A 226,182-nucleotide genomic window follows, 5' to 3' on the forward strand; every position below is an offset into this window, starting at 1 on the left:
CCGTCTCCCCGCCGAGCACCCGGCGGATCGCCTCGGCCAGGTCCTCGACCGGGCCGTCCTTCACCAGGAAGCCCGCCGCCCCCGCCTCCATCGCCCGGCGCAGATAACCGGGCCGGCCGAACGTGGTGAGGATCAGGACCCGGCAGTCCGGGACCTCCTCGCGCAGGTCGGCCGCCGCGTCCAGGCCGCTGCGCCCCGGCAACTCGATGTCCAGCAGCGCCACATCCGGCCGGGACGCCAGCGCGGCCGCCACGATCTCGTCGCCGGCGCCGACCTGGGCCACCACCTCGATGTCCGGTTCGAGCCCGAGCAGCAGGGCGAGCGCGCCGCGCATCATCCCCTGGTCCTCGGCGAGCAGGACACGGACGGACTTGGCCGGGGGGTGCTCCTGAGGCATCTCGTTCACCGGCCCAGGGTAGGCGAGCAGTCCGGATCGTCCCCGGCTCCGGGCGTCGGCGCCGCGTCGGCGTCGCCGATGCCCTCGCCGCCCGCGTCCACCGGGAGCTCGGCGGTCACCACGAATCCGCCGTCCGGGCCGGGGCCCGCCACCAGGGAGCCGCCCGCCGCCGCGAGCCGTTCGGTGAGCCCCTTCAGACCGGTGCCGCCGATGCCCGGGGTGGGCGCGGGGCCCTCGGGCCTGCCCCGGCCGTCGTCGGTCACCGTGAGCCGGACCTTCTCGCCGGTCCCGCTGACCTCGAACACGCAGCGCGTCGCCGTGGAGTGCCGCACCACGTTGGTGACGGCCTCCCGCACCACCCAGCCCAGCAGCGCCTCGGTCTGCGGGGAGAGCGGCGGCCCGGAGCGCCGGACGACCGGTTCGACCGAGGCGGCGGTCAGCGCGGACCTGGCCCGGTCCAGCTCGGTCGCGAGGCTGCCCTCGCGGTAACCGGTGACGGCCTCGCGGATCTCGGTGAGCGCCTGGCGGCCGACGGACTCGATGTCGGCGACCTGGGACAGCGCCGCGTCCACGTCGCGCGGCGCGAGCCGGCGCGCGGCCTCCGACTTCACCACGATGACGGAGAGCGTGTGGCCCAGCAGGTCGTGCAGATCGCGCGAGAACCGCAGCCGCTCCCGCTCGACGGCGGCCCGGGCCAGCTCCTGCCGGGTGGCCCGCAGCTCCGTCACGGTCTCCGCGAGCCGGAGGATCGCCGAGGTCACGGCCCCGGAGATGAACGTCCCGTACCCCAGCGTCCACGGCGGCGATGCGCTGTCGTCGCGCCAGACCGCGACCGCGCACGCGGCGATGGCGAGCCCGAGGAGTCCGGCCGCCAGCCAACGGTGGCGCAGGACCGTGCCGGCGGCCAGCGAGAGCAGCGGGAAGAACAGCAGCCAGCTGCCCCCGTAACCGATGGCCAGGGCGAAGGTGACCGCCGCCAGCGCGCCCAGCAGGACGTACGTCACCGGGCTCTCGCGCTTCTCCTTGGTGAAGCCCCGGAACACCACGGAGATGTAGAGCGAGTTGAAGGCCAGCAGCCCGGCGCCGGCGATCCACGGGGTGGGGGTCTCGCCCTGGAAGAGGTTGGAGAAGGCGCCAAGGCCCATCAGTAGCCAGGGCAGCAGTGCGTACGGCGACGGCGGTCCCGGCCTGCGGTTCTCCTTCCGCATCCGGCGGCGCTCCTTGAACGATGGTCGTCCGGTCCCCGGCATGTTCGCTCCCGTCACACGGTCCTGGCGGACCGACGGTACGAGATCACCGCGTACGCGCCGAACAGCAGGAGCCATGCGGCGAGCACGCCTATGGTCATGGCGCCCGGCGCGTGCCCGTCGGTCGTCGCCCAGCCCAGGTCCGCGAACCGGTTGGCCGGGGTGAACCGGCCGACCGAGCGCAGCCACTCGGGCAGCATCTCCAGCGGGAACCACAGCCCGCCGACGACGCCGAAGCCCATCAGGCAGGCGACGTTGACGACGCCGGTGCCCTGCGGGGTCAGCCGGTATCCGTTGCCCAGGCCGAGCAGGGTGAAGGGCAGCGCGCCCAGCCACAGCAGCAGCACCAGCACCGCCCACTGCCAGGCCGCCATCCGCACCCCGTTGATCAGGCCACCGGCCAGCAGCACGGTGAGGATCACCGGCAGCACGGTCACCGATCCGCTGACCGCCCGGCCCACCACCGCGTGCGACGGGGAGAGCGGGGTGACCCTCAACTGCTGGAGCCAGCCGAGCGACTTGTCGGAGGCGACGCCCGTACCGATCGACATCGCGGAGCCGAGCGCGCCGTACGCCGCCATGCCGACCATGGACGCGGTCTTCCAGCCGTCGGCGCTGTCGTCACCGATGTTGGTGAAGAGCAGATACATCAGCACCGGCATGCCCGTGCCGAAGATCAGGAATCCGGCGTCACGCAGGGTCCGGCGCATTTCGAGCAGGATGTACTGGAACATCAGACGGTCTCCTTTTCGGTGCTGGGCGCGGTCCGTGCGTGCGTGGTGTGCCTGGGTGCGGGGGTGTCGCCGGGCGCGAGGCTGTCTTCCGGAGCGGCCTCCCCGGGCGCGGTGAGGGCCAGGAAGGCGGTCTCCAGCGTGGCCCGGGAGACCTGGAGGCCCCGGACCAGGCCGAGCCGGGCCAGCTCCACGACCGTCGCGTCCGAGTCGTCGGTGCGCAGCAGGGCGCGGTCGCCGGTCACCTCGACGGTGACGACACCGGGCAGCCGGTCCAGGCCCTCGGTGGCGCCGCCCGCGAGGTCGAAGGAGACCTGGCTGTGCCCGGCCGCGTCCTTGATCGCCTCGCCGCTGCCGTCCGCGACGACCCGGCCCCGGTCGATGACGACGATCCGGTCCGCGTTCTCGTCGGCCTCCTCCAGATAGTGCGTGGAGAAGAGCACGGTGTTGCCGCGCCGGGCGTAGGCCCGCATCGATTCCCAGAACGCGCGCCGCCCCTCCACGTCCAGGGCGGCGGTCGGCTCGTCCAGCACGATCAGCTCGGGATTCCCCGCCAGCGCCACGGCGAACCGCACTCGCTGGGTCTGGCCGCCCGAGAGCTTGTCGATGCGCCGCTCCGCGTACTCCGTGACGCCCGCCAGGGCCAGCGCCTCGGCGACCGGCAGCGGACGCGGATAGGTGGAGGCGACGAAGGAGACCAGCTCGCGCACGGTCACCCTGGGTATCGGCCGCCCCTCCTGGAGCATGGCGCCGACCAGGCCCGCCCGGACCGCCTGTTCGGGGGAGCGGCCCAGGACCCGCACGGCCCCCTCGTCCGGCTCGTTCAGCCCGAGCAGCAGCGAGATGGCGGTGGACTTCCCCGCCCCGTTGCGCCCCAGCAGGGCCACGGTCTCGCCGCGCCCGATCCGTACGTCCACCCCGTCGACGGCCCGCACGCTCCGCCCGGCCCGTCCGAACGTCTTCACCGCCCCGGTGAAGACCACCGCGGCCTCGTCGTCCCTTGTCTGCGTCATGTCTACGACGTTACGCAGCGTGAGCACGCGGCGGCAGATGTGTATGTACTCGGTCCGCCATGACATTTGTCATCGCGGACGCGGAGGGTCCGGATCCACTCGCCCCCGCGGGCGGACAGAGCGGTGCCCCCGGCGCCCGGGATGGTCTCCCGGGCGCCGGGGGCACCGCCTTCCCTCCTCGATACGGCGGTCAGGCCGCCGCCGCGCCGCTCTCCTCGGCGGGCCGGCGATGACGGCCGGCCGGCGCTGCCGCCCGGTCGTCCGTCGCCACACCCCCTCGGTGCTTTCCGGAGCCGCCGGCGTCGCCCCGCTGTGCGTCCGCCCCCGGCGGGAACGTCTGGGTCGTGTCGGTGCGGGCTTCAGGCATGTGGGAAGTCACCCCGTTGTGATCGCTTACGTGTGTGCCAACCGGAACGTCACGCCACCGCAGGCCCGGGAAAGGACACGGTCGGTGACCAAGACGCACGGTGCGTGAGCCCGGCCCCAGCTTAGTCAGGGGTCGTACGCCCCACGAGAGGCGCCTGCCCCAGAGGAACCGGTGTACACACTGGAGGATTCCCCGATGGCGCGGAAGGTTGCCTACCACTTACGTCGCCCGCGAACTCCGCCTCCTCCGGCATCTCCAGCAGGGCCACCGCGCACGCCGTGTCCCCGTCCGCGTAAGGGAGTTTGAGTACCCCGTCCCGCGACCAGACCCCGCTGCCCGCCAGCCAGCCCCCGGGCGCCGCGAGCTGGTGCAGCCGGCGGCCCGACGGACGCCACAGGCCGATCCAGCTGCCTGCGGCCCCGTCGATCCTGAGGGCCACCGCACAGCTCTCCGGCATCAGCATCTGCCCCGGCTGCACGGCGAACGGCTCCACCGAGCAGTCCGGCAGCCGCAGGCACTCCGGGAACCGCACCGGCAGACAGCTGCCGAGCACCCCCCAGCCGAGCCGGTCGTGGCCGGGCGCGTCCGAGCGGATCAGCAGCAGCCCGCTGTCCGGGTCCGCGAGCAGCAGCCGGTCGTCGCTGTCCGGCGCGATCTGGAGCAGCGGTGTCATCTCGGCGCCGCGGCCCAGGTCCACCGCGACCGTCTTCACCGGGCCGCCCCCGGCCGGTTCCCGGTCCAGGGCGAGCAGCCGGCCGGCCCGGTCCAGCCAGACGCCGCCGGAGCAGCGCCCCGGCAGGTCCGCGAGGTGCTCGGGCCCGCCTGCCCCGCCCGCCACCCGCCACAGCTCCGTGGAGTACTCGCCGACCGCCAGGGCGTACGCGCTCACCCCGTCCGGCGACGGCGGCAGCAGCGCGAGCGCGTCCCGCTCGACCGCCCCGAGCAGCAGCTCGCCGGTGCCGGGGCCGGTCGGATAGAGCAGCGAGAAGGTGTGCCGCTCGGCGACCCGGCGCCGGATCAGCACCCGCCCGTCGGCGAGCGGCACCACCTGCGCCTCGGTCTCCTCCGGCTGATCGGTGGGCAGCGGCACGGCATACGGCTCGGGCCCGTCGAGCGTCCAGCGCTCGGCATACCAGGCGGTGTCGGCGCCCGGCACCGGGGCGGCGGTGAGCCGTGCGCCGTACGCGCCGTCGGCGGTGAGCGTGAAGGCGGGCAGAACCGTTTCGGCGGGGGAGTCCGCCTCGGTCTCGGCGGCCGGCACGAGAGCCTCCGGCGCCGGGGCACCGGCTGCCGGGGCGCCCTGGGTCGGAGCGCCCTGGGTCGGAGCGCCTTCAGCCGGGGTGCTCCCCGCCGGGGCGCCCTCCGTCGGGCCGTCCGTGACGACCCCTGCGGGACCGCCCGGATCGGGCTCCGGTTCCGGCTCCGCCGGACCGCCGTCACCCGTGGTGGTCCCGTCCTCGATGGCACAGGCAGTCATCGACTCATCACCTCCGGCAACCGAAGCTAGTTTTCGCACTTCCAGCCGAACAACACGACCTCCCCCACTTCACACATAAGGGTGGTGATGGCCGGATTTCGCTGTACGACCGAGGGTGCGTGTGCTGTACGGGGCCGAGTCGCGGGCGGCCCGTTCCCGGGGCTTCCCGGGGAGCGGCGGGCAGGTAGCCTTTCCTCCGTGCCCCGTCTGTCTGAAGTCATCTCCGAGCTCGACGCCCTCTGGCCGCCCGAGCGGGCCGAAGGATGGGACGCGGTCGGCACCGTCTGCGGTGATCCTGAGGCCGGGATCCACCGGGTGCTCTTCGCCGTCGACCCCGTCCAGGCGGTCGCCGACGAGGCGAAGGAGCTGGGTGCGCATCTGATCGTGACCCACCACCCGCTCTACCTGCGCGGTACGACGACGGTCGCGGCGGACACCTTCAAGGGCCGCGTCGTGCACACCCTGATCCGGGAGGGCATCGCCCTGCACGTGGCCCACACCAACGCCGACACCGCCGACCCCGGGGTCTCCGACGCCCTGGCCGCCGTCCTCGACCTGCGCGTCGAGCGCCCCCTGGTCCCGGACGCGACGGACCCGGCCGGCCGCCGGGGGCTCGGCCGGATCTGCGTGCTCGACCACCCCGAGACCCTCGCCGCGTTCGCCGCTCGCGCCGCCGCCCGGCTGCCCGCCACCGCGCAGGGCATCCGCCTCGCCGGCGACCCGGAGGCGCTCGTGCGCACCGTCGCGGTGAGCGGCGGCTCCGGCGACAGCCTCTTCGACGCGGTGCGCGCCGCCGGTGCGGACGCCTTCCTCACCGCCGACCTGCGCCACCACCCGGCCTCCGAAGCCACCCAGCACTCGCCGCTCGGCCTGGTCGATGCCGCACACTGGGCCACCGAGTGGCCCTGGTGCGAGCAGGCCGCCGCACAGCTCGAAGCGATTTCCGACCGCCTCGGATGGGACCTGAGGGTCCATGTCTCGAAGCAGGTCACCGACCCCTGGACCGCCCACCACTCTTCTGGAGCCCCCAACTGAACGCCGCGCCCGCCGACCAGATCCGACTTCTCGACGTCCAGGCGCTCGACCAGCGCCTCTCCCAGCTCGCGCACCGCCGCACGTCCCTGCCCGAGCACGCCGAGATCGAGTCGCTGACGGCCGACCTCGCCCAGCTCCGCGACCTGCTCGTCGCCTCGACCACCGAGGAGAGCGACACCGCCCGCGAGCAGACCAAGGCCGAGCAGGACGTCGACCAGGTCCGCCAGCGCGCCGCCCGCGACCAGCAGCGCCTGGACTCCGGCGCGGTCACCTCGCCGAAGGACCTGGAGAGCCTCCAGCGCGAGATCACCTCGCTCGCCAAGCGCCAGGGCGACCTGGAGGACATCGTCCTGGAGGTCATGGAGCGCCGCGAGTCCGCACAGGAGCGCGTCACCGAGCTGACCGACCGGGTCGCCGCCGTGCAGGCCAAGGTGGACGACGCCACCGCCCGCCGCGACGCCGCCACCCAGGAGCTCGACGCGGAGGCCGCCACGGTCACCAAGGAGCGCGAGGTCGTCGCCGGCTCGGTCCCCGCCGACCTGCTGAAGCTGTACGACAAGCTCCGCGCCCAGCAGGGCGGGGTGGGCGCCGCCCGCCTCTACCAGCGCCGCTGCGAGGGCTGCCGCCTGGAGCTCAACATCACCGAGATCAACGATGTGAAGGCCGCCTCCCCCGACACGGTGCTGCGCTGCGAGAACTGCCGCCGCATCCTGGTCCGCACCGCCGACTCGGGCCTGTAGTGAGCCTGCCGCGCCGGTTCGTGATCGAGGCCGACGGCGGCTCCCGGGGCAACCCGGGCCCCGCCGGCTACGGCGCGGTCGTCATCGACCCGGACACCGGCGAGACGCTGGCCGAGACCGCCGAGTACATCGGCGTCGCGACCAACAACGTCGCCGAGTACAAGGGCCTCGTCGCCGGCCTCCGCGCGGTGGGCGCGCTGATCGCGGACGGCCCGGTGGGCACCGGGGTCCAGGTGCGCGTCCGGATGGACTCCAAGCTCGTCGTGGAGCAGATGTCGGGCCGCTGGAAGATCAAGCACCCGGACATGAAACCGCTCGCGGCCGAGGCGGCGGCGGCCCTGCCCGGCGCGGACATCACCTACGAGTGGATCCCGCGCGAGCGCAACAAGCACGCCGACCGGCTGGCCAACGAGGCGATGGACGCGGGCCGGCGCGGCGACCGCTGGAAGCCCTCGGCGTCCACGGCCGCCCTGGACACCCCGCGCGCCCCGGTGGCCGCCGTCTCCGCCCCCGCCCCGGTGGCCGCCGACCCCGTCACCCCGCAGGTGGGCTGGGGCTCGGCGCCCGATCTGGGCGCGCCCGCCACCCTCGTCCTGCTGCGGCACGGCGAGACGGCCCTCACCCCGCAGAAGCGGTTCTCCGGAAGCGGCGGCACCGACCCCGAGCTCTCCGCCGCCGGCCGCGAGCAGGCCGAGCGGGCGGCGGCCGCCTTCGCGGCGCGCGGCACCGTGCAGGAGATCGTCAGCTCACCGCTCCGCCGCTGCCGCGAGACGGCCGGCGCGGTCGCGGCCCGGCTCGGCCTGGAGGTCCGCGTCGAGGACGGGCTGCGCGAGACGGACTTCGGGGCCTGGGAAGGGCTCACGTTCGGCGAGGTCAAGGAGCGGTACGGAGACGACCTGGACGCCTGGCTCGCCTCCCCGGACGCGGCCCCCACGGGCGGCGGCGAGAGCTTCGCGGAGGTCGCCGACCGCGTGGCGGCCGCCCGGGACGGCCTCGTCACGCGGTACGCGGGCCGCACGGTCCTCGTCGTCACGCACGTCACCCCGATCAAGACCCTGGTCCGGCTCGCCCTGGGAGCGCCCCCGGAGGCGCTGTTCCGGATGGAGCTCTCGGCGGCGTCCGTCTCGACCGTCGCGTACTACGCCGACGGCAACGCCTCCGTACGCCTGCTGAACGACACGTCCCACCTGCGGTAACCCGGCCCGGGACAGCACTCGGCCCCACCGGCGGGGGGAAGGCCGGTGGGGCCGAGGCGGTTCCGGCGGGTCGGGGGATTACCGGCCGGAACCCGGGTCACCCGGCATGCGGGCTACGTCCCCTACAAGGGTCGTGCCCCGAATACCGGGGAGCATGCGCGGCGATGTGCGACGGGTTTCCCCGCCGCCCCGCTCACCCCCTCAGCGCCGCCGCCCCGGCGGCCAGCCGCTCCACGCGGGCCCAGTCCCGGGCCGCGACCGCGTCCCCCGGGACCATCCAGCTCCCGCCCACGCAGCCGACGTTGGGCAGCGCCAGGTACGAGGGCGCGGAGGCGGCCGAGATGCCGCCCGTCGGGCAGAACCGGGCCTGGGGGAGCGGGGCGGAGAGGGCCTTCAGATAGGCCGTGCCGCCCGCCGCCTCGGCCGGGAAGAACTTCATCTCGGTGACCCCGCGCTCCAGCAGCGCGACCACCTCGGAGGTGGTCGAGACGCCCGGCAGGAACGGCAGCCCGGACCCCTTCATCGCGTCCAGCAGCGCGTCCGTCCAGCCGGGGCTGACCAGGAACCGGGCCCCCGCCGCCACCGTGTCCGCCACGTTCCGCGCCGAGATCACCGTGCCCGCCCCGACGACCGCGTCCGGGACCTCCGCCGCGATGGCCCGGATCGCGTCCAGGGCGGCGGCGGTGCGCAGGGTCACCTCGATCGCCGGGAGCCCGCCCGCGACCAGGGCACGGGCGAGCGGCACCGCGTCGGCCGCGTCCTCCAGGACGACGACGGGCACGACGGGGGCGAGGTCCAGCACGGAGGAGGAGGTCATGCGCCCATCCTGCCCGGTGTGCGGCGCAGTACGCAACGAGCGTTGCGGAGGGTGCAACGTACGGTCAGTGGATCTCCGTCACGACCACTCAGTGGATCTCCGTCACGACCACATCGAGCTGCCACGGCCGCCCCGCCCGCGCGGGCGCCTCGGCCTCGACGGTGTACCCGAGGTCCCGCAGGACCGTCACCAGTTCGGCCGGACCGGCCGGCCGCGCCCCCGCGAGCAGCAGATCCCGCACCATCCGGCCCTTGGTGGCCTTGTTGAAGTGGCTGACCACGGACCGCTTCTCCACCCCGTCCACGATCTGCGACTGCAGCACCCGCACGCTCGCCGTCCGCTCCGCGACCGCCCCCTTCGGCTTCCACGCCGCGGTGTACGCGGACGAGCGCAGGTCCAGCACGAGCCCGTCGCCCGCCGCCTCCGGCATCACCTCCGCCATCGGCGTACGCCAGAACGCCCCGAGCGCGCCGAGCCCGGGCAGCTTCACGCCCATCGAGCAGCGGTACGGCGGAATCCGGTCGCCCACCCGCACCGCGCCCCACAGCCCGGAGAACACCAGCAGCGACTTCCCGGCGAGGCGGCGGGCGGCCGTGTCGAGCGAGTCCAAGGCGAGCGCGTCGTACAGGACGCCGGTGTACAGCTCCCCGGCCGGGCGCGTCCCCGCCGTCCGCAGCTCCGCGTTCTTCGCGATCTCGCCCCGCAGCCCCTCGCTGAGCCCCAGCACCTCCCGCGCCTTCTCCTCGTCGGCCACGCACAGCTCCACGAGGGCGTCCAGCACCTCGGCCCGCGCCCCGGCGAGACCGGGCAGCGACAGCGACTCGGGCTTCAGGGGTGCCCCGCGCCCCGAGGCGGCCTTTCCTTCGGAGGGCGGCAACAGCACGAGCACGGCGGTTCTCCTTCGTACGTACGGGGAAGAGGCGCGGCGGTGTGCGGACCGCACGGACGCCCCAGGTCAGCGTACGGGGGGCGGGGAGGCGGTTCGTACGGGGCGGAGGGGCCCACCCTACGGGCACAAAGCCCTCCGTTCGGAATGCCGCGTTCCGTGCCCCGCCCTACGCTCGGGACCATGCCCCGCCGCCATCTGCACATGACCGGCGCAGCCGAGACCCCGCTGCGGGCGGCCCTGCGCGGCCTGCGCACCGAGCTGTCGCTCCCCGACGACTTCCCGCCCGAGGTGCTCGCCGAGGCGGCGGACGCCGCGCGGAGCCCGGAGCTCGCCGGGCACGCGGACGCGACGGACCTCCCCTTCCTCACCATCGACCCGCCCACCTCCACGGACCTCGACCAGGCGATGCACCTGGAACGCCGCGCCCACGGCTACCGCGTGCACTACGCCATCGCGGACGTGGCCGCGTTCGTGCGCCCCGGCGGCGCGCTCGACGCGGAGGCCCACCGCCGGGTGACGACGCTGTACTTCCCGGACGGCCGGGTGCCGCTCCACCCGGAGGTCCTGTCCGAGGACGCCGCCAGCCTGCTGCCCGGCCGGGTCCGCCCCGCGGTCCTGTGGGAGATCGACCTCGACCCGGAGGGCGCGGCGGTCGCGACCCGGGTGCGCAGGGCCCTCGTACGCAGCCGCGCCAAGCTGGACTACGCGGGCGTGCAACGGCAGATCGACGCGGGCACCGCCGAGGAACCGCTCGCCCTGCTCCGGGACATCGGCACACTCCGCGAGGAGCAGGAGGTGGCCCGGGGCGGCATCTCGCTCAACGTGCCCGAGCAGGAGATCACCGAGCACGACGGCGCGTACGGCCTCGCATACCGCGCCCCGCTCCCCGCCGACGGCTGGAACGCCCAGGTCTCCCTGCTCACCGGCATGGCGGCGGCCCACCTCATGGCGGAGAGCGGCACCGGCATCCTGCGCACGCTGCCGGTCGCGCCCGACGGCGCGGTGGCCCGGCTGCGGCGCAGCGCCGAGGCCCTGCACATCGACTGGCCGCACCACGTCCCGTACGACCGGCTCGTCCGCTCGCTGGACCCGGCCCGCACCGACCACGCCGCGTTCCTCCAGGACTGCACGACGCTGCTGCGCGGCGCGGGCTACACCGTCTTCGACGGCGGCGACCTGCCGGTGCCCGCCGTGCACGCGGCGGTGGCGGACCTGTACACGCACTGCACGGCGCCGCTGCGCCGCCTCGTGGACCGTTACGCCTCCGAGCTGTGCGTCGCGGCCTGCGAGGACCGGGATCCGCCCGAATGGGTCCTGGCAGCCCTGCCCGCGCTGCCCAAGGAGATGGCCGAGGGCACGCGGCGCGGCAACACGGTGGAGCGGGAGTCCGTCGACCTGGTCGAGGCCGCGCTGCTCACGGACCGGGTGGGCGAGGTCTTCGACGGTTACGTGGTGGACGTGAAGGAGAACGAACCGGCCACCGGGACCGTCCACATCGACGCCCCGGCGGTCGTCGCCCGCGTCGAGGGCGCCGCGCCCCTCCCGCTGGGCGAGCGCCTGCGGGTCCGCCTGTCCCAGGCCGCTCCGGGCGCGGCGAAGGCCCTGTTCGTTCCCGCCTGACGGCGTCTCGTACGATCGCGAGTTCGGCCCCCGCGCCCCGCGCCCGTACGACGGAAGGACCGGCGTGACCGACCGCGCCCGCCAGCACCAGATCCTGGCCGCCGCCCGCATGCTCCTGGAGCAGGAGGGCCCGGAGGCGCTGACCATGCGCCGGCTGGCGGGCCTGCTGGGCATCACGGCCCCGTCCCTCTACAAGCACTTCCCGGACAAGTCCTCGGTGGTCGACGCGCTGGCCGACGCGATGCTGACGGAGACCGCCGAGGCCCTGGAAGCGGCGGAGACGGCCGCCCCGGGCTCCTTCCCGGCCCTGGCCACGGCCTACCGCGCCCACGCCCTGGCCCACCCCCACCTCTACCGCCTCACCACGTCCCGCCCCCACCCCCACCACCTGGAGGACCGCGCCACCGCCCCCCTCTTCCGCGCCCTGGCCCCGGACGCCCACCTGGCCCGCGCGGCCTGGGCCTTCGCCCACGGCATGGTCATGATGGAACTGAACGACCGCTTCCCCACCCCGGAGTCGGTCACCACGGCCTGGACAGCAGGCATCACGGCACTGGCGTCGAGCCGCCTCTGACGTCATGACGTCGTCCTGTGCCACGATCGGGGGAACGACTCCCATCTCACGGACGGCTGGTTCCGCGATGGCCCACTCCGGCGAGCGACCGAGGAAGGGGCGTGACATGTCTGCCATGCCGCACGAACCGCTCTCGCAGGCGGACGTCCTGCTTGAGGGCTTCCTGGCGCTGGAGACGGCGGAGTTCATCTGACTCGGCCAGGTAGCATGGCACCCACGGCAGACGAGCCGGGCGGACGGTCGCGTGGGGATCTTCGGATCCTCCCGAGGAACGTCCGGGCTCCACAGGGCAGGGTGATGGCTAACGGCCACCCGGGGTGACCCGCGGGACAGTGCCACAGAAAACAGACCGCCCGGGACCTCGGTCCCGGGTAAGGGTGAAACGGTGGTGTAAGAGACCACCAGCGCCTGGGGTGACCCAGGCGGCTAGGTAAACCCCACCCGGAGCAAGGTCAAGAGGGGCCGTCGCGAGACGGCCCTGCGCGAACGTTCGAGGGCTGCCCGCCCGAGTTCGCGGGTAGACCGCACGAGGCCGGCAGCAATGCCGGTCCTAGATGGATGGCCGTCTCCCCGGCCGCCGCGAGGCGACCGGGCGACAGAACCCGGCGTACAGCCCGACTCGTCTGCCGCCACTCCTCGGGTCCCGGCTCAGCGAGCGCGGCCGGGCAGCTCATCGTTCCGGACGGCCGCTATGAACGAGATCCAGGCCGTGTCACGGAAGTCGATCATGTGACCGTGCGGGATCTTGGAGTCCCGTATCGGGGCCCTTCCCAGCGGGGGGGGGGGTGAGTATTTCCATGCAGGCGTTGTCCGCGCCGCTGTAGCTGCTTCTGCGCCAGGTGCGGGTGGTTGGTTCGGTCAAGGCCGGTCCCCCTCGTGGTGGTTCAAGGCTTCGGTGGCCGCCGTCAGTTCGTGGCGGCAGCGTTCCGTGTCCGGGTGGGTGTCGCCCAGTACGCGGGCGCAGGCCGCCAAGGTCTCGGCCGCCTTGTCGCGTGCCTCGGCGAGCGCGCCCCCGGCGCGCAGAATGCGGGACAGGAGGATCCGCACGGACAGCGTGTGGGGATGCTCGTCCCCGAGGGCGTGGCGGCGTGCCGACCGTACGGCACGGGCGGCGGTCTCCGCTTCCTGCCACTGTCCGAGGTGGGTCAGGACGTCGGCGAGCCGTTGCCGGGCCGCGAGCGTACGCGGATGCTCGGCGCCCAGCGTGCGTTCGCGGCCCTCCAGCGTCAGGCGGGTGTGCACCTCCGCCTCCTGCCACGCGCCGGTACCCGCCAGGACCCAGGCGAGGGCGATGCGCGCGGTCAGCGTGTGTCCGTCCTCCGGGCCCAGCGCCGCTTCCGCGGCGCCCAGGTTCGACCGCCCCAACGCCTCCGCCTCCGCCCACCGGCCCTGCTGTCCGACGGCCTCGGCGAGGCAGCTGACGGCGTCGATCGTGTCGGGGTGACCCGGTCCCAGGACCCGCTCGCGGCCCTCCGCAGCCCGCCGCATGTGCCGCTCGTCGTCCGCCCAGCGCCCCAGCCCGTACAGGGCGAGCCCCCACGCGTAGGCACTGTCGAGGGTGTCCGTGTGGTCGGCGCCCAACAGCTCGTGCCGGGCCCGCAGTACGTTGCCGTGGGTCTCGGCGGCCTGCGCGTAACGCCCGAGCCCGGACAGCGCGCGGCCGTGTTCGTGCAGGTCGTCCAGCGCCTCGGCCGACACCACGTCCTCGGAGGCGCCGACCGCTTCGGCCGCCAGCGCCCGGGCGGCGGCGAGGTCGCCGCAGGCGAAGGCGTGGCCGCGCAGCTCGCGTACCACGGTCAGAGCCGTCTCCCGGACCCCGGCCCGCTCGCGGACCGTGCGCCGCAGCAGGTGGATCGCGTGCGGGGTGAGCAGCCGCAGGACGTGCGGACCGGTGCCCTCTTCCGCCCCGGCCGGGAGGAGCCCCCTCAGCAGGGCGGTCGCGGCGCGCAGCAGGACGCCGCGCTGGTCGACGGGCGTGCGCGCGGCCACGGTCTCCAGCAGGAGCGGATGGGCTCGCAGGCTCCGTACGGTGGTGTCCCCGGCACCGACGGAGACGTCGAGCAGGGACACGAGGGAGTGGGAGAGCAGCCCTCCGAGGGCGTCGTTGGCCTGCTCGCCCCGCAGCGGGGGATCGGCGTCGGGCAGGCCCGCGGTGTCGAGGCCGGCCGGACGCAGCAGGGCGGCGGGCAGCGGGTCCGGGGCGAAGCAGGAGATCAGCCGCAGCAGCGTCGTGGTCTCCGGCGCGCCCCGCTCGGCGAGGGCGTCCAGCGACAGCTGCCAGGTGCCGCTGATGAGCCTGCTCAGGTCCTGTTCACCCGGTTCGGCCCCGCGGTCGATCAGGGACGGGTCGACGTCGAGGCGCTTGAGGTATTCGTCCACGGTGACCGACTCCAGCAGTTGGCGGCCGAAATACGCGCCGGCCAGTGAGAGTGCGAGCGGGTGGCAGCCGAGGCGGGCGGCCAGGAGCTCCAGCTTCGCCTGTTCCTCGGCGCCGATGGCCAGATCACGCAGCACGTCCACCGCGTCGGCGATCCGCAGGACGTCCAGAGGGTGTCGGGCGGCGGGGCGCCAGGCTCGCGCGTGCCCGTTCCGGCTGGTGACCAGGACGATGCCGCGCCGGCTGGTCCGCAGCCACAGCTCGTCCCGGAAGACCTCCGGGTCGTCCGCGTTGTCGATGACGAGGAGCCAGCGTTCCGGGGAGCGGTCGAGGTAGTGCCAGACGAAGTCGGCGGCCGCCCGCCGGCTGGTCCGGGCGGCGTCCACCTCGTCCTGCGAGGCGCCGCGGTCGTGCGCCACCGCCAGCATCCCGGACCGGAACGAGGAGGGGTGCGACGCGTTCACCCACAGCCCGACGACGCCGTCCCGCACCGCCTCGCCGAACACGGTCTGGGCGACCGCCGTCTTGCCGCACCCCGCCATCCCGCACACCACATGCAGCCCGTTGCCCGCCGCGGCGGGATCGCGGATGTCGCGGAGGAGCGCCGCCCGCAGTTCGTGGCGGTCCCGCAGGGGAGAGCTCAACGGCGAGGTGAGCGGTACCCGCACCGACTCCGGACTCGGCGCCCCCGGCTCCGCCGCGAGGGGCGGGCCGTGCGCGGCGCCGTACACGGTGATGTACTGGTCTGCACCGGCCTGGTAGATCCGCCCGTGGCCGGTCGCCTCCGCTCCGAACTCCGTTGCTCCGTAAGGGGTCCGACGCGTCATCGCTCGGTGATGTGCTGGTCGCGCCCTGCCACGTAGGCGCGCCCGTGCCCGGAGACCTGGGTGTGGAAGACCGGTCCCGGCGCGGGCCGTTCGGCTTCGGGGAGCGACCCGCGCACCTCGGCGAGCAGCCGCTCCAACTGCTGGGCGACCTCCGGGTCATCGGCCAGGATGCGCCGCAGTCGGCGCTCCCAGTCGCGCACCAGGTCGGCCTCGCCCCGGGTGTCGCCGTCCCCGCGCGCGGCCAGGACCTCCTCGCGGGTCTCGTCCAGCGCCAGCGTCACCTCGTCCGCCTGCGCGGGGCGGAACCGGCGCCAGAGCGCGACGATCCCCTCGCGCGCCTGGAGCCACGCGTCGGTGGCCAGGAGTGCCACCAGTGTGCTGCCGCCCGTGTCGACGATGTCCATGTGCCGCCCCCTCGCCCGGCGATCCGCTTCCGGATCGCCCTGCGATCGTAGGGGCCCGGACCGGCCGAATCCCGGGGAACGCGGACGGGACACCCGCGAAGGGCCGAGGTTGGCCGAATCCCGCCGGACCGGGGTGCGTTCCACGCGCGAGCCCCCCGCCGGCGACCGGCGGGGGGCTCACATCGGGTGCGGCCGCTCAGCAGGCGCCCTGGTCCTTCCAGACGCCCCAGTCGCCGGTGCTGCCGGGGGTCTCGTTCTGGGTCCACCACTGGGCCTTGTACTTATGGCCGTTGTAGGAGACCTCGTTGCCCGCGTTGTAGACCGTGCCGGCCACGTACGCCGGGACCGAGCCGCAGCCACCGGCGGGCGGGTCCGTGGGGTCGGTGGTGGGCGGGGTGGTCGGGTCGGTGGTCGGCGGGGTCGTGGGCCCGGTGGTGGAGCCGCCGATCGCGGTGTTGATCTGGTTCAGCAGGGTGGTCTTGTCGTCCAGGCCGAGCAGGGAGTACATCATCGCGCCGGCCAGGCCGCGCTGCTTCGCGTAGTCGGCCCTGGCCTGGATGGACTTCTGGTCCAGGCCCGTGAAGAACTCGCCGTCCTTGTAGAAGTAGGACGCCTTCGCCTCGTCGTCCCAGTACGTCGTCGCCGGGTTGTCGACGATGCCGCCGAGCTCCTTGTAGTGCGCGATGCCGGCCTGCTGGCTGAGCGGGCGGGGGGAGGAGCCGCCGGTCGCGGACTGGGTCAGGCCGTGGGTGGTCCCCGCCGGGACGCCCTTCCAGCCGCGGTAGTAGAGCTCGTAGCCCAGGGTCAGCTTGTTCGCGGGGAAGCCGCCGGCGATGCCGTAGGCCGGCTTGCCGTCGAGCCAGGAGTCGACCGCGTTGTCGATCGAGTACTTCTCGGTGCCGGGCGCGACCGGGTCGGACGGGTCGTTGGCGCCCGAGTACAGCGGGGACTGGTGGTACGTCGGCCCGTCGCCGTCCCAGGCGCCGTGCATGTCGTACGTCATCAGGTTCGCGTAGTCGAGGTACTGGCCGATCTTGTCGGTCTCGATGTTCGCGATCTTGTCCTGGCCGGCCCCGAAGGCGGCGGTCAGCAGGTACTTCTTGCCGCCGTTGGCAGCGCCGTACGCGTCGAGCTGCTTACGGAACTCCGCGAGCAGCAGCGTGAAGTTCTGCTTGTCCTCAGGGGCGTAGTGGTTGCCCAGGTGGCCGCCCGCGGAGGCGGGGTACTCCCAGTCGATGTCGATGCCGTCGAAGATCCCGGCCGCCGAGCCGGCGCCGCCGAAGCCGCCCTCGACGGGCAGGTTGCCCTTGATGTACTGGTCGATGCAGGAGGAGACCAGCTTCTTGCGGCTCGCGTCCGTCTTCGCCGCGTCGCTGAAGTACTTGGAGTAGGTCCAGCCGCCCAGCGAGATGTTGATCTTCAGATGGGGGTACTTCGCCTTCAGTTCCTTGAACTGGTTGAAGACGCCCACGATCGGCTGGTCCCACTTGTCGGCCACGCCGTCGACACTGTCCGCCGCGCCGAAGGACTTCTGGTAGTCGGCGTACGAGTCGCCCGCACCGTCACCCGCGTTGGGGTTGTTGTCGTCGCCCGCCGCCTTGTTGGCCTCGAAGCACGTGAGGTCCGTCGGGTGGATGTTGCCGAACGAGTAGTTGATGATGTCCAGCTTGCCGGCGATGCCCCGGGTGTCGAGCTGCTTCGGGTAGAAGGCGTTGCCGTAGACGCTCCACTGGTCGTAGTACGCGATGCGCACACCGCCCGCCGAAGCGGAAGCCGGTGCGTCGGCCGCCTGCGCCGAGCCGATGCCGACGGTCGCGGCGAGGCCGCCGGTGGCGAGGGCCGTGCTCAGGAGCGCGGCGATCAGAGTTCTACGGGGGTGCACGTGCGGCCTCCAGCGGGGGAGCGGGTGGTGCTGTGGATGGGCTGGAGCAGTGATAACCGGCCCGTGACCTGCACGTCAACGATTCCAACGAGATTAGGACTAGACCAATTTGATGGTTCATGAGGCGCTGGACGGGCGCCGTCGCGCCGCCGGGCGACCGGGCGCCGCCGGTGACCAGCGGCTTAAGGATCACTTAAAAATGGCGCCGCGAGTGGTACAGCAACGAACCACGCGATGCTGAAAAGTGGAGGCGCGAACCGACTCGGTTCAGCCCCTTGGCCGGACTCCGTTCGCCATTAAGGTCCAGACCTGCGTCGGCCAGGTCTGGACAACGCGGCGTTCGCCGAGCTGGACGACTCACACCCCGCCGGGCCGGTGTCTTCGGATCGGGGCACGGCTTGACCCTCCCCTTACGTCAGGCTCGATGATCGGCCGTGAGGAAAGGGCGGGTGGATGAGCTATTCCGTGGGGCAGGTGGCGGCCTTCGCCGGAGTGACGGTGCGCACGCTGCACCACTACGACAAGTCGGGACTGCTTTCGCCTAGCGGGCGCAGCCGGGCCGGCTACCGGCTGTACGACGAGGCGGACCTGGTCCGGCTCCAGCAGATCCTCTTCTACCGCGAACTGGGCTTCCCGCTGGACGAGATCGCCGAGATCTTCAAGGACCCGCAGGCCAACGCCCTGGACCACTTGCGGGCCCGACAGGAGCAGCTGGAGGCGGAGATCGCCAGGCTGCGGCGGCTCTCCGAGGTGGCCCGCCGGGCGATCGAGGTGGAGCGGACCGGGGTCGAGCTGACCCCGCAGGAGCGCTTCGAGGTGTTCGGCGAGATCACCGCCGACCTGAGTTACGCCACCGAGGCGGCGCTCAAGTGGGCGGACTCACCGGGGCAGCGGGAGTCGATGGCCCGGGCCGCCGCGCACACCAAGGAGGACTGGCGGCGGCTCATGGGCGAGGCCACGGCCTGGCGCGCCGAGCTGCTGGCGGCCTTCGACGAGGGCGAGCCGAGCGACGGCGAACGGGCCATGGACCTAGCCGAGGAGCACCGGCTGCACATCTCCCGCTGGTTCACCGCCTGCCCGCCCGACATGCACCGGCGCATCGCGGACGACTTCGCCGCCGATCCGCGCGCCTTCGCCCTGGTCGTACCGCCGTCCCGGCAACGCCCCGGCCTGGCCGCGTACCTGTGCAAGGCCGTCCACGCCAACGCGGCCCGGCGAGCCCGAGGAGAACCGATGCCCGAGGAGAACCGATGAGAATACTGATCGCCGCCGCCGGATCGCGCGGTGACGTCGCCCCCTACACGGGCCTGGGTGCCGCACTCCGCGCGGCCGGCCACGAGGTCGCCCTCGCCACGACGGACACCTTCGCGCCCCTCGTCCGCGCCGCCGGGCTGGACTTCCGCGCCCTCCCGGGCAACCCGGCGCAGGGCGGCGGCGGGAGCGGCGGCAAGCGGGAACTCATGCGGGCCGCCTCCGCGTTCATCACCGACCTGGGTCAGGGGTTCGCCGACGCGATGACCGACGGCACGGACCTGCTGCTGCTCTCGGCCACGACCGCCCCGCTGGCCTGGCACCTCACCGAGGCCACGGGCACCCCGGGCATCGGCGTCTACCTCCAGCCCACCGCGCCGACCGGCGACTTCCCGCCCGTCGTCATGGGCACCCGCTCCCTGGGCCGCCCCGGCAACCGCCTGGCCGGGCGCTTCGCGCTCCGCATGACCGACCGCCTGTACGCCCCGGCGGTGACCGCGCTCCGCGAACGGCTCGGGCTGCCCCCGGCCACGCCCTCCGAGACGCGCCGCCGCCAGGAGCGCGCCGACTGGCCGGTGCTGCACGGCTTCAGTACCGCCCTGGTGCCCCGGCCCGCCGACTGGCGCCCCGGTCTGCGCGTGGTCGGCAACTGGTGGCCGTACCACGACCCCGAGGGGCAACTGCCCCCGAGGCTCGCGGACTTCCTGGACGCCGGCGCCCCGCCCGTCCTCATCGGCTTCGGCAGCATGGCGGCCGGCGAGGGGGAACGGCTCGGCGAGCTCGCCGAGCGGGCCCTGCGCCGCGCCGGGCTGCGCGGCGTCCTCCAGTCCGGCAGCGCCGGTCTGGCTGCCGAGGGCGACGACGTGCTCACGATCGGGGACGTACCGCACGCCCTGCTGTTCCCGCACCTGGCCGCCGTGGTCCACCACGCCGGGGCCGGCACCTCGGCCGCCGCGCTGCGGGCCGGGGTCCCCGCGGTGACCGTGCCCGTGACCGCCGACCAGCCGTTCTGGGCCGGCCGCCTCGCCGCCATCGGCGCCGCTGACGAGCCGATCCCCTTCCGCGCCCTCACCGCCGACCGCCTCGCCGACGCCCTCGACCGCGTGGTGCGGCAGCGGGCATACCGGGAGGCGGCCGCCAAGGGTGCGAAGCGGATGGCCGCGGAGGACGGGGCGGCGGAGACGGTCGAGGCGGTGCGGCGGCTCAGCGGTGCGTCAGTACGTTGACCACGCGGCCGTTCGGGTCGCGGACGAAGAAGCGGCGGACGCCCCACTCCTCGTCGTGCGGGCCGTACACGATCTCGGCCCCTTCGCGGACGAGCGCGGCGTGCACCGCGTCCACGTCGGCCACCTCCACGCTGAGGTCCGGGTTGACCGGGCCGGTCTCGTCCTTGGTCATGAAGCTGATCTGCGCGGCCGGCTGGGTGGGCGAGGCGAGGGTCATGATCCAGCCATGGTTCATGACCTCCTCGAAGCCGAGCAGGCCGTAGAACGCGGCGTTCTCCCGGAGGGCGGAGGCGTCCGTCCCGGCCTCGCCGTCGGCGCCTACCGGGATGTTGGGGACCACACGGTGCACGGACATGGGTCACTCCTGTCACGTTGATGACGGTCGGTCACCCGACTCACATTAGGGCCTGGCTCCAGGGGGACTTGAGAGGTGGATGGGAGGGTGGCTGGAAACTGTGGGTCGGGCCGGGGCAGACTGGCCAGGTCACAGCCGGGCCGGGGGCAACCCGGCCCATCGAACCGCAGTCTTCCGGGGGCGCCCCATGGTCCAGTTCTCCTCACGCGTGACCGGGGAGGAGCTCCGGCGGATGGCTCACCGCCCGGACGCCCGGGACCTCTTCCCGACCGGGGTGGCCCGGCTCAGCGAGACCCGGTTCTGCGTGCCCGCGCACTGGCCGCGTGCCCACCGCTTCTTCGCCCCCGTCGTCGGCCACCAGGACCCGCTGCTGATTGCGGAAACGATGCGGCAGGCCGCCATGCTGGTCTGCCACGCCGAGCTCGGGGTGCCGCTCGGCGACGCCTTCGTGATGTGGGAGCTGCGCTACACCACCGCCGCCGGACACCTTGTGCTCGGCGAGGAGCCCTGGGACCTCATGGTCGAGGTGAACTGCTCCGACATCCGCCGCCGGGGCAGCGGTCTCGGCTCGATGCGCGTCGACTTCACGCTGCGCCGGGACGGGGCGGTGCTCGCCGTCTGCGGCTCGCGGATCAGCTGCACCTCGGCCGCCGCCTACCACCGCCTGCGCGGCCACCAGTCCACCGCCGCCCCCGTGCCCCCGCCCCCGGCCCTCGCGCCGATCACCGTCGGCCGGACCGCCGAGCGGGACGTCGTCCTCGCACCGCCCGTCGCCCCGGGACGCTGGCCGCTGCGGCTGGACACCGGGCACCCGACGCTGTTCGGCCGCCCCAACGACCACGTCCCCGGCATCCTGCTCCTGGAGGCGGCCCGGCAGGCGGCCCACGCCACCGTGCCCGGCTTCCTCCCGGTCACCCTGAGCTCCGACTTCCTCCGGTACGTGGAGCTGGACCGGCCCTGCTGGATCGAGGCGACGACCGCGCCGGACGGGGTGCGGGTGCGGGCGGTGCAGGACGGCGAGCCCGTCTTCACCTGCGCCCTCGGGAGCGGCTGACCCGGACCGGCCCCCGCGTCAGGCCGGGTCCGGCAGCCGGGTGCCCGTCCCGCTCACCCGGACCCGCGCGTCGCCCGCCCCCAGCGTCACCGTGAGCGTGCCGGGGCGGCCCATGTCCTCGCCCTGGTGCAGGGTCAGCACGGCGGCCTCCGGCACGAGGGCCAGCTCCCGCAGGTACGCCCCGAACGCGGCCGCCGCCGCACCCGTCGCCGGGTCCTCCACCACACCGCCGACCGGGAACGGGTCGCGGACGTGGAACACCGCGTCGGACGCCCGCCACACCAGCTGCACGGTCGTCAGGTCCAGCCGGTGCATCAGCGCTTCCAGGCGCGCGAAGTCGTAGTCCAGCGCGGCCAGCCGCTCCCGGGTGGCCGCCGCCAGCACGAGGTGGCGGGCCCCGGCGTACGCGATCCGGGGCGGCAGGGCCGGATCGAGATCGGCGGCCGGCCAGTCCAGCGCCGCCAGCGCCTCCGCGAGGTCGCCCGCGGCCACGTCCTCGACGCGCGGTTCCACGCTGGTCAGCGTCGCCCGCAGCTCGTCGCCCTCGCGGACCACGGTGACCGGCACCGTACCGGCGGGGGTCGCGAACTCCACCTCGCCCGGCCCGTCCCGCTCGGCGAGCGCGAGAGCGGCGGCGACCGTCGCGTGCCCGCAGAACGGCACCTCGGCCTTCGGGCTGAAGTAGCGGACGACGTAACCGCGCGCACCGGGCTCCGACGCCTCGGTCCGCCCGGTCAGGAAGGCGGTCTCGCTGTAGCCGAGGTCCGCGGCCACGGCCAGCATGGCCGCCTCGTCGAGACCGGAGGCGTCGAGCACCACCCCGGCGGGGTTGCCGCCCTCGGGGTCGGCGGAGAACGCGGTGTAACGCAGGATGCCCGTCGCGGGGAGATCACTCATGTGCGCGTCAACCGCGCGTCCGGCGACGGCATTCCCGGCCGGGCGCACCGGACCCCGGCGCGCCCCCTCAGCCCCGCCCCACGTACGGCATCGCCGTCGCCATCACCGTCGCGAACTGGACGTTCGCCTCCAGGGGCAGCCCCGCCATGTGCAGCACCGTGCGGGCCACGTCGTCGGCCGCCATCACCGGTTCCACGGCCAGTTCGCCGTTGGCCTGGAGGGTGCCCGTCCGCATCCGTTCCGTCATGTCCGTCGCCGCGTTCCCGATGTCGATCTGGCCGCAGGCGATGCGGTACGGACGCCCGTCCAGCGACAGCGACTTCGTCAGGCCGGTGATCGCGTGCTTCGTCGCGGTGTACGCCACCGAGTGCGGGCGCGGCGTGTGCGCGGAGATGGAACCGTTGTTGATGATCCGCCCGCCCCGCGGGTCCTGCTCCTTCATCTGCCGGTACGCCGCCTGCGCGCACAGGAAAGCGCCCGTCAGGTTGACGTCGACCACCCCGCGCCAGTCCTCGTACGCCAGCTCCTCGACGGGCCCGCCGGGGCCGAACGTCCCCGCGTTGTTGAAGAGCAGATCGAGGCGGCCAGCCCACTCCCGTACGGAGGAGAACAGCGCGGCCACGTCCTCCGGGCGGGTCACATCGGCCGGGACGGTGATCATCCGGGCCTCGGGACCGGCCAGCGCGGCGGTCTCCGCGAGCGGTCCGGGGCGGCGGCCCGCGAGCGCCACCGACCAGCCCGCGCCGGCCAGGGCGAGCGCCACCGCGCGGCCGATCCCGGAGCCGGCGCCCGTGACCACGGCCACCTTCGACGGGGAGTCCTCCACGGAATTCAACAGACTGTTGCTCATGCTGCCGCAGCGTACGCGCAGCCCCGGCGGGGTGATTCGGGGCGGGGCCCCGGCGATTCCCCCGCCCGTACGGGGCCGGACGATGATCATGGTTTCGCCGCGAACGCGGAGTTTGCCCCTGGGGGCACCATCCTGCCGCACTCCTCATCCGGACGACGCCCGCGCGACGCGAACACGTCAGCCTCCGGATGCGCCGGGCCGCTGGACTTCCCCCACACCACCAGTCAGGGGAGGGACAGATGACGCACTCATCGCCACAGCAGGAGCTGCGCGACGCCGCCCGGCACACCGACCGCCGCCGCTTCCTCACGGTCACCGGAGCCGCCGCCGCGCTCGCCTTCTCGGTCGGCCTGCCCGCCGCCGGGACCGCGAGCGCCCGCGAGATGGAGGCCCGGAGGATCGGCGAGGACCCGTTCACGCTCGGCGTCGCGTCCGGCGACCCGCTGCCCGGCTCCGTGCTGCTCTGGACCCGGCTCGCGCCCCGCCCGTTCGAACCCGGCAGCGGCCTCCCGGACGCCCGCGTCGAGGTCGGCTGGGAGCTGGCGTACGACGAGCGGTTCCACCGCGTCGTGCGCCGCGGCACCACGTACGCGCACCCGGAGTTCAACCACAGCGTCCACGTCGAGGTGCCGTTCCTCGCCCCGGACCGCGTCTTCTACTACCGCTTCCGTGTCGGACAGTGGACCAGCCCGGCCGGCCGCACCCGTACGGCACCGGCGCCCGGCGCCCGTAAGCGCGAACTGGCCCTGGCCGCCGTCTCCTGCCAGGCGTACCACGACGGCTACTTCACCGCGTACCAGCACCTCGCCCAGGAGGATGTGGACGTCGTCTTCCACCTCGGCGACTACCTGTACGAGTACGCCGTCACCGCGACCGGCGGCGCCCGCAACTACACCGACCGCACGCTGCCCGCGCTGTTCAACCGGGAGACGGAGACGCTGGAGGACTACCGGCTGCGGTACGCCCTCTACAAGTCCGACCCGGACCTGCGCGCCGCGCACGCCGCGCACCCCTTCGTCGTCACCTGGGACGACCACGAGACCGAGAACAACTACGCGGGCGACATCCCCGAGAACAGCGTGCCGCCGGAGGAGTTCCTGATCCGCCGGGCCGCCGCCTACCGCGCGTACTGGGAGAACCAGCCGCTGCGCACGCCCCAGCGGCCGACCGGCCCCGACATGCGGCTCTACCGCCGCCTGAGCTTCGGCCGGCTCGCCCAGTTCGACGTGCTCGACACCCGGCAGTACCGCAGCGACCAGGCGTACGGCGACGGCTGGCAGACGCCCGGACCGGAGTCCGAGGACCCGAGGCGCACCCTGACCGGCGCCACCCAGGAGCGCTGGCTCATCGACGGCTGGCGCCACTCGCACGCCACCTGGAACGTCGTGCCGCAGCAGGTCACCTTCGCCCAGCGGCGCGATGTGCCCACCGACGCGTTCAAGCTTTCCATGGACTCCTGGGACGGCTATCCGGCCTCCCGCGACCGCATCCTCCAGGGCGCCGAGCGCGTCGGCGTGGACAACCTCATGGTCCTCACCGGCGATGTGCACGTCAGCTACGGCTTCGACATCAAGCGGGACTTCGACGACCCGGCGTCGCGCACGATCGGCACCGAGATCGTCACCACGTCCATCACCAGCGGGAAGGACGGCTCGGAGAAGCCGTCCAACTACACCAACCTGATGGCGGCCAACCCGCACCTGAAGTTCTACAACGGCCGCCGCGGCTACGCCGTCGTCACCCTCCAGGAGCGGGCGGCCCGAGCCGACTTCCGTACGGTCTCCGCCGTCACCACCCCGGGCGCCCCCGTCACCACCGCCGGCTCCTACGTCACCGAGGCCGGCCGCCCGGGTCTGAACCCGGCCTAGACCGCGTCCACCGGGTAGCGGACGCCGATGCGGTCACGGACCGCGTCGAGCGTCCGCATCACCGCGAGTGAACCCTCCAGCGGCACCAGCGGGGACTCCGTCTCACCGGCCAGGACCGCCCGCATCACCTCGGCCGCCTCGTACTGCATCCCCGAGAGCCCCTGCGGCCCCGGGCCCGAGGTGATCTCCTCGGGCTCGGCGCCCGCCCGGTGCAGCACGAAGCCCTCCGGGTGGAAGAAGCTGTGCGGGATGTCGATCCGCCCGGCGGTCCCGATCACCGTCGCGGCCGTCGGGTGGTGCCCGACGATCGAGCAGGACAGCAGCGCGTTGGCACCCGAGTCCCAGCCCAGCAGCATCCCGGTGTTGAGGTCCACGCCCTCCGGCGACAGCAGGGCGTCCGCCTGCACCCGGTCCGGCTCGCCCAGCAGCAGCTGCGCGAACGACACCGGGTAGACGCCCAGGTCCAGCAGCGCCCCGCCGCCCAGCCGGGGATCGCGCAGCCGGTGCTCCGGGCCCAGGTCCGCCGCGAAGCCGAAGTCGGCCTGCACGGTCCGGATCTCGCCGATCGCCCCGTCCCGCACCAGCTCCGTGAGGCGCCGGACCACGGGGTTGCAGTAGGTCCACATCGCTTCCATCAGGAAGACCCCGCGGTCCCGGGCCAGCTTCACCAGCTCCCGCGCCTCGCGCTCGTTCAGCGTGAACGCCTTCTCGCACAGCACGTGCTTCCCGGCCTCCAGCGCGAGCGCGGCGGCCTCCCGGTGCGCCGAGTGCGGCGTGGCCACGTACACCACGTCGACCTCGTCGTCCGCGACCAGACCCGCCCAGTCGCCGTACGCCCTCGGTATCCCGAACCGCTCCGCGAACGCCCGCGCCGAGGCGTCCGAGCGGGACGCCACGGCCACCACCTCCGCACCGGGCATGGCCAGCAGATCGGCGGTGAACGTCGCCGCGATCCCGCCGGTCGCCAGCACGCCCCAACGGACAGTCCTGCTCATGCACGCTCCCAAAAAGGTGTCGACCATCCCCGCCGAGCTGAGAGCATAGAGCCGGATTCAACAACTATGGAGACGAGAATGCCGGAGAGCGGCCTCAGCGGGGCCCCGCACATACGCACCACCGACACCACCCCGCAAGGGACTCCTCCAACCGGCAGAGCCACCACCGCCGCCCGGCGCACCGGCCTCCTCGTCACCCTCGTCCTCGGCGGCCTCACGGCGCTCCCGCCGCTGTCGATGGACATGTACCTCCCGGCGCTCCCCGCCGTCACCGACTCGCTGCACGCACCCGCCGCCACGGTCCAGCTCACCCTGACCGCCTGCCTCACCGGCATGGCGCTCGGCCAGGTCGTCGTCGGACCGATGAGCGACCGCTGGGGCAGGCGCCGCCCGCTGCTCCTCGGCATGGCCGTCTACGTCCTGGCCACCGCGCTCTGCATCTTCGCCCCGTCCGCCGGGCTCCTCATCGCCTTCCGCCTGCTCCAGGGGCTCGCGGGCGCGGCCGGCATCGTCATCTCCCGCGCCGTGGTCCGCGACATGTACGACGGCGTCGCGATGGCCCGGTTCTTCTCGACGCTGATGCTGATCTCCGGCGTCGCCCCCGTCATCGCCCCGGTCATCGGCGGCCAGGTCCTGCGGCTCACCGACTGGCGCGGCATCTTCGGCGTGCTGACCGGCGTCGGCCTGCTGCTCACCTTCGTCGTCTGGAAGTGGCTCGGCGAGACCCTGCCGCCCGCCGAGCGCCACACCGGGGGCGTCGGCGACGCCCTGCGCACCATGCGCGGCCTGCTCGCCGACCGCGTCTTCACCGGCTACATGGTCGCGGGCAGCCTCGCCTTCGCGGCCCTCTTCGCGTACGTCAGCGCCTCGCCGTTCGTCGTCCAGGAGATCTACGGCGCCTCACCGCAGACCTTCAGCCTGCTGTTCGGCATCAACTCCGTCGGGCTGATCACGGTCGGCCAGATCAACGGCAAGCTGCTCGTCGGCCGGGTCAGCCTGGACAAGGCCCTCACCTTCGGTCTCGTCGTCATCGTGGCCGCCGCGACCGCCCTGCTCCTGATGACCTCCGGGGTCTTCGGCGACGTCGGTCTCGTGCCGGTGGCCGCCGGGCTCTTCGTGCTGATGTCGGCGATGGGCCTCGCGATGCCCAACACCAACGCCCAGGCCCTGATGCGCACCAAGCACGCCGCCGGATCGGCCTCCGCGCTGCTCGGCACCTCGCAGTTCCTGATCGGCGCCATCGCCTCCCCGCTCGTCGGCATCGCCGGCGAGGAGACCGCGGTCCCGATGGCCGTCGTCCAGCTGGTCTGCGCGGCCGGCGCGCTGGTCTGCTTCCTCGGCCTGTGCCGCCCCTGGCAGCGTCCCTCGGCGATCTGACGGGCGCCCCCGCCCCGCCTACAATTCACCGGTGATCGCCACCCTCCCCACCGCGGCCGCCCTGCGCGCGGCCCTCGCCGGACTCCTGGACGGGCTGCCGCCCAAGCAGGCCGGCCAGGCCGTCGACCGGCTCATCGCCCACTACCGGGGCACGATTCCCACCGACGCCCCGGTGCTCCGCGACCGCTCGGACGTGGCCGCGTACGCGGCGTACCGGATGCCCGCCACCTACGAGGCGGTACGGTCCGCCCTCGGCGCGCTCCGCGAGGCCGCCCCCGACTGGGCGCCCGCCACGCACACCGACGTCGGCGGCGGCACCGGGGCGGCGAGCTGGGCCGTCGCGGGGGAGTGGGAGGGCCACCGCACCACCGTCCTGGACTGGGCCGAGCCCGCGCTCGCCCTCGGCCGCGAACTGGCCGCCGCCTCCGGAGCGCCCGCCCTGCGCACCGCCGACTGGCGGCGGGCCCGCATCGGCGAGGACCTCGACCTCGCCCCGGCGGACCTGGTCACGATCTCCTACGTGCTCAACGAGCTCACCGCCCCCGCCCGCACCGCGCTCATCGACGCCGCCGCCCGGGCCGGCCAGGCCGTCGTGGTCGTCGAGGCCGGCACCCCCGGCGGCTACGCCCGGATCATCGAGGCCCGCGACCGCCTGACCGCCGCCGGGCTCACCGTCGCCGCGCCCTGCCCCCACAGCGGCGCCTGCCCCATCGAGCCGGGCACCGACTGGTGCCACTTCTCGGCCCGGGTCAGCCGCTCCTCGCTGCACCGGCAGGTCAAGGGCGGCTCACTGGCGTACGAGGACGAGAAGTTCAGCTACGTCGTCGCCACCCGGTTCACGCCCCTGCCCGTGGCCGCCCGGGTCGTCCGCAGGCCCCAGATCCGCAAGGGGCAGGTGCTCCTGGACCTCTGCACCCGCGAGGAGGGCCTGCGCCGCGACACGGTCACCAAGCGGCACGGCGCCCTGTACCGCGCCGCCCGGGACACCGACTGGGGCGACCCCTGGCCGCCCCCGGAGGACGCGGACTAGATCCGCAGCTCCTGCGTGCAGCACTTCACGCTGCCGCCGCCCTTGAGCAGCTCGCTCAGGTCCATCGGCACCGGCTCGAAGCCCCGCGCCCGGAGCGGGTCGAACAGCCCCGTCGCGGCCTGCGGCAGCAGTACGTGGAGCCCGTCGCTCACCGCGTTCAGACCGAGCGCCGCCGCGTCCGCATCGCCGGCGATCAGCGCGTCCGGGAAGAGCCGCGCGAGGACCGCCCGGCTGCCCGGCGAGAAGGCGGGCGGGTAGTACATGACCTCGTCGGCCGCTTCGTCCAGCACGCTCAGGGCCGTATCCAGGTGGTAGTAGCGCGGGTCCACCAGGTCGAGGCCGATCACGGGGCGCCCGAAGAACTCCTGCGCCTCCGCGTGCGAGAGCGGCGACGACCGGAAACCACGGCCCGCCAGCACATAGGAGGCGGTCACCGCGAAGTCGCCCTCGCCCTCGTTGACGTGGTCCGGCTCGTGGACCTCGGTGAAGCCGTGGCCGAGGAACCAGTCCCGGTGCGCGGCCGCCTCCTCGAACCGTTCCTGGTACGCGAAGCGGGCGCCCAGCACCCTGCCGTCGATCACCGTGGCCCCGTTCGCCGCGAAGACCATGTCCGGCAGCTCCGGCTGCGGCTCCAGCAGGTCGACGGTGTGGCCGAGGGCGCGGTAGCGGTCGCGCAGGTCCTCCCACTGGGTCTGCGCCAGCGGCAGGTCGACCGGCTTGGTGGGATCCATCCACGGATTGATGGAATACGTCACCTTGAAGTGGGCAGGGGCACACATCAGGTAGTGCCGGGGTGTGGCTTCACGAGGCATCGGGACTCCCCACGAATCGTCGCGGCGGCTGGTGGCCGCTGCGGCCGGTGCGTCGCACGGGTGTGTGCGTGCACTCATGGTGCGCCGTCCGGGGCCCCGGCGCTGTGGTCCGAACGGGTGGTTCGCGCGGACGCGGACCCCAGGACATGTCCTTCCTGGTCACCACACGTGCTCTTTCATGACAAAGCGTGTGATAGTGCCCCCCGCGCGGCATCGGCCGTCCCACCCCGCTTCCGGACTCTGGCCACCCGAGGCGCAGGATGGTGGGACCATGGGCAGGGGCAACGCAAAGGCAAGGGGATAGATGGGCGCCGATTTCGGCCGTAATCGCGGCTCAGAGAGCAAGATTTCCCAGTGGCTGCGGCGACGACCCAAGCCGCAGCAGCGTGAGGTCGACGAGACCGCACGGGAGGCGCTGCTCCTCGCTGTCGCCGAGGCCGGAATGCCGATCGCACCCGCCGCACATCCGGTCGGCTACCGATGTTCGTGCGAACGCATCGGCTGTCCCACCCCGGCCCGCCATCCGCTCTCCTTCGCCTGGCAGACGCAGTCCACCACCGACCGCGCCCAGATCGAGCGCTGGGCCCGCAGCCAGCCGCAGGCCAACTTCATCACCGCGACCGGCATGATCCACGACGCCCTGGACGTCCCGCTGGCCGCCGGTGAGCAGGCCCTGGAGCGGCTCCTCGCCGCCGGGGTCGAGGTCGGCCCGGTGGCCCGCTCCGGCGACGACCGGATGCTGTTCTTCACCGCGACCCGCGGCACCCCGGAGGACGAGGACGAGTGGTGGCCGTGCGAGCTGGACTGCCACCCCGAGACGATGGACGAGCACCCGGGCCTGCGCTGGCACTGCCGGGGCAGCTATGTCCTGCTCCCCCCGGCCCAGCTCCCCGGTGAGCTGGACGTCGCCTGGCTGCGCGGCCCCGAGCACCCGCTGCCCGACCCGCTGACGCTCCTGGAGACCCTGACCGACGCCTGCGCGCGGTTCGTCGGCTCCGAGGGCCAGAGCGAGGTCGACCACGAATCGGTGGCCTGGCCGCTGCGCCGGTAGCCGGGGCGCGGGGTCATGACAGCCCTTACGAGCCCTTCGCCGAGGTCAGCCCCGGCAGCCGGCTGAGCACGGTCACCCGGCCCGTGCCGGCGCCCTTCTTCGGCACGTACACCAGCTGGCTGGAGACCCGCTCCTTGGTCAGCGTGCTCTTCACCTCACCGGTGAGCAGCGCCTCCACATCGGGATCGACCGCCGGGCGCAGCCCCCGCGCGGCGGTCTGCCGCTCGAAGTGCCGGCTGCTGAAGAAGACCAGCGCCCCGCCGTCCTCGGTGACCAGCCCCAGCGGGGCGTACGCACCGGCGTCCAGCGGCTGGTCGGCGTACTGGTACGAGAACCCGGCCCGCCGGGTGTTCAGCCGCGCCTCCCGCCACTCCGAGGTGGCCGCCCCCGGCGCGAACACGTCCGGGGCGCCCTTCTGGAGGTACTGCGTGTAGCGCGTGCCGAGATCGCGAGGGGCCACGGCCAGGCCCGGTCCGTCCGCCGCGACCGGTGCGGCGTCCTTCGCGACGGCGGGCAGCTGGTTCTTCGTGACGACCGACAGATAGGCGGCCTTCCAGCCCGCGCCGGGGCCGGTCTTCGTGAAGGCCAGCAGCCAGCGGCTGTTCCGCCCGCTCCCGTCCGTATCGCGGTTGGCGCCCGTGTCGGCGAGGAACCAGCGCGGCCAGCCCGCCTTCTCGGGGATGACGAAACGGGCGTCGGTCAGCTTCAGCGGCTGGTGCCGGGAGTTGCCGGTGGGCGCTATCCGGTGCCGGGCCTTCAGCCCCGCCTGGTTGACGGCGCCGAGCGAGCCCGTCACCACGTCCGCGTCCAGCGCCGGATCGTACGCCTTGTCGGCTGCGTTGTACGCGGCGGTGAACTCCTTCAGCGCCCGGGCGGCCTCAGTCCTCGTCGCCGCCGGTACGACTTCCCGCTCGCCGTGCACCGTCACGCACCCGCTCGCCGTCAGGCTCAGCACCGTCGCCACCGCGAGCCCCGCCGCCCGCCGCACCGGCCCCAGACTTCTCATCCGCTGCTTTCCGCGCCTTCTGATCCGTCGCCACTGACCGTCCGAACCCTACCGGGGACAGGAACAGCGCGAGGGTCGGGACGAGATACAGCGCCCAGACGGTGAGTTGGAGGACGGTGGGGTCCGGCTGGAAGTTGAACGTGCCCTTCAGCAGCGTCCCGTACCAGCTGTCCGGCGGGATCGTGGAGCTGATGTCGAACGCCCGGTCCTGCAGGCCGCCCAGGAACTCCGCCTCCTGGAGGTCGTGCACGCCGTACGCCAGCACACCCGCGGCGACGACCACCAGCATCCCGCCGGTCCAGGTGAAGAACTTCGCCAGATTGATCTTCAGCGCGCCCCGGTAGAACAGCCAGCCCAGCACGACCGCCGTGAGGATGCCGAGCACCGCGCCGATCATCGGATGCCAGCCGTCGTCCGCCGCGTGCACCGCCCGCCACACGAACAGCGAGGTCTCCAGGCCCTCCCGGCCGACCGCCAGGAGCGCGGTCGCGACGAGCGCGCCGGTGCCCATGGCGAGCGCCGCGTCCAGCTTGCCGTGCAGCTCCGCCTTGAGATGGCGGGCGGTCCGCCGCATCCAGAAGACCATCCACGTCACCAGGCCCACCGAGACGATGGACAGCGAACCGCCCAGCGCCTCCTGCGCCTTGAACGTCATCTCCTGCGAGCCGAACTCAAGACCGGCGCCGAAGCCCAGGCTGACGACGACCGCGATCGACACACCGATCCAGATCGGCAGCAGCCTGTCGCGGTTGCCGGTCTTCACCAGGTACGCGATGAGGATGCAGACGACCAGGCTGGCCTCAAGGCCCTCACGCAGCCCGATCAGGAAGTTGCTGAACACGTCTCGGTTCCCTTTCCGCTTCGAGTCCCGTTACGAGAACAGCGCCCGGCCCCACCAGTCGTCCTTGTCGCGGACGCCCGGCGGGACGGCGAAATGCGCCGAACCCACGTGCTGGATGTACTCGTTGAGTGCGTCGTGTGCCGCCAGGCGCCGTTGCAGGGGAACGAACGCCTTGCGGGTGTCGCGTTGGTAGGCCAGGAAGAACAGCCCCGCGTCGAGCCGGCCGAGGCCGTCGGTGCCGTCCGTGAAGGAGTAGCCCCGGCGCAGGATCGTCGCCCCGCCGTTGCTGTCCGGGTGGGCGAGGCGCACATGCGCGGTCGGCAGCATCGCCTTCAGGAACGGCTCGTCGCGCTCCTTCGACCTGCCGACCGGCGCCCCCTCGCCCTTGTCGCGGCCGAAGACGTCCTCCTGCTCCTGGAGCGAGGTGCGGTCCCAGGTCTCGATGTGCATCCGGATGCGCCGGGCCACCAGGTACGAACCCCCGGTCATCCAGCCGGGCCCGTCCCCGTCCCCGACCCACACGTGCTTGCCGAGGGCGGCGGTGTCGGTGCCGGAGATGTTCCGGGTGCCGTCCTTGAAACCGAGCATGTTGCGCGGGGTCTGCGCGTCCGGCGTGGTCGAGGACGTCTTGCCGAAGCCCAGCTGCGACCAGCGGATCGCGACGCGGCCCATGCCGATCCTGGCGAGATTGCGGATGGCGTGCACCGCCACCTGCGGGTCGTCCGCGCACGCCTGGACGCACAGGTCGCCGCCGCTGCGGGCCCTGTCGAGGTTGTCACCGGGGAACTTCGGCAGGTCCACCAGCGCCTCGGGCCGCCGCCCTTCGAGACCGAACCGGTCCTTCGCGAACAGCGAGGGCCCGAAGCCGATGGTCAGCGTCAGCCGGGACGGCCTCAGCCCCAGCGCCTCGCCCGTGTCGTCCGGCGGCGCCTCGGGCAGACCCCCGTACGCCCCGTCGCCGACCGCGTGCCCGGCGGTCATCCGCTCGGCCGCCCGGGTCCACTCCTTGAGCAGCGCGACCAGTTCGGCCCGGTCCTTCGTCGTCACGTCGAACGCGGCGAAGTGCAGCCGGTCCTGGACGGCGGTGGCGATCCCGGCCTGGTGCGCCCCGTGGAACGGCACCGCGGCGCCGCTGTCCGCGGCGGTGGCCCGGCCGTCGTCACCGGAGCGGGCCGCGGCGACGCCCACGCCGGCCGCGGCGGCGCCGAGCGCGAGCCCGGCACCGCCCCAGCCCAGCAGCGCGCGGCGCGACGGGGCGCTGCCGTCGGCGGGTGCCTCGCGGGTCTCCTCGGTCATGCCCGGAGCCTCTTTCCGGCCGGTTACTTCGTGACCGCGGCGGCCAGCTTGGACAGCGGCTCGGCCAGCGCGTTGACCGCGTCCGACAGCTCCTTGCGGTCCGCCTTGCCGACCTTCTCGTAGGAGGTGAAGTCGTACGAGGACGGGTTCGCGCGGTACTTCTCAAGCAGCTTGTTCAGCTCGGCGAACCGCTTGTCCAGGGTGGCGGTGAGCGTGGCGTCGTTCTTCGAGGCGATCGGCTTCAGCAGCTGGTAGGACTGCTCGGCGCCCTCGACGTTGGCCTTGAAGTCGACCAGGTCGGTGTGGCTGTAGCGCTCCTCCTCACCGGTGACCTTGCCGGTGGCGACCTCGTCCAGGAGCTCCTTGGCGCCGTTGGCCATCGAGGTCGGGGTGATGTCGGCGGTGCCGACGCGCTTCTGCCAGTCGGTCAGGTCCTTGTGGAGGACCGGCGCGAGGGCCTTCTCCTCGGTGCCGAGCTTCTTGTCCTGCCACAGCGCCTTCTCCAGGCGGTGCCAGCCGGTCCACTTCTGGCCGTCCTCCAGGCCGTCCGCCCGCACGTCGACCTTCGGGTCGATGTCGCCGAAGGACTCGGCGACCGGCTCGGTGCGCTCCCAGCCGATGCGGGAGTTCGCGTACGCCTTCTTCGCGGCCTCGATGTCCCCGGCGGCGACGGCGTCCGTGAAGACCTTGACCTTCGGCAGGGTCTCGTCGGCCTGCGCCTGCACATAGGTGCGGTACGCGGCGACGGCCTTGTCCATCTCGGGGCTGCGCTTGGCCGCCTTGCCGCCGCTGACCTCGATCTTCTGCCGGATGCCGTGGCCCTTCATGCCGGGCTTGCAGGCGATCTCGTACGAACCGGCCTTGATCTCGGCCGTGATCGTGGCCTTGGTGCCGGGGCCGATGTTCTCGCGCTCGGCGACGATGCGGTCGTCCGGGAAGAGGACGTAGACCTCGGTGACCTTGGAGCCCTTGTTCTGCACGGCCAGCTCGATGTGCCCGGCCGGCAGCTTCTTCTTCGAGACCGCGCAGGAGTCGTCCTTGGCGACGACCTGGACGGCCCCGTCGCCCTTGCCGTCGCTCTTCTCGGCGCAGCCCGTGACGGCGGTCAGAGCGGCCGCGGTGGCGGCGGCGGTGACGACGGAGAGACGAACGGCTCGCATACGGGCTCCACTTGAGGATGAAGAAAGAAGACGGGAAGGCTCGGACAAAGGTGGGTGAGGCGGACCTAACTTAGCCGAGGCTTACCTGTCCGATACCCACCCGCGCAGTGATTCAGCTCTCACTGTGCGGGCCCGGAAACGGCCGGATCACGGCCGACCCATGGACGTACCCCGCACAGGTAATGCACAGGTCAAGCGGTGCGGTCGGGGACCACCAGCGGCACCCCGGTCCGCGGATGCGGGAACACCTCCACCGGCTGCCGGTAGACCCGGCCGAGCAGCTCACCGGAGAACACCTCGCCCGGCGGGCCCGCCACCGCGATGCGCCCCTCGTGCAGGACGGCCGCCCGGTCCGCGTAGGCGGCGGCCAGACCCAGGTCGTGCAGGACGACCACCACCGCGTCCCCGGCGGCGGCCCGCTCCCGGCAGATCCGCAGCACCAGCTCCTGGTGGCGCAGGTCCAGCGCGGCCGTCGGCTCGTCCAGCAGCAGCAGCGGGGCCCGCTGCGCCAGGACCCGGGCCAGCGCCACCCGCGCCCGCTCCCCGCCCGACAGCGCGGAGAAGGGGCGCCCGGCGAACCCGGTGACCTCGGTGGCCGCCATCGCCTCGGCGACCGCCGGATCGTCCTCGTCGGCGCGGTCCGTCCCGGCCCAGGGCGCCCGGCCCATCCGGACGACCTCCTCCACCGGGAACGGGAAGGCGAGGGCCGCTGTCTGCGGCAGGACCGCCCGGCGCAGGGCCAGTTCGGGCGCGGACCAGTCGGTGACCGGCCGCCCGTCGATGCGCACGGCGCCGCTCTCGGCGGGCAGGTCGGCGGCGAGCGCGGCGAGCAGCGTGGACTTCCCGGCCCCGTTCGGGCCGACGAGGGCCAGCACCTCGCCCGCGTACGCCGTCAGGTCGATCGAGTCCAGCACCTGCTGTCCGCCGAGCCGGACCCGTAGCCCTGTCACCTCGGCGGCCGGTGTCCCGGCGGGCACGGGCACCGGCAGCTGCCGGGTGTGCGGGGCGAGCAGCTTCCGGAGGGTCTTCATGCCCAACCACCTTGCTTACGACGGGTCCTGCGCAGCAGCCAGAAGAAGAACGGGCTGCCGAAGAGCGCGGTCAGCACCCCGAGCGGCAGCTCCGCCGGGTCCGCGACGGTCCGGGCCGCGAGATCGCCCGCGACCAGCACCAGGGCGCCGCCGAGCGCGCTGCCCGGCACCAGGAAGCGGTGCCCGGGCCCGTTCGCCATGCGCAGCAGATGCGGGACGAGCAGCCCGACGAACGAGATGATCCCCGCGACCGCCACGGCCGCCGCCGTCAGCAGCGCCACGACCAGCACCAGCACCAGCCGCAGCCGCTCCACGTCCACGCCCAGATGCCGGGCGGGCCGCTCGCCGAGTGCCAGGAGGTCCAGCTTGCGCGCGTAGAAGGGGGCGATCAGCAGCCCCAGCGCCGCGCACGGCAGGACGGCGAGCACCTTGGGCCAGGTGGCCTGGGCCAGCGAGCCGAGCTGCCAGAAGGTGATCTGGGTGATCTGCGCGTTGTCCGCGAAGAAGATGAACAGGCCGATCAGTGCGCCCGCGAAGGCGTTGACCGCGATCCCGGTGAGGATCAGCGTCACCACTTCGGTCCGCCCGCCCGACCGCGACAGCGCGTAGACGAGGAGCACGGTCAGCAAGCCGGCGACGAACGCGCAGACCGTGATCGTCCAGTTGCCGAAGAAACTCAGCCCGAGCGCGATCGAGGCGACCGCGCCGACCGCCGCGCCGGCCGAGATCCCGATGACCCCGGGCTCGGCGAGCGGATTGCCGAACACGCCCTGCATCAGGGCCCCGGCGCACCCCAGCGAGCCGCCGACGAGCAGCGCGAGGACGACCCTCGGCAGCCGTACGTTCCACAGGACGCTCTCGCCGACCCGGTCGAGCGCGTGCCCGCCCAGCCCGATCCGGTGCTGCACGGACGCCAGGACGTCACCGAGCGGGATGCTGTACGCGCCGAGTCCGGCGGACAGCAGACAGCCCACGACCAGGGCGGCGAGGAGTCCGGCGGTGAGCGTGAAAGCGGTGGAGCGCCGGGCCCGGGGCAGGGCCGCTGGAGCCCCGGGTCCGGCAGTCTTGGCGGGGATCTCGCAGGAAGCCGTCACTGGTCCACACCGCTCTCCGGGTAGAGCTGCTCGACCAGTTCGCTCAACACGCGGTCGGTGCGCGGGCCGTAGTTCAGCAGCACGCCGTCGTCGATCGAGACGATGCGCCGGTCCATCCCGGCCGGGGTCTCCGCGACGCCCGGGATCTTCACCAGGCCGTCGATCCCGCCGACCGATTCCAGCCCCTTCGTCATGACGAGGATCGCGTCGGGGGCGGCCTTGGCCAGGGCCTCGCTGGTGATGGCGGTGAAGTCCTTCTTCAGCCCGGACGCCTTGCCCGCGTCCACCGCCCCCGCCGCCTCCAGCAGCGAACTCGCCCCGGAGTCCCGGCCGCCCAGCAGATAGACGGAGGCGGAGCCGCGCAGATACAGGAAGGCGACGCGCGGCTTCCCGCTCCCGTCGGCCGGTGCGGGAACCGACTCGCGTACGGCGTCGATACGGTCCTGCGTCCGCTTCTTCAGGGTCTCCCCGGCCTTCGGTACGCCGAGGGCGGCGGCCACGGTGTCGATCCGGCGGCCCACGTCGGACAGGTCCTTCGCGGGTTCGACCACCACGAGCGGAATCCCGGCGTCCCGGATCTGGCCGATCGCTTCCGCCGGACCGGTCGTGGTGTCCGCGAGGACCACGGTGGGCTTCAGGGACAGCACGCTCTCCGCCGACACGTCGTGGGCACGGGTCACCACGGGCAGCTTCTCGGCCTGTTCGAAGGTGGCGGTGATGTCACGGGCCACGACCCGCTTGCCGAGCCCGAGCGTGAACACGATCTCGTTCAGGCTGCCGGTGAGCGGCACGATCCGGTCCGCCGAGGTGATGGTGGTCCGCTTGCCGTCCGCCGAGTCCACGGTGACCGGGAGCTTGGGCGCGGCGGTGCCCGTCAGCGGTTCGATCCGGTCCGCGTCCGCCCCCGAGGAGGCCCCGGTGGCGGCGGACTTCGCCGAGGGAGCGTCCGTACCGCCGCAGCCGGCCAGGAGCAGGGCCGAGGCGAGCGCGAGGGCGGTCGCCAGGGTGCGCGTACGCCGTGCGCCACGGCCCGGTGGGGCGAAGTCCTGCGTGCAGCGCACGGGGCACCGTCCTGTCGTTCTACGGCTCGTACTACGGCGAGCAGTTGGTGGTGGTCTGCGAAGAATGTGACGGAAGGGGTACCGGCACAGGATGTTCATACCTTAGGTTAGCCTTACCTGAGTTGCTAGCCCTCGGAGGGGTTCCATGCCATCGTTCAGACCTGCCCGCCTGCTCGCCGTGGCGCTGCTCGCGGTCCTGCCGGGTGCGCTGCTCCCGGCCACCGCCGCGCAGGCGGCGAGCCGCACGGTGCAGGGCGGACGGCTGGACTGGGGCATCAAGTCCTCGTTCCAGAGTTACGTCACCGGGCCGATCGCCCAGGGGAGTTGGGGGCTGACCGGCGGCGCCGCCACGGTCGGCGGCAGCCAGTTCCGCTTCCACTCCGCGACCGGCTCGTACGACCCGGCGACCGGCGCCTTCCGGGCCGGCTTCTCGGGCGGCGTCCGCTTCACCGGCCACAAGAAGTCGGACGGCTCCTACGAGCTGGACCTCACCATCAGCCGCCCCACCGTCCGCATCCAGGGCGGCAGCGGCACCTTGTACGCGGACATGACCAGCAAGGAGCGCGGCAGCGGGCGCGTCACCACCGCCGCCCAGGTCCCGCTGGCCACGCTCGGCCTGTCCGGGATCGACATGCGGGGCGGTACCACCCCCGTCGCCCTCACCAACATCCCGGCCACGCTGACCGCGCAGGGCGCCAAGTCCTTCGCCGGCTACTACACCGCCGGCACGCCCCTGGACCCGGTCAGCCTCTCCGTGGACACCAGGGGCCAGGCCGCGAAACCCTCCGAGTCCCCCGCGAAGCCGGGCGGGAGCGCCGAGCCGAAGAAGAAGTCCACGGCCGGCCGCTTCGAGGACGCCGCCGTCGACTGGGGCGTGCGCCGCACCTTCCGCGAGTACGTCACCGGCTCGATCGGTCAGGGCGAGTGGACCCTCTCCGGCGGCGCCCAGGACGGCGGCGCGCTCTTCCGCTTCCCGAAGGGGAAGGGCACGTACGACCCGGGGAGGAAGACCCTGACGGCCGCTTTCGCGGGCAGCGTCCGCTTCACCGCGCACGACGGCCTCGATCTGAAGCTGTCCCGGTTCGCGGTCGCCCTGAAGTCCGGCAAGGGCACGCTGAGCGCCGATGTCCGGAGCGACGGCAAGGCCACCGGGTCCGTCCCGCTCGTCACCTTCGCCGCCGAGGACTTCGCGCCGAAGAAGGGCCTCGCGGTCCTCAGCGAGGCACCCGCCACCCTGACCGCCGAGGGCGCGAAGGTCTTCGGCTCGCTCTACAAGGCGGGCACCGCGATGGACCCGGTCTCGCTCGCCGTGGCCACCGACGCGAAGGCCCAGCTCCCCGCCCTGCCCGACCTGGGCAGCGACGCCTCCGCCTCGCCCGAGCCGACCGGCAGCCCGGCGGCGAAGGCGGCCACCGTCCCCACGGCGGCCGAGGAGGACGACGACTCCCGGACCGGGCTCTACCTGACCCTCGGCGGCGCCGGACTGCTCGCCGCCGCCGCGGTCACCGTGCTGCTGCTCGTACGCCGCAACCGGGCGACGCCGGACGCCTCTTCCTGACCCCCCGCACCACCCGTCCCCCCCATCACTCCCGTACACCTGTTCATCTCTGAGGAGACCCCGACCATGGCAGCCACCCGCCGCCCCATAACCCTCGCCGCAGCCGTCGCCACCGCTGCCACCCTCGGCGCCGCACTCGCCCTCCCCGCGCTCGCGGCCGACCGCTCCGCGCCGAACGCCACCGGCGCCGCGCCGACCATCGAGCTGAAGGACGGCACGCTGGACTGGGGCTTCAAGGAGTCCTTCCGCCGGTACATCGGCGGCGCCGGCAAGATCACCGTCAAGGACGGCGCGAAGCAGGCCGAGAACAACGGCGTCTTCACGTTCGTCAACGGCAAGGGCACCTACGACACCGGCACCCACGCCACCGACACCGCGTTCGAGGGCGGGGTCAACTTCTCCGCGCACGGCGGCGTCCTGGACATCACGCTCTCCGACGTCAAGGTCTCCACCCTCGGCACGGGCGGCGCCATCACCGCCGACGTGGCCACCCCGCAGGGCACCCAGAACGACGTCGCCGTCGCGGACCTGGACCTCTCGGCGGTGAAGCCGGGCCAGGGCGCCGGCGGTGCGATGGTCTTCAAGGACATCCCGGCCAAGCTGACCAAGGCCGGCTCCGAGGCGTTCAACGGGCAGTACAAGGAGGGCGAGGTGCTGGACCCGGCCACGCTCACCGTCACGGCGGCCGCGGCCCCGACCGGGAAGCCCACTGAGAAGCCGACGGACAAGCCGACCGAGAAGCCCACGGAAAAGCCCACCGAGAAGCCGACCGGGAAGCCCACCACCAAGCCGACGGCCAAGCCCAGCCCCACCGCCACCGCCACCGACAAGCCGGCCGCCGAGTCGGGCGACATCGTGGACGGCACCCTGGACTGGGGCGTGCGCGCCTCCTTCCGCTCCTACGTCACCGGCCCCATCGCCCAGGGCAAGGTCGAGACGACGTCCGGCGCGAAGGCCACCGCGGGCGGCTACCGCTTCCCCGACGCCACCGGTACCTTCGACGCCGCCGGGCAGAACCTCAAGGCCACCTTCGGCGGGAAGGTCCGCTTCCTCGGCCACCAGGAGGACGGCGCCTACACCCTCGACCTGTCGCTGTCCCACCTGAAGGTCCAGGTCTCCGGCTCCAAGGGCACGCTGCTCGCCGACGTCTCCTCCAAGGACCGTGCGACCAAGAAGGTGACCACGTACACCGGTCTGGCCGTCGCCGACCTGAAGCTGCCCGCCGGCAAGCTCGCCGCCAAGGACGGTGTGGTGACCCTCTCCGGCGTCCCGGCGACCCTGACCTCCGCCGGCGCCACCAAGGCGTTCGGCGGGATGTACCAGGCGGGCGAGGCGCTCGACGCGCTGACCGTCGCGGTCTCCCTCGACAAGGACGCCACGCTCCCGACCGGCTCCACCACGGGCGGCTCCACGACCGGCGGTTCCACGACCGGCGGTTCCTCCACCGGCGGCGGCAGCGTCGGCGGCGCCGGCACGGTCGGCGGCTCGGGCGCCCTCGCCTCCACCGGCTCCGACGTGCCCACGGGCTCGCTGCTCGCCGCCTCGGGCCTGATCGTGGCGGCCGGTGCCGGAGCGGTCGTCGTGGCGCGCCGTCGCCGCACCACCGCCTGACCCACCGCACACCGGACGACACCGCCCGGGTACCGGCCCTTCCGTTGGGGCCGGTACCCGGGCGGGTGCTTGAATGCGGGCGTGAGCGACTACGACGTACCCGCCGGCACCGACATCCTCCGCGTGTTCTGCGGCCCGGACGGCCGGCACGGCAACGCCCTCGGTGTCGTACGCGACGGGCGCCGCATCCCCGACCGCGCGGACCGGCAGGAGCTCGCCGGGAAGCTCGGCTTCAGCGAGACCGTGTTCGTGGACGACCCCGAGCGGGGCCGGCTCGACATCTACACCCCGGGGCTCCGGCTGCCGTTCGCCGGGCACCCCGTCGTCGGCGCCGCCTGGCTGCTCGACCTGGAGGTCCTGGAGCTGGAGGTGGGCGACGTGTTCGCCCGCCACGACGGGGAGTTCTGCTGGATCACCGCCCGCCCGGAGTGGGCGCCGCCGCGCACCCTGAAGCAGTACGCCTCGGCCGCCGAGGTCGACGCGCTCCCCGCACCGCCGCCCGGCGAGGGCTGGCTGTACGCCTGGGCGTGGGAGGAGGAGGCGGCGGGGCGCGTACGGGCGCGGGCGTTTCCGCGCAGGGACGATGGGATCACCGAGGACGAAGCGACGGGAGCCGCGGCCCTGTTGCTGAGCGCGCACCTCGGGCGCGCGCTCAACATCACACAGGGCCGCGGCTCCCAGATCCTCACGGCGCCCGCGCCGGACGGCACGGTGGAGATCGGCGGCAGGGTGGTCCTGACCCACCACGGCTGACGGACGGTCAGGCGGCGCGGAAGTCCTCGCCCAGCTCCCGGAACACGGCGGTGTTCAGCGCGAAGGCGCGCTTGCACTCGTCCACGATCCGCCGCTTCTCCAGGTCGTCCGCGTTCACCGCGTCCAGCAGCTCGCGGTAACCCCGCTTGAAGGCGGCCGGGTTGGGGATCTCCTCGAAGACGTAGAACCGCACCCCGTCGCCCTTGCGCGCGAAGCCCCAGGTCTTCTCCGCCTTGTCCCGGATGATCTGACCGCCCGACAGGTCGCCCAGGTAGCGCGTGTAGTGGTGCGCGATGTATCCGGCGGGCCAGGTCCTGGCACACTCGGCGACCCGCTCGGCGTACGCGGCGGTGGCCGGCAGCGGCGCCAGGCCCTCGCGCCAGCCCTCGCCCCGCAGATGGGCGAGATCGCGCTCCAGCTCGGCGGTGCGCATCAGCTCGGGCTGTATGAACGGCCCCGCCACGGGGTCCGAGGCCAGCGCCCCGGCGCCCTCCTCCAGTGCGCGGTACACGAACCACAGCTGCTCGGTGTAGCGCGCGTACGCGTCGACGCCGAGGCGCCCGCCGAGCAGGTCGCCCATGAACGTCGAGGTCTCCGCCTCGGTGTGCTGCTCGTGGGACGCGATGCGGATCAGCGTCGAGAAGGGAGTGGCGGTGACGGTTGCGTCCAAGGCGGACCTCCGGGGCCGAGGGGACGGGAAGTACCCTGATCCTCCTACTTAGGCAAACCTAAGTCAACTGTTTGCCGACGCCCTGTCGGCAACTGCGCGGAAACGAAAACGGCCGCCCGGAAGGGACGGCCGTTTCGGAAGCGGGCAGGTCGGGGCGTTACGGCAGGGTCAGGATGTCCGCGCCGGTCTCCGTCACCACGAGCGTGTGTTCGAACTGCGCGGTGCGCTTGCGGTCCTTCGTCACCACGGTCCAGCCGTCGTCCCACATGTCGTAGTCGTGGCTGCCGAGGGTCAGCATCGGCTCGATGGTGAACGTCATGCCGGTCTGCATCACGGTCGTCGCGTGCGGGCTGTCGTAGTGCGGCACGATGAGCCCGGAGTGGAACGAGGTGTTGATCCCGTGCCCGGTGAAGTCCCGGACCACGCCGTACCCGAAGCGCTTCGCGTACGACTCGATGACCCGCCCGATGACGTTGATCTGGCGCCCCGGCTTCACGGCCTTGATGGCGCGCCGCAGCGACTCCTCGGTGCGCTCGACCAGCAGTCGCGACTCCTCGTCCACGTCGCCGCAGAGGTACGTCGCGTTGTTGTCGCCGTGCACCCCGTTGATGTACGCGGTCACGTCGAGGTTCACGATGTCGCCGTCGCGCAGCACGGTGGAGTCCGGGATGCCGTGGCAGATCACCTCGTTGAGCGAGGTGCACAGCGACTTGGGGAATCCGCGGTAGCCCAGCGTCGACGGGTAGGCCCCGTGGTCGCACATGAACTCGTGCGCGACGCGGTCGAGTTCGTCCGTCGTGACGCCCGGGGCGATGTGCTTGGCGGCCTCGGCCATCGCCTGCGCGGCGATCCGCCCCGCGATGCGCATGCGCTCGACGGTGTCGCTGTCCTGCACCTCCGGCCCTGTGTACGGCGTCGGCGCCGGCTTGCCCACATACTCGGGGCGCCGGATGTTTCCGGGCACGGAACGGACGGGAGTGATCTCCCCTGGTACGAGCAGCGACTGGCCAGACATGCCAGCGAGTCTAACCAGCGTGTCCGGGGCACGATGGCACAGAGGAAAGGAACCGATGATGGCCCTGTTCAAGAAGCGCACGGTCGGCAAGCCGGGCGAGTGGTTCTACTGCCTGGAGCACAAGAAGGTCGAGGAGGGCCCCGAGTGCCCGGCCAAGGACCGCTTCGGCCCGTACGCCTCCCGGCAGGAGGCGCAGCACGCGATGGAGACCGCCCAGGAACGGAACCTGGAGTGGGACACGGACCCGAAGTGGCACGACCGCAAGGGCCCGGACGAGGACGGGGCGGCGGGCTGACGGGGGTGCGGGGCCTGTAGGGGCCTTCCCGGCGGCCGGCCCCCGGGCTCAGGCCGCCGGCTCCACGTCCAGTCCCGCCGTGTGCTGGGCGCGCCGGCGCAGCGCGTCCTCGTCCGTCTCGGAGTCGTACGTGAGCAGCTTGGGCAGCGCCGCCGCGAGCAGCGCCACGGAGGCGACGCAGGCCACGCCACCGGTCCAGATCGCCGGCCGGGTCCCCGTCCACCCCGCCATGCCACCCGCCCGGACCTGGCCGAGCTGCGGTCCGACGCTGTACGAGAGCACCTCGATGCCCGCGAGGCGGCCGCGCAGCCCCTCCGGGATGGTCTGGTTCCAGATGGTCGACCGGCCGAGCCCGCTGAGCATGTCGCCCGCCCCGGCGAACCCGAGGCACACCAGCACCAGCCACACATTGCCGAACCAGCCGGCCGCCGCGATCGAGAGCCCCCAGACGGCGGCGCCGCACACGACGAACAGCCCGTGCCGGCGCACCCGCGAGGTCCAGCCGCTGGTCAGGCCGAGCACCAGCGAGCCGACCGAGCCCGCCGCGTACATCAGGCCGAGCGACCAATCTGCGTCCAGCTCGTCCGCGAGAAACGGGAAGATCGTGTTGGGGAACGCGAAGAACATCGCGGCCATGTCGATCGCGTACGTCCCGAGGAGCACCGGCCTGCTCCAGGCGTACCTGGCGCCCTCCACGATGCCGCGCAGCGACGGCTTCCGCCCCTTCTCGGCGGGCGGCGCGGGAGAGAGCCTGCGGCACATCAGGACCGATGCGGCGAAGGTGACCACGGTGATGGAGTAGGCGGTGGCGTGCCCGGCGTAGGCCACCACCAGACCGGCCAGCGACGGGCCCATGATCGCCCCGGCCTGCCAGCGCAGCGAGTTCAGCGCGGCGGCCGCCGGAAGCTGGTCGTGCGGCACGATCCGGGCCATCAGCGAGTCGAGCGCGGGCCGCTGGAGCCCGGCGAGCGCGGAGACCCCGCCCGCGACCACGTAGAGCGGCCACAGCATCGGGTCGGGCAGGGCCGCGTTCACCAGCAGGACCACCGCGAGCAGCCCGAGCCCGGCCTCGGTGGCCAGGATGATCTTCCGCCGGTCGGCGGCGTCGGCGAGGGCGCCCCCGTACAGCCCGCATATGACGAGCGGCACCAGCTCCACCGCGCCCATCGCGCCGACGGCGAGCGGGGAGCCGGTGAGGTCCTTGATCTGGAGCGGCAGCGCGATGAGCGCCATGGAGCTGCCGAAGAAGGTGACGATGCCCTGCACCCACAGCAACCGGAAGTCGGCCGATGACCGCCAGGGCGCGAGGTCGGGGAGCAGAGCGGCCAGCCTGGCGGCGAGGGAGGTGCGAGAGGTCACGAGGAGACATGGTCTGTCGTGATACGTGGGGGATGCAAATGGATTACGCGGGGGCGCCGCACCCGGCCGCGGGCGGCGCCCCGGACCCGCGTGCGCGCCGCTACCAGCGGGGCGGCGGGGGAGCCGTCAGCTGGTCGGCCAACCGGGACAGCCGGTCGCGGAACGTCCGCCGCCCGCCGCGCGGCACCGGCGCCCCGTTCTCCCCGGCGGCGGCGCTGACCAGGTGCTGGACGGTGTCCAGGTCCACGTCGTCGCCGTCCGTCACGGACAGCGCCTCATGGGCGAGCCCGCGCACCTGCGGATCGCCGTTGTCCAGCGAGAGCACCGTCGCCCCGGCCCGCCGGGCGTCGTGCACCCGCTCCAGCAGCCCCTCGCCGGGCCGGTCCGGCGTCACCACGAGCAGCGTCTCGCCGCGCCCGGCCGCCTCGATCCGGCCGAGGCCGACCGCGAGGTGCGCCGGGTCGCCGGGCTCCACGCGGTGGCGCACCAGGGTGGGGCGGAGTTCGGGCAGCCCGGACCAGGTGGACTCGTCCACCAGATGGGCGGCGAGGTGCCAGGGCTCGTACTCCTCGGTCCCCACCAGCAGCAGCCCGCCGCCGTGCGGGACCACGGAGGAGCGGAGCGCGCCGGCGAACCGCCGGGCGGCGGCGGGCCACTGGGTCCTGGCGAGCACTTCACGCAGCAGCGCCACTCGTACGGCATCCATGGCCCGGCATCCTGCACCATGCGGGGGCCCGGGCACCGGCGAAAGGCCCAAGCGCCATCCTTACGGGTGGTGGCCCGGGTCCACGGGCTCCGCCCCGTACGGGCAGTAGTGTCGGGGCCATGACTACGAATGACAGCGGCAGCGCGCCCAAGCCCCCCGCCAAGGACCCCTGGGACCTGCCGGACGTGTCCGGCCTGACCGTCGGCGTGCTCGGCGGCACCGGACCGCAGGGCCGCGGCCTCGCGTACCGCTTCGCGCGTGCGGGGCAGAAGGTGATCATCGGCTCGCGTGCGGCGGACCGCGCGGAGGCGGCGGCCGAGGAGCTGGGCAACGGTGTGCGGGGCACGGACAACGCGACGTGCGCGCGGGAGAGCGACGTGGTGATCGTGGCGGTGCCGTGGGACGGGCACGCCAAGACGCTGGAGTCGCTGCGCGAGGAGCTGGCCGGGAAGATCGTCGTCGACTGCGTCAACCCGCTCGGCTTCGACAAGAAGGGCGCCTACGCGCTGAAGCCGGAGGAGGGCAGCGCCGCCGAACAGGCCGCCGCCCTGCTGCCGGACTCCCGCGTCACGGCCGCCTTCCACCACCTCTCGGCGGTCCTCCTCCAGGACGAGACGATCGACGAGATCGACACCGACGTCCTGGTGCTCGGCGAGGCCCGCGCCGACACGGACATCGTCCAGGCACTGGCCGACCGCATCGCCGGCATGCGCGGCATCTTCGCGGGCCGCCTGCGCAACGCCCACCAGGTCGAGTCGCTGGTCGCCAACCTGATCTCGGTCAACCGCCGCTACAAGGCCCACGCCGGACTCCGCACGACGGACGTCTGAGCCGGGCCCGGTCCGCCCCGGGGCATGGGGGACACTGGACGGGACCGCGCATCACCCCCGACAGGAGCCATCCATGCCCCGCCTCGCCCTCTACGCCCTCGTCGTCTGCGTCCTGGCCCTCGCCGCGGCCGTGACGTCCTTCGTCCAGGGCAGCGTGCTCATCGGCGTCGTCTGGGTCCTGCTGGTCGGCCTCTCCTCGAACATGGCCTGGTACTACCTGCGCCGCCGCCGCGCGGAGGCCGCGTCCGCGGAGTAGCCCGGTCCGGCGGGCTCACCGGTCCCGGACCAAGGCGTGCAGATGCATGTCGTGGCGTCCGTCGTCGTGCAGCCCCGCGCTGCGCTTGACGCCTTCCAGGACGTACCCGCACTTCGTGGCGACCGCGCAGGAGGCGTGATTCCGCGTCGAGTGGTCCAGTTCGAGGCGCCAGAACCCGGCCTCGCCCAGGGCCCAGGCACTGAGCGCCGCGAGCGCGCCGGAGGCCACCCCGGCACCGCGTGCGGCGGGCATCACCCAGTAGGCGGCTTCGGCGGTCCCGTCGCCGAACCGCATGCCGCGCAGCGCGATCCGCCCGCGTACCGCACCGTCGTCCCCGGTGACGGCCCAGTGACCGCCGTCCTCCCGCTGCCAGTCCCGCGCGTAGGCGTCGAACCACTCGCGGACCTGCTCCTCGGTCGAGGGCCGGCGCGGGTGCCAGCGTCGGATCTCCCGGTCCCCGTAGGCGGCGAGGAACATCGGCGCGTCGGCGCGTTCCCAGGGCCGGAGCACCAGCCCGTCGCCGGCGCGGATCACCGGTTGCGCCGACCCGGCGAGCGAGCCGGGGAGGATGGTGGGCGGCGTGGACGGAGCACGATGCATGCCCCATGGTCGCCCGCCGACGAGCACCCGCGTCAAGGCCGCCGCAGGCCCGGCCGCCTCACCCGCTCACCGCGCACACCGCATTCGACCCCTGCCAGAACCGGTACGCGTCCAGGCCGCAATCGGTCCAGAACCCCTGGACCCCCAGGCCCCGCAGCAGCGCGTACACCGCGTCGAAGAAGGCCCGGTTCAGCTCGGGGACCCACAGCAGGGCGAAGACCGCGATCAGGCCGAACGGTGCGATCGGCTCGACCGCGCGGCGGGCCGAGTGCGAGAGCCACGGCTCGATCACCCCGTAGCCGTCAAGGCCCGGCACGGGCACGAAGTTCAGGATGGCGGCCGTCACCTGGAGCAGGGCCAGGAACGCCAGCGCGTTCCGGAAGGCGGGCGGCACCCCGTCCAAGGCGTCCAGCCAGAACGGCGCGGTGCACACCACCGCGAACAGGACGTTGGTCAGCGGCCCGGCCGCCGAGATCAGACTGTGCCGCCACCGGCCGCGAATCCGGCCCCGCTCGATGAACACCGCACCACCGGGCAGCCCGATCCCGCCCATGATCACGAACAGCACCGGCAGCACGATGCTCAGCAGCGCGTGCGTGTACTTCAGCGGGTTCAGCGTCAGATAGCCCTTGGCCCCGATCGAGATGTCCCCGCTGTGCAACGCGGTCCTCGCGTGCGCGTACTCGTGCAGACACAGCGACACGACCCACGCCCCGGTCACGAACAGAAACGTCGCGACCCCCGGCTGCTCGGCGAACCCCGACCACACCCCCCACCCGGCCACGGCCGTCACGGCGGCGATCCCGAGAAAGACCGGACTGATCCGCTGCTGCGCTGCGCTCGCCATGGGCCCGAGCGTAGCCGTCCCCGTCGGGCTGGAAAGCCCCTGCTAGCGTCCCCCCACGTGAACGACAACGTATACGTGGGCAACGCCGGCAAGGACGCCGCGCTCGACCGGGGATGGATCCTCGGGCATTTCAAGGACGCGGGGGATCCCCGGCACAGCGAGGACGTCGAGATCAAGTGGGGCGTCCACCCGGTCGGTGACGAGCGGGCGCAGTGGGTGCGGGGGGAGCACCGGACCGCGTTGCTCGTGCTCATCAGCGGGCGGTTCCGGGTGGAGCTGCCCGGGCGCAGCGTGCTCCTGGAGGAGCAGGGCGACTACGTGGTGTGGGGCGTCGGCGTCGACCACTCCTGGATCGCCGAGGAGGAGTCGGTGGTGCTCACCGTCCGCTGGCCGTCCGTACCTGGTTACGCCGTCGAGCCGAAGGCCCCGTGACGCCGGAGGGCTGACGGCGACACGGCGGAAACGGTTCGCTTCCCGCCCCGGGACCGGAAAGGGTGGGCCCATGACGAGCAGGGGCGGGGCGGCTGTGCGGACACCGGGACGGGTCGCGGAGAATGGGCCCGTGCGCTACGGCATCCTCGGTACGACCCAGGCACTCCGCGACGACGGCACGGCCCTCTCCGTCGGCGGGGCGCGGCTGCGCGCGCTGCTCACCGTCCTTGCGCTGCGGCCCGGCCGCACGGTCCCGGTCGCCGTGCTCGTGGACGAGGTGTGGGACGGCGAACCGCCCGCCGACGCGGCCGGCGCCCTCCAGGCGCTGGTGGGGCGGCTGCGGCGGGCCATCGGGCACGAGGCCGTCGCCTCGGCGGACAGCGGTTACCGGCTGGCCGCCGAGCCGGAGGCCGTCGACCTCTTCCGCTTCGAACGGCTCGCCGGCGAAGGCGCGCGGGCCCTCGCGGCGGGCGACCCGGCCCGTGCCACGGCCGTCCTGAGCGACGCCCTCGCCCTCTGGCGGGGCCCCGCGCTCGCCGACCTCCCCGACCGGCACGCCGCCGCCGCGCGCTGGACGGCCCGCCGGCTCGACGCCCGCCGGGACCGGCTCGCCGCGGGGCTGGCGCTCGGCCGGGCCGCCGAGGTGCTGCCCGAGCTGACCGCGCTCTGCGGGGAGCACCCCCTGGACGAACCCCTCCAGGCGCTCCGCCTGCGCGCCCTGCGCGACGCCGGTCGCACCGCCCAGGCCCTGGCCGCGTACGACGAGGTCCGCACCCTCATCGCCGACCGCCTCGGCACCGACCCCGGGCCCGAGCTGACCACTTTGTACGCCGAGCTGCTGCGGCAGGAGCCCCCGGCTCCCGCGCAGGCCCCCGCAGCCCCCCTGGGCAACCTCCGCGCCCGGCTCACCAGCTTCGTCGGGCGGGAGCGCGAGATGGAGGCCCTGCGCGACGACCTCTCCCGGGGCCGGCTTGTCACCCTGCTCGGGCCCGGCGGCGCCGGCAAGACCCGGCTCTCCCAGGAGGTCGCGGACACCGTCGACACCGCCACCTGGCCGGACGGCGTCTGGCTCGCCGAGCTGGCCCCCGTGGACGACCCGGAGGCCGTGCCGGAGGCGGTGCTCGCCGCGCTCGGGGCCCGGGAGACCGTGCTCAGCGGGGCCGGTTCCGGAGAGCTCCGGGCCGCCGAGCGGGCCTCGGGCGAGGAGCGCGCGGCCGGTGAGTCGCTGGCCCGGCTCACCGAGTACTGCTCCCGCCGCCGCATGCTGCTCCTCCTCGACAACTGCGAGCACGTTATCGAGGCCGCCGCCGCCCTCGCCGATCATCTGCTGGCCCACTGCCCCCGGCTCACCGTCCTCGCGACCAGCCGGGAACCCCTCGGCGTGCCGGGCGAGGCGGTCCGGCCGGTCGACCCGCTGCCGGACCCGACCGCGCTGCGGCTGCTCGCCGAGCGCGGCGCGGCCGCCCGCCCCGGCTTCCGGGTGGACGCGGACGAGGCGACGGCGGCGGCCACCGCCGAGATCTGCCGCCGCCTGGACGGCCTGCCGCTCGCCATCGAGCTCGCCGCGGCCCGGTTGCGGATGCTCACGCCGCAGCAGATCGCGGACCGGCTGGACGACCGCTTCCGCCTGCTGACCAGCGGCAGCCGGACCGTGCTGCCCCGCCAGCAGACCCTGCGCGCGGTCGTGGACTGGTCCTGGGAGCTGCTGGACGACGCCGAGCGCGTCACCCTGCGCCGCCTCTCCGTCTTCGCCGGCGGCTGCACCCTGGAGGCCGCCGAGGCCGTCTGCGCCGACACGGCCGGCCGGTCCGGCGATGTCGCCCGCCTCCTCGGCTCCCTGGTCGACAAGTCCCTCGTGGTCGCTGCCCCGGCGGACGACGGCAGGATGCGCTACCGGCTCCTGGAGACCGTCGGCGAGTACGCGGCGGAGCGCCTGGAGGAGTCGGGCGAGCGGGACGCGGTCGAGCACCGGCACCTCGTGTTCTACCGCGAGCTGGCCCGTACGACCGACCCCCTGCTGCGCGGCTCCGGACAGCTCGCCGCCGTCCGCCTCCTGCAACGCGAGTACGAGAACCTGCGCATCGCCCTGCGCCACGCCGTCGCCGCCCGCGACGAGCAGGAGGCGCTGTGCATGGTGCTGTCCCTGTCCTGGTACTGGCAGATCCGCAATCTGCGCGGCGACGCCCTGCACTGGGCCGACGCGGCTGCGTCCCTCGGCCCCGACCCGTTCGCGGAGCCCGTACAGCTCGCGCCGTCCATCCACGACCGCTGCACCGACGCGCCCCCGCCCATGCGCCAGGAGCTGCTGGAGGAGGCGCGGCGGCAGGTGACCCTGGTGCAGCTGGTCAGCATGGACCACGCGATGGACGAGTGGACGAACGAGGCCAGCATGGCCCGGCTGCGCGCCATCGTCGCCACCTACCGGGCCGGCCAGCCGCAGACCTGCCGCAGCCCCGCCTCGCTCTGGTTCTACGCCGTGATGCTCACCGGCGGCGTCTCGGACCTGCGCCACCTGCTGGACGAAACGGTGCGCGGCGCGCGGGAGTTCGGTTACGAGTGGGAGCTGGCCGCCGCCCTCCAGATGCGGGCCAACGTGCTGGCCAACCGCCCGGACTGGGCCGGTGAGGCCCATCGGGACGCCGACGAGAGCCTGGCGGTCTTCAGCCGGCTCGGCGACGACTGGGGGATGGCCGAGGCGCTCTCCTCGCGCGGCGAGGCCAGCGAGAAGCAGGGCGACTACGTGCGAGCGGCCGAGGACTTCCAGGCCGCCATCCGCTCGGCCGAGAGGCTGGGCGCCCTGTCCCAGGTCGCCGTGCTCCGCATCCGCCACGCCTCCGTGCTCACCGAGCTCGGCCGGGGCGAGGAGGGCGAGGCGGTCATGCGCGAGGTGCTGGCCGACGAGCGGCAGACCGGGCACGAGGCCAGGCCGGCGGCCCGGCTCTTCCTCGCGATGTGGCTGGGCCGGTGCGGCCGGACCGACGAGGCGCGCGAGCAGTTCGCCGCCCTCCAGGAGGAGTTCGCGTCCGAGACCATGGCGGTGTTCGAGGGCTTCGTCCTCGGCGGCCTGGCCTGGCTGGACAACCAGGACGGCGAGTACGCCCGGGCCCTGGAGCGGAGCCGGCAGTCGCTGAAGGGCGTACGGGACCCGCTGACGCAGATGGTCGCGCCGCAGATGGCGGTGATCAATCTGGTCATCCTGGCCTGGGCGCTCGGCGGGCTCGGCGGCGAGGAGGAGGCCGGCGTCGCGGCGCGGCTGCTGGGCACCGGCCGGGCGCATCTGCCCAAGGGCCACTTCATGAACGCGATGGAACGCGAGAACCTGGCCGCCGCCGAGGAGCTGGTCCGCAGCAGGCTCGGGGACGCCGCCTACGAGGCCGCGTACGCCGAGGGCGGCGGCCTCTCCCTGGAGGAGGCCGCCGCCCTCGTGGACACGGTTCCCGAGCAGAGCTCGTAACGTCAGGACTTCTTGCGGAACTTGGACACCGCGAGCGGGGCCACGACCGCCGTGATGACCACGGCCCAGCCGAGCGTCAGCCAGACCGAGTGGCCGAGCGAGGTCCCCATCATGAGGCCGCGCGCCGCGTCCGCCAGGTTCGACAGCGGGTTGTAGTCGGTGAAGGTCTGGAGCCAGCCGGGCATCGTCGTCGGCGGGGCGAAGATCGAGGAGCCGAACTGGAGCGGCATCATGACCAGCATCCCCATTCCCTGAACCGCCTGGGACGTCTTCATGGCCAGGCCGAGCAGAATGAAGATCCACATGATCGCGGCGCCGAACGCGGCCGACAGGCCGATCGCAGCGATCAGTCCGAGCACCGAGCCGTGGAGCTCCATGCCGAGGGCGAAGCCCATGCCCAGCAGGATGAGCGTGGCGACCATCATCCGGCCGAGCTCGACCACGATCTTGGCGACGAGCACCGAGGAGCGTGCGATCGGCATCGTACGGAAGCGGTCCATGACCCCCTTGCGGAAGTCGTCGTTGACACCGCTGCCGACGGCCATGGCGATGTTCATGCCCATCATCGCCATCAGACCGGGGATCAGGTAGTTCAGGTATTCCTGCCGGCCGCCGCCCATGCTGCCGCCGACCGAGCCGCCGAAGACGTACACGAACAGCAGCACGAAGATGACGGGCATCAGCAGCGCGTCGAACATCGACTCCGGATCCTTCTTGATCTGGAGCAGGTTGCGCCGGACCAGGGCTCCGATGTGGCGCAGGTTGTTCCGCAGGCCGATGCCGCCCTCGTCGTGGAGCTTGGCGGCCGGTGCGGAGACGGGCGTGTCGGTGGGGGTGGGCGTCAGAGTCGTCGTGCTCATGCCGCGACCTCCTCGGGGGTCGTGTCGGTGACGGTGGCCTTGTCGCCGGTGATGGCGAGGAACACCTCGTCCAGGCTGGGCAGCGCGGTGGCGACGTGGGCCAGCGAGAAGCCCCGGGTGCCGAGCAGCCCGATGACGGCGGTCAGCTGCTCGTCGCTGAGGATCGGTACGTAGAGCAGGCCCTCGTCCGGGACCGCCTGCGCGCCCGCGACACCGTCGAGACCGGTCTCCCGCAGCGCCTGGGCCATCGGGGCCAGCTCGGCCGGGTCCGAGGGGCGGATCTGGAGGGTGCGGCCGCCGACCTTGGCCTTGAGCTCGTTCACACCGCCGCGGGCGATGATCCGGCCCTTGTCGATGACGGTCAGCTCGTTGGCCAGCTGTTCGGCCTCTTCCATGTACTGGGTGGTGAGGAGCACGGTCGCCCCCTCCGCGACCATGCGCTGCACCTCGTCCCAGACCTCGTTACGGGTACGGGGGTCGAGCCCCGTCGTCGGCTCGTCCAGGTAGAGGACGGCCGGGCTGCCGATCATGGAGGCGGCCAGGTCGAGCCGGCGGCGCATCCCGCCGGAGTACTCCATCGCGGCCTTCTTCGCCGCGTCGGTGAGCGAGAAGCGCTCCAGCAGCTCGTCGGCCCGGGCCCGCGCCTTCTTGCGGGGCAGGTCGAGCAGCCGCCCGATCATGTAGAGGTTCTCCCAGCCGGAGAGCTTCTCGTCGACCGAGGCGTACTGGCCGGTGAGGCCAATGGTGCGGCGCAGGGCGCGGGGCTGCTTCACCACGTCGAAGCCGGCGACGACCGCGGTCCCGGCGTCGGGCGTGATGAGCGTGGAGAGGCAGCGTACGAGGGTGGTCTTGCCGGCGCCGTTGGGGCCGAGCACGCCGAGGACGGTGCCCTCGCGCACATCGAGGTCCACGCCGTCCAGGGCCTTGGTCTCGCCGTAGTGCTTGACCAGTCCCCGCACCTCTACGGCGTTCCCGCCGCGCTGGGGGTTCTTGTCGATTCGCGTCATGCCGACTATCAGACCAGTCGCCACCGACAGGCCGCCGACAGCCGGCCGACAGCCCGCCCGCCCCCGCCGACAACGGCCGACAGCCCGCCGATGGGGGAAGTCGGCGGGCTGTCGTCGTTACCGGTGGTGGTCGTGGAGGGCGCACCCCCGCGGGCTCAGTGGAAGGTGTGCTCCGGGGCCGGGAACGTGCCGCCCACGACCTCCTCCGCGTACGCCTTCGCGGCGTCGCCGAGGATCTGGCGCAGGTCGGCGTACTGCTTGGTGAAGCGCGGCACCTTGCCGCCGGTCAGCCCGACCATGTCGGTGTAGACCAGCACCTGGGCGTCGGTGTCCGGACCCGCGCCGATCCCGATCGTCGGGATGTGCAGGATGCGGGTGACCTCGGCGGCCAGCTCGGCCGGTACGAGCTCCAGGACGACGGCGAAGGCGCCCGCGTCCTGTACGGCCTTGGCGTCGCGCAGCATCTGCTGGGCGGCCTCCTCGCCCCGGCCCTGGACCCGGTAGCCCATCGCGTTCACGGACTGCGGGGTCAGGCCGATGTGGGCCATGACCGGGATGCCGGCGTCGACCAGCAGCTTGATCTGCTCGTGGCTGCGCTCGCCGCCCTCCAGCTTGACCGCGCCGACACCGGACTCCTTGATGAGCCGGGTGGCGTTGCGCAGGGCCTGGACCGGGCTCTCCTGGTACGCGCCGAAGGGGAGGTCCGCGACGATCAGGGCGCGCTTGGTGCCCCGGACGACGGCGGCGGACAGGATGGCGATCTCGTCCATCGTGACGGGCACGGTGGTCTCGTAGCCGAGGTGGCAGTTGCCCATGGAGTCGCCGACGAGCATGACCGGGATGCCGGCCTCGTCGAAGACGGACGCGGTCATCGCGTCGTAGGCGGTGAGCATGGGCCACTTCTCGCCGCGCGCGGTGGCCGCGGCGATGTCGTGGACGGTGACCCGGCGGTTGCTCTTGCCCCCGTACAGCGCCTTGCTGCTGTCGGAGGGGGCACCCGCGGGGGTGGCGGACTGGTTCTGCGCAGCCTGAAGCGACATGGCAGGTGGCTCCTTCGTCATCTCGAGGCGCCCTGACGGCGTCCCCGGATCTCTTCCATGGTGGCATCCCGGAGCCGGTCGCGGGAAGTGGGCCGCCCGGCCGGGCCAACGGGCCTGTCCTCGGTAAAGGTTTTACAATACGAGACGGTCTCGTATCGCAATGCGTTTAGGCTGCTCCTCATGTCCACACCCTCCGGCGCTCCCGCCGTGTCCCAGATACCGGAGGCGGTCCACCGCCGCCGCTGGGCGATTCTCGTGGTCCTGATGTTCAGCCTGCTCATCGTGGTGCTGGACAACTCGATCCTCAACGTCGCCGTCAAGACGATCGCCTCCCCTTCGCCCACCGGCATCGGCGCCACCCAGAGCGAGCTGGAGTGGGCGATCAACTCCTACACGCTCGTCTTCGCCGGCCTGCTCTTCACCGCCGGCCTGCTCGGCGACCGCCTCGGCCGCAAGAAGGTCCTGCTCTTCGGCATCACCCTCTTCGGCATCGGCTCCGCCCTCGCCGCCATGTCCGACACGCCGGGCCAGCTCATCACCTGGCGCGCCCTGATGGGCTTCGGCGCCGCCTTCGTCATGCCGGCCACGCTCGCCGTCCTGATGAACGTCTTCGAGCGCGACGAGCAGCCCAAGGCGATCGGCATCTGGGCCGGCAGCGTCGGCCTCGGCATCGCGATCGGCCCGATCACCGGCGGCCTGCTCCTCGAACACTTCTGGTGGGGCTCGATCTTCCTGGTCAACGTCCCCGTGGTGATCATCGCCCTGGTCGCTATGGTCCTGCTGGTGCCGGACTCGAAGGACCCGCGCCCCGGCCGGCTCGACCCGCTCGGCGTGGTGCTCTCCATCATCGGCCTGGTGCTGCTGGTGTACGGCATCATCCGGGGCGGCGAGCTCGCCGACTTCACCGACGTCTCCGTGCTCCTCCCGGTCCTCGGCGGCCTCGCCGTCCTCGTGGTCTTCGTCCTCCACGAGAAGCGCAGCGCCAGCCCGGCGATCGACGTCTCGTACTTCAAGAAGCCCGCGTTCTCCGCCGCCGTCGCCGCCATCGCCCTGGTCTTCTTCGCGCTGATGGGCGTCACCTTCTTCTCCGCCTTCTACATGCAGAGCGTGCGCGGCTGGAGCGCCCTCCAGTCCGGGCTGCTGATCCTGCCGCTGGCCGTGGCCCAGATGCTCTTCGCGCCCCGCGCCCGGATCGTCGTCGCCCGCTTCGGCGCCCGTGCCGTCTGCACGGCGGGCATGCTGGCCGTCGCCCTCGGCCTGGCCGCCTTCGCGCTCTTCGACGCGGACACGCCCGTCTGGCTGATGTGCGTCGTCTTCTTCGTCCAGGGCACCGGCATGGCCCACGTCATGCCGCCGGTCACCGTCGCCGTGATGCAGGCCCTGCCGCGCGAGAAGGCCGGCTCCGGCTCGGCCGTCAACAACACGTTCCGCCAGGTCGGCGGCGCGCTCGGGATCGCCGTGCTCGGCTCGGTGCTGTCCACCGTCTACCGGGGCGACATCGAGAACCACCTCGGCTCCCTGCCCTCCGGGGCCCGGGACGCGGCGGGGGAGTCCATCGAGGCCACCCTCGCCATCGCGGAGAAGCTGGGCCCCAAGGGCGCCCCGCTGGTCACCGCCGCGCACGACGCCTTCATGAGCGCCATGCACGTCACGGCCCTCGGCTCGGCCGCCGTCGCCCTCATCGGCACCCTCGTCGTCGCCCTGTGGCTGCCGGGCCGCGAGCCGGCCGCGCCCCAGGCCGTACGCGAGGAGGAGCGCCCCGCCCCGGCGGGCGCCGAACGATGACGGTCCCGGCCGCGTCCGGCTGAACCGTCCGGGTGAACCGGGCCGTGTCACGCGGCCCGGTTCACCCGTAGGGACCTGCCCCCTTCCGCGTCGGCGAGAATCGGGGGCGGCGAAAGGTGGTTTCACGTGCAGGCTCAGGCACCGGGCGGGCGGTCCGGCGAGGTTCCCGGCCCCCCGGGACCCGGGGACGACTCCGAGCCGCGCCGGGGACGGCCGCGCAGCGCCGCGACCGAGGCGGCCATCCTGGACGCCGTCGTGGAGCTGCTGGAGGCCGGTGAACCCCTCGCCGCGCTCTCCATCGAGCGCATCGCCCGCACCGCCGGGGTCGGCAAGGCGACGATCTACCGGCGCTGGGCCGGCAAGGAGGAGCTCTTCGTCGACGTGCTCCGCGCCATCGAGCCCCCGGAGCCCGAGGTCTCCGGCACCGGCGGCCTGGGCGACCTGCGCCTCCTGCTGGAGTCGATGCGCAAACGCGGCCTCGCCCAGCGCTCCTCCGTACTGCTGCACAACGTGTTCGCGCAGATGAAGAGCCACCCCAAGCTGTGGCACGAGTACCAGTGCACCGTGATCGCCCCCCGCCGCCTCGCCATGGTCGCCGCCGTCCGGCGCGCCGTCGAGGCGGGCGAGCTGCGGGACGACACGGACGTGGAGCTGATGGACGACCTGTTCCTGGGCCCCATGCTCGTACGCACCATCCACCGGCCCGACGCGCCGCTGCCCGAGGATCTCGCCGACCGCATCATCGCCCTGGTGATGGAGGGTCTCGCGCCCCGGCGCGGACGGATGTGATCGTTACGTCACAGAGCACCGTGTTTCCCCGCTCCTCCGGAACTGCCGGAGCCGCCTCCCACGTCCTCGTGGCAGTACGACCGCCACGGGCGGCATGAAAGACATCGCGCATCCCCTAGGGTCGGGGGCGCGGCGATGTGTACGGCAAGGCAGTGAGGACAGCGCGATGGTGCAGGCGTACAGGGCGGACACCGGGAACGGCGTGGGACCGCAGCGCTCCGGCTCCCGCTTCCGGGACCTGCGCGACAGATTCGTCCGGCGTCTGAGGGACCGGGGCACCTGGCGGCGCGGGATCGTGCTGGCCTGCTGCTCGCTCCTGCTGACCTTCGTGATGGCCTTCCACGCCCAGATCCCGAACACCATCGGCAATCTGGGCAGCCTCTCCGAGACGTTCCTGCCGTGGATCGGCGTGTTCTTCCCGGTGCTGCTCGTGCTCGGCCTGGTGCGCCGCTCGGGCACCGCGCTGGTGGCGCTGGTGCTGCCGGTCGTGGTCTGGCTCAACGTGTTCGGCGGCCTGTTCACGGACAAGTCCGGCACCGGCGGCGACCTCACCGTCGCCACGCACAACGTCAACGCCGACAACCCCGACCCGGCCGCCACCGCCGACCAGGTCGCGGGCTCCGGCGCGGACGTCGTCGCCCTCCAGGAGCTGCCCGCCGGCAAGGTGGCGGCGTACGAGAAGGCGCTCGCCGGCCGCTTCCGGTACCACTCGGTGCAGGGCACCGTGGGCCTCTGGAGCAAGTACCCGCTGAGCGAGACCCGCCCGGTGGACCTCAAGATGGGCTGGGTCCGCGCCATGCGGACCACCGTCGCGACGCCCGAGGGCCCCCTCGCGGTCTACGTGGCGCACCTGCCGTCCGTCCGGGTCAAGCTCCATGCCGGCTTCACCGCCAACCAGCGCGACCAGAGCGCCGACGCCCTCGGCAAGGCCATCTCCCGCGAAACGCTCGCCCGCGTCGCCCTGCTCGGCGACCTCAACGGCACGATGAACGACCGCGCGCTCAAGGCGGTCACCTCGCAGATGCGCTCCACGCAGGGCGCGGCCGGCGACGGCTTCGGGTTCAGCTGGCCCGCGAAGTTCCCGATGGCCCGGATCGACCAGATCATGGTCAAGGGCGTCGAGCCGATGTCCTCCTGGACGCTTCCCGCCACCGGCAGCGACCACCTCCCGATCGCCGCCCGCGTCAAACTCTGACGCAACGAGCCGTTTACCGGATCGACCCGCTTCTCTGAGAGACTTTGTTCCGTACGGGAACAAGGTCGCCGGCGACGAGGCCGGTCCGCCGCCGTGCGCCCCGCCGACCGGCGGACCGCGCGGGCGTGCGTACGACCACGTCCCCTCCCGCTCCCTCCGCGTGTCCGCAGGCCCCGACCGGGTCGCGCCGGACTGCGGCGGGGGCCCCTGAAGCGGAAAGGTCTCTCCTCATGCCCCTGGCCCTGCTCGCGCTGGCCGTGAGCGCCTTCGGCATCGGCACCACCGAGTTCGTGATGATGGGCCTGCTGCCCGACGTCGCGGACGACCTCGGCACCTCCGTCCCCACCGCCGGCTACCTCGTGTCGGCGTACGCGATCGGTGTGGTGATCGGCGCCCCGCTGCTCACCGGCCTCGGCTCCCGCGTCCCGCGCAAGCGGATGCTCCTGCTCCTGATGGCCCTCTTCACCGTCGGCAACCTCGCCTCCGCGCTCGCCCCCGGCTTCGGCTGGCTGATCGCGGGCCGGCTCCTGGCCGGTCTGCCGCACGGCGCGTTCTTCGGCGTCGGGGCGGTCGTCGCCTCCCGGCTCGTGCCCGAGGGGCGCCGGGCGCGGGCCGTCGCGACGATGTTCCTCGGCCTGACGGTCGCCAACATCGTCGGCGTACCCGCCGCCACCCTGCTCGGCCAGCACCTCGGCTGGCGGGCCACCTTCCTGGTCGTCGCGGCCATCGGCGTCTGCGCGATGGCGGCCCTCGCCCGGCTCGTCCCGCAGATCCCCGTCGAGGCCCGGCAGAACGTGCGCCACGAGCTGCGGGCGCTCGGCAACCGGCAGGTCTGGCTCGGCCTCCTCACCGCCGTCTTCGGCTTCGCCGGCGTGTTCGCGGTCTACTCCTACCTCTCCGCGATGACCACGAAGGCCATGGGCTTCGGCGAATCCGCGGTGACGCCGGTGCTCGCGCTCTTCGGCATCGGCATGACCCTGGGCGCGCTGGCCGCCGGCCCCCTCACGGACCGGGCGCTGCGACCGACGCTGTACGGGTCACTGGGCGCCCTCGCCGTGGTCCTGGCGGTCTTCCCGCTGGCGGCGCACGTCAAGTGGGCGGCGCTGGTGATGGTGGTGCTCCTGGGCGCGGTGGGCTTCATGACGACCACGCCGCTCCAGATGCTGGTCATGAACAAGGCGAAGGACGCCCCCACCCTGGCCTCCGCCTCCAACCACTCCGCCTTCAACCTGGCCAACGCGGGCGGCGCGTGGCTCGGCGGCGCGGCGATCGCGGCAGGCTGGGGCTGGACGTCCCCCGCCGTAGTGGGCGCGGCCCTGGCCCTGGCGGGCCTGGCGATCGCGGCCACGGCGGGCACGCTGGACCGCGAGCGCGGCACGTCGAAGGTGGTGGCGAGCCGCGTACGAGCCCACGCCGCGCCAACCCCAGCCCGTCCGGCGCTTGAGGACAAAACGCCGACCACAACGGACTGCACCTGACCAGCAGAGCCCGGCCACAAACAAGCCCGTCCGGCGCTTGAGGACAAAGCCCCAGCCCCGGACGGGCTCACGCATCCGTCAACCGACGGCCGTCACACCGCTTCCCGCCACCGATTCGTGATCGGCAACCGCCGGTCCTTCCCGAACCCCTTCGGCGAGATCTTCGTCCCCGGCGGATACTGCCGCCGCTTGTACTCCGCCGTATCCACCATCCGCAGCGTCTTCGCGACCAGCGCCCCGTCGAACCCGGCCGCCACGATCGCTTCGAGCCCCTGGTCCCGGTCCACGTACAGCTCAAGGATGCGGTCGAGCACGTCGTAGTCCGGCAGGGAATCCGTGTCCACCTGCCCCGGCCGCAGCTCCGCGCTCGGCGGCTTCGTGATGGACGCCTCCGGGATCGGCGGGGTCTGCCCGCGCTCCTCGGCGGCCCGGTTGCGCCACTTCGCCAGCCGGAACACCGACGTCTTGTACACGTCCTTGATCGGCCCGTACGCCCCGACGGAGTCCCCGTACAGCGTCGAGTACCCGACCGCCAGCTCGGACTTGTTGCCCGGGGCCAGGACGATCTGGCCCTCCTGGTTGGAGATGGCCATCAGCATCGTGCCGCGCAGCCGCGACTGGAGGTTCTCCTCGGCGAGCCCGGTGAGCCCCAGCGAACCCATGTACGCGTCGAACATCGGCTCGATCGGCACGGTCCGGAAGTTGAGCCCGGTGCGCCGCGCCAGCTCGGCCGCGTCGCCCTTGGAGTGGTCCGAGGAGTACTTGGACGGCATCGAGACCCCGTACACCTGCTGCGCACCGAGCGCATCGCAGGCGATCGCGGCGACGAGCGCCGAGTCGATGCCGCCGGACAGCCCGATGAGCACGCTGGTGAAGCCGTTCTTCGCGGCGTAGGCCCGCAGGCCGACCACGAGGGCCGTGTACAGCTCCTCGTCGTCGTCCAGCCGGTCCGCGTAACCGCCCGCGAGGTCCGCCTCGTACGGCGGCAACGGCTCCTCGGAGAGGACCACGTGGTCGATCCGCAGCCCGTCGGCGACCACGCCGGACGGCGCCTCGGCCGGGGCGGCCGGCAGCTCCAGGTCGAGGATCACGCTGCCCTCGGCGAACTGCGGCGCGCGGGCGATGACCTCGCCCTCCCGGTCGACCACGATCGAGTCGCCGTCGAAGACCAGCTCGTCCTGGCCGCCGATCATCGCGAGGTACGCGGTCGTGCAGCCGGCCTCACGGGCGCGCTTGCGGACCAGTTCCAGCCGGGTGTCGTCCTTGTCCCGCTCGTACGGCGAGGCGTTGACCGACAGCAGCAGCCCGGCCCCGGCGGCGCGCGCGGCCGGGACGCGGCCGCCGTCCTGCCACAAGTCCTCGCAGATCGCGAGGGCGACGTCGACCCCGTGCACCCGTACGACCGGCATCGAGTCGCCCGGCACGAAGTACCGGAACTCGTCGAAGACGCCGTAGTTCGGCAGGTGGTGCTTGGCGAAGTTCAGCGCGATCCCGCCGCGGTGCAGCACCGCGGCGGCGTTGCGCGGGGACCCGGCGGGCTGGCCGTAGCGCTCCGCCGCGAACTCCGAGCGGTCGAGGTAGCCGACGAGGACCGGGATCTCCCCGAAGCCCTCCGCGTCGAGGCGGGCGGCGAGCGCGCGCAGCGCCGCACGCGACGCCTCGACGAAGGACGACCGCAGGGCCAGGTCCTCGACGGGGTAGCCGGTCAGCACCATCTCGGGGAACGCCACCAAGTGGGCGCCCTGTTCGGCGGAGTGCCGGGTCCAGTGGACGATCGCCTCGGCGTTGCCGGCGAGGTCGCCGACGGTCGAGTCGATCTGATTCAGTGCGAGGCGTAGTTGAGGCACGCCCCCACTCTAATCGTCTGACTGACGCGATGTCCTGCCGGGTCGCCCAGCGGCACCCGCCCGGGCCGGACGGCCGCCCCTCCGTACGAGGGTGTGTGAAGGCCGGCCGACCGGGCACGTGAGGGGAGCCATGCATGATGACCTGAGTGCCGCGGAATTCGGAGAAGGCCCGGAAGGCGTGCCGGACGGGTTCGCGATCTCCCTTGTCCCGGAAAGCGCCGCTGCGGCGCGCGACGCGGTCACCGAATTGCTGACGACGCAATTCTGTGCACTGGTCGGTGCGGAAATGACCGCCGATGTCGTCGTCGCCGACGCCCTGCTGGTCACATCGGAACTGGTGACCAATGCCGTGGTGCACGCAGGGGGCGTCACCGGGTTCGCGGCCGAACTCACCGGTGACGGCCTCCGGATCACCGTGTCCGACGCGAGCCCCGACCTGCCCGTCGTCGAAGCGGGCGGCGCCGCCCGCTGGGTGGGCGGCGGCTACGGCTGGACCCTGGTGTGCCGGCTCGCCGAGCGGGTGGCGATCGACGTGGGCCCCCGCGGCAAGTCCATCACGGCTCTGGTCACCATGGCCTGATCGCCGGCCCGGACTTTCTCCCGTCCGGCGGGAAGGAATTCCTGAATTTCCCGGACGGAGATGTGTGAGGGCCGAATCGCCGGGCACGCGGTGGGCCGAGAGAGAATGACGGAAATTTTATTGGGAGGGTTTTTCGTGAGTGACAACATGTGGGGTTACGAGCCGACTTCCGGTTACATCGCCGGTGCCGACCTGACCGGATACAAGGTCGAGGCGACGGACGGCAGCATCGGCAAGGTCGACAAGCACTCGGACGAAGTGGGCTCCGCCTACCTGGTCGTCGACACCGGGGTGTGGATCTTCGGCAAGCACGTCCTGCTGCCCGCCGGAACGGTGAGCGGCGTCGACGCCGAGGCGCGGAAGATCTTCGTCGACCTCACCAAGGACCAGATCAAGGACTCCCCGGAGTTCGACAAGGACAAGCACATCGGCGACGCCGGGTACCACGAGCAGATCAGCGGCTACTACCGGAGCCACCGGCGCCCGTGACCGGTGCCGCAGCGCGGTGGAAGGGCCCCAGGAGAAGATCCTGGGGCCCTTCGCGCGTGGGGCGCTCACCCGTTCGCTGGGCGTGTCCGTCGGCGGACGGGCTCGTTCTGTGAGGTATGAGCGAGCGAGATGAGCCGGTCCTGCCGCGTGCCGCCGACCGACGGGGACCGACGCCGTCGGCGGACCGCATAGCACTCGACCGGGTCGAAGCGGTGCTCATCGAGCACTATCCGCGTCTGGTCCGGCTCGCCTACCTCACCCTCCCGGGTGACCGGGGCCGCCACCGCCGTGTCCTGGACGCGCACCGCATCGTGCAACGAGCGCTGCCGCGCCTGGCCCGCACCGTCCGCGTGGACCCCGAGGCGGACGTCTACGCCTGGCTGCGCACCCGTATCGTCCGCGCGGCACTCTCCGCCGGCACGCTGCGCGGCGTACCGGCCGTCGTCGGTCTCCGCCTCTTCCCGCGCGCCGGCGGGGTGGCCGAACTCGAACTGGACCGCAGCCTGTCGGCGATGACCCCGCCCGCGCGGGCGGCCTACGCCCTGTTCGTCCTGGAGGGGCTGCCCGACGCCGAGGTCGCCCGGGTGACCGACGACCCGGAGGCCGTCCGGAGCGCACACGCCCTCCGCGAACGGCTCGGCGCCGACGGAGAACGCGCGCTCACCTCGACCGAGTTCGACCCCTGCGTGGTGCAGACGACCCCGGACGATCTCCTGCGCCGGCGCCGCAACCACCGCCTGACGGCAGCCGCGTGCGGCCTCGCGGCACTCGCCGGATGCGTCGCGCTGACGGCGCAGCTGATGCGCCCCGCCACCACCGCCCCCGCAGACCCGGCGGCCGGGCCCCGGGCCGCCTCCGCCGCGCTCGACCCCCGGCACCTGGTCCGTACCGACCCGGAGAGCTGGGCGGACACCTCCCGCGTCGACCTCACGGCCTGGCCCGCCCGGGGAAGCCTGGCCGGCGACGAGGGGCTGCTCTCCCGGGCCCTGCGGGTGTGGAGCCACCCCGCCCCGTCCGTGCGGCGCTCGGTCGCTCCGGGCGCGACGGACGAAGGACCGGCCCGCTCGCCCCGGTTGCTCTACGCAGGGGAGCTGGAGGGCCGCAGGATCGTCCTGTTCTACGACGGCAGGCGCACCGTCCGCTACACCGAGCCCGTACGGAGCGGCACCGGGGCAGCGGCACTGGACATCGCCCGCGCGGACGGCTCCGGCGTCACCGACGCCTCGGCGCTCGTCCTCGTACGCGGGCCGTCCTCGGCGCGGTATCTGCTCGCCCCGTGGATCTCCGAGTCCGGCCTCCGCGATCTGCGCGCACCCGACCGCTTCCCCGAGCCGCTGCGGACCGAAGGGGGAGTGACCCCGGCCGTCCCCCTTCCCCCGGACGAGGGCTGCGGTGCCTGGCCCGCCCTGCAGCTCCGCTCGTCGTCCAGGATCGTGGAGAACCACCGCTTCCTGCTCACCGACCTGGGCGGGATGGCCCCCGCGCACCTCACCTACCAGCCCCTGCCGGGGAGCGGGAAGAAGACCCGCGCCGCCGCCCGCCCGGTCGAAGCCACCGGACGCGACGCCCTGCTGGCGTGGTCCGGGACCTCCTGCACACTGCCGGGACTGGACGCCGGAGTGCGCGCCGTGAACAGCTGGGACTTCGCCGGCCAGCGACTGCCCGGTGGCGGCGACGGTACGTGGAGCTGCGTGCGGGCCGACACCTGGCAGGGCCCGGGCCAGGTCGTCGTCGGGATGCGGCTCGATACCGGCCGGCGGCTGCTCCGCGCGGGGGCCGAGCGCGACACCGCGGCCTGCTCCCGCTTCGGACAGCATGTGGTGGCCTCGGTGATCTACCGCGACAAGGACGGGAACCGCTACCTGCTCGCCGCCGGATCGCGAGGCGTCACACGGCTCACCGCGGCGGGGGAGACCGCTGCCGGAACCACCCTCGCCGTGCGGAACCCCACGAGCACCGCCGTGGAGGCCCGCACGCGCACGGGCCAGGTGCTCAGGCCGCCGGGGACGGGCTGAGGGCCATCAGGCGGTGTGACCGTGCGGGCTCCGGTCGGGGGCGTCCTGGAGGGTGTCAGGCGGCCGGGCCGGACCGGGCCGCCTCGACGGTGGCGTACAGGTTGAGGAAGGTGTCGGCACCGACCACTTGGAGGAGGCGCCGGACCGTCGGCGAGGGGGCGGCGATCCTCAGGTCGCCCCGGTCGTGCAGGGTGAACACGAGGCGGAGGAAGGAGGAGTCCGCGAAGGAGATGCCGGCGGCGTCGAGGATGAGCGCGCCGTGCTCGGCGAGCGCGGAATCGGCCCGCTCCTGGAGTGCGGGCAGCGCTTCGATGTCCACGTCCCCGTGCGGGGCGATGACCGGCACGGAGGAGGGCGCATCGAGGGCGTCTTGGGGCGTCATGGGCAGATCTTCGCAGCTTGCCCGCGCTCCTGGCGGATCGACCCCCTCACGTGCCTCCTCCCGGGCGGCCCGGACCGGGCCGCCCGGCGCCTCGGATCACTCGCCGTCGCGGCCGCCCGTGCAGGCGGCGCCCGGCTCGGGGGTCTGCGGGCCCTGCACGTAATGCGCGAAGAACTGCGCCACGCGCGGGTCGTCCGCCCCGTCCACGGTGACCTGCTTGCCCCAGGCGGTCAGCATGATGGCGCCGGCCTGGTCCTTGTAGGGGCTCATGAGCGAGTACGGCGTCTTGGCGACCCGGTCGGCGAGCTTCGCCACATCGGCGGCGGGGGCGTCGCCGGTGTACGTCACCCAGACCGAACCGTGCTCCAGGGCGTGCACGGCGTTCATGTCGGGGATGGACTTCTTGTAGACCTCGCCGTCGCAGTTCATCCAGACCGGGTCGTGGTCCCCGCCGACCGGGGGCTTCATGGGGTAGTCGACGGCGTCGGTCACATGGTTGCGGGTGAGCTTCTTCGCGTCCCAGGACTTCTCGCCCTCGATCGGCCCGGTGGCCAGGTTCTCGTCCGTCTCGCCGGCGGAGGGCGTGGAGCCCTTCCCGTCGGCGGTCATCGAACTGTCCGGGCCGTCGGAGTCCGACTTGTCGAGGATCGTGTACGAACCGAAGGCGACGAGCCCGGCGACGACGACGGCGCTGAGGCTCACGGTCAGGATCCGGTTGCGCCGGTCCCGCGCGCGGTCCGCGCTGCGCATCTGCTCTATTCGGGCCCTGCGGTCGTAGCTCATGTCGTGTGGTCCTTCTGCGAAGGGGGGACGGGGCCGGCCTGGGCGGTGTCGGGGGCGGTTCGCGCCCGTCCACACCACGGGCGCCGATCGTAGTGGGTGGCCGCGTGCTCCATGTCACGTCGGGTGCGTAATCTGGGGGAAATCCGGGGTCGTGATACTGGAGTCTCTCCCCAGCCCCGGGAGGTGGAGCACAGACCGTCTGAACTGCAAGGATGTGGCTATGGACAAGCAGCAGGAATTCGTCCTCAGGACCCTTGAGGAGCGCGACATCCGGTTCGTACGGCTGTGGTTCACCGATGTCCTCGGATATCTGAAGTCCGTGGCCGTCGCTCCGGCCGAGCTTGAACAGGCGTTTGACGAGGGCATCGGCTTCGACGGCTCCGCGATCGAGGGCTTCGCGCGGGTCTACGAATCGGACATGATCGCCAAGCCGGATCCCGGGACGTTCCAGATCCTGCCGTGGCGCGCGGAGGCCCCGGGCACGGCCCGGATGTTCTGCGACATCCTCATGCCGGACGGCTCACCGTCCTTCGCGGACCCGCGTTTCGTGCTGAAGCGCATCCTGGCCAAGACCTCGGACCTGGGCTTCACCTTCTACACGCACCCGGAGATCGAGTTCTTCCTCCTGAAGGACAAGCCGGTCGACGGCACCCGGCCCACCCCGGCCGACAGCTCCGGCTACTTCGACCACACCCCGCAGAACGTCGGCATGGACTTCCGCCGCCAGGCGATCACGATGCTCGAATCCATGGGCATCTCGGTCGAGTTCAGCCACCACGAGGGTGCGCCGGGCCAGCAGGAGATCGACCTGCGGTACGCGGACGCGCTGTCGACGGCCGACAACATCATGACGTTCCGCCTGGTCATGAAGCAGGTGGCGCTGGAGCAGGGCGTACAGGCGACGTTCATGCCGAAGCCGTTCTCCGAGTACCCCGGCTCGGGCATGCACACCCACCTCTCCCTCTTCGAGGGCGACCGCAACGCGTTCTACGAGTCCGGCGCGGAGTACCAGCTGTCCAAGGTCGGCCGCTCCTTCATCGCGGGCCTGCTGCGCCACGCGGCGGAGATCTCCGCCGTCACCAACCAGTGGGTCAACTCCTACAAGCGCATCTGGGGCGGCTCCTCCCGCGCCGCAGGCGCCGGCGGCGAGGCCCCCTCGTACATCTGCTGGGGCCACAACAACCGCTCCGCGCTGATCCGCGTCCCCATGTACAAGCCCGGCAAGACCGGCTCCGCCCGCGTCGAGGTCCGCTCCATCGACTCCGGCGCCAACCCGTACCTGACATACGCGGTCCTCCTCGCCGCCGGCCTCAAGGGCATCGAGGAGGGCTACGAACTCCCGGCCGGCGCCGACGACGACGTCTGGGCCCTCTCCGACGCGGAACGCCGCGCGATGGGCATCGAACCGCTCCCGCAGAACCTGGGCGAGGCGATCTCCCTGATGGAGAAGAGCGAACTGGTCGCGGAAACCCTGGGCGAGCACGTCTTCGACTTCTTCCTGCGCAACAAGAAGCGGGAGTGGGAGGAGTACCGCAGCGAGGTCACGGCCTTCGAGCTGAAGGCGCTGCTGCCGGTGCTGTAGGCGAGGCGGCTTGAAGAGCGCGACGCGGGCGGGACACCTGGCAACCGAGGTGCCCCGCCCGCGTGTGGGGTCGCCGACCGCCGGAGGAGACGCATGTCGAGTTCGGATTTTCCGCCGACGCGGGCGGCGGGGCGCGGGGCGGCCTGGTACCGAGGCGACTGCCACGTCCACTCCGTCCATTCGGACGGTGAGCTCACCCCGGAAGAGCTGGCCGCCAGGGCGCGCGCCATGAGGCTCGACTTCATCGCGACGACGGAGCACAACGCGGCTGCGAAGCCGGGTGCCTGGGGTCATCTGGCCGCCGATGACTTCCTGATCCTGCTGGGCGAGGAGGTCACCACGAAGACCGGGCACTGGCTCGCCCTGGGTCTCGCCCCGGGCGAGGTCGTCGGCTGGAACCATCAGGCGGGAGACGGACTGCTGGGCGAGTGCTTGGACCAGGTCCATCGAGCAGGGGGCGTGTGCGTGGCCGCGCACCCCCGTGCGCCGTACCCCTCGGGCGACTTCATGTTCCCGTTGCCCGGCTTCGACGTGGTGGAGGTCTGGAACGGGCTGTGGACGTCGGACCGCCCCTGGAACGCCGACAACGAGGCGGCCCTGGCCGAGTGGGCGCGGTCCCTGGCAGCGGATGTCCGTACGAGCTCGTGGCGACCGGCGATGGGCAACAGCGACACCCACCTGGAGGGGCAGATCGGCATCCCTCACACCGTGGTCCTCGCCGAGGAATTGAGCACGGCGGCCGTCCTGGCCGGAATCCGCGCGGGCCGCAGCTGGATCGCCGAATCGGCGGACGTGGAAGGGTCGTTCACCGCCCACGCCGATGACCGCGTCGCCGGACTGGGAGAACGCCTCGCGACTTGTGGCGGGCAGGCGGAGGTCCGCGCGGCCGTACGAGGCGTCCCGGCGGGGACCGTCAGCTTCCACACGGACCGGGGCATGGCCTACGAGGCCTCGCTGCCCGATGACGGCGCGGGCGCGGTGCGGTGGAACACGACAGCGGAACAGTCGGCATTCGTCCGCACCGAGGTCCGCCACCCCAACGGACACGCCGCCGCACTCACCAATCCGATCATCCTGGACTGATGGGTTGTGCCCTCGTGCGATCCGCAGGCGGCCGCACCTGTCGGCGTTGTAGTGGTGGCTCGCGTGCCGAGCTCGGTAACGAGGTGACCGCATGGCCGCCTGGGGGCGGGGAGCCGTCTCACGACCAGACGAGTCGGCCTTCGGCGATCCCACAGACCGGGTGGATTCCCTCGGCGATCTTCTTCAGCGTCTCTGCCACGGAGTCGAGATACCGGGCCAGCGATTCGTACTCGCCCGTGACCGTGATGTCACCGACGAACTACCTGCCGATACGTCCGTCCCGCACATCGATGAACTTTCCCGTCCAGCCGTCCTGGTCCGACAGGAAGGGGATCCACTTGTTACGCCAGAACGGATTGTCCGGCTGGTCAGGAGGGTTGAACCCGCAGCGCATGTAATGGTTCGCGTAGAGCCCCTCCATTGCCCGGATGCCCAGAGAAAAGCTCCCCTCGTCCGGGAACCCGGCGAAACCGCAACAGGCCACGTCGTCTTCCTCGGGCAGATCCATATTGTTCTGCAACAGCCACGGCGGGGATGCTACTTCGAGCGTGCGGTCGAGGCGCAGCAGAGGGCCCATGGCGTTCATGGCCAGCGACGGCTTCGCGTACGGTTTCCGAGGCCACCGGCTCCTATCCTCATGCACGTGAGCAACATCCGCCGCGAGGGCCCGTCAACGCCGCTTCACTCCGTGTCCGTGGCCGGAGTCGTCGTCCGGGAGGACGGCCGCGTACTCGCGATCAGGCGGGCCGACAACGGGACCTGGGAGCCGCCCGGTGGTGTGCTCGAACTGGCCGAGGCGCCGGAAGACGGCGTCAGGCGCGAGGTCTACGAGGAGACCGGTCTCAAGGTGCGGGTCGAGCGGTTGACCGGGGTGTACAAGAACACGTCGAGAGGCATCGTCGCCCTGGTCTTCCGCTGCCGGACCGAGGGAGGATGCGAGCAACTGTCCGCCGAATCAACGGCAGTCGAGTGGCTGACTCCGGAAGAGGTCACGGCCCGGATGGGCGAGGTCTACGCGGTCCGGGTCGCTGACGCCCTGCTCGACGGTGCGCCGCAGGTACGCACGCACGATGGCAGGGCGTTCGCTCAGCGCGCTTAAAACAGCTTGAAGAAGGGGTAGTTGTGTCGCAGACCGAAGGTGCGCGTCTGTTTCGGGAGAGTTGGATCGCCGGGGTGCGGCGGCACTTTCCCGGGGAGCCGAAGGCCGGGTACGTCACGCCGTGGGAGGAGACTCCGCAGTGGGAGCGGGAGGCGGCCGGGGCGGTGTGCGCGCAGGTGCGGCAGTTCGTCGAGGTGAGCGGCGGGCACGTGGCGCGGCTGTCCAGGGAGCAGAAGGGGCGGTTCGTCGCCCTGTGCTGGACGGCCCAGATGTACAAGCACTTCGAGGAGCCGAAGCCCGGATACGTCGCGGACTGGGAGGACTTGCCGGAGTGGCAGCGGGAGACCGATGCCGACATCTTCGAGGTGATCGAGGCCGTGCGGCCGCCTGCGGCGTAGCGGAGTGGTCGACGCCGGGGACGTCATTCAAGGAGACCGTTGGGCGGCTCGGTGAAATCGCTGGTCAAGGCTGTGGGGTTGCTGGAAGCGGCCAGTGGCGGTCGGCGGGTGGCTCTCGCGCCGGCGTCCACGGTGACGCCCAGGTCGCGCCGCATCGCCTCTCTCATGACGCTTATGAGAGACCAGAGCGCATGCTGCGCTTCGGCGGCTGAGCGCGAGGTCTCGCCCGGGCGGGGGCTTCCCTGTTCCAGGCGCTTGATCTGTCCGTAGACCCCGTTCAGCGCCTCGTTCAGTTCGTGAGCCGGAACGATCACCGCGTCGGGGGCGATCATCAGAGCTTCGGACCATCGGTCACGGTAGGCGTCCTTGGCGCCTTCCAGCGCCGATACGTCCTCCCGCCCGACGGCGTGATCGCGCATGACGTACAGGTGTCGGCTGAGTGCGGTGGCGAACTGCCGTGCTTCCCGGTGCAGTTGTGTGTAACAGCTCCGGCGTATCTCACGATTCTCGCGAGCTTCCTGGATGGCATGGGCCATCTCCAACTCACGCTTCTTGGCGCGGTCGGCGCCCCGCTGGGTGAGCAGCGCACCCCCAAGTGTTCCCGCCACACCGGTGATCGCGATCAGTACCGCCCCCACGTCCATTCGGTCACCCTAGACGGCGCCACTTTGCTGGCCGCGACGGCGGCCAGCTCCGGCCAGCGCGGCGGATCCAGCTCGTCGAGCGTCCGGTCGGGGTGCAGCAGCGGGTTCATGGCGCTCATTGTCGGCCTCGCCGTATGTGTGCCATCCGGCGCGGCAACGGGAACCCGGACACCCGTACGAGTCGTCCCTACCGTAAACGTCGGTGTGACCGGGAGGACGTGTATGTCGCGAGGTTGGAAGGTCGCTACGGCGCTGCTGGCCGTCGGGTGTGTTGCCGAGGTGGTGCGCAGGCGGCGGAGGGCGGACTGGGTGGGGCGGGCGAACAGGGAGCTCGACGTCCGGGACCGGGTGTTGCGCGAGGAGGATTCCGGGACCCTCGACCTTCGTCACGAGGCCCATCGGCTACGTGAACTGGGCGACGCAGAAGGTGCGTTGGAGGTCCACGGGCGGCTGCTGGCCGCCCGGGCGGAGGCGCTGGGCGGGGATCATCCGCAGGTGCTCGTCACGCGCTTCAACCATGCCGGGCATCGATGGGAGGCCGGGGACCGGGCCGGAGCTCTGATGGCGTACGAACAAGTCCTGGCCGACATGGTGCGGGTGCTGGGGGAGGACGATCCCAGTACGCGGTGGACCCGGAACGTGCTGGCGAACCGGAAGAAGGAAGTGGAGGACACCCCGTGACCACCCTCTGGCGCCCCACAGGCCCCGAGGAACTGGACCTGGTACGCGAGCTGAACTGGCGCGCCTGGCCCCCTCGCCTCCCCGAGCAGCCGATCTTCTATCCGGTCCTCAACGAGGACTACGCGATCCGGATCGCCCGCGACTGGAACGTCAAGCACAGCGGCGTCGGTTACGTGACCCGCTTCGAGGTCGAGACGGAGTTCCTGAGCCGGTACCCGGTGCAGCAGGCCGGTGGGCGGACGATCCTCGAACTGTGGGTACCGGCCGAGGAGTTGGACGAGTTCAACGCGCACATCGTGGGCGAGATCCAGGTGGTTCACGAGTTCCGCTGAGGGCGCTCCTGCTGGACAATGGGCGGAACCGGGGGAGCGGGGGAGGTACACCATGTTTGCGGTTCTCATTGTGTTCGGGCTGCTTCTGAGCGCCATCGTGTTGCTGATCGTGAAGGTCAACCTGCGCCACCGGCGGCGTACGCACACCTTCGAGGGCCAGGAGATCGAGCGGCACCACAGCGCGGAGATACGCAACATCCGCGCCGCCAACACCTCGGTGGCCGTCCACAACAGCTTCGTCAACGGCGGCAACGAGTACCGGCCCGGGCGGCGCTGAAACCTGAGGTAGTCTTTCGCATTCCCGCACAGGGACATGACCAAGGAGGTGGGACCCATTACCGCTGTTTCGACCCGGGTGCTCCCCTCCCGCGAACGCGTGGCCGACCGGAATTAGGGCCTGCCGCGGAGCACCCCTCGGCGTTCCTCCGAAAGGCTCCGCACCATGCCCGTTCCGCCGTCACCGTCCGACCTGTCCTCCCTCGCCGCCACCCTCCGCGCCGCCGGCTGCGTCTTCGCCGAGGACGAGGCCGCGCTCATCGCCGCCACCGCCGCCGATCCCGCCGAAGTCGCCGCCATGGCCGAACGGCGCGCCGCCGGGCACCCCCTGGAACACGTCCTCGGCTGGGCCGAGTTCGCCGGGCTCCGGATCGCCGTCGACCCCGGCGTCTTCGTCCCCCGCCGCCGCACCGAGTTCCTGATCGACCGGGCCGTCGCCCTCGCCCCGGACCCGGCCGTCGTGGTCGACCTGTGCTGCGGCTCCGGCGCGCTCGGCGCCGCGCTCGCCGCAGCCCTGGGCCGGGTCGAGCTCCACGCCGCCGACGTCGAGCCCGCCGCCGTACGCTGCGCCCGGCGCAACATCGGGGACCGGGGGCGGGTGTACGAGGGCGACCTCTTCGCACCCCTGCCGGGCGCCCTGCGCGGGCGCGTCGACGTGCTCCTCGCCAACGTGCCGTACGTACCGACCGGCGATGTCGCCCTCCTCCCCGCCGAGGCCCGCGTCCACGAACCGCTCGTCGCGCTCGACGGCGGCGGCGACGGCCTCGACGTCCTGCGCCGGGTCGCGGCCGAGGCGCCGCGCTGGCTCGCCCCGGGCGGCAGCCTCCTGGTCGAGACGAGCGAGCGGCAGGCGGAGACCGCGGCGGGGGTCCTCGCGGCCGGCGGACTCGTGACGCGCGTCGACTCCTGCGAGGAGCGGTACGCGACCGTCCTCACCGGGACACTGCCGGTGGGGCCTCCGGCGCCATGACGGCGGCCCCGCCCGCACGGTCTCCGGCGTCGCGGCCGTGACGCCGGGGCCCCGCACCCCGGCCGCTCCCCGCGCCCCGCGCCCGTACCGCCTAAACTCCGAAGGCTGGGAGCTGATCGGGCGGCGAGCGGGAGAGCGCGGGATGACCATGGTGCCGGGGCGCAGAAGCAGTACGTTCACCCGACTGCTGCGGCACGGATTCACCGACCCGTCCGCCGCCGAGCGGCTGCTCGACCTGCCGGACTTCGCCTCCGTGCGCACCGACTCCGTGCTCCTCGACGCGCTCGGGGCCACCGCCGACCCCGACCTCGCGCTGCGCGGCCTCGTCCGGCTGGTCGAGGCGGAGGAGGCGGGGGAGCGGCAGATCCTGCTGGACACCCTCGTCACCGCCAAGCCCCTGCGGGACCGGCTGCTCGGGGTGCTCGGCGCCTCCGAGGCGCTCGGCGACCACCTGGCCCGGCACCCGCGCGACTGGCAGGCTCTCGTCACGTACGAGGCCGCCGACCTGCACCCCGGGGTCGCCGAGTTCGAGCAGGAGCTGGCCGGGGCGGACGGGCCGGACGCCCTGCGCGTCGGCTACCGGCGGTGCCTGCTGTCCATCGCCGCCCGGGACGTCTGCGGCACCACCGACGTCGCCGAGACCGCCGCCGAGCTGGCCGACCTCGCCACCGCGACCCTGCGCGCCGCCCTCCGGATCGCCTCGGCCGCCGCCCCCGACGACGCCGCGCAGTGCCGGCTCGCGGTCATCGCGATGGGCAAGTGCGGCGGCCACGAGCTGAACTACGTCTCCGACGTGGACGTCATCTTCGTCGCCGAGCCCGCCGACGGCGCCGAGGAGAGCGGGGCCATGCAGGCCGCGACCCGGCTCGCCTCGCACCTCATGCGGATCTGCTCCGACACCACCGTCGAGGGCACCATCTGGCCCGTCGACGCCAACCTCCGCCCCGAGGGCCGCAACGGCCCCCTCGTCCGCACGCTCTCCTCGCACCTCGCGTACTACCAGCGCTGGGCGAAGACCTGGGAGTTCCAGGCGCTGCTGAAGGCCCGGCCGGTCGCCGGGGACCGGGCGCTCGGCGAGGAGTACGTCCAGGCGGTGTCGCCGCTCGTCTGGCAGGCCGCGGACCGGGAGAACTTCGTCCCCGACGTCCAGAAGATGCGCCGCCGCGTCGTGGACACCATCCCCGCCGACCGCGTCGACCGGGAGCTGAAGCTCGGCCCCGGCGGGCTGCGGGACGTCGAGTTCGCCGTACAGCTCCTCCAGCTCGTGCACGGCCGCAGCGACCCGTCCCTGCGCAGCGGATCGACGCTGGAGGCGCTGGGGGCGCTCGCCGAGGGCGGTTACGTGGGGCGCGTCGACGCCGTACAGCTGGACGACGCCTACCGCTTCCTGCGCGCCATGGAGCACCGCATCCAGCTCTACCGGCTGCGCCGCACCCACCTCGTCCCCGACGAGGAGCCCGACCTGCGGCGCCTCGGCCGCTCCCTCGGGCTGCGCACCGACCCCATCGCCGAGCTCAACCAGGCGTGGCGGCGGCACGCGTCCGTGGTGCGGCGGCTGCACGAGAAGCTGTTCTACCGGCCGCTGCTCGACGCCGTCGCCCAGCTCGCGCCCGGCGAGTCCCGGCTCAGCACCAAGGCCGCCACCGCCCGGCTCGTCGCCCTCGGTTACGAGGACCCGGCCGCCGCCCTCCGGCACCTGGAGGCCCTGTCCTCCGGGGTCTCCCGCAAGGCCGCCATCCAGCGCACCCTGCTGCCCGTGCTCCTCGGCTGGTTCGCGGACTCCGCCGACCCGGACGCCGGGCTCCTCGGCTTCCGCAAGGTGTCCGACGCGCTCGGCAAGACCCCCTGGTATCTGCGGCTCCTGCGCGACGAGGGGGCCGCCGCCGAGAACCTCGCCCGGGTCCTGTCGGCCGGCCGGCTCGCCCCGGACCTGCTGCTCCGCGCCCCCGAGGCCGTCTCCATCCTCGGCGACCCGCAGGGCCTCGCCCCGCGCAGCCGGGACCACCTGGAGCAGGAGGTCCTGGCCGCCGTCGGCCGCGCGGACGACGCGGAGACGGCCGTCGCGGTGGTGCGCGGGGTGCGCCGGCGCGAGCTGTTCCGCACGACGGCCGCCGACCTCATCGGCTCGTACGGTACGGAGGACAGCCCCGCCGAGCCCGACCCCGGGGCCCTCGTGGACCGGGTCGGCAGCGCCGTCACGGACCTGAACGCCGTCACCATCGCCGGTGCGCTGCGGGCCGCCGTCCGCGCGGAGTGGGGCGACACCCTGCCGACCCGGTTCGCCGTCATCGGTATGGGGCGGTTCGGCGGGCACGAGCTGGGTTACGGCTCCGACGCGGACGTCCTCTTCGTCCACGGGCCCCGTGAGGGTGTGGACGAGCAGGAGGCGGGGCGGGCGGCGAACCGCGTGGTCGCCGAGATGCGGCGCCTCCTCCAGCTGCCCACCGCGGACCCGCCGCTCCTCATCGACCCGGATCTGCGCCCCGAGGGCAAGAACGGGCCCCTGGTGCGCACCCTGAAGTCGTACGACGCGTACTACCGGCGCTGGTCCCTGGGCTGGGAGAGCCAGGCCCTGCTGCGGGCCGAGCCGATGGCGGGGGACATGGATCTGGGCGCGGAGTTCGTGGCGCTGATCGACCCCCTGCGGTATCCGGCGGACGGGCTCGGCGACGACGCGGTCCGCGAGATCCGGCGGCTGAAGGCCCGGATGGAGTCGGAGCGGCTGCCGCGCGGGGCGGACCCGACGCTCCACACGAAGCTGGGGCGCGGTGGGCTGAGCGACGTCGAGTGGACGGTCCAGCTGATGCAGATGCGCCACGGCCACGAGATCCCGGCCCTCCGCACCACCCGCACCCGCGCCGCGCTGGCCGCGGCGTGCGCGGCGGACCTGATCCCGGAGGACGACGCCCAGACCCTGGACGAGGCGTGGGTCCTCGCGACCCGCGTCCGCAACGCGGTGATGCTCGTACGGGGGCGCCCCGGGGACACGTTCCCCTCGGTCCCCCGCGAGCTCACCGCCGTGGGGCGGTACCTGGGGTACGAGGAGGGGCACGTCGGGGACATGCTGGACGACTACCGTCGGGTGACGCGGCGGGCGCGGGGGGTTGTCGAGGAACGGTTCTACGGGGGCTGAGCCCGTGGGGCGCTGCCCCACACCCCGCTCCTCAATCGCCGGAGGGGCTTGATTCCGGCTGCTGCCCGGCCTTTGCCCCCGGGCCGACTTTCCGAGGGCAGAGAGGCTTGATTTGGGCGCTGCCTGGGCTTTGCCCACCGGCGGGGGAAAATCCAGCCCCTCCGGCGATTGAGGAGCGGGGTCCGGGGCGGAGCCCCGGGTCAGTTGCGGGTGGGGGCCGGTTCCCTGCGTTGCGCCCCAAGCGCGCTGAGGCGAGGGCGGCTCGCCTTGCGCGGGATCCACCTGGGCAGCCGGTGCGGTAGCGACCCGTACCACGCGTACGACACCGCGTAACCGAACGCCAGGCACGCCATGCCCCCCACCGCGTCCAGCCAGAAGTGGTTCGCCGTCGAGACGATGACCATCAGGGTGACCGTGGGGTACAGCAGCCCCAGGATGCGGGCCCAGGGGGCCGAGGCCAGGGCGAAGACGGTGAGGCCGCACCAGAGGGACCAGCCGATGTGCATCGACGGCATCGCCGCGTACTGGTTGGACATGTTCTTGAAGTTGCCCGACGCCATCGAACCCCAGGTCTGGTGGACCAGGACCGTGTCGATGAAGTTGCCGCCGTTCATCAGGCGGGGCGGCGCCAACGGGTACAGGTAGTAGCCGAGGAGCGCGACGGCCGTGGTCGCGAACAGGGCCAGCCTGGCTGCCGCGTAACGGCCCGGATGCCGGCGGAACAACCATACGAGCACACTGATCGTGACGATGAAGTGCAGCGTCGCGTAGTAGTAGTTCATCGAGACGATGAGCCATGTCACCGAGTTGACCGCGTGGTTGACGGACTGCTCGACCGCGATGCCGAGGAACCGTTCGACCGACCACAGCCAGTCCGCGTTGGCGAGGGCGGCGGCCTTCTGCTCCGGGACCGCGTTGCGCACCAGCGAGTACACCCAGTAACTCACCGCGACGAGCAGGATTTCGAACCAGAGGCGGGGCCGCCGGGGCGACCGTGGGGAGTGCAGCCGGGACGCGGCGTGAGCGAGTGGTCTGTCGAGCGCTCTGCCGAGCCCGTGTGTGCGACCGGACTGCTTCGTGTTCGCCTCGGGAGCCGCCTCGTTCACGATGGGTGACGGGGTGGCCTCCGTGCGGCCTTCCTGTCGTTTCACGCTCAATTCACCCATAGGCACAGAGTCTGCCAGATTTGCCTTCTCTGCCCGATGATCCTCCGGCGGAGCGCGAGTTGCACGTCCGGCGGGGAGTGCCCAGGTGCGCGCGACGGGCCGGTTACGCCCCCGCGTGCGATCCTGGAAGAGCGGCAGGGGCGGCCGTGTCCTGCCCGGGGCCCGCCGCGGTGGAGCCGCGTACGACCAGTTCCGGCATGAAGACGAACTCGCTGTGCGGGGCGGGCGTGCCGCCGATCTCCTCCAGGAGCGTGCGCACCGCGGCCTGGCCCATCGCCGTGACCGGCTGGCGGATCGTGGTCAGCGGCGGATCGGTGAACGCTATGAGCGGCGAATCGTCGTAGCCCACGACCGACAGCTCGCGCGGGACCTCGCGGGAGAGCCGGCGGGCGGCCCTGATCGCGCCGAGCGCCATCATGTCGCTCGCGCACACCACCGCCGTGCAGCCCCGCTCCATCAGCGCGGAGGCGGCGGCCTGGCCGCCCTCCAGCGTGTAGAGGGAGTGCTGGATCAGCTCCTCGACCTCGTCCGCCGTGAGGTTCAACTGCTCGCGCATCGTGGCGTGGAAGCCCTCGATCTTGCGGAGCACCGGCACGAAGCGCTTCGGACCGACCGCGAGCCCGATCCGGGTGTGGCCGAGCGACACCAGATGCGTCACCGCCAGTCGCATCGCGGCCCGGTCGTCCGGCGAGATGAAAGGTGCCTGCACCTTGGCCGAGAAACCGTTCACCAGGACGAAGGGGACGCCCTGGGCGCGCAGTTGCTCGTAACGCCCCATGTCGGCGGAGGTGTCGGCGTGCAGCCCGGAGACGAAGATGATCCCGGAGACGCCCCGGTCGACCAGCATCTCGGTCAGCTCGTCCTCGGTGGAGCCGCCCGGGGTCTGGGTCGCGAGGACCGGGGTGTAGCCCTGCCGGGTCAGCGCCTGCCCGATGACCTGGGCGAGCGCCGGGAAGATCGGGTTCTCCAGCTCGGGCGTGATCAGGCCGACGAGCCCCGCGCTGCGCCTGCGCAGCCGTACGGGCCGTTCGTAGCCGAGTACGTCGAGCGCCGCGAGGACGGATTCGCGGGTGGCAGCGGCTACCCCGGGCTTGCCGTTCAGTACACGGCTGACCGTCGCTTCGCTGACCCCCGCCTGAGTTGCGATATCGGCAAGCCGTGCGGTCATGGCATTGGACTGTACCGGGAGCGGGTCGGATTGCCCACCATGCACAGGAATCGGGCGGGACGGGCCGTCTCGGGCTGACCGGAGCGGCGCCCCGTCGCATCCGACGGCAACGTCTTGCAAGGTCTTGCGGACCCGGTTTGCCGGCTGCGGTCAGATCGTCGCACTGCGGAATCGGGGCTGGTGGGCCCGCTGTGGCAGGGATCCGGAAGTTTCGTCAAGTGGCTTGACGGCAACCTTGAGGACACGCCAATGTAACGATCGCCGGAGCTTGCAGAAATCTTCCGCAAAGTCTTTCGGTCGTCTTTCATCCTTGTTACGTTCACGTCGACCCGGCGCCGCGACGGAGCGGTACGGCAGTTGAAGGAGTTCAGATGCGACGTGGCATAACGGCCACCGCCCTGGTCGCGGCCCTGGCGCTCGCGGCGACCGCCTGCGGCAGCGACGACAAGTCCGACGGCGGTTCCAAGAGCTCGGGCGAGCTCTCCGGCACCGTGACGTGGTGGGACACCTCCACCGCGGGCAGCGAGGACAAGGTCTTCAAGAAGATCGCCGAGGGCTTCGAGAAGCTGCACCCGAAGGTCGACGTCAAGTACGTCAACGTGCCCTTCGGTGACGCGCAGAACAAGTTCAAGAACGCGGCGCAGGCCGGCTCCGGCGCCCCCGACGTGATCCGCTCCGAGGTCGCCTGGACCCCCGAGTTCGCGGACCTCGGCTACCTGGCCCCGCTGGACGGCACCCCCGCCCTGCAGAAGCAGGACGACTTCCTGAAGCAGGCCGCCGCGTCCACCAAGTACAACGGCAAGACGTACGCGGTGCCGCAGGTGATCGACTCCATGGGCATCTTCTACAACAAGAAGATGTTCAAGGAGGCCGGCGTCGAGGTCCCCACCACCATCGACGAGCTCAAGACCGTCTCCAAGAAGATCAAGGCGAAGACCGGCAAGACCGGCTTCTACCTGCGCGGCGACGACGCCTACTGGTTCCTGTCCTTCCTGTACGGCGAGGGCGGCGACATGGTCAACGCCGCCGACAAGGCCGTCACCATCGACGACGCCGCCGGTGTCAAGGCCATGAAGGTCGTCAAGGACCTGGTCGACTCGGGCGCCGCCAAGACGGACGCCACCGACGGCTGGGAGAACATGCAGGCGTCGTTCAAGAACGGCGACGTCGCGATGATGATCAACGGCCCCTGGGCCGTCGCCGACACCTACACCGGCAAGGAGTTCAAGGACAAGGCCAACCTGGGCGTCGCCCCGGTCCCGTCCGGCTCCGCCGCGCAGGGCGCCCCGCAGGGCGGTCACAACCTGGCCGTCTACGCCGGTTCCAAGAACCTGGACGCCTCCTACGCCTTCGTCGACTACATGACCTCCGTCAAGACGCAGGCCCAGGTCACCAAGGAGCTGAACCTCCTGCCGACCCGTACCTCCGCCTACGCCGAGGAGCCGGTCGTCAACAACGAGATCGTCGGCTTCTTCAAGCCGGTCGTCGAGAGCGCCGTCGAGCGCCCGTGGATCCCGGAGACCGGCAGCCTCTTCGCGCCGCTCGTCACCGAGTACACCAAGGTCCTCACCGGTCAGACGACCCCGGAGAAGGCGGTCAAGACGACCGGCGACTCCTACCGCAAGCTCCTCAAGGGCTGGAAGTAACTCAGGAAGGCAGGCCGGCTGATGGCTGTCCACACCAGCCAGTCGGTGGTGAAGGCCGCGGGCGACGACGTCGCCCGCGGCCGGAGCCGCGGTACTGGTAACCCCCCGCCGCCGGGACGGATACGGCGGGCCCTGTCGACGCACTGGTACGCCTGGACGATGGTGGCCCCGGTCGTCGTCGTGATCGGCGTGATCATCGGTTACCCCCTGGTCCGCGGCGTCTACCTGTCGCTGACCGACGCCAACGAGCGCAACGTCGCGCGGTCCATCGGTGTCAACCACCTGCCCGCCACGTACAAGTTCGTCGGCCTGGACAACTACACCGACGCGCTCACCGGCGACCAGTTCCTCGGCACGCTCGGGTGGACCCTGGTGTGGACGGTCTCCTGCGTGGCCATCACCTTCGGCCTCGGCATGGCCCTGGCGAACATCCTCAACCGGAGGATCGCCGGCCGCTCCGCGTACCGGATGGCGCTCATCCTGCCCTGGGCCATCCCCGGCTTCGTCTCCGTCTTCGCCTGGCGCTTCCTCTACAACCAGGACCGCGGGCTGCTCAACAAGATCCTCGCCGGCGGCGGCATCGACGGCATCGACTGGCTGGGCGACCCGGTCATCGCCAAGGTCTCCGTCATCGTCGTCAACGTGTGGCTCGGCGTGCCGTTCATGATGGTCGCCCTGCTCGGCGGCCTCCAGTCCATCCCCAGCGAGCAGTACGAGGCCGCCGAGATGGACGGCGCCACCGCCTGGCAGCGCTTCCGCCACGTCACGCTCCCCGGACTGCGGCCGGTCTCCACGACCGTGATCCTGCTCTCCACCATCTGGACCTTCAACATGTTCCCGGTGATCTTCCTGCTCACCCGCGGCGGACCCGGCGAAGCCACCCAGATCCTGGTCACCCAGGCGTACAAGTTCTCCTTCGAGATCAGCCCGCGCGACTTCGCGCAGTCCTCCACGTGGGGCGTGCTGATCCTCGTACTCCTGCTGATCTTCGCCGCGGTCTACCGGCGAGTCCTGCGCACCCAGGGAGACGACTGGTGACCACCGCACCCACCCCCACCGCGCGGCACTCCGCGCAGCGCCCGGCCAAGGTCCGGCGGCGCGGCGAGCGCTCGCCGCTGGCCTCCACCGCACTGCACCTGACGCTGATCGTCGCGTCCGTGATCGCCGTCTTCCCCGTGCTGTGGGTCCTGCTCACCTCGCTGAAGCCCGCCGACCTCGCCACCACCACGGACTTCTTCAAGGACACGACGTTCGAGAACTACACGAACCTCATCCAGGACACGAAGTTCCTGACCTGGTTCGGCAATTCGCTGATCGTCGCGGGCCTCACGACGCTCATCGGCGTCATCGTCTCGGCCTCCACCGGCTACGCCGTCAGCCGCTTCCGGTTCCCCGGCAAGCGCGGGCTGATGTGGACGCTGCTGATCACCCAGATGTTCCCGGTCGCCGTCCTCATCGTGCCGATCTACAACATCATGGCGGGCATGGGGCTGCTCAATAAGCCCGCCGGTCTCGTCATCACGTACCTGACCATCTCGGTGCCGTTCTGCGCCTGGATGATGAAGGGCTTCTTCGACACCATCCCGCGCGAGATCGACGAGTCCGGGCAGGTCGACGGACTCACCCCGTTCGGCACGTTCTGGCGGCTCATCCTGCCGCTGGCCAAGCCGGGCCTCGCGGTCACCGCGTTCTACTCCTTCATCACCGCCTGGGGCGAGGTGGCGTACGCCTCCGCCTTCATGGTCGGCGAGGACAACCTCACCCTCGCGGGCGGCCTCCAGCTGTTCGTCAACCAGTACGGCGCCCAGTGGGGCCCGATGACCGCCGCGTCCGTACTGATCGCGATACCCGCGGCCCTGGTGTTCCTGTTCGCGCAGAAGCACCTCGTCACCGGCATGTCCGCCGGAGCCGTCAAGGGCTGAGCCCTCATACGACCCGCACGCACCAGTCACGGTGGCGCCGGAATCCCGACCCGGTCCCGGCGCCACCCCCCACCCAGACACCCCAGGGACGACATGACCCAGCACCTCGCTGCCCCCTCCACCGGCACGTCCGACGACGCCGCCGGCCACCGCACCGGCTGGTGGCAGGACGCGGTGATCTACCAGGTCTATCCGCGCAGCTTCGCCGACGGCAACGGCGACGGCATGGGCGATCTCGCAGGCGTACGCGGCAGACTCCCGTACCTCAAGGAGCTCGGCGTCGACGCGGTCTGGCTCAGCCCGTTCTACGCGTCCCCGCAGGCCGACGCCGGGTACGACGTCGCCGACTACCGGGCCATCGACCCGATGTTCGGCAGCCTCCTGGACGCCGACGCGCTGATCCGCGACGCCCACGACCTGGGCCTGCGGATCATCGTCGACCTGGTGCCCAACCACTCCTCCGACCAGCACGAGTGGTTCAAGCGCGCGCTCACCGAGGGCCCCGGCTCCGCCCTGCGCGACCGTTACCACTTCCGCCCCGGCCAGGGCGCCGACGGCGAACTCCCGCCCAACGACTGGGAGTCCATCTTCGGCGGCCCCGCCTGGACCCGCACGGTGAACCCGGACGGCACCCCCGGCGAGTGGTACCTCCACCTCTTCGCGCCCGAGCAGCCCGACTTCAACTGGGAGCACCCGGCCGTCGCCGACGAGTTCCGCTCGATCCTGCGCTTCTGGCTCGACATGGGCGTCGACGGCTTCCGGGTGGACGTCGCCCACGGCCTGGTCAAGGCCGAGGGGCTGCCCGACCTCGGCACCCACGACCAGCTGAAGCTGCTCGGAAACGATGTCATGCCGTTCTTCGACCAGGACGGGGTGCACGAGATCTACCGCAGCTGGCGCATCATCCTCGACGAGTACCCCGGCGACAGGATCGCGGTCGCCGAGGCGTGGACGCCCACCGTCGAGCGCACCGCCAACTACGTGCGCCCCGACGAGATGCACCAGGCGTTCAACTTCCAGTACCTGGCCACCGCCTGGGACGCCGCCGCGCTCCGCGAGGTCATCGACACCTCGCTCGACGCCATGCGGCCGGTCGGCGCCCCCACCACCTGGGTGCTCTCCAACCACGACGTCACCCGGCACGCCACCCGGTTCGCCAACCCCGCGGGCCTCGGCACCCAGATCCGCACCCCCGGCGACCGCGAGCTGGGCCTGCGCCGGGCCCGCGCGGCGAGCCTGCTGATGCTGGCGCTCCCCGGCTCCGCCTACGTCTACCAGGGCGAGGAGCTCGGCCTGCCCGACGTCACCGACCTGCCCGACGAGGCCCGCCAGGACCCGTCGTTCTTCCGGGCCGACGGCCAGGACGGCTTCCGCGACGGCTGCCGCGTCCCGATCCCGTGGACCCGCGAGGGCTCCTCGTACGGCTTCGGCGCGGGCGGCAGCTGGCTCCCGCAGCCCACCGGCTGGGGCGAGCTGAGCGTCGAGGCGCAGACCGGCGCGGCCGGCTCCACCCTGGAGCTGTACCGGGCCGCCATCGCCGCCCGCCGGGCCCACCCCGGGCTCGGCGCGGGCGCCGAGGTGCGCTGGCTGGACGCCCCGGAGGGGCTGCTCGCCTTCGCCCGCCCCGGGTTCGTCTGCACCGTCAACACCACGGGCGCCCCGGTCCGCATCCCCGTACCGGGCACGGCCCTGCTGTCCAGCGCGCCGGTGCGGGCCGATGGCGACACGGTCGAGCTGCCCGCCGACACCACGGTGTGGTGGACGGTGTGACGACCGTCCCCCTGCCGAGGGGCCCCGGCGCGGGCGGTTCGCTGCGCCTGTCGGACATCGCCGGCCAGGCGTCCGTCAGCGAGGCGACCGTCAGCCGGGTCCTCAACGGCAAGCCGGGCGTCGCGGACACCACGCGTCAGCGGGTGCTCGCGGCGCTCGACATCCTGGGCTACGAACGGCCCGTGCGGCTGCGGCAGCGCAGCGCCGGGCTGATCGGTCTGGTCACCCCCGAGCTGACCAACCCGATCTTCCCGGCGTTCGCCCAGTCCGTGGAGCAGGTGCTCGCCGGGCACGGCTACACGCCCGTGCTCTGCACCCAGCTGCCCGGCGGCGCCACCGAGGACGAGCTGGTCGAGCAGCTCGTCGAGCGCGGCGTCGGCGGCATCGTCTTCCTGTCCGGGCTGCACGCCGACACCTCGGCCGACCCGGCGCGCTATGCCGCGCTGACCGAGCGCGGGGTGCCGTTCGTCCTGATCAACGGCTACAACGAGCGCATCAGCGCCCCGTTCGTCTCGCCCGACGACACCGCCGCCGTGCGGATGGCCGTGAGCCATCTCGCCGAACTCGGCCACCGCCGGGTGGGCCTGGCCATAGGGCCGCAGCGCTACGTTCCCTCGCGCCGGAAGCGGGACGGCTTCGTGGACGCCGCCGTCTCGGTGCTCGGCCTGGACCGGGCGGACGCCGAACTCCTGGTGTGCTCCACGCTGTTCAGCGTCGAGGGCGGCCAGGTCGCGGCGGGCGCGCTGCTGGACCGGGGGTGCACCGGGATCGTCTGCGGCAGCGACCTGATGGCGCTGGGCGTCGTCCGCGCGGCCCGGGACCGCGGGCTCGACGTGCCGCGCGACGTGTCCGTGGTGGGCTTCGACGACTCGCAGCTCATCGCGTTCACCGACCCGCCGCTGACCACGGTCCGCCAGCCGGTCCAGGCGATGGCGGCGGCCGCGGTGGGCGCGCTGCTGGAGGAGATCGGCGGCAGCCCCGTACAGCGCACGGAGTACGTGTTCCAGCCGGAGCTGGTGGTCCGGGGCTCGACGGCGGCGCTGCGGAGCGCCTGAAGCCGTGGCGGGAACGGGGGCGGGGCCGGGTCCGGAGGGGGACCCGGCCCTCAGGCGTACCGGGGAGCTCCGGCGGCGCGCCGGCGGAGTAGGCGGCGACGCGGACGAAGACGCGTCCTTGCCCGGTCATGGGACGACCGGTGCGCACGGGGACAGGTCCTGGGCGGGCCGACACAGGAGAGGCACCGGAGGTCGGCCCGGAGTGGGCCGGCGGGGAGGTGTGACCGCCGGTGCCTCTCGTGTTCCTGACCGGCCCGGCCGACCGGGCGCGTGGGGCCCGGGGTAACGGGACCCCCGGCCGACCGGACCGGAGTCGGGAGAAACGTAACAGGGCTGCAATGTCTTGCGTAAGACCTTGCAGGAAGAAATCCACGGTATTTCGTGGATGTGAGCGGGTGGTGTCCAAAGGGTTGACCGGGACCTGCCGGGCTCGTACGGTCTCGCTGCGGCAAGGTTTGCATTCTTGCAGCAAGAACCTTCAGGAGCCTTGAGGGCAGGGCGCGTTGCCGTATGGGCTGCACCGTCACCCCCGCATTTCCCCCACAGCAGGAGGAAAACATGGCCAGCAGACCCCTGTCTGCCGCGCTCGCCCTCGTCGCGGGAGCCGCCGCCCTCGTGGTCCCCGCCACGACGGCCGAGGCGTCCGCCCCGGGCACCAAGGACGTCACCGCCGTCCTCTTCGAGTGGAAGTTCGACTCCGTCGCCAAGGCGTGTACGGACACCCTCGGCCCCGCCGGATACGGCTTCGTCCAGGTCTCGCCGCCCCAGGAACACATCCAGGGCAGCCAGTGGTGGACCTCGTACCAGCCGGTCAGCTACAAGATCGCCGGGCGGCTCGGAGACCGTACGTCCTTCGCCCACATGGTCAGCACCTGCCACAGTGCGGGCGTCAAGGTTGTCGCTGACTCGGTCATCAACCACATGACCAGCGGTTCGGGCACCGGCACGGGCGGCACCTCGTACACCAAGTACAACTACCCCGGCCTGTACTCCTCGGCCGACATGGACGACTGCACCGCCCAGATCAGCAACTACGGCGACCGCGCCAACGTCCAGAACTGCGAGCTGGTCGGGCTCGCCGACCTGGACACCGGCGAGGACTACGTACGCGGCAAGATCGCCGGCTACCTCAACGACCTGCTCTCGCTGGGCGTCGACGGATTCCGCATCGACGCCGCCAAGCACATGCCCGCCGGTGACCTCGCCGCCATCAAGTCCCGGCTGAGCAACCCGGGCGTCTACTGGAAGCAGGAGGCGATCTACGGGGCCGGCGAGGCCGTCTCGCCCGACGAGTACACCGGGAACGGCGACGTCCAGGAATTCCGCTACGCCCGCGGCCTCAAGCAGGTGTTCAACAACGAGAACCTCGCCGACCTGAAGAACTTCGGCGAGGGGTGGGGCTTCATGCCCTCCTCGAAGGCGGCGGTGTTCGTGGACAACCACGACACCGAGCGGGGCGGCGACACGCTCAACTACAAGGACGGCGCGAACTACACGCTCGCCAGCGTGTTCATGCTGGCCTGGCCCTACGGCTCGCCCGACGTCCACTCCGGCTACGAGTGGTCCGACAAGGACGCCGGCCCGCCCAACGGCGGCACGGTCAACGCCTGCTACAGCGACGGCTGGAAGTGCCAGCACGCCTGGCGCGAGATCTCCTCCATGGTCGGCTTCCGCAACACCGCGCGCGGTGAGGCGGTCACCGACTGGTGGGACAACGGCGGCGACCAGATCGCCTTCGGGCGCGGCTCCAAGGCGTACGTGGCGATCAACCACGAGGGCTCCTCGCTGACGCGCACGTTCCAGACCTCGCTGCCCGCCGGCGACTACTGCGACGTCCAGTCCGGCAAGGGCGTCACGGTCAACGGCTCCGGCCAGTTCACCGCGACCCTCGGCGCCAACACCGCGCTCGCCCTGCACACCGGCGCCCGCACCTGCGGCGGCTCCACCGGCACCACCGACCCGGGTACGGAGACCGGCACCTCCGGCGCCTCCTTCGGCGTCAACGCCACCACCCAGCTCGGCCAGAACATCTACGTCACCGGCAACCAGTCCGCCCTCGGCAACTGGAACACCGGCAGCGCGCTGAAGCTCGACCCGGCGACGTACCCGGTCTGGAAGCTCGACGTGAACATGCCCGCTGGCACCACGTTCGAGTACAAGTACCTCCGCAAGGACGCGAGCGGCAACGTCACCTGGGAGAGCGGTGCCAACCGCACGGCCACGGTGCCGTCCTCCGGCAGGGTCACGCTGACGACGGACGTCTGGCGCGGCTGACCTCCACCCCCCACGCGCCGGACGGGCCGTCCCCCAGCGGCCCGTCCGGCCCCGCACACCCCCGTACCCCTCCTAGGAGAGCCCTAGTGAAACGTCCGTACCCGCGCGTGCCCGCACGCAGAACGGCGACCGCCGTCGTCGCGGCCGCCCTGTGCGCGGCCCTGGTGCCCGCGCTGCCCGCCGCCGCGGCCCGGCCGCCCGCCGCGCCCTCGGACGCCAAGCTGGCCGCCCAGGCCACCCGGCACGACCTGACCCGCGAGCAGTTCTACTTCGTGATGCCCGACCGGTTCGCCAACGGCGACACCCGCAACGACCGGGGCGGACTGACCGGTTCGCGCCTGGAGACCGGCTACGACCCCACCGACAAGGGGTTCTACCAGGGCGGCGACCTCAAGGGGCTGACCGACCGGCTCGACTACATCAAGGACCTCGGCACCACCGCCATCTGGCTCGCGCCCATCTTCAAGAACCGGCCCGTCCAGGGCACCGGCAAGGACGCATCGGCCGGCTACCACGGCTACTGGATCACCGACTTCACCCAGGTCGACCCGCACTTCGGCACCAACGCCGACCTGACGAAGCTGATCGACAAGGCCCACCGCAAGGGCATGAAGGTCTTCTTCGACGTCATCACCAACCACACCGCCGACACCGTCGACTACGCCGAGAAGACCTACGGCTACAAGTCCAAGGGCGCCTACCCCTACCTCGACCGCGACGGCCGCCCCTTCGACGACGCCGCCGGCATCGCGAAGGTGGACGCCGACTCCTTCCCGTACAAGCCGGTCAGCGGCGGCGGCAAGACGCCGTCCTGGCTCAACGACCCGACGATGTACCACAACCGGGGCGACTCGACGTACGCGGGCGAGTCCACCACGTACGGCGACTTCTCCGGTCTGGACGACCTGTGGACGGAGCGGCCCGAGGTCGTCTCCGGCATGGAGAAGATCTACGAGAAGTGGGTCCGGGACTTCGATATCGACGGGTTCCGGATCGACACCGTGAAACACGTCGACATGGACTTCTGGACCCAGTGGGCCACCGCGCTCGACGCCTACGCGGCCGAGCACGGGCGCGAGGACTTCTTCATGTTCGGCGAGGTCTACTCCTCGGACACCGCCGTCACCTCCCCGTACGTCACCCGGGGCCGGCTGGACGCCACGCTCGACTTCCCCTTCCAGGAGGCGGCCCGCCAGTACGCCTCGCAGGGCGCCCCGGCCTCCAAGCTCGCCGCCGTCTTCGGCGACGACTACCGGTACACCACCGACAAGGCCAACGCCTACGAGCAGGTGACCTTCCTCGGCAACCACGACATGGGCCGCATCGGGACCTTCCTCAAGCAGGACAACCCGGAGGCCGGTGACGCGGAGCTGGTGAAGCGCGCGGAGCTCGCCAACGAGCTGATGTTCCTCGGCCGGGGCAACCCCGTCGTCTACTACGGCGACGAGCAGGGCTTCACGGGCGCGGGCGGCGACAAGGACGCCCGCCAGACGATGTTCGCCTCGAAGACCGCCGACTACCTGGACGACGACGAGCTGGGCACGGACCGCACCCACGCCTCCGACGCGTACGACGAGACCCACCCGCTCTACCGCAACATCGCCGCCCTCTCGAAGCTGACCCGGGACAACCCGGCGCTCCGCGACGGGGTCCAGACCGAGCGGTACGCCGAGGGCCCGGTGTACGCCTTCTCGCGCACGGAGGCGAAGCGCGGCACCGAGTACGTCGTCGCCACCAACAACGGCACCACCGCGAAGACCGTCGAGCTGCCCACCGGATCCGCCCGCATGGATTTCCGTACGCTGTACGGCGGCAAGGGCACCGTCCGTAGCGGCGCCGACAAGAAGGCCACCGTCACCATTCCGGCCCTGTCGAGCCTCGTGCTCCGCGCGGCCAAGCCCCTCGCCGCTCCCGTCGCCAAGCCCTCCGTCACCCTGAAGGCCCCCGGCGCGGGCGCCACCGGCACCGTCGAGCTGACCGCCGACGTGGACGGCGGCTCGCTCAACCGGGTCGTCTTCGCCGCCCAGACCGGCAACGGCAAGTGGACCACGCTCGGCACCGCGGACCATGCCCCGTACAAGGTCACCCAGACGCTGAGCGACAAGACGGCCGCCGGAACGCCGCTGCGCTACAAGGCCGTCGTGGTGGACCGCACCGGCCGCACCGCGAGCACCACCGCCTCGTCCACCGCCGGCCAGGCACCCGCCCCCGCCAAGCCCGTCGCGGTCGAGCGGGACTACGCCGTCGTCCACTACCGGCGCGCCGACGGCGACTACGACGGCTGGCAGGTCAAGTCGGGCGAGACCACCGCCGCGTTCGCCGGGCGTGACGCGTACGGCGCGTTCGCGTGGATCAAGGTGCCCGAGGGCGCCGCCACCGTCCCGTACACCGTCGAGAAGTCCGGCACCGCCGAGGGGCCCGAGCGCTCCGTGGACCTCGCCAGGACCGGTGAGGTGTGGATCGCGCAGGGCGAGGACGGCCAGGCGGAGACCGCGCCGGACGGGGCCTACCCGGACCAGGACAGGACCAAGGCAGTCCTGCACTACTACCGCGCCGACGGCGACTACGACGGCTGGGGGCTGCACACCTGGACCGGCGCCGAGGAGCCCACGGACTGGGCCAAGCCGCTCCAGCCCGTGAAGAAGGACGCCTCCGGGCTCACCTTCGAGGTCCCGCTCACCGACGGGGCGACCTCGCTCAGCTACATCCTGCACCGGGGCGACGAGAAGGACCTCCCCAGCGACCAGTCCCTCGACCTCGCCACGTACGGCCACGAGGTGTGGATGCTCGGCGGCCAGGCCGGCTACCTGCTCCCGCAGGCCGGCGGCGTCCCGACGCCCGACCTCACCAAGGCCGAGGCGCAGTGGATCGACGCCGACACCGTCGTCTGGAAGGTGAAGGCCACCGAGGCCACCAGCCAGCAGCTCGTGTACGCCGAGAAGGGCGGCATCACCGTCGAGGACGGCGCCCTCAGCGACGAGGGCCAGTGGCTGCGCCTCGCCCCGTCCGCGCTGACCGACGCCCAGAAGGCGAAGTACCCGCACCTCAAGGACTACCCCGCCTTCACCGTCGACGCCCGGGACCGCGACCGCGTCCGCGAGGCGCTGCGCGGCCAGCTCATCGCCACCCAGCGCGCCGCCAACGGGGCCCTGCTCGCCGCCACCGGGGTGCAGAGCGCCGGAGTCCTCGACGACCTCTACGGCGCGAAGGCGAGCGGCGCCGCGCTCGGCCCGGTCTTCCGCCACGGCATCCCCACCCTCTCGGTCTGGGCGCCCACCGCCCGTACCGTCGCGCTCGAACTCGACGGGAAGACCGTGCCCATGCGGCGCGACGACCGCACCGGCGTCTGGTCCGTCACCGGAAAGAAGAACTGGACCGGAAAGCCCTACCGGTACGCCGTGAACGTCTGGGCGCCCACCGTCCAGAAGCTCGTCACCAACAAGGTCACCGACCCCTACTCCACCGCCCTCACCACCGACTCCGCCCGCAGCCTCGTCGTGGACCTGGAGGACCCGAAGCTCGCCCCCGAGGGCTGGGACACCCTGCGCAAGCCCGCCGCCGTGCCGCTGCGCGACGCGCAGATCCAGGAGCTCCAGATCCGCGACTTCTCCGTCGCGGACCCCACCTCGAAGCACCCCGGCGAGTACCTGGCCTTCACCGACACCCGCTCCGACGGGATGAAGCACCTCAAGCAGCTCGCCGACGCCGGGACCAGCTACGTCCATCTGCTGCCCGCCTTCGACATCGGGACCATCCCCGAGAAGAAGAAGGACCAGCAGAAGCCGGCCTGCGACCTGTCCGTCTACGGCCCCGACTCCGCCGAACAGCAGGCGTGCGTCGCGAAGGCCGCCGCGAAGGACGCCTTCAACTGGGGCTACGACCCGCTGCACTACACCGTCCCCGAGGGCAGTTACGCCTCCGACCCGGACGGCACGAAGCGCACCGCCGAATTCCGGCAGATGGTCCAGGGCATCAACGGCGCCGGACTGCGGACCGTCATGGACGTCGTCTACAACCACACCGTCGCCTCCGGGCAGGACGCCAAGTCCGTCCTCGACCGGATCGTGCCCGGCTACTACCAGCGGCTCCTGGAGGACGGCACCGTCGCCACCTCCACCTGCTGCGCCAACACCGCCCCCGAGAACACCATGATGGGCAAGCTCGTCGTGGACTCGATCGTCACCTGGGCCAAGGAGTACAAGGTCGACGGCTTCCGCTTCGACCTGATGGGCCACCACCCCAAGGCCAACATCCTGGCCGTCCGCAAGGCCCTCGACGCGCTGACCACCGCCAAGGACGGCGTGGACGGCAAGAAGATCATCCTGTACGGGGAGGGCTGGAACTTCGGCGAGATCGCCGACGACGCCCGCTTCGTCCAGGCCACCCAGAAGAACATGGCCGGCACCGGCATCGCCACCTTCTCCGACCGGGCCCGCGACGCCGTACGCGGCGGCTCCCCGTTCGACGAGGACCCCGGCGTCCAGGGCTTCGCCACCGGCCTCTACACCGACCCCAACACCTCCACCGCGAACGGCACGCAGGCCGAGCAGAAGGCCCGCCTGCTGCACTACCAGGACCTGATCAAGGTCGGCCTCACCGGCAACCTCGCCGACTACACCTTCACCGACACCACCGGGAACACCGTCAAGGGCTCCGGCGTCGACTACAACGGCGCCCCGGCCGGCTACGCCGCCGCACCCGGTGACGCCCTCGCCTACGCCGACGCCCACGACAACGAGACCCTGTACGACGCGCTGGCGTTCAAGCTCCCGGCGGGCACCCCGGCCTCCGACCGGGCCCGCATGCAGGTCCTGGCCATGGCGACGGCGACCCTCTCGCAGGGCCCCGCGCTCTCCCAGGCCGGCACAGACCTGCTGCGCTCCAAGTCGCTGGACCGCAACTCCTTCGACAGCGGCGACTGGTTCAACGCCCTGCACTGGGACTGCCGGGCCGGCAACGGCTTCGGGCGCGGACTGCCGCCGGCCGCGGACAACGAGGCCAAGTGGCCGTACGCGAAGCCCCTGCTGACCAACGCCGCGGTCAACCCGGGCTGCGCACAGATCAACGGCGCCTCGGCCGCGTACCGGGACCTGCTCACCATCCGCACCACGGAGAAGGACTTCGACCTGGCCGGCGCCGCCCAGGTGCAGTCCCAACTCGCCTTCCCGCTGTCCGGCAAGGACGAGACCCCCGGCGTGATCACCATGCGCCTCGGCAAGCTCGTCGTCGTCTTCAACGCCGCGCCCGGTACCACCACCCAGAAGGTGACCGCGCTGGCCGGGAAGGACTACGCCCTGCACCCCGTCCAGGCGAAGGGCGCGGATTCTACCGTCAAGAAGTCCTCGTACGAGCGGAGTTCGGGCAGCTTCACCGTTCCGGGACGCACGGTGGCGGTGTTCACCCTGCGCTGACCGCCACGGGACTACCGTATGGGCAGCCGCCCGGGGGTTTAGGGCCTTTCGTTTGGATCAGGCTGGGCTCGCGGGGCGTGGCACGCGTGTCTGCGGCGTTGTCGTCGGTTGCCAACGCTCCGCGTTGTCGCCCTCCTCCGCCTTGCAGCCACACGCACCACGCCCCGCTCCCTGATCCAGCCTGATCCAAACGAAAGGCCCTAGCTCCACACACCCCCGGGCACGCCTTTCCCTCCACCTGTGCAGCGACGGTGACGATGGCCAGCAACCTCCCCGAGGAGACCACCAGCTTTGTCGGACGGACGGCCGAGCTCACCGGGCTCGAACACGCCCTCGCCACCGGCCGGCTGACCACCCTCACCGGCACCGGAGGCGTCGGCAAGACCCGGCTCGCCCTCCGCGCCGCCCGCCGCGCCGCCCCCGGCCACCGCGACGGCGTCCGGTGGGCCGACCTCGCCCCGCTGCACGACGACGAACTCCTCCTCGCCACCGTCTCCGACGCGGTCGGCCTCAGCGACCACACCCTGCGCCCGCCCGTCGACGTGCTGTGCGAATGGCTCGCCGACAAGCAGCTCCTGCTCGTCCTGGACTCCTGCGAGCACCTGCTCCCCGCCTGCGCCCACCTCCTCGGCGAGATCCTGACCACCTCGCCCGGGCTCACCGTCCTCGCCACCAGCCGCCGCCCCCTGAACCTGCGGGGCGAACAGCTCGTGGAGGTCGACCCGCTGCCCGTCGACGGCGCCGCCGACGCCCTCACCCTCTTCCGGGAACGCGCCACGGCCGCCGCCCCCGCCACCCCGTTCCGGGAACCGGGCACCGCCGAGGCCGCCGCCGACATCTGCCGCCGCCTCGACGGCATCCCGCTCGCCATCGAGCTCGCCGCCGCCGCGGTCGGCCGGCAGAGCGTCCAGGACATCGCCCAGCGCCTCGGCTCCCGGCTCGACGCCTTCGCCGACACCACGCTCCGCCCGGTCCGCCACCGCACCCTGCGCACCACCATCGGCTGGTCGCACGAGCTGTGCACCCCGCTCGAACGGCTCCTGTGGGCCCGGCTCACCGTGCTGCGCGGCGACTTCGAGGAGGACACCGCCGTCACCGTCTGCGCCGGCGGCCCCCTGACCGAGGACGGCGTCCGCACCGCCCTGCGCGGCCTGGCCGCCCAGTCCGTCGTCACCCGCGAGGGCACCCGCCACCGCATGCTCGACACCCTGCGCGAATACGGCCGCATGTGGCTCGTGGAGCTCGGCGAGGAACGGGCCGCCGCCGACCGGCACGCCGCCTGCTTCCTGCGCCTCGCCCGCAACGCCCACGCAGGGTGGACCGGCGACGACCAGATCCTCTGGTACCACCGCATCGCCGACGCGCACGCCGACCTGTGCGCCGCGCTCGATCACCTCCTCGACCACGACCCCGCCGCCGCCCAGGAGATGGCCGGCCGCATCGGCTTCTTCTGGTGCTGCTGCGGCCACCTCCCGCAGACCCGGGGGTACGCCCAGCGCGCCCTGGACTCCGGACCGGCCGGCGGCCCCCACCGCACCCGGGCGCTGTGGGTACTCGGCATCTGCGTCCTGCTCCAGGGCGACTACCCGGCCGCCGAGCGCATCGGCCGCGAGTGCGTCCGCGAGGCCGCCGCCGACGGCACCGACGAGGGCATCCTCGCCGCCGCCTATCTGCGCGGGCTCACCCACCTGATGACCGGCGAACCCGAGAAGGGCCTCCGCGAGGCGCGGCGGGTGCTCCGGACCACCGCGTCCGGGACCCGGCTCGAAGCGGCCTACCGGCTGCGCTGCCACCTCATCACCGTCTTCGCCCTCACCGGGCTCGGCCGCCTTGAGGAGGCCGCGTCGGCCGCCGTGGTGCTGCGGGCGGCCTGCGAGGCCCAGGACGAGTGCTGGACCCGGTCCTACGTGGACTACCAACTCGCCCTGATCGCCCTGCTCCAGGGCCGCGCCGAACCCGCCGCCGCGCACGCCCGGGCCATGCTCGCCGGCAAGCACCGGCTCCGCGACCGCTTCGGCATCGCGCTCGGCCTGGACATCCTGGCCGCCGCCATCGCCGCCCAGGGCGAGGGCGCCAGGGCCGCCCGCGTCTACGGCACCGGACAGGTCTACTGGCGCATGGTCGGCCACCCCCAGCGCGGCACCCCCGAGCTGGGCCCGGTCCGCGAGACCTGCGAACGGCGGGCCCGGGAGGCGGTCGGCGACGCGGCGTACCGGCGCGCCTTCGAACAGGGCCGGGCGGACAGCGCGGAGGCGGGCCTCGCCCTGGCGCTGCACGGGGAACTGCTCACGTAGCGGATATCTGTTGTGCGCCTCGGCCCGTACGGGAAGGCTGGACGCCGTCCGCCCACTCTCCGCCTCCCCTGGAGCCCGTCATGCCGCAGATCACCGTCGACTACTCCGCCGAGCTCACCGACGCCTTCGACCGCCCCGCCTTCGCCCTCGCCCTGCACCCCGTCGTCGCCGAGACGGTCGACACCAAGATCGCCGCCTGCAAGACCCGCTTCCGGCGGGCCGAGGAGACGGTGGTCGCGGACGCGCCGGGCGGTGACGTACTCGTGCACGTGGACATCTCGCTGCTGCCCGGCCGCACCCCGAAGACCAAGGCCCGGCTCACCGAGGCCGTCCTGGAGCTGCTGCGCGCCCACCTCGGCACGGTCACCGGCCCGACGCCGCACCTCTCGGCGGAGGCCCGGGACCTCGACCCGTCCTACCGCAAGATCTGACCGGCCCGGGTGCAACCCGGCGGGCGGACCACGGCACTTACCGGGTGAGACCGTCTCCGGAAGGAACCACCCTGTGCTGACGTACAGCCGCCGCTCACTGCTCCACGTCGCCGCGGCCACGGCCGCCCTGACCGTCGCCCTGTCCGCGCCCGCGCCCGCCGCCGCGCAGGACGGGGCCGGGCGCACCTGGGCGGGCGAGGCGGCACCGTACAGCGACGCCACACTCCTCGACCTCGCGGACGTGGGGCGGGGGAGGACCTGGGCGGCCGGGTTCACCATCCGCACCGAGGGCCAGGTGACCCGCTTCCGGCCCGTCGTGGCCGAACGCGCAGCGCCCGGGGCGGCGTGGACGCCCATGCCGTCGGCGACCACGGCCGCCGGTGAGGTCAGCAGCCGGGTCAACGCCATGGACGCGAACGGCGGCCGTGACGTGTGGCTCGTCGGCGACGACTCCGCCGCCCTGGACGGGAAGGTGTACACCCAGCACTTCGACGGCAAGCGCTGGCAGGTCGTGCCGGTGGACCTGCCGGAGAAGGCGGATGCCGGCTCGCTGCTGGACGTGGACGCCCGGCCGGGAGGCGCCTGGGCCGCCGGGATCGCGCAGATCGAGGTCTCCCGCACCTGGAACGAGGCGAAGGGGACCTGGAACATCCAGTACCGCAACGCCGGGATCGTCCGCCACTTCGACGGGACGGCCTGGCGTGACGTGCCCCTCCCCGAACTGCCCGGCGACTACTGGTACCTGAACGGGGTCCAGGCGGTCGCCGACGACGACGTCTGGGCGACCGGCTACGACGGTGACACCGGCAGCCCGCTGCTGCTGCGCTACGACGGCGCCTCCTGGCAGCGGGTGGACGCCCCCGGCGTCACGGACCTCCCCGGCCAGGCCCAGAAGCTCGCGGTGTCCGAGGACGGCACGGTGTGGCTGGTCGGCGAGGACTGGTCGCCCGAGGACGGATCGACGCGCGCCCTGGTCGCCCGCCACGACGCCACGGGCTGGCACCGGCTCGCCGTGCCGGACGTGCCCGCCCGGCTCTTCGGCGTCACCGCACGCCCCGGGGGCGGGATCGCCGTCGTGGGCCAGACCCTCGGCGAGCGGCGCGACGCGCTGGCGTGGGCCTGGCAGCCCGGGAGCCGGAACCACTGGAAGGACCTGGCACTTCCGCAGCCCGTGGCGGTGGACCCGGCGGCCCCCGTGGAGAACTTCGCGAACGCGGTGACCGGGGGCCGGGCAGGGCTCACGGTGGTCGGCACCTCGACCGCCGAGGGTGCGGAGCCCCAGCCGTTCGTGTCCGTACGGTCCGGCGGGCGCTGAGACCCGGGTCCTTAAGGCAACCGCTGCGCCGGCACCGCCGGCACGGCGGGCGCCAGCGACGAGAGCCGGGTCAGCAGGTCCCCGAACGGCCCGTCCGCCGGCTCCTGCGCCAGCACCCGCAGCACGATCCCCGCCATCTCCTCGTCGTACGCCGCGCTCACGGCGGCCAGCGCGGCGAAGTCGTGCACGAGCTGCAACTCCAGCTCGGCCCGGGGCACCCGGCGCCCGTCCAGCCAGAGCAGCGCCGTCGACTCGGCGAGCGACACCCAGGACCGTACGACCAACTCCAGCCGGGCCGGAGGCTCCTCGACGTCCAGATGGGCCAGGATCTGTTCGCAGGCGGCCAGGCGCACCCCGTCGATCATGGCGTTCGCCGTGGACGAGCCCACCGCAGGACCGCCCCGCATCAGCGCGGCGAACCCGGGCCCGTGCTCGTCCACGAAGTCGAAGAACCGGCCCATCACCCGCAGCAGCCGGGCGCCGAGCGGCCCTTCGCGCGGCTCCATGAACCGGGCCGCGAGCTCGTCGGCCGCGCGGCGCAACGCCGCCTCGTACAGGCTCTGTTTGCCCGGGAAGTAGTGGTAGACCAGGGGCCGCGAGATCCCGGCCGCCGACGCGATCTCATCGATCGACACCTCGTCCGGCGCCCGGTGGCTGAACAACTCCAGCGCGACGCCGATCAGCTGCTGCCTGCGCTCCTCGACGCCCATCCTGCGCCGCACCCCGGTCGTCATGCCCCCCAGCGTACCGACCGGTGGGTCCGGCCGGTTCAGAGGTCCAGCACCAGCCGGCCGCCGCCCCGGCACCGGGAGACGCAGATGAGCATGGAGTCCGCGCGCTCCGCGTCCGTCAGCAGGTCGTCGCGGTGCTCCACCTCGCCCGCCAGGACGCGCTGTTGGCACGTGCCGCAGAAGCCCTGCTCGCAGGAGTACGTGACATGCGGCAGTTCGGCGCGCACGGCGGCCAGCACCGACTGGTCCGCCGCGACCGGGACCGTGAGCCCCGAGCGGCGCAGCTCCACCTCGAACGGGGCCGCACCGGCCGGGTCCGGGCCCGCCGCCGTGAAGCGTTCCAGGTGCAGGGTGCAGCCGGGCGGCAGCGCGGCGGCGACCGCGTCCATCAGGGGCTGCGGGCCGCAGCAGTGGACCGCCGTGCCCTCGGCCGCGTCCGCGAGGGCGGCGTCGAGGTCCGGGTGGCCCGCCTCGTCCTGCGGGATGACCGTGACCCGGCCCCCGTCGGCGCCCAGCTTCTCGACCTCCTCCAGGAACGGCATGGTGTCCCGGCTCCGGCCCCCGTACAGCAGCCGCCAGTCGGCGCCCTCGGCGGCCAGCCGGCGGGCCATCGGCAGGACCGGGGTGATGCCGATACCGCCGGCGATCAGGAGGTGGGCGGGGGCGGCGGCGAGCGGGAAGCGGTTGCGCGGGCCGCGCACCTCGACCTCGGCGCCCTCGTGGAGCGCGGTGTGCACCTCGCGGGAGCCGCCGCGCCCGTCCTCGACGAGCCGCGCGGCCACGGTGTACGCGCCGCTGTCGGCCGGGTCCCCGCACAGCGAGTACTGCCGGACCAGACCGGAGGGCAGCACCAGGTCCAGATGGGCGCCGGGCTCCCAGGCGGGCAGGTCCGGCCCCTCCAGGCGGAGTTGGACGACGCCCTCGGCGGGGCTGGTCCGCCCGGTGACCAGCAGCCGCCGGCCGGTGGTCGAACGGCGCGTGTTCCGGCCGGATACGGGCTCGTCCAGCGCGGGCATCGGCCACAGCGGGGACGTGGCGATGCGCCGGCGCAGCGCCCGCCGGGCGAGCAGCACGGCTCCGGCCGCCACGGCGACCGTACGCAGGCGGGGGAGGGGCAGGGAACGTGGCATGGTCAGCGGGCTTCCGTCGTACGGGCCTCGGCCGCGACGGCGGCGGGCGAGCGGGTGAGGTAGTCGACGGCCTGGGCCGTGCTGCCCTCCTGCGAGGGGTGGTACGCACGGCTCAGATAGCGCGGGATCGACCGCAGCATGGACGGGGTGCTGGGCAGGGTGCCGCGCCGGCCGCTGCGGTAGAACTGCCCGAAGGACGCCTTGCCGTCCAGCAGGCTGGGGTCGTTCTCCATGAAGAACCGGGTGCCGCGCTGCCAGAGGAAGAGCAGCGCCGAGAACGCCGTCGCCCAGGTCCGCACCCGCCGCCGGTACCCGCCGTCGACATGCATGAACACGTCGAACGCGACCGAGCGGTGCTCGACCTCCTCGGCACCGTGCCAGCGCAGCAGGTCCAGCATGGTCGGGTCGGCGCCACGCCGGTCCAGCTCGTCGGCGTTGAGTATCCAGTCGCCCAGGAACGCCGTGTAGTGCTCGATCGCCGCGATCGTCGCCACCCGCTCCAGCAGCCACCACTCGCGCGCCCGGCCCGGCGGCAGGGTCTTGTCGCCGAGCAGCTTCTCGAAGAGCCAGTCGACCTGCGCGGTGTACGGAGTCGGGTCGAGCCCCAGCTCCTTGAGGTGCGGGAGCACGTCGTCGTGGGCCTGGGAGTGCATCGCCTCCTGGCCGATGAAGCCGATGACGTCCTGCCGCAGCTCCTCGTCGTGGATGTACGGGAGCACCTGGCGGTAGACGTGGATGAACCAGCGCTCCCCGGCGGGCAGCAGGAGGTGGAGCACGTTGATGGTGTGCGTGGTGAACGGGTCGCCCGGCACCCAGTGCAGGGGCGTCCGGTCCCAGGCGAAGCTGACCCGGCGGGCCTTGAGAGCGGTCCGCTCCGACGCGACCGCCGCTGGCTGCGTGTTAGACATGTTGTCAAAATACTGAGCGGTAGGCCCGGGCAACAGGGGTGTGCGCCGAATTCCCGGTTCTTGAAAGGCCCTAGTGCAGCGCCGCGACCCGGCTGCCGTCCTTCAGCCGGCCGTGGAGTCGGGGCCGCGCCCCCTCGGCGGCGGGCACCGCGAGCAGCCGCCCCGGGGCGCTCCCCGTCACCCCGCCCGACGTGGCCAGTGACGCGAACTCCCCGCTGCCCGCCGCCAGGACGTACCACCGCCCGCCCGGCGACTGCCACAGCACGCCCGCCAGCACCCTGGGCGTCCGCGCCCCGCACTCCGGCGCGTCCTCGCCCCGCGCCGCGACCGCGCCGGGCGCCGCCGGGTGGGCGGACGGGGCCTGGAACTCGGCGATGACCCTGCTCCCCGCGCCCCGCCAGGTCTCCGCCCGGGTGCACAGCCAGCGCGCCGTGCCCCCGCCCTCGGGCAGCGGCTGCCGGGCGTAGGCCCAGGAGTTGACCGACCGCACCCCGTGCGAGCGGACCGCCCGCAGCAGACACGCGGTGCGCGCCCAGCTCTCCCGCTCGGCCTGCCCCGTGACGTCGTGCGGTCTGCCCGGGGCGCCCGAGGTCAGCCGGGCCGGGGCGAGCTCGCCCAGGTCCGTGACCAGCCGCGCCGACGAGCCCCCGGTCAGCTCGACGGCCTGCCAGGACCGGCAGCCGGACCCCGCCGCCGGGTCGGCCAGCGGACCGGTCACCCCGTCCGGGGAGCGGTCCAGCGGGCGCGGCGCCCGGTCCGGCGCACGCAGGTCCCGCACCCGGACCTCCCGCACCCAGGGCGCCGTCAGATACCGCACCCCGTCCCCGGTCCTGGCCACCACCAGCGCCCCCGACCCCGCCTCGTCCGCCCCGTCCACCCGGGCGAAGTCGAGCGCGGCGCCCAGCGCGGGGTCGGCGTTGCGCGGCTCGGCGTACCGCACGACGCGCAGCCCGTCGTGGAACAGCACCACGGCGGAGTCCCCCACCTCACCCGCGTACAGCAGCTGCGGGGCGCCCATCGGCGGGCCCGTGGGCGTGCCCGGTGTCGCCGAGGTCCGGACCCCGGCGCCGGGACGGGCCCAGACCGCGAGCGCGCGCCGCAGCAGCCGGGTGTCCTGGGTGCGGTCGCCGCGCGTGGGCCAGGAGGTGAAGTCCGCACGCGCGGAGTGGCGCCAGTACGTCGTCGGCACCCGGCGCAACGCCCCGGGGTCCAGGGCCGCTTCGGACGCCGGATTGCGCGCGTACGGCGGGGCGGTCAGCCCGCCGTGCCCCCAGCCGCCGCCGGGCAGCCCGAGCAGCGCCCCGCACACCAGGAGCGCGGCGCCGGCCGCGAGTGCGGTGCGGGCGCGTCTGCGGCGGCCCGGCAGGTCGGGCGGCCGGGCCTGGAGCGAGCAGGGGTCGAACTCCGGGGAGCGCAGCAGCCCGTGGCCGGCCCGGACCCCGTCCGCCTCGGTCAGGGCCGCGTGCGGATCGGCGACCCCGGCGGCGGCCAGCTCCCGCCGGACCTCCCCGTCCGCGAGCCCCTCCAGGCCGCGCAGGACGAACGCGGCCCGGGCGGGGGCGGTGAGCGCCGCCAGCTCCCGTTCCAGGGCGAGTTCACCGGCGCCGCCCGGGTGCGGGAGCAGGCGCAGGCCCCACGCCGACGGGAGGACCGGCGGCAGGGCGGCGCGGCGCGGCCAGAACCGCGGCCGCCGGGCGCGCCCGGCCGCCAGGGCCCGGCGCAGGACCTGGCGCCGCACGTAGGTGTACGCGGGGTCGCCGTCGCCGTCGCCGGTGCGGCGAGGCCGGGGGACGGTCGCCGCGCCCGCGCGGTGGGCGGCTTGCAGGGAGCGCTGGGCGAGGGCGTGGGCGGCGAACACCCGCCGGGCGCGGCCCGGCGAGGGCGGCAGCAGGAGGTAGCCGATCCGCACCAGTCGCGGGTAGTGCTCGACCAGGGCGGCCTCGGCCTGTTCCGCGTCGACCGGGGCGACGGCCTGCGGTAGCTCTGAGGGTGGGCGCACATTCAGCTGAACGAGCGAATGGTGCGATGGTCACTCCGGGGCCTCTCGGCCGGGGACCCCGGGGGCCTCAGGCGAACCGGGCCAGCGGGCCGTCGACCGGCGCGCCCGTCATCCGGTTGGCGAAGGTGGACAGGGTGTAGGTGGCGATGCCGAGGGTCACCTCCAGCGCGTTGCGCGCGGTGTAGCCGTGGGCCGTGAACGCCTCGACCGCCGCGTCGTCCACGGCCCCGTTGGCGGCGAGGACAGCCAGGATGAACTGCCGCATGGCTTCGAGGCGTTCGTCCGGGAGCGGGGTGCTCGCGCGGAGGGCGGCGAGGAGCGCGGGCTCGGCCTCCAGGGCGGTGAGGATCCCGGTGTGCATCGCCACGCAGACGTGGCAGTCGTTCCGGGTGGCCATGGTCATGCTGAGGACCTCGCGGGAGAGCTGGTCCAGGGTGGTGGATTCGAAGAGCGCGTTCATCTTCAGGAAGCCGCTCAGCACCTCGGGGGAGGTGGCCATCCGCCCGGCGGCGGACGGCAGGAAGCCCTGCTTCTGCGCGATGGCGGCGAGGCTGGACCGGGCGGCGGCGGGTGCGGATTCGAGGGTGTGGTCGGGGAAGGCGGTCGTGGGCATGGTGGGTCCTCTCGGCTAAACTCGACAACGTGATTGACGAAAAAAACGTAAACCAGGTTGTCGAGTTTCGCAATGGCTGAGCGGGCGGGCGGTCGTGGAGAAGTGTGCCCCGAGGAGGCCGGAAGGGGCTTCGAGCTGCCCCTGCTGCTGTTCGCCGGCTTCCGTACGGTCATCGACGCGCTCCACCGCGAGCTGGCCGAGCAGGGGCACCCGGACATGCGGCCCGCGTACGGCTACGCCCTCCAGGCCGTGGGCATCGAGGGCGCGACCGCCAGCGAGATCGGCCGCCGCCTGGGCGTCTCCAAGCAGGCGGCGGGCAAGACCGTCGACCGGCTGGAAAGCCTCGGTTACGTGGAGCGCGCCGACGACCCGGCCGACGGGCGCCGCAAGCTGGTCCTGCTGACCGCGCGGGGCATCGACGTGCTCCGGCGGTCCGCCGAGGGCTTCGACCGGCTGCGCGCCGAGTGGGTCCGGGCCCTGGGTGCCGACCGGGTCCGCGCCCTGGAGGACGACCTGCGCGCGATGGCCCCGGACGGCGCCTTCCGGCTCGATGTGGCGGCCTGGTTCAACGGCTGAGCGCAGTCCTGGCGACTTGGACTTCTCTCACCAGACATAGGACGTATGGGGTCCGCACCCTTTCCGTGGGCCCCTCTCTGCGGCAGCATGCACGCGTCGGCACCCGAGAGATCCGACCACTCGCTGGTCGTGAAGGAGAGGGAACCATGGCACGACGCACCCATGTGCTCAGCGCGCTCGCGCTGGCGGCGGCCGCCGCGCTCATCCCCGTAACCGCCACCGCGCAGCAGGCCGCGCCCGGGCCGTCCGCGGCGGCGGGTGCGTGCCGGGGGCCCGTGAAACCCGCCTCGCAGATGACGGTGGAGGACTGCGACAGCCCCGCGCGGATCATCGAGAAGGCGGCGAACATCGTCCCCACCGCCGGGCAACTCGCCTGGCAGCAGCGGGAGGTCACCGCCTTCACGCACTTCGGCATGAACACCTTCACCGGCCGCGAATGGGGCTCGGGCACCGAGGACGAGAAGCTCTTCGCGCCCACCGCCATCGACGCCGACCAGTGGATGCGCGCCTACAAGGCCGCCGGGGCCGAGCAGGTCATGCTCACCGTCAAGCACCACGACGGCTTCGTGCTCTACCCCAGCCGCTACACCGACCACTCGGTCGCCCTCAGCCCCGGCAGCCCGGACGTCGTCGCCGCCTATGTGAAGGCCGCCCGCAAGGCCGGGCTGAAGGTCGGCTTCTACCTCTCGCCCTCGGACGGCGCCGAACTCCCGCACGCCTGGCACGCCGACTGGGTCGAGCAGATCCGCGCCAAGGAGGCGGCCGGCCAGTCGCTCTCGCTGCCCGAGCGGATGGCCCTGGAGGACGGCGACCGCGCCCCGGCCGGCCAGGGCCGCTTCGGCAACGGCAGCCCCGTCACCGCCCGCACCATCCCCACGCTCGTCCCCGGCGACGACCGCGCCGCCCGCGTGAAGAGCGGCAAGCTGCCCACCTTCAAGGTCCGGGCCGACGACTACGACGCGTACTACCTCAACCAGCTCTACGAGATCTTCACCCAGTACGGCCCCGTCGAGGAGCTGTGGCTCGACGGCGCCAACCCCTGGTCCGGCTCCGGCATCACCCAGAAGTACGACGTCAAGCAGTGGTTCGACATGGTCAAGGCGCTCTCGCCGGACACCGTCGTCTTCCAGGGCCCCCAGGGCGTGCGCTGGGTCGGCAACGAGAACGGCACCGCCCGCGAGACCGAGTGGAGCGTCACCCCGCACACCACCGACCCCTGGACCGGGCTCGGCTCGCTGCCCAACGACTCCACCGACCCCGACATCGGCTCCCGCGCCCGGCTCCTCGAACCCGAGGCCAACTACCTCCAGTGGTACCCCGCCGAGGCGGACGTCTCCAACCGGCCCGGCTGGTTCTACCACGAGGACGAACAGCCCAAGACCGCAGCGCAGTTGATGAACCTCTACGAGAAGAGCGTCGGCCGCAACGCCTCGCTCCTGCTCAACGTCCCGCCCGCCCCCGACGGCCGGATCGCCGCCGAGGACGTCACCCGGCTGACCGCCTTCGGTGCCGACGTGCGCCGGATCTACGGCACCGACGTACGCGAGCGGCACCTCGGCCCGTACACCTTCGACCGCGTCGCCGTCCGCGAGGACATCCGGTACGGCCAGCGGGTGGAGAGGTTCGCCGTCGAGGCCAGGGTGAACGGCGCCTGGCAGCGGATCACCGAGGGCACCACCATCGGCCACGAACGCATCCTGCCGCTGCCCGAGGCCGTCACCGCCACGGCGGTCCGCGTCAAGGTGCTGGAATCCCGGGCGAAGCCGCACCTGGGCGCCACCACCCTGCACCTGACCAGTCGCTAGCCCCGGTCCAGATACGCCAGTACGGCCAGAACGCGGCGGTTGTCGTCGTCGGACGGCGGCAGGCTCAGCTTCCCGAAGATGTTCGAGGTGTGCTTGGCCACCGCCCGCTCCGTGATCACCATCTGCGAGGCGATCGCCGCGTTCGATCGGCCCTGGGCCATCAGTTCCATGACCTCCCGCTCGCGCGGCGTCAGCCCTCCCATCGGCTTGTCCTGCGAACGCCGCGTCAGCAGCTGCGAGATGACCTGCGGATCCATCGCCGTACCGCCCGCCGCGACCCGGCGGACCGCGTCGATGAACTGGTCCGCGTCGAACACCCGGTCCTTGAGCAGATACCCGATCCCGCCGTTGCCGTCCGCCAGCAGCTCGCGCGCGTACAACTGCTCGACGTGCTGCGAGAGTACGAGGACGGGCAGCCCCGGCCGCGCCCGCCGGGCCGCCAGCGCGCACTGGAGCCCCTCGTCCGTGTGGGACGGCGGGAGCCGGACGTCGACCACGGCGACGTCCGGCTCCAACTCGGCGAGGGCCTTGGTGAGTTCGGGCCCGGTCTCGACGGCGGCCGCGATCTCGAAGTCGTACGCCTCCAGCATCCGCACCAGGCCGTCGCGCAGCAGGAAGAGATCTTCGGCTAGGACAACTCGCAAGGGATCTCCATGGTCACCATGGTGGGACCGCCCGCGGGGCTGCTGACGGCCATGATGCCGTCGAATGTACCGAGCCGCCGTTCGATTCCGCTCAGCCCCGAGCCCGCGCCCACCGAGGCGCCGCCCTTCCCGTCGTCCGTGACCGTGCACCTCAGCGACCCGTCGCTGTGGCGCAGGTCCACCCAGATCCGGTCGGCCCCCGAGTGCTTCGCCGCGTTCGTCAGCGCCTCGCTGACCGCGAAGTACGCCGCCGATTCCACCGGAGCCTCCGCCCGGCCGCCCAGCTCCACGGCCACGTCGCACGGGATCGGCAGCCGCAGCGCCAGCGCCTTCACCGCGTCCCCGAGCCCCCGCTCGGCCAGCACCGGCGGGTGGATGCCCCGGACCAGGTCGCGCAGCTCCGTCAGCGCCTCGGCCGAGGACTCCCGGGCCATCGCCAGGAGCCGCTTCGCCTGCGCCGGGTCCTTCTCGATCAGCGCCTCGACGGTGCCCAGGTTCATCCCCATCGCGACCAGCCGGGCCTGCGCCCCGTCGTGCAGATCGCGCTCGATGCGCCGCAGCTCGGAGGCGGCCGTGTCCACCGCCTCGTGCCGGGTCTCGGTCAACCGGTCGATCCGCAGGGCGAGTTCCTGCTCCTGGGTGGGGGCGAGCACCGACCGGGCCAGCACGAAGTGCGCGCGCAGCAGCCGCTCGCTCACCAGCACCCCGAAGGCGAGGAGCGCCACGCCGAGCGCCCCGGCCAGCAGCCCCGTCGCCTGGCTGTCGACCGGCACGAACGCGTACCAGTACCGGTCGTCCGTGAAGACCCGCCACAGGCCCGCCGCCAGCACGAACCCCTCCACCGGGTAGGCCATCAGCGCCGCCGCCAGGATCGCCACCGTATAGCCGGCCGTCATGTCGACCACCAGCCACCGCATGTCCCGCCAGGTCGCCGGGTCCTTCATCATCAGCGTGGTCCGCTCCACCTGCCCGGTGAACCCGCTCCGCACATCCTTCGGGAACGGCCGGTACGGCACCGGGATGCGCACGTCCGACCAGGTGATCGCGAGCAGCCTGCGCTGGTTGGCGTGCTTGCGGACCGCCTCCAGGATGTACGGCGTGGTCACCAGGCCGATGCCCAGCGGGATCATGACGATGGAGACCAGCGCCAGTACGAACAGCGTGCACGACCCCGCGAGGGCCGCGAACGACACCACCAGCCCGCGCCACGCGGCCAGCAGCGCCGACCCGATCCGTCCCCGTATCGCGTCCATCCCGGTCCCTCGTTCCCTCGCCGGGCCCTCTGCCGGCCCCGTGTCGCACACAGTCTGACCCGGCGCACCCCGCCCACGGCAGCCGGTTCGCCACCCGGTGGGGGTGTACCCAGCACCACCCCCGCCACCTCGCCCTATGTGCCGCGCGACCGGGTGTTCCACCGGCTGGGGCGCCCGGTCCGGCGTTCCTAGATTCGAGGGGCATCGTCGGACTTCCACCAACAGGGGGCGAACCCGCCATGAGGCGTAACCTCGCGGCACGTATCGGTGTGTGGAGCGCACACCACCGCAAGACGGCCATTCTCGGCTGGCTGCTCTTCGTCGTACTCGCCGCGGGCATCGGCGGCGCCTCGGGCATGGTCGAGATGACCGACGCCGAGAACGGCGCGGGCGACTCGGCCCGCGCCGAGCAGATCCTCTCCGACGCGGGCCTGAGCCACCGGGCCGGCGAACTCGTCATGGTGTCGTCCGCCCAGCCGGACGGCTGGCGCACCGCCGCCCGCGAGCTGACCGCCGCCATCCAGGACACCGGCGAGGTCACCGGGCTCGCGGACCCGGTCGCCTCCAAGGACCGCAAGGACGTGCTGATCACCTTCGAGATGAAGGGCGACCCGGACACCGCGGCCGACCGGGTGCAGCCCGTGCTGGACGCCGTCGCCGGGGTCGAGGAGAGGCAACCCGACGTTTCCGTCAGCCAGTTCGGGGACGCCAGCGCCGGCAAATGGCTCGGCGACCTGCTCGCGGACGACTTCAAGAAGGCCGAGTTCACCGCCGTACCGCTGGCCCTCGGCATCCTGCTGGTCGCCTTCGGCGCCGTCGTCGCCGCCCTGCTGCCCGTCGGGCTCGCGCTCACCGCGTGCATGGCCGCCTTCGGCCTGCTCTCGCTCGCCAGCCACCAGCTCCACCTGTTCCAGACCACGTACTCCGTGATGTTCCTGATGGGCTTCGCCGTCGGCGTCGACTACTGCCTGTTCTACCTGCGCCGCGAACGCGACGAGCGGGCCGCCGGCCGCGACGCAGAGACCGCCCTGCGCATCGCCGCCGCCACCAGCGGCCGGGCCGTCCTGGTCTCCGGGCTCACCGTCATGGTCGCCATGGCCGGCATGTTCCTGTCCGGGCTGATGCTCTTCAAGGGCTTCGCCCTCGCCACCATCACCGTCGTGTGCATCGCCATGCTCGGCTCCGTCACCGTGCTGCCCGCCCTGCTGTCCTGGCTCGGCGACCGCATCGACGCCGGCCGGGTGCCGCTGCTGAACCGGCGCGGCAAGCGGGGGAAGGCGGAGAGCGGCCGCATCGCGGGCCGGGTGCTGCGCCCCGTCCTGAACCACCCGAAGTTCTTCGCCGCCGCGTCCGTCGCCGTCCTGCTGGTGCTCGCCGCGCCCGCGATCGGCATGAAGACCGAATCCCTGGGCCTGGAGAAGCAGTTCGGCTCGGACTCCACGCTGTCCGTCGCCTACCGCCACATCAGCGAGACCTTCCCCGGCGGCCCCGCCCCGGCCCAGGTCGTCGTGGAGGCCGACGACATCACCGCCCCGGCCGTCCGCAAGGCCCTCGCCGGCTTCGACCACGTCGCGGTCCACCGGGCGCAGAACATCGCCGAGTTCGAGGTCCCGCTGCCCGGCGGCGAGAAGGACCTCACCGCCCTGCGCGACCACCGCCTGCCCGCCGCCTTCGACTCCAGCGGCGCCCACACCTACGTCACCGGCGAGGTGGCCGGGTCCGTCGACTTCAACGACCAGCTGAAGCGCGGGATCGCCCCCGTCTTCCTCTTCATCACCGCCGTGACGTTCCTGCTGATGCTGTTCTGCTTCCGCTCGTACGTGATCGCCGTGACGTCCATCGTCCTCAACCTGCTCTCCGTGGCCGCCGCTTACGGGGTGATGACCGCGGTCTTCCAGCACGGCTGGGGCGCCGGGCTCATCGGCTCGGAGGGCGTCGGCGCGGTCGAGTCCTGGATGCCGCTGTTCGTCCTCGTCGTCCTGTTCGGGCTCTCGATGGACTACCACGTCTTCGTCGTCTCCCGGATCCGCGAGGCGCACGGCCGGGGGATCGGCAACCGGGCCGCGATCGACGAGGGAATCCGCCGTACGGCCGGTGCGGTGACCGGCGCGGCCGTGATCATGGTGGCGGTGTTCTCGGTCTTCGCGACCCTGTCCATGCAGGACATGCAGCAGATGGGCGTCGGCTTGGCGGTCGCGGTCCTGCTGGACGCCACGCTCGTACGGATGGTGCTGCTGCCCTCCGTGATGGCGCTGCTCGGCGAGCGCAACTGGCGCACCCCGCGCGGCCTCGGCCGGCTCCCGGGCCTGGACCACGGCGAGCCCGCGGAGGGCCCGGTCCCGGCCTCGGCGCCGGTCGGACCGGCACTGCGCTGAGCAGGGCGTACGAGGGCGGGCCCCGGCTCCGGTGGTGCTTACCGGAACCGGGGCCCGCCCCTTTGCCCGTGTGTCAGGGCGTGTACTTGTACCCGACCCGCCGCACGGTCTGGATCGAGCGGCGGTGCTCGGCGCCCAGCTTGCGGCGCAGCCGGGCGATGTGGACGTCGACGGTGCGGCCGTCGCCCACATGTCCGTAACCCCAGACCGTCGTCACCAGCTGGTCGCGGGTGTGGACGCGGTGGGGATGGGCCACCAGGTGGGCCAGGAGCTCGAATTCCAGGTAGGTGAGGTCCAGCGTCCGCCCGTTGACGGAGGCGGAGCGCTGGACGGAGTCGATGGTCACCGGGCCCGCCGTCGGCTGCGGGGGCGGCTCCGGCACCGCGTACTGCGCGGCGGCCGCCGCGAAGGCCGGCTGCTGGTCGGCGGGCACGAGCACCAGGTAGCCGACCATCGGCGGGCGGCCCGGCAGGCTGGGCAGGGTGTGCTGGGGTGCCGGCAGCCAGGTCGCGCCCGGCGTCAGGAGCGCCGAGACGTCGGCCTGCTGGACGACCTCGTCGGGGGCGACGGCTCGGAGCCGGTGCCGGTTGGGGGAGTGGGGACGGACGGGAGTGGTCGCAGCGGCCACCGCCGGCGCTGCGGTGGCAGCTGCGGCGGAGAAGGAACGGGTGTTCGCCATGAGGGGTCAGCTCTTTCGCGCGAGGGAGTCGTCGGTGGACGGACTTGCTGCGTGCGCGCGGACCGAAGGCCGGGTGAGGGCTTTAGAGGGCCGGCGCGTTCAGCGCGCGGCAACACACCCGGTCGAAGTCGTGGTGCTGACGGGAGGGCCAGAACGGCTCGAGGTCGCTGCGACCGGTCGAGGGGTGCGGGTAGCTGGCCATGCCCCCATTGAAGCAGAGAACCCGGCCGGGGAGCAGACCTCTCTCACCCGTCGATACGGACCCTTTGCGTTACGTTCCTCACTCCCGGGCGGACCGGCCCCGACCGCCCTATCCCACCAGCCGTTTGCGCCAGTCGAGGCCGGTCAGTTCGATCGCCTGGTCCGGGGAACCGTCCCACTCCACCGTCAGCCCGGCCTCGCCCAGCGCGGCCGCCACCTCGCGGCCCACCGCCGCCGTCCTCTCCGGGGAATCGCTGAAGCCGCCGTAGTACAGCGCGAGGCCGTGCCCGGCCGCCGCGCTCTCCGTACCCTGGCCGTGGAAGAAGACGAAGCCCCGGGCGTCCTCGCGTCCGGCCGCCGCGATCTCGCTCATCCCGCAGGAGCGGCAGCACGTGAAATTCTCCCGGGCCGTGATGCCGCCCCAGTCCAGCCGGGCGAACGCCCGCTCCAGCCGGTCCGCGTCCGTCACCTCCGCCCAGCCCCGCTGCTCCTCGACCCGCTCCAGCCAGAGGCGCTCCACCAACTCCCGCGCCTGGGCCCGGGACACCGGCCGCACCCCGTCCTTCACGAGGTAGTCCTCGGCCGTCTCGGCGAGCGTCTGCACGGTCCCGTAACCGCCGCGCAGCAGCTCCCGCATCCGGGGCTCCAGCCGCTCCCGTATCTCCTCGGCGAGCTCCGGCACGGGCTCCGGCTCCGGCATCCCGGCGCTCTCCCAGGCGGTCCCCGCGTCCCAGCCGGGCTCCTCGCGCGCCCAGCGGGTCATCAGCGCGACGACCCGGGCGGGGTCGCCGATGACGGTACGGACATGGCTCGTCGCCGTGCCCGTACGGTGCTCCAACTCGTAGTCCCCGCCCGCCTCGTGCCACACCTGGACGAAGGTGCCGGGGATGTCCGGTATCCGCTGGACGACCAGGAAGTTGTCCCCGCGCGCGCCGATGCGGTGCACGAGGTCCGCGAGCTTCTCGGCGGAAACACGGGTGTGGGTCTGCTGGTTCTCGGTCTCGACCTTCACGCTGAGCATGCGGAAAGCCTGGCACACGGCACTGACAACGAAGGGCGCCCACCGCACGTGCGGTGGGCGCCCTTCCCGTACGGGGAGCGGATCAGACCTGGTCGGCCTTCTCCAGGGCCGAGCAGCAGGTGTCCACGATCAGCCGCGTGACGACATACGGGTCGACGTTGGCGTTCGGGCGGCGGTCCTCGATGTAGCCCTTGCGGTCCTGCTCGACCTGCCACGGGATGCGCACCGAGGCGCCGCGGTCGGAGACGCCGTAGCTGTACTCGTTCCACGGGGCGGTCTCGTGCAGACCGGTCAGGCGGTCGTCGATGCCCGCGCCGTAGTTCTTGACGTGGTCCATCGGCTTCGAGCCCTCGCCCAGCGACTCGCAGGCCGTGATGATCGCGTCGTAGCCCTCGCGCATCGCCTTGGTGGAGAAGTTGGTGTGCGCGCCCGCGCCGTTCCAGTCGCCCTTGACCGGCTTCGGGTCGAGGGTCGCGGAGACGTTGAAGTCCTCGGCGGTGCGGTAGAGCAGCCAGCGGGCGATCCACAGCTGGTCGGAGACCTCCAGCGGGGACAGCGGGCCCACCTGGAACTCCCACTGGCCCGGCATGACCTCGGCGTTGATGCCGGAGATGCCCAGACCCGCCTTCAGGCAGTTGTCGAGGTGCTTCTCCACGATCTCCCGGCCGAAGATCTCGTCCGAGCCGACGCCGCAGTAGTAGCCGCCCTGCGCGGCCGGGAAGCCGCCCTCGGGGAAGCCGAGCGGACGGTGGCCGTCGAAGAAGGTGTACTCCTGCTCGATGCCGAAGATCGCCTCCTGCCCGGCGAACTGCTCGGCGACCGGACGCAGCAGCGCCCGCGTGTTCGACGCGTGCGGGGTCATGTCGATGTCGAAGACCTCGCACAGGACCAGGATGTCGTCGCCGCCGCGGATCGGGTCCGGACAGGTGAAGACCGGCTTCAGCACCCGGTCCGAGGCATGGCCCTCGGCCTGGTTGGTGCTCGACCCGTCGAAGCCCCAGATGGGCAGCGCGGCCACGTCGGACGACGGGCTGCCGGACATGATCTTCGTCTTGGAGCGGAGCTTGGCGGTCGGCTCGGTGCCGTCGATCCAGATGTACTCAGCCTTGAACGTCACGGAAGCCATCCTTTGCGGGTGCTGCGGTCTATGCGCCGCAGCTTCGCAAGCCGCGATTTCCCGACCGTTGCCCTCGTGTGAACCCCGTGTTACCGAGGTTTCGGCGCCCGTCGAGCCTGCACGCGTGACGGGCGCCCGCTCCCGGTGCCGGTGGCCGTCCTGCCGAAGGAGCGGTCGCCCCGTCGCGTACGAACCGCCGCGCACCCACCACGCCCCCACCCGGCACACTGGACCCATGACGACACCCGAGACCCCCTTGCGCGTCGGCCTGGCCGGCACCGGACCCTGGGCCCGCAACACCCACGCCCCCGCTCTCGCCGCACACCCCGGCGTCGTGCTCAGCGGTGTGTGGGGCCGCCGGCCCGAGGCGGCCGGGGAGCTGGCAGCCTCGTACGGTGCCCCGGCGTTCTCCGGCGACGCGGGGCTCGACGAGCTGTTCGCCACCAGCGACGCCATCGCCTTCGCGCTGCCGCCTGACGTGCAGGCCCCGCTGGCCGCCCGCGCCGCCGCGGCCGGCTGCCACCTGATCCTGGACAAGCCGGTCGCCACCACGGTCGCCGGTGCCCGCGAGGTCGCCGAGGCCGCCGAGCAGGCCCGGGTCGCCTCCGTCGTGTTCTGCACGCTCAGGTTCGCCCCGCAGCCCGCCGCCTGGATCGCCGAACAGGCCGCGACCGGCGACTGGTTCACCGCCCGCGCCGAGTGGATCGCCGCGCTCTGGGCCCCCGGCACCGACAACGACTATGCCGCGTCCCCCTGGCGCCGGGAGCGCGGCGGCCTCTGGGACGTCGGCCCGCACGCCCTCTCGGTCCTGCTCCCGATCCTGGGCGACGTCACCGAACTGACCGCCGCCCGTGGCCCCGCCGACGCCCACCACCTCGTCCTGCGCCACACCTCGGGGGCGTCCAGCACGGTCACCCTGACCCTGGGTGCGCCGGTGGCCGCCGCCGGCGTCGAGGTCGTCCTCCGGGGTGAGCACGGCGTCGCCGAACTGCCCAGGTGGGACGGGGCGGTGGACGCCTTCGCGGCGGCGGTGGACGCGCTGATCGCCTCGGTGCGCACGGGCGAGGCCCACCCCTGCGACGTACGGTTCGGCGTCCGTCTGACGGAGCTCCTGGCAGAGGCGGAGGCCCAGGTCCACGGGGCCTGACGCCTAGGCTTCACGCTCCAGCGCGTCCCGGACCGCCTCGTCCGTGCGGCCCACGACCGCCGTGCCGTCCTCCGCCGTGATGATCGGCCGCTGGATCAGCTTCGGGTGCTCGGCGAGCGCGGTGATCCAGCGCTCCCGGGCATCCGCCGCACGCGGCCAGTCCTTCAGGCCCAGCTCCTTCGCGTCCGCCTCCTGGGTCCGCGTGATGTCCCACGGTTCGAGGCCGAGCCGGCCTAGCACCGCCCGGATCTCGCCCGGCGACGGCACGTCCTCCAGGTAACGGCGGACCGTGTATTCGGCCCCCTCCGCGTCGAGCAGCGACACCGCGCTGCGGCACTTGGAACACGCGGGATTGATCCAGATCTCCATGGGGCCAAAGGTACGGGATGGGTCTCGCAGGAGAGGCTGAAAACCCCTCTGGCCAGGGGTGATTGTCAGTGCGGGCCGGTAGAATGGGAGTCAGTTCGGGAGGGTTCCCGAAGAGTTCCGCCACCGTGCCAGGAGGTAGCCCATGGCCGTTGCCGCAGTCACGACCAAGCCGCTCGACAAGCCCCTGCACCAGCCCCTGACCAAGAAGCCGCTCCCCGCCGGCCGCCCCCGCGAGTGGTACGTCTCGCACAACCGCCGGCTCAAGGCGATGCGCCTCGCCATCGCCCTGCTCGACACCGGCGTCTACCTCCCGTCCAGCGCGAACAACGCCCGCATACGCACGACCGCGGCGCGCCTCGGCATCCACCCGCCGTCCGACATCACCTGCCGCATGGTCCGCGCACTGATCCGCTACGGCCGCTGACCGACGCAGGCCGACCGACGCAGGGCGGGCCCCCGGAATCCTTCCGGGGGCCCGCCCTCTCAGTACCCGTCGCAGTTCGCCGTCGCGTACGCACCCGAGGCCGAGTCCGTACGCCGCGTGCCGTCGTCCACGGTCACCGAGCACGACACATCGCCGCCGCCCCGGCCCACGCTCACCACGAACGAGCCGCCGCTCATGAAGCCCTTCGAGTCCAGCTCCCCGGCCCACGGCAGCGACCGCAGTGCCACCCGCCCGGTCGACAGCTCCTCGCCCCGCCAGGTGCTGTACGTCAGCACCACGTCGCGCGCGGTCCCCGTCACCTCGTACCGGATGTGCACCTTCCGCGAGCCCTCCGAGTGCAGTACGTCCGACAGCACCGCCATGACCGCCCCCGCGGCGAGGGCCAGCACCACGGCGACCAGCAGCAGCACCCACGGCCACATCCGCCGCCGCGGAGGCGGCGGGACCGGACCGCCGGGCGGAGCCTGCTCACTCATCCCCCCACCCTCTGCCCTCCGGCCCCGCAGCGCGACCCCTCGGGGTCCGTCCGGTTGCCCGGGCTACGGATACGGCAAGGGTGATCAACTCGATCTCCTTCCCGGCAGGGAAGGTACGATGGCTTTTCGCCCAACGCCGTGCGCGCGCGTGCGGGGTCCACGCCCAACGGCGGAGACCGAGGCGCACCGGAGTGCCCGGCGGATGAGAGAGCGAGCGAGCGGATGCGCATGACGACGCCCCGCACCGCCGCCTGCCCGCCGTGACCCGTCACCCCTGAGCCGTGCCCGCTGCCCGCCCCTGACCGGGGCCGGAAACGCCCGTCCGGCTCCACCCCGGTCCTGATCCGCCGGGACAGGCCCATGCCGGCCGCCCCCCCGCCTTCCCCGCTGTCCAGCCCCGCAAGCCCGCGCTCCGCGTCCGGGCGCGCCCGACCGACAGGTACACCGTCTTGTCTTCCACCACGCCCGCGTTCGCGCCCCGCCTGCGCGCCCTCAAACCCGACTGGATCTCCGACCCCAAGGTGTGGCGTACGGAGGTGCTCGCCGGACTCGTCGTCGCGCTGGCCCTCATCCCCGAGGCGATCTCGTTCTCGATCATCGCCGGGGTGGACCCCGCGATCGGGCTCTTCGCCTCCTTCACGATGGCGGTCACGATCTCCGTCGTCGGCGGGCGCCGCGCGATGATCTCCGCCGCGACGGGCGCGGTCGCCCTGGTGATCGCCCCGGTCAACCGCGAGCACGGCTTCGGCTATCTGGTCGCCACGGTGATCCTCGCGGGCCTCTTCCAGATCCTGCTGGGCGCCCTGGGCGTGGCCAGGCTGATGCGGTTCGTGCCGCGCTCCGTGATGACCGGCTTCGTCAACGCCCTGGCGATCCTGATCTTCATGGCCCAGGTGCCCGAGATGCACGACGTGCCGTGGGCGGTCTACCCGCTGCTCGCCGGGGGCCTGCTGCTGATGGTGTTCTTCCCGAAGGTCACCCGGGTGATCCCAGCGCCCCTGGTCTCCATCGTCGTCCTCACCACGATCACCCTGGCGGCGGGGATCGCGGTCCCGGCCGTCGGCGACAAGGGCGAGCTGCCCTCCTCGCTCCCCGTGCCCGGCCTGCCCGACGTGCCGTTCACCCTGGACACGCTGACCACCATCGCCCCGTACGCCCTGGCGATGGCACTGGTCGGTCTCATGGAGTCCCTGATGACCGCGCAGCTGGTGGACGACATCACGGACACCCGCTCCGACAAGACCCGTGAATCGGTCGGCCAGGGCATCGCCAACATCGTCACCGGCTTCTTCGGCGGCATGGGCGGCTGCGCCATGATCGGCCAGACGATGATCAACGTCCGGGTCTCCGGGGCCCGCACCCGTCTCTCCACCTTCCTCGCGGGCTCGTTCCTGATGGTCCTCTGCATCGTCTTCGGCCCGGTCGTCTCGGACATCCCGATGGCGGCGCTGGTCGCGGTGATGGTGATGGTCTCCTTCGCCACGTTCGACTGGCACTCCATCGCCCCGAAGACCCTGCGCCGCATGCCGGTGGGCGAGACGGCGGTCATGGTCATCACCGTCGCCATCGTCGTCGCCACGTCCAACCTGGCGATCGGCGTCGTCGTCGGCTCGGTCACCGCGATGGTGATCTTCGCCCGCCGCGTCGCGCACCTGGCCGACGTCACCGCGGTCGTGGACCCGGACGGCGGCCAGGTCGTCTACTCCGTCACCGGCGAACTCTTCTTCGCCTCCTCCAACGACCTGGTCACCCGCTTCGCGTACGCCACCGACCCCGACAGGATCGTCATCGACCTCACGGCCACCCACATCTGGGACGCCTCCTCGGTCGCGGCCCTGGACGCGATCGAGACGAAGTACGCCCAACGCGGCAAGACGGTCGAGATAGTGGGCCTCAACCAGCCGAGCGCGGCCCTCCACCGCACGCTGAGCGGCGAGCTGACGGGCGGGCACTGAACTGAGGGGCGGGCACTGAGGGAAAGGGCGGGGGCCCGGGGGAGCGGCCGCCCGTCCCCGGGCCCCCGGGGGAGCGACTGCTTCTCCGGGCCCCCGGCCCCCCCCGTCGGCGCGCCTACCCCGCGACCGCCCCGTGCAGGAAGACGTCGACCAGCGCCGGCAGGGTCAGGCCCGGCTCGTCCTCCTTGGATTCGGTCATTACCCGACCACACGGAGTGAGGACTCACTCCGTGTGGTCGCGCCCCAGAAGCGCCCGCACCGCCGAAGTCCCGCTGAAGTCCTGCGCGAGGGCGTCCATCACCACCTCGTCACACACCTGCCCGAGCCAGTACCCGCCCTCACGCAGCCGCCCCGCGTGCCGGAACCCGGCACGCTCGTACGCCTTGATCCCGGCTGCGTTCGGGGCCAGAACCTTGAGCCACACCATGCGCAGACTGGCCACGTGGAACGCGTAGTCGAGGGTCAGCCGAGTCGCCTCGACACCGAGCCCGCGCCCACGGGCTTCGCGCGCCAGCATGACGACGAACTCTGCGGTACGCACGGAATCGTCGGGCAGCAGGGTGGTGACGCCGACCGGGACGGGCGCGGCGCCGCTCAGGTCGTAAACGGTGAAGCGGATGTTGGCCCCCCGGAGCTGGTGCTGCATGCCCTCGGCACGCGCCTCCAAGGACTCCGGCACCTGGCGACCGTAGCCGACCATGACGGTCGGGTCCTGCTACACGGCGCACCTGTCGCTCGCCCAGGCGAGGCAGGGAGAGGTGGAGCTCGCCGCCGGAACAGGACGCCGCGCGTACGAGATGCTGCTGCCGGCGTCCGGATCGCTGCGCACGACGAGGACGCTCGCCGTCACCCGCCAAGTCATCGAGGCCACGGGCACGAAGGCGCCCGAGGTCGTGAGCTGGATCGAGGAGTCACGCCGATGGATCTGAAACCGTACACGCACGCCGACGCCGCGAACGTGCGCTCATTGCTCCTGGACATACACGACGAGGTCTACGCAAAGGAGCCCGACCCGTTCCACTCGCGCGAGCGGTTCTCGTACTACGTCGACCTGTGGTCCGGGCGCGAGGACTGGCTGTGCGTCTCGGGCTGGGAGGACGGCGGGGCGGTCGGGTACGCGTACGGTTCAAGGTTCAAGCCGGGCGGCTGGTGGAAGGGTCCGGACCGGCCCAGGGGCGTGCGCGGCCGCATCCTCGCTCTGTCCGAGCTGATGGTGGTGCCCCAGTGGCAGGGGACCGGCCGGGCGCAGCAGCTCCACGACGCGCTGATCCGATCGGTCGAGGTCGACTTCGTGACGCTCCTGGTCGACTCCACCCATCCGAGGGTGCAAGCCCTGTACGAGAAGTGGGGCTACGAAAAGCGAGACGAGGCCAAGCCTTCCGACGACTCCCCGCTGTACGCGGTCATGGTCAGGACGCTGCGGGGGAGTTAGCAAAGAGCCCTGTCACTCCCCGAAGGGAGTGACAGGGCTCTTGCTCTGGCGCAGCCGCGATTTAGAGGTCGAAGTACAGCTCGAACTCGTGCGGGTGCGGGCGCAGCTGGATCGGGGCGATCTCGTGGGTGCGCTTGTAGTCGATCCACGTCTCGATCAGGTCGGACGTGAAGACGCCGCCGGCCTGGAGGTACTCGTTGTCGGCCTCAAGGGCGTCCAGGACGGCCGGGAGGGACGTCGGGACCTGCTGGACGTTGGCGTGCTCCTCGGGGGCCAGCTCGTACAGGTCCTTGTCGATCGGCTCGGCCGGCTCGATCTTGTTCTTGATGCCGTCCAGGCCGGCCATCAGGAGCGCCGAGAAGGCCAGGTACGGGTTGGACGACGGGTCCGGGGCGCGGAACTCGACGCGCTTCGCCTTCGGGTTGGAGCCCGTGATCGGGATGCGCATCGCGGCGGAGCGGTTGCGCTGCGAGTACACCATGTTGACCGGGGCCTCGAAGCCGGGGACCAGGCGGTGGTACGAGTTCACCGTCGGGTTGGTGAAGGCCAGCAGCGACGGGGCGTGCTTGAGGATGCCGCCGATGTAGTAGCGCGCCATGTCCGACAGGCCGGCGTAGCCCTGCTCGTCGTAGAACAGCGGGTCGCCGCCGGCCCACAGGGACTGGTGGACGTGCATGCCCGAGCCGTTGTCGCCGAAGATCGGCTTCGGCATGAAGGTCGCGGTCTTGCCGTTGCGCCAGGCGACGTTCTTCACGATGTACTTGAAGAGCATCAGGTCGTCGGCCGCGGCGAGCAGCGTGTTGAACTTGTAGTTGATCTCCGCCTGGCCGCCGGTGCCGACCTCGTGGTGCTGGCGCTCGATCTCCAGGCCGCTCTTCTGCAGCTCCAGGGACATCTCGGCGCGCAGGTCCGCGTGGTGGTCGACCGGGGAGACCGGGAAGTAGCCGCCCTTGTAGCGGACCTTGTAACCGCGGTTGTTCTCGACCGCACCGGTGTTCCAGGCGGCGGCCTCGGAGTCGATGTGGTAGAAGCTCTCGTTCGCCGACGTCTGGAAGCGGACGTTGTCGAAGACGTAGAACTCGGCCTCGGGACCGAAGTACGCGGTGTCGGCGAAGCCGGTGGAGGCGAGGTACGCCTCGGCCTTCTTGGCCACGTTGCGCGGGTCACGGCTGTACTGCTCGCCGGTGATCGGGTCGTGGATGAAGAAGTTGATGTTGACGGTCTTGTCGCGGCGGAAGGGGTCGACACGGGCGGTCGACAGGTCCGCGCGGAGCGCCATGTCGGACTCGTGGATGGCCTGGAAGCCGCGGATCGACGAGCCGTCGAAGGCAAGCTCGTCGGCCGGGTTGAAGGTCGCCGCCGGCACGGTGACGTGCTGCATCACACCGGGCAGGTCACAGAACCGGACATCGATGAACTTGACGTCGTTGTCGGCGATGAACTTCTTCGCGTCGTCGGCGTTCTGGAACATCCAACTCCTCCTACTCCCGGCCCGGGAGGGACGGGGTTGCAGCTCGTTGTGTGACCAGTGCGGTGGCACACGCTGGACCCGACCTTAGGCAGACCGGATTTCTCAAGCATGACCCATTTGTTTCGCCGAAGTTAACCGGCGCGGCTGCGAGGAGCGGTCGTACGGCCCCCGGACCGCCCCTTTGGCGTGGTCCTACGGGCCTCCCGGCCGTATCAAAAGGGCGTCCGAGGAGTGGGACGACGCATGGGACGGCACCCGCGGGGGAAGGCGCCCGGCCGGGCGCAGTACCGTGGTCGGGTGGACAATAGGCAAGCAATCGGATCGTGGCTCTCCGGGCCGCGTGCGGCCGCCGAGGACATGGGCGCCGACTTCGGCTACCGGGGCAAGCGGCTCGGCCTCCCCGAGCAGGGCCCCGGGGCCATCGCCCCGCTCGGCCGGCGCTTCGGGGCCCTCTTCATCGACTGGGCCCTGTGCATGCTGATCGCATACGGGCTGTTCGCTCGCGGTGACCAGCAGGCGTCCGGAAACTGGGCGCTCGGCATCTTCCTCGTCATGAGCGTGCTCACCGTCGGCACGATCGGCTGCACCCCCGGCAAGCGCCTCACGGGCACCCGGGTCGTCGCCGAGGACGGCGGCCGCCTCGGCCTCCTCCGGGTCCTCGTCCGCAGCGTCCTGCTCTGCCTCGCGATCCCGGCCCTCGTCTGGGACCGCGACGGCCGCGGCCTCCACGACCGCCTGGCCCGCGCGGTCCAGATCCGCGCCTGAGACGTAGAGAACACAAAGAGGGCGGGCCGCGAACGGCCCGCCCTCTTCACGTTTCTGTACGCGTCAGCGCATCTTGCCGCGCGGCATCCGCATGCCCTTCGGCATGGGCCCCTTCGGGAGCGGCATGTTGCTCATCAGGTCGCCCATCGCGCGGAGGCGGTCGTTGGCGGCCGTCACCTGGGGGCCGGTCAGGACGCGGGGCAGCTTCAGCATCTTGGTGCGGACCTTCTTCAGGGGCACCTGGCCCTCGCCGTTGCCGACGATGATGTCGTGGACGGGGACGTCCACCACGATGCGGGCCATCTTCTTCTTCTCGGCCGCGAGCAGGCTCTTCACCCGGTTCGGGTTGCCCTCGGCGACCAGCACGATGCCCGCCTTGCCGACGGCGCGGTGCACGACGTCCTGGCTGCGGTTCATCGCGACCGCGGGGGTCGTCGTCCAGCCCCGGCCCACGCGGTCCAGGACCGCCGCCGCAGCGCCCGGCTGGCCCTCCATCTGCCCGAAGGCGGCCCGCTCGGCGCGGCGTCCGAAGACGATCGCCATCGCGAGGAGCGCGAGCACGAAGCCCAGGATGCCCAGGTAGATCGGGTGATCGATCAGAAAACCGATCGCGAGGATGACACCGAAGGTGACGATTCCCACACCCGCGACCACAAGACCGATCTTGGAGTCGGTCCGCTTGGTCATCTTGTAGGTCAGAGCGATCTGCTTGAGCCGCCCCGCGTTCTCGGCGCTGTCCGCGCCTTCAGTGGTGTTTGCCTTCCTCGCCATGCAATGAAGTTTACGTGGCCTTCGAACGACGGGCGGCCACGGCCTCCCGTTCCGGCACGTAGCCGGACGCGGCCCGGTCCTTCGCCCGGCGGCGGTCCTCCAGGACGGCCGTCCAGGCGTTGCGGCGGGCGGTGCGCTGGCCGCCGCTGAGCAGCAGCGATTCCACGGCGCGGAGGGTGTTGGTGACGGTCGGGATGACGGTGGCGCGTACCGGCGCGGCCTGCATCGTGGCAAGTCCCCTCGGAAACGATGTACGTGTGCTGCGCGGACTGGAGACGGGTGGCGGTTCTGTCACCGCACCGCTCGTGTATCCAGGGTCACCGTTCGGTGTTACCAGCGCGTGACCGGTCGGTCAAACACCAATGAAACCTTGATACGGGCCCCGCGCACGCCGACGCGGTCCGTCCGCGCCCCCGGCCCTCTCGGACCTGCGGGGACGGGACGGACCGCGTCGGGTGCGATACGGATTACGCGGACGGCACCGGGGCCTCGGCCTCGCGCCGGTCCATCGCCTGCTGGAAGAGACGGCCCGCGCGGTACGAGGAGCGGACGAGCGGTCCGGACATGACGCCGGAGTACCCGATGGCGTCGGCCTCGTCCTTCAGCTCGACGAACTCGTGCGGCTTCACCCAGCGCTCGACGGGGTGGTGGCGCACCGACGGCCGCAGGTACTGCGTGATCGTGATGAGCTCGCAGCCCGCGTCGTACAGGTCCTGGAGCGCCTCGCTGACCTCTTCGCGGGTCTCGCCCATGCCGAGGATCAGGTTGGACTTGGTCACCAGGCCGGCCTCGCGGGCGCGGGTGATGACCTCCAGGGACCGCTCGTAGCGGAAGCCCGGGCGGATGCGCTTGAAGATGCGCGGCACCGTCTCCACGTTGTGCGCGAGCACCTCGGGGCGCGAGGAGAAGACCTCGGCGAGCTGCTCGGGCTCGGCGTTGAAGTCGGGGATCAGCAGCTCGACCTTGGTGCCGCCGGCCTCCCGGCCCGCCGTCTGCGCGTGGATCTGGCGCACGGTCTCCGCGTACAGCCAGGCACCGCCGTCCTCCAGGTCGTCGCGGGCGACGCCGGTGATGGTGGCGTAGTTCAGGTCCATCGTGACGACGGACTCGCCGACGCGGCGGGGCTCGTCCCGGTCCAGCGCCTGCGGTTTGCCCGTGTCGATCTGGCAGAAGTCACAGCGCCGGGTGCACTGGTCACCGCCGATGAGGAACGTGGCCTCGCGGTCCTCCCAGCACTCGAAGATGTTGGGGCAGCCGGCCTCCTGGCACACCGTGTGCAGACCCTCGCTCTTGACGAGTTTCTGCAGCTGGTTGTACTCGGGGCCCATCTTCGCCCGGGTCTTGATCCACTCGGGCTTGCGCTCGATGGGGGTCTGGCTGTTCCGGACCTCAAGGCGCAGCATCTTGCGCCCGTCGGGTGCGACAGACACTCCGGCACTCCCCTTTGCTCTCACTGCATTGGATTCTTCGGCGAACACCAGGGTACGCCCGTGGTTCATTCGGTTGTACGTCTGCCCAACCTGGGGCAGGCAGGGCCTATTCCCGGAACCGCGTTCCGTGGGTCACGCCGTGGCCATGGCGTCGCCGGTGCGCTCGATCGTACGGGGGGCGAGCTCGGCGTTCTCCAGGATGTCCCGCAGGTGCCTCTCCGCGACGGGCAGGACCTCGTCGATCGTGATCTCGCGGCCCAGCTCGTAGCTGAGCGAGGTGACACCGGCGTCCCGGATGCCGCAGGGCACGATGCGGTCGAACCAGGTGTTGTCGGGGTTCACGTTGAACGAGAAGCCGTGCATCGTGACGCCCTTGGCGACGCGGATGCCGATCGCGGCGAGCTTGCGGTCCTCGCGGCGCTGCCCGGCGTTGGACGGGGCGTACTCCGGACCGTTGAGCCGGGGGTCGAACTCCTCGTCCGCCAGCCGCGGGTCGAAGTCGAGCGTGAGGCCGCCGAGCGCGGGGCGCTGCTCGACCGGGTCGCCCAGGACCCAGACACCGCTGCGGCCCTCGACGCGGCTGGTCTCGACGCCGAACTCGGCGGCGGTGCGGATCAGCGCCTCCTCCAGGCGGCGCACATGGGCGACGACGTCCACGGGGCGCGGGAGCTTCTGGATCGGGTAGCCGACGAGCTGGCCCGGGCCGTGCCAGGTGATCTTGCCGCCGCGGTCCACGTCGATGACGGGGGTGCCGTCGAGGGGGCGCTCGCTGTCCGCCGTGCGCCTGCCCGCGGTGTAGACGGGCGGGTGTTCCAGGAGCAGGCAGGTGTCCGGGACGGTGTCCTCGAACCGTGCCGCGTGCACCTCGCGCTGCTTCTGCCACGCCTCCCGGTAGTCGACGGCGTTCTCGCCGAATCCCATACGGACGAACCGGAGCTCAGTCACGGAAGCAGCCTCTCTCCTCGCGGTGCCGGGGGCCGGGGGGTGTCCCCGAACCACGTCACCCTGCACGAATCGCGCCCCAGTCACTGTACGACCGGCGTCGGCGCACGGGCCGGGCAGGTCTTCCCGTCAGCGCCGCCCACAATCCTCACACGATCGGATGAATGTGGAGCGAAGGGTGCTGAGGCCGCCCCGCGGACAGTTAAATTCGCGCCGTTCGTCAGAGGGCTGCCCGGCCCCGAAGGCAGGAGACCCTAGAGCTGATGTCGGAACGACCTCCGCAGCGCACGCCCAACCGCCGGCTCGCCTCGCTCATCACCGAGGCCGGGTTCTCCAACGCCGGCCTCGCCCGCCGGGTGGACCAGCTCGGCCTCGAACACGGACTCGACCTGAGGTACGACAAGACCTCCGTCACCCGCTGGCTGCGCGGCCAGCAGCCCCGGGGCACCACCCCCGCGCTCATCGCCGAGGTCTTCACCCGGCGCCTCGGCCGCCGGCTCTCCGCCCAGGACCTCGGCCTCGACGCCTGCGCCCCGGTCTACGCGGGCCTGGAGTTCGCCGCCACGCCCGCCGAGGCGGTCGACATCGTCAGCGGCCTCTGGCGCAAGGACTCCGGCAGCCACACCGAGCTGCGGAAGATCGCGTTCACCCCGGCCGGTCTCGTCGTGCCCAGCCGGGACTGGCTCATCGGCCGGGCCGACGAGTGGGTCGGCCGCCCGGCGCCCAACAGGGCCGGCGCCTCGCGCCCGGCCGGCGCCCAGCTCCCCGTCGCCGGCGCCCTGACCGCCGTGCCCGAGCAGGGCGGGCGGCACGGCGTGCGCGGACCGGTGCCCTCGCGGCCCGGTGGGACGCCCGCACCCCCCGGCGCCCCGGCCGGCGGCGCGACGGGCGCCCCCGGGGTGCCCCGGCAGCGGCAGACCGAGCGGGGCTCGGGGCTCCGGGTCGGCGAGGGGGACGTCGCCGCGCTGCGCTCGGTGGCCGAGCTCTTCCGTACGCTCGACCACGCCTACGGCGGCGGGCACGCCCGGCAGGCCCTCGTGCGGTACCTGGAGCACGAGACGGAGCCGATGCTGCGCGGCACGTACGGCGAGGCCACCGGCCGGCGGCTGTTCGCGGCCGCCGCCGACCTGACCAGGCTGGCCGGCTGGACCTCTTACGACATCGCGGCGCACGGGCTCGCCCAGCGCTATTTCGTCCAGGCGCTCCGCCTCTCCCAGGCGGCCGGCGACCGGGCCTACGGCAGCTATGTGCTGATCACCATGAGCCGCCAGGCTGTCTATCTCGCCCACGGCCGGGAAGCGGTCCAGCTGGCCCGCGTCGCACAGCAGGGCATCGGCTCGGCCGCGCCCCACACCGTCATGGCCCTGCTGCACGCGGTGGAGGCGCGCGGGCACGCGGTGCTCGGGGACTCCAAGGCGTGCACGGCCTCGCTGGCCCGGGCGGAACGCGCGCTGGAGGCGGCCCGCCCCGGCGAGGAGGTCCCGCACTGGGCGCGCCACTTCGACGAGGCGCAGCTCGCCGACGAGTTCGGGCACTGCCACCGCGACCTCCAGCAGTACCGCTCCGCCGCGCAGTACGCGGAGCGCGCGCTCCAGCTGCGCGCCCCCGCGTACGCCCGGAGCAGGCTGTTCTGCCGGGTGGTGCTGGCGTCCGCCCGGCTCGGGCTCGGCGAGCTGGACCAGGCCTGCCGGCTGGGCGCGGAGGCCGCCCAGCAGGCGGCCGAGATGCGCTCGGCGCGGGCCACGGAGTACGTACGGGACTTCGAACGACGGCTGGAGCCCTACCGCGACGCCGCCGCCGTACGCGGCTACCGGGAGCGGGTCGCCGCGCTGGGCTGAGCGGCCCTGGGGTCCGGCGTCCGGATCAGGCCGCCTCGGGGAGCGCGGGAGCGTCTCCGGCGGCCGGGCGGATGCCGAGGTCGTGGAGGATCGAGGCGGCGGCGCGGGCGCCCGAGGCCAGGGCGCCCTGGACGGTGCCGGTGTCGCGGTGGTCGCCGCACACGTACAGGCCGGCGAGGACCCGGACCGGGCGGTGCGGGTCGTGCGGGGCCGGCATCGCGGGGACGGCCTCCGGGTCGTGGTGGGCGGCCAGCAGCTCCCAGTCGTCGGTGGGCACGCCGTACAGCGCGGCGAGGTGGGCGCGGACCGTGCGGTCCAGGTCGTCCGGCGGGGTGCCGAGGACCGTGGAGCTGATCAGGGTCCGGCCCTCCGGGGCGCGGGCCGGGTCGACCTCGCTCATCACGGCGGTGTGGGAGACGGGGCCCGACCGGTCGGCGTCCAGGAGGAGCGAGGCGCCGGTGGGCGGGGGCGCGGGCGCGGTGTGGTGGAGCACCGTCACGGGGTGGAAGGACGGCAGCCTCAGCCCCGGCAGCAGCTCGGCGGCGGCGCTCGCCCCCGTGGCCACCAGCAGGGACCGGCAGCCCAGCTCGCCGTGCTCCTTGGTGCGTACGGAGGTGATGTCGGCGGAGGTGACGTGCACCCCGGTGCGTACGGTGCCCGGCGGCAGGGAAGCGGCGAGGAGCGCCGGCAGCGTACCCGCCCCGCCCTCCGGTACACACAGCCGTCCGCTCGCGTACGTCCGCAGGGCGAGGTCGGCGCACCGGCTGGACGTGGTGAGGCCCGGGTCGCTCAGCAGCGCGGTGAGCAGCGGGCGTACGAAACCGCTGAGCGTACGGGAGGAGAGCCGGCCGGCCAGGGCGTCGAGCGCGGCGCGTTCGGGCCGGGCGAGGATGCGCGCCGGGGGCGTGGCGGCGAGGCGGGCCAGGGCCACCCCGAGCCGGGCGTGGTCGATCGCGTCGCCCATCGCCCCGGTGAGGGCGCCCGCGCGCGGCGGCCGGGGGGCGTGCGCGAGGGCGCGCGCCGCCTTGAGCGCGCCCCGTGCGCCGCGTGCGCCCGGTACGCGGCGGGTCTCGCCGGTCCGGTGGCGGCGGCCCTCGCTGTGCACGAGGACCCCGGGATCGAAGGGGCGCAGGACGAGTCCGTCGAGCCCCGGCGTGGTGCGGAGCTCCGGATACGCGGTGTTGAGCAGCGGGCCGACCCGGTCGAGGCGGAACCCGTCCACCTCGTCGGTGGCCATCCGGCCGCCGACCCCGGGGCCGGCCTCCAGGACGCTGACACTGACCCCGGCGCTGGTCAGTCGGTGGGCCGCCGACAGGCCGGCGATCCCGGCCCCGATGATGACGACGTCCGCGTGGTGTGCCGTGCTGAGCACGTGCCCTCCCCGGTTCGGCGCAAGTGGTGGGGGGCTCATGCCCTCAACCGCCCACCGGAATGCGTGAGTTCGTCAGGAGGCTAGGAGAGTGGCCCGATCGTGCGCAGTCGCGCGCGGACCGGAGCACCGATGCACGGGGTCGCACGCCCGTCCGAAAAAAACCGGGCTGCCCGGACGGTCCGTCAGCGCAGGGCGGCGCGGATGGCCGCGTCGACGGACGGGAAGGCGAACGAGAAGCCCGAGCCCAGCAGCCGCGCGGGCAGCACCCGCTGACTGCCCAGCACATCCCCGGCGAACTCGCCGAGCGCCAGCCGCAGGGCCGGCGCGGGCGCCGTGAAGAGGGTCGGCCGCCGCAGCACCCGGCCCATCGCGGCGGTCACCTCGGCGTTGGTGACGGGCGTCGGGGCGGTCAGGTTCACCGGGCCGGACAGCTCCGGGGTGTCCAGGATGTGCCGCAGCGCCGCGATGTGGTCGTGCAGCGCGATGAAGCTCCAGTACTGCCGCCCGTCGCCCATCCGGCCGCCCAGCCCCGCCTTGAACAGCGGGAAGAGCCGCCCCCAGGCACCGCCCTCCCGGGCGACCACCAGGCCGGTGCGGGCGTGCACCGTACGCACCCCCGCCTCCTCGGCGGCCGCCGTGGCCTCCTCCCACTCCACGCAGACCGACGGCAGGAACCCGTCCCCGGGCGGCGCCTCCTCGTCGACCGGGCGGTCGCCGGTGTCCCCGTAGAAGCCGATCGCGGAGCCGGACAGCAGCACGGCGGGCGGGGAGTCGAGCGAGGCGACGGCGTCCGCGAGGGCGGCGGTGCCCAGCACCCGGCTGTCCCGGATCACCTTCTTGTACGCCTCGGTCCAGCGGTGGTCGCCGACCCCCGCCCCGGCGAGATGGACGACCGCGTCGCAGCCCACGAGCCCGGCCACGTCCACGTACCCCCGCTTCGGGTCCCACTCCACCTCGTCTCCGGCCCGGGCCGGGCGGCGCACCAGGCGCACCACCTCGTGCCCGTCGGCCCGCAGCGAGCGCACCAGCGCCGCTCCGATGAGTCCGGTCGATCCGCTGACGGCGATACGGGAGTGCGGCATGGCGTCCATCCTGCCCCACCGGGGCCGCCGTACGCGGCCGTGGCACAGTGGCGGCCATGACCGATTCCGCCGCATCCGCCGCGCCCGCCGCCCCCCTCGTCCGCCGCGCCGTCCTCGCGGACGAGTCCGCGCTCGGCGAGCTGGACCGCGCCACCTGGTCGACGCTGCACGCGGTGCAGCCGCGCCCGCAGCCGCCGTACGCGCCGTTCTTCGACGAGCGGCACACGCCCCGGGACATCCTGGTGGCGGAGGCGGTCAACGAGGCGGGGGAGCGGGCGCCGGCCGGCTACATACGGGTCGTGCCGCCGACCCCGTTGGCCTGCAACGCGCACGTCCGGCAGATCCAGGGCCTCGCCGTGGCCCACTGGGCGCGCGGCCGGGGCGTCGGACGCGCCCTGATCCGCGCGGCCTGCGCGACGGCACGCGGCGAGGGGGCGAACCGGATCACCCTGCGGGTCCTCGGCCACAACGCGCCCGCCCGCGCGCTGTACGAGGCGGAGGGCTTCACCGTGGAGGGCGTGCTGCCGGGCGAGTTCTTCCTGAACGGGCGGTACGTGGACGACGTGATGATGGGCCGGCCGCTCAACCCGTGACGCCGAACCGCTCCCAGAGCGCGGGCAGCCGGGCCGCCAGGGCCGCGTCGTCGTCCGGGTCCAGTTCGGCGCCCTCCGGCTCGTCGGGCTGCGGGGGGAGGCCGAGGTCGGGCGCGACGACGCCGGTGAGCTGTTCGTACGCCTCGTCGGCCGCGTACCCCAGGTCCTCGCCGTCGCCGTCCAGCTCCTCGTCGAAGGAGTCGAGCAGCTCGGCCAGGGCGTCCGGGTCGTGCACGGCACCCTCGAAGACCTCCCGGCCCCGGCCGATCAGCCAGCAGCGGAAGTAGTCGAAGGCGTCGTCGCTCGCGCCCCCGAGCAGGATCGCGGCGGCGCCCCACAGGTCCCAGCGGTAGGCCCGGTTGAAGCGGGCCTCGAAGTGCCGGGCGAAGTCCAGCACCGCTTCGGGGTCGAGCAGCACCAGCTTGTCGACCAGCAGATCGGCATGGTCCTCGGGGTCGCCGTCGGCGGCCTCGCGCGTGCTGTCGATCAGCTCCCAGAACCCGGTCTCGTCCATCACGGGTCCAGCATCTGCCCTGAGAGCCGCGGATGCACGCCCAGACATCTGAACGAAGCCGTCAGGGCGCGCCCCCGTAGAGCGCGTGCAGCCGGGCGGCCGCCGTCCGGAACCTCTCCCGCAGCCCGGCCGGGGCCAGCACCTCCAACTCCGGTCCGAGGCCCAGCAGCTGGCCGTAGGCGACGTCCGGGGACTCCACCGGCAGGGTGACCGTGACCCGGCCGTCCCCCTCGGGCGGTCCGGCCGCCTCCAGCGCCGCCGTGGCGGCGGCCCGGTCCACGACGTGCGGCAGCCGGTGCGCGGCCGCCTCCGAGAGCCGCAGCGTCACCTCCGTACGCAGCAGGGAGCGGGCGAAGGCGGCGGACCGCTCTTCCCAGAAGGCGGGCAGGTCGAAACCCTCGTCCCTGACGAAAGGGGTGTCCGAAACGGTGGCGGCGGTGAACCGGTCGGTGCGGTACACCCGCGTGTCGTCGCCCGCACGGGCGCACAGGTACCAGACGCCCGCCTTCAGGACGAGCCCGTACGGGGCCAGCTCCCGCTCGACGTCGGAGTCCCGGCCGGACCGCCGGTACCGGGCCAGGAGCAGCCGGTCGCGCCACACGGCCTCGGCCACGGCGGGCAGCAGCTCCGGGGTGACCGGCTCCTGGTACCAGCCGGGCGCGTCCAGGTGGAAGCGCCGGCCCGCCCCCGCCGGGGCGTCCCGCAGCGCGGGCGTCAGGGCCGCCGACACCTTCAGCCGGGCGGCCGACGCGGCGTCCGCGAGGCCCATCTCGCGCAGGGCCGAGGGCAGCCCGGACAGGAACAGGGCCTCCGCCTCGTCGCGGGCGAGACCGGTCAGCCCGGTGCGGTACCCGCCGACGAGCCGGTAGCCGCCGGCCCGGCCGCGCTCCGCGTACACCGGGACACCGGCCTCGGAGAGGGCCTGCGCGTCCCGGGTGACGGTCCGCTCGGACACCTCCAGCTCCCGGGACAGCTCGGCGGCGGTCATGCCGGGACGGGCCTGGAGGAGCAGCACCATTCGGATCAGCCGGGCAGCACGCATACGGCCATTGTGAACAGAGGACAGGCCCGTCCGGCGATTGAGGACAAGACCTCAAGCCGGACGGGCCTGATCACGCTCAGAGACCGTACCGGTCCCGCGCCTCCTTGACGGCGGTCGCCGGCACCTCGCCGCGCCGGGCCAGCTGGGCCAGCGTGGCGACCACGACGGACGGGGCGTCGACGCCGAAGTGGCGGCGGGCCGCGTCACGCGTGTCGGAGAGACCGAAGCCGTCCGTGCCGAGCGAGGTGTAGTCCTGCTCGACCCACTGGCTGATCTGGTCCGGGACCCCGCGCATCCAGTCGCTGACCGCGACGACCGGACCCGGAGCGCCCTCCAGCACCTGCGTCACGTACGGCACCCGCTGCTCACCGTGGAGCAGCGCCTCGTCGCACTCCAGCGCCTCGCGGCGCAGCTCGCCCCAGGAGGTCGCGGACCAGACGTCGGCCGTGACACCCCAGTCGGCGGCCAGCATCTCCTGGGCCTCCAGGGCCCAGTGGATCGCCGTGCCGGAGGCCAGCAGCTGGGCGCGCGGCGCGTCCGCCGTGGCGGGCGTGCCCTCCTTGAAGCGGTACAGGCCCTTGACGATGCCCTCCTCGACGCCTTCCGGCATCGCGGGCTGCGGCTTCGGCTCGTTGTAGACCGTCAGGTAGTAGAAGACGTCCTCGGCGTCGGGACCGTACATCCGCCGCAGACCGTCCTTGACGATCACCGCGATCTCGTACGCGAACGCGGGGTCGTAGTTGAGCGACGCCGGGTTCGTGGCGGCGATCAGGTGCGAGTGGCCGTCCGCGTGCTGGAGGCCCTCGCCCGTCAGGGTCGTACGGCCGGCGGTCGCGCCGACGATGAAGCCCTTGCCGAGCTGGTCGGCGAGCTGCCAGAACTGGTCGCCCGTCCGCTGCCAGCCGAACATCGAGTAGAAGATGTAGAACGGGATCATCGTCTCGCCGTGCGTCGCGTACGACGTGGCGGCGGCGATGAAGTCGGCCATGGCGCCGGCCTCGGTGATCCCCTCGTTGAGGATCTGGCCGTCCTTGGCCTCCTTGTAGTACATCAGCTGGTCGCGGTCGACCGGCTCGTACGTCTGGCCCAGCGGCGAGTAGATACCGGCCGAGGGGAACAGCGACTCCATGCCGAAGGTGCGGGCCTCGTCCGGGACGATCGGCACCCAGCGCTTGCCGGTCTGCTTGTCCCGCATCAGGTCCTTGACCAGGCGGACGAAGGCCATGGTGGTGGCCATCTCCTGCTTGCCGGAGCCCTTCTTGAGCGCGGCGAACGCGCGCTCCTCGGGCTGCGGCAGCGCCACCGCGTGCACCCGGCGGGCCGGGGCGGGGCCGCCGAGGGCGGCGCGGCGCTCCTGGAGGTAGCGGACCTCGGGGGAGTCGGCGCCCGGGTGGCCGTAGGGCACCAGGCCGTCGGCGAAGGCGCTGTCCGGGATCGGGAGGCCGAGCAGCTCGCGCATGCCCTTGAACTCGTCGATCGACAGCTTCTTCATCTGGTGGTTGGCGTTCTTGGACTCGAAGCCCTTGCCGAGCGTGTAGCCCTTCACCGTCTGGGCGAGGATCACGGTCGGCGCGCCCTTGTGCTCGACGGCCGCGCGGTACGCCGCGTACACCTTGCGGGCCTCGTGGCCGCCGCGCGAGGTGTAGAAGCACTCGGCGATCTTCGCGTCGGTGAGCAGCTTCGCCAGCTCGGCGAGGGCGGGCTCGGCGCCGAAGAAGTGCTCGCGGATGTACGCGACGTCACGGGTGGCGTACGTCTGGAACTGCGCGTCCGGGACCTCACGGAGGCGGCGGACCAGCGCGCCCGTGGTGTCGAGCTGGAACAGCTCGTCCCAGGCGTTGCCCCAGAGCGTCTTGATGACGTTCCAGCCGGCGCCCCGGAAGGCGCCCTCCAGCTCCTGCACGACGCGGAAGTTGGCGCGGACCGGACCGTCGAGGCGCTGCAGGTTGCAGTTGATGACGAAGGTCAGGTTGTCGAGCTGCTCACGGGCCGCGAGGGCGAGGGCGGCGGTCGACTCGGGCTCGTCCATCTCGCCGTCGCCCAGGAAGGCCCAGACGTGCGAGTTCGACGTGTCCTTGATGTTGCGGTTGGCGAGGTAGCGGTTGAAGCGCGCCTGGTAGATCGCCGAGAGCGGGCCGAGGCCCATGGAGACCGTGGGGAACTCCCACAGCCAGGGCAGCCGGCGCGGGTGCGGGTAGGAGGGCAGGCCGTTGCCGCCCGATTCCTGGCGGAAGTTGTCGAGCTGCTGCTCGCTGAGCCGGCCGTCGAGGAAGGCGCGGGCGTAGATGCCGGGGGAGGCGTGGCCCTGCACGTAGAGCTGGTCGCCGGAGCCGTCCCCCTCCTTGCCGCGGAAGAAGTGGTTGAAGCCGGTCTCGTACAGCCAGGCCGCCGAGGCGAAGGTGGCGATGTGGCCGCCGACGCCGAAGCGCGCGCCACGGGTGACCATCGCGGCCGCGTTCCAGCGGTTCCACGCGGTGATCTTGGACTCCATCTCCAGGTCACCGTCGAAGTCGGGCTCGGCGGCGGTCGGGATGGAGTTGACGTAATCGGTCTCCAGCAGCTTGGGCAGCGCGAGACCGGCGCCCTCGGCGTGCTGGAGCGAGCGCCGCATCAGGTACGCGGCACGGTGCGGGCCCGCGGCCTTGGTGACGGCATCCAGGGAGGCCGCCCATTCAGCGGTCTCCTCCGGGTCGCGGTCCGGGAGCTGGTCGAGCTCGCTCGGAAGCTTTCCTACGGGGTCGGTCATGATCGCCGCCTTCCGGTGAGGAGGGGGGTGGAGAAGTCCCTGACTGGCAGGACAGGGCGATGGGGCCGGTGGGCCCGCGGAGTGAACTGTAAATCCCCGATCGATGATCGATCAAAGGATGAAGTGGAAAACTTCTCGATCTGAAGAAATTGGCATGCGGTGCCATGAAATGGGGCACCGAGTGACGGGATTTACCCGTCAAAACGGGCGCTGACCTGCACGGAAGAGCGGTGGGGACGACACTTGCGCAGCGCCTCAGGCGCGCGGCGCGCACCCCAGGACGTGGGCCTTGACCAGAGTCCCGATGTCCGGGTCCTTGCGCAGGAACGCGTCGATGAGGGCCTCGTGCTCCTCCGCGTACGACTTCTGGACCGTGCCCAGCCAGCGGATCGACAGGGCCGTGAACACCTCGATGCCCAGCCCCTCCCAGGTGTGCAGCAGCACCGCGTTCCCCGCCGCCCGGACCATCTCGCGGTGGAAACCGACCGTGTGCCGGACCTGGGCCTCGCCGTCCGCCAGCCGGTCCGCCTCGTACAGCGCCGCCACGTGCGGGGCCAGCAGCGAGCAGTCCTCGCCGAGCCCGGGGGCCGCCAGCTCGGCCGCGATCTGCTCCAGGCCCGCCCGTACGGGGTAGCTCTCCTCCAGGTCCGCCGCGGTGAGGTTGCGGACCCGGACGCCCTTGTTGGGCGCCGACTCGATCAGCCGCAGCGTCTCCAGCTCCCGCAGCGCCTCGCGCACGGGCGTCTGGCTGACCTCCAGCTCGGTGGCGATGCGCCGCTCCACGATCCGCTCGCCCGGCTTCCAGCGCCCGCTGACGATCCCCTCCACGATGTGCTCGCGGATCTGTTCGCGCAGCGAGTGGACGACGGGCGGGGTCATGACGGGCTCCTTCGGACAGACCGGTACGCCTGCACCGGGCACGGTGGCCGGGGCGACCGGTGGTGTCTAGACAATACGGCGGCGCCCCCGTCCGGAAGTGTTCCGGACGGGGGCGCCGATCGTGAGGCTGGTTACAGGCCGAGCTCGACCTCGAACTCGCCGGCCTCCAGGATCGCCTTGACCGCGGTCAGGTAGCGGGCGGCGTCCGCGCCGTCCACCAGACGGTGGTCGTAGGAGAGCGACAGGTACGTCATGTCGCGGACACCGATCACGGTGCCCTCCTCGGTCTCGATGACCGCGGGACGCTTCACGGTGGCGCCGATGCCCAGGATGGCTGCCTGGTTCGGCGGCACGATGACGGTGTCGAACAGCGCGCCGCGCGAGCCGGTGTTGCTGATGGTGAAGGTGGCACCGGACATGTCGTCCGGGGTCAGGCCGCCACCGCGGGCCTTGCCGGCCAGCTCGGCGGTCTTCTTCGAGATACCGGCGATGTTGAGGTCGCCCGCGCCCTTGATGACCGGGGTCATCAGGCCCTTCTCGGCGTCCACGGCGATGCCGATGTTCTCCGAGTCGAAGTACGTGATGGTGCCTTCGTCCTCGTTGATCCGGGCGTTGACGACCGGGTGGGCCTTCAGCGCCTGGGCGGCGGCCTTCACGTAGAACGGCATCGGGGAGAGCTTGACGCCCTCACGGGCCGCGAAGCCGTCCTTCGCCTTGGCGCGCAGCTTCATCAGCTTCGTGACGTCGACCTCGACGACCGAGGTCAGCTGGGCCTGCGAGTGCAGCGCCTTCATCATGTTGTCGCCGATGACCTTGCGCATACGGGTCATCTTGACGGTCTGGCCGCGCAGCGGGCTGGCCTCCAGCTTCGGCGCCTTGGAGGCGGCCGGAGCTGCGGCAGCGGCGGGCGCCGGGGCAGCGGCGGCGGCCTTGGCGGCCTCCGCGGCGGCGACGACATCCTGCTTGCGGATACGGCCACCGACGCCGGTGCCCTTGACCGAGCCCAGGTCGACGCCGTTCTCGGCGGCGAGCTTGCGGACCAGCGGCGTGACGTACGCGCCGTCGTCACCGGAGGTCGCGGCCGGGGCGGCGGCCGGAGCCTGCGCCGGAGCGGCCGGAGCCGGGGCGGGAGCCGCCGGAGCCGGGGCCTGGGCGGCGGGCGCCGGGGCCGGAGCGGCCGGAGCCGGAGCCGGAGCCGGGGCGGGCGCGGCGGGGGCCGGAGCCGGTGCCGGCGCGGGGGCCGGGGCGGGCTGGGCCGGAGCCTCCTGGGCCGGGGCGGGCTGAGCCGGGGCCGGGGCCTCGGCCGGAGCGGCACCGGGCGCGCCGATGACGGCGAGCTTGGCGCCGACCTCGGCGGTCTCGTCCTCGCCGACCACGATCTCCAGCAGCACACCGGCGACCGGGGCGGGGATCTCGGTGTCGACCTTGTCCGTGGAGACCTCGAGCAGCGGCTCGTCCTCCGCGACCTCCTCGCCGACCTCCTTGAGCCAGCGGGTGACGGTGCCCTCGGTGACGCTCTCGCCGAGCGCGGGGAGGGTGACGTCGGTGCCGGAGGCGCCACCGGCCGGGGCGGCGCTGGGAGCCTCGGCGGCGGGCGCCGGGGCGGCGGGTGCCTCGGCGGCAGGGGCCTCGGCGGGGGCCGCGGCCGGCTCGGCGGCCGGAGCGGCCTCGGCCGCCGAGGCGCCCGAACCGTCGTCGATGATGGCCAGCTCGGCACCGACCTCGACGGTCTCGTCCTCGGCGACCTTGATGGACGACAGGACGCCGGAGGCGGGGGCGGGGATCTCGGTGTCGACCTTGTCGGTCGAGACCTCGAGCAGCGGCTCGTCGGCCTCGACGCGCTCGCCCTCGGCCTTCAGCCAGCGGGTGACAGTGCCCTCGGTGACGCTCTCGCCGAGCGCCGGAAGGGTTACGGAAACCGACATGGTTTCAGTTGCTCCTTACGAAAATGCGGAAGTGGTCGGTCGTCGCGCCCGGTCGACTGGATCAGTCGTGGGAGTGGAGGGGCTTGCCGGCCAGGGCCAGGTGGGCCTCGCCGAGCGCCTCGCTCTGGGTCGGGTGGGCGTGGATGAGCTGGGCGACCTCGGCCGGCAGCGCTTCCCAGTTGTAGATCAGCTGGGCTTCGCCGACCTGCTCGCCCATACGGTCACCGACCATGTGGACGCCGACCACGGCACCGTCCTTGACCTGGACGAGCTTGATCTCGCCCGCGGTCTTGAGGATCTTGCTCTTGCCGTTGCCCGCGAGGTTGTACTTCAGCGCGACGACCTTGTCCGCGCCGTAGAGCTCCTTGGCCTTGGCCTCGGTGATGCCGACGGAGGCGACCTCGGGGTGGCAGTACGTGACCCGGGGGACACCGTCGTAGTCGATCGGGACGGTCTTGAGACCGGCCAGCCGCTCCGCGACGAGGATGCCCTCGGCGAAGCCGACGTGCGCCAGCTGGAGCGTCGGGACCAGGTCGCCCACGGCCGAGATCGTTGGAACGTTGGTGCGCATGTACTCGTCGACCAGGACGTAGCCGCGGTCCATGGTGACCCCGGCCTCCTCGTAACCGAGGCCCTGCGAGACCGGGCCGCGGCCGATCGCGACCAGCAGCACCTCCGCCTCGAAGGTCTTGCCGTCGGCGAGGGTCACGCGGACGCCGTCCTGCGTGTACTCGGCGCCCTGGAAGAACGTGCCGAGGTTGAACTTGATGCCGCGCTTGCGGAAGGCGCGCTCAAGAAGCTTCGAGCTGTTCTCGTCCTCGACCGGGACGAGGTGCTTCAGGCCCTCGATGATCGTCACATCGGTGCCGAAGGAGGTCCACGCCGAGGCGAACTCGACGCCGATGACGCCGCCGCCCAGCACGATCGCGGACTTCGGGACGCGGTCCAGCTTCAGCGCGTGGTCCGAGGAGATGATGCGGTTGCCGTCGATCTCCAGGCCCGGCAGCGACTTCGGCACGGAGCCGGTCGCGAGGAGCACGTGGCGGCCCTGGATGCGCTGGCCGTTCACGTCCACCGAGGTGGGGGAGGAGAGCCGGCCCTCACCCTCGATGTAGTGCACCTTGCGCGAGGCGACGAGACCCTGGAGGCCCTTGTAGAGGCCGGAGATCACGTCGTCCTTGTACTTGTGGACGGCCGCCATGTCGATGCCCTCGAAGGTGGCCTTGACGCCGAACTGCGCGGACTCGCGAGCCTGGTCCGCGATCTCGCCGGCGTGCAGCAGGGCCTTCGTGGGGATGCAGCCGTTGTGCAGGCAGGTGCCGCCGACCTTGCCCTTCTCGATCAGAGCGACGTCCAGGCCCAGCTGCGCTCCGCGCAGGGCCGCGGCGTACCCGCCGCTGCCACCGCCGAGGATCACTAGGTCGAAAACGGTGCTGGCGTCGTTCGCCACGTCACGTCCTCCATGCATGTGCGCCGTACGCCGGGCCCCGTCCTCGGGGTGCTACCGGCCGGTCGGCTGGTGTGCGGCCGCTTTGTCTTCGGCCCTGTGGTGGGGGCCCTGTCCTGCCGAGAACCCATCTTCGCACTTGTTGACGGTGGGCGGGACGCGGGGCCCGTGTCCGGGACGGTCGATCGTCCCTCCCGGGGTCAAACACCTACGGCCCCGGACGTATGCCCGGGGCCGTACGGGGCGTGCCGCGACCGGTCAGCCGAGGTCGCCGGCGGCGGTGCGCTCGGCCAGCTTCACCAGCGTACGGACGGCGGAGCCGGTGCCGCCCTTGGGCGTGTAGCCGTACGGGGCGCCCTCGTGGAAGGCGGGGCCCGCGATGTCCAGGTGCGCCCAGGCGATGCCCTCGCCCACGAACTCCTTCAGGAACAGGCCGGCCACCAGGCCGCCGCCCATCCGCTCGCCCATGTTGGCGATGTCGGCGGTCGAGGAGTCCATGCCCTTGCGCAGGTCAGCCGGGAGCGGCATCGGCCAGGACGCCTCGCCGACCTCGTCCGCGATCTCGTGGATCGAGGTACGGAAGGCGTCGTCGTTGGACATGATGCCGAAGGTGCGGTTGCCCAGGGCCAGCACCATCGCGCCGGTCAGGGTCGCCACGTCGACGATCGCGTCCGGGTTCTCCTCCGAGGCGCGGGTCAGCGCGTCGGCCATGACGAGGCGGCCCTCGGCGTCGGTGTTGAGGACCTCGACGGTCTTGCCGCTGTACATGCGCAGGACGTCACCCGGGCGGGTGGCGCTGCCCGACGGCATGTTCTCGGCGAGCGCCAGCCAGGCGGTGACGTTGACGCGCAGGCCCAGACGGGCGGCCGAGACGACGGTCGCGAACACGGCGGCGGCGCCGGCCATGTCGCACTTCATCGTCTCGTTGTGACCGGCCGGCTTCAGCGAGATGCCGCCCGAGTCGTAGGTGATGCCCTTGCCGACGAGGGCCAGGGTCTTCTCCGCCTTCGGGTGCGTGTAGGCGAGCTTCACCAGGCGCGGGCCGCGCTCCGCGCCCTGGCCGACGCCCAGGATGCCGCCGTAGCCGCCCTTGACGAGCGCCTTCTCGTCCAGCACCTGCACCTTGATGCCGTGCTCCTTGCCGGCGGCGGTGGCCACGGCGGCGAAGGACTCGGGGTACAGGTCGTTGGGCGGGGTGTTGACCAGGTCGCGGGCGCGGTTGATCTCCTCGGCGAGGGCGATCGCGCGCTCCGCGGCGGCCTTGAACGCCTTGTCGCGGGGCTTGGCACCGAGCACGGCGACCTCGGCCAGCGCCTGCTTGGCGCCGGCGGGCTTCGCGTCCTTGGGGGCCAGCTTGTTCTCACCGGCCTGGTAGGCGGTGAAGGCGTACGCGCCGAGCAGGGCGCCCTCCGCGATGGCCTCGGCGTCCTCGACGGAGCCGATGGGCAGCGCGAAGCCGGCCTTCTTCGAACCGGCCAGCGAGCGGGCGGCGGCACCGGCGGCCCGGCGCAGCGTCTCGGCGTCGAACGCGCCGTCCTTCCCGGCCTTGCCGAGACCGGCCGCGATGACGACGGGGACCTTCAGGCCCTCCGGGGCGGGGACCTTCGTCAGCTCGCCCTCGGCACCCGAGGCGCCCAGAGTCGCCAGGACGGCGGCGAGCTTGCCGCCGAACGCCTTGTCCACGGCCTCGGCGCCCGGTGCGAGGACGAGGTCCCCAGGCTTGGATCCAGCGCCCTTGGCGACGCCCACGACGAGGGCGTCGGCGCGCAGCGTCGCCGCACCGGCAGTGCTGAGAGTGAGAGCAGTCACGGTGGTGAAATCTCGCTTCCGTTGAGTTCTTTTCGGTCGAGTGGGTGGGCCGACCGTGCCCGGCGCATCGTAGACGCGGCCGCAATGTGCCGGGAATGAGCCTACGCGCGCCTTTGCTGCCCGCTCACGGCGGCGGGCCGTAGCCGTCGTACGGTGGTGCTCCCGGGAAGATCGTCCCGGCGGACATGGGGGAACGATGCGCGACCGGACGGCCGCACGGATGAGCGGGGCGCGCGGCGCTCTCGCCGTCACCGCAGTGATGCTGCTCACGGCGCTCGCGGGCTGCTCCTCGGAGCATGAACAGGCCCCGGCGGGGAAGGAACCCGCCTCCGCGCGGCCCTCGCCGGCGCGCTGGCGGCCGGCGCCCGGCACGGACTGGCAGTGGCAGCTGTCCGGGAAGCTCGACACCTCGGTGGACGCCCCGGTGTACGACGTCGACGGCTTCGACCGTACGGCGGCCGAGGTCGCCGCGCTGCACCGCAAGGGCCGCAAGGTCATCTGCTACCTGTCCACCGGCGCCTGGGAGGACTTCCGGCCGGACGCGGCCCGATTCCCCACCGCCGTGCTCGGGAAGGGCAACGGCTGGAAGGGTGAGCGCTGGCTCGACATCCGGCGCACCGAGGTCCTGGAACCGCTGATGGAGACCCGGATCGCGATGTGCGGGAAGAAGGGCTTCGACGCGGTCGAACCGGACAACATGGACGGCTACCGCAACAGGAGCGGCTTCCCGCTCACCGCCGCCGACCAGCTGCGCTACAACCGCCTGATCGCCCGCCTGGTCCACCGCCACGGCATGTCCGTCGGCCTGAAGAACGACCTGCCGCAGATCCCGGAGCTGGTCGGGGACTTCGACTTCGCGGTCAACGAGCAGTGCGCGCAGTACGAGGAGTGCGAGGAGCTGACCCCGTTCGTGAAGGCGGGCAAGGCGGTCTTCCACGTGGAGTACGAGCTGCCGGCGGCGGAGTTCTGCGCGCAGTCCCGGAAGCTGGGGCTCAGCTCGCTGCGCAAGGAGTACGAGCTGGACGCCGGGCGGGAAACCTGCGCGAAGGGCTGACGGGCCGCCTCAGCCCAGCGTCAGGCACACCAGCGCCACCGTCGCCGCCGTCTCCGCCAGCGCCCCGAACACGTCCCCGGTCACCCCGCCGAACCGCCGCACGCAGTGGCGCAGCAGCACCCCGGCCATCACCGGCGCGGCCACGGCGGCCACGGCGTACCGCAGCGCCCCGTACCCGCCCAGCAGCGCCCCCGCCCCCGCGCACCCCGCCACCACCGCGAGCGCCACCGCCCAGGCACCGGCCGCCGGGACCGTACCGGCGACGGCCGCGCCCAGGCCCTCCGGGCGGGCCGCCGGGACGCCGCGCCGGGAGGCCAGGGTGAGCGCGAGCCGGGCGACGACGGCCGAGGCGACGGCCGCCACCGCGCCCTGCGCCCAGCCGTCCGCGTACAGCCGCTGAAGGGCCGCCACCTGGGCCAGCAGCACGAAGAGCAGGGTGATCACGCCGAACGGGCCGATGTCCGACTGCTTCATGATCCGCAGCGCGTCGTCGGCCGGTCTGCCGCTGCCCAGGCCGTCGGCGGTGTCCGCGAGGCCGTCCAGGTGGAGGCCCCGGGTGAGTGCGGCGGGCACGGCGGCCGAGGCGACCGCGGCGAGCAGCGGGCCGGCCCCGCCCCACAGCAACAGAGCGCCCGGGACCGCCGCGAGGGCGCCGACGACCAGCCCGGCCAGGGGAGCGCACAGCATCCCGGCCCGGGCGGCCTCCCGGTCCCAGCGGGTGACGCGGACGGGGAGCACGGTCAGGGTGCCGAAGGCGAAACGCAGGCCGTGGCTGTTCAGGGAGGTCACGGCGCGCAGGCTAATCGGTGGGGACGGCCGCTAGATTGACCGAATGCCGCATAACGGGGCGCAGGCGGACGAGTGGGAGTGCGTGGCATGGGTCACTGGTTCAATCAGAACTTCGTGGAGCCGGGCAAGCTGCCCCTGCTCCTCGCTCTGACCGCCTTCGTGCTGACGTTCGCGATCACCCGGGTCATCACCCGGATGATCCGGGCCGGGAAGGGGCCGTTCCGCAACTTCACGCCCGGCGGCGTCCACATCCACCACGTGGTGCCCGGGGTGGTGCTGAGCGTCGTCGGCGGCTTCGGCGCGGTGGGCAGCGGGCGGCACGGCGTCACGGCCTCGGTCTGCGCGGTCGTCTTCGGCGTGGGCGCCGGCCTGGTGCTGGACGAGTTCGCCCTGATCCTGCACCTGGACGACGTGTACTGGACCGAGGAGGGGCGGCAGAGCGTGGAGGTCGTCGTGCTCACGGCGGCCCTGGTGCTGCTGGTGCTCGGCGGGTTCTCGCCGCTGGGCGTCAACGACCTGAGCGACGATCAGCAGCAGGGCCGGGTGGGGGCCGTGCTCACCGTCGTCATCAACTTCTGCTTCGTGCTGATCGCCCTCTTCAAGGGCAAGGCGCGGATGGCGGTGGTCGGCGCGCTGGTCCCGTTCGTGGCCCTGATCGGCGCGGTGCGGCTGGCCCGGCCGACCTCGCTGTGGGCGCGTCGGTTCTACCGCGACCGGCACCGGGCCCGCTCCCGCGCGGTGCTGCGGGCCTACCACCACGACGTGCGCTGGGTCGGCCCGCGCCGCAGGTTTCAGGACCTGATCGGCGGGGCCCCGGACCGGGCCCCGCTCCCACCCTCCAAGCCCTGACGGCCTCTCAACGCCTGTGAGGTGCACAGCAGAAGCGCCGCCACGATGGCCGCGAGATGTTCCCGGCCCGCCAGGTTGTCCTTCAGTACCGCCTCGGCCACCATCGCGACGATCACCACCGCCCCGGTGATCCGCGCCCCGTAAGCGCAGCAGACGCAGACCGCCAGCGCGACGACCGCCGCCGAGGGCCCGGTGTCCACGATCCGCGCGTCCGACGCGGGCAGTCCGAGGAAGGCGTCCGGCCCGGCCGCGATGCCGATCCGCGCGTACAGCGTCCCGGCCAGGGTCGCCGCGTACGCGATCAGCAGCGTCCGCCACCGACCGAGGCAGACCTCCGCGGCCCCGAACACCACCAGCATCTGCACCAGCGCGCCCCACACCGGCAGGTCCAGCGCGGGTACGAACAGCGACAACGGGGTACGCAGCAGGGCCGCCCAGAGCGGATCGTCGGCCCGGACCGCGCCCAGCGTCTGCACCGGGCCGTAGCCCCAGGACCGGTTCTGCACCACCTGGAGCAGCCCCGTCAGGGCCACCGACGCCAGGGTCAGGGGCACGGCACGCAGACCCTGCGCGGCGAGCGGCGCCCGTACGGCCGACCGGAGCGGGCCCCACTCCCGGCGGGCCGCCCGGCGCAGGGCGCGTACGGCTCTCATCCACGCGGCCCGGACGGGACACCGCGCCCCCGGGCCAGCCGCGAACGGTGCAGCCACTTGGGCAGCCCCGGCGCCTCCAGGAAACCTTCGGCCCGGCCGGCCGCGACGCCGATGCGGAGCAGGTCCGCGCTCTTCTCGAAGAGCAGGAACCGGGGCTCCCAGATCGGGCGGTACTTCGCGTTGGCCCGGTACAGCGACTCGATCTGCCACCACCGCGAGAAGAAGCTGAGCAGCGACCGCCACATCCGGAGCACCGGGCCGGCGCCCAGCCGCGAGCCGCGCTCGAAGACCGAGCGGAACATCGCGAAGTTCAGCGACACCTGCGTCACGCCCAGCTTCCCGGCCCGTCGCAGGAGTTCGATGACCATGAACTCCATCAGCCCGTTCTCGGAGTCCCGGTCACGCCGCATCAGGTCCAGTGAGAGGCCGTTCGGGCCCCACGGCACGAAGCTCAGCAGGGCCCGCAGTTCGCCCGGGGCGCCGTCACCGGACGGGGCGTCACGGCACTCCAGCATCACGCACTGCCCGTCGGCCGGGTCGCCGAGCCGGCCCAGCGCCATCGAGAAACCGCGCTCGGTCGCCCCGTCGCGCCAGTCGTCCGCCCGGCGCACCAGCTCGGCCATCTCGGCCTCCGGGATCTCCGCGTGCCGGCGCACCGTCACCTCGTAACCCGCCCGCCGCACCCGGTTGTACGCCTGGCGCACGGTCCGCATCGCGCGGCCCTCCAGGGTGAAGTCGGCCGTCTCCACGATCGCCTCGTCGCCCAGCTCCAGGGCGTCCAATCCGTGCCGCGCGTAGACCGTGCCGGCCTCCTCGCCCGCCCCCATCACCGCCGGGATCCAGCCGTGCTCGCGGGCCTCGGCCAGCCACGGCGCGATCGCACCCGGCCAGGCCTCCGGATCGCCGATCGGATCGCCGGACGCCAGCGACACCCCGCCGACCACTCGGTAGGCGACGGCCGCCTTCCCGGTGGGGGACCACACCGCGCTCTTCTCGCGGCGCAGCGCGAAGTAGCCCAGCGAGTCCCGCTCACCGTGCTTGTCGAGCAGCGCCCGCAGCGCCTCCTCGTCCTCCGGGGTGATCGGATCGACCGCCCGGCGGGAGCGGAAGGCCGCCCAGACGACCGCGATCAGCAGCAGCGTGGACAGGATGTTGATGGCGACGTTCACCCAGCCCGGCGCGGTGATCCCGGGGAACCGCGAGTCCGACGCGGCGACGGACACCAGCCGCAGCGCGCCGTACGCCCAGCGGTCCAGGAACGTCGAGCGGTACTCGTCGTGCGCGGTGTTGGTGACCGTGACCAGGCCCGCCGCGATCAGCGAGGTGACCAGCAGCCCGCCGGCCGCCACCAGCGCGGCCAGCCTCGGATTGGACCGGTCGCCCTTCGCGTAGAACTCGCGCCGGCCGAGCACCAGCGCGAGCACGAAGCCCGCGGACAGCGTCAGCGAGATCCAGTTCTGCGGATAGCGGCGTACCTCCGGGAAGAGCATCAGGGCGGCCGACAGCAGCAGCGTCAGCCCGCTCAGCGCCAGGTTGACGATCCACGCGGCCCGTTTCCGGCGACGCATCGTCACGGCCAGGAAGAGCGCCACCACCCCCGAGGAGAAGCCCGCCGTGAGCAGATACGGAGTGAAGTAGTCGTCCGTGTTGTGGCGGCGCAGGTCCTGACCGAAGGTCACCCAGACCGCGCTGAGGAAGTTGAGGAACGACACCACGCGCAGGTACCAGATCGCGAACGCGGCGCCGCGCCGCGAGCGCGGGGTGCCGGCCCTGCGGACGGTACCCCGCCCGGACTCCTCGACGGCCATACCGACCTCTCCCATGAAAAGCGATCATATGGGGCATCGCGCTGCATGAGGGGGCGCTCCGCGGCCGGTGTCGGCCGGGCGCGGAGCGGGGCCGGTGTCAGTCCGTCGGCTCGTCCTTCTCGTCGTCCGCGCCGCCCTCCGCCGGCTCCGGCTCCCGCTCGGGCAGCTCGGCGGCCAGCGCGGCGGCGGCCTGGACGAAGGGAAGGGCGAGCAGCGCCCCGCATCCCTCGCCCACGATGACGCCGTGATCGAGCAGCGGGTTGAGCGCCATCCGGTCGAGGGCCTTCGCCTGGGCCGGCTCACCGCTCAGCTGGCCCGCCAGCCACCAGTCCGGCGCCCGGAACGCGGCCCGCTGGCCGACCAGCGCCGCCGCCGCGCCGACCACCCCGTCCAGGACCACGGGCAGCCGCCGCACCGCGCACTGGAGCAGGAAGCCGGTCATCGCCGCCAGGTCCGCGCCGCCCACGGTGGCCAGCAGCTCCAGCTGGTCGCCCAGGACCGGCCGGGCCCGGCGCAGCGCGTCACGGATCGCCGCGCACTTGCGCATCCACGCCAGGTCGTCGATCCCCGCGCCGCCGCGCCCGGTCACCACCGAGGCGTCCGTGCCGCAGAGCGCCGCGATCAGCGTGGCCGCCGCCGTCGTGCCGCCCACGCTGAGGTCGCCGAGCACCACCAGATCGGTGCCCGAGTCGGCCTCCTCGTCGGCCACCGCGATCCCGAGCCGCACCGCGGCCTCGGCCTCCTCGGCCGTCAGCGCGTCCTCGACGTCGATACGGCCGCTGCCGCGCCGCACCCGGGTCCGGACCACCGCCTCCGGCAGCAGCTCCGGGTCGCAGTCGAGACCGGCGTCCACGATCCGCACCGGCACGGAGAACCGGCGCGCCAGGACCGCCAGCGGGGTCGAGCCGTCCAGCGTGGCCCGGACCAGCTCGTGCGCGGTGGAGGCCGCGCGGCCGGACACATCGAGCTCGGCGACCCCGTGGTCACCCGCGAACAGCACCACGCGCGGCTGCTCGACCGTCCGCACCGGAGCGGCCTGCTGCGCGGTCGACAGCCACTCGCCCAGCTCGTCCAGCCGGCCCAGGGCGCCCGGGGGCACGATGAACCGCTCCCGGCGTTCCTCGGCGTCGCGCCGCACGCCCCCGTCGGGGCGTTCGATCAGGTCGGAGAAGTCGTCCAGATTCACGGGGGTCTGCCTCGCGGGTCGATACGGGGAGTGGTCCGGGGAGCCCGGCGGCGGGCTCCCTGCGGAACAGTACCCGCCACGTTTTCCGGGCCCGCCCGGTACGGTCCCGCGCCCGGCCCCCCGACCTCCCCCGCCCCCTCAGCCGCGCAGCGCCAGCGCCTGGCCCGCCACCACCAGCAGCACCTGCTCGCACTCCTCGGCCACCGCCGCGTTCAGCCGGCCCAGCTCGTCCCGGAAGCGGCGCCCGGCCGCCGTCGCGGGCACCACCCCGGAGCCGGTCTCGTTGGTCACCAGGACCACCGTGCGCCGCGTCCCGCGCACCGCGGCGACCAGCTCCTCCGTCCTGGCCCGCAGCGCCCGCTCGCCGCTCTCCGCCCACGCCGCGTCGTCCCAGGCGTCCACCCGGTCCATCGCGTCCGTCAGCCACAGGGACAGGCAGTCGATGAGCAGCGGCGGCCCGTCCGACGACAGCAGCTCCGCGAGCTCGCAGGTCTCCTCGGTGCGCCAGGCGGCCGGCCGGCGCTCCCGGTGCAGCCCGACCCGGGCCGCCCAGTCCGCGTCCCCGTCCCGGGTGCCGCCCGTCGCCACGTAGACGACCTCCGGATACGTCTCCAGGCGCCGTTCCGCCTCGACGGACTTCCCGGAACGGGCGCCCCCGGTGACCAGGGTGCGCCGCGGGACCGCGGCCGGCGTGCGGAAGCCGCCGACCGTCAGCGTCGTGCCGTCCGGCACCGCCCGGGCCCCGGCGGCGGCGAGCCGGCGTGCCAGCTCGGACGCGGGCGGCGCGTCGTGGTCCAGGTGGACGGCGATCAGCTCGGTGGCGGGCCCGATCGCCTCGACGGACCGCAGCCGCGCCAGCGCGTCGGGCCGCCCGACGACATCCCCGGCGACCAGGTCGTACGGCTGCGCCACCGGGTCCGTCAGCCCGGCCGGTGCGCCGCCCGGCGGGAGGTACAGCAGCCGGGCGCCCTCCGGCGAGGTCACTTCGTACCCCGTGCCCGGCGCGTCCATCGGCACGGCCCGCACCCGGTGCCCGCTGATCAGGGTCAGCACCCGCCCGTCCGGGACCCGGCCCGCCGGAGGCAGCCCGGCGGGCAGCTCGACGGCCGGTCCGTCGTGCGGGTGGGTCAGGAGGACCTGGCGTACGCCGGTGAGCGAGCGGCCGGCGCGGGCGGCGGCGAACACCGCGCCGGGCGTCAGGTCGAGCAGCAGCGCGTCGTCGACCAGGAGGGCGGTCGCGGCCCGGCTGCCGGCTCCACGGGCCAGGGCGCAGGCGGCGCAGGGGCAGTCGGGGCGCGGCAGCCCGTCGGGGGCTCCGGTGCCGAGCAGAGTCAGTTCCACGCTCCGATCCTCCCGCGTCGCCGCGCGCGGTGCGCGACGTGGGCCCTCGAAGATCCGCCGCACAGCCTCAGGGCCTTTCGTTCGGACCAGGCCGGGCTCGCGGGCTCTGGCACCGCACCTCGCGGCGTTGTCGTCAATCACCAACGCTCCTTCCCCAAGTTCTCGGCTGCGCTCGAACAGGGGAGACCCCATCTGCCTCAATCCTCCGCCTTGCGATGCACGGCACCAGAGCCCGCTCCCTGATCCGACCTGATCCGAACGAAAGGCCCTAAGCTGCCGAGCGGAACGACATACCCGGGAGGCGCACATGGCGTGGACGTGGCGGTTCGAGAAGTCCGACGGCACGGAGACGGAGCCGGCCCTGCAGCCGGAGGAGTTCACGACCCAGGGCGACGCGGAGTCCTGGATCGGCGAGTACTGGAAGGAACTCCTGGACGGCGGGGCGGACCAGGTCACGCTCTTCGACGACGGGACGAAGATCTACGGCCCGATGAGCCTGCAGGCGGAGTCGGCGGGCTGACGGCGTACGGCTGCCGCCGGGCGGGCCCTCACGGACTCTCCCGGCGGCAGCCGTCTTCGCACGTTCAGATCTCGCCGAGGGTGACCTCGGCCGTCTTCTGCGAGCTCCCGCGCGTGTACGTCACCTTCGCCTTCTGGCCCGGCTTGTGGCCGGCGAGCGCCTCGGAGAGCGAGGTGATCGTGGTGACCTTCGTGTCGTCCACCTTCACGATGATGTCGCCGGCCCGCAGCCCCGCCTTCTCGGCCGCGCCGCCGTCCTGCACGCTGACGATCGCGACGCCCGCGGGGCGGTAGTCGTCGTTGACGACCGTGCGGCCGGTGATGTCGAGGGCCGCCCGGCCCGAGTCGGTGACCTTGCCGTTCTTGATGATCTGGTCCGCGACCGTCCGCACCATCGAGGCCGGGATGGCGAAGCCGATCCCGGGCGCCGCGCTGTCGCCCATCTGGGGGTCGGAGGCGGCGAGCGTCGGGATGCCGATGACCTGGCTGTCCAGGTTCACCAGGGCTCCGCCGCTGTTGCCCGGGTTGATCGCCGCCGAGGTCTGCACCATGTTGGCGATGGTCGCCCCGGTGCCGCCGCCCGAGCGGCTCTCGCTCACGGTCCGGCCGAGGGCCGAGACGATGCCCTGGGTGACGCTGCTGGACAGGCCGAGCGGCGAGCCCATCGCCAGCACGATCTGGCCGACCGCGACCTTCTCCGAGTCACCGAACTTCGCGGGCCGCAGCCCGTCGGGCACGTCGTCCAGCTTGATGACGGCCAGGTCCTGCTGGGGGTAGGCGGCGACCAGCGACGCCTTCAGCACCTTCTCGCCGGTGGCCACCGTGACCTTGAACGACTTCTCGTCGCCGACCACGTGCGCGTTGGTGACGATGTGGCCCTTGGCGTCGTAGACGACACCGGAGCCCAGGCTCTCGGAGGCGTCGATCTGCACGACCGACGGCAGCACGTCGTTGATGGCGGACTGGTACTCGCTCTGCAGATCCCCGTCGGCCTTCGCGGCCGGCCCGGCCTGCGCCGAACCGGACGCCGTCGCGTCCGGCCCCGCAGCCGGGGCGTTCGAACCGGAACAACCGCTCACCAGCGCGATCGCACAGACACCCGCGGACAGAGGCAGCAACAGCCGCCGCACACGGCGACGGGAGTGAATGGCATCCATGTCCGGATTATTACGTTTGCCCCGACGGGTGGCCCGTTGAGCGCATCCAGGGGAGGAAGGCCGCGCATGACAGAGCCGGGCGGCCGAAAACCAAGCCCGCCCGGCGATTGAGGGCATCTTTCAGCCCGTCCGGCGATTGAGGACAAGGCGCCCGCCCGGACGCGCCCGGGCTGAACACCGCCCCGGCTTCAGCCCCGCACACCACACAGATGCAGCAGCGCCGCGACCCCGCGATACGGATCCGTCCGACCCGCCCGGTCCTCCGCAGCGAGCACCCGCTCCAGCTCCGCCACCGGCGGCAGCTCCACCTCGTTGCTCACGAGGTCCGTGAAGAGCCGCACCCCGTACCAGGCGTGCAGCGGCGCGGCGATCGAGGCCAGCGTCGCCGTCAGCGCCTCCAGCCGGTCCGCGCGTACGGACAGGCCGAGCCGGTTCGTGTACCGGTCGGAGTCGAACGCGGCCAGCGCCCCCGCGAAGTCCCCGGCCATCCCCGGCCGCATCGCCAGCGCGTCGGCGTTGCGCACGAGCAGGGACAGCAGCCCGCCCGGCGCCAGCATCCGGGCCAGGCCCGCCAGCATGGCGTCCGGCTCCTGGACGTACATCAGCACACCGTGGCAGAGGACCACGTCGAAGCTGCCGGGCAGGAAGTGGACCCCGGTGTCCTGGCCGTTGCCCTCGATCAGCCGCACCCGCTCGCGGATGCCGGCCGGCTCGCCGCCCAGCGCCTCACGGGCGGTCCGCAGCATCTCCGCGTCGGACTCCAGACCGGTCACGGTGTGCCCGGCCCGGGCCAGCCGCAGCGCCTGCGTGCCCTGGCCCATGCCGACGTCCAGGATGCGCAGCCGCTGCCCGACCGGGAAGCGGGCCGCGATCTGCTCGTCCAGCTGCCGGGCGACCAGCTCCTGCCGCACGGTGTTGCGCAGGCCGGTCAGGCCCTTGGTCCAGGCCGCCGATGCCCCGGCGAAGCCGGAGACGGCCGGCCGGTCGGCGGACACCCCGTCGACCGAGCCGGACGGCTCCGTGCTCAGGGCCGCTCCCCGCGCTTGACCTGCGGCTTCGGCAGCCGAAGCCGCCGCATCTGGAGCGTACGCATCAGGCCGTAGGCGACCGCGCCGCGCTTCGGGGTGTCCGGGAACCGCGTGTTCAGCTGCTTGCGCAGGCGGAACGCGAGCCCGATCGAGTCGATCACGATCAGCACGATCACGATCAGCCAGAGCAGCAGCGAGATGTTCTGGATGCCCTGCACCTGGATCACGCTGAGGATCAGGATGACCACGGCGAGCGGCAGGAAGTACTCCGCGATGCAGAAGCGGGAGTCCACGAAGTCGCGGACGAAGCGGCGCACCGGCCCCTTGTCGCGCGCGGGCAGATAGCGCTCGTCACCACTGGCGAGCGCCTCCCGCTGCTTGGCCATGTCCACGCGGCGCGCCTCGCGCTGCCGCTTGGCGGCCTCCTTGCGGTCGAGCGGCGCACCACTGGAGGCACGACGGCGCTGCGTCTGGGCGTCGCTGCGCTTGGGGGTGGGGCGACCCTTGGGAGCCTGCGGGTCGCGGGGCGTCTTGGAGAGGTCCGCCGTCACCTTGTCGGTGGGGGCCTTCTCTTCCTTGGAGCGGCTACGGAACACAAGGCCCAAGGGTACGGGGTCGCTCGCGGATCCCCGCAGGCCGCCCGGGAACGATCCGGCAACGGCCTGCGTCCTCGACCGTGCAAGGGCGGGCGATACGGGCCTCACCTACTCCCTGGGCCGGAGCGGACCGGACGCACAGTCGTCCTTGGGGAGGAGCCCATCCACGCCCGAACAGTGCGGTAATAGAGACAGGGCCCGTACTGTGGGTTCTGTTGGAGTGCTGGAGCCCAGTTGAGTCAGAAGGGGGCGCGCGAAGCCCATGAGCGGTGTCATGAAGCGTATGGGGATGATCTTCCGCGCGAAGGCAAACAAGGCCCTTGACCGGGCCGAGGATCCGCGCGAGACCCTTGATTACTCGTACCAGAAGCAGCTGGAGCTGCTTCAGAAGGTGCGCCGCGGAGTCGCCGACGTGGCGACCTCGCGCAAGCGGCTGGAGCTGCAGCTGAACCAGCTGCAGGGCCAGTCCTCGAAGCTGGAGGACCAGGGACGCAAGGCGCTCGCGCTCGGCCGCGAGGACCTGGCCCGCGAGGCGCTGTCGCGCCGCGCCGCCCTCCAGCAGCAGGTCACCGACCTGGAGACGCAGCACACCACGCTCCAGGGCGAGGAGGAGAAGCTCACCCTCGCGGCCCAGCGGCTTCAGGCCAAGGTGGACGCCTTCCGCACGAAGAAGGAGACCATCAAGGCCACCTACACGGCCGCGCAGGCGCAGACCCGGATCGGGGAGGCGTTCTCCGGCATCTCCGAGGAGATGGGCGACGTCGGCCTGGCGATCCAGCGGGCCGAGGACAAGACGCAGCAGCTCCAGGCCCGCGCCGGTGCCATCGACGAGCTGCTCGCCTCCGGCGCCCTGGACGACCCGACCGGCACGGCGAAGGACGACATCGCCGCCGAGCTGGACCGGATCTCCGGTGGTACGGATGTGGAGCTGGAGCTTCAGCGCATGAAGGCCGAGCTGGCCGGCGGCTCCTCCTCGCAGCAGGCGATCGAGGGCGGCCCGCAGGACGCCCAGCAGCAGAACAGCCAGTCGCACAAATTCGACAAGAACTGAGGCGGCGTCATGATCGTACGGATCATGGGGGAGGGCCAGGTGGTCCTGGCCGACAGCCATCTCGCCGAGCTCGACAAGCTCGACGACGCCCTGCTGGCCGAGATGGAGCGCGGTGACGGGCCCGGCTTCCGCACCACGCTCCATGCGCTCCTGGCCCGGGTGCGTGAGCTCGGCACACCCTTGGCCGACGATGCCCTGGAGCCGTCCGAGCTGATCCTGCCGGCACCGGACGCGACCCTCGAAGAGGTACGCGCCATGCTCAGCGACGACGGCCTGATCCCCGGCTGACGCCGACCGCCCTCCAGCACCCGCACCCCGTGCCCCGCGCCCGCCCGACGGACGCGGGGCACGGGTGCGTCCTCAGGGGGGGCCTTGCCGCTCCCGGCCGGACCGGGCGGCGAGTGGCACACCGTAACGTAGCCCGACGTGACCACCCTCGGAACCGGGGTCCTGCGCACCCGCCAGTGGCTGCGCGCCCACCCCCTCGCACTGGACGGCACGCTCGCCCTGGGCGTGCTCGTGGCGATGGTCTTCGCGTCGTTCGTGGACCCCGGCGGGCACGACGGGCCCACCTTCGGCGCCCGCACCCCGGCCGCGAGCAGCCTGCTGCTGATGCTGCTCAGCGCGCTGGCCCTGATCCGGCGGCGCCGCGAACCGATGGCGGTGCTCGCCGCCACCGGGGCGCTGACCGTCGTGGAACTGGTCACCGCGGACCCGCCGGCCCCCGTCGTGATGAGCGCGGTCATCGCGCTGTACACCGTCGCCGCCCGCACCGACCGGCCCACCACCTGGCGGGTCGGGCTGCTCACCATGGCCGCGCTCACCGCCGCCGCCATGCTCTTCGGCTCGCCGCCCTGGTACAGCCAGGAGAACCTGGGCGTCTTCGCCTGGACCGGGATGGCCGCGGCCGCGGGCGACGCGGTCCGCTCCCGGCGCGCGTTCGTCGGCGCGATCCGGGAGCGCGCCGAACGGGCCGAACGGACCCGTGAGGAGGAGGCCCGCCGCCGGGTCGCCGAGGAACGGCTGCGCATCGCCCGCGATCTGCACGACGTCGTCGCCCACCACATCGCCCTGGTCAACGTGCAGGCCGGGGTCGCCGCCCACGTCATGGACAAGCGCCCCGACCAGGCGAAACAGGCCCTCGCCCATGTCCGCGAGGCGAGCCGGTCCGCACTCAACGAACTCCGGGCCACCGTCGGCCTGCTCCGCCAGTCCGGCGACCCGGAGGCCCCCACCGAACCGGCCCCCGGCCTCGCGGTCCTCGGCCAGCTGGTCGAGAGCGTGCGCCAGGCGGGGCTGCCCGTCGAGGTGGCCTGCGCCGCCGAGGGCGAGCCGCCGCTGCCCTCGGCCGTCGACCTGGCCGCGTACCGGGTGATCCAGGAGGCGCTGACCAACGTCCGCAAGCACGCGGGCCCGGGCGCCAGGGCCGAGGTGAGCGTCGTACGGGTCGGAGCCACGGCCGAGGTCATGGTCCTGGACAACGGGCGCGGCAACACTGCGGGCGCCGACTCCCCGCCGGGCGGCGGGCACGGCCTGCTCGGGATGCGGGAACGCGTCACCGCCCTGGGCGGCACCCTCACCGCGGGTCCCCGCTACGGAGGCGGGTTCCGCGTCCATGCGATCCTGCCCGTCGAGGCCCGCGCGCAGGAGCCCGGTCGTCCGGGCGCGGCGGGCCGGACGGGGGAGAACGCATGACACCGGCCATCAAGGTCCTGCTCGCCGACGACCAGGCGCTGCTGCGCAGCGCGTTCCGGGTGCTGGTCGACTCGGAGCCCGACATGCGGGTGGTGGGCGAGGCGGCGGACGGGGCGCAGGCCGTGGAAGTGGCCCGCGCCGAGCGCCCCGACGTGGTGCTGATGGACATCCGGATGCCCGGCACCGACGGACTCACCGCCACCCGCATGATCAGCGCCGACCCGGATCTCGCGGACGTCCGCGTGGTCATGCTCACCACCTTCGAGGTGGACGAGTACGTGGTGCAGTCGCTGCGCGCCGGGGCCTCGGGCTTCCTCGGCAAGGGCGCCGAACCGGACGAACTCCTCAACGCGATCCGGATCGCCGCGGGGGGCGAGGCGCTGCTCTCGCCGGCCGCGACCAAGGGCCTGATCGCCACGTTCCTGGCGCAGGGCGGCAGCGGGGTGGAGGACGGGCCGGGGGCGGCCGCGTACTCGGAGCGGCTGGCGGCCCTCACCACGAGGGAGCGCGAGGTGCTGGTCCTGGTCGCGGGCGGGCTGTCCAACGACGAGATCGCGGAGCGCCTGGTCGTCAGCCCACTGACCGTCAAGACCCATGTGAACCGGGCGATGGCGAAGCTGGGCGCCCGGGACCGCGCACAACTCGTGGTAATCGCGTACGAATCGGGCCTGGTGCGCCCACGGGTGGAGTGAGGGTGCAGGCGGGGCGTACTCCACCTGCGGTATGCGGGGCGTGAGAAAGCGACCCTGGGGCCGAGGACTTTCGTCCCGTGGATCGGCGATCGTATAGGTGGGCGGGATCTGTCCCCCGGGCATGCCCCGGCATCCCGCCCACCTGCCGCGTAAGCCACAGAAAGAGACCCACCCATGTCCTGGCTGTCCAGATTCAGCCTCGCGCAAAGGGCCCTGATCGGTCTGATCTCGATCGTCGCGCTCGTCTTCGGAGCGATCGCGATCCCGCAGCTCAAGCAGCAGCTGCTGCCCACCATCGAACTGCCGATGGTGTCGGTGCTCGCCCCCTACCAGGGTGCGTCCCCCGATGTGGTCGAGAAGCAGGTCGTCGAACCGCTCGAGAACACCATCAAGGCCGTCGACGGCGTCACCGGCGTCACGTCGACCGCCAGCGAGGGCAACGCCGTCATCATGGCGTCCTTCGACTTCGGTGACGAGGGCACCAAGCAGCTCGTCGCCGACATCCAGCAGGCCGTGAACCGCGCCCGCGTCCAGCTGCCCGAGGACGTCGACCCGCAGGTCATCGCCGGCTCGACGGACGACATCCCGACCGTCGTCCTCGCCGTCACCTCGGACAAGGACCAGCAGGCGCTCGCCGACCAGTTGGACCGCACCGTCGTCCCCGCCCTGGAGGACATCGACGGCGTCGGCCAGGTCTCCGTCGACGGTGTGCGCGACCTCCAGGTCTCCGTCACCCCGGACGACAAGAAGCTCGCCGCCGCCGGACTCAACGCCGCCGCGCTCTCCCAGGCCCTCCAGTCGGGCGGCGCGACCGTCCCGGCCGGTGCCTTCTCGGAGTCCGGCAAGAGCCGCACGATCCAGGTGGGCGGCGCCTTCACCTCGCTGCAGCAGATCGAGGACCTGCGGGTCACCGGTCAGAACCCGGCCTCGGGCAAGCCCGGCAAGCCGGTCCGCCTCGGTGACATCGCGACCGTGAAGCAGGAGGCCGCCACCGCGGACTCCATCACCCGCACCAACGGCCGCCCGAGCCTCGCCGTCATGGCCACGATGGACAAGGACGGCAGCGCCGTCGCCATCTCGGACGCCGTCGAGGACAAGCTCCCGGACCTGCGCAAGGATCTCGGCTCCGGCGCCGAGCTGACCGTCGTCTCGGACCAGGGCCCGGCCGTCTCCAAGGCGATCTCCGGCCTGACGACCGAGGGCGCGCTCGGCCTGCTCTTCGCGGTCATCGTGATCCTGGTCTTCCTGGCCTCGCTGCGCTCCACCCTGGTCACCGCGGTCTCCATCCCGCTCTCCGTGGTCCTCGCGCTGATCGTGCTCTGGACCCGCGACCTGTCGCTCAACATGCTGACGCTGGGCGCGCTCACCATCGCGATCGGCCGGGTCGTGGACGACTCGATCGTCGTCCTGGAGAACATCAAGCGCCACCTCGGCTACGGCGAGGAGCGCCAGTCCGCGATCATCACCGCGGTCAGGGAGGTGGCCGGAGCGGTCACCTCGTCGACGCTCACCACCGTCGCCGTCTTCCTGCCGATCGGTCTCGTCGGCGGCATGGTCGGCGAGCTGTTCGGCTCGTTCTCGCTGACCGTCACCGCGGCCCTGCTGGCCTCGCTGCTGGTCTCGCTGACCGTGGTCCCCGTCCTGTCGTACTGGTTCCTGCGCGCCCCCAAGGGCACCGCCGAGGACCCGGACAAGGCGCGGCGCGAGGCCGAGGAGAAGGAGGCGCGCAGCCGCCTCCAGAGGATCTACGTCCCAGTGCTGCGGTTCGCCACCCGGCGCCGTATCACCAGTGTCGTCATCGCCTTCGTCGTCCTCTTCGGCACGTTCGGCATGGCGCCCCTGCTGAAGACGAACTTCTTCGACCAGGGCGAGCAGGAAGTCCTGTCCATCAAGCAGAAGATGGACCCGGGCACCAGCCTCGCGGCCTCCGACGAGGCGGCGAAGAAGGTCGAGAAGCTCCTCGCCGACGACGAGGGCGTCAAGGACTACCAGGTCACCGTCGGCTCGTCCGGCTTCATGGCCGCCTTCGGCGGCGGCACCGGCTCCAACCAGGCGTCCTACCAGGTCACCCTGAAGGACTCCGCCGAGTTCGAGGCCACCCAGGACCGCATCGAGAAGGGTCTCGCCAAGCTCGACGGCATCGGTGACACCACCATCAGCGCGGGCGACGGCTTCGGCAGCCAGGACCTCAGCGTCGTGGTGAAGGCCGCCGACGCGGACACCCTGAAGAAGGCGTCCGAGCAGGTCCGCGCCGAGGTCGCCAAGCTGAAGGACGTCACCGACGTCCAGAGCGACCTGGCACAGAGCGTCCCGCGGATCTCGGTGAAGGCCAACGCGAAGGCCGCCGACGCCGGTTACAACCAGGCCACGCTCGGCGCGGCCGTCGCCGGAGCGGTGCGGGGCACCCCGTCCGGCAAGGCGCTCATGGACGACGCCGAGCGCGATGTCGTCGTGAAGTCGGCCCACCCGGCCACCACCATGCAGGAGCTGAAGGACCTTCCGCTCGGCAAGGTGAAGCTCGGCACCATCGCCGATGTGAAGCTGGTCCCCGGACCGGTCTCCATGACCCGGATCGACGGCCAGCGCGCCGCGACCATCACCGCCCGGCCCACCGGTGACAACACCGGCGCGGTCAGCACCACGCTCCAGAACAAGATCAAGGCCCTGGACCTCCCGGAGGGCGCCACCGCCACCATCGGCGGTGTCTCCTCGGACCAGGACGACGCCTTCAAGAACCTGGGCCTGGCCATGCTGGCGGCCATCGCGATCGTCTTCATGCTGCTGGTCGCCACCTTCCGGTCGCTGATCCAGCCGCTGATCCTGCTGGTCTCGATCCCGTTCGCCGCCACCGGCGCGATCGGCCTGCTCGTCATCACCGGCACCCCGATGGGCGTCCCGGCGATGATCGGCATGCTGATGCTGATCGGCATCGTGGTGACCAACGCGATCGTGCTGATCGACCTCATCAACCAGTACCGGGCCCAGGGCCTGGGCGTGGTCGAAGCGGTCGTGGAGGGCGGGCGCCACCGTCTGCGCCCGATCCTCATGACGGCCCTGGCGACGATCTTCGCCCTGCTCCCGATGGCGCTCGGCGTCACCGGCGAGGGCGGCTTCATCTCGCAGCCGCTGGCCGTCGTCGTCATCGGTGGTCTGATCACCTCGACACTGCTGACGCTCCTCCTGGTGCCGACGCTGTACGCGATGGTGGAGCTCCGCAAGGAACGCCGCCGGAACAAGAAGGCCGCCAAGCGGGCCGCGAAGGCCGGCGCCCCGGCCCCGGCGGAGGCGCAGGAGTCCGGCGAACCGGAGCCGACGCGGGCCTGATTCACCCAGTAACACAGGGGGCCCGGTCCGCACGCTCGTGCGGACCGGGCCCCTTCGCGTGTACGGGTGACCGTCAGGCGGCCCCGCTGAGCGCCTTGATCATGCGGAGCCACAGCTCCCCGTACGGCTCCGCGTACCGGACACTCAGGCCCGCGATCTCCCGCAGCAGCCGGGCGCGGATCTCCTCCGGGGCACGCGGGATCAGGTCGGCCAGCTCCTCCGGTTCGATGCCCTGGACGGCCCCCGAGAGCACCATGCTCACCTGGGCGTGGGCGAAGGAGGACAGCCGGTCCTCGAAGACCTGCCCCTCGATGGCGGCCGCGTGCATCAGGGACGTGCCGTCACCGGCCTCCAACGCCCGTTCCACGTATGCCTGGAGCGCGTCCCGATCCTCCACCAGCGCGTAAGCGGCGTCCATCCCCTCCGTACGGGAGATGTCCAGGACGGCGACGTGCGAGAGCGGGGTGTCCGGGGACGGCCGGACCTGGAGGAGGCGCGGGTGGTCCTGGAGGTAGGCCCGCGACTCGGCCCAGGACTCGCAGCCCACCCACTCGGTCAGCTGCCCCGAGAGGATCAGCGGATCGTAGGCCGAGGTCACCCCGTGGTCGAGCACGAACTCGCGGAGCGCGGCGTGCTGTTGCGCGGTGGCCGGATCCAGGAGCGCCAGCTCTTCGAGCGCCGTCGCGGCCTCCTCGCCGGCGAGCGTGTCCGCGTACCGGGACCAGAGGTCGCGCGACGCGGTCCAGTCGGGCGCGAACATCCAGGTGCCCACCGCTTCCAGCGTGGCGGCCGAGAGCGAGAGCCAGTCGGGCGCGGGGCCGTGGGTCTCCGCCTCCCACGCCTCGCGCACCTCCTGCCGGTCGTCGTGGGCGCGCAGGGCCCGCCGCGCCCGTACGGTCACCAGGTCCGGGCCGTCCTCCGGTTCGAGACCGGCGTCCCGCCCGAGGAACGACACGAGCGCGCGTACGCCCTCCGAGGGCAGCGGGTCGGGGCAACCCAGCAGGAAGATGCTCCGCTCGACGCCGAGCCGCCGGGCGGTCACGGGATGGACCCCGGCGAACTCGGCCGCGGTGCTCGCGTACGCCTCGGCCGCCGAAGCGTGGTCGCCGGTACGGGCGAGCGCGCGGCCCAGATTCCCGACCGTGAGCGCCAGATCGTCCGCGAAGGGGCGCGGGTTTTCGAGCGCCAGGGCGCGGTACGCGGCGACCGCCTCCCGGGCTGTGTCCACGGCGCCTTCGCGGTCCTCGTTCATCCCCCGCAGCTTGCCCAGGTTGCGCAGGGCGCGTGCCAGGTCGGGGAGGCGGGCACCGCTGTGCTCCTCCGCGAGCCGGCGATAGAGCTCCACCCCTTCCCGGGCCACGGGCAGGGCCCCTCCCGGGCTGCCGGTGTCGGCGAGATTCTGGGCCAGGGCGCCTAGGGCTCCCGCCAGGGTGGGGCGCAGGACGGGCGCGTCGGGGACGAGTTCACGCAGGAGCGCGACGGCTTCCGCCGCGACCGACAGCCCCTCGTCCGGCTCCCCGGCCCGGTTCAGGTGGCCGGCGAGGTTGGTGAGCGTGGTGGCCAGCGCCGGGCGGAAGACGGCGGGTTGCAGCACGGCCAGTTCCCGGTGGAGGGCACTCGCCTTCAGGCCCGCCGAGACCGCCCCCGACAGATCGCCCAGGGTCGCGCGGTGGTTGCCGACGTTGCTGAGGACCGTCGCGTATTCGGGGAGGTACGCGTCCCGGTCATCGGCGGCGAGGCGTTCGTAGAGCGCGGCGGCCTCCTCGGCGTGCGTCAGGGCCTCTGCGGGCTCACCGTCGGCGGTCAGATGCATCGCGAGGTTGTTGAGGATCGCGGCGAGCCCGGGGAGGGTGGCCAGGGGGGTGCTCTTGACCACCTCACGCTGGAGCTGCAGGGCCTGACGCGCGTACAGCACCGCCGTCGTGCGGTCCCCCATGGCGGCGGTCTTGTTGGCCATGGACGTCAGCGACCGGGCGAGATCCGCCCGGAAGAGCTCCGGGTGTTCCGTGGAGAGCACGGCGAACGTGCGCGCGGCTTCACGTGCGGTGGCGAGCGCGTCCTCGTGGTCCCCGATGGTGGAGAGCCGGTCCGCCAGGTTGCTGAGTGCCGTGGCCAGATCCTGCCGGAAGGCGGCCGGGTGGCCCGCGACGAGCTCCCGGCAGATCTCCACGGCCTCCCGCGCGGACTCCAGCGCCCCCGCGAGGTCGCCCATGTCCTGCCGATGTACGGACAGATTGGCCAGGGACCCCGCCAGGGCCGCCCGCACGGCGGCGGGGCGGCGCTCGGCCGCCCCCCGGTTGGCCCGGACCGCCGCCACCGCGTGCGGCAGCGCGTCCTCGGGACGTCCGACGGACTTGAGCGCGTGGGCCAGGTTGCTCTGCGAGGAGGCGAGCGGGCCCAGGAACTCGTCCGGGCGCGCCGCGGCCAGCTCGCTGTGGATCTCCACCGCCTCCTGCACGGCCGGGACGGCCTCCCGGCGCTTTCCGACGGCCAGCAGACTCACCGACAGGTTGTTCAGCGAGGCGGCGAGCCTCGGGCGGAAGGCCGCCGGTTCCTTCTCGGACAGCGCCCGGAAGACGTCGATGGAGTCCCGCGTGAGCGTCAGCGCGCCTTCCCGGTCGCCGGTCGCGTGGAGCCTCTGGCCGAGCGTGGCGAGGGCCACGGCGAGGTCCCCGCCGGACACGTCGCCCCCCGCCGCCGTGATGGTCCGCTGAAGCGCGACGGCCTCCCGCGCCGGTGCCAGCGCCCCGTCCGGATCCCCGGCATCGGCGCACCGGTTGGCGAGGTTGATGAGCGCCTGGACCAGCACCGACGAGCGGTAGCCGTAGGTGGGCTCCTCCAGGTTCCGCAGGAGCTGGACGGCCTCCCGCGCCACGTCCAGCGCCCCGTTCAGGTCCCCCTCCGCCTCCAGGCGCTTCGAGAAGCCGTGCAACGCCTGGGCCAGGAGCAGGGCCGCGCCGGCCCCGATCCGCTTGACGAACTCCCGCAGCGCCTCGACCCCCGGCGCTCCCGCCCGCACCGCGTGCCACGCGAGCGCCCGCACCACGTACGGGTCCACCGCCCCCCAGCCCTCGTCCGGCACCTTCCGCTCGACGTGCGCGACGAGCGCCGCGAGTACCACCTCGGCGGCCTCGGCCCCGCCCGCCACCGGCCGGGACGCGAGGTGCGAGACGAACTCGCGGTGGTACAGCCGGTACACCGCCTGCCCGTCCTCCGCGCACTCCACGATGTAACGCCCGTACGCGGACAGCACCCAGTCCACGTCGCTCTCGTCGTACGGCGTCGCCCGGCCGCCCAGCGCCCCGGCGATCTCCTCCCAGACGCCCCCGGCGGGCATCCCGCGCCCGGCCGTCCACGCCAGCGCGGTCAGCAGGTCCCGTGCGGCGGCCGGGAGTTCGGTGCCGTCCGCCAGGACCCGGACCGGGCCCGCCCGCAGGTCGTCCTCGAACGCGGCCCCGATGGACTCTGGCAGACCGGCCTGCCAGGAGTCGTCCCCGGCGGGCCGATCCTCCGCCAGCAGCGAGCCGGTCACCAGCCGGGCGAACAGGAACCCGCCGCCTACCGCCGTGGCGCGGGAGGCGACCGCCTCGCCCGCCTCCCGCGCCCGGTCCGCCGGGAAGCCGCCCGCCTCGCACCGGCGGGCCACGTACGTGGCGATGTCCTCCTCGGTGTCCGGCTCCTCCTCCAGGTCCGCGGTGGTGACGGCCGCCCCGATCAGCCGGGCCAGCGCGTCCGGCAGGGTCTCGTCCCGGTGCCCGTCGTCCGCCAGCCGGGCGCGGAACGCCCGCTCGCGCGAGCCCAGCAGGACCGGGACCGCCCGGCTGAGCGGGAAGACCAACTCCTCGATCATGGCTTGCAGATGCTCGACGGGCACCTCGTCCAGGCCGTCCAGGACCAGCACCGGACGCCGGTCCAGCTCGCGCAGCTCGCCCCGGAAGTCGTCCGTGTTGCGCGGCTCCGGAAGCCCGAGCCGCCGGGCCAGATCCGCCGCCGCCTGAAGCGGACTCAGCCCCCGCAGGTGCACCGCCGCCAGCGGGTGCCCGGGGCCGGGGTCGGGGTCGCCCTCACGCAGGCCGCCCTGCGCCTCGGTCTCCGCGCGCCGCTCCGGGTCGGTGAGCGTGGCGATCCGGCCCAGCACCGCCGACTTGCCGCACCCGGCCGACCCGGTCACCAGGAAGAGCCCCGCCTCGTCCGCCTCGATCCAGTCGGTGATCCGGCCCAGGACCCGCTTCCGGCCCGTGAAGAACGAGCCCTCCTCGCGGAACCCGACGCCCCGGGCCGCGAGCACCAGGTGCTCCACCAGCCGCGCGGGCGCCCCCGGCACATGGCGCGGGTTCGGGAAGACCGGCCGCCCGGTGCCGAGGGCGGCCGGGACCGGCGTCTGCCCCTCGCCGCGCCACCGCTCGCCGAGCGCGGCGAGTACGTCCGGTCCGCTGACCCAGGCGTTGTGGGCGCTCCACGCCGAGCGGTACTCGCTGGTGGCCGGGCCCTCCCTCAACACCTCGGCCAGCGCGTCGAGTAGCGGCCCGGCGCCGTCCGAGGTCTCGCCGCGTCGGCAGCTCGTCATGATCCCGAACCACTGCACCCGGCCGGGCGGCGCGGAGGTGGTCTCCCAGCGCCGGAGGGCCTTCTCCAGGCCCCGGCCCACGGCGTCCCCGGCATGGCAGGCGTCGATGAGCACCAGGATCTGGTCGGCGCCGGACGCCACCGCCTCGTTGACCAGCGTCTCGGGCGAGATCCCGTGCCGCAGGGCGCGCGCGTCCCGGGCCACCTGCTCGACGTCCAGGTCCAAGTCGCACAGTGCCAGCCGGAGTTCGTCGTCCACCAGCACGCCGTGCCCGGACCACACGATGATCGCGGGCTTCCCCGCGCCGGACGCGCTCCAGGCGGTGAGGTCCCGGTCGAAGTCCGCCCAGGTGGGGTTGCCGCCGCCCGCCGTACGGGTCGCGATCCCCAGCGCCTCAAGGCGGTTGACGATCCCCTCCATCTGGGCCGTCGCACCCGTCAGCCGGGGAAAGGTCCGCTCGTCGGCGTACGTCTCACACACCACGCACAACGCCGTCCCCACGCGCTCCTCGCCGCCCACCACATCCGCCTCGTCCGCCATCGGGCGCTCCGCCTTCCGTACACAAGCCGTCGAAATGGACAGCAGCGTATGCACGGATGGGACGCCGGGGGGCCGGTCCGGACAAACTCGACTCTTTCCGGTCCATGGGTGATAAGGAAACGGCCCGTCCCACACGCGTGTGTGGGACGGGCCGTTGCGCTGCGCGCTACTTCAGGGACGAGACGAAGGTGCCCCAGGCGGCGGAGTTGACGAGGAGTGCGGGGCCGGTGGGGTTCTTGCTGTCGCGTACGGGGACGAGGCCGGGGAAGTTGTCGGCGATCTCGACGCATTCGCCCCCGTTGGCGTTGCTGTAGCTGCTACGACGCCAACGGGCGGAACTCAGCTCGGGGTTGTGTCGCACGGTTCGTAGTCCTCCATGATGGTCCGGATCATCTGCACCGACTCGGGAAGCGAGAGGGCGTTGGCGCGCTGGACCTCGTAGTGCCGCTGCCACTGTGCCACCTTCTTCGGATCCTCGTAGAGGTGCCCGGCCTCGATACCTTCCTCGTACGCCACCTTCGTACCGTCGGCGAGGGTGAGCAGCGTCAACGCACTGCCCATGAAGTAGTGGAGCCCCGCGCTGAACGGCATGACCTGGATGCTGCTCTTCGACGTATCGGCCTGAGCGAGCAACGAGGCCAGCTGCTGGTGCATGGCAGCGGGGGAGCCCATCTGCCGCCGTAACGCGGCCTCGTCGATGATCGCCCATCGGAAGGGCGCTGAGTCCGACTTGAGCCTTTCCTGCCGGGACATGCGTGCGGCTACGCGCTCCTCCACCTGCTCGTCGCTCAAGTCGCGCTGGCACCGCAGGAATTCGCGAGCGTACGTCTCGGTCTGGAGCAGTCCGGGCAGAGCCAGCGCACCGTACTGCTCTATGAGCACTGCTTTGGCCTCGAAGTCCATGTACCGCCGGTACTGGTTGGGATGGATCTCCTGCTTGGCGAGTCCGTAGAGGCCCGTGAAGTGCTGGTCCGTTCCGAAGGCGATGTCCAGGCAGCTGGGCATGTCCGGCGGGGGCATCAGTTCGGCCGTCTCGATCCGGGCGAGCGTGCTCTTGCTGGAGTTGACGATGTCCGCCAGCTGTACGAGGGAGAGGTTCGCCCGCTCGCGGTGGCGGCGTAACTCCGAGCCGAAGTAGTGGCGCGTGGAGGCGAAGGGGGAAAGCGGCTGGGGCCTGAACGTCATGGAGCGGGCCTTCCGTGTGTCCCGTGTGGAACGTCGGGACGCGGCGGCCCTGTTGGGGAGACCCGCCACAGCGCGACGATTTCGGCACACACCGTAACCAGCGGGCATGACCGGGGACCAGAGCGCTCCCCGAACGGAGGCGGAGGCGACATGATGTTCGACGCGCAAGGGAACCCGATGCGGTTGCTCCCCTGGGTCGGCGAGAGCGGGACGCCGTGCTACCTGAGCAGCGACGACCCGGGCGGCCGGATGTCACGGCTGGCCGACGAGGTGGAGACGGACCTGCTCGACTCGGCCCAGTACGTGTTGCGCGAGGCGCGGGCGCTGTTGGCCGAAACGGGCTTGGGCACGCGCGAGTTGAGGTTCACCGGGGTCCGCCTGGCGGAGTCGTTGCAGGACGCCTTGCGGATCGCGGAGAGCCGGGGCTACCGGCTGGCTCCCGCCCTCCTTACGCCTGCGGAGGCCGAGGAAACCACGGCTTGCGCGGCGGGCCCCCTGGCCGGTACCAGCGAGGCTTGAGCGGCTTGCCCGGCGGGACGGGGCGGTCGGAGGTCGCGATGAGGAAGTGGGCCTCGGGGAGGTGACCCGGGGCGCTGTGCAGCACGGGGAGGCCGGTGCACCCGATGAGCGCGAGCAGCTTGCAGGCCGTGGCGTGGGCGCTCAGCACGGAGTCGCCCTCGGCGAGGTTGCGATAGAAGACCCGGGCGAACGCACACGCGTGCGCGTCGGGGACCTGCCCCTCCCACCCGATGGCTGCGGGGACGAGGCCGGCCATCTCCTTGGCCAACGGTTCCGTCCAGCAGGCGTTGAGCACCACCAGCCGCAGCCCGAGCGGGGCGGCGTCGGCGACGCAGTCGCGTAAGCCGTCCAGGGCGACGGGCGCCTCGCCGCCGTCATCGGTGACGAAGCGGGGCCCGCCGTCGGGCGTCCCGCGCCCCGCGAAGTGCAGGACATGCGGCACGGTGGCCGCCAGGTACTGCACCAAGTCCTCGGCCCGGGCAGCCGGAAGGACGTCGAGCCGCAACAGGTGCCCGAACCGGGCGTGCGTGACGCTGCGCTGCACGTCCCGGTGCTCCTCATGCAGCGCGGGCGCCCGGCTGGCCTCGGGCGAGGCGGCGAGGACCAGGCAGACGGCGGCGGTCACCCGGTGGCGGCCAGCACCTGGATGATCCGCACCCAGTGCGCGGCGTGCTGCGGTGCGTGGGCCGCGCTGAGGGCGGCGGTTTCGGAGATCAGCCGGTTGCGTGTGTCGGGCGATGCCTCGGCGACCAGGGGGGCGAGGCTGTCGGGGTCGGCCTCGTCGGGGCTGTCCGCGAGGAGTAGCGCGGCCTGGTGGTGAGTGCGGGCGGAGAGCTGGTCGTCGTACACCTCCTCCTCGATGGAGGCCGCGTGGCGGAGGGCGTCGGCGTCGCCGGTGGTGAGGGCGTTGTCGATGTACTGCTGGAGCGCGGCGCGGTCGCGTACGAGGGTGTAGGCGGTGGCGATGTCGTGGGTGCGGGCTGCGTGGAGGAGGGCGCCGGGGACCGAGTCCGGCGGGTCGAGTTCGAGGAGGTCCGGGTGGGCCCGGAGGTACTGCTCGGACTCGTCCCAGGCGGTGAGGGCCGTCCAGTCGGCCAGCTGCTCGCCGAGGATGAGGGGGCGGTAGGCGGCGGGTGCGCCTTCGGCGAGGGCTGCCTCGCGCAGGGCTTGGTGGGGGCGTGCAGAATCGGGCGCGAGAAGTGCGTACTCGGTGAGGGCTGCTGCGGCCTGGGGGCCGCTCAGGAATTCGGTGTGATCGGTCCAATAAGCGCACGAGTCGGACCAGGTCGGCGTGGCCACCCACGCAGCGATGGTGGGCAGCGCCTGGGGGGAGAGTGCGAGCCAGCCGGGCAGCGGTGTGGACGTTTCGTCGTGCCAGACGGCTGCCAGTTCGTCGTGGTGCTTGGCGCTCTCTTGAATGTATGCGCGGAGAGCGCTCCGAGCTTGGAACGTTACTCGGTCCGGTGCATCGGCGGTTGGGGTGCTCGCTAGTTGGGCGAGACCTCGAAGGCCGACTGTGGTCGGGCATTCCTGCCTCCGGACTAGGAACACGTCCCGTTCTAGGGTGAGAGTCCGGCAGACTGCCGGGTGCTTGGCGAGGAGATCGGCGATGACCTGCTCGTATGCCTGGACTGCGGCCGCGGGGTCTCCGGTGTCGGCGAGGTGGCTGGCGAGGTTGTTGAGGGTGGTGGCGAGGCGAGGGGTGAAGGTGGCGGGGTCTTGTTCGGCGAGGCTGCGGTGGAGCTGGGTGGCTTCGCGAGCGGGTTCGAGTGCGCGTTGCCGGTCTCCGCTCTCGGCCAGGCGGATGGCGAGGTTGTTGAGGGTGGTGGCGAGGTAGGGCGTGAAGGTGGTGGGGTCTTGTTCGGCGAGGTCGCGTCGGATGAGGGTGGCTTCGCGGGCGGATGCGAGTGCGCCTCGCCGGTCTCCGGCGTCGGCCAGGCGGTTGGCGAGGTTGTTGAGGGTGGTGGCGAGGCGAGGGGTGAAGGTGGCGGGGTCTTGTCCGGCGAGGTCGCGGTAGAGGTGTACGGCTTTGTGGGCGGGTTCGAGTGCGCCTTGCGGGTCTCCGGCGTCGGCGAGGCGGTTGGCGAGGTTGTCGAGGGATAGGGCGAGGTGGGGGGTGAAGGTGGAGGGGTCTTGTTCGGTGAGGGTGCGGTGGAGCTGGGTGGCTTCTCGGGTGGGTTCGAGTGCGCCTTGCGGGTCTCCGGCGTCGGCGAGGCGGTTGGCGAGGTTGTCGAGGGATAGGGCGAGGCGGGGGGTGAAGGTGGAGGGGTCTTGTTCGGTGAGGGTGCGGTGGAGCTGGGTGGCTTCGTGGGCGGGTTCGAGTGCGCCTTGCGGGTCTCCGGCGTCGGCGAGTGAGGCGGCGAGGGTGTTGAGGGACATGGCGACGTCGGGCGTGAAGGTGGCGGGGTCTTGTCCGGCGAGGGTGCGGTGGAGCTGGGTGGCTTCTCGGGCGGGTTCGAGTGCCACTTGCGGGTCTCCGCTCTCGGCGAGGTGGTTGGCGAGGTTGTTCAGGGCGTCGGCGAGGTGGGGGGTGAAGGTGGCGGGGTGTTGTTCGGTGAGGGTGCGGTAGAGGTGTACGGCTTCGTGGGCGGGTTTGAGTGCGCCTTGCCGGTCTCCGGCATCGGCGAGCGAGGTGGCGAGGGTGTTGAGGGCGTCGGCGAGGTGGGGGGTGAAGGTGGCGGGGTGTTGTTCGGCGAGGGCGCGTCGGATGCGTACGGCTTCGTGGGCGGGTTCGAGTGCGCCTTGCGGGTTTCCGGCGCCGGCGAGGTGGTTGGCGAGGGTGTTGAGGGTGCTGGCCAGGTGGGGGGCGAAGGTGGAGGGGTCTTGTTCGGTGAGGGTGCGGTAGAGCTGGGTGGCTTCGCGGGCGGATGCGAGTGCGCCTCGCCGGTCTCCGGCGCCGGCGAGGGAGTTGGCGAGCGTGTTGAGAGCGGTGACGAGACGGGGAGCGAAGGCGGCGGGGTGTTGTTCGGTGAGGGTGCTGTAGAGCTCGGCGGCTTCGCGAGCGGGTTTGAGCGCGCCTCGCCGGTCTCCGGCGCCGGCGAGGTGGTTGGCGAGGTTGTTGAGGGACATGGCGAGGTCGGGGGTGAAGGTGGCGGGGTGTTGTTCGGTGAGGGTGCGGTAGAGCTCGGCGGCTTCTTGGGCGGGTTTGAGTGCGCCTCGCCGGTCTCCGGCGTCGGCGAGGGAGTTGGCGAGGGTGTTGAGGGCGATGGCGAGGTCGGGGGTGAAGGTGGCGGGGTGTTGTTCGGTGAGGGTGCGGTAGAGCTCGGCGGCTTCGTGGGCGGATGCGAGTGCGCCTCGCCGGTCTCCGGCATCGGCGAGGCGGATGGCGAGGTTGTTCAGGGAGCCGGCGAGGTTGGGGAGAAAGGCTGCGGGGTGTTGTCTGGCGAGGGTGCGGTAGAGCTGTACGGCTTTGTCGGCGGGTTCGAGTGCGTTTTGCCAATCTCCGGTGTCGGCGAGGCGGATGGCGAGGCTGCCGAGGGAGGCGGCGAGGCCCGGCAGGTGAGTCTCCGGGTCGACCGCGCAGAGCTCCTCGTAGAGGCCATGCGCCTCGCGCGCGTAGTCCAGGGCCTCGTCGCGCAGCCCTGTCTCCGAAAGCGCCAAGGCCAACTCGTACACGCTCTCGGCCAGATAGGGCCGAGCGTTTTCCTCGTCCCCGACGACCAAGGCCCGCAGCATCTCGATCCCACTGCCACCGCACCGCACCGCGTGCCGGACGAGCCCTCGCGTCACATACGGATCCAGGCCCGACCAGTCACCCACCCGCCCCTGCCGCTTCACCAGGTCCACCAGCGTCCGCAACACCACCTCGTCGGCATCCCCGCCGTCCGGCCCCTCCCGCCGCCTGAGATGAGCGACGAACTCCCGGTGATACAGGCGATACACCGCCTGCCCCTCCTCCGCGTCCTCCACGATGTAGCGCCCGAAGGCCGACAGCGCCCAGTCCACGTCGGTCTCGTCGTAGACCACGCCCCCGCCCAACGCCCCGGCCACCGCCTCCCACACGCCGCCCGCAGGCATCCCCTGGCCCACCGTCCAGGCCAGTGCGGACAGCAGGTCCCAGGCCGCCTCGGGGAGGACCGTGCCGTCGTCCCGTACCCGTGCGGGCACCGCTCGCAGTTCGTTCTCGAACGCGGCGTCGATGGAGTCGGGCAGGTCCGTCAGCAGAGACCCGTCCTTCCCCGACGCGGCCCGCGCCAGGACCGTGCTAGTAACCAGGCGGGCGAAGAGGAAGCCGCCCCCGACATCCGTGGCCCGCTCGGCGATCGCCGCGCCGACCTCCCGGGCCGGGCCCTCGGCCATCTCGCCCTGCTCGCACCGGCGCCGCACATACTCGCCGATGTCCTCCCGCGTATGCGGCTCGTCTTCGAGGTCGACGGCCTCGACGCCCGCCCCGATGTGCCGGGACAGCGCCTGCACCAGCGACTCGTTGTCCTCCAGCTTGTTGCGGAACACCCGCTCCCGCGAACCCAGCAGCACCGGCACCGACCGGCTCAGCGGGAACACCAACTCCTCGATCACGCTCTGCGTGTGCTCGGCCGGCACCTCGTCCAGGCCGTCGACCACCAGGACGGGCTGCGGCGACAACTCCCGTACCTCCGCCCGGAAATCGTCCGTACTGCGCGGCCGGGGCAGCCCCAGGCCGCGGGCCAGCCGTTCCGCCGCCTGCAACGGCGTCAGGTCGCGCAGGTGCACCGCCGCGAGGGTGCGTTCCGCACGGACACCCGGGTCCGGGTCGCCGTCGCGCAGTGCGCCGCTCTCGACGGCCCGCGCCCGCTGCTCCGGGTCCGCGAGCGTGGCGATGCGGCCCAACACGGCGGACTTCCCGCAACCGGCGGGCCCGGTCACCAGGAACAGGCCGGGCGCGTCCTCGTCCAGCCACTCCACGATCCGGCCCAGCACCCTCGTACGGCCGGTGAAGAACCAGCCCTCTTCCCGGTGGCCGACCCCGCGTGCGGCCTGCACCAGGTGTTCCACCAGCCGGGCCGGGGCCTCGGGGGAGTGGAGGGGGTTGGGGAAGGCGGGGCGCCACTCGCCGAGGGTGGCGGGGACCGGTGTCTGGCCCTCGCCCTCCCACCGCGTGGCGATGGCGCCCAGCAGGTCCGGCCCGCTGACGAGCGCGTTGTGGGCGCTCCACGCGGACCGGTACTCGTCGCCCGCCGGACCTTCCTTCAGGACCTTCGTCAACGCGACCAGCAGCGGCCCGCTGCCGTCCGAGGTCTCATGGCTCTGGCAACTCGCCAGGAAACCCAGCCACTTGACGTGCCCGGGTGGTGAGGACTCCTCCTCCCAGCGACTGAGCGCCAGCCTCAGGGCCGGAACCGCGCCGCCACCCGCGTAACACGTGTCGATGATCAGGATCACGTGTTCGGCCCCGGAGTCGAGGGCCGCGCTGACCAGATCGTCGGCCGTGACCCCTTGCCGTCTCGCGCGTGTCTTCCACTGTCCGGATCCGGCGACACGCTTCAGGTCCGAGAGCACAAGCCGTGTCTCACCGTCGACCCGCACCCCGTGCCCCGACCAGATGATCAGAGCCGGTTTGGAGTCACCCGTGGCAAGCCAGCCCGAGGACCACTCTTCGCTCTCGTCATCGAACGCCGCCGCCGAAGGATTCCCACCCCCCACCTTCCGCGCCTCGTACCCCAGCCCCTCCAGCAGCCGCACGATCTCGTCCATCTGGGCCCCGGCCCCCACGAGCCGGGGAAACCGCCCCCCGTCCGCGTACTCCTCGCACACCACACAAAGCGCCGTCCCCGCCGCACCCGTCATCGTCAGCCCCGCTCCAGAACCAGCACCAACGCGGTCATCACCACATTGGCCGAAACACGCGTCCCGATCCGCACCCGATGCCCACCCACCGGAAGCCCGTTGATCCGGAGGCTGTACACCCCGCCACCCCGGTTCGTCATCGTCCGCATCGGACCGCCCTCCACCCCCGCGAAGACCGCGACCCGATCGTGCCCCGGCACATCCGCAGGAGCCGTAGCCCGGATCTCGTACGCCTCCCCCTCCACCAGAATCTCCGGCGCCTCCACCGAGAGCGGCACATCCTCGTCCTCCGACCCCCGGTGCACGGGCGGCTCCGGAGTGAGCGAGGCGTAGAGGCTCTGGCGGACCCCCTTGTTGTTCTGGAGGGAACCGTGCTTCTCCCACGGGGTGTACGCGTGCCGCCCCGCCCCCACCGCGCGGCTGGAGAGATCGGGCACCCGCCCGTCGCCCCCCTCGTCCACCCCGTCGATGGTGAGCAGAGCCCGCAGCGTCTCGCCCTCCACCCCGGCCGTCGTAGGCGTCGGCTGCCGCACCCCGCCCACCGGCACGTACTCCACCCCGTACCGCGCCCCCGCGCCGGACTCCCGCAGCTCCGCATGGAACAGGCCCGCGAGGCGCAGCAGCTCCCCATCCACCCCCGGCAGCCCCGTCACCTCACGCGCGTACCGCAGCCCCGAACCCCCGGCCGCCGCCAGGCACGCGTAATCCGGCGTGAGCTGGTGCAACGACGGCAGGCTCCGGGCGAACGGCGTGAGGTCGAGGCCGACCGGGCCGATCCCGTAACGCATCCCATTGACCAGGTACAGCAGCGCGTCCAGCGACCCCCGGTACGGCGTCCCCAGTGTGACCACGCGGCGCGTGACCTCCGCGCCCCCGCACTGCTCGACGTAGCTCCGGGTGACCAGGCCGCCCATGGAGTGGCAGAGGAAGACCACCTTCGCGTCCCGCCGGTCCGGCCGGGAGGCGCGCCAGCGGCCCAGCTCCTCGTCCACGCGCTCGGCCAGCCGCTCCGCGTTGTAGCGGCAGGAGAGCCGCCAGTCGTAGGCGAAGCCGACCAGGTTGGCGGAGATATCGGCCGCCTCGCCCGGGAGGCGGCGCTGGAGGGTGAAGTTGCCTTCCAGCCAGTTCAGCAGGCTGCTGTACCCGTCCACGGGCTTCCACACACCCGGCAGCGCGTGCACATCGGACATGAGCCCGGTGGGCCGTACGCCGTCGCCGGGGTGCTCGTCGCCCAGGCCGGCCGGGAGCGTCAGGCCCTTGACCGAGTTGCCGAAGGTGCGGATGCCCCGCACCAGGGCCCTCCCGGAGGCCGCCCAGACCTCGTGCCCGTCCGCGTCCGCGAGCGTGCTGCCGAGGATTCCCGGTACGACGACCACCAGGTCCTCGGCCCTGCTGCGCTGCGCCATATGACTGTCCCCCGTATCCACACCGCCGAATGAGGACAGCAGCGTAGATACGGGGGACGGGGTTCCGGGCCGGTCCGGACAAAATCGGCCGCGTCCGGATCTTCCGTGCGAAGAAGCGTCACGGAAAGCACCGCAGAAGGGCTACGGCAGCGCCAGCATCCGCTCCAGCGCCAGCTTCGCGTACTTCTCCGTCTCCGGGTCCACCACGATCCGGTTGACCTCCTTGCCCTCGGCCAGGGACTCCAGGGTCCAGACCAGGTGCGGCAGGTCGATGCGGTTCATCGTGGAGCAGAAGCAGACCGTCTTGTCGAGGAAGACGATCTCCTTGCCCTCGGGGGCGAAACGGTTCGCCAGGCGGCGGACCAGGTTCAGCTCGGTGCCGATCGCCCACTTCGAGCCGGCCGGGGCCGCCTCCAGGGCCTTGATGATGTACTCCGTCGAGCCGACGTAGTCCGCGGCCGCCACGACCTCGTGCTTGCACTCGGGGTGCACCAGCACGTTGACGCCGGGGATGCGCTCGCGCACGTCGTTGACGGAGTCGACCGAGAAGCGGCCGTGCACCGAGCAGTGGCCGCGCCACAGGATCATCTTCGCGTTCCGCAGCTCCTCGGCGGTCAGGCCGCCGTTCGGCTTGTGCGGGTTGTAGAGGACGCAGTCCTCCAGGGACATGCCCATGTCCCGCACGGCGGTGTTGCGGCCCAGGTGCTGGTCCGGCAGGAAGAGCACCTTGACTGCCGAGGGCTCCCCCTGCTCGAAGGCCCACTCCAGGGCGCGCTCGGCGTTGGACGAGGTGCAGATCGTGCCGCCGTGCCGGCCGGTGAACGCCTTGATGTCGGCGGAGGAGTTCATGTACGAGACGGGCACGACCTGCTCGGCGACACCCGCCTCGGTCAGCACGTCCCAGCACTCGGCGACCTGCTCGGCGGTGGCCATGTCGGCCATCGAGCAGCCCGCCGCCAGGTCCGGCAGCACGACCTTCTGGTCGTCGGTGGTGAGGATGTCCGCCGACTCGGCCATGAAGTGCACACCGCAGAAGACGATGTACTCCGCCTCCGGGCGGGCCGCGGCGTCCCGGGCGAGCTTGAAGGAGTCGCCGGTCACGTCGGCGAACTGGATGACCTCGTCGCGCTGGTAATGGTGACCCAGGACGAAGACCTTCTCGCCCAGCTTCTCCTTGGCCGCGCGGGCGCGGGCCACCAGGTCCGGGTCGGACGGGGAGGGCAGGTCGCCGGGGCACTCGACACCGCGCTCGCTCCTGGGGTCGGCGTCGCGGCCCAGCAGGAGCAGGGCGAGCGGCGTCGGCTGGACATCGAGATCCTGGACGGGGTGGGCCGTGGTCACGTCACGCACCCTTTCTTCTGCGGACTTCTCTGTGGAGAAAGCCTTTTCGTCTAATTGACGTTATCTATCATAGCCGCTTCACGTCACTTTGACGATGCCGAAAGCGTCAATGTGACGCATCCGCCCGCAGGACGGGTGTGCGAGCATGAAGGGAACAGGCAAGCGCTCGGCCCGGAATGAATCCGCGGCCCCGACGGTTGCAACGTCGGCAAGCAGTCTCCGTACAACCCGGGAGAGAAGCAGATGTCCGTATCGGACGAGACCACCACCGTGAGCGACGGCATCCTCCTGTCCGACGCCGCCGCAGCCAAGGTCAAGGCCCTGCTGGAGCAGGAAGGCCGTGAGGACCTGGCGCTTCGCGTCGCCGTCCAGCCCGGCGGCTGCTCGGGCCTGCGCTACCAGCTCTTCTTCGACGAGCGCTCCCTCGACGGTGACGTCGTCAAGGACTTCGACGGTGTGAAGGTCGTCACCGACCGCATGAGCGCCCCGTACCTGGGCGGCGCCTCGGTCGACTTCGTCGACACCATCGAGAAGCAGGGCTTCACCATCGACAACCCGAACGCCACGGGTTCCTGCGCCTGCGGCGACTCCTTCAGCTGAGTCGCACCACAGCGTCGAGGCGGCGGCCCCGGGACTTCGGTCCCGGGGCCGCTGCCGTTGTACGCAAGAGGGTGGCTCAGGCGCGCGGCACCAGGGAGCCGGATTCCGCGTCGACCACCTTCCGGCCGTCCAGCGGCCGTTCCAGCGTGACCGTACGGGTCAGCTCCTTCGCGATCATCACGCAGACCTTGCCCGGGTCCTTCTTCTCGGTCACGGTCACCCGGACCGTGTCCCCGTCCTCGCGCGCGCTCGCCGTGTACGTACTGCAGACACCGCCCCAGAACGTCACCGACAGCGTCCGCCCGTCCGCGCTGTACGACTGGACCGCCCGAGCCTTCGTCGTACCGTCGCCGTCCGGGGACGGGGACGTGCCCGGAACCGGCTCCCGCTTCAGGTACTCCGGGTCCACCGCCACCTGCGTGACCGTGTCACCGAGGCCACCGGCCGGCTGCACCGAGAAGATCCACGACGGTACGAGCAGCTGCTCGCCGCCCGCCGTGTGCACCGCCAGCCCGAAGACAGCCTTCTCCACCGTCACCGTCGTCGCGGGCCGCTCCGCACCGGTCTTCGCTCCGCAGCTGACCCCGTCCGACAGCGGGGCCGGTGAGGCGCACCCGCCGATCTCCCCGGCCGGAGGCTGAGCCGCGTTGAGCCGCTTCAGCGCATCGGCCGCGCCGATCACCGGATAGGCGTCGCCCTTCTCCAGGGCCTTCAGCTTTCCGGAGCCCCCGGTCACCTGACCGTCCGGGCCCACCTGGATGCCGGTCGCCCAGCCGTACGTGGGGAGCCCGTCCACCACCGGATCGGCGTTGACCACCCGGGCCGAGCCCATCAGCTGGTGCGCGTCGAGCGCCGCGTCGTCCTGGCCCGCCGCCTTCAGCACCGGCGCGGCGGCGGCCTTCGCGGTCTTCTCGTCCACCGGCTGCCCGGAACCGCCCGGGGCCACCGCGCAGACGGCCCCCTCCTTGCAGTTGTCCGTCCCGCCGGAGCCGTACCGGGTGAAGGTCCAGCTCCCCGGCGCCTGCTTGTTCACCCGCAGCACCGGACCCGAGCCGTCCCCGTCGGAGCCGACCTTCCAAGAGGTGGCCTCGGACTGCGGGGTGCCGGAAAGTCCGAGCGCCTTCGCCAGCCGGGTGACCTCGGCCGCCGTGACTGTGCCCCCGGCGCGTTGGACGGCGGCCTTCTCCGGCCCGTCCGGCAGCTTCCCGGACGCGCGGTAGACCAGCCGCCCGCCGTGCGGATCGGGCTCGCCGGGGGCGATGCCCTCGCGGGAGGGGGCGGTCGGCGTTCCGGCGTCGTCCAGGGCCAGGGGTGGGGGAGTGGAGCCCCCGCCGGACGCGGTGCTCGGCGTGTCGTCGCCGCCGTCCGCCGCGGTCGCGGCCCAGTACGCTCCGCCGCCACCGGCCAGCAGGACGGCGGCCGCCACGGAGGCCGCGACCAGCGGGGAACGCCGCCGGGTGGTCGTCACGTCGTTGTCGGGTCGCTCGGTGCTCACCGGATCGCTCCTTCGCCTGCATCGCCGTCGTGCGCCCGGCCGGCGCACGGCCCGCCGTGTGGGGCGGACAGGGCTGGGACGGATCAGCGAGGCAGCTGGTTCCCCTAGGGCCTCTCCTCCATCGCGTCGAGCAGGCGGGCCGAGGCGGGCGGCACGGTGACCCCGTGGATCAGGGCGGGCGCGACGCGGGTAGGGGTGACCCTCGTGGGGGCCACCCAGTGCGGAGCCATCCGTGCGCAGTCTCCGCGCAGCTCGGCCAGACCGGTCTCGGACTCGCGCGGGGCGATGTGGTTCGACATAACGGCACCGTAGGCACCACCGAGCCCGCGAAGAAAGCCCTACTATCGGGTAGTTTTTCCGCTTCGGGCCCGGCGGGAGCGGGTAGCGTGAACTGTCACGTCACCCCTGGGACGCGGACATCCGTTCCCCCTCGACCTCCGCAGGAGACGTCTCCCCGTGCGTATCGCAGTCACCGGCTCCATCGCCACCGACCACCTCATGACCTTCCCCGGCCGCTTCGCCGACCAGCTGGTCGCCGACCAGCTGCACACGGTCTCGCTCTCCTTCCTGGTCGACAACCTGGACGTACGCCGGGGAGGGGTCGCCGCCAACATCTGCTTCGGCATGGGCCTGCTCGGCACCAAGCCGATCCTGGTCGGCGCGGCCGGCTCCGACTTCGACGAGTACCGCGCCTGGCTCGACCGGCACGGCGTCGACACCAGCGCGGTGCGGATCTCCGAGGTCCTGCACACCGCCCGCTTCGTCTGCACCACGGACGCCGACCACAACCAGATCGGCTCCTTCTACACCGGCGCCATGAGCGAGGCCCGCCTCATCGAGCTCAAGGCCGTCGCCGACCGCGTGGGCGGCCTCGACCTGGTCTCCATCGGCGCCGACGACCCGGAGGGCATGCTCCGCCACACCGAGGAGTGCCGTACGCGCGGCATCCCGTTCGCCGCCGACTTCTCGCAGCAGATCGCCCGCATGGACGGTGACGAGATCCGCATCCTCCTCGACGGCGCCACGTACCTCTTCTCCAACGAGTACGAGAAGGGGCTCATCGAGTCCAAGACCGGCTGGACCGACGAGGAGATCCTCGGCAAGGTCGGCCACCGGGTCACCACGCTCGGCGCCCAGGGCGTGCGCATCGAGCGGGCCGGCGAGGAGCCGATCGAGGTCGGCTGCCCCGAGGAGAACGTCAAGGCCGACCCGACCGGCGTCGGCGACGCCTTCCGCGCCGGATTCCTCTCCGGTCTCGCCTGGGGCGTCGGCCTGGAGCGCGCCGCCCAGGTCGGCTGCATGCTCGCCACGCTCGTCATCGAGACCGTGGGCACCCAGGAGTACACCCTGCACCGCACCCACTTCATGGACCGCTTCACCAAGGCGTACGGCCACGAGGCCGCCGCCGAGGTCCACGCGCACCTCGCCTGAGCACCCCGTCAGGAGAGCCGGCGGACCACATAGGCCGCGCCCCGGTCCGCCGGCTCCTCGCCCACGTACTCCTGCTCGCGCATCGCGCACCACGCCGGGATGTCCAGCCGGGCCGCCTCGTCGTCGGAGAGCACCGTCACCGTGGCGCCCACCGGCACCTCTCCGATCACCTTTGCGAGCTCGATCACCGGGATCGGGCACCGCTTGCCCAGCGCGTCGACCACCAACGAGTCGTCCGGGGCGGGGGAGGGGACCGCGGCCACCGGTGCGCCCAGCTTCTCGCGGACCCCGGCGACCAGGCCCGGAAGCACCTCCAGGAAGCGGTCGACGTCCTCCTCCGAGGTGCCCCGGGGCAGCGACACGCGGACGTTCCCCTCCGACAGGACGCCCATCGCCTTGAGCACATGGCTCGGCGTCAGCGTGCTGCTCGTGCAGGACGAACCGGACGACACGGAGAAACCGGCCCGGTCCAGCTCGCCGAGCAGAGTCTCCCCATCGACATAGAGACAGGAGAAGGTCACCAGATGCGGCAGCCGCCGCACCGGATCGCCGACCACCTCCACATCGGGCACCAGTGCGGGCACCCGGGCCCGGATCCGGTCCACCAGCGCCCGCAGCCGGGCCCCCTCCGCGTCCGCCTCCGCCCGCACCGCGCGCAGGGACGCGGCGGCCGCGACGATCGCCGGCAGGTTCTCGAACCCCGGCGCCCGCCCTGACTCCCGCTCGTCCGCGGGCCCCTGGGGCGCGAACCGGACCCCCTTGCGCACCGCGAGCAGCCCGACCCCGGCCGGCCCGCCCCACTTGTGCGCGCTGCCCGCCAGCAGCGACCAGCCCTCCGACGCCGGGCCCCAGGCCAGCGACTGCGCGGCGTCCACAAGGAGCGGCACCCCGGCCGCCCGGCACAGCCCGGCCGCCTCGGCCACCGGCTGCTCGGTGCCCACCTCGTGGCTGGCGGACTGGAGGCAGGCGAGCGCGGTGTCCTCGGTGAGCGCCCGCCCGAACGTCTCCGCGTCCACCGCGCCGGTCCGTTCCACCGGGACCTGATGGACGGTGCCGCCCCGGTCCTCGTGGTCCGCCGCCGCGTGGAGGACCGACGAGTGTTCGACCGCCGACACCACCAGACGGCGTCCGACACGCCGACGCCCGGCGAGCGCGCCGGAAATTCCGGAATGCACCGCCCGGGTGCCCGAGGAGGTGAAGGTGAGCTCGTCGGGACGGCACCCGACCCCCTCGGCCGCCGCCTCCCGGGCCGCGTCGAGAAGCAGCCGGGCGCGGCGTCCCTCGCGGTACAGCCGGGCCGGATCGGCCCAGCCCTCGTCCAGCGCGGCAAGCAGCGCCTGGCGGGCGACGGGGTGCAGGGGGGCGGCGGACGCCGCGTCGAAGTAGGGCACCGGGTCACGCTAGCCCGGAGCGCCCCCGTCGCCCGCCACCGGCCGCGCCTCCCGTGGAGGGGCCGTCAGATGGCGGCCGGAGGCGCGAATTCCACCCCTTCGGGGAGTCGGGCGGCGCGTTGGGCACCCTCCCCGCGCGACCCCAAATAGCGTCCAGTAGGGTTTGGTCCGCATAAACATCCAAACCCCTGCCCGCACAGGGCCGGCGACCGACCAGCGAGACGGCCGCGGACCGTGCGGGCGAGACTCTCGGGAAGGCGCTACGTGAGTCCCAACGGCTCCGACCGCTCGTCGCGGCGCCCGATGCGGCGGAAGCTGCCGCAGGTGCTGACTGCGGGCCTGATCCTGGCGACCGCCACCGGTTGCACGTACAAGGACTTCCCCCGCCTTGGTATGCCCAAGCCGGTAACGGAAGAGGCCCCACGGATCCTTTCCCTCTGGCAGGGCTCGTGGGCGGCAGCGCTCGCCACGGGCGTCCTGGTCTGGGGCCTGATCCTGTGGAGCGTCATCTTCCACCGGCGCAGCCGCACCAAGGTGGAGGTACCTCCGCAGACCCGGTACAACATGCCCATCGAGGCGCTGTACACCGTGGTCCCCCTGATCATCGTCTCGGTGCTGTTCTACTTCACCGCCCGGGACGAGACGAAGCTCCTCACGCTCTCCCCGAAGCCCGCCCACACCATCAACGTGGTCGGCTACCAGTGGAGCTGGGGCTTCAACTACATCGAGAACGTGGACGGCTCCGCCGCCACGGGCAACGAGGTCCCCAAGGAGCTCGACGCCATCCCGAACAGGTTCCGCAAGGACTTCCCCAAGGGTGCGGACGGCGTCTACGACGTCGGCGTCCCGGGCGACAGGGACGCGGACACCGGTAACCCGGGTCCCACCCTGTGGCTGCCCAAGGGGGAGAAGGTCCGTTTCATCCTGACTTCCCGTGACGTCATCCACTCCTTCTGGGTGGTGCCGTTCCTCATGAAGCAGGACGTCATTCCGGGCCACACCAACGCCTTCGAGGTGACCCCCACCGAGGAGGGCACCTTCCTCGGCAAGTGCGCCGAGCTCTGCGGCGCCGACCACTCCCGGATGCTCTTCAACGTCAAGGTCGTCTCCCCGGCGCAGTACCAGGCGCACCTCAAGGAGCTGGCGAAGAAGGGCCAGACGGGTTACGTGCCGGCCGGTATCGAGCAGACTGACCCGGCCAGGAATGCGGAGACGAACAAACTGTGAGCATCCTCAACGAACCTCAGGGTGCCGCGGCAGCAGACGACTCGTACGAGGACGAGCTGCCGGTCCGGCGCAAGCAGCCGGGAAACGTCGTCATCAAGTGGCTGACCACCACTGACCACAAGACGATCGGCACGATGTACCTGGTCACATCGTTCGCCTTCTTCTGCATCGGCGGCCTGCTGGCGCTCTTCATGCGCGCCGAGCTGGCCCGGCCGGGCACGCAGATCATGTCGAACGAGCAGTTCAACCAGGCGTTCACGATGCACGGCACGATCATGCTGCTGATGTTCGCGACGCCGCTGTTCGCCGGTTTCGCGAACTGGATCATGCCGCTGCAGATCGGCGCGCCCGACGTGGCGTTCCCGCGGCTGAACATGTTCGCCTACTGGCTGTACCTCTTCGGCTCGATCATCGCGGTGGCCGGCTTCCTCACCCCGCAGGGTGCGGCGGACTTCGGCTGGTTCGCCTACTCCCCGCTCTCGGACGCCGTCCGTTCGCCGGGTGTCGGCGCCGACATGTGGATCATGGGTCTGGCCTTCTCCGGCTTCGGCACGATCCTCGGCTCGGTCAACTTCATCACCACGATCATCTGCATGCGCGCGCCCGGCATGACGATGTTCCGCATGCCGATCTTCGTCTGGAACGTCCTGCTGACCGGTGTTCTGGTCCTGCTGGCCTTCCCGGTCCTGGCGGCCGCGCTGTTCGCCCTGGAGGCGGACCGCAAGTTCGGTGCCCATGTATTCGACGCCGCCAACGGCGGCGCCTTGCTGTGGCAACACCTCTTCTGGTTCTTCGGCCATCCAGAGGTGTACATCATCGCCTTGCCGTTCTTCGGGATCATTTCGGAAGTGATCCCAGTGTTCAGCCGCAAGCCGATGTTCGGTTACATCGGCCTGGTGGCCGCGACGATCTCCATCGCCGGCCTCTCGGTGACCGTGTGGGCCCACCACATGTACGTCACCGGCGGAGTGCTCCTGCCGTTCTTCTCCTTCATGACGTTCCTCATCGCGGTACCCACCGGGGTGAAGTTCTTCAACTGGATCGGCACGATGTGGAAGGGCTCGTTGTCCTTCGAGACACCGATGCTCTGGGCGATCGGCTTCCTGATCACCTTCACCTTCGGTGGTCTGACCGGCGTCATCCTGGCCTCGCCGCCGATGGACTTCCACGTCTCCGACTCGTACTTCGTGGTCGCGCACTTCCACTACGTCGTCTTCGGCACCGTGGTGTTCGCGATGTTCTCCGGATTCCACTTCTGGTGGCCGAAGTTCACCGGCAAGATGCTGGACGAGCGGCTCGGCAAGATCACCTTCTGGACGCTGTTCATCGGCTTCCACGGCACGTTCCTGGTGCAGCACTGGCTGGGCGCGGAGGGCATGCCGCGGCGTTACGCGGACTACCTCGCCGCGGACGGCTTCACCGCGCTGAACACCATCTCGACGATCTCGTCGTTCCTGCTCGGCCTGTCGATCCTGCCGTTCTTCTACAACGTCTGGAAGACCGCCAAGTACGGCAAGAAGGTCGAGGTGGACGACCCGTGGGGCTACGGCCGCTCGCTGGAGTGGGCGACCTCCTGCCCGCCGCCGCGGCACAACTTCCTCACGCTGCCCCGTATCCGCTCCGAATCCCCGGCGTTCGACCTGCACCACCCGGAGATCACGGCGCTGGAGCAGCTGGACCACGCCTCCGAGGGTGACAAGGCCCTCGCCGGCGGCAAGGAGGCCGGCAAGTGAAGATCCAGGGCAAGATGTTCCTCGGCCTGGCGGTGTTCATCCTCGTCATGGCCATCACGTACGGCGTGTGGTCGAAGGAGCCGGTCGGCACCACCGCACTGGTTCTCGCGTTCGGCCTGAGCGTGATGATCGGCTTCTACCTGGCCTTCACGGCCCGGCGGGTCGACGCGATGGCGCAGGACAACAAGGAGGCCGACGTCGCGGACGAGGCCGGCGAGGTGGGGTTCTTCTCCCCGCACAGCTGGCAGCCGCTCTCGCTGGCGATCGGCGGTGCCTTCGCCTTCCTGGGCGTCGTCTTCGGCTGGTGGCTGCTGTTCTTCTCGGCGCCGCTCCTCCTGGTCGGCCTGTTCGGCTGGGTATTCGAGTACTACCGGGGTGAGAACCGCACCCAGTGAGACCGGTCCGCCGGTAGCACACCGCTCCACCTGACGGGGGGCCGACACTTCGACACGAAGTGGTCGGCCCCCCGTTTGCAGTCGTCCCGCGCGCTGAAACGGACGAATGTTCTTAGCGTGAGTCCATGAACCACACGCTGCGCATCCGTCCCGTAGTGAGCTGCACTCTGCTGGCCGCGACCTTGGTCGCCGGGGCGGCAGCCTGCGGGGATTCCGATGGTCACCCTCTGTCGGCCCAGCCGTTCGACGCGGCCGACGAGGTCTCCTTCAACACGCCCGACGGCGGCAAGAAGGTCGACCCCGACAAGCCCCTGGAGGTCCGGGTCGACGCCGACGACGGCCGGATCACCGACGTATCGGCCGTGGACGCCTCAGGACGCCATCTGGCGGGCGAACTCGACGCCGATGGACACCGGTGGCACTCCACCGCTCCGCTGGCCGCAGGGACCCGCTACACCGTCAAGGTCCGTATGGAGGACGACGACGGGGCACCCGGCACCCGCACGATGTCCTTCGACACCGCCAAGGCCACCAAGTTCCTTAAGGTCACCTTCGGCCCCCAGGCGGGCACCTACGGCGTCGGCCAGCCCCTCGTCGCCACGCTCAGCGCCCCCGTCACGGACAACGCCTCACGCGCCACCGTCGAACGCGGCCTGCGGGTCCGCTCCACGCCCTCGGTCACCGGCTCCTGGTACTGGGTCGACGACAAGACGCTGCACTACCGGCCCAAGGAGTACTGGCCGGCGAAGGCCGCCATCGAGGTCAGCTCCAACCTGACCGGGATAAAGGTCACCAACTCGCTCTACGGAGCACCCGCCAAGGCGTTGAAGATCACCACGGGGGACCGCATAGAGGCCATCACGGACGCCTCGGAGCACTCCATGACGGTGCTCCGCAACGGTGAGGTGATCAACACCATCCCAGTCACCACGGGCAAACCCGGGTTCGACACGCGCAACGGCGTCAAGGTCGTGCTCGGGAAGGAGCAGTACGTACGTATGCGCGGGGAATCCATCGGGATCGCCGCCGGGTCCTCCGACTCGTACGACCTCGACGTCTACTGGGCCACCCGGGTGACATGGAGCGGCGAATACGTGCACGCGGCGCCCTGGTCCACCGGCTCGCAGGGGTACGCCAACGTCAGCCACGGCTGCACCGGCATGAGCACCAGCGAGGCCGAGTGGTTCTTCAACACCGTGCGCGAGGGCGACATCGTCAGCGTCGTCGGCAGCGACGGCGAGACGATGACGCCCTTCGACAACGGCTACGGCGACTGGAACCTGTCCTGGGCCAAGTGGCAGAAGGGCAGCGCGCTGAACAACGACACCACCGCACCGAAGGTCGACAAGGTCAGCGCGGCGCGACTGCGCCCCCAGGTCTGACCGTGGGAACCGTCCGTGGGGGCTCAGGCCCCCACGGACAGCCGCGTACGCAGCAGGGCGGCCAGGGAGTCCGCGAACTCCACCGGCTCCACCGGCAGCGTCACCGCGGCGTCCGCACGGCTCCAGGTGGCCAGCCAGGCGTCCTGCGGGCGCCCGATGAGGACCAGGACCGGCGGGCAGCGGAAGATCTCGTCCTTGATCTGCCGGCAGACGCCCATACCGCCCGCCGGGGCGGTCTCGCCGTCCAGCACGCAGACGTCGATCCCCCCGTGCTCCAGGGCGTCCAGGACGGCGGGCAGGGTGGCGCACTCCAGGAACTCCACCGGTGGCACGTCCGCCGCGGGCCTGCGCCCTGCTGCCAGCCTCACCTGCTCACGGGTGTGCGCGTTGTCGCTGTAGACCAGGACCGTGGCGGTCGGCTGCATGGTTCCTCCGTGACATCCGTGTCTTCGGGGCACTCGGGGCCCCCGGGGAACGAGAGCCGTCCGATGCGCGGATCGTACTCCGCCCGACAGCGTGTCAGCACCGGTTCGCACCGGCCTTCCATGGGCCGTTCGGGCAGGACACACCCCTCTGACACACCGAACGGCACCCCCCGGAGTGAGGGCGGGATAAGCGACCGACATAATGTCGGTCGTGGCGACAGCAACGACAGTAGAAACCGGGCACGCGCACCCGTCGGTCAATCGGCCGAACCTCACCAGCGTCGGAACCATCATCTGGTTGAGCTCCGAGCTGATGTTCTTCGCGGCCCTCTTCGCGATGTACTTCACCCTGCGATCGGTGACCGGACCGGATCACTGGAAGGAAATGGCGTCCGCCCTGAACTTCCCGTTCTCGGCGACGAACACCACGATCCTGGTGCTCTCCTCACTCACCTGCCAGCTCGGCGTCTTCGCCGCGGAGCGGGGCGATGTGAAGAAGCTCCGTGCCTGGTTCGTGATCACTTTCGTGATGGGTTCGATCTTCATCGGAGGCCAGGTCTTCGAGTACACCGAGCTGGTGAAGAAGGACGGCCTCTCGCTGTCCTCCGACCCGTACGGCTCGGTGTTCTACCTGACCACCGGCTTCCACGGTCTGCATGTGACAGGCGGTCTCATCGCCTTCCTGCTCGTTCTGGGCAGGACATACGCGGCCAAGAGGTTCACCCATGAACAGGCGACCGCCGCCATCGTCGTGTCCTATTACTGGCACTTCGTCGATGTCGTGTGGATCGGCCTCTTCGCCACGATCTACATGATCAAGTAACCGGGCCCGAGCCCGAACCACATCCAGCATCGACGCAGAAGATCCTGACACCGGGGTAATCCGTGAAAAAGCTCTCCGCACGACGACGCCATCCGTTGGCGGCGGTCGTCGTACTACTCCTCGCGCTGGCGGCCACCGGGGGGCTGTACGCCGCGTTCGCGCCCGCGAGTAAGGCGCAGGCCGACGACACCGCCCAGTCCCTCGCCATCGACGAGGGCAAGAAGCTGTACTCCGTCGGTTGCGCCAGCTGCCACGGAACCGGCGGTCAGGGCACCTCCGACGGGCCTCAGCTTGTCGGCGTGGGCTCCGCCGCCGTGGACTTCCAGGTCGGTACGGGCCGTATGCCCGCGCAGCAGCCGGGCGCCCAGGTACCGAAGAAGAAGGTCATTTACAGCCAGGCCGAGATCGACCAGCTCGCGGCCTACATCGCTTCGCTCGGCGCCGGTCCGGTCGTCCCGACCAAGAGCCAGGTCAGCCCTGAGGGTGCGGACATCGCCAAGGGTGGCGACCTGTTCCGTACCAACTGCGCGCAGTGCCACAACTTCACCGGCAAGGGTGGCGCGCTGACGAACGGCAAGTACGCGCCGGACCTGGACGGCGTGGACCCGAAGCACATCTACGAGGCCATGCTGACCGGCCCGCAGAGCATGCCGTCCTTCCCCGACTCGACGATGCCCGAGCAGCAGAAGCGGGACATCATCGCCTACGTCAAGACCGTGAACGGCTCCGAAGCCGAGTCCCCCGGCGGCCTCGCTCTCGGTGGCCTGGGTCCGGTCAGCGAGGGTCTGTTCGGCTGGATCTTCGGTCTGGGCGGTCTGATCGCAGTTGCCATTTGGGTCGCGGCCCACACCGCTAAGGCCAAGAAGTCATGAGTAGCCAAGAGATTCCAGAAGAGAACCTGCCCGACGAGCAGGGCGCCGCGCACGGCGCGGTAGACAAGGCGCACGACGACCCGTTCGCCGACCCGGGGCTGCCGGCCCACAGGCCGCGCGTCCAGGACATCGACGAGCGGGCCGCGAAGCGCTCCGAGCGCGTCGTCGCGACCATGTTCCTGTTGTCCATGCTGGCGACGGTGGGCTTCATCGCCTCCTACGTCATCTTCCCGGTCGACAAGATCGTCTTCATCTTCCCGTTCGGTCATGTCAGCGCGCTCAACTTCTCCCTGGGTCTGACCCTGGGTCTGGCGCTCTTCCTGATCGGCGCGGGCGCCGTCCACTGGGCGCGCACCCTGATGTCCGACGTCGAGGTCGCCGACGACCGGCACGCCATCGAGGCGACGCCCGAGGTCAAGGCGAAGGTGCTGTCCGACTTCGCGGACGGCGCCCGGGAGTCCGCGCTCGGCCGGCGCAAGCTGATCCGCAACACGATGTTCGGCGCGCTGGCCCTGGTGCCGCTCTCCGGCGTGGTGCTGCTGCGCGACCTGGGTCCGCTGCCGGAGAAGAAGCTCCGCAAGACCCTGTGGGCCGAGGGCAAGCAGCTCGTCAACATGAACACGATGGAGCCGCTGCGTCCCGAGGACGTGGTCGTCGGTTCGCTGACCTTCGCCATGCCCGAGGGCCTGGAGGAGCACGACGAGGACTTCCAGACCCAGATCGCCAAGGCCGCCCTGATGATCATCCGCATCGAGCCGGACGACATCAAGGACAAGCGCGAGCGCGAGTGGGCGCACGAGGGCATCGTGGCCTTCTCGAAGATCTGCACGCACGTCGGCTGCCCGATCAGCCTGTACGAGCAGCAGACGCACCACGTGCTCTGCCCGTGCCACCAGTCCACCTTCGACCTCTCCGACGGCGCCCGCGTCATCTTCGGTCCGGCCGGCCACGCCCTCCCGCAGCTGCGGATCGGCGTGAACAGCGAGGGCAACCTCCAGGCGCTCGGTGACTTCGAAGAGCCCGTCGGTCCTGCATTCTGGGAGCGCGGATGAGTACTGCGACGAACACACCCGGCGCAGCGGCGCCGGGCAACCGCAAGGCGCCCGCCGGTGAGCGGGTGGCCGACTGGGCCGACGGCCGGCTGGGGATCTACTCCCTCGCCAAGGCCAACATGCGCAAGATCTTCCCGGACCACTGGTCCTTCATGCTCGGTGAGATCTGCCTCTACAGCTTCATCATCATCATCCTCACGGGTGTGTATCTGACGCTGTTCTTCCACCCGAGCATGAACGAGGTCGTCTACCACGGCCCGTACGAGCCCATGCAGGGCATCCGGATGTCGGAGGCGTACGCCTCGACGCTGAACATCAGCTTCGACGTCCGCGGTGGTCTGCTGGTCCGGCAGATCCACCACTGGGCCGCGGTCATCTTCCTGGCCGGCATGTTCGTGCACATGATGCGCGTCTTCTTCACCGGCGCGTACCGCAAGCCGCGCGAGATCAACTGGCTCTTCGGCTTCCTGCTGTTCGTCCTCGGCATGTTCACCGGTTTCACCGGTTACTCGCTGCCGGACGACCTGCTCTCCGGTACCGGTGTCCGCTTCACCCAGGGCGCGATCCTGTCGACGCCGATCGTCGGTACGTACATCTCGATGTTCCTGTTCGGCGGGGAGTTCCCCGGCGGCGACATCATCGCGAGGTTCTACTCGATCCACATCCTGCTGCTGCCGGGCATCATGCTCGGGCTCGTGGTCGGCCACCTGATCCTGGTCTTCTACCACAAGCACACCCAGTTCGCGGGTCCCGGACGGACCAACAAGAACGTCGTCGGCATGCCCCTGCTGCCGGTGTACATGGCGAAGGCCGGCGGGTTCTTCTTCCTGGTCTTCGGCTTCATCGCGATCATCGCGGCGATCGCCTCGATCAACCCGATCTGGGCCATCGGCCCGTACCGCCCCGACCAGGTGTCCACGGGCGCCCAGCCGGACTGGTACATGGGCTTCGCCGAAGGCTTCGTCCGTGTGATGCCGGGCTGGGAGATCAACCTCTGGGGCCACACGCTGGTCCTGGGTGTCTTCATCCCGCTCGTCCTGTTCGGTGTGGTGCTCGGTGCGCTGGCCATGTGGCCGTTCATCGAGTCCTGGATCACCGGCGACAAGCGCGAGCACCACATCCTGGACAAGCCGCGCAACGCGCCGACCCGGACGGCCCTCGGTGTCGCCTGGGTGACGATCTACTTCGTCATGCTGATCGGCGGCGGCAACGACATCTGGGCGACGCACTTCAGCCTCTCGCTCAACTCGATCAGCTGGTTCGTCCGTATCGCCTTCTTCGTCGGCCCGGTCATCGCGTTCGTCGCGACCCGGCGGATCTGCCTCGGCCTCCAGCGCCGCGACAAGGAGAAGGTGCTGCACGGCCGCGAGTCGGGTCTCATCAAGCGCCTGCCGCACGGTGAGTTCGTCGAGGTCCACGAGCCGCTGTCGCCGGAGGCCCGGTACGCGCTCACCGCGCACGAGCAGTACCAGCCGCTCGAGATCGGCCCGACGGTCGACGAGAACGGTGTCGAGCGCAAGGTCTCCAGGATCACCAAGGTCCGGGCGCGGCTCAGCAAGAGCCTGTACGGCGAGGACACCCAGATCGCCAAGCCCACCGCCGAGGAGTACAAGGAGATCACCAGCGGCCACGGCCACCACTGATCACCCGTTCTGATCGCCACGGCGAGAGCCCCGTCCATTCGATGGACGGGGCTCTTTGCCGTCCCCCGGGGCTCGATAGGGTGGAGCCGATCCCTTATCGGCTGTGGACCCCAGGAGCGGACCATGAACGTTGTGACCCCGGACGGCGGCGACAGCGTGGCGGCCTTCTCCTGGCCCGGCGTGCTGACCCCCCTGCTGCGCGGCGAGGACCTGAGCTCCGACGCCACCGCCTGGGCCATGGACCGCATCATGAGCGGCGAGGCGACCGATGTGCAGATCGCCGGATTCGCGGTCGCCCTGCGCGCCAAGGGCGAGACGGTCACCGAGGTCTCCGGTCTGGTCCGCGCGATGTACGAGCACGCCACGACCATCGAGGTGCCCGGCCGCACCGTCGACATCGTCGGTACCGGCGGCGACATGGCCAAGACCGTCAACATCTCCACGATGTCCGCGATCGTCGTGGCCGGCACCGGCGCGAAGGTCGTCAAGCACGGCAGCCGCGCCTCCTCCTCGGCCAGCGGCTCGTCCGACGTGCTCGGGAAGCTCGGCGTCAACCTGGAGCTGGCCCCCCGGCGCGTCGTGGAGGTGGCCGAGGAGGCGGGCATCACCTTCTGCTTCGCGGTGAAGTTCCACCCCGCCCTGCGCCACGCGGCCAAGGCGCGTGCGGAGCTGGGCGCGCCCACCACGTTCAACATCCTGGGCCCGCTCACCAACCCGGCCCGGGTGCGCTCCCAGGCGATCGGGGTGGCCGATCTGCGCATGGCCCCCATCGTCGCGGGCGTCCTCGCCGAGCGCGGCAACTCCGCCCTGGTCTTCCGGGGCGACGACGGCCTGGACGAGCTCACCACCACGGCGACCTCGCGGGTCTGGGTGGCCCGGGACGGCGTGGTCCGCGAGGAGACCTTCGACCCGCGCGACGTGGGCGTCGAGCTGGTCCCGGTGGAGGCGCTGCGCGGCGCCGACGCCTCGTACAACGCGGATGTGGCGCGCCGGCTGCTGGCCGGGGAGACCGGTCCGGTACGGGACGCCGTGCTGCTCAACTCGGCGGCGGCGCTGGTCGCGCTGGACCCGGGCGATGCGCCGCTCACCGAGCAGATCCGGGCCGGTATGGCGAAGGCCGCCGAGTCCATCGACTCGGGTGCGGCCGGGCGGGCGCTGGAGAGATGGGTCGTCGCCAGCAACGCGTGAGCGCAGCGAGGTGAGCCGGGGCGCAGTCCGTATCGCGGACTGCGCCTTGCGCGTTCCCGTACGTGTGGCAAGATGCTGCGCAGGTCATGAGTGACAGCGACTACGGCCCCGGCCCGCTGTCCGGCAACCCTCCGTCCGTGGCGGGGTGCCCCGGGTGAAGACCAGGCCGCAGGCAGCGAGGTCTGCGGCAAGCGCGGACCCCTCGACGTCGCGTGACGTCCACCCGTGGGGTCCTTGGTCCTCAGGGAGCCTCTTGTGAGCAAGCGAATGCGTTAGGGCCCGAGGCCCTTCTCCGCACACCCCTCTTTCTTTCACTCCGTGCTGCCGCGCCTCTGTCGGCACGCGGAATTCGCCTGCCTGTTACGGGAGTTCGCCATGTCTGTCTTCACCGCTGCCGCCGACCAGTCGCTTTGTGCCCCGCTGCCGGTTCTGGGCGAGGATGTCCTCGTCCCGCTGGTCACCGGCGGGGAGGTCGGCTACGCGGCGCTGGACTACGCGGCGAGCGCCCCGGCGCTGAAGCGGGTCTGGGACGACGTCGCCGCGTACGCCCCGTACTACGGCAGCGTGCACCGGGGCGCCGGGTACCTCTCGCAGCTGTCCACGGATCTCTTCGAGTCGAGCCGGGCCACCGTGGCGGAGTTCCTGGGCTGCCGTCCCGAGGACCAGGTGGTCTTCACCCGGTCCACCACGGACTCGCTGAACCTGCTGGCCGCCGCGCTGCCCGCCGACTGCCAGGTCTTCGTCTTCGAGACCGAGCACCACGCCTCGCTGCTGCCCTGGCGCGACGCCCGCGTCACCTACCTGAACGCCCCGCGCACCCCCGCCCAGGCCGTCGCCACTCTGGAGCGCGCCCTCGCCGAGCGTGACCCCCACGGCCCCGCGCTGGTCTGTGTCACCGGCGCCTCCAACGTCACCGGCGAGCTGTGGCCCGTACGGGAGCTGGCCGCCGCCGCGCACGCCCATGGCGCCCGGATCGTCCTGGACGCAGCCCAGCTCGCCCCGCACCACCCCGTGGACATCGCCGAGCTGGACGTGGACTGGGTCGCCTTCTCCGGGCACAAGCTGTACGCCCCGTTCGGCTCGGGCGTCCTGGCCGGCCGGGCCGACTGGCTGCGCGAGGCCGAGCCGTACCTGGCCGGCGGCGGCGCGTCCCGCACGGTGGCCCGGCGCGTGGACGGCGGCGTGGACGTCGAGTGGCACACCACGGCCGCCCGGCACGAGGCAGGCTCGCCCAACGTCATCGGCGTCTACTCCATCGCCTCCGCCTGCAAGGCGCTCACCGAGGCCGGATTCGACCAGTTGGTCGCCCGCGAGCAGCACCTCGTCGGCGAGGTCCTGACGGGGCTCGCCGAGGTCCCCGAGGTGAAGGTGCTCTCGCTGTTCGGCGACGACGCGCCGAGGGTCGGCGTGATCTCGTTCGTGGTGGAGGGCTGGAACAGCTCCCACTTCGCCGCCGCGCTCTCCGCCGAGTACGGCATCGGGGTGCGCGACGGCCTCTTCTGCGCCCACCCCCTCGTACGCACCCTGCTCGGCAGCGACCCGGGCGAGGCGGGGGAGTGCGGTGCGCCGGAGGCGGAGCCGGGGGAGCGGTCCCTGAACGCGATCCGGGTCAGCTTCGGCGCCGGGACCCCGGACGAGCACGTCGAGCGCTTCCTGCGCGCGGTGCGGGAGCTGGTGAGCGACGGGGCACGCTGGAAGTACCGCACCGAGGACGGCCGTTGCGTGCCGGACCGGGGCGCCGCCCAGATCTGAGGGCCGGGCGGCGCGGCCTGATCCAAAAGGAAAAGACCCTACGCGTCGAGGCCGATGGAGAACGCGGCTTCCAGGTCGTGCTGGGAGTACGTGCGGAAGGCCACGTGGGTGTCGGTCCCCTCGACGCCCGGGATCTTGCTGATCCGGCCGGGGATGACCTCGGCCAGGTCGTCGTGCTTGGCCACCCGGACCATGGCGATCAGGTCGTAGGTGCCGGTGACCGAGAAGACCTCGCTGACGCTGTCCAGCGCGGCGATGGCCTCGGCGATCTCGGGAATCCGGTCCACGCTGGTTTTGATGAGCACGATCGCGGTGATCACGGCTGTGTTTCTCCCTCGGTGGCCGTGGCTGGAGACTTCACTCTAGGGCCTTTGGTGTCGCGCCTGTAGCGGCCCCAGGCGTACAGGAAGCCGGTCGCGAAGCCGACGACGTGGGCCAGGTACGCCACGCCCGGGCCGCTGCCCGCGCCCTCGGCGGCCAGCCACTGGAGCACGAACCAGAAGATCAGCACCACCCACGCGGGGAAGCGCAGCGGCAGGAACAGCAGGAACGGGAAGACGCTGGTCACGCGGGCCCGGGGGAAGAGGTAGAGGAACGCCCCGAGCACCGCCGAGATCGCCCCCGAGGCACCGACGAGCGTCTGGTCGGACGTGGCGTGCGCGGCGGCGTACGCGAGCAACGCCAGATAGCCGCAGCCCAGGTAGAAGAGGGCGAACTCGGTGTGCCCCATGCGTTCCTCGGCCATCGCGCCGAACACGTACAGGAACAGCATGTTCCCCAGCAGGTGCAGCCAGCTGCCGTGCACGAACAGCGCGGTGAACGGGGTGAGCAGGGCGTGCGCCGAGCCGTCCCACAGCTCGTTCGGGATCACGCCCCACCGTTCGAAGTAACCGGCCTGGGCGGCGAGCAGCGCGTCGGCCCCGCCGCGCACCGGGACGAAGCCGGAGAGCGGGCTGATCACGAAGACCGCGCAGCACAGGGCGATGAGGGCGTACGTCACCGGTGGCCCGCCCGAAGTGGCCGCCCGAAGGAGCCTGCCCGCGGCGGCCCGCCGATCGATCATGAACAGAGCATGACGCAAACGGAGCGAACGGGACAGACCGCCTCGCCGTGCCGGGCGGATGCGCCGAGGCCGTAGGGTGACAGGTGGACATCCGCAGTTCGACGGCGCACCGCGAGACCCTTGTCCGGCAGCTCACGGCTCGACGAAAGAGGACGCACGATGACGACCGTTCCCCAGCCGACCGACACGACCCGCTGGCGCTGCACGCTCTGCGGGAACCTCACACGGTTCGACGTGACGCGGTCCTCGAAGGTCGTGGAGTACGTGCACCTCGACCTGGCCGGTGAGTCGAGCGTCGAGGAACGCGAGGTGGTCAGTGAGACCATCGAGTCGGTCCGTTGTCGTTGGTGCAACGCGGTGGACCAGATCGAGCTCGTCGACAGGCCGGGTGCCGACTCCTGACGGGGCCGTGCGGAGACAACACAATGGGGTGACGGATGGTGGAGCAGCCCGAGGGCGGCGCCGCGTCGGCCGACGGGGCCGATGACGCCGTGGAGGCGCTCGACCGCCCGCTGCCCGAAGGGGTACGGCGCCGGGTCGTCGCGCTGGTCTCCGACGCGTTCGGCGGACTCACGGTCGCCGAACTGCCCGCCCAGCTGAGGCAGTACGCCCGCTTCACGGCCTCCCGGCGCGCCAAGTTCGCCGGGAACGCGATGGCGGCCGCCGTGGCGAACGACGACCGGTTCCGCCGCCGCATCGCCGACCGGCTCCGGGAGGCCCAGCCGGAGCTGGCGGGTGCCCTGGAGTCCGGCGCGCCGCCCGCCGCCGCCGACCCGGTGGACGTGGCGGCGGCGGCGTATGTGCTGCGCCCGGACGGCTGGGTGAAGCTGGTCGCGGCGGCCGGCGAGGAGGTCCAGCGCGCGGACGCCGAGCGGGCCGGCGAGGAGAGCCGGCGCGAAGTGGCGCGGCTGCGCGAGGAGCTGGCCGAGGCGCGGGCCCACACGAAGAGCGAGACGGAACGGCTCCGCGCCGAACTGGACGCCGCCCGCAAGGAGGCGGACCCCCTCCAGCGCAAGCTGCGCAGCGCGCTCAGCGAGGTCAAGCGCGGTGAGGCGGCGCTGCGCAGGGCCAAGGCCGAGACCGAGACCGTACGCGCCGAGGCGGCCGCCCAGGTGTCCGCCGCCGAGAGCGAGACCCGGCGGCTGCGGGCGCGGCTCGGGGAGGCGGAGGCGTCCGTCGAGGCGAGTCGCAGGGCGGCCCGGGAGGGGCGCTCGGTCGAGGACATGCGGCTGCGGCTGCTGCTCGACACGGTGCTCGAAGCGGCCGGCGGGCTGCGGCGCGAACTGGCGCTGCCGCCCTCCTCGATCCGCCCTGCGGACAGTGTGGACGCGGTGGAGCCCGGCCGGATGTCGCCCAAGGACATCGCGGCCAGGGCCCTTTCGGAGACCGACCCGGCGCTCCTCGACCAGCTCCTGGCGCTGCCGCAGGCCCATCTGATCGTGGACGGCTACAACGTCACCAAGACGGGTTATCCGCAGATGCCGTTGGAGAAGCAGCGGCTGCGGCTGCTCGGCGGGCTCTCGGTCCTCGCGGCCCGTACGGGCGCGGAGATGACGTGTGTGTTCGACGGGGCGGAGCTGGCCGCCCCGGTGCTCCTCGCGCCGCCGCGCGGGGTGCGGGTGCTGTTCAGCAAGCCGGGGGTCACCGCCGACGAGCTGATCCGCCAACTGGCGCGCGCGGAGCCGCCGGGACGGCCCGTGGTGGTGGTCTCCACCGACCGCGAGGTGGCCGACGGAGTGGCGAAGGCGGGGGCCAGGCCCGTTGCGTCCGCCTTGCTCCTGAAGCGGCTTTCGCGGGTTTAGCGCCGCTTGCGGGGAGTTCGACCGAGATCAGGGAACGGACCGTCAAGTCACCGCTACACGCCGTGGGGTGTGGGTAAAGAAGTGCCGTGTGTGACGAGATTTTTCCTGTGAGGATTTGAACTGATCACAAGATGGTCACTAGGGTCGGGCCTCGAACCTTCGCGCGGTCGATCACCCACCCGGGGTGACGGCGAAGGAACCGCCGAGTCCGTGACGTGCACGGAGCCGGGGATCCACTCCCCCACAGATCCGGTAGGCGGCTCGAGGAAGAAGGAGCTCGCCTTCGTGGCGTCCCACCGTCGTCCCAAGCAGCCGAGCCGCACACGTGTGACCGTGCTCACCGCGACCGCAGCCGCGGCCGTCGCCCTGTCCTCCCAGGCCGCTCACGCCGACCCCAAGCCGACCAAGAACGAGGTCAAGGCGAAGGTCGACAAGCTCTATGAGGAGGCCGGAGCGGCCACCGAGCAGTACAACGGGGCCAAGGAGAAGCAGGAGAAGCTCGAGAAGCAGATCGGCGCGATCCAGGACAAGGTGGCCCGCGGCCAGGAGGAGCTCAACCAGCTCCGATCCGGCCTCGGTTCCCTCGCCGCCGCGCAGTACCGCTCCGGAGGCATCGACCCCTCCGTGCAGCTCTTCCTCTCCTCCGACCCGGACAGCTTCCTCGACCAGGCGTCCGCGCTCGACCAGCTGACGGCCAAGCAGACCGAGGCCCTGTCGAAGGTCCAGGAGAAGCAGCGGGTCCTCGCGCAGCAGCGCAAGGAGGCCCAGGACAAGCTGAGCGACCTCGCCGCCGTGCGCAAGACGCTCGGTGAGAAGAAGAAGAACCAGCAGGAGAAGCTGGCAGAGGCGCGCCAACTGCTCAACACCCTCACCGCCGCCGAGCGCGAGAAGCTCCGCCAGGACGAGGCGCGCGCGAGCCGTGCCGCCGGCACCCGGGTCGAGCTCGGCAACGAGGTCCCCGCCTCCGGTCTCGGGAAGGCCGCCCTCAACGCCGCCGCCACCCGCATAGGCAAGCCGTACGTCCCGGCGGCCACCGGTCCCAACTCGTTCGACTGCTCGGGCCTGACCATGTGGGCTTACGCCCAGGCCGGCGTCAACATCACCCGCACCACGTACACCCAGGTCAACCAGGGGCACCGGATCGGCGTCAGCCAGCTGGCCCCCGGCGACCTGGTCTTCTTCAACGGCAACGAGCACGTCGGCCTCTACGCGGGCAACGGTCAGGTCCTGCACGCCCCGTACCCCGGCGCGTACGTCCGCTACGAATCGATGAGCACCATCGGCAGCATCTACGCCGCCGTGCGCATCTGAACCGCGCCCGAACGGGCGAATTCCCGCGCCCCGTACTGACGCCCGCCCCGCCGGAGACCACAGGTCACCGGCGGGGCGTCACTGTGTGTGGCCCCCGCCGGTCCGGCGCGTCTTTGTCCGCTCCGTGATCACGCGGTTACTGTCTGCCTGCTGTCACGGCTCCCGTACGTCGGTCCGCCCGCCCGGGCGGCAGGGACCGCGCACGTCTGCGGACAGCGGAAGGGAGTGCGGCGTCCTGTGGGATCCCATCGCCGTTCCACACCACCCGGTACCGGCCGCGGTGCCCGGGCCACCGTCCTGACGGCGGCGGCCGCGACCGCGGCCGCGACGCTCGGCGCCGCCACCGCGCACGCCGAGCCGCAGGACACCCCGCAGTCCGCCGGGGCCCGCGTCGACCGCCTCTACGCCGAGGCCGAGCGCGCCACCGAGCAGTACAACCGGGCCGGCGAGGACGTGACCCGGCTGCGCGGCGAGTTCAGCCGGGCCCAGGACCGGGCCGCCCGGGGCCAGGAACGCATCAACCGGATGCGCGAGGAGCTGGGCTCCGCGGCCCGGGCGGAGTACCGGGCAGGCGGCATCGACCCCTCGCTGGCCCTGCTGCTCACCTCGGACCCCGACAGCTACCTCGACCGGGCCTCCGCCGTCACCCTGGCCGACGCCCACCGGGCCACCGCCCTCGCCGAACTGCGCAAGGCCCAGCGGGCGCTCGCCCAGACCCGGGCCGAGGCCGCCCGCTCGCTGGCCGGCCTGGAGCGCCGCCGGGAGGCCGTCAGCCGCCACAAGCGGACCGTCGAGGGCAAGCTCGCCCGCGCCAGGCAGCTGCTGAAGGCGCTGCCGGCCTCCGAGCGGGCCGCCCTCGCCCGCGCCTCGCGCGACGGCCGCGACCCGGGCGCCGGGCTCCTGGCCGGGCTCCCCGCAGGCTCGTCCCGCGCCGCCGGGGCCGTCCTCGCCGTGCAGCAGGCGCTCGGCCGGCCCTACGTGTGGGGCGCCAACGGGCCCTCCGGCTTCGACTGCTCCGGTCTGATGCAGTGGGCCTGGGCCCAGGCCGGGGTGAGCCTGCCCCGGACCTCGCAGGCCCAGCGGTACGCCGGCCACCTGGTGCCGCTCTCCGAGGCCCGCCCCGGAGACCTCGTCGCCTACCGGGCGGACGCCAGCCACATCGCGATGTACGTCGGGAACGGCCAGGTCATCCATGCCCCGTACCCGGGCGCCCCGGTCCGCTACGACCCCGTCGGGATGATGCCCGTCTCCTCGGTCACCCGGGTCTGAGCCCGGCCACAGCCCGTACGCTCGTCATGTGGTCGAACGGGTGCGCATACGTGGCGGGCGGCGGCGGGCGGCGGGTGCCGTCCTCGCCGCGCTGCTCTGCGCTGCGGGCTGCTCCGCCCCGGCCGACCGGGCGCCCGACAGCACCTCCCGGGGCGTCCGCGCCACCCTGGACCGCCGCGCCGCCGCCGTGCTGCACCACGACCCGGCCGCCTACGCCGCCGCCGTCGACCCGGACGCCACCGCACTGCGCACCGCCCAGCGCCGGGAGCTCGCCCGGCTGGCGGACGTGCCGCTCGGCTCCTGGGCGTACCGGCTGACCCACCTCACCCCGCACGGGGCGGACCGGGTCACCGCCGACGTCACGCTCGGCTACCGGATCGCGGGCTACGACAGCGCCCCGGTCTCCGTCGACCGGGTCGTGGACCTGGCCCGGGACCCGGCGGACGGCCGCTGGTACGTCACCGCGGATCGGGCCGCCGACGGCAGCGCCAGGCAGCTGTGGGAGCAGGGCGACGTCGAGGTGGTGCACGGGAAGCACAGCCTGGTCCTGGGCGTCGGCCGCACCCGGGACGAGCTGGACGCCATCGCGGCGACGGCGGACGAGGCGGTGCCCGCGGTCTCCGCCGCCTGGCCGGAGCGGTGGGCGGGGCGCGTGGTGGTGCTGGTGCCGGACAGCGTGACGGAGATGGGCCGGCTGCTCGGGTCGCCCGCCGCGAACTACAAGGGCATAGCGGCCGTCACCACCGGCGAGACCGGCACCGGGAAGGCCCCCGCCGACCGGGTGATCGTCAACCCGGAGGCGTACGCCCTGCTCGGCGGGTTCGGGCAGCGCGTCGTCCTCACCCATGAAACCGCCCATGTGGCCACCCGCAAACGGACCTCGTCGGCCACCCCGACCTGGCTCTCCGAGGGCTTCGCGGACTGGGCGGCCTACCGGGACCAGGACCGCACCGCCGAGGAGATCGCCCCCGAGCTGGCCGATGCGGTCCGGGCCGGTGACCTGCCGGCCGGGCTGCCCGAGGACGAGGACTTCGCCTTCGCCGGGGACGCGGACGGGCTGGCGAAGGCGTACGAGGGCTCCTGGCTGGCCTGCGAGCTCATCGCGGACCGCTGGGGCGAGGAGAAGCTGTTCGCCTTCTACCGGGCCGTGGGCGCCCACCACGGGCGCGACGGGGCCGTCGAGGACGCCCTGCACGAGGTGCTGGGCACCACCCCGCAGGACTTCACGGCGCGCTGGCGGGTGTATCTGCGCGACCGGCTCGGCTGAGCGCGGGCTCCGCCGCCGCCTCCCGGACCTCCTCGCGGACCGGGGCCCGTACCGTGTCCCGCCACAGCCGCGCGGCCGCCAGGACACACGCGGCGACCAGCAGTCCGTTGCGCAGGAACATCAGGGTCAGGCCCTGCGCGTCGCTCGTCACCACATGGACGAAGCCGATCGGGAACTCCAGCTGCGTCACCCCCGTGGCCGCCACCACCAGCACGGCCGGCCACATCATCCGGCTCTCCCGCAGCACCAGGCACACCGCCGCGAGACCGACCAGCCACAGCATGTACTGCGGGCTGATCACCCGGCTCGTCGTGGTGAACAGCAGCACCGCGGTGAACGCCGCGTCCGCCGGCGTACTCACCCCGAAGGTCCGCGCCCGCAGCCGCCACACCAGCAGCCAGCCGAACGCGGCCACGCTCAGCCCCAGCGCCAGGGTGCTCACCAGCGGCACGTGCGGGCCCAGGAACTCCAGCGAGCCGTAGTGCAGCTCCACCCGGCCCTCCCAGCCGAACTGCCGCCACACATGGAAGACCAGCGCCCCCAGCGACTCGACCTCGGTGCCCCGGTCCCGCTGGAAGCCGAGGAACGCCAGCGCGCCCGGCGCCGCCGCCACGCACACCAGCAGCAGCCCGGCCGCCACCGCCGCCGCCGTCCCCCAGGCCAGCCGGGTCGCACGCCCCCGGGCCGTCCCGGCCAGCAGCAGCGCCGGCCACACCTTCAGCAGCGCCCCGAACGCGGCCAGCGCGCCCAGCACCCGGGGGTGCCGCAGCCCGGCCAGCAGCGCCGCCACCGCCACCGCCGTCACCATCACGTCGTACCGGGCGTACGCGGTCGTGCCGAGCAGCGGGACGCCCGCCACCCACACCCACACCCCGGCCGCCCGCCGCCCGGGACCGTCGCTCGCGCGCAGCAGCATCCCCAGGACCAGCGCGTCGCACAGGAACGCCAGCACGAAGAAGGCCGTGGCGTAGTCCAGGAACGGCAGCAGGGCGGGGGAGAGGATCGCCAGGGCCGCCACCGGCGGGTACTGCCAGGTGACGTCGGACTCCGGGTAGCTGCCGGAGCGCAGCACCTCGGACCAGCCGTGGTAGATCACCGACACGTCGCTCGTCACATCGAGCCCGGGCGGCGTGACCACCTTCGTCACCCAGAGCAGCAGCACCGCCCTGGTGAGCGCCCACACCACGAAGGCCGCCGGACGCGTGCCGCTGGAACCCGTCATGACCTGCCCTCACCCGTCCTGTACGCCGTACGAAACAGCCATGATGCCCGTACGCCCTGTGCGCGGGCCATCAGGCACGGCCGCCGGGGGCCGGTACTGTCGGCGGCGATGGACAAGACCTTGATCGTGACCAACGACTTCCCGCCCCGCCCGGGGGGCATCCAGGCGTTCCTGCACAACATGGCGCTGCGGCTCGACCCCGACCGGGTCGTGGTCTACGCCTCCACCTGGAAGCGCGGGGCCGAGGGCGCGGCCGCCACCGCCGCCTTCGACGCCGAGCAGCCCTTCACCGTCGTCCGCGACCGTACGACGATGCTGCTGCCGACCCCGCGCGTGACCCGGCGCGCCACGGAGCTGCTGCGCGCGCACGGCTGCTCGTCCGTCTGGTTCGGCGCCGCCGCCCCGCTCGGCCTGATGGGCCCGGCGCTGCGCGAGGCGGGCGCCCGGCGGCTCGTCGCCACGACGCACGGCCACGAGGCGGCCTGGGCGCAGCTGCCCGCGTCCCGGCAGCTGCTGCGCCGGATCGGCGAGGGCACCGACACGCTGACCTACCTCGGCGAGTACACCCGCTCCCGGATCGCCGCCGCGCTCAGCCCGGCCGCCGCCGGCCGCATGGTGCAGCTGCCCCCCGGCGTGGACGAGAAGACGTTCCGCCCGGACTCCGGCGGCGACGAGGTCCGGGCCCGGCTCGGGCTCACCGAACGGCCCGTCGTGGTCTGCGTGTCCCGGCTGGTGCCCCGCAAGGGCCAGGACACCCTGATCCTCGCGATGCCCGCGATCCTGGCCGCCCAGCCGGACGCGGTCCTGCTGATCGTGGGCGGCGGGCCCTACGAGGACGACCTGCGGGGGCTCGCCGCGCGCACCGGTGTGGCGGACTCCGTGCGGTTCACCGGGCCGGTGCCCTGGTCCGAGCTGCCCGCGCACTACGGGGCCGGGGACGTCTTCGCGATGCCCTGCCGGACCCGGCGCGGCGGCCTCGACGTGGAGGGCCTGGGCATCGTGTACCTGGAGGCGTCCGCGACCGGGCTGCCGGTGGTGGCCGGCGACTCGGGGGGCGCCCCGGACGCGGTGCTGGACGGCGAGACCGGCTGGGTGGTGCGCGGCGGCGAGCCCGGCGAGGCGGCGGAGCGGATCACCGCGCTGCTGGGCGACGCGGAGCTGCGGCGGCGCATGGGGGAGCGGGGCCGGGCCTGGGTCGAGGAGAAGTGGCGCTGGGACCTGCTCGCGGAGCGGCTGCGCGAACTGCTCTGATACGACGACGAGGGGGCCCGCACCGATGTGGTGCGGGCCCCCTCGTCCACGTACGACTCACGAGCGGTAGATCGACTCCACCTCGTCCGCGAAGTCCTTCGCCACGACGTTCCGCTTCAGCTTCAGCGAGGGCGTGATGTGGCCCGCCTCCTCGGTGAACTGGGCTCCCAGGATGCGGAACTTGCGGACGGACTCGGCCTTGGAGACCGCCGCGTTGCCGTCGTCCACCGCGCGCTGCACCTCGGCGATCAGCTCCGGGTCGTCGCGCAGCGACAGCGCGGTCGAGCCGGCCGGCTTGCCGTGCTCCTCGGCCCAGCGGCCCAGGAACTCCTCGTCCAGCGTCACCAGCGCGCCCACGAAGGGCCGCCCGTCACCGACCACCATGCACTCCGCCACCAGGGCGTGGCCCCGGATGCGGTCCTCGATGACGGCGGGCGCGACGTTCTTGCCGCCGGCCGTGACGATGATCTCCTTCTTGCGGCCGGTGATCGCGAGGTAGCCGTCCTCGTCCAGCGTGCCGATGTCCCCGGTGTGGAACCAGCCGTCCGCCAGCGCCTCGGCCGTCGCCGCCTCGTTGTTCCAGTAGCCGGAGAACAGGTGCTCGCCGTGGAGCAGCACCTCGCCGTCGTCAGCGATGCGCACCACGGAACCGGGGAGCGGCTGGCCGACCGTGCCGATCTTCTGCCGGTCCCAGGGGTTGAAGGCGGTGGCCGCGCAGGACTCGGTCAGGCCGTAGCCCTCCAGGACGGTGAAGCCGATGCCCCGGTAGAAGTGGCCGAGCCGCTCGCCGAGCGGGGCGCCGCCGGAGATCGCGTGCTCGCCGCGCCCGCCGAGCACCGCGCGCAGCTTGCCGTAGACCAGGCGGTCGAAGACCTTGTGCCGGAACTTCAGGCCCATCGAGGGGCCCTGCGGGGTGCCCAGCGCGCGGCTGTAGGCGATGGCCGTGTCGGCGGCCTTGTCGAAGATCTTGCCCTTGCCGTCGGCCTGCGCCTTGGCGCGCGCGGCGTTGTAGACCTTCTCGAAGACGCGCGGCACGCCGAGGATCAGCGTCGGCCGGAACGCGGCCAGCTCGTCGGTGAGGTTCTTGATGTCCGGGACGCAGCCGAGCTTGATCGGCGCCATCACCGAGGCGACCTCCACCAGCCGTCCGAAGACGTGGGCGGCGGGCAGGAAGAGCAGGACCGAGCACTCGCCGGTACGGAAGAGGGGCTTGAGGCGCTCCACCACGTTCCCGCACTCCGCGAAGAAGCTGCGGTGCGTCAGCACGCAGCCCTTGGGGCGGCCCGTGGTGCCCGAGGTGTAGACGATGGTGGCCGGGTCGTCCGCGCGGGCCGCAGCGCTGCGCAGATCCACGGTCTCCTCGGAGACCCCCTCGCCCTCGGCCCGGAGCGTGTCGACGGCGCCCTTCTCGATCTGCCAGACGTGGCGCAGCCCGGGGAGCCGATCGCGCACGGAGGCGACGGCTGCGGCGTGGACATCGCTCTCGACCAGGACCGCGACGGCCCCCGAGTCACCGAGGATCCACTGCACCTGCTCGGGCGAGCTGGTCTCGTACACCGGCACGGTGACCGCGCCCGCGCTCCAGATCGCGAAGTCCAGCAGCACCCACTCGTACCGGGTGCGTGACATCAGGGCGACCCGGTCGCCGGGCTCGACGCCCGCCGCGATCAGGCCCTTGGCGGCCGACCGGACCTCGGCCAGGAACTGGGTGGCGGTGACGTCCGTCCAGACGCCCGCCACTTTGCGGCTCATCACCGCGACATCGGGATGCTGAGCGGCATTGCGGCGGATGAGATCCGTCAGGTTGCCGTCCGAGGGGACCTCGTACAGGGCCGGAAGGCTGAACTCGCGCAAGACTGCTGCTCCTCATCGGGCTCCGGTGCCACGGCTCTGTGTGACGCACCGGCGCGGTCCAAGATGGCGGGTGCTCAGTGGGGTGAGCACGACTGGACTGCCCGGACGTTACCCACCAGTACTCGGTTCCGGATAGGGGGTTCCGGCCAGATGTCTTATGCGTCACACATATCGGGACGTCCTTTCGCGCACAGTAGTCCACCCATCAGCACACCAGGAAGTAACCGCAGGTCCGGGGCCTCTGCGCAGGCTCTAGGCTGGTTTCATGCGAGCAGGAGCGAACACCCGCGTCCATGTGGTCAGCGACGTGCACGGCAACACCGAGGCGCTGGCCCGCGCCGGGGACGGCGCCGACGCCCTGATCTGCCTCGGTGACCTGGTCCTCTTCCTCGACTACGCCGACCACTCGCGCGGCATCTTCCCCGACCTCTTCGGCGTCGAGAACGCCGACCGGATCGTCGCCCTGCGCACCGCCCGCCGCTTCGACGAGGCCCGCGACTTCGGCCGGGGGCTGTGGCAGGGCATGGACCGGAACGCCGCGATCACCGAAGCGGTCCGCCGGCAGTACGCCGAGATGTTCGCCGCGCTGCCCACTCCGACGTACGCCACCTACGGCAACGTCGACATCCCCGCCCTCTGGCCCGAGTACGCCGCCCCCGGCACCACGGTCCTGGACGGCGAGCGGGTCGAGATCGGCGGCCGCGTCTTCGGCTTCGTCGGCGGCGGCCTGCGGACGCCGATGCGCACCCCGTACGAGATCGACGACGAGGAGTACGCCGCCAAGATCGAGGCGATCGGCGAGGTCGACGTGCTCTGCACCCACATCCCGCCGGAGGTGCCCGAGCTGGTCTACGACACCGTGGCGCGCCGCTTCGAGCGCGGCAGCCGGGCCCTGCTCGACGCCATCCGCCGCACCCGCCCCCGCTACTCCCTCTTCGGCCACGTCCACCAGCCGCTGGCCCGCCGGATGCGGATCGGCGCCACCGAGTGCGTGAACGTCGGCCACTTCGCCTCCACCGGCCGGCCCTGGGCACTGGAGTGGTGAACCGCCCCACCCTGGGACGGGCCGCCGGGCGCACGCGATAGCCTTCTGGCGGCAGGCTCCTGCCGACGGACCGGTACACCGCACTGGAGGGCCACAGCGATGGCTGAACACACCAGCTCGAGCATCACGATCGAGGCGGCGCCGGCCGACGTCATGGGTGTGATCGCCGACTTCGAGCGCTATCCGGAGTGGACCGGCGAGGTCAAGGAGGCCGAGGTCCTCGGCACCGACGAGCACGGCCGCGCCGAGAAGGTGCGCCTCGTCCTGGACGCCGGCGCGATCAAGGACGACCACACCCTCGCCTACACCTGGATCGGCGCCTACGAGGTCAGCTGGACCCTGGTCAAGTCCCAGATGCTGCGCGCCATCGACGGCTCCTACGCGCTCGCCCCCCTCGGCGACGGCGACCGCACCGAGGTCACCTACCGGCTGACCGTCGACGTCAAGATCCCCATGCTCGGCATGATCAAGCGCAAGGCGGAGAAGGTCATCATCGACCGCGCCCTCGCCGGCCTGAAGAAGCGCGTCGAGTCCGTCCCGAAGGGCTGAGCGCGTGCGTACGGTCCTGGTCACCGGACCCGGCGGAGCAGGCCGTACGACCGTCGCGGCGGCCACCGCGCTCGCCGCGGCCCGCGACGGCGCCCGCACCCTGCTGATCTCCGCCGACCCGATACCCGGCTTCCCCGACGCCACAGCGCCCACCCCGGTCACCGCCGGGCTGCGGTCCGTCCGGATCGACTCCGCCGCCCACTTCCGCGGCGAACTCCTCGCCCTCCAGGATCAGTTGTCGTCCGTCCTCGAACTGCTCGGCGGCAACCCGCTGGACGGCGAGGAGCTGACCGAACTCCCCGGCAGCGGCGAACTCGCCCTGCTCCACGCCCTGCGCCGCGCCGCCCACGGCGACTGGTCCGCCGGGGCGTACGACCTCCTCGTCGTGGACCTCCCGCCCCTGCGCGACGCGCTGCGCCTGCTCGCCCTGCCCGAACAGCTGCGCCGCTATCTGCGCCGGCTGCTGCCCCAGGAGCGCCAGGCCGCCCGCGCCCTGCGCCCGATGCTCGCCCAGCTGGCCGGGGTGCCCATGCCCGCCCAGTGGCTGTACGAGGCCGCCGCCCGGCGCGACGCCGAACTGGCCCAGGTCCAGGCACTGATCGAGGACCGGTCCACCACCCTCCGGCTCGTCGCCGAGCCCGGCCCGGCCGCCGACGAGGCCCTGCGCACCGCCCGCACCGGCCTCGCCCTGCACGGGCTGCGCGCCGAGGCGCCGGTCGCCAACCGGCTGCTGCCCGGGCACTCCCCGGACCCGTTCTTCGCCGCGCTCGCCGCCCAGCAGGAGAAGTCCCTCGGCCACTGGGCGGACGAGGGGGCGGCGGCCCCGGTCCGGATCGCCCACCTCGGCCGCGACCCGCAGGGCCCCGACGACCTCCTGGCCCTGGCCGGCGGGGACGGCGCGGGCGGTGCCGGTGGTGGGGGCGGTGCCGGTGGTGGGGGCAACGCGCTCGCCGTGTCCGGCACCGGCGAGGAGGGCGGCCGGGCCCCGGACCCCTGGTGGACCGAGGAGGCCGGCGGGCCGGACGGCGACGGGATACTCGTCTGGTGCCTGCGGCTCCCCGGCGCCGTCAAGAAGGACCTCCAGCTCGTCCGGCGCGGCGGCGAACTCCTCCTGACCGTCCGCCCGTTCCACCGCATCGTCCCCCTGGAGCCCGCCCTGCGCCGCTGCACCGTCTCCGGCGCGGCCCTCACCGACGGCGTGCTCCGGGTCCGCTTCACGCCCGATCCCGCGCTCTGGCCCCGGACGGGCTGAACGGCGTACCACCGTTCGGGTACCGTCGAAGGTACGTGTCCGGTATGCCGGGCCGCCGGCCACGATGCCCCCCAGGAGTCCGCCATGAGCGAAGCCACCGATCGCCCCGCCGACGAGGACGCCTGGGCCGACGCGTGCGCCGAGGACCTCGCCGCCGAGCAGGCCCGCCGCCGCGCCGCCTACGGCCCGCCGCCCGGCTCCGCCGCCGAGGAACTGCGCAAGTTGATGGACGCGGTGTCCGACAAGCTCGGCTCGTTCCAGGCGCCGCTCCTCGGACTGGCCGCGCAGGGGGCCGTGCAGCAGGTCATCCAGCAGGCCAAGGCGGCCGTGGAGCCCGTCATCGAGCGCAATCCGGACGTTTTCGATCACATCGCGGCGGCCGGTAACGAACTGCTCGCCGCCTACCGCTCTGCGGTCCAGGGCCAGGAAGGCCGCTGGACCCGGGGGGCGGGGGACCCCGCGGGCACCGAAAAGAAGGCGGAAGGCCCCGAAGGCCCCCGGGACGAGGGGTCCGGCGCCGGGGAGCACATCGACCTCGACTGACCGGCGCCGGACAGCACGGGCCCCGGCCTCGGGTACGGTTGCCTCAGCGGGGCTCGACCGGAACTGAGGGATTCATGGGACTCACCATCGGCGTCGATATCGGCGGCACGAAGATCGCAGCTGGAGTGGTCGACGAAGAGGGCCACATCCTCTCGACCTTCAAGGTGCCGACCCCGCCGACGGCCGAAGCCATCGTGGACGCGATCGCGGCGGCGGTCTCCGGCGCGAGCGCGGGGCACCAGGTCGATGCCGTCGGCATCGGCGCGGCCGGATACGTGGACGACAAGCGGGCCACCGTGCTGTTCGCGCCCAACATCAACTGGCGCCACGAACCGCTCAAGGACAAGGTCGAGCAGCGCGTCGGCCTCCCCGTCGTCGTGGAGAACGACGCCAACGCCGCCGCCTGGGGCGAATACCGCTTCGGCGCCGGCCAGGGCCACGACGACGTCATCTGCATCACGCTGGGCACCGGCCTCGGCGGCGGCATCATCATCGGCAACAAGCTGCGCCGCGGCCGCTTCGGCGTGGCCGCCGAGTTCGGCCACATCCGGGTCGTCCCGGACGGTCTGCTCTGCGGCTGCGGCAGCCAGGGCTGCTGGGAGCAGTACGCCTCCGGCCGCGCCCTCGTGCGGTACGCGAAGCAGCGCGCCAACGCCACCCCGGAGAACGCCCCGATCCTGCTGGCGCTCGGCGACGGCACGGTGGACGGCATCGAGGGCAAGCACATCAGCGAGGCCGCCCGCCAGGGCTGCCCGGTGGCCGTCGACTCGTTCCGCGAGCTGGCCCGCTGGGCCGGCGCCGGACTCGCCGACCTGGCCTCGCTGTTCGACCCGTCGGCCTTCATCGTCGGCGGCGGCGTCTCGGACGAGGGCGAGCTCGTCCTCGACCCGATCCGCAAGTCGTTCCGGCGCTGGCTGATCGGTGGCGAGTGGCGCCCGCACGCCCAGGTGCTCGCCGCCCAACTCGGCGGCAAGGCAGGGCTCGTGGGGGCCGCGGACCTGGCCCGCCAGGGCTGATCCACCCGCGCATTCAAACGCCGGACGCCCGTCGCGCCCCCTGGGGGAGCGGCGGGCGTCCGCCGTATCGTGAGGGCATGGCCACGATGTCGCTGCCCGATTCGTGCACCGAGCCGGACGGCTCGGCCGTCATCCGCGTGCTCAGCTACAACATCCGCTCGATGCGCGACGACTGCGGCGCCCTCGCCCGGGTCATCCGCGCCTGCGCCCCCGACCTGGTCCTCGTCCAGGAGGCGCCGCGCTTCTTCCGCTGGCGCAAGTACGCCGCCCGGCTCGCCGCCGCCACCGACCTGGTGATCCTCGGCGGGGGCGCCACCGCCGCCGGGCCGCTGCTGCTGTGCTCGCTGCGCGCCACGGTCGAGCGCACCGAGGACATCCTGCTGCCGCGCACCCCGGGTCTGCACCGCCGCGGCTTCGCCACCGCCGTGGTCCGGTTCGCGGGCGCCCGGGTCGGGGTGGTCAGCTGCCACCTCAGCCTCCAGCGCCAGGAGCGGCTGGCCCAGGCCGGGCGGCTGACGGAGACCGTGGACGCGCTGGGCGTGGAACACGCCGTCTTCGCCGGTGACCTCAACGACGTACCGAGCGGGCGGGCCTTCCGGCGGCTGGCCGGGCGCTACCAGGACTGCTGGGAGACCAAGCCGCAGGGCGGCGAGTACACCTTCCCGGCGCACGAGCCGCGCCGCCGGATCGACGCCGTCTTCGCCACCGGCGGCATCGAGGTCCTCGGCTGCGGGGTCCCGGACGGGCTGCCCGGGGTGCGCGAGGCCGACCTGCGGGCGGCGACCGACCACCGCCCGGTGCTGGCCGCGCTGCGGGTGCCTGCCTGCCGGGACTAGACCACCGCGCCCCGGCCCGGGTCGTCGTCGCCGTCCTCGTCGGAGTCCATCCGGGCCACCAGCGTCACGAAACCGCCCAGGAAGCCGCCGACGCAGACCGTCGTCAGCCACCAGGTCATCTCCCAGGACAGCAGCACCGCGAGCAGCATCAGCACCGGCCCGCCGACCACCGCGAGCCAGGCGAACTTCGCCGTCACGTCGGCCTCCGGCAGCGGCGGCGGCTCCGGCGGCACGAAGTGCCCCTCGTCGTCGTCCCCGCCGCCCTTGACGGGTGCGTCCGGGTCGGCCGGCTCGAAGTCGCGCGGGCCCACGCCCGGCGCGAAGACCACCGAACCACCGAGCGGCTTGTCCTCCTCCGGCTTCGGCTTGGGCGGCCGCTTGCCGAGCCCCTTGTCCGCGGCCGGGGCGGTCAGCGGACCGTCGTCCGGCAGCGCCAGATCCTCGATCGACCGGAAGGGCCGCGCGCCGGGCGGGTCCGGCGGCTCCTCCCCGTAACCCTCCACGATGGCGCGCCAGACGGCTTCCTCGTCCAGCGCTCCGTCCCCGGCACCGGCCACCGGGGCGCCGGTGTCGTCGGCGACGGCCGCCCCCTCCACGGGGACCGGCTCGCGCTCCTCCTCGCTGCCCGCGCGCTCCGCGTCGTGCTCAGCCACTGGACATACCCCCCTCCTGATTCATCCCGCTCGGAGCGAGGCGGCCGATGAACGCGAGACTCTCGTCGAAGATCCGCTTCGCATCATGGTCCAACGTCGCCACGTGATAGCTCTGTTCCAGCAGGACCTCCCGGACATCCGTCGAGGAGACGCGGCTCAGGACGCGGGCCGAGTCGGCGGGCGGCACGACATGGTCCTGCGGGCTGTGCAGCAGCAGGAGCGGCTGGGTGACCTGCGGCAGTTCGCCGTCGACCAGCCGGAAGAACCGGCGCACCGAATGCGCCGCGTGCAGCGGCACCCGGTCGTAGCCCACCTCCGTGCCACCCTCCAGGGCGATGTCGCTGACCAGGCCCTTCGTCGTCGGCACCAGATGGCGGACCACCGGCAGCGCGTGCGCCGCGAGGCCGTGCACCTTGTTGGCGGGATTGACGAGCACCAGACCGCTCACCGCGTCCCCGTGCTTCGCGGCCAGCCGCAGCGCCAGCGCACCGCCCATCGAGAGCCCGAAGACGAACACCCGCGCGCAGCGCTCCAGCAGCCCGCGGAGCTCCCGGTCCACCTCCGCGTACCAGTCCTGCCAGCCGGTCACCTGCATGTCCTGCCAGCGCGTGCCGTGCCCGGGGAGCAGCGGCAGCGACACCGTGAGACCGCGCTCGGCCAGATATTCGGCCCAGGGGCGCAGCGACTGCGGGGAACCGGTGAATCCGTGACAGAGGAGGACGCCGACCTCTCCGCCCTCGTGGCGGAACGGCTCGGCTCCGGGAAGGACCGGCACCGGGGTCTCCTGTTCATGAGGCTCGCGGGGGAGCGAGCGGGGAGTCGAAGGGGGGTTCGGAAAGATGTACGGGATGCGCGAGGATTACTTCACCGTACGCGACCGGGCCGACACCGACCAGGGCCGTCGCGGCCCGGGCCGCGGACACCCGCCCGTGCCAGGCGGGAGGAAGCGGGACACGGCGGGTTAAGGTCTGTCGGACAGCACACAGGAGGCATCCGAGTTGATCTACGGCGCTATGAAGTTCTCCATCGGCGGGTCGCTGAAGCTCGCCTTCAGGCCGTGGGTGGAGGGCCTGGAGAACATCCCCGCGCGCGGGCCCGCGATCCTCGCCAGCAATCATCTGTCGTTCTCCGACTCCTTCTTCCTGCCGGCCGTCCTGGACCGGAAGGTGACCTTCATCGCGAAGGCCGAGTACTTCACGGCCCCCGGCGTGAAGGGCAAGCTCACCGCCGCGTTCTTCAAGGGCGTCGGCCAGCTCCCCGTCGACCGCTCCGGCGCGCGCGGCGCCGGTGAGGCGGCGATCCGGGCGGGCATCCAGGTCGTCGAGAGCGGCGGCCTCTTCGGCATCTACCCCGAGGGCACCCGGTCGCCCGACGGCCGGCTCTACCGGGGCAAGCCCGGCGGTCTCGCCCGCGTCGCGCTGGCCACCGGGGCGCCGGTCATCCCCGTCGCCATGATCGACACGGAGAAGATCCAGCCGCCCGGCCAGGTGATGCCCAAGCTGATGCGGCCCGGCATCCGGATCGGCAAGCCGCTCGACTTCAGCCGCTACCACGGCATGGACGGCGACCGCTTCATTCTGCGCTCGGTCACCGACGAGGTGATGTACGAGATCATGAAGCTCTCGGGCCAGGAGTACGTCGACATCTACGCGACCGCCGCCAAGCGGCAGATCGCCGACGAGGCCAAGCGCCGGTCCGAGGCCGCGAAGAAGACGGACGGCGACAGCGCCTGAGGCGGGGCGCGGCGGTCCGCCGGGGGACGGGGGAGAACAGCATGGTCAAACGCGTACGCGTGGTCCGGATGTCCGTGGAGCAGCCGCTGTGGCGCGCCCTGACGGCGTACCGCGTGCTGACGATGCTCTACGCGATCCTGCTCGCCGCCTTCGCCCGGCACGACTACGAGCGGCCCTGGATAGCGATCACCTTCCTGTCGCTGATGGCGGTCTGGACGCTCGCCACCCTGCCGAAGACGGTCGGCGCCGCCGCCTGCACCAGGCGCTTCCTGGGCGCGGACCTGGCCCTCGCCCTCATCGGGATCGTGGTCACCCCGCTCGCCGACTTCCAGGCGCAGCACGTCGACGGCCCGACCCTGCCGTCCATCTGGACCGCCGGTTCCGTGCTGGCCTTCGCGATCAAGGGCGGCTGGCGCTGGGCGGGCTTCGCCTCCAGCCTGGTCGCCGTCGCCAACCTCATCGAGCGCGGCGAGCCCAGCCGCGACACCCTGCACAACGTGATGCTGGTCTGGGTCGCCTCCATCGCCATCGGTTACGTGGTGGAGGTCGCCCGGGCCAGTGAGCGCACCCTCGCCCGCGCCCTGGAGATCGAGGCCGCCACCCGCGAACGGGAACGCCTCGCCCGGGACATCCACGACGGCGTGCTCCAGGTCCTCGCGATGGTCCAGCGGCGCGGCGCCGCGCTCGGCGGCGAGGCGGCGGAGCTCGGCCGGATGGCCGGGGAGCAGGAGGTCGCTCTGCGCACCCTGGTCTCCAGCGGCCTCGTGCCGCCCACCCGGCTCTCCGAGGACGCCTCCGAGGGCGCCGTCGTCCGGACCGTCGAGACGGACGACGACGAACCGGGCGACGGCGGCGAGACCGACCTGCGGACGCTCCTCGCCCCGCACGCCGGGTCCCGGACCAGCTTCGCGGAGCCCGGTGCCCCGGTGCTGCTGCCGTCCGCCGCGGCGGCGGAGCTGGCGGCCGCGGTCGGCGCCGCCCTGGACAATGTCCGGGTGCACGCGGGCGAGGGCGCCCAGGCGTGGATCCTGCTGGAGGACTGGCCGGACGAGGTCATCGTCACGGTCCGGGACGACGGGCCGGGCATCCCCGAGGGGCGGCTCGCGCAGGCCGAGGGGGAGGGGCGGCTCGGGGTCGCCCTGTCGATCCGGGGCCGGCTGCGCGATCTGGGCGGTACGGCAGAACTGATCTCGGTGCCCGGCCAGGGCACCGAGGTCGAATTGAAGGTTCCTAAGGTTTCACGGGGGAAGGCGGGATCGGTCCGATGAGCGCGACACACGAAGAGGGCACCGGGCAGCCGGCGATCAGAGTGATGGTGGTGGACGACCACCCGATGTGGCGCGACGCCGTGGCCCGCGACCTCGCCGAGGCCGGCTTCGACGTGGTGGCCACCGCGGGCGACGGTCCCCAGGCCGTCCGCCGGGCCGGCGCCGTCACCCCGGACGTCCTGGTCCTCGACCTCAATCTGCCCGGCATGCCAGGGGTCCAGGTCTGCAAGGAGCTCGTCGGCAGCCAGCCCGGGCTGCGGGTCCTCGTGCTCTCCGCCAGCGGCGAGCACGCCGACGTCCTGGAGGCGGTCAAGTCCGGCGCCACCGGCTACCTGATGAAGTCGGCGAGCACCCAGGAGCTGACCGAGGCCGTCCGCCGCACCGCCGCAGGCGACGCGGTCTTCACCCCGGGCCTGGCCGGTCTGGTCCTCGGCGAGTACCGCCGACTGGCCTCGGAGCCCGCACCGGCCGCGTCCGACGAGCCGAAGGCCCCGGAGCTGACCGACCGGGAGACCGAGGTGCTGCGGCTCGTGGCCAAGGGGCTCTCGTACAAGCAGATCGCGGAACGGCTCGTCATCTCGCACCGGACCGTGCAGAACCACGTCCAGAACACCCTGGGCAAGCTCCAGCTGCACAATCGCGTCGAGCTGGTGCGGTACGCCATAGAGCGCGGGCTCGACGACGCGTAAAGCCTGAGCGGCGCGGCGGAGCGCCCCGCCGTATATTCGCGATGACCGGCCGCCCAGCACGCAGACAGGGGAGACGTCGTGGAGATCCTGGCCTTCGGAGTGCAGTCCGACGAGAAGCCGCTGATCGAGAAGGCGTTCGCCGGGAAGCACGAAGTCCGCTGCCTGGACGTCTTCCTGAACCGGGACACCGCCCCCATCGCCGCGGGCTACGAGGCCATCTCCACCAGCGTCAACGCCGACCTGGGCGGCGCGGTCCTCCAGACCCTCGCGGCCGGCGGCACCCAGATGATCGCCCAGCGCTCCACCGGGTTCAACAACATCGACCTGGACGTCGCCGAGCGCCTGGCCCTCCGCGTCGCCCGGGTCTCGTACTACTCGCCGTACTCGGTCGCGGAGTTCGCCTGGACCCTGGCCATGGCGGTCAACCGCCGGGTCATCCGGGCCGCGAGCCGCACCCGCGACTTCGACTTCCGGCTCGACGGGCTCCTCGGCCGCGACATGCACGGCCGCACGGTGGGCGTCGTCGGCACCGGCAAGATCGGCGAGGCGTTCACCCGGATCGCTCACGGCTTCGGCATGAAGCTGCTGGGCTGGGACGTCGCCGAGAACCCGGCCTGCGTCGAGCTGGGCATGGCTTACGTCGACAAGGAGCGGCTGCTCGCGGAGGCCGACCTGGTCAGCCTGCACGTGCCGCTGCTCCCGGCGACCCAGCACCTCATCGACAAGGACGCCCTCGCCCTGATGAAGGACGACGCGATCCTGGTCAACTCCAGCCGGGGCGGGCTCATCGACACCTCCGCCCTGGTCGGCGAGTTGCGCGCGGGCCGCTTCCTCGGCGTCGGGCTCGATGTGTACGAGGCGGAGGCCGGGCTGTTCTTCCTGGACAAGTCCCTGGAGGGCGTGGACGACGACACCCTGGCCCGGCTCGTGACCTTCCCGAATGTCATCGTCACCTCGCACCAGGCGTACTACACGGAGGACGCGGTCGGCCAGATCATCGACGCCACCGTCGAGAACGTCGGCGACTACCTGGCCGGCCGCCACAGCGACAACGTCCTGGTCCCGGCCCGCCCCGGGACCTGAGACCCCGGGGCCCGGGGAAAGCGCCTCAGCCGCGCACCGGCAGCCCCGCCAGCAGCTCGGACACGATCGCCGCACCGCGCAGCGTCAGCACCGACTCCGGGTGGAACTGCACCGAGGCGAACCTGGCCCCGCGCAGCGCGTGCAACTCCCCGGACACCTCGTCCCGGCTCGCCTCGATGCCGTGCGCCGTGAGCTCCGCCGCCCCGGAGTCGTCGCAGCGCGCGGTGTAGCTGTTGTAGAAGCCGACCGTCTCGGGCCGCCCGAACAGGTCGATACGGGTCTGCGCCCCCTGGTACGGCACCGCCTTGCGGACGATCTCCAGGCCCAGTTCGGCCGCGATCAGCTCATGGCCCAGGCACACCCCGAGCAGCCCGTGCCGGTGGTCCCGGACCAGCTCGGCGGCCATCGCGCGAAGGAGCCGCATCTTCGGGTCGGCCGCGTCCGCCGGATTCCCCGGGCCGGGCCCGAGCACCACGGGCCCCTCGTGCGCCCGCACCGCCTCGCGCAGCCCCGGCTCGTCGTAGCGGCGCACGGTGACGTCGAGCCCCGAGGCGCGCAGCAGGTGCCCGAGCATCGCGGTGAACGTGTCCTCGCCGTCCACCACCAGGGCGTGGCCGGTGCGGTCGGCGGCGCGCTCCTGCATCCGCAGCCAGAACGGGGCGAGCCCGTCCCGCCGGGCGTCCAGGGCCTCCCGCACCCGGGGGTCGGCGGCCAGCCGGGGCCGCTCCCGCTCCGCCTCGGGGCGGGCCGGGCGGACGCCGAGGGCGGCGAGGACCCCGGCCGCCTTGGCGTGGGTCTCGGCGACCTCGCTCTCCGGGTCGGAGTGGCGGACCAGGGTGGCCCCGACCGGCACCCGCAGCGTGCCGTCCGCGTCGATGTCGGCGGTCCGGATGAGGATCGGCGAGTCCAGGGTCTGGGTGCCATCGGGCTCCCGGCGCAGCAGGGCCAGCGCGCCCGCGTAGTAGCCGCGCCCGCCGTCCTCGTACCGCTCGATGACCCGGCAGGCGTTCTGCACGGGGGAGCCGGTGACGGTCGCCGCGAACATGGTCTCCTTCAGCACCTCCCGCACATCCAGCGAGGAGCGTCCGCGCAACTCGTACTCGGTGTGCGCGAGATGGGCCATCTCCTTGAGGCGCGGACCGATCACCACGCCGCCCATGTCGCCGACCGTGCACATCATCTTCAGCTCCTCGTCGACCACCATGGAGAGCTCCTCGGTCTCCTTGCGGTCACCGAGGAAGGCGAGCAGGCTCTCGGGGGTGGGCCCCTCGGCGGGGTAGCGGTAGGTGCCGCTGATGGGGTTCATCACGACGGTCCCGCCGGACATGCGTACATGCACCTCGGGGCTGGCACCCACCAGCACGCGATCCCCGGTGTGCACGACGAACGTCCAGTACGCGCCCCGCTCGCCCGCCAGTAGCCGCCGGAACAGGGCCAGCGCGTCCGCCCGGCCGAAGCCGTCGATCCGGCCCCGGAACGTCCGCCGGATCACGAAGTTCGCGCCCTCGCCCCGGCCGATCTCGTCCTCGATCACCCGCCGCACGGTGGAGGCGTACTCCTCGTCGCTGACGTCGAACTCCCCGTCTTCCACGCGGACTTCGTGGCGGGGGAGCGCGTCCAGCGCCTCGTCCAGGGACAGCGTGTACGTCTCGTCCGCGACCAGGACCGACAGCGGTGTGCCGTCGTCGCGTACGTCGAAGCCGCGTTCCGCGATCTGCCGGAACGGCACCAGCGCCAGCGACGGGCGGTCGCCCACGGGGATGTCGGCGAGGCGGTCCGCCTCGTGCACCCGGCCGATCAGCACCTCGACGGTGTCGTGGTCGTGGCCGGGGGTGCGGCGGCGCAGCAGGGCGAAGGGCGGGCAGTCGTCGCGCAGGAGTCGGTCGAAGCTCATGGGTCGGTTCCTTCCAGGGAATCAGCTGGGAGGAACGGCCCGTGGACACGGAAAAGGCCGCCCCTCGGGCGGCCTCTGCGTCAGTGTGTACGCGCGATCAGTGGGCCGCCGGATGAGCGGTCCACCACCAGTTACGGGTCGAGTGCGCGAACATGCCCCGTACCCTAACCCACGCCTGACGACGGCGGGGCCCTTTCCCACCCGGCCGGATGGGAAAGGGCCCCGCGCGCGCAGGACCTGCCGTCGCCTAGAACAGCATGTCGTAGATCTGCCAGCCGTCCCCGACCTGCGACTTCGTCGCGAACGGGGCCGTCACGTTTCCGGTGGAGCGGTAGAACCAGAAATCCCCGGCCGAGTCCACGCCGACCAGGTCGCCCCGGCCGTCACGGTCCAGGTCGCTCGGGCCGAGCAGCAGCTTGTACTTGCCCCAGCCCGTACCGATCTTGACCCGCTTGTCGTACGGGGCGGAGGCCGAGCCGGTGCCCGTGTAGATCCACAGCGTCCCGGACTTGTCCCGGGCCACGAAGTCCGCCTTGCCGTCGCCGTTGAGGTCGCCGGTGGAGACGATCTGGTCGTAGATCTGCCAGCCGTACCCGATCTTCGCCTTGGGGGCGAAGGGCTTCTCCGGGGTGCCGGTCCCCTTGTAGAAGTAGATGTCCCCGGCGGCGTTGCGGGCGATCATGTCGGCCTTGCCGTCGGCGTCGAGGTCGCGCATGCCGTTGAGGGTGGAGTACTGGTTCCAGCCGCTGCCGACCTTGAGCCGGGCCATGTACGGCTTGTCCGGGTTCCCGCTGCCCCGGTAGTACCAGAGGACGCCGTCCTTGTCGCGGGCCACGAAGTCGCCCGTACCGTCCGCGCGCAGCGCGGTCATGGCGGTCATCGCGGTGTAGCTGCCCCAGCCGTAGCCCGCCTGGTAGCGGCGGTAGTACGGGGAGGAGGCGCTGCCGGTGCCCTGGTACTGCCAGATCCGGCCTGCGCTGTCGCGGCCGATCATGTTGTAGCGGTCGGTGGCGGAGGCGGGGGCGGTGCTTGCCGCCTCCTGGACGTCACTGGCCTTCACCCAGGCGATGCGGTGGTTGTAGCGGATCGGGGTGTAGACCGTGGTGCCCACGACCCGGATCTGCGAGGAGCCGAAGTAGTCGTCGCCCTGGACGTCCGCCCCGGCGCGTACGTACGCCTGGCCGGCGGGCAGCTTGTACTTCGAGAGGTAGTCCGGGTTGTCCGTCGGAGCCTCGGCGCCCGTGCCCTCGTACGCCGAAGCCTCGGGGAAGGAACGGCCGTACAGCCGGGCCGTGGCCCCGCTCTTCAGCTTGATCACGGCCGGGGCCGGACCGTCGACGCGCGAGGTGAACTGGCCGCCGGGGTTGTAGAACCACGCCTTCTGCCCGCCGTACCAGATGGCGGTCCAGTCGCCCTTCGCCTCGGCGACGACGTACTTGCCGCCGGCGACGACCTTGTTGCCCCAGTTCGGGCCGTCGGTGGCCTTCACATTCGGCATGTACGGGTCGACGATCTTCGACGCGGAGGTGGACGCCGAGGTGTACAGGTAGCCGAAGTTCGCCGGCTGCTTGGCGACCGTGCTGCCGCCGTACGTCAGTTCCGGCTGGTTGGCCGTGGTGAACGGCGGAACGACCCGGACCACCTGGCCGGCCTTGACCGGACCGCCCGCACCCTCGGCACCGGTCGGGGCGCCCATCAGCGCCATGTAGTGGTTCCAGTCCCAGAACGGACCCGCGTCCCAGTGCATGTCGGCGACGTCGCCGTCCAGCAGACCGGGCACCTCGTCATGGCCGATGATGTGCTCACGGTCCAGCGGGATGCCGTACTTGCCGGCCAGGAACTTCACCAGGGCGGCGGAGGACTCGTACTGCGGCTCCGTGTACCACTTGCCCGCCTTGATCGCGTAGCCCTCGTGCTCCACGCCGATCGAGTGCATGTTGAGCGACCAGTTGCCCGCGTGCCACGCCAGGTTCTTGTTCTCGACCATCTGGGTGACCAGACCGTCCGAGGCGCGGATCACGTAGTGGGCGCTGGCACCCTGCGACGGGTCCCGGAACGTGTCCAGCGCGGCCTGGTAGCCGCCCTCGGTGTCGTGGATGACGATCTGGCGGATGTCGTACCCGCCGGCCGGCCGGTTGGCCAGGCTGTAATTGCGGGTGCCGCTCTTCGGGTCCTCGGCCGGGACGAAGTTGCAGTTCAGGCCGGAGGGGCACTCGGGCGTCGGCGTCGCGGCCGTGCTCGCGGGCGTCGCGGCGAGCGAGAGCTTCGACGGCTTGACCGGGGCGACGGACGGGTCGGCGGGGAGAGTGACCTGCTGGCCGTCCGCAGTGACCTCGCGCTCACCGGTCCTGACCGACTCGAAGACCCGCTTGGCGAAGAGGTCGGCACCCTTCGTGTCCGGGGCCTGGCTGTACCTGGCCACGGCCGCGTACCAGCGGCCCGGCTCCTTCGGCAGCGACCCGGTCGCGTCCCGCTGGTACTCGGCCAGCAGCGCGGCGCCCGCGCGGATGGACTGCTCCGTGCTGTCCTTCACCGTCTCCGTGCCGGTGTCGATCAGCTTCGCGGCCTCGTCCAGCGTGTGCAGCCGGGGGTCGCTGGTGTCGACGGTCTCCTTCGGGAGCGAGCGCTTCGCCTTCTCGGCGTCGAACTTCTTCTCGATCTCGGGGCTGCCGCTCAGGTTGACGTGCGCGAGGCCGTCCTCGTCACCGGGCCGGGCGACATCCTGCGGGGTCACCCGCGTGAGCCCCATGACGTTGTACGCGCCGCTCGTGCTCGGCTCCCCGTCATGGCTCTCCCACCGCGTCTGCCGGTACGAGACCGCCATCAGCACGCTCTGCGGTACGTCGAACTCACGGGCCGCGTCCTCGAACTGGGCCTGGAGCACGGCGGACGGCGAGGCGGCCTTGGTGTTCCCCGGGTCCGGGTCCTGCGAGGCCATGGCCAGGGTGCCGATCGTCGCGGTCGCGACCACGGCGGCGCCGGCCCCGATCAGCAGCCGTCTCTTCTTGAGGTCCCTACGGTGATTCCGCTTCAAGTCCCCACCCTCGATGTTTACTTGTCCAACGTTGTGCAACGCTGAAAGTCGCGAGGCTAGCAGGCCGCCGGAACCGCTCCCACACCGACCGTGGCGAGACGTCCGTCTCAGTGACTGGGCAACCGGGAAGGGGAGCGCGCGCGACCCCGTAATGTGGACGCCGTGACCGTGAACGCCAATACCTCCGTCGCCGGTGGCAACACCTGGCGAGACCTTCCCGCGGCGCAGCAGCCCGAGTACCCCGACTCCGAGGCCCTGCGCGATGCACTCGCGGACCTCGCGTCGTATCCCCCGCTCGTCTTCGCGGGCGAGTGCGACCAGCTGCGTGCCCGTATGGGAGCCGTCGCCAAGGGCGAGGCGTTCCTCTTGCAGGGCGGAGACTGCGCCGAGGCATTCGACGCCGTGTCGGCCGAGCACATCCGCGCCAAGCTGAAGACGCTGCTCCAGATGAGCGCCGTCCTCACCTACGCCGCCTCCGTGCCCGTCGTCAAGGTCGGCCGGATCGCCGGCCAGTACTCCAAGCCGCGCTCCAAGCCGACCGAGACCCGCGACGGCGTGACCCTGCCGACCTACCGCGGCGACTCCGTCAACGGCTTCGCCTTCACCGAGGCCGACCGCGTCCCCGACCCCGAGCGCCTGAAGCGGATGTACCACGCGTCCGCCTCCACGCTGAACCTCGTGCGCGCCTTCACCACCGGCGGTTACGCCGACCTGCGCCAGGTGCACGCGTGGAACCAGGACTTCGTGAAGTCGTCCCCGTCCGGCCAGCGCTACGAGGCCCTGGCCCGCGAGATCGACAACGCGCTGAACTTCATGAAGGCGTGCGGCACCGACCCCGCCGAGTTCAAGGCCGTCGAGTTCTACGCCTCGCACGAGGCCCTGCTCCTCGACTACGAGACCGCGCTGACCCGCACCGACTCGCGCACCGGCCACCTGTACGACACCTCGGGCCACATGGTGTGGATCGGTGAGCGCACCCGCCAGATGGACGGGGCGCACATCGAGTTCGCCTCCAAGGTCCGCAACCCGATCGGGATCAAGCTCGGCCCCACGACCACCGTCGACGAGGCCCTCGGCTACATCGAGCGCCTCGACCCCGAGCGCGAGCCCGGCCGGCTGACGTTCATCGTCCGCATGGGCGCCGACAAGGTCCGCGACAAGCTGCCCGAGCTGGTCGAGAAGGTCACCGCCTCCGGCGCCACCGTCGCCTGGGTGACCGACCCGATGCACGGCAACACCTTCGAGGCGGCCTCCGGCCACAAGACGCGTCGCTTCGATGACGTCCTGGACGAGGTCAAGGGCTTCTTCGAGGTGCACAAGGGCCTCGGCACGCACCCCGGCGGCATCCACGTCGAGCTGACCGGCGACGACGTCACCGAGTGCGTCGGCGGTGGCCACGAGATCTTCGTGGACGACCTCCACCAGCGTTACGAGACGGCCTGCGACCCCCGGCTCAACCGCAGCCAGTCGCTCGACCTGGCCTTCCTCGTCGCCGAGATGTACCGCGACCAGTAAGGGCCGCGGCAGGCGGCACCGTACGACTGTGGGGCACGGATCGATGTGATCCGTGCCCCACGGGCGTTCCCGGGCTTTTGCCGCCCGCGCGCGGCGGGTAAGGTTAGGTTAGCCTCACCGATTATCGGGGCGGCGCCCACGACCCGTCCCCGCCCGGGAGGTGAACCGCATGTACGTCTGCTCGTGCTTCGGCGTTACGGAGCAGCAGGTCAGGGAGCATGCGGCAGCCGGGGCCTGCACCCCCCGCCAGATCGCCTCCGCCTCCAAGGCCGGTACGGACTGCGGCGGCTGTGTCCGCACCATCCAGGCGATGCTCGGCCGGGGCGCCTGCCCGCGCCGCGAGCTCCTGGACAGCAGGCAGGCGCCCGCCACCGCCACCGCTCCGGTGGAAGGGCTCCCCGAGGCCGCCTGAGCGCGGTCAGCTCTCCGGCTGCTCGATGAGCTGCGCGATGTACAGCGGCTCGCCCAGCTTCTCGACCAGATCGAGCTGGGTGTCGAGATAGTCGATGTGGTGCTCCTCGTCCGCGAGGATCGACTCGAAGATGTTCGCCGACGTGATGTCGCCCTTGTTGCGCATCAGCTCGATCCCGCGCTTGAGGCGGTCGATCGCCTCGACCTCGACCTGCCGGTCGGCCTGGAACATCTCGGTGACCGTCTGGCCGACCCGTACATGGAACAGCCGCTGGTAGTTCGGCAGACCGTCGAGGAAGAGAATGCGGTCGGTCAGGATCTCCGCGTGCTTCATCTCGTCGAAGGACTCGGCGCGCGTATATTTCGCCAGCTTGGTCCAGCCGAAGTTGTCCTGCATCTTCGCGTGCAGGAAGTACTGGTTGATGGCGGTCAATTCAGCGGTCAGCTGTTCATTCAGGAACTCGATGACCTCGGGGTCGCCCTGCATCGCAGAGGCTCCTTCCAACGGTGAACCGGGCACGTTGGCGGCATCCTCGCACCGGACCCGGTGACCGTCCAGTAAGTGCACGCTTAGTACGAGTTGCCCGAATGGGCTCCGCCCTGGTCACGACCACCCTCGCCTGTCTGTCACCATGGAGTCATGGGTCAGCCGGAAAGCCGGGAACACCGCGCGTCAGAGCAGTCCGAGCTTCCGCCGGGCCAGCGGCTGCAGCGTGGGTGGCCGGTGACCCACTACGGGCCCGTCCCCAAGTTCAAACCGGAACGCTGGGAATTCCGCGTCTTCGGCGCGACCGCCGACGGTGAGAAGCACTGCTGGAACCACGAGGAATTCTCGGCGCTGCCGTTCTCCTCGGTCGTCGCCGATCTCCACTGCGTCACCAAATTCAGCATGCTGGGCGCCGAGTGGGGCGGTGTGCTCGCCCGCGACGTGGCCGCCCTCGCGCCGCCCGCCCCTCAGGTCACCCATGTGATGGTCTGGGCCGAATACGGCTTCAGCTCCAACCTCCGGCTGGACGACTTCCTCTCCGACCGGACCCTGTTCGCCACCCACAAGGGCGGCGAACTGCTCACCGCCGAACACGGCTTCCCGCTCCGGCTCGTCGTCCCCCATCTGTACGCGTGGAAGGGCCCCAAGTGGGTCCGGGGCGTCGAGTACATGACCGCCGACCGCCGCGGCTTCTGGGAGGAGCGCGGCTACCACAACATCGGCGACCCCTGGCAGGAGCAGCGCTACTCCTACCAGGAGGAGCCCGGGGACGGCCCCGAGCTCTGAACCGGCGTCCGGATCCGGATCAGCCGCCGTCGCGCAGCGCCTGGAGCCGGGCCACGTCCGCCGCGTGGCCCTCCTTGCCGCCCGGCGTCTCGATGACCAGCGGCACGCCCTCGGTGGCCGGGTGCGCGAACAGCTCGCGGAAGGGCTCCTCGCCGATGTGGCCCGAGCCGATGTTCTCGTGCCGGTCTTTGTGGGCACCCGAGACGTCCTTGGAGTCATTGGCGTGGATGAGCTTCAGCCGGCCCTCGCCGACCGTCTCCACCAGCAGGTCCAGCGTCTCCTTCATCCCGCCGGGACCGGCCAGGTCGTGCCCCGCCGCGAAGATGTGGCAGGTGTCGAGGCAGATCCCGAGCTTCGGATGGGCGTCCAGCGCCTCGAAGTACGGGCCGAAGTCCCAGGTCCGTGAGCAGAGCGAGGAGCCCTGCCCGGCGGTGGACTCCAGCAGCAGGAACGGGTCGTCGTCGTGCGTCAGCTCGTCCAGCAGCGGCCGCATGTGCGTGCGCACCTGGGCCAGTGCCTCCTCGCGGGGCCGCCCGCCGGTCGCCGACCCCGTGTGCACCACGACGCCCAGCGCCCCGATCTCCCGGGCCCGGCGCAGCGAGTGGCGCAGCGACTCCACGGACCGCTCCACCGTCGCCGGGGTGTGCGAGCCGAAGTTGATCAGATACGGGGCGTGCACGTACGCCGGTATCGACTCGGCGGCGCACTGCTCGCGGAACAGCTCGTCCTGCGCCGGGTTGCCGGCCGGGGTGGCCCAGCCGCGCGGGTTGGCGACGAAGACCTGGACGGCCTCGGCGCCCATCTCGCGGGCGTAGGGGAGGCCGACCTTGGCGAGGCCGCCGGCCACCGGTACATGGCCGCCGACTGGGTTGCGCATACGGATCTCTACAGTCCCTTGGTCTTGATGGTGATGGTGCTGCCCTCGGGGGCCCGGTCGCCGCCGTCCACGGACTGGCTGGAGACCTTGTCGCTGAAGGAGAGGAAGCCGCGGTCGACCTTGACCTCGAAGCCCGCGGCCTTCAGCTCGTCCTCGGCGTCGTCCACGTCCTTGCCGACCACATCCGGCACGTCGATCATGCGCGGCCCGGCGGAGACCGTCAGCGTCACGGTGTCGCCCTCGGCCGCCTCGTCGCCCTCCTCCGGTGACTGCGCGGCGACGTCGCCCTCGTCCTCCGGCGAGTGCACCCGGCCGGGCTTCACCTTCACCTTCAGGCCCTCGTCGGCCAGCGTGCCGGTGGCGTCGTCGACGGAGAGCCCGGTGACATCGGGGACGTCGACGCGGCTGCCCTTGGAGACGACGATCGCGACCGCCGAGTCCGGGTGGCGCTCGGTGCCCGCCTCGGGGTCCGTGCGCACCACCTCGCCGGCCGCCACGTCGTCGTCGAACTCCTTGGTGACGAGGCCCGGGAGCAGGCCCGCCTTCGTCAGCCGCTGCTTGGCTTCGGCGAGCCGGTCGCCCGCGACATCGGGCACCTGGATGATCTCGGGGCCGCGCGAGACGACGAGCGAGACCGAGCCGTTGCCCCTGATCCGGGCGCCGGACTCGGGGTCGCTGCTGATCACCTTGCCCCGGTCGACGGTGTCGCTGAAGGCCCGCTTCACGCCCTTCAGCTCCAGGCCCGCGTCGGAGAGCCGCTTCCCGGCCGCCTTCTCGGTCTGGCCCAGCAGCGAGGGGACCTTCGTGAACTGCCCGGAGTTGATGTACCAGACGCCGCCGCCGACGCCCAGGACGACGAGCACCGCCAGGACCGCCGCGAGCAGCCCGCGCCGGGGGCTGCCGAGCGGCCCCCTCCGGCGCGGCGGGCGCGGATGCTGCGGGGGCGCGGGCGGGGGCATCTCCAGCCGGCTGGTGTGGTGGGCGGTGCCCAGGTCCTGCGGCAGCACCCGGGGGATCACCGTCGTCCGCGCGTCGGACCCCGCCGCCGCACCGCCCGGGGCGGGCTCCGGCCGGGCCTGCGGCGGTACGGCGTCGAGCTGCGCGTCCGTGAGGGCGGCGCGCGCCCGGCGGGCCACGGCAAGGAGCGCCACCGCGTCGAACGGGCGGGCCTCCGGGTCCCGGGCGGTCGCGCCCGCCACCAGCGCGTCCAGCTCGGGCGCCAGACCGGGGACCACGGCGGACGGGGGCGGCACGTCCTCGTGCAGATGCTGGTAGATGACCTGGGCGGGGGACTCCCCGTCACGCGGCTTGGCGCCGGTCAGCATCTCGTACAGCACGACCCCGCAGGCGTACACATCGGCGCGGGTGTCCGCCGTGCCGTGCTCGATCTGCTCCGGGGCCAGGTACGAGACGGTGCCGAGGATCGTCCCGGTGGTGTTCGTCACCGAGCCCACGGCCCGGACCAGGCCGAAGTCGGCGACCTTGACCCGGCCGTCGTCCCCGATCAGCACGTTCTCCGGCTTCATGTCGCGGTGCACGAAGCCCGCGCGGTGCGCCGCGCCGAGGGCGGCGAGGACCGATTCCAGGATGTCCAGCGCGGCCCGGGGCGCGAGCGCGCCGCGCTCGCTCAGCACATCGCGCAGCGTGCAGCCGGCGACGTACTCCATGGCGAGGTAGACGTACTGCCCCTGGGCGCCCTGGTCGAAGACCCCGACCACATTGGGGTGGGCGAGATGCGCCACGGACTTGGCCTCGCGGATGAAGCGCTCGACGAATGAGGCGTCGGTCGCCAGCGCCGGGTGCATCACCTTGAGGGCGAGCACCCGGTCGAGCCGCATGTCCATGGCCCGGTAGACCGTGGCCATGCCGCCCACGGCGATGCGGGCATCGACGCGGTAGCGGCCGTCGAGCAGCTGCCCGACGAGGGGGTCCTGGAGGGTCGTATCCACCATGCGAGTCTACGAGCCGCCGCGGACAGGCCCGCCGCGGTGGAGCGAACCCGGGGCAGTACTGCAGCCGAGCCGTGACAGGCGCGGGTCAGAATGCCGGCCGCTCCGGATCGAGCACCGCCCGCCCGGCCGTCGGCGAGGACGCCTCCGCGAAGTGGCGGCGCGGGATGCGCCCGGCCCGGTACGCGAGCCGTCCGCCCTCCACCGCGTGCCGCATCGCGGCGGCCATCAGCTCCGGCTCCTGGGCCCGGGTCACCGCTGAGGCGAGCATCACAGCGGAGCACCCCAGCTCCATCGCGAGCGCCGCGTCCGAGGCGGTCCCGGCGCCGGCGTCCAGGATCACCGGGACCCCGGCCCGCTCGGTGATCAGCTGGAAGTTGTGCGGGTTGCGGATGCCCAGGCCCGAGCCGATGGGGGAGCCGAGCGGCATGACCGCCGCGCACCCCACGTCCTCCAGCTTCCGGGCCAGGACCGGGTCGTCGTTGGTGTACGGCAGCACGGTGAAGCCGTCGTCCACCAGGATCTCGGCGGCGTCCAGCAGCTCGACCGGGTCGGGCAGCAGCGTCCGCTCGTCGGCCACCACCTCCAGCTTCACCCAGTCCGTGCCCAGCGCCTCCCGGGCCAGCCGGGCGGTGAGCACGGCCTCCCCGGCGGTGTAGCAGCCGGCGGTGTTCGGCAGCACCCGGATGGACAGCTTCCGCAGCACGGAGAGCACCGAGCCCTGCACGGTCGGGTCGAGGCGGCGCATCGCGACGGTGGTCAGCTCGGTGCCGGACGCGATCAGCGACCGCTCCAGCACGTCGAGGCTGGGCGCCCCGCCGGTGCCCATGATCAGCCGCGAGGTGAACTCGCTGCCGCCGAGGGTGAACAGGTCGTCGGACATCGTCAGCCTCCCTGGACCGCGGTCAGGACCTCGACCCGGTCGCCGTCGGCGAGCGCGGCGGCGGGCCACTGGCCGCGCGGCACCACGGTCTCGTTGAGCGCGGCGGCCACCCCCGCCGTCGCGTCGGTCAGCGTCGCGACGAGGGCCTCCAGGGTGGTGCCCGGCGCGACGGCGGCCGGGGCGCCGTTCACGGACACGGTGAGCGGGGTGGGCTCGGTCATGCGGGCTGCTCCTGGGGTGCGGGGACCGGGGCGAACCGGCCGGGGGAGAAGGGGCGGGCCGCCTCGGGCAGCTCGCCGTCGGCCAGCAGCGACGCCATGGCGTCCCCGGTGACAGGGGTGAGCAGCACGCCGTTGCGGCCGTGGCCGGTGGCGAGGTGGAGGCCGGGCAGCGCGGTGCGGCCGAGCAGCGGGGCGTTGTCGGGGGAGGCGGGGCGCAGACCGGCGCGGGTCTCGGTGAGCGGCAGCTCGGTGATGCCGGGCACCAGCTCGTGGGCGTCGCGCAGCAGCTCGTAGACGCCGCCCGCCGTGACGGTGGTGTCCCAGCCCATCTCCTCGGTGGTGGCGCCGACGACCAGCTCGCCGTTCTCGCGCGGTACGAGATAGACGTGGCTGCCCCGGACCACCGCGCGCACGGTGCGCGAGAGGAAGGGGGCGTACGCCGGGGGCACGGTGAGGCGCAGCACCTGGCCCTTGACCGGGCGCACCGGCGGCAGGACGTGGGCGGGGACCCCGGCGAGCCGGCCGCTGAGGCTGCCCCCGGCGAGCACGACCTGGCCGGCGGCCACCTCCGTACCGTCGTCGAGCACGGCGCCCACGGCCCGGTCCGCGACCACGGAGAGGCGGTCGGCACGGCGGCGGTGGAAGACCACTCCGGCCCGTTCGCAGGCGGTGAGCAGCGCGGCGGCGAGGCGGCGCGGATCGACCTGGTGGTCGCCGTCCACCCGGAGGCCGCCGCGCACGCCCGGGGCGAGCATCGGTTCCAGGCGGCGGCACTCGCGCCCGGTCAGCCACTCCGAGTCCAGGCCCGAGCGGCGTTGCAGCTCGTGGAGTTCGCGCAGGTGGGCGCGGTCGTCGGCGTCGAGCGCGACGGCCAGGGTGCCGCAGGCCCGGAAGCCGATGTCCTGCCCGCTCGCCTCCTCCAGCTCGGCCGTGAACTCCGGATAGTCCCGGGCGGAGGCGAGGTTGAGCGCGAGCAGCGTCTCCTCGCCGTAGTGCAGCTCGGTGACGGCGGCCAGCATTCCGGCCGCGACCCGGGCCGCTCCGCCGCCCGGCTCGGGGTCGGCGAGCGCGACGGCCAGACCGCGCCGCGCGGCCCGCCAGGCGGTCACCAGGCCGATGATGCCGCCCCCGATGACGAGGACGTCGGACCCTTCGGTGGGATGGGTGCGCATTGGCGTCCAGCCCCTCCCTTCGCCGGCATGACCCGGATCAGGTTCGTACGGTCGGAGGCCGCCCAGCCTCCCTCTCAGCCCGGTGCGTCCGGGCTCCCGCGTGTCTTACGGTGGCCACCCTAAACCCCGCCCGGCGGACCGGGTAGGGAGGGCCGGGGGAGGGGGCGCCCTTTCCTGATGGCTCGTCAGCTACGTAAGGTGGACAGGTGAGCGAGCAGCAGCGGGCAGAGCGGACGGAACGCCGGGTCGTCGTCGCGGGCGCGGGCATGGCGGGCGTGCAGACCGCCGTCGCCCTGCGGGAACAGGGCTTCACCGGCCCCGTCACCCTGATCGGCGCCGAACCGCACCAGCCCTACGACCGGCCCCCGCTGTCCAAGGCGGTGCTGCTGGGCAAGGCCGAGGAGTCCGCCTTCGACATCGACTTCGAGGGGCTGGACATCGCCCTGCGCCTGGGCTGCGAGGTCACCGGGGTCCGCGCCGGCGCCCACGAACTCGACACCTCCGAGGGCCCGGTCCCCTACGACGTCCTGGTCCTCGCCACCGGCGCCGAACCCGTCGCCCTGCCCGGCTCCGACGGCGTCCCCGGCGTCCATCTGCTGCGCACCCTCGACGACGCGGCCCGGCTGCGGCCCGTCCTGGAGGCCGGGCACCCCGTCGTGGTCGTCGGCGCCGGCTGGATCGGCGCCGAGTTCGCCACCGCCGCCCGCGCCGCCGGCTGCGAGGTCACCGTCGTGGAGGCCGCCGACCGCCCCCTGGCCGGAGCGCTGCCCGCCCAGGTCGCCGCCCCGATGGCCGCCTGGTACGAAGAGAGCGGCGCCCGGCTCCTCACCGGCGCCCGGGTCGCCCGCGTCGAGCCCGGCACGGTGGTCCTCGCCGACGGGCGGACCCTCCCGGCCGGCGCGGTCGTCGTCGGCATCGGCGCCCGCCCCGCCACCGGCTGGCTCGCCGGCTCCGGCATCGCCCTCGGGCCCGAGGGCTCGGTGACCGCCGACGCGGCGCTGCGCACCTCGCTCCCCGATGTGTACGCGGTCGGCGACTGCGCCTCCTTCCCCTCGGCCCGCTACGGCACCCGCCTGGTCGTCCACCACTGGGACAACGCCCTCCAGGGGCCCAGGACCGCCGCCGCCCACATCGCGGCGGAGGACGCCGACATCCCGCCGTACGACCCCGTGCCCTACTTCTGGTCCGAGCAGTTCGGCCGCTTCGTGCAGTACGCCGGGCACCACGCGGACGCGGACACCCTGCTGTGGCGCGGCGACCCGGCCGGGCCCGCCTGGTCGGTGTGCTGGCTGCGCGACGGCGCCCTGGTCGCGGTGCTCGCGGTGAGCCGCCCGCGCGACCTGGCGCAGGGGCGCCGGCTCATCGAGGCGGGTGCCCTGCTCGACGCGGACCGGGCCGGGGACCCCTCCGTACCGCTGAAGTCGGCGACGCTCGGGCCGTCCACGCGTCCCTGAAGAGCCGAGTCCGGGTTTCGGCTGTCAGTCCGGGATGGCAGGCTTGTCCCGTGACCGAGATTGACGCAAAGACCGATGCACTCGTCCCTGCCTGGCTCTACCTGCCCGACATCGCGGAAATGCTCGATGTCGAGGTGACGCGTGTGCGGCAGCTGGTCAAGGAGGGCCAGCTCATCGCCGTACGCCGTGGGGAGAACCGGGCACTTCAGGTGCCCGCCGCCTTCATCGACGGCGACAAGGTGGTCAAGGGCCTCTCCGGGACCCTGACCCTCCTGAAGGACGACGGCTACTCCGACGAGGAGATGCTCGAATGGCTCTTCACCCCCGACCCGTCCCTGCCGGGCACGCCCGCGCAGGCACTGAGTGAGAATCGCGGCACGGAGGTGAAGCGCCGCGCCCAGGCGCTCGCCGTCTGACCGCACCGGGAAGCGGGCCGCACCGCGCGAGCGGGCGGCCCGCTTCCCCGCGCCGCACCACCGATCCGCCGCCACCGTCCCCGGGGGGAACCGCACCATGTCCACGCCTCGCACCCAGCTGTCCGACGCCCGGCTCTACCTGTGCACGGACGCCCGCAGGCGCCAGGGGGACCTGCCCGACTTCCTCGACGCGGTCCTCGCCGGCGGGGTGGACATCGTCCAGCTCCGCGACAAGGGCATGGAGGCCGGCGAGGAGCTGGACCACC

General features: G+C 72.3%; 202 protein-coding genes, 1 other RNA gene, 1 pseudogene and 2 riboswitches (2 of these 206 only partly in view). Of the genes and pseudogenes, 102 read left to right on the forward strand and 102 right to left on the reverse strand.

What is annotated here, in order from left to right; translation table 11 throughout:
- The 6 genes from ACIQZN_RS11710 to ACIQZN_RS11735 form a co-directional block, all read right to left on the reverse strand.
- A protein-coding gene (locus tag ACIQZN_RS11710; RefSeq protein WP_403991602.1) for a response regulator crosses the window boundary here: on the reverse strand, positions 1–397 show its 5' portion. The gene continues 236 nt to the left of window position 1, outside the view; only the first 397 of its 633 coding nucleotides appear in the window; it begins with the start codon at positions 395–397; its stop codon lies beyond the left edge, outside the window.
- A gap of 5 nt (positions 398–402) precedes the next feature.
- Positions 403–1,605 (reverse strand): histidine kinase, encoded by a 1,203-nt coding sequence (locus ACIQZN_RS11715; protein ID WP_403991017.1) that lies wholly within the window; start codon positions 1,603–1,605, stop codon positions 403–405.
- A 53-nt stretch (positions 1,606–1,658) separates the two neighbouring features.
- Positions 1,659–2,378 carry an ABC transporter permease gene (locus ACIQZN_RS11720; RefSeq protein WP_403991020.1) on the reverse strand — a complete coding sequence of 240 codons (720 nt, stop codon included), beginning with the start codon at positions 2,376–2,378 and terminating at the stop codon, positions 1,659–1,661.
- A complete protein-coding gene (locus ACIQZN_RS11725; protein ID WP_403991605.1) occupies positions 2,378–3,358 on the reverse strand; it encodes an ABC transporter ATP-binding protein in 981 nt (326 codons plus the stop codon). Before ACIQZN_RS11725 ends, ACIQZN_RS11720 begins: the two co-directional genes overlap by 1 nt.
- 220 nt (positions 3,359–3,578) lie before the next feature.
- On the reverse strand, positions 3,579–3,755 hold the full coding sequence (locus ACIQZN_RS11730) for a hypothetical protein (protein ID WP_403991023.1): 177 nt from the start codon (positions 3,753–3,755) through the stop codon (positions 3,579–3,581).
- Positions 3,756–3,876: 121 nt separating this feature from the next.
- The gene (locus ACIQZN_RS11735; protein WP_403991026.1) at positions 3,877–5,232 is read right to left on the reverse strand and encodes a hypothetical protein; all 1,356 of its coding nucleotides are present in this window, start codon (positions 5,230–5,232) and stop codon (positions 3,877–3,879) included.
- 198 nt (positions 5,233–5,430) lie between these two features.
- Between ACIQZN_RS11735 and ACIQZN_RS11740 the strand changes: the two genes are divergently transcribed.
- From ACIQZN_RS11740 to ACIQZN_RS11750, 3 genes are read left to right on the forward strand one after another with little or no spacing between them, the layout of a single operon-like run.
- Positions 5,431–6,267, forward strand: coding sequence for a Nif3-like dinuclear metal center hexameric protein (locus ACIQZN_RS11740; RefSeq protein WP_403991029.1), 837 nt, complete (start codon positions 5,431–5,433; stop codon positions 6,265–6,267).
- On the forward strand, positions 6,264–7,007 hold the full coding sequence (locus tag ACIQZN_RS11745; RefSeq protein ID WP_403991608.1) for a zinc ribbon domain-containing protein: 744 nt from the start codon (positions 6,264–6,266) through the stop codon (positions 7,005–7,007). The genes ACIQZN_RS11740 and ACIQZN_RS11745 overlap by 4 nt, the downstream gene beginning before the upstream one ends.
- Positions 7,007–8,203, forward strand: a complete 1,197-nt coding sequence (locus tag ACIQZN_RS11750; protein WP_403991032.1) for a bifunctional RNase H/acid phosphatase — start codon at positions 7,007–7,009, stop codon at positions 8,201–8,203. The genes ACIQZN_RS11745 and ACIQZN_RS11750 overlap by 1 nt, the downstream gene beginning before the upstream one ends.
- Before the next feature lie 193 nt (positions 8,204–8,396).
- Here the strand turns inward: ACIQZN_RS11750 and eda are convergent, their stop codons facing one another.
- Entirely contained in the window at positions 8,397–9,020 is a 624-nt protein-coding gene (eda, locus tag ACIQZN_RS11755) for a bifunctional 4-hydroxy-2-oxoglutarate aldolase/2-dehydro-3-deoxy-phosphogluconate aldolase (RefSeq protein ID WP_403991034.1), read from the reverse strand.
- Positions 9,021–9,108: 88 nt separating this feature from the next.
- Positions 9,109–9,909 carry a peroxide stress protein YaaA gene (gene yaaA, locus ACIQZN_RS11760; protein ID WP_403991037.1) on the reverse strand — a complete coding sequence of 267 codons (801 nt, stop codon included), beginning with the start codon at positions 9,907–9,909 and terminating at the stop codon, positions 9,109–9,111.
- A 201-nt stretch (positions 9,910–10,110) separates the two neighbouring features.
- On the opposite strand from yaaA, the gene ACIQZN_RS11765 reads away from it, so the two are divergent.
- The 4 genes and pseudogenes from ACIQZN_RS11765 (at position 10,111) to rnpB (ending at position 12,729) form a co-directional block, all read left to right on the forward strand.
- Positions 10,111–11,529 carry an RNB domain-containing ribonuclease gene (locus tag ACIQZN_RS11765; protein WP_403991611.1) on the forward strand — a complete coding sequence of 473 codons (1,419 nt, stop codon included), beginning with the start codon at positions 10,111–10,113 and terminating at the stop codon, positions 11,527–11,529.
- 64 nt (positions 11,530–11,593) lie between these two features.
- Complete coding sequence (locus ACIQZN_RS11770) at positions 11,594–12,103, forward strand: TetR/AcrR family transcriptional regulator (protein ID WP_403991040.1); 510 nt, start codon at positions 11,594–11,596, stop codon at positions 12,101–12,103.
- Between the two features lie 106 nt (positions 12,104–12,209).
- Positions 12,210–12,287, forward strand: a pseudogene (locus ACIQZN_RS11775) (Uma2 family endonuclease); the annotation flags it as partial.
- A 40-nt stretch (positions 12,288–12,327) separates the two neighbouring features.
- Positions 12,328–12,729: RNase P RNA component class A (gene rnpB / locus ACIQZN_RS11780), an RNA gene on the forward strand.
- Positions 12,730–12,751: 22 nt separating this feature from the next.
- Here the strand turns inward: rnpB and ACIQZN_RS11785 are convergent.
- The 4 genes from ACIQZN_RS11785 to ACIQZN_RS11800 form a co-directional block, all read right to left on the reverse strand.
- Positions 12,752–12,877, reverse strand: a complete 126-nt coding sequence (locus ACIQZN_RS11785; RefSeq protein ID WP_403991614.1) for a DUF397 domain-containing protein — start codon at positions 12,875–12,877, stop codon at positions 12,752–12,754.
- Positions 12,878–12,961: 84 nt separating this feature from the next.
- Positions 12,962–15,307: a tetratricopeptide repeat protein gene (locus ACIQZN_RS11790; protein ID WP_403991043.1), complete on the reverse strand. Its 2,346-nt coding sequence runs from the start codon at positions 15,305–15,307 to the stop codon at positions 12,962–12,964.
- The gene (locus tag ACIQZN_RS11795) at positions 15,304–15,711 is read right to left on the reverse strand and encodes a hypothetical protein (protein ID WP_403991046.1); all 408 of its coding nucleotides are present in this window, start codon (positions 15,709–15,711) and stop codon (positions 15,304–15,306) included. Before ACIQZN_RS11795 ends, ACIQZN_RS11790 begins: the two co-directional genes overlap by 4 nt.
- 196 nt (positions 15,712–15,907) lie before the next feature.
- The gene (locus ACIQZN_RS11800) at positions 15,908–17,593 is read right to left on the reverse strand and encodes a glycosyl hydrolase family 18 protein (RefSeq protein WP_403991049.1); all 1,686 of its coding nucleotides are present in this window, start codon (positions 17,591–17,593) and stop codon (positions 15,908–15,910) included.
- A 453-nt stretch (positions 17,594–18,046) separates the two neighbouring features.
- On the opposite strand from ACIQZN_RS11800, the gene ACIQZN_RS11805 reads away from it, so the two are divergent.
- Positions 18,047–18,847, forward strand: coding sequence for a MerR family transcriptional regulator (locus ACIQZN_RS11805; RefSeq protein WP_403991052.1), 801 nt, complete (start codon positions 18,047–18,049; stop codon positions 18,845–18,847).
- Positions 18,844–20,070: a glycosyltransferase gene (locus tag ACIQZN_RS11810; RefSeq protein ID WP_403991055.1), complete on the forward strand. Its 1,227-nt coding sequence runs from the start codon at positions 18,844–18,846 to the stop codon at positions 20,068–20,070. Before ACIQZN_RS11805 ends, ACIQZN_RS11810 begins: the two co-directional genes overlap by 4 nt.
- Here the strand turns inward: ACIQZN_RS11810 and ACIQZN_RS11815 are convergent.
- Complete coding sequence (locus ACIQZN_RS11815; RefSeq protein ID WP_403991058.1) at positions 20,048–20,425, reverse strand: VOC family protein; 378 nt, start codon at positions 20,423–20,425, stop codon at positions 20,048–20,050. The two genes, ACIQZN_RS11810 and ACIQZN_RS11815, sit on opposite strands and share 23 nt — an antisense overlap.
- A 232-nt stretch (positions 20,426–20,657) precedes the next feature.
- Between ACIQZN_RS11815 and ACIQZN_RS11820 the strand changes: the two genes are divergently transcribed.
- A complete protein-coding gene (locus ACIQZN_RS11820) occupies positions 20,658–21,479 on the forward strand; it encodes a ScbA/BarX family gamma-butyrolactone biosynthesis protein (RefSeq protein ID WP_403991060.1) in 822 nt (273 codons plus the stop codon).
- Positions 21,480–21,497: 18 nt separating this feature from the next.
- Here the strand turns inward: ACIQZN_RS11820 and ACIQZN_RS11825 are convergent, their stop codons facing one another.
- Together ACIQZN_RS11825 and ACIQZN_RS11830 are read right to left on the reverse strand one after the other, a co-directional pair.
- Positions 21,498–22,376, reverse strand: coding sequence for a PhzF family phenazine biosynthesis protein (locus tag ACIQZN_RS11825; RefSeq protein ID WP_073965414.1), 879 nt, complete (start codon positions 22,374–22,376; stop codon positions 21,498–21,500).
- Between the two features lie 67 nt (positions 22,377–22,443).
- A complete protein-coding gene (locus tag ACIQZN_RS11830) occupies positions 22,444–23,226 on the reverse strand; it encodes an SDR family oxidoreductase (RefSeq protein ID WP_403991064.1) in 783 nt (260 codons plus the stop codon).
- Between the two features lie 239 nt (positions 23,227–23,465).
- Here ACIQZN_RS11830 and ACIQZN_RS11835 point away from each other — a divergent pair, with 239 nt between their 5' ends.
- Complete coding sequence (locus ACIQZN_RS11835) at positions 23,466–25,094, forward strand: alkaline phosphatase D family protein (RefSeq protein WP_403991067.1); 1,629 nt, start codon at positions 23,466–23,468, stop codon at positions 25,092–25,094.
- On the opposite strand, the gene ACIQZN_RS11840 is transcribed toward ACIQZN_RS11835, so the two are convergent.
- Positions 25,091–26,089: a Gfo/Idh/MocA family protein gene (locus tag ACIQZN_RS11840; protein ID WP_403991070.1), complete on the reverse strand. Its 999-nt coding sequence runs from the start codon at positions 26,087–26,089 to the stop codon at positions 25,091–25,093. The two genes, ACIQZN_RS11835 and ACIQZN_RS11840, sit on opposite strands and share 4 nt — an antisense overlap.
- 78 nt (positions 26,090–26,167) lie before the next feature.
- Here ACIQZN_RS11840 and ACIQZN_RS11845 point away from each other — a divergent pair, with 78 nt between their 5' ends.
- Positions 26,168–27,466: a multidrug effflux MFS transporter gene (locus tag ACIQZN_RS11845; RefSeq protein WP_403991073.1), complete on the forward strand. Its 1,299-nt coding sequence runs from the start codon at positions 26,168–26,170 to the stop codon at positions 27,464–27,466.
- Between the two features lie 31 nt (positions 27,467–27,497).
- Positions 27,498–28,496 (forward strand): small ribosomal subunit Rsm22 family protein, encoded by a 999-nt coding sequence (locus tag ACIQZN_RS11850; RefSeq protein WP_403991076.1) that lies wholly within the window; start codon positions 27,498–27,500, stop codon positions 28,494–28,496.
- Here ACIQZN_RS11850 and ddaH read toward each other — a convergent pair.
- Complete coding sequence (ddaH, locus tag ACIQZN_RS11855) at positions 28,493–29,308, reverse strand: dimethylargininase (RefSeq protein WP_403991079.1); 816 nt, start codon at positions 29,306–29,308, stop codon at positions 28,493–28,495. The two genes, ACIQZN_RS11850 and ddaH, sit on opposite strands and share 4 nt — an antisense overlap.
- Before the next feature lie 304 nt (positions 29,309–29,612).
- Between ddaH and ACIQZN_RS11860 the strand changes: the two genes are divergently transcribed.
- Positions 29,613–30,359: a bifunctional DNA primase/polymerase gene (locus ACIQZN_RS11860; RefSeq protein WP_403991082.1), complete on the forward strand. Its 747-nt coding sequence runs from the start codon at positions 29,613–29,615 to the stop codon at positions 30,357–30,359.
- Positions 30,360–30,384: 25 nt separating this feature from the next.
- Here the strand turns inward: ACIQZN_RS11860 and ACIQZN_RS11865 are convergent, their stop codons facing one another.
- The 7 genes from ACIQZN_RS11865 to ACIQZN_RS11895 all read right to left on the reverse strand — a co-directional run bounded on the left by ACIQZN_RS11865 (position 30,385) and on the right by ACIQZN_RS11895 (position 37,848).
- Positions 30,385–31,287 (reverse strand): hypothetical protein, encoded by a 903-nt coding sequence (locus ACIQZN_RS11865; protein WP_403991617.1) that lies wholly within the window; start codon positions 31,285–31,287, stop codon positions 30,385–30,387.
- On the reverse strand, positions 31,238–32,206 hold the full coding sequence (gene efeU, locus ACIQZN_RS11870) for an iron uptake transporter permease EfeU (RefSeq protein ID WP_403991085.1): 969 nt from the start codon (positions 32,204–32,206) through the stop codon (positions 31,238–31,240). The genes ACIQZN_RS11865 and efeU overlap by 50 nt, the downstream gene beginning before the upstream one ends.
- A gap of 30 nt (positions 32,207–32,236) precedes the next feature.
- Complete coding sequence (gene efeB / locus ACIQZN_RS11875) at positions 32,237–33,502, reverse strand: iron uptake transporter deferrochelatase/peroxidase subunit (protein WP_403991088.1); 1,266 nt, start codon at positions 33,500–33,502, stop codon at positions 32,237–32,239.
- 23 nt (positions 33,503–33,525) lie between these two features.
- A complete protein-coding gene (gene efeO, locus ACIQZN_RS11880; protein ID WP_403991091.1) occupies positions 33,526–34,662 on the reverse strand; it encodes an iron uptake system protein EfeO in 1,137 nt (378 codons plus the stop codon).
- Positions 34,663–34,853: 191 nt separating this feature from the next.
- Complete coding sequence (locus ACIQZN_RS11885; protein ID WP_403991094.1) at positions 34,854–35,693, reverse strand: heme ABC transporter ATP-binding protein; 840 nt, start codon at positions 35,691–35,693, stop codon at positions 34,854–34,856.
- A complete protein-coding gene (locus tag ACIQZN_RS11890) occupies positions 35,690–36,787 on the reverse strand; it encodes a FecCD family ABC transporter permease (protein ID WP_403991097.1) in 1,098 nt (365 codons plus the stop codon). The genes ACIQZN_RS11885 and ACIQZN_RS11890 overlap by 4 nt, the downstream gene beginning before the upstream one ends.
- On the reverse strand, positions 36,784–37,848 hold the full coding sequence (locus ACIQZN_RS11895) for a hemin ABC transporter substrate-binding protein (RefSeq protein ID WP_403991100.1): 1,065 nt from the start codon (positions 37,846–37,848) through the stop codon (positions 36,784–36,786). Before ACIQZN_RS11895 ends, ACIQZN_RS11890 begins: the two co-directional genes overlap by 4 nt.
- A gap of 145 nt (positions 37,849–37,993) precedes the next feature.
- Here ACIQZN_RS11895 and ACIQZN_RS11900 point away from each other — a divergent pair, with 145 nt between their 5' ends.
- From ACIQZN_RS11900 to ACIQZN_RS11910, 3 genes are all read left to right on the forward strand, one after another.
- Positions 37,994–39,406, forward strand: a complete 1,413-nt coding sequence (locus tag ACIQZN_RS11900; protein WP_403991103.1) for an HtaA domain-containing protein — start codon at positions 37,994–37,996, stop codon at positions 39,404–39,406.
- Between the two features lie 66 nt (positions 39,407–39,472).
- The gene (locus ACIQZN_RS11905) at positions 39,473–41,017 is read left to right on the forward strand and encodes an HtaA domain-containing protein (protein ID WP_403991106.1); all 1,545 of its coding nucleotides are present in this window, start codon (positions 39,473–39,475) and stop codon (positions 41,015–41,017) included.
- 81 nt (positions 41,018–41,098) lie between these two features.
- Entirely contained in the window at positions 41,099–41,770 is a 672-nt protein-coding gene (locus ACIQZN_RS11910; protein ID WP_403991109.1) for a PhzF family phenazine biosynthesis protein, read from the forward strand.
- Positions 41,771–41,777: 7 nt separating this feature from the next.
- Here ACIQZN_RS11910 and ACIQZN_RS11915 read toward each other — a convergent pair whose 3' ends face one another.
- On the reverse strand, positions 41,778–42,440 hold the full coding sequence (locus ACIQZN_RS11915) for a heme oxygenase (biliverdin-producing) (protein WP_403991111.1): 663 nt from the start codon (positions 42,438–42,440) through the stop codon (positions 41,778–41,780).
- Between the two features lie 157 nt (positions 42,441–42,597).
- Positions 42,598–43,455, reverse strand: a complete 858-nt coding sequence (gene map / locus ACIQZN_RS11920; RefSeq protein WP_403991114.1) for a type I methionyl aminopeptidase — start codon at positions 43,453–43,455, stop codon at positions 42,598–42,600.
- Between the two features lie 58 nt (positions 43,456–43,513).
- On the opposite strand from map, the gene ACIQZN_RS11925 reads away from it, so the two are divergent.
- Positions 43,514–43,750 (forward strand): hypothetical protein, encoded by a 237-nt coding sequence (locus ACIQZN_RS11925; RefSeq protein ID WP_266540799.1) that lies wholly within the window; start codon positions 43,514–43,516, stop codon positions 43,748–43,750.
- 48 nt (positions 43,751–43,798) lie between these two features.
- On the opposite strand, the gene ACIQZN_RS11930 is transcribed toward ACIQZN_RS11925, so the two are convergent.
- Complete coding sequence (locus tag ACIQZN_RS11930) at positions 43,799–45,109, reverse strand: MFS transporter (protein ID WP_403991117.1); 1,311 nt, start codon at positions 45,107–45,109, stop codon at positions 43,799–43,801.
- A 100-nt stretch (positions 45,110–45,209) separates the two neighbouring features.
- Positions 45,210–45,815 (reverse strand): hypothetical protein, encoded by a 606-nt coding sequence (locus ACIQZN_RS11935; RefSeq protein ID WP_366437754.1) that lies wholly within the window; start codon positions 45,813–45,815, stop codon positions 45,210–45,212.
- A 119-nt stretch (positions 45,816–45,934) separates the two neighbouring features.
- On the opposite strand from ACIQZN_RS11935, the gene npdG reads away from it, so the two are divergent.
- Together npdG and ACIQZN_RS11945 are read left to right on the forward strand one after the other, a co-directional pair.
- Positions 45,935–46,645: an NADPH-dependent F420 reductase gene (npdG, locus tag ACIQZN_RS11940; protein WP_403991120.1), complete on the forward strand. Its 711-nt coding sequence runs from the start codon at positions 45,935–45,937 to the stop codon at positions 46,643–46,645.
- 73 nt (positions 46,646–46,718) lie between these two features.
- Entirely contained in the window at positions 46,719–46,901 is a 183-nt protein-coding gene (locus ACIQZN_RS11945) for a hypothetical protein (protein ID WP_403991123.1), read from the forward strand.
- Positions 46,902–46,916: 15 nt separating this feature from the next.
- Here ACIQZN_RS11945 and ACIQZN_RS11950 read toward each other — a convergent pair whose 3' ends face one another.
- Positions 46,917–47,501, reverse strand: a complete 585-nt coding sequence (locus ACIQZN_RS11950; RefSeq protein WP_403991125.1) for a GNAT family N-acetyltransferase — start codon at positions 47,499–47,501, stop codon at positions 46,917–46,919.
- A gap of 58 nt (positions 47,502–47,559) precedes the next feature.
- Entirely contained in the window at positions 47,560–48,348 is a 789-nt protein-coding gene (locus tag ACIQZN_RS11955; RefSeq protein ID WP_403991128.1) for a site-2 protease family protein, read from the reverse strand.
- A gap of 57 nt (positions 48,349–48,405) precedes the next feature.
- Between ACIQZN_RS11955 and ACIQZN_RS11960 the strand changes: the two genes are divergently transcribed.
- Together ACIQZN_RS11960 and ACIQZN_RS11965 are read left to right on the forward strand one after the other, a co-directional pair.
- Positions 48,406–48,780 carry a signal peptidase I gene (locus tag ACIQZN_RS11960; protein ID WP_403991131.1) on the forward strand — a complete coding sequence of 125 codons (375 nt, stop codon included), beginning with the start codon at positions 48,406–48,408 and terminating at the stop codon, positions 48,778–48,780.
- Positions 48,781–48,910: 130 nt separating this feature from the next.
- Positions 48,911–52,234, forward strand: coding sequence for a BTAD domain-containing putative transcriptional regulator (locus ACIQZN_RS11965; protein WP_403991134.1), 3,324 nt, complete (start codon positions 48,911–48,913; stop codon positions 52,232–52,234).
- 2 nt (positions 52,235–52,236) lie between these two features.
- Here the strand turns inward: ACIQZN_RS11965 and ACIQZN_RS11970 are convergent, their stop codons facing one another.
- The 3 genes from ACIQZN_RS11970 to panB all read right to left on the reverse strand — a co-directional run bounded on the left by ACIQZN_RS11970 (position 52,237) and on the right by panB (position 55,141).
- Positions 52,237–53,094: an ABC transporter permease gene (locus tag ACIQZN_RS11970; protein WP_403991137.1), complete on the reverse strand. Its 858-nt coding sequence runs from the start codon at positions 53,092–53,094 to the stop codon at positions 52,237–52,239.
- Entirely contained in the window at positions 53,091–54,101 is a 1,011-nt protein-coding gene (locus ACIQZN_RS11975) for an ATP-binding cassette domain-containing protein (RefSeq protein ID WP_403991140.1), read from the reverse strand. Before ACIQZN_RS11975 ends, ACIQZN_RS11970 begins: the two co-directional genes overlap by 4 nt.
- Positions 54,102–54,256: 155 nt before the next feature.
- Complete coding sequence (gene panB / locus ACIQZN_RS11980; RefSeq protein WP_403991143.1) at positions 54,257–55,141, reverse strand: 3-methyl-2-oxobutanoate hydroxymethyltransferase; 885 nt, start codon at positions 55,139–55,141, stop codon at positions 54,257–54,259.
- Between the two features lie 180 nt (positions 55,142–55,321).
- On the opposite strand from panB, the gene ACIQZN_RS11985 reads away from it, so the two are divergent.
- The 4 genes from ACIQZN_RS11985 to ACIQZN_RS12000 all read left to right on the forward strand — a co-directional run bounded on the left by ACIQZN_RS11985 (position 55,322) and on the right by ACIQZN_RS12000 (position 60,388).
- On the forward strand, positions 55,322–56,926 hold the full coding sequence (locus ACIQZN_RS11985) for a DHA2 family efflux MFS transporter permease subunit (protein WP_403991146.1): 1,605 nt from the start codon (positions 55,322–55,324) through the stop codon (positions 56,924–56,926).
- A gap of 126 nt (positions 56,927–57,052) precedes the next feature.
- Positions 57,053–57,715, forward strand: a complete 663-nt coding sequence (locus ACIQZN_RS11990; RefSeq protein ID WP_403991148.1) for a TetR/AcrR family transcriptional regulator — start codon at positions 57,053–57,055, stop codon at positions 57,713–57,715.
- Between the two features lie 166 nt (positions 57,716–57,881).
- Complete coding sequence (locus ACIQZN_RS11995; RefSeq protein WP_403991151.1) at positions 57,882–58,910, forward strand: endonuclease/exonuclease/phosphatase family protein; 1,029 nt, start codon at positions 57,882–57,884, stop codon at positions 58,908–58,910.
- A gap of 230 nt (positions 58,911–59,140) precedes the next feature.
- Positions 59,141–60,388 carry an MFS transporter gene (locus tag ACIQZN_RS12000; protein ID WP_403991153.1) on the forward strand — a complete coding sequence of 416 codons (1,248 nt, stop codon included), beginning with the start codon at positions 59,141–59,143 and terminating at the stop codon, positions 60,386–60,388.
- A 92-nt stretch (positions 60,389–60,480) separates the two neighbouring features.
- Here ACIQZN_RS12000 and ACIQZN_RS12005 read toward each other — a convergent pair whose 3' ends face one another.
- Positions 60,481–62,235, reverse strand: a complete 1,755-nt coding sequence (locus ACIQZN_RS12005) for an NAD+ synthase (protein ID WP_403991156.1) — start codon at positions 62,233–62,235, stop codon at positions 60,481–60,483.
- A 130-nt stretch (positions 62,236–62,365) separates the two neighbouring features.
- On the opposite strand from ACIQZN_RS12005, the gene ACIQZN_RS12010 reads away from it, so the two are divergent.
- From ACIQZN_RS12010 to ACIQZN_RS12020, 3 genes are all read left to right on the forward strand, one after another.
- A complete protein-coding gene (locus tag ACIQZN_RS12010; RefSeq protein ID WP_403991159.1) occupies positions 62,366–62,815 on the forward strand; it encodes an ATP-binding protein in 450 nt (149 codons plus the stop codon).
- Between the two features lie 135 nt (positions 62,816–62,950).
- Positions 62,951–63,304, forward strand: a complete 354-nt coding sequence (locus tag ACIQZN_RS12015; protein WP_403991161.1) for a PRC-barrel domain-containing protein — start codon at positions 62,951–62,953, stop codon at positions 63,302–63,304.
- 116 nt (positions 63,305–63,420) lie between these two features.
- A complete protein-coding gene (locus ACIQZN_RS12020) occupies positions 63,421–65,319 on the forward strand; it encodes a hypothetical protein (RefSeq protein WP_403991163.1) in 1,899 nt (632 codons plus the stop codon).
- A 55-nt stretch (positions 65,320–65,374) separates the two neighbouring features.
- Here ACIQZN_RS12020 and ACIQZN_RS12025 read toward each other — a convergent pair whose 3' ends face one another.
- Both ACIQZN_RS12025 and ACIQZN_RS12030 read right to left on the reverse strand, forming a co-directional pair.
- A complete protein-coding gene (locus ACIQZN_RS12025) occupies positions 65,375–65,701 on the reverse strand; it encodes an STAS domain-containing protein (RefSeq protein ID WP_403991166.1) in 327 nt (108 codons plus the stop codon).
- Positions 65,702–65,797: 96 nt separating this feature from the next.
- A complete protein-coding gene (locus ACIQZN_RS12030; RefSeq protein WP_403991169.1) occupies positions 65,798–66,484 on the reverse strand; it encodes a DUF3105 domain-containing protein in 687 nt (228 codons plus the stop codon).
- Between the two features lie 220 nt (positions 66,485–66,704).
- Between ACIQZN_RS12030 and glnA (ACIQZN_RS12035) the strand changes: the two genes are divergently transcribed.
- Complete coding sequence (glnA, locus tag ACIQZN_RS12035) at positions 66,705–68,066, forward strand: type I glutamate--ammonia ligase (RefSeq protein WP_018103490.1); 1,362 nt, start codon at positions 66,705–66,707, stop codon at positions 68,064–68,066.
- A 93-nt stretch (positions 68,067–68,159) separates the two neighbouring features.
- A complete protein-coding gene (locus ACIQZN_RS12040; RefSeq protein WP_403991172.1) occupies positions 68,160–69,149 on the forward strand; it encodes a CehA/McbA family metallohydrolase in 990 nt (329 codons plus the stop codon).
- Between the two features lie 259 nt (positions 69,150–69,408).
- Here the strand turns inward: ACIQZN_RS12040 and ACIQZN_RS12045 are convergent, their stop codons facing one another.
- The gene (locus ACIQZN_RS12045) at positions 69,409–69,735 is read right to left on the reverse strand and encodes a hypothetical protein (RefSeq protein WP_403991175.1); all 327 of its coding nucleotides are present in this window, start codon (positions 69,733–69,735) and stop codon (positions 69,409–69,411) included.
- A gap of 51 nt (positions 69,736–69,786) precedes the next feature.
- Here ACIQZN_RS12045 and ACIQZN_RS12050 point away from each other — a divergent pair, with 51 nt between their 5' ends.
- Both ACIQZN_RS12050 and ACIQZN_RS12055 read left to right on the forward strand, forming a co-directional pair.
- Positions 69,787–70,248: an NUDIX domain-containing protein gene (locus ACIQZN_RS12050; protein ID WP_403991177.1), complete on the forward strand. Its 462-nt coding sequence runs from the start codon at positions 69,787–69,789 to the stop codon at positions 70,246–70,248.
- Between the two features lie 23 nt (positions 70,249–70,271).
- Entirely contained in the window at positions 70,272–70,646 is a 375-nt protein-coding gene (locus ACIQZN_RS12055; RefSeq protein ID WP_403991180.1) for a hypothetical protein, read from the forward strand.
- A gap of 23 nt (positions 70,647–70,669) precedes the next feature.
- Here the strand turns inward: ACIQZN_RS12055 and ACIQZN_RS12060 are convergent, their stop codons facing one another.
- Together ACIQZN_RS12060 and ACIQZN_RS12065 are read right to left on the reverse strand one after the other, a co-directional pair.
- Positions 70,670–71,290 carry a hypothetical protein gene (locus ACIQZN_RS12060; protein ID WP_403991183.1) on the reverse strand — a complete coding sequence of 207 codons (621 nt, stop codon included), beginning with the start codon at positions 71,288–71,290 and terminating at the stop codon, positions 70,670–70,672.
- Positions 71,269–71,400: a hypothetical protein gene (locus ACIQZN_RS12065; protein WP_403991185.1), complete on the reverse strand. Its 132-nt coding sequence runs from the start codon at positions 71,398–71,400 to the stop codon at positions 71,269–71,271. Before ACIQZN_RS12065 ends, ACIQZN_RS12060 begins: the two co-directional genes overlap by 22 nt.
- A gap of 112 nt (positions 71,401–71,512) precedes the next feature.
- Here ACIQZN_RS12065 and ACIQZN_RS12070 point away from each other — a divergent pair, with 112 nt between their 5' ends.
- The 5 genes from ACIQZN_RS12070 (at position 71,513) to ACIQZN_RS12090 (ending at position 76,682) form a co-directional block, all read left to right on the forward strand.
- Positions 71,513–71,971 carry a tetratricopeptide repeat protein gene (locus ACIQZN_RS12070; RefSeq protein ID WP_403991188.1) on the forward strand — a complete coding sequence of 153 codons (459 nt, stop codon included), beginning with the start codon at positions 71,513–71,515 and terminating at the stop codon, positions 71,969–71,971.
- Positions 71,968–72,303, forward strand: coding sequence for a hypothetical protein (locus ACIQZN_RS12075; RefSeq protein ID WP_403991191.1), 336 nt, complete (start codon positions 71,968–71,970; stop codon positions 72,301–72,303). Before ACIQZN_RS12070 ends, ACIQZN_RS12075 begins: the two co-directional genes overlap by 4 nt.
- A 52-nt stretch (positions 72,304–72,355) precedes the next feature.
- Positions 72,356–72,580, forward strand: a complete 225-nt coding sequence (locus tag ACIQZN_RS12080; RefSeq protein ID WP_403991194.1) for a hypothetical protein — start codon at positions 72,356–72,358, stop codon at positions 72,578–72,580.
- A 165-nt stretch (positions 72,581–72,745) separates the two neighbouring features.
- Entirely contained in the window at positions 72,746–73,549 is an 804-nt protein-coding gene (locus ACIQZN_RS12085) for a putative protein N(5)-glutamine methyltransferase (RefSeq protein WP_403991197.1), read from the forward strand.
- A gap of 142 nt (positions 73,550–73,691) precedes the next feature.
- Positions 73,692–76,682, forward strand: coding sequence for a bifunctional [glutamine synthetase] adenylyltransferase/[glutamine synthetase]-adenylyl-L-tyrosine phosphorylase (locus ACIQZN_RS12090; protein WP_403991200.1), 2,991 nt, complete (start codon positions 73,692–73,694; stop codon positions 76,680–76,682).
- A 200-nt stretch (positions 76,683–76,882) separates the two neighbouring features.
- On the opposite strand, the gene ACIQZN_RS12095 is transcribed toward ACIQZN_RS12090, so the two are convergent.
- Both ACIQZN_RS12095 and ACIQZN_RS12100 read right to left on the reverse strand, forming a co-directional pair.
- Positions 76,883–77,788, reverse strand: coding sequence for a phosphatase PAP2 family protein (locus ACIQZN_RS12095; RefSeq protein WP_403991621.1), 906 nt, complete (start codon positions 77,786–77,788; stop codon positions 76,883–76,885).
- A gap of 163 nt (positions 77,789–77,951) precedes the next feature.
- A complete protein-coding gene (locus tag ACIQZN_RS12100; RefSeq protein ID WP_403991203.1) occupies positions 77,952–79,016 on the reverse strand; it encodes a LacI family DNA-binding transcriptional regulator in 1,065 nt (354 codons plus the stop codon).
- 371 nt (positions 79,017–79,387) lie between these two features.
- On the opposite strand from ACIQZN_RS12100, the gene ACIQZN_RS12105 reads away from it, so the two are divergent.
- From ACIQZN_RS12105 to ACIQZN_RS12150, 10 genes are all read left to right on the forward strand, one after another.
- On the forward strand, positions 79,388–80,662 hold the full coding sequence (locus ACIQZN_RS12105) for an extracellular solute-binding protein (RefSeq protein ID WP_403991205.1): 1,275 nt from the start codon (positions 79,388–79,390) through the stop codon (positions 80,660–80,662).
- 21 nt (positions 80,663–80,683) lie between these two features.
- The gene (locus ACIQZN_RS12110; protein WP_403991208.1) at positions 80,684–81,700 is read left to right on the forward strand and encodes a carbohydrate ABC transporter permease; all 1,017 of its coding nucleotides are present in this window, start codon (positions 80,684–80,686) and stop codon (positions 81,698–81,700) included.
- Positions 81,694–82,584, forward strand: coding sequence for a sugar ABC transporter permease (locus ACIQZN_RS12115; protein WP_403991624.1), 891 nt, complete (start codon positions 81,694–81,696; stop codon positions 82,582–82,584). The genes ACIQZN_RS12110 and ACIQZN_RS12115 overlap by 7 nt, the downstream gene beginning before the upstream one ends.
- Before the next feature lie 93 nt (positions 82,585–82,677).
- The gene (locus tag ACIQZN_RS12120; RefSeq protein ID WP_403991211.1) at positions 82,678–84,354 is read left to right on the forward strand and encodes an alpha-amylase family glycosyl hydrolase; all 1,677 of its coding nucleotides are present in this window, start codon (positions 82,678–82,680) and stop codon (positions 84,352–84,354) included.
- Positions 84,339–85,409, forward strand: a complete 1,071-nt coding sequence (locus ACIQZN_RS12125; RefSeq protein ID WP_403991214.1) for a LacI family DNA-binding transcriptional regulator — start codon at positions 84,339–84,341, stop codon at positions 85,407–85,409. The genes ACIQZN_RS12120 and ACIQZN_RS12125 overlap by 16 nt, the downstream gene beginning before the upstream one ends.
- 558 nt (positions 85,410–85,967) lie before the next feature.
- Positions 85,968–87,683 carry a carbohydrate-binding module family 20 domain-containing protein gene (locus ACIQZN_RS12130; protein WP_403991217.1) on the forward strand — a complete coding sequence of 572 codons (1,716 nt, stop codon included), beginning with the start codon at positions 85,968–85,970 and terminating at the stop codon, positions 87,681–87,683.
- An 86-nt stretch (positions 87,684–87,769) separates the two neighbouring features.
- Positions 87,770–93,094 carry a pullulanase-type alpha-1,6-glucosidase gene (gene pulA / locus ACIQZN_RS12135; protein WP_403991220.1) on the forward strand — a complete coding sequence of 1,775 codons (5,325 nt, stop codon included), beginning with the start codon at positions 87,770–87,772 and terminating at the stop codon, positions 93,092–93,094.
- Between the two features lie 257 nt (positions 93,095–93,351).
- The gene (locus ACIQZN_RS12140) at positions 93,352–95,388 is read left to right on the forward strand and encodes an ATP-binding protein (RefSeq protein ID WP_403991223.1); all 2,037 of its coding nucleotides are present in this window, start codon (positions 93,352–93,354) and stop codon (positions 95,386–95,388) included.
- Positions 95,389–95,468: 80 nt separating this feature from the next.
- Positions 95,469–95,819, forward strand: coding sequence for a 5-carboxymethyl-2-hydroxymuconate Delta-isomerase (locus tag ACIQZN_RS12145; RefSeq protein ID WP_403991225.1), 351 nt, complete (start codon positions 95,469–95,471; stop codon positions 95,817–95,819).
- Between the two features lie 73 nt (positions 95,820–95,892).
- On the forward strand, positions 95,893–97,134 hold the full coding sequence (locus tag ACIQZN_RS12150; protein ID WP_403991228.1) for a hypothetical protein: 1,242 nt from the start codon (positions 95,893–95,895) through the stop codon (positions 97,132–97,134).
- 11 nt (positions 97,135–97,145) lie between these two features.
- Here ACIQZN_RS12150 and ACIQZN_RS12155 read toward each other — a convergent pair whose 3' ends face one another.
- From ACIQZN_RS12155 to ACIQZN_RS12175, 5 genes are all read right to left on the reverse strand, one after another.
- The gene (locus tag ACIQZN_RS12155) at positions 97,146–97,868 is read right to left on the reverse strand and encodes a TetR/AcrR family transcriptional regulator (RefSeq protein WP_403991231.1); all 723 of its coding nucleotides are present in this window, start codon (positions 97,866–97,868) and stop codon (positions 97,146–97,148) included.
- Between the two features lie 35 nt (positions 97,869–97,903).
- Entirely contained in the window at positions 97,904–98,995 is a 1,092-nt protein-coding gene (locus tag ACIQZN_RS12160) for a PDR/VanB family oxidoreductase (RefSeq protein ID WP_403991234.1), read from the reverse strand.
- Between the two features lie 2 nt (positions 98,996–98,997).
- Positions 98,998–99,903: a metal-dependent hydrolase gene (locus tag ACIQZN_RS12165; RefSeq protein ID WP_403991237.1), complete on the reverse strand. Its 906-nt coding sequence runs from the start codon at positions 99,901–99,903 to the stop codon at positions 98,998–99,000.
- Positions 99,904–99,973: 70 nt separating this feature from the next.
- Entirely contained in the window at positions 99,974–101,902 is a 1,929-nt protein-coding gene (locus ACIQZN_RS12170; protein ID WP_403991240.1) for a hypothetical protein, read from the reverse strand.
- A 67-nt stretch (positions 101,903–101,969) separates the two neighbouring features.
- Positions 101,970–102,515 (reverse strand): carboxymuconolactone decarboxylase family protein, encoded by a 546-nt coding sequence (locus tag ACIQZN_RS12175; protein WP_403991243.1) that lies wholly within the window; start codon positions 102,513–102,515, stop codon positions 101,970–101,972.
- Between the two features lie 72 nt (positions 102,516–102,587).
- On the opposite strand from ACIQZN_RS12175, the gene ACIQZN_RS12180 reads away from it, so the two are divergent.
- Both ACIQZN_RS12180 and ACIQZN_RS12185 read left to right on the forward strand, forming a co-directional pair.
- Positions 102,588–103,091 (forward strand): MarR family winged helix-turn-helix transcriptional regulator, encoded by a 504-nt coding sequence (locus tag ACIQZN_RS12180; protein ID WP_403991246.1) that lies wholly within the window; start codon positions 102,588–102,590, stop codon positions 103,089–103,091.
- A 146-nt stretch (positions 103,092–103,237) separates the two neighbouring features.
- Positions 103,238–104,896, forward strand: a complete 1,659-nt coding sequence (locus ACIQZN_RS12185) for an alpha-L-fucosidase (protein ID WP_403991249.1) — start codon at positions 103,238–103,240, stop codon at positions 104,894–104,896.
- On the opposite strand, the gene ACIQZN_RS12190 is transcribed toward ACIQZN_RS12185, so the two are convergent.
- Both ACIQZN_RS12190 and ACIQZN_RS12195 read right to left on the reverse strand, forming a co-directional pair.
- Complete coding sequence (locus ACIQZN_RS12190) at positions 104,893–105,540, reverse strand: response regulator transcription factor (RefSeq protein WP_132902110.1); 648 nt, start codon at positions 105,538–105,540, stop codon at positions 104,893–104,895. The genes ACIQZN_RS12185 and ACIQZN_RS12190 overlap by 4 nt on opposite strands.
- Positions 105,525–106,793 (reverse strand): sensor histidine kinase, encoded by a 1,269-nt coding sequence (locus tag ACIQZN_RS12195; protein WP_403991252.1) that lies wholly within the window; start codon positions 106,791–106,793, stop codon positions 105,525–105,527. Before ACIQZN_RS12195 ends, ACIQZN_RS12190 begins: the two co-directional genes overlap by 16 nt.
- Positions 106,794–107,032: 239 nt before the next feature.
- On the opposite strand from ACIQZN_RS12195, the gene ACIQZN_RS12200 reads away from it, so the two are divergent.
- Positions 107,033–109,168 (forward strand): MMPL family transporter, encoded by a 2,136-nt coding sequence (locus ACIQZN_RS12200; RefSeq protein WP_403991255.1) that lies wholly within the window; start codon positions 107,033–107,035, stop codon positions 109,166–109,168.
- A 73-nt stretch (positions 109,169–109,241) separates the two neighbouring features.
- Here the strand turns inward: ACIQZN_RS12200 and ACIQZN_RS12205 are convergent, their stop codons facing one another.
- The 3 genes from ACIQZN_RS12205 to glnII all read right to left on the reverse strand — a co-directional run bounded on the left by ACIQZN_RS12205 (position 109,242) and on the right by glnII (position 112,186).
- Entirely contained in the window at positions 109,242–109,847 is a 606-nt protein-coding gene (locus ACIQZN_RS12205) for a winged helix-turn-helix domain-containing protein (RefSeq protein WP_403991258.1), read from the reverse strand.
- Between the two features lie 310 nt (positions 109,848–110,157).
- Positions 110,158–111,069, reverse strand: a complete 912-nt coding sequence (locus ACIQZN_RS12210; protein WP_403991261.1) for a DUF6891 domain-containing protein — start codon at positions 111,067–111,069, stop codon at positions 110,158–110,160.
- 82 nt (positions 111,070–111,151) lie between these two features.
- On the reverse strand, positions 111,152–112,186 hold the full coding sequence (gene glnII / locus ACIQZN_RS12215) for a glutamine synthetase (RefSeq protein WP_403991264.1): 1,035 nt from the start codon (positions 112,184–112,186) through the stop codon (positions 111,152–111,154).
- Between the two features lie 235 nt (positions 112,187–112,421).
- On the opposite strand from glnII, the gene ACIQZN_RS12220 reads away from it, so the two are divergent.
- On the forward strand, positions 112,422–113,333 hold the full coding sequence (locus ACIQZN_RS12220) for a Gfo/Idh/MocA family protein (RefSeq protein WP_403991266.1): 912 nt from the start codon (positions 112,422–112,424) through the stop codon (positions 113,331–113,333).
- Positions 113,334–113,336: 3 nt separating this feature from the next.
- On the opposite strand, the gene ACIQZN_RS12225 is transcribed toward ACIQZN_RS12220, so the two are convergent.
- A complete protein-coding gene (locus ACIQZN_RS12225; RefSeq protein ID WP_403991269.1) occupies positions 113,337–113,702 on the reverse strand; it encodes an arsenate reductase family protein in 366 nt (121 codons plus the stop codon).
- 142 nt (positions 113,703–113,844) lie between these two features.
- Between ACIQZN_RS12225 and ACIQZN_RS12230 the strand changes: the two genes are divergently transcribed.
- A complete protein-coding gene (locus ACIQZN_RS12230; protein ID WP_073965512.1) occupies positions 113,845–114,126 on the forward strand; it encodes a hypothetical protein in 282 nt (93 codons plus the stop codon).
- A 59-nt stretch (positions 114,127–114,185) separates the two neighbouring features.
- Here ACIQZN_RS12230 and ACIQZN_RS12235 read toward each other — a convergent pair whose 3' ends face one another.
- Positions 114,186–114,623, reverse strand: a complete 438-nt coding sequence (locus ACIQZN_RS12235; protein WP_403991272.1) for a hypothetical protein — start codon at positions 114,621–114,623, stop codon at positions 114,186–114,188.
- Positions 114,624–115,072: 449 nt separating this feature from the next.
- Here ACIQZN_RS12235 and ACIQZN_RS12240 point away from each other — a divergent pair, with 449 nt between their 5' ends.
- Positions 115,073–116,578, forward strand: a complete 1,506-nt coding sequence (locus ACIQZN_RS12240) for a SulP family inorganic anion transporter (protein WP_403991275.1) — start codon at positions 115,073–115,075, stop codon at positions 116,576–116,578.
- Between the two features lie 223 nt (positions 116,579–116,801).
- Here ACIQZN_RS12240 and ACIQZN_RS12245 read toward each other — a convergent pair whose 3' ends face one another.
- A complete protein-coding gene (locus ACIQZN_RS12245; protein ID WP_403991278.1) occupies positions 116,802–117,257 on the reverse strand; it encodes a GNAT family N-acetyltransferase in 456 nt (151 codons plus the stop codon).
- A 19-nt stretch (positions 117,258–117,276) separates the two neighbouring features.
- Between ACIQZN_RS12245 and ACIQZN_RS12250 the strand changes: the two genes are divergently transcribed.
- Together ACIQZN_RS12250 and ACIQZN_RS12255 are read left to right on the forward strand one after the other, a co-directional pair.
- Positions 117,277–117,507, forward strand: a complete 231-nt coding sequence (locus tag ACIQZN_RS12250) for a hypothetical protein (RefSeq protein ID WP_403991280.1) — start codon at positions 117,277–117,279, stop codon at positions 117,505–117,507.
- Complete coding sequence (locus ACIQZN_RS12255; RefSeq protein ID WP_403991283.1) at positions 117,498–118,010, forward strand: GNAT family N-acetyltransferase; 513 nt, start codon at positions 117,498–117,500, stop codon at positions 118,008–118,010. The genes ACIQZN_RS12250 and ACIQZN_RS12255 overlap by 10 nt, the downstream gene beginning before the upstream one ends.
- A 61-nt stretch (positions 118,011–118,071) precedes the next feature.
- On the opposite strand, the gene glnA (ACIQZN_RS12260) is transcribed toward ACIQZN_RS12255, so the two are convergent.
- Positions 118,072–119,481 (reverse strand): type I glutamate--ammonia ligase, encoded by a 1,410-nt coding sequence (gene glnA / locus ACIQZN_RS12260; RefSeq protein WP_328899850.1) that lies wholly within the window; start codon positions 119,479–119,481, stop codon positions 118,072–118,074.
- A gap of 297 nt (positions 119,482–119,778) precedes the next feature.
- Here glnA (ACIQZN_RS12260) and ACIQZN_RS12265 point away from each other — a divergent pair, with 297 nt between their 5' ends.
- Positions 119,779–120,246, forward strand: coding sequence for an RDD family protein (locus ACIQZN_RS12265; protein ID WP_403991286.1), 468 nt, complete (start codon positions 119,779–119,781; stop codon positions 120,244–120,246).
- Between the two features lie 63 nt (positions 120,247–120,309).
- Here the strand turns inward: ACIQZN_RS12265 and ACIQZN_RS12270 are convergent, their stop codons facing one another.
- From ACIQZN_RS12270 to lipB, 4 genes are all read right to left on the reverse strand, one after another.
- A complete protein-coding gene (locus tag ACIQZN_RS12270) occupies positions 120,310–121,017 on the reverse strand; it encodes a DUF4191 domain-containing protein (protein WP_018103545.1) in 708 nt (235 codons plus the stop codon).
- A gap of 10 nt (positions 121,018–121,027) precedes the next feature.
- Positions 121,028–121,243 (reverse strand): hypothetical protein, encoded by a 216-nt coding sequence (locus ACIQZN_RS12275; protein WP_265544713.1) that lies wholly within the window; start codon positions 121,241–121,243, stop codon positions 121,028–121,030.
- 241 nt (positions 121,244–121,484) lie between these two features.
- The gene (gene lipA / locus ACIQZN_RS12280; protein ID WP_403991627.1) at positions 121,485–122,420 is read right to left on the reverse strand and encodes a lipoyl synthase; all 936 of its coding nucleotides are present in this window, start codon (positions 122,418–122,420) and stop codon (positions 121,485–121,487) included.
- Positions 122,421–122,579: 159 nt separating this feature from the next.
- A complete protein-coding gene (gene lipB, locus ACIQZN_RS12285) occupies positions 122,580–123,392 on the reverse strand; it encodes a lipoyl(octanoyl) transferase LipB (protein WP_403991290.1) in 813 nt (270 codons plus the stop codon).
- Between the two features lie 260 nt (positions 123,393–123,652).
- Between lipB and ACIQZN_RS12290 the strand changes: the two genes are divergently transcribed.
- Positions 123,653–125,227 (forward strand): regulator, encoded by a 1,575-nt coding sequence (locus ACIQZN_RS12290; RefSeq protein WP_403991294.1) that lies wholly within the window; start codon positions 123,653–123,655, stop codon positions 125,225–125,227.
- A 25-nt stretch (positions 125,228–125,252) separates the two neighbouring features.
- Here the strand turns inward: ACIQZN_RS12290 and ACIQZN_RS12295 are convergent, their stop codons facing one another.
- Both ACIQZN_RS12295 and ACIQZN_RS12300 read right to left on the reverse strand, forming a co-directional pair.
- Positions 125,253–126,599: an NAD(P)/FAD-dependent oxidoreductase gene (locus ACIQZN_RS12295; RefSeq protein WP_403991297.1), complete on the reverse strand. Its 1,347-nt coding sequence runs from the start codon at positions 126,597–126,599 to the stop codon at positions 125,253–125,255.
- Between the two features lie 182 nt (positions 126,600–126,781).
- A complete protein-coding gene (locus ACIQZN_RS12300; RefSeq protein WP_403991300.1) occupies positions 126,782–127,681 on the reverse strand; it encodes a TIGR01777 family oxidoreductase in 900 nt (299 codons plus the stop codon).
- A 56-nt stretch (positions 127,682–127,737) separates the two neighbouring features.
- Between ACIQZN_RS12300 and ACIQZN_RS12305 the strand changes: the two genes are divergently transcribed.
- Positions 127,738–128,274, forward strand: a complete 537-nt coding sequence (locus tag ACIQZN_RS12305) for a GNAT family N-acetyltransferase (protein ID WP_403991303.1) — start codon at positions 127,738–127,740, stop codon at positions 128,272–128,274.
- Here ACIQZN_RS12305 and ACIQZN_RS12310 read toward each other — a convergent pair.
- The 7 genes from ACIQZN_RS12310 to ACIQZN_RS12340 all read right to left on the reverse strand — a co-directional run bounded on the left by ACIQZN_RS12310 (position 128,264) and on the right by ACIQZN_RS12340 (position 138,636).
- Entirely contained in the window at positions 128,264–128,788 is a 525-nt protein-coding gene (locus ACIQZN_RS12310) for a DUF4240 domain-containing protein (protein WP_403991630.1), read from the reverse strand. The genes ACIQZN_RS12305 and ACIQZN_RS12310 overlap by 11 nt on opposite strands.
- 61 nt (positions 128,789–128,849) lie before the next feature.
- Positions 128,850–129,830 (reverse strand): helix-turn-helix transcriptional regulator, encoded by a 981-nt coding sequence (locus ACIQZN_RS12315; RefSeq protein ID WP_403991306.1) that lies wholly within the window; start codon positions 129,828–129,830, stop codon positions 128,850–128,852.
- Positions 129,831–129,906: 76 nt separating this feature from the next.
- The gene (gene aceE, locus ACIQZN_RS12320; protein ID WP_403991309.1) at positions 129,907–132,576 is read right to left on the reverse strand and encodes a pyruvate dehydrogenase (acetyl-transferring), homodimeric type; all 2,670 of its coding nucleotides are present in this window, start codon (positions 132,574–132,576) and stop codon (positions 129,907–129,909) included.
- A 255-nt stretch (positions 132,577–132,831) separates the two neighbouring features.
- The gene (locus tag ACIQZN_RS12325) at positions 132,832–133,455 is read right to left on the reverse strand and encodes a GntR family transcriptional regulator (protein ID WP_018103556.1); all 624 of its coding nucleotides are present in this window, start codon (positions 133,453–133,455) and stop codon (positions 132,832–132,834) included.
- Positions 133,456–133,586: 131 nt separating this feature from the next.
- Entirely contained in the window at positions 133,587–135,380 is a 1,794-nt protein-coding gene (gene sucB, locus ACIQZN_RS12330) for a 2-oxoglutarate dehydrogenase, E2 component, dihydrolipoamide succinyltransferase (RefSeq protein WP_403991312.1), read from the reverse strand.
- A gap of 61 nt (positions 135,381–135,441) precedes the next feature.
- A complete protein-coding gene (lpdA, locus tag ACIQZN_RS12335) occupies positions 135,442–136,830 on the reverse strand; it encodes a dihydrolipoyl dehydrogenase (RefSeq protein WP_328899837.1) in 1,389 nt (462 codons plus the stop codon).
- Positions 136,831–137,085: 255 nt separating this feature from the next.
- Complete coding sequence (locus ACIQZN_RS12340; RefSeq protein WP_403991315.1) at positions 137,086–138,636, reverse strand: leucyl aminopeptidase; 1,551 nt, start codon at positions 138,634–138,636, stop codon at positions 137,086–137,088.
- A gap of 196 nt (positions 138,637–138,832) precedes the next feature.
- Here ACIQZN_RS12340 and ACIQZN_RS12345 point away from each other — a divergent pair, with 196 nt between their 5' ends.
- Positions 138,833–139,690, forward strand: a complete 858-nt coding sequence (locus ACIQZN_RS12345; protein WP_403991318.1) for an endo alpha-1,4 polygalactosaminidase — start codon at positions 138,833–138,835, stop codon at positions 139,688–139,690.
- Between the two features lie 9 nt (positions 139,691–139,699).
- On the opposite strand, the gene ACIQZN_RS12350 is transcribed toward ACIQZN_RS12345, so the two are convergent.
- On the reverse strand, positions 139,700–140,479 hold the full coding sequence (locus ACIQZN_RS12350; RefSeq protein ID WP_403991321.1) for an adenosylcobinamide-GDP ribazoletransferase: 780 nt from the start codon (positions 140,477–140,479) through the stop codon (positions 139,700–139,702).
- 87 nt (positions 140,480–140,566) lie between these two features.
- Here ACIQZN_RS12350 and ACIQZN_RS12355 point away from each other — a divergent pair, with 87 nt between their 5' ends.
- Entirely contained in the window at positions 140,567–141,328 is a 762-nt protein-coding gene (locus ACIQZN_RS12355) for a hypothetical protein (protein WP_403991324.1), read from the forward strand.
- On the opposite strand, the gene ACIQZN_RS12360 is transcribed toward ACIQZN_RS12355, so the two are convergent.
- From ACIQZN_RS12360 to ACIQZN_RS12375, 4 genes are all read right to left on the reverse strand, one after another.
- On the reverse strand, positions 141,271–141,981 hold the full coding sequence (locus ACIQZN_RS12360) for a hypothetical protein (protein WP_403991326.1): 711 nt from the start codon (positions 141,979–141,981) through the stop codon (positions 141,271–141,273). The genes ACIQZN_RS12355 and ACIQZN_RS12360 overlap by 58 nt on opposite strands.
- Entirely contained in the window at positions 141,978–143,804 is a 1,827-nt protein-coding gene (locus tag ACIQZN_RS12365; protein ID WP_403991329.1) for a phosphatidylglycerol lysyltransferase domain-containing protein, read from the reverse strand. The genes ACIQZN_RS12360 and ACIQZN_RS12365 overlap by 4 nt, the downstream gene beginning before the upstream one ends.
- Before the next feature lie 82 nt (positions 143,805–143,886).
- Positions 143,887–144,975 (reverse strand): nicotinate-nucleotide--dimethylbenzimidazole phosphoribosyltransferase, encoded by a 1,089-nt coding sequence (gene cobT, locus ACIQZN_RS12370; RefSeq protein ID WP_403991332.1) that lies wholly within the window; start codon positions 144,973–144,975, stop codon positions 143,887–143,889.
- A gap of 138 nt (positions 144,976–145,113) precedes the next feature.
- Entirely contained in the window at positions 145,114–146,316 is a 1,203-nt protein-coding gene (locus tag ACIQZN_RS12375; RefSeq protein ID WP_403991335.1) for a bifunctional adenosylcobinamide kinase/adenosylcobinamide-phosphate guanylyltransferase, read from the reverse strand.
- Between the two features lie 307 nt (positions 146,317–146,623).
- Between ACIQZN_RS12375 and ACIQZN_RS12380 the strand changes: the two genes are divergently transcribed.
- A complete protein-coding gene (locus ACIQZN_RS12380; protein WP_403991338.1) occupies positions 146,624–146,836 on the forward strand; it encodes a hypothetical protein in 213 nt (70 codons plus the stop codon).
- 64 nt (positions 146,837–146,900) lie between these two features.
- On the opposite strand, the gene ACIQZN_RS12385 is transcribed toward ACIQZN_RS12380, so the two are convergent.
- The 3 genes from ACIQZN_RS12385 to ACIQZN_RS12395 form a co-directional block, all read right to left on the reverse strand.
- Positions 146,901–147,992, reverse strand: coding sequence for a S1C family serine protease (locus ACIQZN_RS12385; RefSeq protein WP_403991341.1), 1,092 nt, complete (start codon positions 147,990–147,992; stop codon positions 146,901–146,903).
- A 188-nt stretch (positions 147,993–148,180) separates the two neighbouring features.
- Positions 148,181–148,915: a class I SAM-dependent methyltransferase gene (locus ACIQZN_RS12390; RefSeq protein ID WP_403991633.1), complete on the reverse strand. Its 735-nt coding sequence runs from the start codon at positions 148,913–148,915 to the stop codon at positions 148,181–148,183.
- 101 nt (positions 148,916–149,016) lie between these two features.
- Positions 149,017–149,616: a DUF3043 domain-containing protein gene (locus tag ACIQZN_RS12395; RefSeq protein WP_403991344.1), complete on the reverse strand. Its 600-nt coding sequence runs from the start codon at positions 149,614–149,616 to the stop codon at positions 149,017–149,019.
- Between the two features lie 274 nt (positions 149,617–149,890).
- Between ACIQZN_RS12395 and ACIQZN_RS12400 the strand changes: the two genes are divergently transcribed.
- The 5 genes from ACIQZN_RS12400 to ACIQZN_RS12420 all read left to right on the forward strand — a co-directional run bounded on the left by ACIQZN_RS12400 (position 149,891) and on the right by ACIQZN_RS12420 (position 156,378).
- Complete coding sequence (locus ACIQZN_RS12400) at positions 149,891–150,667, forward strand: PspA/IM30 family protein (protein ID WP_073965547.1); 777 nt, start codon at positions 149,891–149,893, stop codon at positions 150,665–150,667.
- 9 nt (positions 150,668–150,676) lie between these two features.
- Positions 150,677–150,955 carry a hypothetical protein gene (locus ACIQZN_RS12405; protein WP_403991347.1) on the forward strand — a complete coding sequence of 93 codons (279 nt, stop codon included), beginning with the start codon at positions 150,677–150,679 and terminating at the stop codon, positions 150,953–150,955.
- A 138-nt stretch (positions 150,956–151,093) separates the two neighbouring features.
- Positions 151,094–152,362, forward strand: coding sequence for a sensor histidine kinase (locus ACIQZN_RS12410; protein WP_403991350.1), 1,269 nt, complete (start codon positions 151,094–151,096; stop codon positions 152,360–152,362).
- Positions 152,359–153,054: a response regulator transcription factor gene (locus tag ACIQZN_RS12415; RefSeq protein ID WP_018103574.1), complete on the forward strand. Its 696-nt coding sequence runs from the start codon at positions 152,359–152,361 to the stop codon at positions 153,052–153,054. The genes ACIQZN_RS12410 and ACIQZN_RS12415 overlap by 4 nt, the downstream gene beginning before the upstream one ends.
- Before the next feature lie 174 nt (positions 153,055–153,228).
- Entirely contained in the window at positions 153,229–156,378 is a 3,150-nt protein-coding gene (locus ACIQZN_RS12420) for an efflux RND transporter permease subunit (protein WP_403991354.1), read from the forward strand.
- A gap of 73 nt (positions 156,379–156,451) precedes the next feature.
- Here the strand turns inward: ACIQZN_RS12420 and ACIQZN_RS12425 are convergent, their stop codons facing one another.
- The 3 genes from ACIQZN_RS12425 to ACIQZN_RS12435 all read right to left on the reverse strand — a co-directional run bounded on the left by ACIQZN_RS12425 (position 156,452) and on the right by ACIQZN_RS12435 (position 162,670).
- Positions 156,452–161,485, reverse strand: coding sequence for a tetratricopeptide repeat protein (locus ACIQZN_RS12425; RefSeq protein WP_403991357.1), 5,034 nt, complete (start codon positions 161,483–161,485; stop codon positions 156,452–156,454).
- 166 nt (positions 161,486–161,651) lie between these two features.
- Positions 161,652–161,846 carry a DUF397 domain-containing protein gene (locus ACIQZN_RS12430; RefSeq protein WP_403991360.1) on the reverse strand — a complete coding sequence of 65 codons (195 nt, stop codon included), beginning with the start codon at positions 161,844–161,846 and terminating at the stop codon, positions 161,652–161,654.
- Positions 161,825–162,670 (reverse strand): helix-turn-helix domain-containing protein, encoded by an 846-nt coding sequence (locus tag ACIQZN_RS12435; RefSeq protein ID WP_403991363.1) that lies wholly within the window; start codon positions 162,668–162,670, stop codon positions 161,825–161,827. The genes ACIQZN_RS12430 and ACIQZN_RS12435 overlap by 22 nt, the downstream gene beginning before the upstream one ends.
- A gap of 177 nt (positions 162,671–162,847) precedes the next feature.
- Here ACIQZN_RS12435 and ACIQZN_RS12440 point away from each other — a divergent pair, with 177 nt between their 5' ends.
- Positions 162,848–163,189, forward strand: a complete 342-nt coding sequence (locus tag ACIQZN_RS12440) for a hypothetical protein (RefSeq protein ID WP_403991366.1) — start codon at positions 162,848–162,850, stop codon at positions 163,187–163,189.
- Here ACIQZN_RS12440 and ACIQZN_RS12445 read toward each other — a convergent pair.
- The 4 genes from ACIQZN_RS12445 to nadA form a co-directional block, all read right to left on the reverse strand.
- Positions 163,119–163,814 (reverse strand): CHAT domain-containing protein, encoded by a 696-nt coding sequence (locus tag ACIQZN_RS12445; RefSeq protein ID WP_403991370.1) that lies wholly within the window; start codon positions 163,812–163,814, stop codon positions 163,119–163,121. The two genes, ACIQZN_RS12440 and ACIQZN_RS12445, sit on opposite strands and share 71 nt — an antisense overlap.
- Positions 163,811–168,955 carry a tetratricopeptide repeat protein gene (locus tag ACIQZN_RS12450; RefSeq protein ID WP_403991373.1) on the reverse strand — a complete coding sequence of 1,715 codons (5,145 nt, stop codon included), beginning with the start codon at positions 168,953–168,955 and terminating at the stop codon, positions 163,811–163,813. Before ACIQZN_RS12450 ends, ACIQZN_RS12445 begins: the two co-directional genes overlap by 4 nt.
- 2 nt (positions 168,956–168,957) lie before the next feature.
- A complete protein-coding gene (locus ACIQZN_RS12455; protein WP_403991376.1) occupies positions 168,958–170,361 on the reverse strand; it encodes a hypothetical protein in 1,404 nt (467 codons plus the stop codon).
- A 141-nt stretch (positions 170,362–170,502) separates the two neighbouring features.
- A complete protein-coding gene (gene nadA / locus ACIQZN_RS12460) occupies positions 170,503–171,711 on the reverse strand; it encodes a quinolinate synthase NadA (RefSeq protein ID WP_403991379.1) in 1,209 nt (402 codons plus the stop codon).
- Positions 171,712–171,945: 234 nt separating this feature from the next.
- On the opposite strand from nadA, the gene ACIQZN_RS12465 reads away from it, so the two are divergent.
- Positions 171,946–172,302: an iron-sulfur cluster assembly accessory protein gene (locus tag ACIQZN_RS12465; RefSeq protein WP_018555456.1), complete on the forward strand. Its 357-nt coding sequence runs from the start codon at positions 171,946–171,948 to the stop codon at positions 172,300–172,302.
- A 76-nt stretch (positions 172,303–172,378) separates the two neighbouring features.
- Here ACIQZN_RS12465 and ACIQZN_RS12470 read toward each other — a convergent pair whose 3' ends face one another.
- Both ACIQZN_RS12470 and ACIQZN_RS12475 read right to left on the reverse strand, forming a co-directional pair.
- Positions 172,379–173,797 carry a hypothetical protein gene (locus ACIQZN_RS12470; protein WP_403991382.1) on the reverse strand — a complete coding sequence of 473 codons (1,419 nt, stop codon included), beginning with the start codon at positions 173,795–173,797 and terminating at the stop codon, positions 172,379–172,381.
- 104 nt (positions 173,798–173,901) lie between these two features.
- Positions 173,902–174,096 carry a hypothetical protein gene (locus ACIQZN_RS12475; RefSeq protein ID WP_403991384.1) on the reverse strand — a complete coding sequence of 65 codons (195 nt, stop codon included), beginning with the start codon at positions 174,094–174,096 and terminating at the stop codon, positions 173,902–173,904.
- A gap of 157 nt (positions 174,097–174,253) precedes the next feature.
- Between ACIQZN_RS12475 and ACIQZN_RS12480 the strand changes: the two genes are divergently transcribed.
- Complete coding sequence (locus ACIQZN_RS12480) at positions 174,254–175,228, forward strand: carbohydrate kinase family protein (protein ID WP_383748898.1); 975 nt, start codon at positions 174,254–174,256, stop codon at positions 175,226–175,228.
- Between the two features lie 8 nt (positions 175,229–175,236).
- Here ACIQZN_RS12480 and ACIQZN_RS12485 read toward each other — a convergent pair whose 3' ends face one another.
- Positions 175,237–176,619 (reverse strand): cysteine desulfurase/sulfurtransferase TusA family protein, encoded by a 1,383-nt coding sequence (locus tag ACIQZN_RS12485; RefSeq protein WP_403991387.1) that lies wholly within the window; start codon positions 176,617–176,619, stop codon positions 175,237–175,239.
- Between the two features lie 264 nt (positions 176,620–176,883).
- On the opposite strand from ACIQZN_RS12485, the gene coxB reads away from it, so the two are divergent.
- The 4 genes from coxB (at position 176,884) to ACIQZN_RS12505 (ending at position 181,356) form a co-directional block, all read left to right on the forward strand.
- Positions 176,884–177,846: a cytochrome c oxidase subunit II gene (coxB, locus tag ACIQZN_RS12490; protein WP_403991390.1), complete on the forward strand. Its 963-nt coding sequence runs from the start codon at positions 176,884–176,886 to the stop codon at positions 177,844–177,846.
- Positions 177,843–179,579, forward strand: coding sequence for a cytochrome c oxidase subunit I (gene ctaD / locus ACIQZN_RS12495; protein WP_403991393.1), 1,737 nt, complete (start codon positions 177,843–177,845; stop codon positions 179,577–179,579). The genes coxB and ctaD overlap by 4 nt, the downstream gene beginning before the upstream one ends.
- A complete protein-coding gene (locus tag ACIQZN_RS12500; RefSeq protein ID WP_403991396.1) occupies positions 179,576–179,974 on the forward strand; it encodes a cytochrome c oxidase subunit 4 in 399 nt (132 codons plus the stop codon). Before ctaD ends, ACIQZN_RS12500 begins: the two co-directional genes overlap by 4 nt.
- 125 nt (positions 179,975–180,099) lie before the next feature.
- A complete protein-coding gene (locus ACIQZN_RS12505; protein ID WP_403991399.1) occupies positions 180,100–181,356 on the forward strand; it encodes an Ig-like domain-containing protein in 1,257 nt (418 codons plus the stop codon).
- Between the two features lie 23 nt (positions 181,357–181,379).
- Here the strand turns inward: ACIQZN_RS12505 and ACIQZN_RS12510 are convergent, their stop codons facing one another.
- Positions 181,380–181,781, reverse strand: coding sequence for a hypothetical protein (locus tag ACIQZN_RS12510; protein WP_073968138.1), 402 nt, complete (start codon positions 181,779–181,781; stop codon positions 181,380–181,382).
- A gap of 202 nt (positions 181,782–181,983) precedes the next feature.
- Here ACIQZN_RS12510 and ACIQZN_RS12515 point away from each other — a divergent pair, with 202 nt between their 5' ends.
- From ACIQZN_RS12515 to ACIQZN_RS12540, 6 genes are all read left to right on the forward strand, one after another.
- Positions 181,984–182,604 carry a heme-copper oxidase subunit III gene (locus tag ACIQZN_RS12515; protein WP_164399455.1) on the forward strand — a complete coding sequence of 207 codons (621 nt, stop codon included), beginning with the start codon at positions 181,984–181,986 and terminating at the stop codon, positions 182,602–182,604.
- A gap of 62 nt (positions 182,605–182,666) precedes the next feature.
- The gene (locus ACIQZN_RS12520; RefSeq protein WP_403991404.1) at positions 182,667–183,476 is read left to right on the forward strand and encodes a c-type cytochrome; all 810 of its coding nucleotides are present in this window, start codon (positions 182,667–182,669) and stop codon (positions 183,474–183,476) included.
- Complete coding sequence (locus ACIQZN_RS12525; RefSeq protein ID WP_403991407.1) at positions 183,473–184,528, forward strand: Rieske 2Fe-2S domain-containing protein; 1,056 nt, start codon at positions 183,473–183,475, stop codon at positions 184,526–184,528. Before ACIQZN_RS12520 ends, ACIQZN_RS12525 begins: the two co-directional genes overlap by 4 nt.
- Positions 184,525–186,171, forward strand: coding sequence for a cytochrome bc complex cytochrome b subunit (locus ACIQZN_RS12530; protein ID WP_403991410.1), 1,647 nt, complete (start codon positions 184,525–184,527; stop codon positions 186,169–186,171). The genes ACIQZN_RS12525 and ACIQZN_RS12530 overlap by 4 nt, the downstream gene beginning before the upstream one ends.
- 123 nt (positions 186,172–186,294) lie before the next feature.
- Positions 186,295–187,359, forward strand: coding sequence for an anthranilate phosphoribosyltransferase (trpD, locus tag ACIQZN_RS12535; RefSeq protein ID WP_403991413.1), 1,065 nt, complete (start codon positions 186,295–186,297; stop codon positions 187,357–187,359).
- 82 nt (positions 187,360–187,441) lie between these two features.
- Positions 187,442–187,559: riboswitch (SAM riboswitch) on the forward strand.
- Positions 187,560–187,734: 175 nt separating this feature from the next.
- On the forward strand, positions 187,735–189,111 hold the full coding sequence (locus tag ACIQZN_RS12540; protein WP_403991416.1) for an aminotransferase class V-fold PLP-dependent enzyme: 1,377 nt from the start codon (positions 187,735–187,737) through the stop codon (positions 189,109–189,111).
- A gap of 38 nt (positions 189,112–189,149) precedes the next feature.
- Here ACIQZN_RS12540 and ACIQZN_RS12545 read toward each other — a convergent pair whose 3' ends face one another.
- Complete coding sequence (locus tag ACIQZN_RS12545) at positions 189,150–189,431, reverse strand: Lrp/AsnC family transcriptional regulator (protein ID WP_018104396.1); 282 nt, start codon at positions 189,429–189,431, stop codon at positions 189,150–189,152.
- Entirely contained in the window at positions 189,428–190,174 is a 747-nt protein-coding gene (locus ACIQZN_RS12550; protein ID WP_403991419.1) for a rhomboid family intramembrane serine protease, read from the reverse strand. Before ACIQZN_RS12550 ends, ACIQZN_RS12545 begins: the two co-directional genes overlap by 4 nt.
- 159 nt (positions 190,175–190,333) lie before the next feature.
- Between ACIQZN_RS12550 and ACIQZN_RS12555 the strand changes: the two genes are divergently transcribed.
- The 5 genes from ACIQZN_RS12555 (at position 190,334) to ACIQZN_RS12575 (ending at position 195,823) form a co-directional block, all read left to right on the forward strand.
- Positions 190,334–190,576 carry a hypothetical protein gene (locus ACIQZN_RS12555; RefSeq protein WP_018104398.1) on the forward strand — a complete coding sequence of 81 codons (243 nt, stop codon included), beginning with the start codon at positions 190,334–190,336 and terminating at the stop codon, positions 190,574–190,576.
- Between the two features lie 38 nt (positions 190,577–190,614).
- Positions 190,615–191,976, forward strand: coding sequence for an NYN domain-containing protein (locus ACIQZN_RS12560; protein WP_403991636.1), 1,362 nt, complete (start codon positions 190,615–190,617; stop codon positions 191,974–191,976).
- Positions 191,977–192,261: 285 nt separating this feature from the next.
- Complete coding sequence (locus ACIQZN_RS12565) at positions 192,262–193,287, forward strand: NlpC/P60 family protein (protein ID WP_403991422.1); 1,026 nt, start codon at positions 192,262–192,264, stop codon at positions 193,285–193,287.
- Between the two features lie 237 nt (positions 193,288–193,524).
- The gene (locus ACIQZN_RS12570) at positions 193,525–194,556 is read left to right on the forward strand and encodes an NlpC/P60 family protein (protein WP_403991425.1); all 1,032 of its coding nucleotides are present in this window, start codon (positions 193,525–193,527) and stop codon (positions 194,554–194,556) included.
- A 28-nt stretch (positions 194,557–194,584) separates the two neighbouring features.
- Positions 194,585–195,823, forward strand: coding sequence for a hypothetical protein (locus ACIQZN_RS12575; protein WP_403991428.1), 1,239 nt, complete (start codon positions 194,585–194,587; stop codon positions 195,821–195,823).
- Here ACIQZN_RS12575 and ACIQZN_RS12580 read toward each other — a convergent pair.
- Positions 195,780–197,045, reverse strand: a complete 1,266-nt coding sequence (locus tag ACIQZN_RS12580; RefSeq protein ID WP_403991431.1) for a glycosyltransferase 87 family protein — start codon at positions 197,043–197,045, stop codon at positions 195,780–195,782. The genes ACIQZN_RS12575 and ACIQZN_RS12580 overlap by 44 nt on opposite strands.
- A 108-nt stretch (positions 197,046–197,153) precedes the next feature.
- On the opposite strand from ACIQZN_RS12580, the gene ACIQZN_RS12585 reads away from it, so the two are divergent.
- Positions 197,154–198,296 (forward strand): glycosyltransferase family 4 protein, encoded by a 1,143-nt coding sequence (locus ACIQZN_RS12585; RefSeq protein WP_403991434.1) that lies wholly within the window; start codon positions 197,154–197,156, stop codon positions 198,294–198,296.
- Positions 198,297–198,353: 57 nt separating this feature from the next.
- On the opposite strand, the gene ACIQZN_RS12590 is transcribed toward ACIQZN_RS12585, so the two are convergent.
- Positions 198,354–200,150 carry an AMP-dependent synthetase/ligase gene (locus ACIQZN_RS12590; RefSeq protein WP_376456055.1) on the reverse strand — a complete coding sequence of 599 codons (1,797 nt, stop codon included), beginning with the start codon at positions 200,148–200,150 and terminating at the stop codon, positions 198,354–198,356.
- A 265-nt stretch (positions 200,151–200,415) separates the two neighbouring features.
- On the opposite strand from ACIQZN_RS12590, the gene ACIQZN_RS12595 reads away from it, so the two are divergent.
- The 6 genes from ACIQZN_RS12595 (at position 200,416) to ACIQZN_RS12620 (ending at position 205,391) form a co-directional block, all read left to right on the forward strand.
- The gene (locus ACIQZN_RS12595; protein WP_403991437.1) at positions 200,416–201,195 is read left to right on the forward strand and encodes a metallophosphoesterase; all 780 of its coding nucleotides are present in this window, start codon (positions 200,416–200,418) and stop codon (positions 201,193–201,195) included.
- Between the two features lie 99 nt (positions 201,196–201,294).
- The gene (locus tag ACIQZN_RS12600; protein WP_161210164.1) at positions 201,295–201,744 is read left to right on the forward strand and encodes an SRPBCC family protein; all 450 of its coding nucleotides are present in this window, start codon (positions 201,295–201,297) and stop codon (positions 201,742–201,744) included.
- A 4-nt stretch (positions 201,745–201,748) separates the two neighbouring features.
- Positions 201,749–202,996: an ArsA family ATPase gene (locus ACIQZN_RS12605; protein WP_403991441.1), complete on the forward strand. Its 1,248-nt coding sequence runs from the start codon at positions 201,749–201,751 to the stop codon at positions 202,994–202,996.
- Positions 202,997–203,080: 84 nt separating this feature from the next.
- Positions 203,081–203,539 carry a DUF5304 domain-containing protein gene (locus tag ACIQZN_RS12610; RefSeq protein WP_403991443.1) on the forward strand — a complete coding sequence of 153 codons (459 nt, stop codon included), beginning with the start codon at positions 203,081–203,083 and terminating at the stop codon, positions 203,537–203,539.
- Between the two features lie 74 nt (positions 203,540–203,613).
- Positions 203,614–204,555 (forward strand): ROK family glucokinase, encoded by a 942-nt coding sequence (locus tag ACIQZN_RS12615; protein WP_403991446.1) that lies wholly within the window; start codon positions 203,614–203,616, stop codon positions 204,553–204,555.
- A 77-nt stretch (positions 204,556–204,632) separates the two neighbouring features.
- A complete protein-coding gene (locus ACIQZN_RS12620) occupies positions 204,633–205,391 on the forward strand; it encodes an endonuclease/exonuclease/phosphatase family protein (RefSeq protein WP_403991449.1) in 759 nt (252 codons plus the stop codon).
- Here ACIQZN_RS12620 and ACIQZN_RS12625 read toward each other — a convergent pair.
- A complete protein-coding gene (locus tag ACIQZN_RS12625; protein ID WP_403991452.1) occupies positions 205,388–206,044 on the reverse strand; it encodes a hypothetical protein in 657 nt (218 codons plus the stop codon). The two genes, ACIQZN_RS12620 and ACIQZN_RS12625, sit on opposite strands and share 4 nt — an antisense overlap.
- Positions 206,037–206,819 (reverse strand): alpha/beta hydrolase, encoded by a 783-nt coding sequence (locus tag ACIQZN_RS12630; RefSeq protein ID WP_403991454.1) that lies wholly within the window; start codon positions 206,817–206,819, stop codon positions 206,037–206,039. Before ACIQZN_RS12630 ends, ACIQZN_RS12625 begins: the two co-directional genes overlap by 8 nt.
- Positions 206,820–207,057: 238 nt before the next feature.
- Between ACIQZN_RS12630 and ACIQZN_RS12635 the strand changes: the two genes are divergently transcribed.
- The 4 genes from ACIQZN_RS12635 to ACIQZN_RS12650 all read left to right on the forward strand — a co-directional run bounded on the left by ACIQZN_RS12635 (position 207,058) and on the right by ACIQZN_RS12650 (position 210,817).
- Positions 207,058–207,777 carry a lysophospholipid acyltransferase family protein gene (locus tag ACIQZN_RS12635; RefSeq protein WP_403991639.1) on the forward strand — a complete coding sequence of 240 codons (720 nt, stop codon included), beginning with the start codon at positions 207,058–207,060 and terminating at the stop codon, positions 207,775–207,777.
- 41 nt (positions 207,778–207,818) lie between these two features.
- On the forward strand, positions 207,819–209,045 hold the full coding sequence (gene macS, locus ACIQZN_RS12640) for a MacS family sensor histidine kinase (RefSeq protein WP_403991457.1): 1,227 nt from the start codon (positions 207,819–207,821) through the stop codon (positions 209,043–209,045).
- Positions 209,042–209,734 carry a response regulator transcription factor gene (locus ACIQZN_RS12645; protein WP_018104416.1) on the forward strand — a complete coding sequence of 231 codons (693 nt, stop codon included), beginning with the start codon at positions 209,042–209,044 and terminating at the stop codon, positions 209,732–209,734. Before macS ends, ACIQZN_RS12645 begins: the two co-directional genes overlap by 4 nt.
- Positions 209,735–209,812: 78 nt before the next feature.
- Complete coding sequence (locus ACIQZN_RS12650) at positions 209,813–210,817, forward strand: 2-hydroxyacid dehydrogenase (RefSeq protein WP_403991460.1); 1,005 nt, start codon at positions 209,813–209,815, stop codon at positions 210,815–210,817.
- 25 nt (positions 210,818–210,842) lie between these two features.
- Here ACIQZN_RS12650 and ACIQZN_RS12655 read toward each other — a convergent pair whose 3' ends face one another.
- The 3 genes from ACIQZN_RS12655 to ACIQZN_RS12665 form a co-directional block, all read right to left on the reverse strand.
- Positions 210,843–212,711, reverse strand: coding sequence for an anthranilate synthase family protein (locus ACIQZN_RS12655; RefSeq protein WP_403991463.1), 1,869 nt, complete (start codon positions 212,709–212,711; stop codon positions 210,843–210,845).
- A 97-nt stretch (positions 212,712–212,808) separates the two neighbouring features.
- Positions 212,809–212,865, reverse strand: coding sequence for a trp operon leader peptide (locus ACIQZN_RS12660; protein ID WP_073735655.1), 57 nt, complete (start codon positions 212,863–212,865; stop codon positions 212,809–212,811).
- A gap of 93 nt (positions 212,866–212,958) precedes the next feature.
- Positions 212,959–215,745, reverse strand: coding sequence for an N-acetylmuramoyl-L-alanine amidase (locus ACIQZN_RS12665; protein ID WP_403991466.1), 2,787 nt, complete (start codon positions 215,743–215,745; stop codon positions 212,959–212,961).
- Positions 215,746–215,913: 168 nt separating this feature from the next.
- Between ACIQZN_RS12665 and ACIQZN_RS12670 the strand changes: the two genes are divergently transcribed.
- Positions 215,914–217,260 carry a class II 3-deoxy-7-phosphoheptulonate synthase gene (locus ACIQZN_RS12670; protein ID WP_391261674.1) on the forward strand — a complete coding sequence of 449 codons (1,347 nt, stop codon included), beginning with the start codon at positions 215,914–215,916 and terminating at the stop codon, positions 217,258–217,260.
- Positions 217,261–217,429: 169 nt separating this feature from the next.
- Entirely contained in the window at positions 217,430–217,672 is a 243-nt protein-coding gene (locus ACIQZN_RS12675) for a bacterioferritin-associated ferredoxin (RefSeq protein WP_403991469.1), read from the forward strand.
- A gap of 6 nt (positions 217,673–217,678) precedes the next feature.
- Here the strand turns inward: ACIQZN_RS12675 and bfr are convergent, their stop codons facing one another.
- Entirely contained in the window at positions 217,679–218,158 is a 480-nt protein-coding gene (bfr, locus tag ACIQZN_RS12680) for a bacterioferritin (protein WP_093709197.1), read from the reverse strand.
- Positions 218,159–218,311: 153 nt separating this feature from the next.
- Between bfr and ACIQZN_RS12685 the strand changes: the two genes are divergently transcribed.
- A complete protein-coding gene (locus ACIQZN_RS12685) occupies positions 218,312–218,944 on the forward strand; it encodes a sulfite oxidase-like oxidoreductase (protein ID WP_403991472.1) in 633 nt (210 codons plus the stop codon).
- Between the two features lie 19 nt (positions 218,945–218,963).
- Here ACIQZN_RS12685 and ACIQZN_RS12690 read toward each other — a convergent pair whose 3' ends face one another.
- From ACIQZN_RS12690 to thiO, 5 genes are all read right to left on the reverse strand, one after another.
- Entirely contained in the window at positions 218,964–219,821 is an 858-nt protein-coding gene (locus ACIQZN_RS12690) for a deoxyribonuclease IV (RefSeq protein ID WP_403991475.1), read from the reverse strand.
- Positions 219,822–219,829: 8 nt separating this feature from the next.
- Positions 219,830–221,770, reverse strand: a complete 1,941-nt coding sequence (pknB, locus tag ACIQZN_RS12695; RefSeq protein ID WP_403991642.1) for a Stk1 family PASTA domain-containing Ser/Thr kinase — start codon at positions 221,768–221,770, stop codon at positions 219,830–219,832.
- 88 nt (positions 221,771–221,858) lie between these two features.
- Positions 221,859–222,653, reverse strand: a complete 795-nt coding sequence (locus ACIQZN_RS12700; RefSeq protein ID WP_403991477.1) for a thiazole synthase — start codon at positions 222,651–222,653, stop codon at positions 221,859–221,861.
- A gap of 2 nt (positions 222,654–222,655) precedes the next feature.
- On the reverse strand, positions 222,656–222,874 hold the full coding sequence (gene thiS / locus ACIQZN_RS12705; protein ID WP_403991480.1) for a sulfur carrier protein ThiS: 219 nt from the start codon (positions 222,872–222,874) through the stop codon (positions 222,656–222,658).
- Positions 222,871–224,046, reverse strand: a complete 1,176-nt coding sequence (gene thiO, locus ACIQZN_RS12710; RefSeq protein ID WP_403991483.1) for a glycine oxidase ThiO — start codon at positions 224,044–224,046, stop codon at positions 222,871–222,873. The genes thiS and thiO overlap by 4 nt, the downstream gene beginning before the upstream one ends.
- Positions 224,044–224,156: riboswitch (TPP riboswitch) on the reverse strand. (Overlaps the previous gene by 3 nt.)
- Positions 224,157–224,252: 96 nt before the next feature.
- Here thiO and ACIQZN_RS12715 point away from each other — a divergent pair.
- The 3 genes from ACIQZN_RS12715 to thiE form a co-directional block, all read left to right on the forward strand.
- On the forward strand, positions 224,253–225,500 hold the full coding sequence (locus ACIQZN_RS12715) for an NAD(P)/FAD-dependent oxidoreductase (RefSeq protein ID WP_403991486.1): 1,248 nt from the start codon (positions 224,253–224,255) through the stop codon (positions 225,498–225,500).
- Positions 225,501–225,550: 50 nt separating this feature from the next.
- A complete protein-coding gene (locus ACIQZN_RS12720) occupies positions 225,551–225,916 on the forward strand; it encodes an Rv2175c family DNA-binding protein (RefSeq protein ID WP_403991489.1) in 366 nt (121 codons plus the stop codon).
- Positions 225,917–226,013: 97 nt separating this feature from the next.
- Positions 226,014–226,182, forward strand: partial view of a thiamine phosphate synthase gene (gene thiE, locus ACIQZN_RS12725; protein WP_403991492.1) — the 5' end (the start) only. Its footprint extends 485 nt past the window's final position; 169 of the gene's 654 nt are visible here — the first part of the coding sequence; its start codon is at positions 226,014–226,016; its stop codon lies off the right edge, out of view.

The sequence above is a fragment of the Streptomyces sp. NPDC097595 genome (assembly GCF_044761525.1).
Classification (GTDB): Bacteria; Actinomycetota; Actinomycetes; order Streptomycetales; family Streptomycetaceae; genus Streptomyces; species Streptomyces drozdowiczii_A.

What these genes read in the sequence shown, in the direction of transcription:
- ACIQZN_RS11715 (WP_403991017.1), bottom strand. Translation starts at nt 1,605, where the DNA reads ATGCGGAAGGAGAACCGCAGGCCGGGACCGCCGTCGCCGTACGCACTG.
- ACIQZN_RS11720 (WP_403991020.1), bottom strand. Translation starts at nt 2,378, where the DNA reads ATGTTCCAGTACATCCTGCTCGAAATGCGCCGGACCCTGCGTGACGCC.
- ACIQZN_RS11730 (WP_403991023.1), bottom strand. Translation starts at nt 3,755, where the DNA reads ATGCCTGAAGCCCGCACCGACACGACCCAGACGTTCCCGCCGGGGGCG.
- ACIQZN_RS11735 (WP_403991026.1), bottom strand. Translation starts at nt 5,232, where the DNA reads ATGACTGCCTGTGCCATCGAGGACGGGACCACCACGGGTGACGGCGGT.
- eda (WP_403991034.1), bottom strand. Translation starts at nt 9,020, where the DNA reads ATGACCTCCTCCTCCGTGCTGGACCTCGCCCCCGTCGTGCCCGTCGTC.
- ACIQZN_RS11765 (WP_403991611.1), top strand. Translation starts at nt 10,111, where the DNA reads ATGACCGGCGCAGCCGAGACCCCGCTGCGGGCGGCCCTGCGCGGCCTG.
- ACIQZN_RS11790 (WP_403991043.1), bottom strand. Translation starts at nt 15,307, where the DNA reads ATGACGCGTCGGACCCCTTACGGAGCAACGGAGTTCGGAGCGGAGGCG.
- ACIQZN_RS11795 (WP_403991046.1), bottom strand. Translation starts at nt 15,711, where the DNA reads ATGGACATCGTCGACACGGGCGGCAGCACACTGGTGGCACTCCTGGCC.
- ACIQZN_RS11805 (WP_403991052.1), top strand. Translation starts at nt 18,047, where the DNA reads ATGAGCTATTCCGTGGGGCAGGTGGCGGCCTTCGCCGGAGTGACGGTG.
- ACIQZN_RS11810 (WP_403991055.1), top strand. Translation starts at nt 18,844, where the DNA reads ATGAGAATACTGATCGCCGCCGCCGGATCGCGCGGTGACGTCGCCCCC.
- ACIQZN_RS11815 (WP_403991058.1), bottom strand. Translation starts at nt 20,425, where the DNA reads ATGTCCGTGCACCGTGTGGTCCCCAACATCCCGGTAGGCGCCGACGGC.
- ACIQZN_RS11820 (WP_403991060.1), top strand. Translation starts at nt 20,658, where the DNA reads ATGGCTCACCGCCCGGACGCCCGGGACCTCTTCCCGACCGGGGTGGCC.
- ACIQZN_RS11825 (WP_073965414.1), bottom strand. Translation starts at nt 22,376, where the DNA reads ATGAGTGATCTCCCCGCGACGGGCATCCTGCGTTACACCGCGTTCTCC.
- ACIQZN_RS11830 (WP_403991064.1), bottom strand. Translation starts at nt 23,226, where the DNA reads ATGAGCAACAGTCTGTTGAATTCCGTGGAGGACTCCCCGTCGAAGGTG.
- ACIQZN_RS11835 (WP_403991067.1), top strand. Translation starts at nt 23,466, where the DNA reads ATGACGCACTCATCGCCACAGCAGGAGCTGCGCGACGCCGCCCGGCAC.
- ACIQZN_RS11840 (WP_403991070.1), bottom strand. Translation starts at nt 26,089, where the DNA reads ATGAGCAGGACTGTCCGTTGGGGCGTGCTGGCGACCGGCGGGATCGCG.
- ACIQZN_RS11845 (WP_403991073.1), top strand. Translation starts at nt 26,168, where the DNA reads ATGCCGGAGAGCGGCCTCAGCGGGGCCCCGCACATACGCACCACCGAC.
- ddaH (WP_403991079.1), bottom strand. Translation starts at nt 29,308, where the DNA reads ATGCCTCGTGAAGCCACACCCCGGCACTACCTGATGTGTGCCCCTGCC.
- ACIQZN_RS11860 (WP_403991082.1), top strand. Translation starts at nt 29,613, where the DNA reads ATGGGCGCCGATTTCGGCCGTAATCGCGGCTCAGAGAGCAAGATTTCC.
- efeB (WP_403991088.1), bottom strand. Translation starts at nt 33,502, where the DNA reads ATGACCGAGGAGACCCGCGAGGCACCCGCCGACGGCAGCGCCCCGTCG.
- efeO (WP_403991091.1), bottom strand. Translation starts at nt 34,662, where the DNA reads ATGCGAGCCGTTCGTCTCTCCGTCGTCACCGCCGCCGCCACCGCGGCC.
- ACIQZN_RS11885 (WP_403991094.1), bottom strand. Translation starts at nt 35,693, where the DNA reads ATGAAGACCCTCCGGAAGCTGCTCGCCCCGCACACCCGGCAGCTGCCG.
- ACIQZN_RS11900 (WP_403991103.1), top strand. Translation starts at nt 37,994, where the DNA reads ATGCCATCGTTCAGACCTGCCCGCCTGCTCGCCGTGGCGCTGCTCGCG.
- ACIQZN_RS11905 (WP_403991106.1), top strand. Translation starts at nt 39,473, where the DNA reads ATGGCAGCCACCCGCCGCCCCATAACCCTCGCCGCAGCCGTCGCCACC.
- map (WP_403991114.1), bottom strand. Translation starts at nt 43,455, where the DNA reads ATGTCTGGCCAGTCGCTGCTCGTACCAGGGGAGATCACTCCCGTCCGT.
- ACIQZN_RS11925 (WP_266540799.1), top strand. Translation starts at nt 43,514, where the DNA reads ATGGCCCTGTTCAAGAAGCGCACGGTCGGCAAGCCGGGCGAGTGGTTC.
- ACIQZN_RS11935 (WP_366437754.1), bottom strand. Translation starts at nt 45,815, where the DNA reads ATGGATGCCGTACGAGTGGCGCTGCTGCGTGAAGTGCTCGCCAGGACC.
- npdG (WP_403991120.1), top strand. Translation starts at nt 45,935, where the DNA reads ATGACTACGAATGACAGCGGCAGCGCGCCCAAGCCCCCCGCCAAGGAC.
- ACIQZN_RS11945 (WP_403991123.1), top strand. Translation starts at nt 46,719, where the DNA reads ATGCCCCGCCTCGCCCTCTACGCCCTCGTCGTCTGCGTCCTGGCCCTC.
- ACIQZN_RS11950 (WP_403991125.1), bottom strand. Translation starts at nt 47,501, where the DNA reads ATGCATCGTGCTCCGTCCACGCCGCCCACCATCCTCCCCGGCTCGCTC.
- ACIQZN_RS11955 (WP_403991128.1), bottom strand. Translation starts at nt 48,348, where the DNA reads ATGGCGAGCGCAGCGCAGCAGCGGATCAGTCCGGTCTTTCTCGGGATC.
- ACIQZN_RS11970 (WP_403991137.1), bottom strand. Translation starts at nt 53,094, where the DNA reads ATGAGCACGACGACTCTGACGCCCACCCCCACCGACACGCCCGTCTCC.
- ACIQZN_RS11975 (WP_403991140.1), bottom strand. Translation starts at nt 54,101, where the DNA reads ATGACGCGAATCGACAAGAACCCCCAGCGCGGCGGGAACGCCGTAGAG.
- panB (WP_403991143.1), bottom strand. Translation starts at nt 55,141, where the DNA reads ATGTCGCTTCAGGCTGCGCAGAACCAGTCCGCCACCCCCGCGGGTGCC.
- ACIQZN_RS11985 (WP_403991146.1), top strand. Translation starts at nt 55,322, where the DNA reads ATGTCCACACCCTCCGGCGCTCCCGCCGTGTCCCAGATACCGGAGGCG.
- ACIQZN_RS11995 (WP_403991151.1), top strand. Translation starts at nt 57,882, where the DNA reads ATGGTGCAGGCGTACAGGGCGGACACCGGGAACGGCGTGGGACCGCAG.
- ACIQZN_RS12000 (WP_403991153.1), top strand. Translation starts at nt 59,141, where the DNA reads ATGCCCCTGGCCCTGCTCGCGCTGGCCGTGAGCGCCTTCGGCATCGGC.
- ACIQZN_RS12010 (WP_403991159.1), top strand. Translation starts at nt 62,366, where the DNA reads ATGCATGATGACCTGAGTGCCGCGGAATTCGGAGAAGGCCCGGAAGGC.
- ACIQZN_RS12020 (WP_403991163.1), top strand. Translation starts at nt 63,421, where the DNA reads ATGAGCGAGCGAGATGAGCCGGTCCTGCCGCGTGCCGCCGACCGACGG.
- ACIQZN_RS12025 (WP_403991166.1), bottom strand. Translation starts at nt 65,701, where the DNA reads ATGACGCCCCAAGACGCCCTCGATGCGCCCTCCTCCGTGCCGGTCATC.
- ACIQZN_RS12030 (WP_403991169.1), bottom strand. Translation starts at nt 66,484, where the DNA reads ATGAGCTACGACCGCAGGGCCCGAATAGAGCAGATGCGCAGCGCGGAC.
- glnA (WP_018103490.1), top strand. Translation starts at nt 66,705, where the DNA reads ATGGACAAGCAGCAGGAATTCGTCCTCAGGACCCTTGAGGAGCGCGAC.
- ACIQZN_RS12040 (WP_403991172.1), top strand. Translation starts at nt 68,160, where the DNA reads ATGTCGAGTTCGGATTTTCCGCCGACGCGGGCGGCGGGGCGCGGGGCG.
- ACIQZN_RS12045 (WP_403991175.1), bottom strand. Translation starts at nt 69,735, where the DNA reads ATGAACGCCATGGGCCCTCTGCTGCGCCTCGACCGCACGCTCGAAGTA.
- ACIQZN_RS12050 (WP_403991177.1), top strand. Translation starts at nt 69,787, where the DNA reads ATGCACGTGAGCAACATCCGCCGCGAGGGCCCGTCAACGCCGCTTCAC.
- ACIQZN_RS12060 (WP_403991183.1), bottom strand. Translation starts at nt 71,290, where the DNA reads ATGGACGTGGGGGCGGTACTGATCGCGATCACCGGTGTGGCGGGAACA.
- ACIQZN_RS12065 (WP_403991185.1), bottom strand. Translation starts at nt 71,400, where the DNA reads ATGAACCCGCTGCTGCACCCCGACCGGACGCTCGACGAGCTGGATCCG.
- ACIQZN_RS12070 (WP_403991188.1), top strand. Translation starts at nt 71,513, where the DNA reads ATGTCGCGAGGTTGGAAGGTCGCTACGGCGCTGCTGGCCGTCGGGTGT.
- ACIQZN_RS12080 (WP_403991194.1), top strand. Translation starts at nt 72,356, where the DNA reads ATGTTTGCGGTTCTCATTGTGTTCGGGCTGCTTCTGAGCGCCATCGTG.
- ACIQZN_RS12085 (WP_403991197.1), top strand. Translation starts at nt 72,746, where the DNA reads ATGCCCGTTCCGCCGTCACCGTCCGACCTGTCCTCCCTCGCCGCCACC.
- ACIQZN_RS12090 (WP_403991200.1), top strand. Translation starts at nt 73,692, where the DNA reads ATGACCATGGTGCCGGGGCGCAGAAGCAGTACGTTCACCCGACTGCTG.
- ACIQZN_RS12100 (WP_403991203.1), bottom strand. Translation starts at nt 79,016, where the DNA reads ATGACCGCACGGCTTGCCGATATCGCAACTCAGGCGGGGGTCAGCGAA.
- ACIQZN_RS12105 (WP_403991205.1), top strand. Translation starts at nt 79,388, where the DNA reads ATGCGACGTGGCATAACGGCCACCGCCCTGGTCGCGGCCCTGGCGCTC.
- ACIQZN_RS12110 (WP_403991208.1), top strand. Translation starts at nt 80,684, where the DNA reads ATGGCTGTCCACACCAGCCAGTCGGTGGTGAAGGCCGCGGGCGACGAC.
- ACIQZN_RS12120 (WP_403991211.1), top strand. Translation starts at nt 82,678, where the DNA reads ATGACCCAGCACCTCGCTGCCCCCTCCACCGGCACGTCCGACGACGCC.
- ACIQZN_RS12130 (WP_403991217.1), top strand. Translation starts at nt 85,968, where the DNA reads ATGGCCAGCAGACCCCTGTCTGCCGCGCTCGCCCTCGTCGCGGGAGCC.
- ACIQZN_RS12140 (WP_403991223.1), top strand. Translation starts at nt 93,352, where the DNA reads ATGGCCAGCAACCTCCCCGAGGAGACCACCAGCTTTGTCGGACGGACG.
- ACIQZN_RS12145 (WP_403991225.1), top strand. Translation starts at nt 95,469, where the DNA reads ATGCCGCAGATCACCGTCGACTACTCCGCCGAGCTCACCGACGCCTTC.
- ACIQZN_RS12155 (WP_403991231.1), bottom strand. Translation starts at nt 97,868, where the DNA reads ATGACGACCGGGGTGCGGCGCAGGATGGGCGTCGAGGAGCGCAGGCAG.
- ACIQZN_RS12160 (WP_403991234.1), bottom strand. Translation starts at nt 98,995, where the DNA reads ATGCCACGTTCCCTGCCCCTCCCCCGCCTGCGTACGGTCGCCGTGGCG.
- ACIQZN_RS12165 (WP_403991237.1), bottom strand. Translation starts at nt 99,903, where the DNA reads ATGTCTAACACGCAGCCAGCGGCGGTCGCGTCGGAGCGGACCGCTCTC.
- ACIQZN_RS12175 (WP_403991243.1), bottom strand. Translation starts at nt 102,515, where the DNA reads ATGCCCACGACCGCCTTCCCCGACCACACCCTCGAATCCGCACCCGCC.
- ACIQZN_RS12180 (WP_403991246.1), top strand. Translation starts at nt 102,588, where the DNA reads ATGGCTGAGCGGGCGGGCGGTCGTGGAGAAGTGTGCCCCGAGGAGGCC.
- ACIQZN_RS12185 (WP_403991249.1), top strand. Translation starts at nt 103,238, where the DNA reads ATGGCACGACGCACCCATGTGCTCAGCGCGCTCGCGCTGGCGGCGGCC.
- ACIQZN_RS12195 (WP_403991252.1), bottom strand. Translation starts at nt 106,793, where the DNA reads ATGGACGCGATACGGGGACGGATCGGGTCGGCGCTGCTGGCCGCGTGG.
- ACIQZN_RS12200 (WP_403991255.1), top strand. Translation starts at nt 107,033, where the DNA reads ATGAGGCGTAACCTCGCGGCACGTATCGGTGTGTGGAGCGCACACCAC.
- ACIQZN_RS12205 (WP_403991258.1), bottom strand. Translation starts at nt 109,847, where the DNA reads ATGGCGAACACCCGTTCCTTCTCCGCCGCAGCTGCCACCGCAGCGCCG.
- ACIQZN_RS12210 (WP_403991261.1), bottom strand. Translation starts at nt 111,069, where the DNA reads ATGCTCAGCGTGAAGGTCGAGACCGAGAACCAGCAGACCCACACCCGT.
- ACIQZN_RS12220 (WP_403991266.1), top strand. Translation starts at nt 112,422, where the DNA reads ATGACGACACCCGAGACCCCCTTGCGCGTCGGCCTGGCCGGCACCGGA.
- ACIQZN_RS12225 (WP_403991269.1), bottom strand. Translation starts at nt 113,702, where the DNA reads ATGGAGATCTGGATCAATCCCGCGTGTTCCAAGTGCCGCAGCGCGGTG.
- ACIQZN_RS12230 (WP_073965512.1), top strand. Translation starts at nt 113,845, where the DNA reads ATGGCCGTTGCCGCAGTCACGACCAAGCCGCTCGACAAGCCCCTGCAC.
- ACIQZN_RS12235 (WP_403991272.1), bottom strand. Translation starts at nt 114,623, where the DNA reads ATGAGTGAGCAGGCTCCGCCCGGCGGTCCGGTCCCGCCGCCTCCGCGG.
- ACIQZN_RS12250 (WP_403991280.1), top strand. Translation starts at nt 117,277, where the DNA reads ATGACGGTCGGGTCCTGCTACACGGCGCACCTGTCGCTCGCCCAGGCG.
- ACIQZN_RS12255 (WP_403991283.1), top strand. Translation starts at nt 117,498, where the DNA reads ATGGATCTGAAACCGTACACGCACGCCGACGCCGCGAACGTGCGCTCA.
- glnA (WP_328899850.1), bottom strand. Translation starts at nt 119,481, where the DNA reads ATGTTCCAGAACGCCGACGACGCGAAGAAGTTCATCGCCGACAACGAC.
- ACIQZN_RS12270 (WP_018103545.1), bottom strand. Translation starts at nt 121,017, where the DNA reads ATGGCGAGGAAGGCAAACACCACTGAAGGCGCGGACAGCGCCGAGAAC.
- ACIQZN_RS12275 (WP_265544713.1), bottom strand. Translation starts at nt 121,243, where the DNA reads ATGCAGGCCGCGCCGGTACGCGCCACCGTCATCCCGACCGTCACCAAC.
- lipA (WP_403991627.1), bottom strand. Translation starts at nt 122,420, where the DNA reads ATGCTGCGCCTTGAGGTCCGGAACAGCCAGACCCCCATCGAGCGCAAG.
- ACIQZN_RS12290 (WP_403991294.1), top strand. Translation starts at nt 123,653, where the DNA reads ATGTCGGAACGACCTCCGCAGCGCACGCCCAACCGCCGGCTCGCCTCG.
- ACIQZN_RS12300 (WP_403991300.1), bottom strand. Translation starts at nt 127,681, where the DNA reads ATGCCGCACTCCCGTATCGCCGTCAGCGGATCGACCGGACTCATCGGA.
- ACIQZN_RS12305 (WP_403991303.1), top strand. Translation starts at nt 127,738, where the DNA reads ATGACCGATTCCGCCGCATCCGCCGCGCCCGCCGCCCCCCTCGTCCGC.
- ACIQZN_RS12310 (WP_403991630.1), bottom strand. Translation starts at nt 128,788, where the DNA reads ATGGACGAGACCGGGTTCTGGGAGCTGATCGACAGCACGCGCGAGGCC.
- ACIQZN_RS12315 (WP_403991306.1), bottom strand. Translation starts at nt 129,830, where the DNA reads ATGCGTGCTGCCCGGCTGATCCGAATGGTGCTGCTCCTCCAGGCCCGT.
- aceE (WP_403991309.1), bottom strand. Translation starts at nt 132,576, where the DNA reads ATGACCGACCCCGTAGGAAAGCTTCCGAGCGAGCTCGACCAGCTCCCG.
- ACIQZN_RS12325 (WP_018103556.1), bottom strand. Translation starts at nt 133,455, where the DNA reads ATGACCCCGCCCGTCGTCCACTCGCTGCGCGAACAGATCCGCGAGCAC.
- sucB (WP_403991312.1), bottom strand. Translation starts at nt 135,380, where the DNA reads ATGTCGGTTTCCGTAACCCTTCCGGCGCTCGGCGAGAGCGTCACCGAG.
- ACIQZN_RS12345 (WP_403991318.1), top strand. Translation starts at nt 138,833, where the DNA reads ATGCGCGACCGGACGGCCGCACGGATGAGCGGGGCGCGCGGCGCTCTC.
- ACIQZN_RS12355 (WP_403991324.1), top strand. Translation starts at nt 140,567, where the DNA reads ATGGGTCACTGGTTCAATCAGAACTTCGTGGAGCCGGGCAAGCTGCCC.
- ACIQZN_RS12360 (WP_403991326.1), bottom strand. Translation starts at nt 141,981, where the DNA reads ATGAGAGCCGTACGCGCCCTGCGCCGGGCGGCCCGCCGGGAGTGGGGC.
- ACIQZN_RS12365 (WP_403991329.1), bottom strand. Translation starts at nt 143,804, where the DNA reads ATGGGAGAGGTCGGTATGGCCGTCGAGGAGTCCGGGCGGGGTACCGTC.
- ACIQZN_RS12380 (WP_403991338.1), top strand. Translation starts at nt 146,624, where the DNA reads ATGGCGTGGACGTGGCGGTTCGAGAAGTCCGACGGCACGGAGACGGAG.
- ACIQZN_RS12385 (WP_403991341.1), bottom strand. Translation starts at nt 147,992, where the DNA reads ATGGATGCCATTCACTCCCGTCGCCGTGTGCGGCGGCTGTTGCTGCCT.
- ACIQZN_RS12400 (WP_073965547.1), top strand. Translation starts at nt 149,891, where the DNA reads ATGAAGCGTATGGGGATGATCTTCCGCGCGAAGGCAAACAAGGCCCTT.
- ACIQZN_RS12405 (WP_403991347.1), top strand. Translation starts at nt 150,677, where the DNA reads ATGATCGTACGGATCATGGGGGAGGGCCAGGTGGTCCTGGCCGACAGC.
- ACIQZN_RS12415 (WP_018103574.1), top strand. Translation starts at nt 152,359, where the DNA reads ATGACACCGGCCATCAAGGTCCTGCTCGCCGACGACCAGGCGCTGCTG.
- ACIQZN_RS12420 (WP_403991354.1), top strand. Translation starts at nt 153,229, where the DNA reads ATGTCCTGGCTGTCCAGATTCAGCCTCGCGCAAAGGGCCCTGATCGGT.
- ACIQZN_RS12425 (WP_403991357.1), bottom strand. Translation starts at nt 161,485, where the DNA reads ATGGCGGACGAGGCGGATGTGGTGGGCGGCGAGGAGCGCGTGGGGACG.
- ACIQZN_RS12435 (WP_403991363.1), bottom strand. Translation starts at nt 162,670, where the DNA reads ATGACGTTCAGGCCCCAGCCGCTTTCCCCCTTCGCCTCCACGCGCCAC.
- ACIQZN_RS12440 (WP_403991366.1), top strand. Translation starts at nt 162,848, where the DNA reads ATGCGGTTGCTCCCCTGGGTCGGCGAGAGCGGGACGCCGTGCTACCTG.
- ACIQZN_RS12450 (WP_403991373.1), bottom strand. Translation starts at nt 168,955, where the DNA reads ATGACGGGTGCGGCGGGGACGGCGCTTTGTGTGGTGTGCGAGGAGTAC.
- ACIQZN_RS12455 (WP_403991376.1), bottom strand. Translation starts at nt 170,361, where the DNA reads ATGGCGCAGCGCAGCAGGGCCGAGGACCTGGTGGTCGTCGTACCGGGA.
- ACIQZN_RS12465 (WP_018555456.1), top strand. Translation starts at nt 171,946, where the DNA reads ATGTCCGTATCGGACGAGACCACCACCGTGAGCGACGGCATCCTCCTG.
- ACIQZN_RS12475 (WP_403991384.1), bottom strand. Translation starts at nt 174,096, where the DNA reads ATGTCGAACCACATCGCCCCGCGCGAGTCCGAGACCGGTCTGGCCGAG.
- ACIQZN_RS12505 (WP_403991399.1), top strand. Translation starts at nt 180,100, where the DNA reads ATGAACCACACGCTGCGCATCCGTCCCGTAGTGAGCTGCACTCTGCTG.
- ACIQZN_RS12510 (WP_073968138.1), bottom strand. Translation starts at nt 181,781, where the DNA reads ATGCAGCCGACCGCCACGGTCCTGGTCTACAGCGACAACGCGCACACC.
- ACIQZN_RS12515 (WP_164399455.1), top strand. Translation starts at nt 181,984, where the DNA reads ATGTCGGTCGTGGCGACAGCAACGACAGTAGAAACCGGGCACGCGCAC.
- ACIQZN_RS12525 (WP_403991407.1), top strand. Translation starts at nt 183,473, where the DNA reads ATGAGTAGCCAAGAGATTCCAGAAGAGAACCTGCCCGACGAGCAGGGC.
- ACIQZN_RS12530 (WP_403991410.1), top strand. Translation starts at nt 184,525, where the DNA reads ATGAGTACTGCGACGAACACACCCGGCGCAGCGGCGCCGGGCAACCGC.
- trpD (WP_403991413.1), top strand. Translation starts at nt 186,295, where the DNA reads ATGAACGTTGTGACCCCGGACGGCGGCGACAGCGTGGCGGCCTTCTCC.
- ACIQZN_RS12540 (WP_403991416.1), top strand. Translation starts at nt 187,735, where the DNA reads ATGTCTGTCTTCACCGCTGCCGCCGACCAGTCGCTTTGTGCCCCGCTG.
- ACIQZN_RS12550 (WP_403991419.1), bottom strand. Translation starts at nt 190,174, where the DNA reads ATGATCGATCGGCGGGCCGCCGCGGGCAGGCTCCTTCGGGCGGCCACT.
- ACIQZN_RS12555 (WP_018104398.1), top strand. Translation starts at nt 190,334, where the DNA reads ATGACGACCGTTCCCCAGCCGACCGACACGACCCGCTGGCGCTGCACG.
- ACIQZN_RS12580 (WP_403991431.1), bottom strand. Translation starts at nt 197,045, where the DNA reads ATGACGGGTTCCAGCGGCACGCGTCCGGCGGCCTTCGTGGTGTGGGCG.
- ACIQZN_RS12585 (WP_403991434.1), top strand. Translation starts at nt 197,154, where the DNA reads ATGGACAAGACCTTGATCGTGACCAACGACTTCCCGCCCCGCCCGGGG.
- ACIQZN_RS12595 (WP_403991437.1), top strand. Translation starts at nt 200,416, where the DNA reads ATGCGAGCAGGAGCGAACACCCGCGTCCATGTGGTCAGCGACGTGCAC.
- ACIQZN_RS12600 (WP_161210164.1), top strand. Translation starts at nt 201,295, where the DNA reads ATGGCTGAACACACCAGCTCGAGCATCACGATCGAGGCGGCGCCGGCC.
- ACIQZN_RS12610 (WP_403991443.1), top strand. Translation starts at nt 203,081, where the DNA reads ATGAGCGAAGCCACCGATCGCCCCGCCGACGAGGACGCCTGGGCCGAC.
- ACIQZN_RS12615 (WP_403991446.1), top strand. Translation starts at nt 203,614, where the DNA reads ATGGGACTCACCATCGGCGTCGATATCGGCGGCACGAAGATCGCAGCT.
- ACIQZN_RS12620 (WP_403991449.1), top strand. Translation starts at nt 204,633, where the DNA reads ATGGCCACGATGTCGCTGCCCGATTCGTGCACCGAGCCGGACGGCTCG.
- ACIQZN_RS12635 (WP_403991639.1), top strand. Translation starts at nt 207,058, where the DNA reads ATGAAGTTCTCCATCGGCGGGTCGCTGAAGCTCGCCTTCAGGCCGTGG.
- macS (WP_403991457.1), top strand. Translation starts at nt 207,819, where the DNA reads ATGGTCAAACGCGTACGCGTGGTCCGGATGTCCGTGGAGCAGCCGCTG.
- ACIQZN_RS12645 (WP_018104416.1), top strand. Translation starts at nt 209,042, where the DNA reads ATGAGCGCGACACACGAAGAGGGCACCGGGCAGCCGGCGATCAGAGTG.
- ACIQZN_RS12655 (WP_403991463.1), bottom strand. Translation starts at nt 212,711, where the DNA reads ATGAGCTTCGACCGACTCCTGCGCGACGACTGCCCGCCCTTCGCCCTG.
- ACIQZN_RS12675 (WP_403991469.1), top strand. Translation starts at nt 217,430, where the DNA reads ATGTACGTCTGCTCGTGCTTCGGCGTTACGGAGCAGCAGGTCAGGGAG.
- bfr (WP_093709197.1), bottom strand. Translation starts at nt 218,158, where the DNA reads ATGCAGGGCGACCCCGAGGTCATCGAGTTCCTGAATGAACAGCTGACC.
- ACIQZN_RS12685 (WP_403991472.1), top strand. Translation starts at nt 218,312, where the DNA reads ATGGGTCAGCCGGAAAGCCGGGAACACCGCGCGTCAGAGCAGTCCGAG.
- ACIQZN_RS12690 (WP_403991475.1), bottom strand. Translation starts at nt 219,821, where the DNA reads ATGCGCAACCCAGTCGGCGGCCATGTACCGGTGGCCGGCGGCCTCGCC.
- ACIQZN_RS12700 (WP_403991477.1), bottom strand. Translation starts at nt 222,653, where the DNA reads ATGTCCGACGACCTGTTCACCCTCGGCGGCAGCGAGTTCACCTCGCGG.
- thiS (WP_403991480.1), bottom strand. Translation starts at nt 222,874, where the DNA reads ATGACCGAGCCCACCCCGCTCACCGTGTCCGTGAACGGCGCCCCGGCC.
- thiO (WP_403991483.1), bottom strand. Translation starts at nt 224,046, where the DNA reads ATGCGCACCCATCCCACCGAAGGGTCCGACGTCCTCGTCATCGGGGGC.